This window comes from Mesorhizobium monacense (assembly GCF_056781675.1).
The window spans coordinates 57,672-284,466 of record NZ_CM165567.1; the positions used below are offsets into that span (position 1 = coordinate 57,672).

Genomic DNA, 226,795 nt, shown 5'->3' on the forward strand with positions numbered 1-226,795 from the left:
GTAAATTCGTCAAAAATACGAGGTTATGACATGGCCACCGAAAGTAAACGGCAATCGGAACAGACGCAGGAGAGCCTGGTCTCAGAAGCTCAAGCGCGCCGGGACTTTCTCAAGAAGGCAGGGCGTTTCGCGGCGGTGACGCCGCCGGCTATTACGCTGCTGCTCGGCACAAGCTTGAACTCGAAAGCGATTGCCAAATCGGGTGGAACGCGCCCAGGCAATGGCTGGGGGGACAAGAACCATATTCACCTCGGCTAGCTCTTCAACTAGCTGGTTATCATTCCGGAAGTAAGTTTTCGAGGGCGTAAGGCTCTAGTTTTCATTTGAAAGCCCGGACTGCTCGCGGCGCACAGAGTGCCGCGAGCAGTCCGGGCTTTTCTTTGGCGGTGGCGACCAGGCTCGCTCTTGCATTGCATCAAAAAGAAAGAGCCCGTCCCGAACCGATCGGGATGGGGCTCCAGCCACCTTCGAGCATTCTGGGTCAGTCCGCAGCCCGGCAGGCGTATTCCTTGTCCGCCGGAGGGGTCCGGGCGGCGCCTATGCGAGAAGCAGAGTGTTCAGGAAGTTGTCGTTGTGGAACTGTTCCTCATGAACGCCAAGCAGCGTGATCTGATCTCCGGCGCTTAGAGACGCCACGACATTCGCGCCCTGGTTTGTGGCCACCTGCTGGAACTGGCTGGCATTGGTGATGCCAAAGGCTCTGAGATCGAGGACGTCACCGGACCCGGCGCCAGCCACGAAATTCGCGATGGTGTCCTGGCCGTCGCCGACAGCGAACACGAACAGATTGTTCTGGTTGCCGGCAATCAGCATGTCATTGCCGCGCCCGCCGATCAGCGTGGCGTTCCCGCCCAGACCCCACAGATAGTCGGCGCCGATCGTGCCGTTCAGGACGTAGCCTCCATCGACGATTGTCGGCGTGCGTCCTGCCGGCGTCGGGACAAAGTAGGAATCCGTCAGCACGCTGGTTGCCGTTGTCCCGTTGAAACTGCTGACCTTGTAGAACTCGATCAGCATGCCTGCGTCCGTGACCGTCACCAGGTTCGCGCCGACATTGGGAACGCTGCGACCGGCACCGCCGAGGCCGGTGGTCGTGTAGGGAAGAAAGACGCCGTCGCCATTGTCGTCTCGGTTCTCGCGGTAATAATTGTGCTGGTGGCCGGCAAAGACCGCGTTCACGCCCCATTGCTCGAAGGGCCATTGCATGGTGCCGGTGCCGCCGCTCGGATTGTATGCCGTGTGGTGGTAGTACGCCAGATTGAAGCTCGCGTCGGAATTCGCGAGAAGGGATTGCATCCACTGGCCCTGCACTGAAGTGGAGCTGCGGCCATCCGGGTCCTGTTTGTTGCTGTTCAGCGCGAAGAAATGCACCGGCCCGATCTGGAAGTCGTAGTACCTCTCATTATCAGGCAGTGTGAAGTAGTTCTGGTAGGCGGGAACGGTGCCTTCGTTGTATTCATGGTTGCCTAGCGTAGGAAAGAAGCGGTTGATGGTGCTGCCACTGCCGTATGCGCCCTGATAGTTGCCTATGTAGTCATGATACTGCTGGCCGATGGCGGGATCGAAGGTCTGCGGTGCATAGGCGTTGTCGCCGACTGTGAGAATGAAATCGACGTTCCAACCATGGATCATCGCCGACACGGCTTTCTCGCCCGAGAGATCGGTGTCGCCAAAATCACCAAAGATCGCGAACCGGTATATTGTCTGCGGCCCCGCCGTCGGAACGACGCCGACAGTATAGTCCTGTGTGGCGGTGCTTCCGTCGGACGAGGTTGCGGTGACGTGGAGGTTGATTGACGGCTCCGAGGCCGCATTGAGCGTCCCTGTACCCGAGCGTGTGATGACGCCGGTGCTGGGGTTGATGGCGAAGCGCGCATCATTGAGGCTGTAGGTGACCGTCGAGCCGATATCGGGATCCTTGGCCGAGGCGGTGATGCCGATCGCCGTGCCCGCTGCGTCGTTCTGGGCGATCCGGTTGACAGCAGTATTGGTGTCGGGCGGGGTGTTGAAAGCGACCGGCTCCGGATTGTCGAGGACGGCGAGGGTGAAGGTCTTGTTGGCCAGACTGCCGTCCGACGAGCTTGCCGTCACCGTCAGATTGATCGACGGCTGGGTCTCGAAGTCGAGCGTGCCGGTGGCCGAGCGCGTGACGACGCCGCTGCTGGCGTCGATGGCGAAGCGGGAGTCGTTGAGACTGTAAGTGACGGTCGAGCCGGCGTCGGGATCCGTTGCCGAGGCGGTGATCCCTGTGGGAGCGCCCGCCGCGGCAAGTTCGGCGATCTGGTTGACGGTTGTGTCGGCATCAGGCGGCGTGTTGAAGGCCACCGGAGGGCTGACCGGGCCGGGCAGGAGATATTCGATATGCAGGAGTGGCGCGCCGGCAGGCGAGTACTCGTAGGAATCGGCCGTGCGCGTGCCTGTGCCGGTGATCATGAATGCCATGTCGTTGAGCGCCGCCCAACCCGAGCGGTTGACGATCTCCTGAACAACTGCCGACAGGTCCGGTGTGCGCTGGGCCAGGCCGTGGGCGCCCACCGTGGTCCATGGGTCGGGCGCCCAGGCCGTGGACGCGTCCGTCGTCGCGCGCGAGGACACGTTGAAGCTGACGCTGGTGAAGGGACTGGCGTCGTCGGCGTCCTCGCCCTTGATTAGCAGCGACGTCGCGCCAGTCTTTACCTCGTTGGCCTGGAATTGGATGTAGGCGCTGGTGATGATGGCGCCTTGGGGAATGTCGATGCCAATGAAGCGAACGCCGACCGTCTGGCCGGTGGTGCCGTCAACGACCATTTCCAGATCGGTGACGTTGGTCGAAATCGAGCCCGAGCTCTTCTGTTCGACATCGTCGCCGGCGGCAGCCACCCTCGTCTCGACAATCACAGGCGTGGCCCCGGTGACGCCGATGCTGAAGGCGTGGGTATCCGTGCTGCCATCGGAGGAGGTGGCTGTGACCGTGAGGTTGACCGACGGCTCGGACTGGGCGTTGAGCGTGCCGGTGCTCGAGCGCGTGATGACGCCAGTGCTGGCGTTGATGGCAAAGCGCGGGTCGTCGACGGTGTAGGTGACCGTCGACCCGGCATCGGAATCCTTGGCCGAGGCGGTGATCCCGATCGCCGTGCCCGCCGCGGCACCCTCGGCGATCCGGTTGACCGCGGTGTCGGCATCGGGCGGCGTGTTGAAGGCGACCGGCTCCGGATTGTCGAGGACAGCGAGGGTGAAGCTCTGGTTGGCGCTGCTGCCGTCTGAGGAGGTTGCCGTCACCGTCAAGTTGATCGACGGCTGGGTCTCGAAGTCGAGCGCGCCGGTGGCCGAGCGCGTGATGACACCGCTGTTGGCGTCGATGGCGAAGCGCGTATCATCGAGGCTGTAGGTGACGGTCGTGCCGGCGTCGGGATCGGCGGCCGAGGCAGTGATCCCGATAGGGGCACCCGAGGCGGCAAGCTCGGCGATCTGATTGGCAACGGGATCGGCGTCGGGCGGCGTGTTGAAGGCCACGGGAGGGCTGGGCAACTGATATTCGATATGCAGCAGCGGCGCGCCAGCCGGATTGTATTCGTAGGAATCGGCTGTGCGCGTGCCGGTGCCGGTGATCAGGAATGCCATGTCGTTGAGTGCCGCCCAGCCAGAGCGGTTGACGATCTCCTGAACGATCGCCGAGAGGTCCGGTGTGCGCTCGGCAACGCCGTGGGTGCCGACCGTGGTCCACGGATCCGGCGCCCAGGCCGTGGACGCGTCCGTCGTCGCGCGTGAGGACACGTTGAAGCTGACAGTGGTGAAGGGACTGGAGTCGTCGGCATCCTCGCCTTTGACCAGCAGCGACGTCGCGCCGGTCTTCACCTCGTTGGCCTGGAACTGGATGTAGGCACTGGTGATGATGGCGCCCTTGGGGATGTCGATGCCGGTGAATCGAAGTCCGACCGTCTGGCTGGTGGTGCCGTCAACGGCCAGTTCCAGGTCAGTGACGTTGCTCGCTATCGAGCCGGAAGCCTTCTGCTCGACATCGTCGCCGGCGGCCGCCACCCTCGTTTCGACGGTCAGGTCGATCGCACTTGTGCTGGCGGCGAGGAGGCTGCTGCTGGCGACCGTGGCCCCCGTCAGGGTGGTGGTCGTGTCTGCCACTCGGTCGGATGCGGGGGCGGGCCAGGTGATGCCGCCATTCCCCAAGCCCACCGCGGAATGCCAGGAGCCGACGTTCGCCGCCACGCTGTCGAGGACGGTGTTGTCGAGATGAATGCCAATTCTGGTGGCTGCTTCGGCGAGGCCGATGAGTTTCAGTCCGCCATCGAGCGCCCAGGTCGCAGTGATCTCGAGCGTGGAGATGAGGCTGTCGATCTTGCTCGCGGCTTGATCCGCGCTTTGGCCGTAATCGCGCTTGCCGGCTTCGCCAGCGAGGCTGCTATCGTCGGAGAATTCGAGGATCGGAGAAAGACTGTTCAGGAAGGTCGTGGAGTCAAGCACGACCGGTCCCGGAGCGTTGCCGCTCTCCGGAATCCGAGGTGGTTTAGACATATCAGATCTCCTTTGCCGCTGTTTTTCAAAACCTGGGCCTCGGCAGGGCCGTAGGTGGACATGACAGCCTGCTCCGCTCAGTCGCGATCGACGGCGTGTCGACGGTCAAAAAATGGAGGGGCCGCATTGCTGGTGGCGAGGGTCTGCCGGGATTGTGTGCGCTCAATTGCGCCGGCAGGGCGTCGCCGCAGAAAACAAAAGTCAGGACGTCAGGCGAGCACGTTGCCTGGATCACTCGCGGGGGGCCGCGGCCGCAGGCCGACCATGGGCCAGCCCATCACGGTGTATGGGGCGGTATCTGGATCAATGGAAGGAACTGGCCTCGGCACTGGTTCGTATCCGAGGGTGCATCCCTTGCGGTCAAGCGAGGCGAGCGCCCGCGCCTGGGGCATCGCCTGCTGCCGGATCAGACGAGCATCCAATGATCGAATGAGAACTCATAGATCCTGCCATCGTTCTCATTCGGATGCGAGTCGTTGTCCTCAACGCGATCGACGATGTACAGGCTCGTATGGGTCGGATCGTCGCTGCTCGGCGCCAGCGCCAACCCCGCCGGTTTGTGCGTGTTGGCGGCAGAGATATCGAGCGTGCCCAGCAATTGCCCTGTGGGTGTTACCATCGCCACCGAGTCCCGTGACTGAATGATATAAAGGATGTCATGGACCGGGTCATACGCAATGCTCTCGTCGGATGGGGTTCCCAGCGAGTGCGCGGAGAAACTCGTCACGATGTCATCGCCGCCAGTGCTCGCGACACCGTCGAATTTGCCGTTCGGACCCGGCGCGACGGTGTAGATCTTCTGACTTGTGCCATCCGCGACGTACAGGACGCCTCGATTGGTATCGTACGCAATCCCCTCCGGATCCGTGCTGCCGAATGCGGACGTCTTGAACGATGTCACGATATCATCGGACGTGTTGTAAAGTCCGTCCTGCCCGGGGTTGAGCTCGTAGACGCTCTTCGTGCCGGTGTCGTCCGTGAAGAAGAGATGCTGGTTGACGGGATTGTAGGCGACCCCGGAGGGCTCGTCGGAAAAGCTGATGGTTGTGAGCGTGCTCGCCAGGGCGCCGCTCGGACTCATCTGAAAGAGATTTTTGCCGGTAAAAAGGGCAGGTATCTCGTCGACTTCGCTGTCGGCTACCAGCAGCGTGCCGAGGTGGGAGATATAGACGATGTCCGTGGGGTCGGGGCTCGGCGGCGACCACTGCCAAGTCAGGATGGTATGTTCCAAAGTCACTGACGTGGGCAACTGGTTGCCGGTGACGCCGACGCTGAAGGCGTGGGTATCCGTGCTGCCGTCGGAGGAGGTTGCGGTGACCGTGAGGTTGACCGATGGCTCTGACTGGGCGTTGAGCGTGCCGGTGCTTGAGCGCGTGATGACGCCGGTGGTGGGGTCGATGGCGAAGCGCGCATCATTGAGGCTGTAGGTAACCGTCGAGCCGGCGTCGGGATCCGTGGCCGAGGCTGTGATCCCGATCGCCGTGCCCGCTGCGGCGTTCTGGGCGATCTGGTTGACCGCAGTGTCGGCGTCGGGTGCAGTGTTGAAGGCAACCGGCTCGGGACTGTTGACGACGGCGAGGGTGAAGCTCTGGTTGGCGGTGCTGCCGTCGGAAGAGGTTGCCGTCACCGTCAGGTTGATCGACGTCTGGGTCTCGAAGTCGAGCGCGCCGGTGGCCGAGCGCGTGATGACACCGCTGCTGGCGTCGATGGCGAAGCGCGTATCATCGAGGCTGTAGGTGACGGTCGAGCCGACGTCGGGATCGGCGGCCGAAGCGGTGATCCCTATCGGTGCGCCAGCCGCGGCAAGCTCGGCGATTTGGTTGGCAGTGGGGTCGGCGTCGGCCGGCGTGTTGAAAACCACCGGATTGCCGGGCGGACCGGGCAGCTGATATTCGATATGCAGCAGCGGTGCGCTGGCCGGCGAGTACTCATAGGAATCGGCTGTGCGCGTGCCGGTGCCGGTGATCAGGAACGCCATGTCGTTGAGTGCCGCCCAGCCGGAGCGGTTGACGATCTCCTGAACGATCGCCGAAAGGTCCGGCGTGCGCTCGGCCAGGCCTTGGGCGCCCGCCGTGGTCCACGGGTCCGGCGTCCAGGCCGTGGACGCGTCCGTCGTCGCGCGCGAGGACACGTTGAACTTGACGATGGTGAAGGCGCTCGCGTCGTCACTATCTTCGCCTTTGATCAGCAGTGACGCCGCGCCGCTATTCGCCTCGTTGGCCTGGAACTGGATGTAGGCGCTGGTGATGATGGCACCTTGGGGGATGTCGATGCCGGTGAAGCGGAGGCCGACCGTCTGACCGGTGGTGCCGTCATAGACCAGCTCCAGGTCATTGATGTTGCCTGATATCGTGCCGGAAGCCTTCTGCTCGACATCGTCGCCGGCGGCCACCACCCTCGTTTCGAAGATCGGGTCGACCGCGCTTAGGCTGGCGGCGAGGAGGCTGCTGCTGGCGACCGTCGGAGTGGCGGTCGTGTCGGCGACGCGGTCGGAGGTGATACCGCCGTTCCCAAGGCCCACCGCGGAATTCCAGGAGCCTGCATTCGCCGTTACACTGTCGAGGACGGTGTTGTCGAGATGAATGCCAATCCTGGCGGCTGCTTCGGCGAGGCCGATGAGTTTCAGTCCGCCATCGGGCGCCCATGTCGGAGGGATCTCGAGCGTGGAGATGAGGTTGTCGATCTTGCTCGCAGCCGCGCCCAAGCCGTGATCGTCCTTGCCGGTTTCGGCGGTCAAGCCGTCACCAGGATCGGCGGTCCAGTTGTCATTGGTCAGCCAGTCGCCCTTGATGCCATGGTCGATGTCGAACTCCGTCATCAAAAGTTTCGCGTCACTCCCGCTGCCGGGAGGCCAAGGCAGTTTAGCCATGTTGAATCTCCTTCCGCATTTTTCCTCGATCTATGACCAGAATCTCGATGCGCCCGAAGGGGACGTCACAGCCAGCGACGCCCCCGAGGTGAGCACAACGACGTTGCCCATGAATGCTGGGATGTTGCCCATGAATGCCGGCCGGGCTGTCGGGTACAAATGCCGAGCCCGGCCGGCGATCAGGCTGCTTGCTTCGTCATCCCGGGCGGCGGAGCGGACGCCAAGCGGGCGCTACGGACGCCAGCAAGCGCAGCAGGGATCGCCCGTCCTGTCCAAGGAACAGCGACGGCAGGATCCAGCACAGCAGCAAGCCGCCGGCAGGCGCCAGCAATGCCGTATCGATGAGCAGGGCAAGGGCAGGCAGCTGCAGCTCGCGCAACCATTCCACGAATGCCCAGATGCCTGTTCCGAGAACGCCTGCGAGCGCGAGGCCAGGCAGGTGCGCCATGGCGAATTCCGACCACCGCATCCCGGTCACGCGGAGGCTCAACTGTGCCATGAGGATGAAGTTGACCCCAAAGGCAGCGCCGACGCCGATCGCCACGCCCTCTATGCCCCAGAATTGCCCTATGACGGACCCGACAAAGACGCCGATGGTGAAAACAGCCTGGCGCCAGGCACGGGCGTAGACCGTGCCGGTTGCCCGCGAAACGGAATCGCTGAGCTTGTAGCTCGTGCGGAACAACATGCCGAATGCGAGGATCTGGAGCGGGCCGACAACGCCCTCCCATCCCCGTCCGAGAATGACCGCCACCAACTCGGGCGCGACGATCGCCACGACCACGCTGGCCGGCAGGACGAGCAGGGCGCAACCCGCGACTGCGCTGCGATAGGCGCGAGCAAGCCGCGCGGGCTGCTCCTGGACCAGTGCCATGGTCGGGAACAGCACGCGATCGAGAACCTGACCGACGATGACCGCAGGCGTCGTCATGAGCTGCGACGACAGACCGTACAGGCCGAGCGCATCGGCGCCGAGCCAGCGGCCCACGACAAGCTTGTCAGCCTGGGTGGCGAGGTAGTTGAATATCCGGGCAATGGTGAAGCCGCCTCCGAAATAGAGCAGTTCGGCGATGGCGCGTCGCTCCAGCAAAGGCCGCATCGGGTGCGGCTGGCCTATGAGCAGCACGATCATGCGTGTGAATTGCTGGATCAGCACGGCCGCAACAAGCGCCCAGATGCCGAAGCCGAGCCAAGCCAGAACCGGTCCGGCAACGACGTAGCCCACGGCAAAGGCGCAGGCGTCGATGAGTGCCAGCCAACGGAACCGCAGCGCGCGCTGAGCCGAAGCCAGTGCCACCATGGAAACCCCTTGGAAAAGGAACACGAAGCAGACCGCACGCACGACCGGAGCCAGTTCGGCAAGCCGAAGGAGGCCGGCAATGGCGGGTGCCATCGCCCAGACCAGTGCGGACACAGCCAGCCCAAGGAGGCACGACAAGGTGAACCCGACCCGAAGATGCCGATCCTCCAAAACAGGGCGCTGCACGATCGCGGGGGTAATGCCAAGCCCCTGGAAGATGGCTGAAAATTTGATGACGATCAGCGCTGCGGAGTAAAGGCCGAACTCCTTGGGCGAGAGCAGCCTGGCCAGGACGAGGAGGGCGACAAGCTCCGCGACCGCAAGCGCGCCCATGGACAGAGCCGTCCAGAACATGCCCACGACACTGTGTTTTGCCAGCCCGCGCCGGATATCGCTCACGCCACTCTCCACTCACCAGAGCGGTTCAGCTTTTGATAGAATCGCCGACCCGCTCTAACTCTTTGTTTTTACGCAATTTCGGACGGAAAACCGCTACGCACTTTTCCTGGAATTGCTCTAAGCCGATCCAGGCAGGCGGCCATTGCATCGTTCCAGGATCCGGTCCGCGCAAGGACGAACGATCCACTTTGCACACCGACGTACCCGCGCCTGCGCGGCCAGGACATCTCGATCGTATTGGTCATGAGGGCCTCGGCTCAGGTGGCGCCCGCAGCGCGCCATCCTTACTGAAGGGGTTGGGGAATCTCGTAGCGGTAGAACTGCATTTCGTCCCGAATCTCCGGTATGATCGCTGCCAGTTCCTTGCGGTCGAGGCGGAGCCACTTCTGCTGACGGCCGGGATCGATCATCTCCTTGGCCGTGCGAATGATCTCGTCTGTGCAGTCCAGCCCGCAATGCTGATAGATGCGCCGCAACACCGGCTCGGGATCCTGCATCAGATCCTCATAGCGAAACGACAACACGCGGCCGTTCCCCAGCCTGGCGAGATCCTCCCGGGCCTTTCGGTTGCCTCGCGCCCATTGGCGCGCGATCACCGTCAACTTTTCCTGTTCCTGCAAATCCCGATCGATTCCCTTGTAGCGGGGCCCATAGATCGGCGTGTATTTTCTCCTCAATAGCTTCTTGGCGATGATCTGCTTTATGAAATCTTTTGCGTAGTAATGAAGCTGTGTCACCGGAGTGACCGCAAGCGTCCTTCGCAGGCCTTTTAAGGTCTTTGGTTTCTGCCACTTAAGCTCCATCGAGCTTATGCATGAGAATGGATTTCTCGTAATATATAGAAATATGGCTTCTGGAAAAACCTCGTGGACAAGCGGCACGCGCAGGACATTGGAAGGCGTATTTTCCATGACCTGCCGGCCGCCGTGTCGCGACTGGTACTCGAGGAATCGATCGCGAATGTAACGGACGACCTTTTTTGTGGCGTCAGTTTTGACGAATTCGTCATGACGCCGTGCCGGATCGGCATAGAGCCATAATGTCCTTGGTTCATACCAGGTGACAATGTCGGGATGCAGTCCGATCAGCTTCTGCGCAATGGTGGTGCCCGACCGATAGTTGCCGATCAGAAAAATCGGAGGTTTCAACTCTGTTGCCGTCATGACAAGTCATCCATTCAATGCAAGTGAACCAGGATTGCTCGATCCGCCCTAACTCTTTGTTTTCACGCAATTTCGGATGGAAAACCGCTGCCCACTTTTCCTGGAATTGCTCTAGCCGCGCCGGGCGCGGCTACTGGTCCCTGAACGCACGCGTCATCTGGTCCGTCAAAGGCTTCATCAGGTAGGAGATCACCTTGCGGTCGCCGGTTCTAATGAACGCTTCCACCGGCATGCCGGGAATGAGCGAGACAGGGCCGAGCTTCCTAATGTCCTTCGGGTCGGGCGTGATGCGTACCGCGTAGTAGGTTTCATTGGTGTGTTGGTCGCGCGTTACATCGGCCGCGATCATGGACACCACACCTTCCGTTTCGGGGGTTGTGCGCACATTAAAGGCGGTGAAGCGGAGATGCGCGCGCTGGCCGATCAAGATCTGGTCGATGTCCTGCGGGGCGGCCTTCACCTCGACCGTGAGAGCGTCGGTGTCGGGTACGATCAGCATGATCGGCTCCCCCGCGCCGATCACGCCGCCCACGGTGTGGATTGTCGATTGATGGACAGTGCCTCTGGCGGGAGCGCGAATATCGATGCGTGACAGCTGGTCCTCCGCGGTGACCTTGCGTTCCTCGAATTCGGCGATCTTGGCCTCCACTTCGCGCAGTTCGCTTCCGGTTTCGCTGGAGAACTGCTTGTCCAGTTGCAGGATCTGAAGCTCGACTTCGGCGATGGCCCCCCTTGCCTGCGCCATGCTCGACACAAGCTGCGCCCGCTCGCCCTCGATGCGTGTCGCCTCGCGCTCATATTCGGTCAGCTTCGATTTGAGGATGAGCTTCATTTCCACAAGGCTGCGGATGTCGACGAGTTCGTCGCTGATCAGCACGATCTCCTTGGCCTTTGCCGACACCTGAGCCGAATAACCTTCGATCTGCTCGCGAAGCTGCTCGATGCGTTCGCGCAGGCGTGCCTTATTGCCGGACAGCTCGACCCGGCGAAGTTCGAACAGTCTTTGTTCGCTGGCCACCGTGGCCACAATCTCAGGGTCGTTCATTCGTGAGACAAGGATCGGAGCGAGCGTCATCCGTTCACTGCCGTCACGTTCCGCCTCGAGCCGGGACTTTCGCGCATAAAGTTCGTCCAGGTTCTTTGTCACATAGGCCAGGCTGGCACGCGGAATGGTGTCGCTAAGCTGCACCAGAATATCGCCGGCCCGGACATGGTCGCCATCGCGCACGAAGATCTTGCCGACAACACCGCCTGTCGGGTGCTGCACCTTCTTTTCGCTGCCGTCGACGATCACCGCGCCGCGCGAAATGATCGCGCCCGAAATGTCGACTGTCCCGGCCCAGACTCCCATCACTCCGACGAGCAGCGCAACGACGGTCGTCCCGCCCAGCAGATTGCGGTGAATGGATCGCCGGTTGGAAAGCGATCTGCTCAAGATGGCTGCCCTCATTGGCCGTTTCCCTTATCCGGACGTTTTCAATTCGGCAGTTGCGGCGAGCTTGAAACCGGCTGCAGGCCCTCGCCATTGACCTGTGGCATCGGAAAGAATTTGGACAGAACGCCCTCTCTCGTGCCGAACATGTGCATCTGCCCCTCTTTCATCATGAGCATGAAATCCACTGTGGCGAGAATGTTCGGCCGATGCGCAACGATGGCCACGATGCCGCGGCGCGCCTTGATTCTGAGGATGGCCTCGGCAAGTGCCCTTTCGCCTTCCATGTCGAGGTTGGAATTCGGCTCGTCGAGGACGACAAGAAAGGGGTCGCCGTAGAGCGCGCGCGCCAGGGCGATACGCTGACGCTGCCCGGCTGAAAGCGCGGCTCCGCCTTCTCCGATCTGTGTCTCGTAACCATTGGGAAGACCGACGATCAGGTCATGGACGCCGGCGGCACGCGCAGCGGCGACGATGGCTTCCGCGTCCGGTCCAGGATCGAAACGTGCGATGTTGGCACCAACCGTTCCCGCGAACAGTTCGACGTCCTGCGGCAGATAGCCTATGCAGCGGCCAAGTCGCTCCGGCGACCACTGATCGAGTGCCGCGCCATCCAGCTTGATACGACCAGCCAGCGGTCGCCATGCGCCGACCAGCCCGCGAACGAGGCTCGATTTGCCGGAACCGCTTGGGCCGATGATGCCGAGCACCGAGCCGGCATCCAGACGGAATTCGACGCTTTGCACGATAATCCGTTGCGTGCCCGGCGCGCCGATCGCGATGCGGTCGACCGTCAGGTTGGAACTGGGCACCGGAAGCGCCATCGGCTGGGCATCCAGGGGCAGGCGGGCGAGCAGATTGCTCAGCCGGCGCCAGCTCTGGCGCGCGCCGACGAAGTTCCGCCAATGGGCGATGGCAAGATCGACAGGGGCAAGCGCACGGCCCGCAAGGATGGAGCCGGCGATGATGATCCCGGCCGTTGCCTCGCCCTCGATGACCAGCCAGGCGCCCACACCCAGCATTGCCGACTGGAGCATCAGCCGCAAGGCGCGGGCGAAGCTGCCGAAGCCGCCGACGATGTCGCTGACACGCTGCTGCTGTGCCAGATATTCCCGGCTCGCTTCCCGCCAATGGTCATGCAGGCGCTTGCCCATGCCCATTGCCGCAAGCACCTCGGCGTTGCGGCGACTGGCCTCGGCGTAGCTGTTGCGCCGCACGCCGGTCAGAACCGCGGCGCCCATCGGTTTGCGCGTAAAGATCTCGGTTGCGGCCGTCAGGGTCACCAGCACGATCGCGCCGCAAGTGGCGGTGATCCCGAGGATCGGATGGAAGCTCCAGATGATTGCCAGATAAAAGGGCAGCCACGGCAACTCGAACAGCGCGCTGGGCCCGGGGCTCGACAGAAATGTGCGGATGCTGTCGAGATCGCGCTGCGGCTGCAGCCCGTCGCCCTGCGGGCCAAGGAACAAGGGCAGCCTGGACACGGCGGTGAACACGCGTCCTCCGACAGCTTCGTCCACTTCGGCGCCGATCCTGGTCATGATGCGGCCGCGCACGAGGTCGATGACCGCCTGCCCGATAAACAGGGCGCCTGCCAGTATCGCCATCCCTACCAGGGTCGGAATGCTGCGGCTCGGCAGCACCCGGTCATAGACTTGCAGCATGAATATCGCACCGGTCAGCATGAGGATGTTGCTCACGCCACTGAATACCGCGACGCCCGCGAGTGCTCCCTTGCAGGAGCGCAGCGCGCAGGCAAGTTCCGAACCGGGCGCCGGCTGGATGCCCCCGGCAGAGGATTGAGCGCCTGTGTTCGCCAACACGATCGGCAGGGCGCCCCTGCGCTTCTGCCTTGCCTTGTAGACAGCCGCCACCAGCAGTCCCAGAACTGCGGCCATCAGCCAGGCAGGGAGAGCGTCCAGTGAACTCCCATCGGCAAAGCGGAGCCAGTCAGGCAGGCGATCAGCCCAGGGCTGTGTCGGCGATGTCAGTCCCCCGAAATCGACAAGGCGCGGCAGAAACCCAATTCCCGCGAGCGTAAGAGCGAGGAGGAGGATTACACCGGGAATGCGAGACCGCACGGTGGGACGCCGACGACGCGGCGCGCGACGTAGCGTCTTTCGGCGCGCCGGTGCCCGGAGAAGGCCGAGCGGCCTCTGTGCCGGTTCAACGGGGACAATCGCCCGGCGGAGATAGCTCCCCAAGACTGTCAGTGCTGCACCGAAGACCACGATCAAAGTACCTGAGATTTGGCGCCGCTATTGTCCGGTGGTCGAATTGTCCGGAGCGTAGAAACCCTTGTTGGCCACGATGGAGACCTCGATGACGTCGCCTGCTCTTACTTCGGTATTCTCGTCGGCGACGAGGTCGTGGGAGATTTTCTGCTCGCGCCGGAAGATCGAAATCTTCACGGAGCCTTGCAAATCGTCGAAGGTCCGCTGTTCGCCGTAGCTAAAGATAAAGAGAAGCTTGTCGGCGACGTACCTTATTTGGCTTTGAGTTTTTCCAAGCTCGACCTGCGTGTCCTGGGTCTGCGCGATCAAGTCCATTTCATAGCTTTGATGCTTTTTTCGCAGCTCGCTTTCCGAGTTCAGGATCGCCTGCCGCACCTGCTCCTGCTGAAGCTCGGTCTGCGCAAGTTCGGCGCGATAGCTGGTGTGGGCTCTCTCGGCCGTCATGACATTCGAATTCGTTATCAGGCCTTTTTCCCGCAGCGACCGGGCAGACTTCAGTTCCTCGAGTTGAAGGTTGGCGGTCTTCTCCCGCTCATTTCGCGAGGTGGCAATCATTTTCGCTTCCTTCCTCGCCCGATCCAACGAGGCCTCAAGGTAGGAAACGTCGTCCCGATACGCGGCAAGCCGCGCGTCCAACTGGGCTTGTTCGGAGGCGACGATGTCGGCAATCAAATGTCCGGCAAACTCGACCGGCGGATCCGGCGGAGCAACGAAAGACTTGTCCTGTCGACTTTCCGCCTGGAGCCGGGCGAGCCGAACCTTGAGGCGATATTCTTCGAGCCCCAGATTCGCACGCGTGCTGCGTAGATCTGCGATTTGCAGGGCCGGTTCCATGTTTCCCACGGTGGTGGCCCGGAAGCCGCCTGCTATGGCGAGCGCATGGCGAACCGTTATTCCCGGTTGAAACGGGTACGATCCGGGATGGGCCACCGTTCCGGAAATGAAGAATGGCCGGTACTGGCCGATCTCCACTTTCACGAAGGGCTCGAGGATGAGCTTCTGCTGCTGAAATGCGCGCTGAATGGCCTGCGAGAGGGCAACGGTGGTGAGGCCGCGCGCCTGGATGTCACCCAACAAGGGAAGCGATATGGAGCCCCGATCATCGACCACGACGTCGAGCGGATAGGATGCCTCGCCGATCACCGAAACGCGCAGGATGTCACCGCTGTCGAACGTATATCCATCCGCGCGGGACGCATTCGCGGCGAGCAGGATGAAGGCCATGGCGAGGCCACCAATGATTGCCAGCATGTAGCTGACCGCAGGTTCGAATCCGGCAAACAACCATCGGCTACAATCCTTCGCTCGGAATGGCCTGGATGGAAATTGTTGGTCAGCACGCAAACGCATCGTTCGTACTCCACTTGTATGCCTGCCGTCAGGATCAGTTCGTCGGCCGGAGCGCGACGGCAGGGAAATGTTCGGTTCGAAGAGCAAGCCTTGGACACGCTCCGTCGGGGTGGGGTCCATCAGAGTCCGTGCAACCCCAAGGTCTGCTTGGCGAGGCTCTCGCCAATTCGGATATCGTTCGGCCTGGCGGGTGAAAGGGCCGACTCCAGCACCGACTGATAGATCAGCTCGACCCTTTCGCACATGGACTCCAGCCCCCAGGATGAAAGGTCGGTGAGCTTCGCGCCATCAGCCAGCCGAGCACGATTGTGTTCGTTCTCGAGAAGATCGGCGACCGCCGCCGCCGCGGCGCCCACGTCCTCCGCAGGCGTCACGATGCCGTTCACGCCATGCTTCACGACCTCTTCCACACCGGGCAAATGCGAGACCACGCTGGCCCGACCGCCCGCCAGGTATTGCATCATGACGCGCGGCAATCCTTCTCGCATCGACGTCAGCACGCACACGTCGGCCAGGCTGATCAGCCGTTCGGGCTCGCGGTGATGGCCGATCATGCGAACCCTGTTTGCGAACGGGGATCGTTGGATCGCCGATTCGACTGCGGATCGCGCCGGTCCCTCGCCGGCCAGCAGCAGCCGCACGTTCGGAATTCGATCGACCACCTGGCCGAATGCTTCAATGAACTCGACGTGGCGTTTTCTCGGTTCCAGTGCGGCCAGCACCAGGACCACGGGCGGTTTTGGCTCACCGACGGCCGTCCCCAGCAGCAGATGCGGTTCTTGCGGCCATTGCGCGTTCGCGAAGCGCGCCAGGTCGAAGCCGGAGTGGACGACATGGTGCTGATCGGGGCTACCCAAATGATTGGCGATGCAAATGTCACGCATCGCCTGGCTGACATCGATGAAAGCGCGCGTGAAGTTTGCTGCCAGACGTTCGGCGGCCAGGAACATCAGCCGCTGCGCCTTGCCCACATGCACGAAAGGCAGAATGTGCACGCCATGTATGATGCCTGGGATATTGGCTTCCCTTGCGGCAAGGCGGCCGACGATGCCGGCCTTGCTTTGATGCGTGTGCACGATGTCAGGCCGCCAATCGCGCATGAGGCGCGTGAGTTGCCTGAATGCAGAAATGTCGCGGGATGGTGAAATCGGGTTCAGGAGCGGTTCCAGGGTCACCACCCGAAGGGCTCCGGCTACCGACGCCCGCAAACTCGCGTCGTATTCCTCGCCGTGAACCAGCAGCACCTCGTGGCCGTGCCGCGCCTGGGCGAGACAACAGGCCAAAGTGTTCTCTTCGGAACCTGCCCGAAGCAGTCGGGTGAGCACATGAATAATCTTCATTTGCTTGTACCTCAGGGGACATGAAATCCGGCGGACGGTGCATTCAGGCAGGAGATCGGCGCAGCGGGTCAGGACGTTGGGGGCTTCTCTCGGCGTCTGTCCCGCGCATGGCCGGGATCGCCCGGCCCTGAGGACGGTCGTGGCAAGGCTGCCCGCTTGCGTCTGTCGTCATGGTGGTGAATGTCGGCGGTTGAGCCGCCCGCTCTGTCTCTTACAGAGACAGCCAGATATGCCTGAACAGTTCCCGGTTGACCGTCTCTAGGCTGGCGCCAGCGTCAACGGTCCGGATTTGCGTGTCCCGGGCCCGCAATTCCGCCATCAGCGACAGCCGCGCCTCGAACGCTTCTTTCCTGATTTCTCCCGGCTTCCGCTGCTCGGAGACGGCAAAATCGGAAACGAGGTGCAAAGTCAGGTGCGGCCGGCATTCTTCCATCTTTTGATAGAGTTTCTGCTCGAGCCGGGCGAGAGCTGACAAGCCTGGGATGGCGAACAGGTGCTCCGGGATGGTTGGCCCGTCCAGATATCCTCTGCGCAGCGTCTGCGGCCACCTGTCACTAACGACGATCATGCCGCGTGTTGCCCATCGATGCGCACGCTTCACAACTGCGTATCGCTCAAACGCAATCATGACCGCCCACAATGCCAACCCGGTCGCGACAACGCCTCCCTTGATCCAATTTCGGTGGATGGAATCGTTGCCATCCTGCTGGACCAGAGACTTCAGGCTGCGTCTATGGGGCAAAATCAGGCTCTGCAGCCGCTTGCGAAGCCACCATCCGCGGCCATCGCCGGTTCCGACATAGGCCTGCGCACAGCCGAATTTCCATCGAAATGTCTGGGTCAGCCGATCGACCTGAGTGCTCTTGCCCACCCCATCAGGACCGATGACCGCCACCACAAGCCCACCAGCCACAGGCCGTCTCTTGGGTGGAAGGCGGCCGGGCATCAGGCGCTGAAGCAACCTCAGGGCAAGATATGAGGTCTTGCGCACGAGATGGACCGCAGCATCGGCGATTGCATAGCGTCCCGTGAAACCGGACATTTCCCGGATCGAACGGCGCAGCCTGGTGAGATCGCCATAGTCAGCGACCAAACCGCCGCCGCTTTTCCGGAACCTGCAGATCGCCGTTCTTCCGCCGCCAAAGGTGTATTCCACGACATGCAAGCTTTGCTCTCCGGACAAAGATGGCTCCCCGGACAGAGATGGCTCGCCGGGCAGAGATGGCAGGCGTGCGAGTTGGTCCGTCCAACGATCGGGCAGGGTGATCCACCGGCTCCACGGGAAGGCCCAAGCCCGGAAGGCGAAACGGGCAATCGCTATTCGGACCTCGTCTTCGGGCGAGACGACGGGGACCGATACGTCTTCCACGCAAACCGATGCCCATCGTGCGATCGCTGCATGGTCGAACGCCAGATAGCGCTTACGAAACTCCCGGCCGACCCGGACACCGATGTGCATGTCGAGATGCAGATACCGGCCACGCGAAAAGTCGGGTATGAACCAGTCCTCCCGACCGGCGCAGACATTGTCGTAGCAGGACAGGCTCACGCCGCGGCGACCCTGCATCTGACTGACGATCGAGCAGAAGACCGGGTAGTCGTGCTTGTCCAAAAGGACATCCAGATCATCCCGGCCAGCAAGTGCGTCCTGCACGGATGCGAGATCCTGAACGATCCCGTATTTCAGGCCGGCCGCATTCAGCGCTCGAAACAGTTCGGCGGCAATCGGCAGTGCCGGTACCGTTTCGAAGGGGCGAGAATGAGCATTTCCGTCAGTTTGAGATGGCCCTGCATCGGCTTCGCTGCCCGCGACGGCTTTCCGCCGCCAGGCGAAGTCTTGCCACGACCCCGCGCCGGGCGTCCTGGCAGGTGCTGGAACATGCGCGTCCGGCGCCAACGCTTCCGCCAGCATCCTTGCCTTGGCCTCCGGTGACCAGCGACGATATTGTTGCGGCTGCAGGCCATCCCGAAGCTCTCCGGGGCCTGCGGGGTGGCAGCTTCCTGGTTTGGACTTGCGTGAAGGTTTCAAGGCTTGGATCTCGTATTGCAAGCTACCGCACAGAGGGTGAATCGTGCACCAACTCATCACTCCCTCGCCGGATGGTTTCGGCATCACACTGCGAAAAACCAACTAGAAAAAATATGCTCAATTTTGAGAGACGATCGATATATTGTCTCTATCAATGGTAATTGGAATTGAACGGTTCATGATATCAAGAAGAATTCTAACGGCTCCGGCTCTTCCAACGTAATCAAGGACGCCGAGCTGGTCCGAAAACGGTCCGTCGGTGATCCGAATTCTTTGCCCCGGTCGCAACAGTACATCCGGATGCAAGATGCCGTCGCCGTCGGTCGCCGATATCAGGGACTCAACGACGCCGTATGGCGCAGGTGTCGGCATGCCATGACTCATGACGAGCTTGCGAACGCCAACGGTAGAGTTGATCGGGTACCAACTTTGCTGATCGACAGCCAGGGAGACAAAAAGGTAGCAGTCAAAGTACGCACTGCAAACGGTCTTCACGCTACGAGCGTGCCGAACAGTTCGCTTCCGCTTGGGCAGGTAGGTTCGGAAGTTCTGCGACAGCAGGTGCCGCTCGGCCAGGCTCTCGGAATGCTGATGTGTCTGGACCACGCACCAACGCGCAGCCTTGCCGTCGCGGCTGTCTCTTGTCGGTTCCGGGAGCGGATCGTAGTGTAAGTCGGATTGCAGCATTGTGAATTCTTCTTCTTCTCTTAATTGAGGTAGTAACTGTCCGAGACACTGCTTTCGAGCGACGTGTAGCGGCCGTATCTTGGCAGCTTTGGTTCGTCCACCATTGTCAGGGCAATGCCGGCGATCTTGGAACGGCCGCCAAGACTTCGGATTCCCTCGGCAGCGGCCTCGCGCGAGGTGTCACGCCACTTCACGACAAAGACGACCTTGTCGACGTGCGGCGCCAGGATCGAGGCATCGGCAGCAGGGCCCACGGGCGGCGCGTCGATTATCACCGTATCGAATTTTCCGCGAAGCTCATCGAGCAGCGAGCGCATGCGCGCCGAAGCGAGAAGGGCAGGCGGGTTCCGCGTCCTGGCGCCGGCAGGCAGCACGCAAATTCCCGAACGTTCGTCCCTATGAATTGCGTTTGTGGCCTTCATCGGCAAAGTCAGAAGGTCAACCAATCCGACCTTATCCCCCATGCCAAAGAAGGCCGTGGCTGCCGAAAGTCGCAAGTCTGCATCGATCACCAGGACCCGGTCGCCGTCGGCGACTGCGGAGCAGGCCAGACTTAAAACCAGAGTTGTCTTTCCTTCCCCGGGCATCGCCGATGTCAGCAGCGTGAGACGCGGCGAATGCCCCAACCCCGGCGTAGCCTCCACGCCCAGGCGAAGCCGTCGCACGGCTTCGCTGTATCTGGACAGCGGCCGGCGCTCGAGATAGGCCACGGGTTGGGATTGGGAATTGGCGTCTCCCGACCAGCCCAACATTCTCGGCATGGACGCAAGAACTGGAACGGCCAGTTCTTCCTCTATCTGTTTCTTCGCCATGAAGCCGGAGGCGAAAAGTTCACGAAGAACGGCGCCGGCGCCACCAAAGAAGAAACCGAGCACCAGACCCAGAGCCGCAAAAAGCGGCCTGTTCGGGAAGCTTGGCGAATCCGGAACCTCGGCATCCGTGATCACGCGCACGCCGCTGTTGAGGAGGGTGGATTTTTCCTCGGCGAGCTTGGCGCGGGACAGGAACGTCCCAAAGAGTTCCTTGTTCGCGTCGGCAATCCTCTGCAGATCGCGCAACTGGACGCCAACCTGGCCTTCGACTTCGGACTTGTCAGATACCGACGCCAGGGCTCGCGAGAGGGAAGCTTCGCGGGCCTCGGCGGCGTCGACTTCATTCTTCAGATTGCCGATCAGGCGCTGAACCTCGGCGGAAATCTGTCCCTCGATGTCCCGGCGCTCCGCCTGAGCGGCCACGACGTCCGGATGCCGTTCGCCATACTTCAGCAGAAGGTCGGTTTCCCGCCGCGCCACCACGGATTGCTGAGCTCGAAGGGCGCTGACGACAACGGACTGCAATACATCGGGTATGGTCTGGATATCGCCGCCACCACTCAGCAGTTTGTCAACCAGCTGATATTTTGTTCTTTTCTCCGACAGTTCCGCGCGCGCATTGATCAGGGCGACATTCAATTCAGACAGCTGCTGGTCGGTCAGGCTGCCCGATTGTGTCGACAATAAATTATGATCGATCCGGAATTTCTGGACGGCTTGTTCCGACCGGCTGAGTTCTTCCCGCAGATACGCGGCCCGCTCACTGAGCCATGTGGACGCTTTCTTGGCGCCCTCGTAACGGGACTTTACCCGGTCAACGACATAGGCCTGGGCAATTGCGTTGGCGAGGGATGCCGATTTGTCCGGATCGTAGGAGGTCACGGAAAGCTCGATGACGTCCGCCAGCCCGACCCGCGAGACTCCCAGCGCGCCCTTGAGCCAATCCAACGCCGCTGGCCCGATGTTGGGATCTTCCGTCAGCTTTTCGCCATCGATTACCTTCTGCAGAAGCGAAGTGGACCTCAGGACCGCAATCTGGCTTTCGATGAATGTTGAATTGTCCGAAAAGTCGGATTTGGAGTAATCCTGCGGAGTCACATAATCGTTCGGCGCGTCGAGCAAGACTTCCGCAGCTGCCGTGTACGATGGTGGGATCTCGTAAGCAGCAACCAGGAATATGGCAAAGGTGATCGCTGCAATTGCACAGACAAGCCTCCAGCGCCGGACAAGGAAATCGAGAATCTCCCTGACGTCGAGCGGCATCAATTGCCGGGTCATGATCGGATTGTCAGTCGGGCTAGGCATTTCCGAATCCTTGCGACGAACAACAGAACTCCTACCCCTTCAGCGCCGGCTGAATGGCTCGCACTTCAAGATCCTTCGGGCAGCTAGCTGCTAAGTGCGCTCACGCGCATGAAACGGTAAGGTTTCGCCCCGCCATCTGGCATGTCCAAATCGCTCTCTTCCGCCCGTTGACCGATCACGCAACCGGTCAATCGAAACCATATCAGCTTCGCGGACACCCTCGCCATTACCATTAATGAGTAGTAACTCGGCTAAAGGTCGATCTGGTCTACCCGATAGCCTTCCAGAGGTCTTCAGGGCGTCGGCAGGCACCTTTCCCTGTTCATCCGGGAGGTCTACAACAGCACTGGCGCCATCAAGGGGGCGACGGCGAGCGTGCACCCTCCGACGACGCGAATGCGGCGGATACCCTCATTTATCTCGGCGATCCTGGGGTTGATATGGACACGTACGGCGAATTCGGTTTGGCGTTTGTGGACTGGGTGGCGAATAGATCAGGAGCCATTCTGGTGCTGCTGGCAAGCTTGCCGTTGGCGCTTCTTCTGAAGGAGGGCCGGATGCTGAGCTACGGTGCCCTTGTCGTGTTTGTCGGGGCTGTCGGATTGATTTTGTACAGCTTCGAAGGCCCTGCAGGAGCAGTCCTTGTCGTTCTCGCGAATACTTTTTTGGTTTTGGTTGCCCTGCTTTTCACCCGAAGGCGGTTGTCGCAGATCGAAGACAGGCTGGCGTCGGTAATATCGGCAGTCGGTGACCTGGAGACTGCCGAGGAAAGACGACAAACTTTCAACGCGAAACGTCCCTCGAATTCACGGCCTTTCCTGCGCCGGAAACCAACAGCCGCAACAAAGGAACAGATCGTTTCGGCCGGCGCAGCGGAAAGTCCTGGAAGAGAGAGTCAGTTACTCTCCGGTGCATCTTCGCAAGAACTGCGAGCCCCCGATCTATTGCCAGGCTCTGCAGTTCCAGTATCTTCTCGAATAGCAGGCCGCAATTCCGCTTCCAGAGGATCTCAAAAGAAAGCTGTGCTCGAGCTGAACCATCCCGCCGGCGATGGTTCGGGCCAGTCGAGGCGACCGCAAAGGTCGTCGTGATGGTTGAGTGACGCCCGAAGGACAAGTCCGTTCGATGGCGGGACCATCTGTTCGTTGGTTTGCCACAGGCGACCAGCAGGCACCCTTGCTGATAGAATGAAGTACAGCGCCTTAGGCTGAGCAAGCCTTTTGCAGGCCGGCGCGGCTGCGCCCGCCTGCTCGAATGCCGGCACCGCGCGGCGATGTTTTTCCGAGACCCGCGGTAGTCCTCCCAGGCCAATTTTGGCCGCGCCTGCCCGCTCCAACATCACAGGGTGGTAGGACCCTAGCCAAAGGTGGTAGACTGCGCCGCCACCTGGATGAAATCATTGATGGCACTTTCGGAGTATTTGATTTAGATTTGCAGCTTCAGGTTGACCTGTGGCTGGGTTATTTCGGGGCGAGATGAGCTTATCAAAGCAGGTTCTTGGATTCGGGCCGAGACCTACACTTGCTGAAGCAAGTTGGGAGAGGGGTGTGTCTGAGTTGGCGGGAGCCGTGCGCCGTTCCTATACGGCCAACACAACGATCGCGCGCGAGTATCAGGCCAGATCGGCTATTCTGATCATAACTTCCGGGTGGGCGGCATTTGCCAAGACGCTGCCGGACGGCTCACGCCTGATCGTCGATTTTGCGCTTCCTCACGAAATTGCCTTGATCGAATTCGCCGGCGAAGTCAGCGAGACGGTAACGGCCCTGTCGGACGTAACCGCGATTGAGTTGGCCGGTCCTGTCCGTACTTGTTTTTCGCGCTATCCGCAGCCCTTTTGCGAGGCTGTGCTGCAGGCTGAGACAAGTCGATATTCCCGGGTTGTGGAACATCTGGCAGGAGTCAGTCGGAGGGGAGCCATTGAGCGCACGGCCCATCTTCTGCTCGAACTGGCCTGCCGCGCACATCGGTCGGCAACGAGTTATCCGGACCGTTTTGTTTGCCCGTTGACCCAGGCCGAATTGGCCGACGCGTTGGGTCTCTCCGCTGTGCATGTGAGCCGCGTCATGAAGGCCTTGCGAGAGGCCGGCCTGGCTTCATTCCGCAATGGCGTGGTCGAGTTGCATGACCATGCAGGCCTTATCGAAACAGCCGGATTTGATCGGTCTTACATCTCGATCTGACGTCCAAGCGGCTTTGCGACACGGTCGATCCATCCATCGATTGTGGATCGAAGAGATACCCGGCTTTCCGGCCCAGTCTGAGCGTGCAACTTCCGCAACGTTGCTCGCGATGCAAGCATCACGCACGGGCAGCCTCCTGGCGCCGGGCTTTTTTGTGTTTGGAAAATCGCTCGAGGAGAGACAGCTTGTCCGGGCGGCGGGCTGTCGCCCGAATCATGACCCGGCGACTTATGTTTGGCGACCCTGGTTGATACCTCGGTAAAACCATTGACGGAGATGACTATGCGGCAAGCGCTGATCGTATGGGGCGGATGGGAGGGGCACGAGCCGGAACAGGGGGCGGGTGCTGTCAAGGCGCTACTCGAGGAGGAAGGCTTTGGCGTGCGCGTCGAGACCACGACCGCTGTATTCGCCGACCCGGCGATCGCCGATCTGAGCCTGATCGTGCCGATCTACACCATGTCCAAGCTCAGCAAGGACGAGGAGCGCAACCTGACGAAGGCGGTGGAGGGCGGCGTCGGCGTCGGTGGCTACCATGGCGGCATGGGCGACGCATTCCGTGAATCGACGGACTACCAGTTCATGTGCGGCGGCCAGTGGGTCGCGCACCCCGGTAACATCATCGACTACCGGGTGAACGTCGTCCGGCACGACGATCCGATCATGAGCGGCATCGATGATTTTTACTACCGCTCGGAGCAGTACTACATGCATGTCGATCCGGCGAACGAGGTGCTGGCGACCACCACCTTCTCCGGCGACCATGCGCCCTGGATCGACGGCGTCGTCATGCCGGTGGTGTGGAAGCGCCGGCACGGCAAGGGCAAGGTGTTCTATTCGTCGCTCGGGCACGCGGCCGCGGAATTCGCGGTACCGCAAATGCGGACCATTCTTCGCCGCGGCCTGGCCTGGGCGGCGCGCTGACAGGACTGGCGCCCGGCCAAGGTCTTGCTAGGGCGCTGATGTTGATCAGACGCTTTCGAGATAGGTCTCGAGTTCGAAGTCGCTGACGTTGAGTGCGAAGGTATTCAGTTCCTGGCGTTTGCAGGCAATGAAGGAGTCGCGCAGGATCGCCGGGAAGATCTCCGCCACATGCGGCCCGCTTTCGAAACTGGCGATGGCGGAGGCCCAGTCCGGCGGCAGCCTGGCCGGCTGGCCGCCTTGCCCTTCGCCACGGGTCGGGTCGCCGGGCGACAGTTCTCTTTCGATGCCGATCAGCGCCGCGCCAAGGATCGCGGCCAGCACCAGATAGGGATTGGCGTCGGCACCCGAAACGCGATGCTCGATGCGGCGCGCCGCCGACGGCCCACCGGGAATGCGGATCGCCACCATGCGGTTCTCGTAGCCCCAGGCGACCGCGGTCGGAGCGTAGGAGCGCGGACGCAGCCTGCGGTAGGAATTGAAGTGCGGCGCAAACACCAGCGTGCTCTCGGCCATGGCCGAGAGCAGACCGCCGACGGCATGGCGCATGATCTCGGACCCCTGGTCGCTGCCGTCGTCGAAGACGTTGCGGCCATCGGTGTCGACCAGGCTGAAATGGACATGAAAGCCGTTGCCGGCACGGTCGCCATAGGGCTTGGCCATGAAGCAGGCGGCAAAGCCATGCTTGCGGGCGATGCCCTTGACAGTGCGCTTGAACAGCACCGCATCGTCGGCGGCGCGCAGCGCATCGGAGACATGGTTCAGATTGATCTCGAACTGGCCGACGCCGTTCTCGGCAATCGCCGTGTCGACGGGAATGCCCTGCATGCGGCAGGCATCGTAGACGTCGTGGATGAAGGCTTCGAAATCGTCGATCTCGTCAATCGACAGTGCCGCATCGGAATCGAGACGGCGCCCGGTCACCGGCGAGACAGGCCCCACAGGGCGCTGCGACTGCGGGTCGACCAGATAGAATTCGAGTTCGGTGGCAGCCACCGGTGTCAGGCCGAGCGCCTTGTAGCGGTCGAGGATCCGGGCCAGCGCCCGCCGCGGGTCGCCCAGATAGGGCGCGCCGTTCTCGTCGGCAAGCCAGAGCGGGACAAGCGCTGTCGGATGCGCGGTCCAGTTGACGGGCAGGATGCCGCGTCCAGTCCACTGGCACAGGCCATCGGCATCGCCGGTCGAGAAAACCAGTGCGTTGCCTTCGATGTCCTCGCCCCAGACGTCGAGGCCGATCAGCGAAAAGGGCATGCGCAGCTTGCCCTCCAGCGCCTTGCGCGCCTGCTCGACGGGAATGCGCTTGCCGCGCATGATGCCGTTGAGATCGCACGCCGCGGCCCTCAGGCTCTGGATGTCGTTTCTGCTTTCAAGCCAGTTCAGAACGTCTGCAATTGCATCGCCCAATTTCAAACCTCTTGGTTTTTGAAGGTGCCGTAGCTTGGCGCCACGATGTCCCTGGTAAAAATAGCTCGTGAGTTTCTGAAGGCCGCCTCGGCTTTTGCCGACGGCATTTCCGTCATTTTTTCAATTCACTAGCCGGGATGTCGGGCGGCATTTCAAAACCAATTGTGCGATTTGCGATCGCAACATAGAGGGAAGTCAGGGCAAAGCCAAGCTGCATTTGAGCTGCCGGTTGAGAGAAGCGCAGGGTCGGCCAGCGGGAACCTTTCGGGCCCTGGCTTTTCTAGCTCCGCGTTTCCGGAAACCTGGCCTGCCGCAGGATATGCGCTGCGCCTTCGTCGATGTCGCGCACGATGGCCGCGCGAGCGCGCTCCGCGTCCTGGGCCTCGATCGCCGCCACGGCCTCCTCGTGGTAGTCGATGTCGAGAATGGAGGCGAGGTCGTCCTCGAACCCCATGCCGAGGTTCCTGAGAAACGGGCCGACCTGCATCCAGACCGTCTCGATCAGGAAGATCATCTGCTCGTTGCCGCAGTGGCGGTAGATGGAGAACTTGAAGGCGTAGTTCTTGCGCAGATAGTCGTCGATATCCCCCTTGCGCGCCGCCATGGTCAGCTCGGCGCAGTGGCGCCGGATGGCTCGCAGATTGTTGCCGTTGATGAGCTGTGTCGCCAGCTCGGTCGCCGAACCTTCCAGGATCGTTCGTACGGCGGTCAGCTGGGAGAACCGCTCGGCCGAGATGATCGGCACCTCGACGCTGCCGTTCGGCATCGGGCTCAGCGCGCGCAGCGCCTGCAGCCGCATGAAGGCGCTGCGCACCGGCATGTCGCTGGTGCCGAGCTCCTTGGCGAGCTTGCGCGAGGTCAGCTTCTGGCCAGGCACGAACTGGCCCGACATCAACGCCCGCACGAGTTCCAGATAGACTTTCTCATGCAGGGGGACGGTGTCGAGGGCGGTCAATCCGAATTGTGTCTTGTCGGCCATTGGCGATGCGCTACTTCATTCGTTCTGAAATCTACGCAGCAGACGCCGCTCGTAATCCGGGTCAGCCGAACGCGGTATGAGAGCCGAGGCCAGCAATTTTGCGGCATATGATAGACGCTTCAACCGCAGCGCCGCAAGCGCGCGGTCGCGGGGCGCCAGCGCGACCCAGGATGAGGCGGACCATCGTCGTTCCATACGGAATCTCGAAGGCCGTGCCCGTTTCCCTCTTCGTCACGGCGTCGGGCCACGGCGCGGTGCCGATCGTTCAACTGGACGGAACGCTTTCCAGGCGGTGTCGCGGTTCGCGGGCACTTGCGACGAAGCTGCGCCAGCCGCCATAGGCCGAGATGTCGGTCGCCGCCGACAGGCCCGCCGTTTCGGCGAGGAATCCCTTCGCCAATGTTCCATCGTCGAGCTCGATCGTGCCGATGCCGAGCGGCGGCGGGATGGCGGCGACGAAGCGGCCGAAGGCGTCGGCACAAAGCCGCCAGACTTCGACCTCGATCGCCATGCCGCCATCGGCGACGCGGATCAGGCCGGGTTTGGGCACCAACTGGCCGGCCAGCGCATAGAGTTTGTAGGCGGCGGCGGTCCTGGTCGCGCGCAGGAACTGCGCGCCGAGTTGGTTGAGCTGGCCGTTGAGCGGCATGCCCGACAGATGCGCGCCGACCACCACCAGGTCGATCATGCCGTCGTTGGTCGGCTGGGCGGCAGGCTGCAAGCCGGGCTGCGGCCAGCCCGTGGCGCCGAGCGGAAGGCCACTCGCCGCATGCAGGTCGCGGGCGAGCATCGCCGTCAGCGCATCGCGTCCGGCCGGCGCCAGCAAGGTGACGCTCATCGGCAGGCCGTCATCACGCCTGCCGGTCGGCACGGCGATGCCGCACATGTCGAGCAGATTGACGAAGTTGGTGTAGGTGCCGAGGCGGCTGTTTGTCTCGACCGGATCGGCGAGCACGGCAGAAGTGGTGTAGTGCGTCGGCGCGGTCGGCACGCAGAACAGATCGACCGAGGCGATGACGGAGGCGAGCTTCGCCTTGTAGGCCTGCAAGGCATAGAGCCCGCGGAAGGCGTCCGCCGCCGACAGGTTCCTGGCACCGCCGATGATTTTGCGCGTCACCGGATGCATGGCTGCTTCGTTAGTCTCCATGAAATCGCGGATGGCCGCATAGCGCTCGGCCACCCAGGCGCCCTCGTAGAGCAGGTTGGCGGTGGCGTAGAAATCGCCGAAGGGGATTTCGACCAGCCGGCAACCGAGCCGCGACAGCATGGCAAGCGCGGCCTCGAAGCCGGCCTGCATCGCCGCGTCGCCGAAGAACTTCAGGTCGGTTTTTGCCGGGATGCCGACGCTCAGCACGGGCGGGCGCATGGCGAGCGGCTGGACGGCGACGTCGCGCGAATAGGGATCGGCAGCGTCGCGCGCAGCAGCGACGGAGAACACCCTATAGGCGTCGTCGACGGTCAGCGCGAACACCGAGACGCAGTCGAGCGTGCGGCAGGCCGGCACGACGCCGGCGGCCGAAAGCGCGCCGACGGTCGGCTTCAGCCCGACGATGTTGTTGAGGCCCGCCGGAATGCGGCCGGAGCCGGCGGTGTCGGTGCCGAGCGCGAAGGAGGCGATGCCGCGCGCCGTCGATACGGCCGATCCGGACGAAGAGCCGCCCGGCACCAGCGCCTCGTCGATGGCGTTGCGCGGGATCGGCCAGGGCGTGCGCACGCCGACGAGGCCGGTGGCGAACTGGTCGAGATTGGTCTTGCCGATGACCAGCGCGCCGGCCGCCTTCAGCCGCGAAACCACGGTGGCGTCCTTTTCGGGCCAATAGGTGTATTCGGCGCAGGCCGCCGTCGTCGGCATGCCGGCGACGTCGATGTTGTCCTTGACGGCGAAAGGAATGCCCCAGAGCGGTTTTGCCACGGGATCAAACGGGCCGAGTGTTTCGGCTGCGGCAAGCAAATCTTCTTTGGGCGCTAGGTGGATGAAGATGCCCGGATCATCAGCCACCCCGATGCGGGCATAGACAGTGTCGATCACCTCCGTGACGCCGGTGCCAGCCCGATAGGTGCTGTGGAGGCGTCCGATGTCGAAGTGGATATCGCTCATTTCGTCTCCCCCAGAATGATCACCGGCAGGTCCCACTGGATCAGCACGACGCAGCCGTCCTTCGTCCACACCGAATGCTCGGTGCCGACCGGGTTCAGGACGACGCTGCCGGTGGGATAGTCGCCGTTCTCGTCGCTCTGGGTGCCTTCCAGCACGACAATGGTCTCCAGCCCGACATGGCGGTGGCGCGGCACGCCGGCGCCGGGCCGGTATTTCAGAATCGCGACAGACGGCTCGACCGGTCCGCCCTTGAGCAGCCAATGCACCGTGATGCCGTCGCGGAAATGTTCGAACGCCAGATCGCGCCAGCCGCCGTCGAGCAGGCCGGCAAAGGCAAGATTAGGCATTGGCAATTCCCTCGAGCACCTGGTCGGTCGTCGCCGTCCAGCCGACGATGGCGCCTTGCGCCCTGATCATGGCGATCGCCGCCGCCTTGAACTCGGGAAAATAGCTCTCCGTCGCGTCTTCGGCGAGCAGGCACTCATAGCCGCGGTCGTTGGCCTCGCGCATTGTCGTCTGCACGCAGACTTCGGTCGTCACCCCGGCAAAGACGAGGTGCTGCGCGCCGAGCCGCTTGAGGTCGTCACCGAAGCTGGTCGCATAGAACGCGCCCTTGCCGGGTTTTTCGATGACGATTTCACCGGGCAGCGGCGCAAGTTCGTCGAGGATCGCCGTGCCCGGCTCGCCGGCGATCAGCACGCGGCCCATTGGGCCGGCATCGCCGATGCGGATCGAAGGATTGCCGCGATCGCGCTTGGCCGGCGGCAGGTCCGAAAGGTCGGGCTTGTGGCACTCCATGGTGTGGATCACCGGCAGGCCGGCGGCGCGAAAGCCCTCGATCAGTCGCTTCACCGTCGGCACGATCGCGGCCACCCGGCTGACGTCGTTGCCGAGGCTGGCGCCGAAGCCGCCGGGCTCAGCAAAATCGCGCTGCATGTCGATGACGACCAGCGCCAGGGTGTTCGGCTTGAAGGCGAATGGAAACGGCTGCGCTGCGATTTCAGCCATCAATGATGTCCCGCCATGTGCTCGCCGATCGTCTGCACGCTCGCCTGCGCGATCGGCGTCTCGTAGACCAGCGCGCCGTCGGACATTACGAGGATGCGGTCGGAGAGTTCGAGCAATTCGTCGAGATCCTCCGAAATCAGAAGGACGGCGGCACCGGCATTGCGCGCCTTCATGATGCGGGCGCGGATCTCGGCCACGGCGGAAAAATCGAGGCCGAAGCAGGGGTTGGAGACGATCAGAAGGTCGACCTCGCCAGTGAGTTCGCGGGCAAGCACGGCGCGCTGCACATTGCCGCCCGACAGCGAGGCGATCGGCGAGGACAGCGATGCGGTCTTGACCTTGAACTGTTCGACCAGGCGGGCGCTGAAGGATCTGATGGCACCGGCATTGATCCAGTTCACCGGCCTGCCGTTGCCGTCGATGTCGAAGGTGCGGAAGGAGATGTTCTCGGCCACCGTCATCTTCGGCGCGCAGGCGTTCTTCAGCGGCTCCTCCGGGATGAGGCGGACATTGAGCGCGCGCGCCTCGGCGCGCGTCGCCGCATAGGCGGTGCCGCGCACCATGACTTCGCCGGCATCGCGCGGGCGCTGCCCGGCCAGCACTTCGAGGAATTCCTTCTGGCCGTTGCCGGAAATGCCGGCGATGCCGACGATCTCGCCGGAGCGCACGCCGAGATCCTCGATGCGGATCGACTTCAGCCCGGTGCGGTCCGGCGCCTTCAATGCTTTCACCTTGAGCACGATCTCGGCGTCGGGCTTCGGTTCGGCGCGGCTGTCGAGCGCGGCGATCGGCTGGTCGCCGATCATCATCGCCGCCATCTGCTTGTGGTCGAGGTCGGCGACGCGGCCGGTGCCGGTCAGCCTGCCCTTGCGCAGCACGCTGACGTCGTCGGCGAAGGCCGTCACCTCATGGAATTTGTGCGAGATCATCAGCACGGTGAGGTTGCCCGCTTTGGTCATGGCGCGCACTAGGCCGAGCACCTCCTGCGCCTCGCCGGGCGTGAGCACCGAGGTCGGCTCGTCCAGCACCAGGAAGGAGCGGCCGAGATAGAGCTGCTTGACGATCTCCAGCTTCTGCTTCTCGCCGGCGGCAAGCTCGGCCACCTTGACGTCGAGCGGCAGCTTGAACGGCATGCGCTCCATGAAGGCGGCGAGGTCGGTGCGCTCCTTGCGCCAGTCGATGACGCCGGGAACCTCTTCACGCGAGATGACCAGGTTCTCGGCGCCGGTCAGCGACGGCACCAGCGTAAAATGCTGGTAGACCATGCCGAGGCCGAGTGCCGAGGCATCCCTGGGGCTGGCAATCGTCGCTTCGCGGCCGTCGACGAGGATGTCGCCGGAGGTCGGGTGGTAAAAGCCCATCATGCATTTGACCAGCGTCGATTTGCCGGCGCCGTTCTCGCCGAGCAGGGCGTGGAAGGAGCCGGCCGGCACCTTGACCGAGACATTGTCGAGCGCCGTGAAGGCGCCGAAGCGCATGGTCATGCCGATGGCCTCGACGCCGACCGCCTTCTTGTGGGTGGTTGCGCTCATCGCGGTGTCCTCACGGCAGCTGGGCCACGAGTGCGGCCGCGTTCGACACCGCGCCGAACACGCCGCCCTGCATCTTGATCATCTTGATGGCGGCCAGATGGTTGCCGTAGTCGGTGGCGCCGCAGCAATCCTCCAGCATCACGCATTCGAAGCCGCGGTCGTTGGCCTCGCGCATGGTGGTGTGGACGCAGACATCGGTGGTGATGCCGGTCAGAACGATGTTGCCGATGCCGCGCTGGTTGAGGATCAGCTCCAGGTCGGTGGCGCAGAACGAGCCCTTGCCCGGCTTGTCGATGATCGGCTCGCCCTCGGCCGGATAGAGGTCGGGGATGATGTCCCAGCCCGGCTCGCCGCGCACCAGGATGCGCCCGCAGGGGCCGGGATCGCCGATGCCGGCATTGATGCGGCGCGAGCGCCAGCGCTTGTTGGCCGGCAGGTCGGCGAGGTCGGGCCGGTGGCCTTCGCGGGTGTGGATGATGGTGTAGCCTTTGGCGCGCATCGCCGACAGAACCGACTTGATCGGCTCGATCGGGGCGCGGACCAGCGACAGGTCGTAGCCCATGTGGTCGACATAGCCGCCCGGCCCGCAGAAATCGGTCTGCATGTCGATGATGATCAGCGCCGTGTTGTCGGGGCTCAGATCGCCATTGTAGGGCCATGGATAGGGATCGGCGTCGATGTAGCGCTGGGTGATTCCGGCTCTGGCGTTCACGGCAAAACCTCCGGTCTCATTTGGTGATCGACAGTTCGCCCGGCGCGCCGGCGAGCGAGCGGCTCGGCGACGAGGTGGCGATCATGATGACGAGGGTGAGGATGTAAGGCGCGGCATAGAAGAGGTAGTAGCCTTGCGTGACGCCGACCGACTGCAGCGCCGGCCCGAGCGCGCCGGCGCCGCCGAATAGAAGGGCCGCGGCAAAGCAGCCGAGCGGGTTCCAGCGCGCGAAGATGACCAGCGCCACCGCCATCAGCCCTTGCCCCGAGGAGATGCCTTCGGTCCAGCTGCCGGGATAGTAGAGCGACAGATAGGCGCCGCCGATGCCGGCCAGCGCGCCGCCGACGCCGGTGGCGGTAAGGCGCACCGTGTTCGGGTTGAGGCCCATGGCGCGCGCCGCGTCGGAACTGTCGCCGACGACGCGCAGGATCAGGCCGGCGCGGGTGTTACGGAAGGCCCACCACAGGAACACTGCCAGTGCGGCGCCGATCAGGAACAGCACGTTGACGTCGAGGGCGGCCTGCACCTGCGGAATGTCCGACCAGGCGCCGAAGGGAATGGCCGGCAGGTCGGGTGCCGAGGGCTGGATGAAGGGCTTGCCGAAGAAGAAGGCCAGGCCCGAGCCGAACAGCATCAGGGCGATGCCGATGGCGATGTCGTTGACCTTTGGAAACTTGCAGATCCAGCCATGGAACAGGCCGAAGCAGAGACCGGCGAAGGCGGCGGCGATGAGGCCGAGCCAGGGCGAACCGGTCATCACCGCGACCGCATAGGCGCTCATGGCGCCGAACACCAGCGTGCCTTCGAGGCCAAGGTTGATGCGGCCGGAGCGCTCGGTGATGGCTTCGCCGAGCGAGACGAAGATGAAGGGCGTCGAGACGCGGATGGCGCCGCCGAGGATGGCGAGCGGCACGCCCCAGAGGCCGATCCCGGTGGCGTCCATCAGTTGCTCCTTTGCCACAGATCGGGATTGAAGGCCTTGAAGCGGCCGTAGACGGTCTCGCTGAACAGGATGACGATGAACAGCATGCCCTGCAGCACCAGAACGGTGGCGTCGGGAAGGTCCATGCGGCGCTGGATCAGTCCGCCGGACGCATCGATGCCGCCGAGCAGGAAGGCGACCGGGACGATGGCCAGCGGATTGTGGCGGGCAAGGAAGGCGACGAGGATGCCGGTATAGCCATAGCCGGCGGCGAGCGAGGCGTTGGCGCTGCCCTGCACGGCCGCGACCTCCAGCATTCCGGCGAGACCGGCGAAGGCGCCGGCCAGGCCGGTAAAGCCGACGATCAGCGAGCCGACGGCCAACCCCTGCACCTGGGCCGCCCGGACATTGCCGCCGGCGATGCGGGCGGCAAAGCCCCAGCGGGTCTTTTCGATCAGCACCCAGGACAGCACGCAGGCGACGACGCCGACGGCAAGGCCCCAATGCACCTCCATGCCCGGCATGTTGCCGATGCGGTAAATGTCGGCCAGCGGCTGGGTCGAGGGCTTGTTGAGCGAGGCCGGGTCGCGCAGCGGCCCTTCGACCAACTGGTTCATCAGGGCGATGGCGATATAGGCCATCAGCAGGCTGGAGATGGTCTCGTTGACGGCGCGGTAATGGCGGAGCGCGCCGACGGCACCGATCCAGATGCCGCCGGCGGCCATGCCCGCCACGCCCATGACGAGAATGACGATGAAGGAAGGGGCACCGCTGAGCGCGGTGCCGGCTGCCGCAGCGGCGACGCCGCCGAGCACGATGGCGCCCTCGCCGCCGATGACGACGAGGCCGAGCCGGGCCGGCAGCGCCACGCAGAGCGCCGCCAGCAGCAAGGGAGCGGCGCGCGACAGCGAGTTCTGGATCGAGAACCACGAGCCGAAGCCGCCGCGCCACGTCGTTTCATAGAGCTGGACCGGCGACTTGCCGACAGCCAGGATGAACAGGCTGAACAGCACCATGCCGACGATCAGCGCCGCGATCGGAATGACGAAGGCTTCCGCCCGCCGGGCGATCCATTCGAGCGCCGCCGGATAGCCCCTGGCACCGAACGTCGCTGGTACGCCTGCCACCGTTTCTGTCATGTTGCCGCCTCCGTCCGGTTCAGGCGGTCGAGCCGACGACGCCCTCGACGAGATAATCCATGCTTTCGAGCTCGATGGCGGTCTCGGCGAAGGCCTGGCCTTCGGTCGCGACGACGCCGCCCTTGTTGCTCTTCAGCGGTCCCTTGATGACGGAGAAGCCGCCCTTCATCATTTCGGCCAGCGTGGCGTCGAACTGCTTGCGCGCCGGCTCACTGACGGCGGGGCCGAGCGGGCTCATCTTGACGAAGCCGTCGGCCAGTCCGCCGCGGGTGAAGTTGGGCAGCGGCTTGCCGGCGATGAGATCGTCGACGAACATCTTGTAGACCTTGGCCCAGTTCCATTCGGCGCCGGTCAGGTATTTCTCAGGCGCCAGCGGGCTCTGGTTGGCGTGGTAGCCGCAGACAAAGGCGCCGCGGCCGGCGGCGGTCTCGACGACCACCTTGGGGCTGTCGACATGGCAGGTGACGACATCGATGCCCTGGTCGACCAGCGCGTTGGTGGCTTCCGCCTCCTTCACCGCCAGCGACCACTCGCCGGTGAAGATCACCTGGCAGGTGATGGTCGGGTCGACCGAGCGCGCGCCAAGCAGGAAGGAGTTGATGTTGAGGAGCACCTGCGGGATCGGCTTGGCGGCGACGAAGCCGAGCTTCTTCGACTTCGAGGTGTGGCCGGCAACGACGCCGTTCAGGTACTGGCCCATGCCGATATAGCCGAAATAGGAGCCGGCATTCATCGGATGCTTGTCCTTGTTCCACATGCCGCCGCAATGGCGGAACTGGACGTCGGGGAATTTCGCGCACATGGCCAGCATATGCGGGTCGAAATAGCCGAAGGAGGTCGGGAAGATCAGCGAGGCGCCGTCGAGGTTGATCATCGATTCCATGGTCTTCTGGACGTCGACCGTCTCGGGGACGTTCTCTTCCTCGACGATGGAGATGCCCTCGACGCCCTTCAGTGCGGCGGCACCCTCGGCATGCGCCTGGTTGTAGCCATAGTCGTCCTTCGGCCCGACATAGATGAAGCCGACGGTGGCGGCGGCGGCGAACGCCCTGCCGATCGGAAAGGATGCCGAAGCCAGCCCAAGTGCGGCTCCGGCGGCGGAGGTCTTGAGCAACTGGCGGCGGCTAAGCATGAATCTGTCGGTCATCTCTTATGCTCCCCTGTAGGACCCTTTCCGGGTCGGTTAACGCCTTCTCAGGAAAGTGCATGCAATCACTGTGCCAGTTCCAAAGCGATAATTTATGCAATAAAATCAGTGAGAGGTGCATGATCTCATGCACAAGCGAGAGGCAATTGCATGCACTTTTTGCCTTGGAAATGGTCAGTTTGACATGGAGATTAAAATTGAGGCATAGAGTGGAGGAGCCGAGTCGAAACAGGCCCTCGAGTTTGCAAAAGGACTGGCCGCAAAAAGACTGGACGGAGGAGACGTGTCGGGAAAGCGCAGCTTGATCAGGTCGGGCACGACCGTTGATCAGATGGTGAGGGCGATCAGCGACCGCATCGTCACCGGCTTCCTGCGCCCGGGCGAAAAGCTCGACGAAACCTCGCTCGCCGCGCGCTTCGATGTCTCACGCACGCCCGTCAGGGAGGCGCTCGGCCAGTTGAGCGCCATAGGGCTGGTCGAGCGACGGCCCAACCGGGGCGCCATCGTCGCCGTGGTGACGCAGGAGCATCTCGCCTCGATGTTCGAGAGCATGGCCGAACTGGAGGCGATCTGCGCCCGCTTCTCGGCCGAGCGCATGACCAGCGGCGAGCGCCGCTCGCTCGAGATCGAGCATCAGGCTTCGGCACGGCTGGTGCAACTGGGCGCCGAAGAGGACTACGAGTATTTCAATACCGAGTTCCACACCCGGCTCTATCGTGGCGCTCACAACACCCATGTCTATGAGATGACCACCATGACGCGCAGCCGGCTGGCACCGTTTCGGCGCGCCCAATTCATGCTGCCGGGGCGGCTCGCCAAATCCTGGCAGGAGCACGACGCCATCGTCACCGCGATCATGCGTGGCGACGGCAATGCCGCTGGCAAGGCCGCCAAGGATCACGTCTCCATCGTCAGCGAGGCCAGCGCCGTTTTTGCCACGGTCGAACCTCTCAGCCCGGAGGTGAGCCGATCTGCGCGTCGATGATTTCGACGAAGCGCGCGAACAGGCCGGCCTGCGACTTGATCTTGAGTTTGCGGTAGATGTTGCGCCGATGGACCTTGACGGTTCCCGGCACGATCCGCAGTGCCCTGGCGATCGATTCCGTGGAGTGGCCCTGAAGCACCAGGTCGACGACCTGCTTTTCGCGTGAGGTCAGCGACAGGCTTTGCCAGATATGCGCGCGATCGAAGTCGCTGGCGACCGCAGCCTGCTCATCGCGCGGGATCGTTGCCGGTTCATCGACCGGCAGGCCCGGCCAGCGCAGCCTGGCGAGGCTGATCACCGCCGGCGCCATGTCGCGCAGCAGCCTGGCGTCGGCAGTTCCGAACGGGCCCGAAGCGCGCAGCCGCATCAGCGAGAGCACGAGCGCATCCTTGCCCGGCAGCGGCACGAAGAAGCCGACCTCCTCGGCAAGCCTGGTCTGGCTGTAATAGGAGCGATAGTACTCGCTGGCATAGAAGCGGTCCGGCGCCAGTTCGCGCATGCGCCAGAAACCTTCCTTGCGCTCGACCGCCGCGTGGTGGAACGGGTCGAGCAGATAAGGCCCTTCCTGGTAGAGCGCGACGAAGACGTGGCTCTCGGCAGGCGAGAACGTCTCGAACAGCAGCGGCGGGCGCGAAGCACCGCGATAGCCGAAGACGACACAGTGGTCGAAGCCGACATGGCCGCGCAGCCAGTCGACCATGGCCTTGCCGAAATGGTCGCCGACCGTCTCGCGCGTCGCCGCGACGGCGGCGGCAAGCCCATTGTACTCATCGCTGCGGGAGACGCCCAATCCATACCCCTCCAAACGATAAAATAGGTTAAATATACCACCAGCGAGGTATATACTAGCTGCCATTGGCTCTGGTAGCGTTTCGAAATTGTCCAGTCGCTGGAGCTCGCAGCCTTGACCGCAGTGCCCGACATCGAGTTTCGCGGCGTCACAAAGCGCTATGGCAGCGTGACTGCGGTCAGCGGCATCGACCTCGCCATCCCGCCGTCGGCTTTTGTCGCTTTGCTGGGTCCCTCCGGCTGCGGCAAGACAACCTGCCTGCGCATGATCGGCGGTTTCGAACAGCCCAGCGAAGGCCAGGTGTTCATCCGTGGCAGCGACATGGCCGGCACGCCACCCTATCGGCGGCCGGTGAACATGGTGTTCCAGCAGTACGCGCTGTTTCCGCATCTCGATGTCGAGGACAACATCGCTTACGGGCTGCGCCAGGCAAGGCCGCGGCTGTCGGCCCGCGAGATCTCCTCAAGGGCAGGCGAGGCGCTGGCCATGGTGCGGCTGGCCGGCTATGGCCGCCGCAAGATCCACGAGCTTTCCGGCGGCCAACAACAGCGCGTTGCGCTGGCCCGCGCGCTGGTCAACAAGCCGGCGGTGCTTTTGCTCGACGAGCCGCTGGCGGCGCTCGACAAGAAGCTGCGCACCGACATGCAGATCGAGCTGCAGAACCTGCAGCGCGAAATCGGCATCACCTTCGTTCTTGTCACCCACGACCAGGAGGAGGCTCTGTCGATGAGCGATTTCGTCTGCGTCATGAATGGCGGACGCATCGTCCAGCTTGGCCAGCCGAGCGAGATCTACGACGAACCGGCCAACCTCTTCGTCGCGGACTTCGTCGGCAAGACCAATCTCCTAACTGGCAAGGTCGCCGGGCACTCCGGTGAACTGGTCGACGTGGCGCTTGCCGACGGCACGGTGATTGCCGCGCGCAAGCGGGTGCCGCTCCGCCGGGGCGAGACCGTGTCGGTCTGCCTGCGCCCGGAATCGCTCAGCCTCGGCGCGCCGGGAAGCGGCCGGCTGACCGGCATCGTCCGCAACCGCATCTTCCTTGGCTCGACGGCGGAATATGCGATCGAGGTCCAGGGCATCGGATCACTGCTCGCCAAGGCCGACCATCTGATCGGCCAGGGCAATCTCTTCAAGCCGGGCGAACCCGTCGCCATCGGCTTTGCCGCCAGAACGCCGCTGGCGTTTCCGGACCCCAAGAACAACGGGACCAACCAGAGGGAAAACCAACATGTCGAAATCCTATCGTGACGGACTGCCGATAAGCCCGGAGAAATTCGTCGATCAACTGATGCGCCTGAAGCGCGGCTCGATCGGCCGGCGCGAATTCCTCGGCCTCACCGGCCTTGGCGTTGCAACGGCGGTAATGGCGCGCGAACTTGGCATCATGCCGACGCCGGCATACGCCGCGGAAAATCTCGGCGACCGCATGTCGATCGCCACCTGGCCCAACTATCACGACCCGGCGACCTTCGAGAGCTTCAAGGCCGAGACAGGCGTCGCGGTCGAAGTCAACGTCTTTGGCTCGAACGAGGAGATGCTGGCCAAGCTGCAGGCCGGCGCTTCCGGCTGGAGCCTGTTCGTGCCGACCAACTACACGATCTCGACCTACAAGAAGCTCGGCATCATCGAAGCGCTCGACATGGCCAAGCTGGCGAATTTCGACGGCACGCAGGAAGACCCGCGCTTCACCTCGGAAGGCACGATCGACGGCGTAACCTATGCGGTGCCGAAGAACTGGGGCACCACTGGTTTTTCCGTCAACACCAAGAAGCTGACCAAGCCGATGACCAGCTGGAAGGAGTTTTGGGACACCGCCATGGCGGAAGGCGACGGCCGTACCATGGTGCACGACTACCAGCTCACCACGATCGGCAATGCGCTGAAATATTACGGCTACTCGTTCAACTCGCTGAAGCCGGACGAACTGGCCAAGGCCGAAGAGTTGCTGCTGAAGGTCAAGCCGCATCTGTTTGCGGTGTCGAGCGACTACCAGCCTTCGATGCGCGCCGGCGATGCCTGGATGACGATGTGCTGGACCAATGACGGAGCGCAGCTCAATCGCGATATTCCCGAGATCGCCTATGTGCTGGGCAAGGAAGGCGGCGAGGTCTGGACCGACTTCTACGCCATCCCGAAGGATGCGCCGAACAAGCCCGCCGGCTACGCGCTGCTCAACTATCTGATGAACCCGAAGGTCGCGGTGAAGGAGCACCTGACCAACGGCGCGCCGTCGACCGATGCGCGGGTCAACGCGCTGCTGCCGAAGGAGGTGCTGGACAATCCGATCCTCTACCCGGCGGCTGAGCTGTTGAAGCCGCTGGAGTTCGGCGCCGCCGCGACACTGACCGATCCTGGCCGCGCCGAATTGATGGCGCGCTTCAAGTCGGCTTGAGCGAGACCGGCCACAAACCCGATCCAGACAATGCGACCGGCGGGCAAATGTCCGCCGGCCCCGAAGCGGTTTTTTCGATGCGCGGCAATCATCTTCGCAAGAATCTCCTGACCGCGCTGCTGCTCGCTCCCGCGGCGATGTGGCTGGTGGTGTTCCTGGTGCTGCCATTCGTCGCCATCGCCATCTTCAGCGTCGGCGAGCGGGCGCCGGAAGGCGGCTACCAGGCCGCTTTCACGCTGGCGCAATATGCCAATCTGCCGGCGCGGGCGACCGCCTTCTGGAACACGATGGTGCTGGCGCCCGTCGGCGCGCTCGCCTGTCTGCTCGTGGCCTATCCGGTCGCCTATTACCTCGCCTTGAAGGCGCCGGAGCGGTGGCGGCTGATTCTGCTGGCGCTGGTCGTCATCCCGTTCTGGACCAGCCTTCTGATGCGCACCTATGCCTGGATGTATGTGCTTGGCGGACGCGGCATTCCGGCGCTTCTCGCCCTTGTCGGCATCGAGGATGTCAGGCTGATCAATACGCCGGGCGCCGTGCTGCTCGGCATCGTCTATGGCTATCTGCCGCTGATGATCCTGCCGATCTATGTCAGCCTCGAACGGCTCGACCGCCGGCTGCTTGAGGCTTCCGCCGATCTGGGTGCTGCGCCGCTCTCGACATTCCTCGGCGTGACGCTGCGCCTGTCGCTGCCCGGCGTGATGACAGGCTTCTCGCTGGTGATGATCCTGCTGCTCGGTGAATACCTGATCCCGACGCTGCTTGGCGGCGGCAAGGTGTTCTTCATCGGCAACGCGCTGGTCGACCTGTTCCTGCAGTCGCGCAACTGGCCGTTCGGATCGGCGATCGCCATCACCCTGGTCCTGGTCTCGGTGGTGGTGCTGATCGCCGCCAACCGCATCTCGACCCGGCTTTCGGGCGCGCGCAGAGTGGATCTGATCTGATGCGCGCCTTCGTCGTAGCGGTCTTTGCCTTCCTCTATCTGCCGATCGCGCTGGTGGTGCTGTTCTCGTTCAACGCCGGCCACCATGCCAGCGAGTTCACCGGCTTCTCGGTGCAGTGGTACGGCAAGGCGCTGTCGAACCCGTTCCTGGTCGAAGCGCTGAAGAACAGCCTGTTCATCGCCACCACCAGCGCCTTGCTGGCAGCGCTGTGCGGCACGGCGGCCGCGCTTGGCCTGCAACGGGTCGCCGCGCGCACGCGCGCCGTCTTCGACGCGCTGCTGGGTGCGGCGATCGTCGTGCCAGGTGTCGTCATCGGCATCTCGACGCTGGTGGCGCTCGTCCAGCTGTTCGGGGTCCTCAATCCGTTCCTTGCCGAGCTGTGGCCAAACGACCAACCGCCACGCCTGGCGCTTGGCTACGGCTCGATCATCGCTGCGCACGGCCTGTTTTCGATGGCGCTGGTGGCAATGATCGTCGGCACGCGGCTCGGCAGCCTCGACCGCAACCTGGTTGAGGCATCGAGCGATCTCTATGCCACGCCGCTGACGACGTTCCGCTCGATCGTGCTGCCGCAGATCATGCCGGCGGTGATTGCAGGTTTCCTGCTCGCCTTCACCTTCTCCTTCGACGATTTCATCGTCGCCTTCTTCGTCGCGGGCGCGCAGACGACATTGCCGATCTATGTCTTCGCGTCGATCCGGCGCGGAGTGACGCCGGAAATCAACGCCATCGCGACGATCGTGCTCGTCGCCTCGGTCCTGCTCGTGGTGCTTGCCCAATGGCAATTGCGTCGAAGAAATCACTGAAAGACGGATCATGATTCTGAGAGATCGCATCGCCGTGGTGACGGGCGCCGGGTCGGGCATCGGGCGCGCCGGCGCCATGATCATGGCCAGGGAAGGGGCGCTGGTGGTGATCGCCGATCGGGACAAGGTCGCCGGCGAAGCAACAGCCCACGCCATCCGCGCCGCCGGCGGCCGGGCCGAGGCCGTGGCGACCGACGTCGGCGAGGATGCGGCGGTGGCGCAACTGATCACAGGCGCGCTGGACAGGCATGATCGGATCGACATCCTGCACAACCATGCCGGCATCCAGGTCGGCGGCACGCTGACCGAGGTCGGCACCGAAGGCATGGATGCGTCGTGGCGGATCAATGTGCGGGCACAGTTTCTTGCCGCCAGGACGGTCATGCCGTCTATGATCGCGCAGGGCGGCGGCGTCATCCTCAACACCGCTTCGAATTCCGGCGTGTTCTACGACCGCGAGATGATCGCCTATGCAACGTCGAAGCACGCCGTGGTGGCGATGACCAGGCAGATGTCGCTTGACTATGCAAGGCACAATGTCCGTGTCAACGCGCTCTGCCCGGGCTGGGTCGACACGCCTTTCAACGAGCCGTTCATCGCCCAGATGGGCGGGCGCGAGGCGATCGAGACCTATGTGCGGACCAAGATCCCCATGGGACGTTGGGCGAGCGCGGAAGAGATCGCCGAAGCGATCCTGTTCCTGGTGTCAGATCGTTCGTCCTTCATGACCGGCCAGGCTCTGGTGGTCGATGGCGGCGAAAGCATCGGCTGAGCCGCGCTTCCGCACCGCTCGCCTCACACGTGCTTGCGGCCGCCGGTCTCGCGGAACCAGCTGTCGGGGTAGGGGTACCACCAGCCCTGGATCTCCGGTCTGTGGTCGATGATCACCATCTTCGAGCGGCGGAAGGCGTCGAGCCCCTGGCGGCCGAGTTCACGGCCGAGGCCCGAGGCCTTCCAACCGCCGAAGGGCAATGCGTCATTGTCGATCAGCGGGTTGTTGACCCAGACCATGCCGGCCTCGAGCCGTTCGGCGGCTTCATGTGCCTCGGCGAGGTCGGTGGTGAACACCGAGGCGCCGAGGCCGAAGGGGCTGTCGTTGGCGAGCCGGATCGCCTCGTCGAAATCCTTGACCCGGCAGATCGCGGCGACCGGCCCGAAACACTCCTCGCGCACGATCGCCATGTCCGGGGTGACGCCGGTCAGGATCGTCGGCTCGTAGAACCAGCCGACGTTGTGCGCCGGCGGAATGCGTCCGCCGGTGACCGCCTTCGCGCCATGCGCAATGGCATCGTCGACCAGCCGCATGATCTTGGCCCGTGCGGCCTCGCTGACCAGCGGGCCGATCTCGGTCTTGTCCAGCCCGTTGCCAATGCGCAGCCCGCGCGTCTTTTCGGCGAAGAGCTCGACGAAGCGGTCATGCACGGCGTCGACGACGAAGAAGCGCTCGGCCGAGGTGCAAACCTGGCCGGTGAGATGGAAGGCGGCGGTGACGCTGCCGGCGGCGGCTACCTCCAGCGGCGCGTGCTCGCTGATGATCAACGGATCGCTGCCGCCGGCCTCGATGACGCAGGGCTTCATGCGCTCGGCGCAGGCTACCGCGACGGCCTTGCCGGCGGCGACCGAGCCGGTGAAGGCGACGGCATGCGTGCGGTCGGACGCGATCAGCGCCTGTGCGGTGGCGGCACCGCCGGGCAGGCAGGAGACGAGGCCCTCGGGCAGCGAACGGAACACGGTCATGTAGTCGAGCGTCGACAGCGTTGTCGCCTCGGCCGGCTTGATGACGCAGGCGTTGCCGGCGGCAAGCGAAGCAGCGACGGTCCAGCACATCAGGAGGATCGGAAAATTGTAGGGCATGATGTGGACGGAGACGCCGTAAGGCTCGTAGCGTGCATATTGGAACGAGCCGGCTTGCGTCGTGCCGGCGACCTTGCCGGCCTCGTCGCGCGCCATCTCGGCATAGTAGCGGAAGATCGGCGCGCAATTGGCGATCTCGCCGATGGCTTCGGGATAGGGCTTGCCCATCTCGCGCACCATCAGCTCGGCGCAGCGAGTAAAATCCGCCGCCTCGATGGCGTTGGCGACGGCATGCAGATGCCTGGCGCGGCTCTTGGCGTCGAGTTTTTTCCACGCGGCTTGCGCTTGCGTCGCTGCGCTGAGCGCGGCATCGATCTCGCTGTCGGCCGCGGCAGCGATGGAGCCGACGGCTTCCAGCGTCGCCGGATCGATCACTGGTTTGTTTGCGCAGGCCATCGGCCGGTAATCCGGATTGACGAAGAAAGCCGGCCGGTCAGCGGAGAAATCCATGGTCGTCCTTTCAGGCCCGCTCAGCGGATCATGTAGACTTTCTTGATCGTCTCATGGACGGTGCAGATGCCTTTCCAGTCCTGCGGGAAGAAGGCAGCCGTGTCCGGCTCGATCTCGACCACTTCGCCGGATTCATGCACATAGGTGCAGCGGCCTTCGAGGAAGTGACAGAACTCGTCACGGGTGACGTGGCAGTGCCACTTGCCTGGCGTGCACACCCACAGGCCGCATTCCGAGCGGCCTTCCGGCCCCTTGTAGAGCAGCTTGCCCGAAGTGCGGGATTGGCCTTCGATCATGGTGGGGATGACGCCCCAGTCGACGAGGTCGGTGATGGCGAGCGGGGATTGCATGATCGGCGTTGTCATTTCGATTGTCCTTGAAAATGCTTCGGTGCTCACCGGCACATGAAGGCCTTGGTCAGCGTTTCGGTGATGATGGAGGTGCCGGTCCAGCCGGCGGGAAAGAACACCAGCGTGCCGGCCTCGACCGGGATCTGCTCGCCATTGTCGCGAACATAGCTGCCGCGCCCCGACAGGAAATGGCAGAACTCATCGGCAGCGAAGGTGATATTGCGCGTGCCGGGCGTGCATGACCAAAGGCCGCATTCGCTCGACCCATCGGGGTGCTGGAACAGGACCTTGCCTGACGCGCGCGGCGAGCCGGCGATCGGCGACGCGCTTGCGCCCCAGTCGTCCAGTTCGACGGTCGAGACCTTCGGCCAATGCGGTGTCGGCATGTCGTGACGCTCCCCCGTTGCTGTTCAGGCCAGCATGTAGACGTTGCGCATGGTCTCATGCACGGTGCATTCGCCGGTCCAACCGGCCGGGAACATGACCACGGTCCCAGTGGAGACTTCTATCACCTCGCCGACATCCGATCGGTAGGTCGCGCGGCCGGCGACGAAATGGCACAATTCGTCGCGCGGGATGGCCAGCCGCCAGCGGCCCGGCGTGCAGACCCAGATGCCGGATTCCGGCTGATTGTTCGGTCCCTTGTGCACCAGCCTGCCGGTGGAGTGCGAAGCGCCTTCGAGCGCATCAGGCTGCGCGCCCCAGTCGACAAGGTCGCTGCGGGAGGAAGCCTGATAGAGATGCGGCGCTGAGGAGATCACAGTAGCTTCTCCAGCAGTCCTGCCGCTTTCTCGGGGCCGATCTGCGATTGCATCTGCGCCGAGGTTTTCGCCAGCTTCGCCTTCATCACCGGATCGGTCAGGCAGGTCTCGATCTTGGCGAGCAGTTCGGCATCGCTCCAATCGTAGCGCTGCATGCCGAAACCGTGGCCGGTTTCCTCGACCCGGGTGGCATTGTCGTGGCCGTCCCAGACATAGGGCATGATGATGGCCGGCTTGCCGAAATAGAGGCACTCGGTGAATGAGTTGTTGCCGCCATGGTGGATCACGGCATCGACCTGCGGGATGACCGAAGGCTGCGGAAACCAGCTCTCGACGATGACGTTGCCGGGCACGTCCGTGTACTGGTCCTTGTAGCCGCCGACATTGACCAACGCTCGGTAGCGGGTCTTGCTCAGCGTGGCGATGATGCGCTTCAGCAGATCGACATCGCCGGCGCCGAGGCTGCCGAAAGAGACATAGAGCAGCGGTCCGTCATTGTTCTTGGCGAAGCTCGGCACCGTGTACGGCTTTTCCTGCCGCACGCAGCCTTCGAGATACTGGAATCTTGCCGGATCGAGCGGATGACGGCGCTTGAATTTCGCAGCCTCGGGATAAAGCAGCAGGTTGAGATAGGGCGAGGCCTCGAAGAACTGTCCGATTGGATAGGGCGCCTCATTGTTGGCAGCGAGGAAGGCGTTGAAGTCGTCATGGATCGGCTTGATCACCGCGTTGAAATGATCGCGGTAGCGCTGATGCCCGGCATGGTCGTTCTCGCCACAGCCGGAGAGGTGCGGCGGGATGTCCTCGTCCTCGATCTCGTTTTCCGAGCAGGAGATGACGCGCACCCACGGCTTGCCGTACTGCTTGATCGCCGGGAACAGGATGACGTTGTCGACGCAGATGACATCGGGCCTGATCTTTGCAAGGACGCCGGGCAGGTCTTTCTGCGCCCATTTGGCGCTGTCGACGATCGCCGTCCAGCAATCTTTCACATAATTGTCGACCTGGTCGTAGGGCGACTTGCGAAAGTTCGGGATGTGGCCGTTGATGAAGTCCTCCCAGAACTTGGCCATCTGCTCGGGCGGCATCGGTTCGGACAGGTTCACCGGATGCGCCTCGAAACCATAACCTTTGTAGACATCGACGAAGCCGGGGTCCGACAGGAACACCGCCTTGTGGCCGCGCGCCTCGACCGCCTGGGCGATGCCGACGGAATTGAGCGCCGGGCCAAAGGCCGCCTCGGGGAAAAACGCGATCGTCTTCTGCGCCATCAAGCTCTCCTTCAATCAATCTGCGAAAATTCTGACATCGGCGGCGTCCCAGCCGAGTTCGATCGTATCGCCGGACGCGATTGGCCGGCGGTCGGCGGCATCGGCGGTGACGCGCACCAGGAACGGTTTTGGCGACAAGGGCGTGCGGACATGCAGTTGCAAGTCGAGCCCCTGATAGGCCAGCGCCTCGACCGTGCCGGTAGTCCGGTTGGCCGTGTCCGGCGACGGGAACAGCCTGATGCGTTCCGGCCGCACCGCGGCGACGGCGGATGCGCCAGGCGAAAGCGTTACGGGGACCTTGTTTGTGATCCGCGCACCGTTGGCCGCCAGCACGCCATCAGCGGTCGCTTTGCCCGGGACAAAATTCATCACGCCGATGAAGTCGGCGACGAAACGATCCGCCGGATGTTCGTAGACCGCATGCGGCGTGTCGCATTGCAGCAGCCGGCCATCCTTCAGCACCGCCATGCGGTCGGCCATGACCAGCGATTCCTCCTGGTCGTGGGTGACGATGACGAAGGTGATGCCGACCTCGTGCTGCAGGCGCTTCAATTCGAGCTGCATGGCGCCCCGCAGTTTCTTGTCGAGCGCGCCGAGCGGCTCGTCGAGCAACAGCAGCCGCGGCCGCTTGACCAGCGCCCGGGCGAGCGCGACACGCTGCTTCTGGCCGCCCGACAATTGCTCCGGCTTGCGGTCGGCGAAGGGGACCAGCTCGGTCGTCGCCAGGATGGCGTCGACGCGGGTGCGGATTTCGGCCGCCGGCAAACGCTCCATTTCGAGGCCATAGGACACATTGGCCCTGACGCTCATATGCGGAAACAGCGCATAGGACTGGAACATCAGATTGACCGGCCGCTTGTTGGGCGGAGTTCTGGCGATGTCGCGTCCGTCGAGCAGGATGCGCCCGTCATTGGGCGTCTCGAAGCCGGCCAGCATGCGCAACAGCGTGGTCTTGCCGCAGCCGGAGGGACCGAGCAGCGCGAAGAACTCGTTCTCGCGGATGTCGAGCGAAATGCCGTCGACGGCGGTCACCCGGCCGAAATTCTTCGACACCTTGTCGATGGCCAGCAGCGTGCGCGGTTCGCTCATTGGCCAATCACTCCGCGGTTGAGCCGCTGCGACAGGGTCAGCGCGGTGATCGAGACCGCCATGACGATGGTCGCCAGCGCGTTGATCTCGGGCGTGATGCCGAAACGGATCATCGCGTAGATCTGCATCGGCAGCGTGGTCGAGGCGCGCCCGGCGCCGGCAGTGAAGAAGGCGATGATGAACTCGTCGACCGAAAGGGTGAAGGCAAGCAGCGCGCCAGCGATCACTGCCGGCAGGATGACCGGGAGCGTCACGCGCCTGAAGGTGGTGAGCGCGGAGGCGCCAAGGTCGGCCGAGGCTTCGACGATCGACCAATCAAAACTCTTCAGCCGCGCGCGCACCACCGAACAGACGAAGGCGAGATTGAAGACGACATGGGCAAGGATGATGGTGTGCAGGCCCATGGTGAGGTTGAGCATCGAGAAGAACGAGAGTAGTGCGATGGCCAGCACGATGTCGGGGATGATCATCGGCGCGAAGATCAACGCCTCCAGCCCCTTGCCGTACTGCCGGCGCATCTCGACGCCGATCGCCAGCAGCGTGCCGAGTAGCGTGGCGATGACAGTCGAGACCAGCGCCACGATCAGTGTGTTGAGGGCAGCCTGCAGGATCGCCGCATTGCCGGCGAGCGAGGCATACCATTTCAGCGAAAAGCCCGACCATGCCGTCGGCAGCCCGCCTTCGTTGAAGGAAAGCGCCACCAGCACGGCGATCGGGATGTAGAGGAAGGCGAAGACGAGCGACAGCACGAGCCAGAGCGCGCGCCGCGTGCCGGGGGAACGCTCAGCCATTGGCGCCTCCGCTGGCTTCCGCCGCGCGGCCAGCGGCGCGATCGGCGAGCAGCGCCTGCGTCATAAGCACCAGCAGCATGATGGCGATCAGTGCCATGGCGAGTGCGGCGCCAAAGGGCCAGTCATTGGCGGTCAGGAACTGGTCATAGACGAGGTTGCCGATCATCTGGAAACGGCCGCCGCCGAGCAGGGCCGGCGTGACGAAATTGCCGATCGACAGTACGAAGACGAAGACCGCGCCGGCGGCGATGCCGGGCACGGTCAGTGGCAGGATGACCCGGCGAAAGGTGGTCAGGGCCGAGGCGCCGAGGTCGCGCGAGGCTTCGGCGAGCTCCGGGTTGAGCCGCGACAGCGGCGCGTAGCAGGCGAGGATGACGAAGGGCAGGTAGTTGTAGACCAGACCGGCGATGACGGCACCCTCGGTGTAGAGCATCGATGGCGGCTCGCCGGTGTAACCGAACCAGCGCAGCAGCTGGGTGATCAGGCCCTCGCGGTTGAGCAGCACGATCCAGGCATAGGTGCGGATCAGATAGTTCGACCAGAACGGCAGCACGGCAAAGAACAGGAACACCGGCTGCAGCCGGCGGGGGGCGGCCGATATGGCGTAGGCGGCGGCATAGCCGATGATGACGGCGATGAGAGTGGCCGTTCCGGCGATGCGCGCCGAGTTGAGGAAGATGCCGGCATAGAGCGGGTCGAACACCAGCCCGAAATTCTCCAGCGTGAATGTGTATTCGATGCCGCCATAGATGCCGCGCCGGAAGAAGGCGAGCGCCAGCACCAGCGCGCAGGGCACCACCATCAGGGCGGTCAGCCAGGCCAGCGCCGGCGCCATCAGCAGGGAGGAGCGAAGTCTGGTTGGGGACACGATCGCGAACCGCATTCGGCGGCCGACGGCGGATGTCCGCCGTCGGCCGTGATCAGTTTGATGCCGCTACTGTGCGGCTTTGATCTCGCTGACGATCTTCGAATAGTCGCGCTGGGCGTCGCCGACGTCGCGCAACTGCTCGAACTTGACGAGGTCGGCTACCGGCATCGCCATGTTGGGGAATTTGGCCAGGAAATCGGCTGGCAGGCTTTCCATGGCCGGCTTGTTCGGCACCTTGTAGTCGATGTTCTGCGCGGCCCAGGCATGGTTCTTGGCGTCGAGCATGAAGTTGATGAACTGGAAAGCGGCGTCCTTGTTCCCGGAAGCCTTCATCACCACCATCGTGTCGACCCAGAGGTCGGAACCTTCCTTCGGGATGACGTATTTGATCTCGGGCTTCTCGGCGATGCCGTAATTGCACCAGCCGTCCCAGGCCTGCACCATCAGCGCCTCGCCCGATACCAGCTTGGAGTAGAAGGTGGTGTCGTCATAGGCGAGCAAGGTCTTCTTGGCCGAGATCAGCAGGTCCTTCACTTCAGCCATCTTGGCTGGATCGGTCTCGTTGACGGAAAATCCCTTGTTAAGCTGGCCGGCGGCGAGCAGCCAGCGGTCGGTCGCCAGCATGGTGGTCTTGCCCTTGAGGTCGTCGGACGGGGCGAGCAGATCGCTCCAGCTGGTCGGTGCCGTCTTGACCAGATCCGAGCGGTAGCAGAGGCCGGTGGTTCCCCAGGTGTAGGGCACGGAGAAGGCGTTGCCGACATCATGCGGCAGCTTGGTCGCCTCCGGATAAAGGTTGGCGAGGTTGGAGACCTTGGCGTGGTCGATCGGCTCGGTCAGGCCGAGCTTGTTGAGCACCTCGGCGAAGGGCGAGGAGACGAAGACCACATCATAGCCCTTGCCACCGGAGGCGACGAGCTTGCCCATGATCTCCTCATTGGTGGCATGCACGACGACCTCGCCGGAAACGCCGGTCGCGGTCTTGAAGGCGGCCATGGCATCGGGCGCCATGTAGCCGTCCCAGTTGGAGATGACGAGGTCGGCCGCGGCGGCCGGCGCCGACAGCGCCAGCGCAAGGCCAAGCGCGATTGAAGACATTGTGTACGAACGGTGCCGCAAAGCGGTGGCGGTCATGACAGACTCCCATTCCGGTTGATCGTCGAATTCGTTTTGGGATCGGCGTTCGCGGTTCTGCCGCAGCCTCGATCCTGTTCCCCGGTCTTTTTTCTCGCCGATTGCAGTGACAGTACTATTGCAGAAAAAAGTACGTCAATCCATAATTTGACAGATGGCTAGGGAATCTGGCCGATTGCGTTCGCGATCGGCCAACCATGGCGGTCATGTCCGTTCACGAGACTAATCATGCAAGCGGCAGCCAGACGACCTCGCACCAACCATCTCGACCTCGCCCAGCGCATCCTGGATGTCGCCCGGCAGCGCGGTTTCGAGCCCGGCGCGCATCTGCCCGAACAGCAGATTGCCTCGCTCTGCAATGTCTCGCGGACGCCGGTACGGGCGGCGTTGCGCCTGCTCACCGAACAGGGTGTGGTGCGCTGGGAGGCCGCTACCGGCTATCGTCTGGTTGCCGACCTCACCGCGCAAGCCGCCGTTGCCGCGGAATTGCCTGTCACGGCTGAGGACGAACTGGCCGAGGCGATCCTGCGCGACCGTTCGGCGCGGCGGTTGGACCAGACTGTGACCGTCGTCGGCTTGATGCGGCGCTATGAAGCTGAACGCAAGACGGTACTAAAAGCGCTTCAGAGACTGACAGAGGAGAATCTCGTCGATCGCGCGCCGGGTCAATCCTGGCTGTTTCGCCGTGCGCCCGACGATCCGGAGGCACAAGGGGAGAGCTACGAGTTCCGGTTGCTGCTGGAGCCAGCCGCCATTCTGACACCGGGGTTCCGGCTGGATGGAGCTCGCGCGGCAGCACTGCGCCAGGGCATGGAAGCGCTGGCGACGCTACCAGATGCGGCGTTCGACACCAGGGAGTTCCAGCGGCTGGATATCGAGTTCCACGGCATGATCGCCGATGGTTCCGCCAACCGCTTCGTTGCCGACGCGCTGTCGGATCACCTCAGGCTGCGACGGCTGCCGGGAACCTATGCCGGCGTCAACGTCTTCCGGTTGAAGCAGTCGCTGCGCGAACACCTCACCATGCTCGACCATCTGGAGAGCCGGCAGTATGAGGTTGCCGCCGACCTGTTACGCGTGCATCTGAGACTCTCGCGCAGCCAGCGGCCGCAAGCGGCCAGTCGCGGTGCGCCCGCACTGTTCGGTATGATCAGCCGGCCGGATTGACGAGGATCATCTTGACGCGCAAAGCCAGCCCGACCATCGCGCTGTTTCCCGAAGCAAGCTTCGGCGCCGCGCTGAATTGCGTCGGCATCGCGCAGGCGTTGCGAGCCCGTGGCGCGCGGCCGGTATTCATCTGCCATGCCGGTTTTTCCGGCGTCTTTGCCGACTACGGTTTTCAGGAATACCAGCTGCCGACCGACGATCCGCTGAGCGACAGCGAGCGGCAGAGCTACTGGCAGGCTTTCGTACGCCGGCATCTGCCGCATTTCCGGCTGAGCCCGATCGACCAGCTCGAAACCTATGTCGCCCCGACTTGGCAGGCGATCGTCGACACCGCGGTCAATGCCGAAGCGCCGCTGCGCCAATTGCTGGGGCGGCTGAAGCCGGACGCCGTCGTGCTCGACAATGTCATCATGTTTCCTGCGCTGGCTAGCGCCGGCTGCCCCTGGGTGCGCGTCGTCTCCTGCGCCGAGACCGAGTTGCCCGACGCGGAGGTGCCGCCCTATCTCTCCGGCCTTGCCGCCGACGATCCAGGCCGCGAGGCATTCGAGGCGCGCTACCTCTCGGCAGTGGCGCCCGCGCATCAGCGGTTCAACCGGCTGCGCGCCGATGCGGGCCTGGCGCCACTGCCGAAAGGACTGTTCCTGGAGGCGTCGCCCGATCTCAATTTGCTGCTGACGCCGACCATCGTGCGCCGGGAGCGCGCCACGCCGCTCGACCCCGAGCGCTTCATCTATCTCGAAGGCTGCGTGCGCTCGGAAGGGCCGTTCGAGGTGCCGGTCTTCCCGCGCAATGGCGGACCGCTGGTCTATGTCAGCTTTGGCAGCCTGGGCGCCATGGATGTCGGCTTGATCCAGCGTATGCTCGCCGTGTTCGACAGGTTGCCGGCACGGTTCATCGTCAATGTCGGTGGCCTGCGCGAAGCCTATCGCGCGGTGCCCGACAATGTCTATCTCGATGCCTGGTTCCCGCAGCCATCGGTGGTGGCGAAGTCGGACCTGTTCATCCACCATGGCGGCAACAACAGCTTTTGCGAGGCGCTGCGCTTCGGCGTGCCGTCGCTGATCATGCCCTATTGCTGGGACGGGCACGACAATGCGCAACGCGCCGGCGAGACCGGTGTCGGCGATCATATAGGCCGTGACGGCTGGACCGAAGGAGTATTGGAGAGAGCCATTCTCGGCCTGCTGGCCGACGATGCAATGCGCGCCCGCCTGAAGGAGAATGCAGCGCAAATGGCGCTGAAACCCGGAACGGATGCGGCCGCGGAAGCCATACTCTCTCTGATACGGACATGAACCGAAATGCCTGACAATCACTCAACCATCACGTCGCCTTTGAGCGGCACCAACGATCCAAAAAGCTGGCTGGCCGCGCATGCGATTAGCGAAGTCGAGTGCCTGGTGCCCGACTTGAACGGCGTGCTGCGCGGCAAGGCCTTGCCGGCGGCCAAGTTCCTCAAGGCGCTGGAAGACCGCGCGCTCTATCTGCCGAGCAGCGCCTTTCTGGTCAGCATCGACGGGCGCTATTCGGGGTCGATCGATGAGGGTTTCGCTTATCAGGACCCGGACATGCGGATGGTACCGGATGTTTCCACGCTCTGCCTGGCGCCCGGTGCCGGTGCGGGGAAGGCCTATGTGTTTGCCGATGCCTTCCACATGGACGACCGTCCGTGGATGGCCTCGCCGCGTCATGTGCTGCGCGCGGTGCTCGATCTCTATCGCCGACGCGGCTGGCGGGCAGTGGTGGCGCCGGAGCTCGAATTTTACCTCACGGCGCCCAATCCCGATCCTGACCGGCCGCTGACCGCGCCGGTCGGCGGCAATGGCCGCACTGAAACCGTGCAGCACCCATACGACATGGCGGCGCTGGAGGAGTTCGAGCCGGTTATCCGGCGCATCTATGATTACGCCGCGGCGGCCGGATTGCCGCTCGACACGCTGATCCATGAATCCGGCACCGCGCAGCTCGAGATCAATTTCCTGCACGGCGATGCGCTGCCCCTGGCCGACAAGGTGCTGTTGTTCAAAAGGATGACGCGGCAAGCCGCGCAGCAGTGCGGCATGCACGCAACCTTCATGGCCAAGCCGATCGCAGCGCAGGCCGGCAGTTCGATGCATCTGCACATGTCGGTCATCGACGAGGCCGGCAATACACTGTTTGCCAGCGCCGATGATGCCGATACCGAAATGTTCGGCCACTTCATCGGAGGGCTGCAGAAATATGTCCCCGAGATCATGCCGCTGTTTGCGCCGAACGTGAATTCGTATCGACGCATCCGCCCGAACCACAGCGCGCCGGCCAACATCGAGTGGTCGCGCGACAATCGTTCTTGTGGTTTGCGCGTGCCGGCCGGAGGGCGAGCGGCGCGGCGCATAGAAAACCGGCTGCCCGGCGCCGACGCCAATCCCTACCTGGCGATTGCCGGCTCGCTGCTCGCCGGCTATCTCGGCGTCGAGGAGAAGATCGCGCGTTCGGCCGAGGCGTCGGGCAATGCCTACAAGATCAAGAGTACGCTGCCGAAAACCATGGAGGAAGCGCTCGACCGGTTCACCGCATGCGACCCAGTGCGGGGGCTGCTCGGCGAGGACTTCTTCCAGTCCTATCTGCGCGTCAAGAGCGTCGAGCTCGATCTGTTCCAGAGTGTCGTGACGAGCTGGGAACGCGACCACCTGCTGCTCAAGGTGTGATGATGGGGTTCAATTCCGGCCTGGATATCGGCAGATCCTATTATGTCGCCACCGCCAACCCGGCGCCGGATCATCCGGCGCTGCAAGGTGAGGTCGACGCCGACCTGGTGGTCGTCGGCGGCGGCTGCACCGGCCTGTCGGCGGCGCTTCACGCGGCAGAGCGTGGGCTGAAAGTCGTATTGCTCGAAGGCGGCAAGATCGGCTGGGGCGCATCGGGGCGCAATGGCGGCCAGATGATCCCCGGTTTGCGCAAGGGCGCCAAGGGGCTGGTCAAGGCTTTCGGGTCGGAACGGGCGAAAGCGCTGTTCGACCTCGCCTTCGAAGCGCGTGGACTGGTGCTGGACATCATCGAGCGCCATGCCATCGACTGCGATCTCAGGCTGACCGGCCATCTGGTCGGGGCGGTGAACGGTTCCGATCTCAAGGACCTCGAAGAAGAGGCTGAGTGCCTGGCCAGCGTGATGAAGTTTCGTGACGTGGAGATTTTGTCGGCGCCGGAGGCACGCGGCAAGGTCGACACGCCCTATCATGGGGCGATGTACGAGCCGCTTGGCGGCCACATGCATCCGCTGAACTACACGCTCGGTCTTGCCCGAGCTGCGGTCGCGGCCGGCGTCATCATCCACGAGAATTCGGTGGCCGTGCGGCTGGAGCGGGAACCTTCCATCCGGGTCTCGACGGCCAAGGGCTCGGTCCGTGCGAAGCATGTCGTGCTGGCCGGGGATGCGCTGCTGCATGGGCTGGAGCCACGCGTCAATAGCCGCATCATGCCGGTCGGCAACTACATCATCGCCACCGAGCCGCTGGAGGGCAAGCGCAATGTCATCCCGGCCAATGTCGCGGTGTCCGACACCCGCTTCGTCGTCAATTATTACCGGATGTCGGCGGATGGACGGTTGCTGTTCGGCGGCGGCGAGCGCTACACGCCGTCACCGCCGGCCAACATTGCCGGCTTCGTGCGGCCGCATATGGAAAAGACCTTTCCGCAGCTCACCGGTTGCCGCATCGATCACGCCTGGGGCGGGCTGGTCTCGGTGACGACGTCGCGGCTGCCGCATGTCGGGCACTATGGCGAGGTCTATTTCGCGCATGGCTATTCCGGCAAGGGCGTCATCCTGTCGACGCTGTCGGGCAAGCTGCTCGCCGAGGCGATCACCGGCGATTCCTCCCGCCTCGACCTGTTTTCGACGCTGACCCCGCTACCGTTCCCCGGCGGCACGGCGCTGCGCGGGCCGCTCTATGTGCTGGGCATGCTGTGGTACGCGATGCGCGACCGTATCAAGCATTGAAGCTTCGGTTTGGGCCAGCGCGGCAAACGCTGTGCTGGCCACCAATCACACGGCTTATGCAGCATCACGGTTGGTCAGCGCGATGTGGCAGCAGCCGGACCCGTGGCCCGGCGTCCAGGTGACATTATCGAAACGCACGCCGGTAGCCTCGAACAGGCCGCGGTCGAAGGCACCGGCGATGCGGCAGAGCGTGGCGAGTTTTTCCTCGCCGACGCCGGCCTCGGCCCAGGCGTCCTTCAGCGGGCATCGCCTCACCTTGAAGGCAATGCGATGTTCACTGCGTTCGACATCTGTCGGATACATGCGGCCGCCATCCGGGCTGATGGCCAGAAATGCCTCGCCGATCGCTGGTGCGTCGTTGGGGCCGAAATCGGCGAAGGCTGACGCGGCGACTTCCCGGCCGCGCTGTTCGATGGTGCGGATCATGACTGCTTCAGCTCTTTCAGCGCCCAGCTCTGCCGTCAATTCGTCGAGGAAGAGGCGATAGAGGTCGGCCCGGTTGCGGAAAGCGGAGTCGAGCTCGCGCGACAGGTTCTCGGCTCTGGCTGCGGGGTCGGTCATGGTGCTGTGGTCCTGTGTAGTTTCGGCGTCGCCGCCACCAGCGCCTGGCCAATCGCCGATTGCGGAGCATTGATGACGGCGCGGGCATCGCCGCTCTCGGCAATCCGCCCGGCGTCGAGGATGACGATGCGATGGGCAATGGCTCTGACGACGCCGAGATCGTGCGAAATGAACAGATAGGCGATCCGTTCCTCGCGCTGCAGGTCGAGCAGCAATTTGAGGATGTCGCCGCGCACGGAAACGTCGAGCGCCGACACCGCTTCGTCGAGCACGATCAGCGATGGTTTGGTAGCGATGGCGCGGGCAATGGCGACGCGCTGGCGCTGGCCGCCGGAGATTTCGTGGATCGCGCGCGGCGCGAGATCGGCATCCAAGCCGACGCGCTCCAGCAGGGCGGCGATGCGGTGCGGGCGCTCGGCGCGCGATGCGATGCCATGGATGCGCAAGGGTTCGTCGAGCACGCGCGCCACCGTGGCGCGCGGGTTGAAGGCGGCGAGCGGATCCTGGAACACCATCTGCAGGCGGGCACGCCGGGCGCGCAAGGCGGCGCCATTCAGGGCGAGGAAATCCTCGCCCTCGAACTGGATGTTGCCGACGTCGGGTTCGATCAGCCGCAACACCAGCCGCGCGATCGTCGATTTGCCGCTGCCGGAAGGTCCGGCCAGCACCAGCGTCGCTCCGGGTTCGATCGCGAAGGAGACGTCATCGACAGCGGCGATGGTTTTGCCGCCGCGATGGTATCGTTTGGCAAGGCCGGAGACGGTCAACAGCGGACTGCTCATCGCAGCATTCCAGCCTGCCGCAGCAGCGGTTCGGCATCGAGGCCGATATGGGCGTCGAGCAGCGCTCTCGTATAGGCTTGGCGTGGGGCGCTGACGATCTGCGCCGTGGCCCCGAGTTCGACCAGTTCGCCATAACGGAACACGGCGATGTGATCGGCAAGCTCGGCGGCCAGCGCAATGTCGTGGCTGACGAACAGCAGCGTCATGCCGTCCTCGGTCACCAGCTGCCGGATGAGCGATACGATCTCGGCCTGCACGATGGTGTCCAGCGCGCTGGTCGCCTCGTCGGCGATCAGCAGTTTTGGCTCGGCGGCTATGGCGGCGGCGATCGCCACACGCTGCTTCTGGCCGCCGGAGAGCTGGTGCGGATAGGCGTGCATGGCGGCGTTGGGGTCGGGCAGGCGGACGCGTTCGAGCAGGGTTTTTGCCCGCGCGCGCGCCTGCGGCCAGTCGAGGCCGAGATGGGTGTGGGCGACTTCGGCGATCTGCTTGCCGACGGTCATGACGGGATCGAGACTGGCCGAGGGGTCCTGGAAGACGAAGCCGATGTCGCGACCACCGAGGGGGACGAATTTGGGTTCGGAAAAGACGGTTTCGGACCTGGGTCGGCGTGCCTTGGCACCCAAGGTGGGCGGCTGTCGCAAGGACCAGTCGATACGACCGCCGATTCCGGCGGAACCCGGCAACAGTCCTGCGATGGCAAGCGCCAGCGTGCTCTTGCCCGAACCGCTCTCGCCGATGACGGCCAGGCGCTCGCCGGCGGCGATGTCGAGACTGACATTCTTCAGCGCCACCACCTCCGCGCCGTCGCGGCGATAGCGCACCGAGAGATCACGGATCGAGAGCAGCGCCGTCACGACAGGCTCCTCCTTACCGCCGTCGTCTCGACCACGCCTTCGCCGACAAGATAGACGCCGAGCACGGTCAGCACGAGCGCCACGCCCGGAATGATCGACAGGAACGGCGCGGTGCGCAAAACAGTGCGGCCCTCCGCGATCATGCCTCCCCAGGTGACGCGGTTGGGGTCGCCGAGGCCGAGGAACGAAAGCGCAGCCTCCGTCAGGATCGCGCCGGCGACGATCACCGACGACAGCGCCAGCACGGGCGGCAAGGCGTTGGGCAGCACCTCGCGAAAGGCGATCTCCAGCGGGTGCATGCCGACGACGCGGGCGCCGGCGACGAAATCCCGTTCACGGATAGAGAGGACTTCGGCGCGCGCGACACGCGCCGGTCCGGTCCATGCACCGAGTGCGATGGCCGCGACGACCACACCGAGCGAGGGGCCGACGACGCTGACGAAAGCCAGCGCCAGCAGGAAGCCCGGCACGGTCTGAAAAGCGTCGGTGATGCGCATCAGAGCCTCGTCGACGAGGCCGCCAGCGAAGCCGGCCAGCGTGCCGACAATCGCACCTATGACAAGCGCCGCGGCTGCCGCCGCCAGCCCGACCGCCAGCGAGGTGCGGGCGCCGTGGAACAGTTCGGCCAGCACATCGCGGCCGAGCCGGTCGGTGCCGAGCGGCAGCCCCCAGTCCTGGAAAGGCGGCAGCAGCGCCGGGCCTGCGATGGCCTGCGGATCACCGGGAAAGAACAGCGAAGCGGAGAGCGCCATGGCAAACAGCGCCGCCAGGATGATCGCGCCGGCGATCGCCTCCGGCGTGCGCAGGAAACGCCGGAACACGCTCACGCGCCAGCCTCGCTGGCGCCGACGCGCGGATCGAGGAAGGCGTAGGCGACGTCGACGAGAAGGTTGATGACGATGACGAGAACTGCGCTGGTGAGAATAATCCCGAGCAGCAATGGGGTATCCCGCGCGGCCACCGCTTCCTGGGCCAGGCGGCCGAGGCCTGGCACGGCAAAGACGCTTTCGATGACGACGCTGCCGCCCAGCATCTGCGCCGATTGCAGGCCGAGCATGGTGACTAAAGGCAACAGCGCGTTGCGGGCGACATGGGCGAGCACGATGCGGCGGCGCGACAGGCCCCTGGAGCGGGCGGCAAGGACAAAATCCTGCCGCCATGCCTCAGCCATGCCGGCCCGCATCATGCGCAGATAGAGCGCGAGATAGATGAAGCCGAGGGCGGACACCGGCAGGACGAGATGGACGGCGATGTCGGCGGCGCGGGCAAGGCCGGTCTTGTCCGATGCCAGGCTCTCGATGCCGCCAATCGGCAGCCAGCGCAGGTCGACGGCGAAGATGACGATCAGCACCAGCCCGAGCCAGAAGCCGGGCACGGCATAGAGCGCCAGCGAGCCGATGGAGAGGAAGCGGTCGCGAAAGCTGCCAGGTCTGGCGCCGGCATAGATGCCGAGCGCCGATCCGAGGCCGAAGGAGAGCGCGGTGGCGCTGCCCATTAGCAACAGCGTCGTGGGGAGGCGTTCGAGAATAACGTCGCGGATCGGGCGCGAGAAGGTGACTGACTGGCCGAGATCGAGATGCAGCAGCGCCCAGAGATAGGTGGCGAGCCGTGTCAGCTCCGACTGGTCGAGGCCCCAGCGGTGACGCAGCAGTTCGATCATGCCGGCGTCGCCGCCGGTCGAGACGATGTACGCGTCGACCGCATCGCCGGGTGCGGCTTCGAGCAAAAGGAAGGTGCCGATGACGACGATCAGCAGCACGAAGATGCTGCCGACGAGACGGCGGCGCAGGAGGGCGAGGGCGCGGGTCATGGGGACAGGACGCCGTATCGGTCGAGAGAGGTGCTGCGCCTGGGCACCCCCTTCTGTCCGGTAGTACAGAGGGGGGTGTGAAGGAACTCGGCATTTGACCAAGTCTCCACGCCAATTTTGCCGCGAATTTTCATCCGCGCGAGTGTGTCACGATTCCAAATAGGTGTCCGCCCAGTTCGAGACCGCCCAGCGCGGGTTGTTGGCTATATTCCCGACCGTATCCCGCGCGACGCTGATGAAACTCCATTCGGCGACGTTGATCAGCGGCAAGTCGGCCGCCACCTTCTGCTGAAACTCCTTGTAGAGCTCGGTGCGGGCTGAGGTGTCGAGCGTCTCCGACGCCTTGGCGATGAGCGCGTCCAGTTCGTCGTTCTTGTAGCCGCCCTGGTTGGAGAAGGGCACGCCGTCCGGGATGCCGCTCTGCACCAGGATGGTGGTCGAGATCGCCGGATCGCCGCGGAATACCGGCGGGCCGACGGCGAGGTCGAAGGCATGGTCGGTGTAGACGGCCTTGATGTGCGCGGGCGAGTCGTTGTTGACCAGCTCGGCGTCGATGCCGATGGCGGCCAGCGCCTGGCGCAGATAGTCGCCGAACTGCTTGGTCTCGTTGAAATAGGGCGCCGGCAATAGTTTCAGCGAAAAGCGCTTGCCGTCAGCGCCCTTCTTGTAACCGGCCTCGTCGAGCAGAGCGTTGGCCTTGGCGACGTCGAATGCATAGGTCGGCACGTCGGCGGTGTAGAATTGCGGATCGTTCTTCGGCACCGGACCGGTGGCGGTGGCGGCATAGCCGAGGAACACCGTCTTGACGACGAAGTCCTTGTCGATGGCATGCGCGATCGCCTGGCGCACTTTCAGATCGGCCAGTTCCTTGCGGCGATGGTTGATCTCAACGACGAGCTGATAGGTGAGCCCCTCATAGCCCTTGGTGATGACCTTGATGCCAGGCACCTTGGAGATGCGGTCGAGATCGGCCAGTGGCACGGCCGAGAAAACGGCGAGCTGGATCTCTTCGGCTTCGAGTGCCGCCGCCGCCGAGGTGCGGTCCGGCAGCACCTGGTAGACGATCTCGTCGAGCCAGGGCTCGTCCTTGCCCCAGTAGTCGGTGTTCTTCACCAGTCGGTAGTACTGGCCGGCCTTGTATTCGGCGAACTTGAACGGGCCGGTGCCGACCGGCGCATTGTTGGCCGGGTTCTCCTCGATCTTGCCAGTCTCGTAGATGTGCTTCGGCACGACGCTGCTCAGCGCCGGCAGGGCGTTGCGGATCAGTTGGAACGGCGTCGGCTTGGCGAATTTGAAGACGGCGGTGAGATCATCCGGCGTGTCGACGGCGGCGAGATCCTTGAACACGGTGCGGCCGAGATTCTGCAGCGGCTTCCAGATCTGCAGCGCCGAGAAGGCGACGTCGGCCGACGTAAAGGGCTTGCCGTCATGCCATTTGACACCGTCGCGCAGCTTGAAGGTCACCGATAGCCCATCGGCAGCGCCTTCCCACGAGAGCGCCAAGCGCGGCTGCAGCCCATCCTTGCCGTCGAAGGAGGCTTCGGCCAGCGTTTCGACGGCCTTGCTGGAAATGAAGAAGACGCCGTTTGAGGCGACGATTGCCGGGTTGAGGTTGCGCGGCTCGGAATCGGCAGCGACGACCAGCCGTCCGCCCTTTTTCGGCGTCTGCGCCCAGCCGATCACCGGCATGGCGGTGGAGGCGAGCAGGGCCGCCGAACCGGCAAGCACCGTGCGCCTGGAAATGGTGAAACCTGACATGATCGACCTCCGTCCTCTCCGCACCCGGCCGGGTGCGCCAATCCCCTCGACGCCAGCGGGTCCGCGAGCATCCTTGCGGCGGCGATTATGGCCCTTGCGAAGGGTTTCGCCAGAGACGGAATTGGCGCATGCTGCCGTGGCTTTGAAATTTTCGTCCGCTGGACCAGTTGTTAGCCAAGCGGTTCAAGATGCTCATCTGGTATTACCAGATGAGGCGATTGATGCGCGAGAACTCGGCATTGTAAAGTCTGTTGCGATCTCAGCACCATTTCTGGCTGGACCAGCGTGGCGAAAATAGTGCAGATTTGATCGGCAGCCAGATGATCAGCGACCAGCTCAGCCGGCAAGCCGGCCCGACCGGCCGGCACATTCAGGGAGAGAACAATGAACATCGCCCCGGGCAAGAGCGCCATCGGCACCATTCCGTTCGGCCAGGCGAGGCTCGACGGGCTGATGGAGGAAGCCGGCATCGATGTGCTGCTCGCTACCTCCAAGCACAACACGCAGTACCTGCTTGGCGGCTACAAGTTCATCTTCTTCGCCGCCATGGATGCGATCGGCCACAGTCGCTACCTGCCTGTCGTCGTCTACGAGAAGGGCGGGCCGGACCATGCCGCCTATATAGGCAACCGCATGGAAGGCGCCGAGCACCAGAACAACCCGTTCTGGACGCCGACCCTGCATGCCGCCTGCTGGGGCACGCTCGACGCCGCCAACCTCGCGGTCGAGCATGTGCGCAAGATCGGCAAGGCAGGAGCGCGCATCGGCATCGAGCCGGCCTTCCTGCCGTCGGATGCCTATACGCTGATCCGCAAGGCGCTGCCGGACGCAAAGCTCGTCGACGCCACCGACATGCTGGAGCGGATGCGCGCCATCAAGACCGACGCGGAGCTGGAGAAGCTGCGCATCGCCTCCGAACTGATCACCGATTCCATGCTGGCAACGATTGGCTGGGCGCATGAGGGCACGACCAAGACCGAGATCATCGAGCAGTTGCGGCGCGAGGAGACCAATCGTGGCGCACATTTCGAATATTGCCTGCTGACGCTGGGCTCCAGCCACAACCGGGCTGCCTCACCGCAGGCGTGGAAAAGGGGCGAGGTGCTGTCGATCGATTCCGGCGGCAACTATCACGGCTATATAGGAGACCTCTGCCGCATGGGCATACTGGGCGAGGCGGATGCGGAACTCGAGGATCTGCTGGCCGAGGTCGAGACGGTGCAGCAGGCGGCCTTCTCCAAGGTCAAGGCAGGCACGCTCGGTGGCGACATGATTTCCCACGCGGAAGGCGTGCTGAAGGCCTCGAAGGTTGCGCCCTACACCGATTTCTTCGCCCACGGCATGGGACTGATCACGCATGAGGCGCCGTTCCTGATGACCAACCATCCGGTGACCTATGAAGGCACCTATGCCGTCAAGCCGCTGGAAAAGAACATGGTCCTGTCGGTCGAGACGACGATGCTTCACCCGACGCGTGGCTTCATCAAGCTGGAGGATACGCTGGCAGTCACCGATACCGGCTATGTGATGTTCGGTGACCGGGGTCGGGGGTGGAATAGAGGTGGGGTGGCCTAGGGCGCTGGCAATGGAACCCGAATTGCCCAGGCAAGTCTTTCTCGACGGGTGCCAGCAGATTTCTATGCGGCTCGAACCGATCGGGTTCCGTTTTGCGAAAAGCGGTCCTCATGCAAGCCGCCGAGCCGGCGACTGGACATTCAAAATCTCCTTTCAGTCAAACTATCTGAATGTCGGCGGCGAGTATGTCGAACTCGTCGTGCATGCGTCAGTCTACAGCAGGGCAATAAAAGAGTGGGACGAGCACAGCGCTTGGCCCGCCAGTGCTAGCGATTGGGTCGCCGGCGGACAGCTTGGCAATTTGCGAAGCCCGCATCAATGGCGGACATGGAACATCGCAGACCCGCTTGCGCGTCAGGCTGAAATTGCGAACATCGTTGCGAACATTCAAACGACTGTCCTGCCGCTCTTCGAACGGTTTGGTGCCCCAGGCAAACTAGCTAAACAGGTCGCGTATTCTGAAGTTCCAGGCTTCATGTTCCCTGAAAATGCAGTTCGATTTGTACTCTGGCAGCTGGGGCGCGAAGAAGCCGAACAGTGTTTGCGCTTTTGGGTGCAGCATTTCGACGATTGGGAGGGATTTCGCCACGACTGCGACGCCCTTGTTCCCCCTCACCGTATGAGTGGCGATACAGGCGTTCAACGCTTGGCGAAAGTCGCTCGCGCGATGAAGATCGGGCTGGATCTTTGATCGCCAGACGTTACGTCACCCCGATGGGATCAGCCTGAAATCCGGCAACTCCCGCAATGCCAGTTCCGGTCCGGCCGGCGAATAGACGACAAAAAGCTGCATCGGACCGTCGCCGGTGTTCAACGTCGAATGGAAGCGGCTTTCCGGCACGTAGATGGTGCAGCCGGGGCCGACTTTCGCGACGACCGGATTGCCCTGCTCGTCCTCGACCATCTGCTCGCCATGGCCCGAGATGACGAAGATGATTTCTTCCGCGCCCGGATGATTGTGGCGGGTGTGGCCCTTGCCGGACGGCAGGTCGACGACGCCGCCGGAAAAGCGCTCCGCGCCGTTCACTTCCGGAGCGACCGTCAATGCCAGCCTGCCCCAGTCGAAGCCGAAGGCGCTGACGTCCTTCGGGTATACGAACACCTTGCTCTTGTCGGCCATCGTTTCATCCCTTCTTTTTCTTCGCGATAGTTTTCGAGCCGCCAAGCGCGACGGCCTTGAAATCCGCGGTCTGTTTGGCGATCGCGGCTTCCGCTGGCAGCCGCTCCATCGAGCTGGCGCCGTAGAAGCCGTGCAGGCCCTCACAGCGTTCCAGAATGTAACGGGCGTCGTCCGGCATCGAAATCGGCCCGCCATGGCAAAGCAGGATGACATCCTTGCGCACCGATCGCGCGGCGTCGGCGATGGCGTCGATCTCCTTCACGCAATCGTCGAGTGACTTGGCCGACGTCGCACCGATCGAACCGCCCGTCGTCACGCCCATATGGGCGACGACGATGTCGGCGCCGGCCTTGGTCATGGCGCGCGCCTCGTCCGGGTTGAAGACATAGGGCGTGGTCAAGAGGTCGAGCTGGCGCGCCTCGGCGATCATGTCGACCTCGAGCCCGAAGCCCATGCCGGTCTCCTCGAAGCTTTGCCGCATCTGGCCGTCGAACAGGCCGATGGTGGGAAAGTTCTGAACGCCGGAAAAGCCCATCGTCTTCAGCTCGGTCAGGAACAGCGGCATGATGACGAAAGGATCGGTGCCGTTGACGCCGGCCAGCACCGGCGTCTTCTTCACCACCGGCAGCACCTCATAGGCCATCTCCTTGACGATCTCGTTGGCATTGCCATAGGCGAGCAGGCCGGCGGCCGAGCCGCGCCCGGCCATGCGGTAACGGCCGGAATTGTAGATGATGATGAGGTCGATGCCGCCGGCCTCCTCGGCCTTTGCCGACAGGCCGGTGCCGGCGCCGCCGCCGACGATCGGCACGCCGTCGGCGATCATCCTGCGGAATTTTTCCAGGATTTTCTTGCGCGGAATGGCGGCCATGCTTGTCAGGTCTCACTTGCTGGCGATGTCGAGGAAGGCAGCGGTTGCGGCCCTGGCGAATTCCGGATCGTTGATGTGCAGCGGCAGGCGGGTCACGCGCCGCGTCGGGGTCGGATTGATCGTGCGTTCGATGGCTTCGAACAGCGCGGCGTCGGCTGCGGGATCGAAAAAGGCGCCGCCTTCGATGTCGAGCGCCGAGACGCCCTTTTCGGGGATCAGGAAATGGACCGGACCCTGGCAGCGGCTCAATCTTCCGCCGATCCATTCGCCGATCTGGCGACATTCGTCCGCTGTCGTGCGCATCAGCGTCACATTGGAATTGTGCTCGTAGAACAACCGTCCGCGATAGCGTTCGGGAATGGTTGGCGGCGCCCAGAAATTCACCATGTCGAGCGCCCCGACCGAGCCGACATAGGGCAGCCTCGTGCGGGCAATGGCGCCGAAGCGGTCGTCAGTCGCCGGCAGCACGCCGCCGAACAGCAGGTCGCAGACTTCGGTGGTGGTGATGTCGATGACGCCGGCGAGCAGGCCAGAGTCGGCGAGCTTCTCCATGGTGCGGCCGCCGGTGCCGGTGGCGTGGAAGACCATGCAGTCGTAGGTGGCGCGCAACTGATCGGCGATGGCTGTCACGCAAGGCGTGGTGACGCCGAACATGGTGAGGCCAAGCGATGGCTTGCCGTCGGCCGATGGCGCCGGTTTCGCTGCCATGCCGGATATCGCCTGAGCAGCGTTGTGCAGCACGACACGTGACAGCCGGTTGAGCCCCGCCATGTCGGTGACGGACGGCATCATGACGATGTCGGAGACGTCGACATAAGGTGCTGTATCGCCGGAGGCGAGCGTCGAGACCATGATCTTGGGCAGGCCGAGCGGCAGCGTACGCATGCCCGAGGTGATGATCGAGGTGCCGCCACCGCCGCCGATGCCGATCATGCCTGATATGTCGGTGCGCGACTGCGCGAAGCGGGCGAAGGCAGCGGCCATCGCCGCCACCGACCTGCCACGGTCGTCGCTTCCCAGCACGGCGTTGCGGCCCTCGGGATGATGGCCGGCGACCTCCTCGGCAGGAATATCGACCGGCACGGTGGCGGCGCGGGTTCCGACATCGACACGGGTGACGGCAGCACCGGTGGCGGCGATCGCGTCGGCCAGGAAGGCAAGTTCCTCGCCCTTGGTGTCGGCGGTGCCCACCACATAGATGCGCTTCATCGCGTTTCCCCGGTCCTCGGCGTGCCCGGCGTCGTCGCCTGCCGCTCTCTGCAGGCCGCTCGGCAGCGCCAAGGCCATTGCAATTTTTTGAGACGCGCGTATCGTATTGACATGGATGTCTCACGTCAACAAGCCGCAATGAACGATGGCGCCGAGCAGAGAGTAAATCAGGCGACCGAGCGCGGGGCTCGCGCCCGGACAAGGCGGCTGATGCTGGAGACGGCGACGCGGCTGATGCAGGCTGGCGCCACGCCCTCGGTGAGCGAGGTGGCGGAAGCAGCCGAAGTGTCCCGTGCGACCGCCTATCGCTATTTTCCGAGCCAGGCGGCACTGGTGCAGGCGGTGGTCGATCAAGGGCTCGGCCCGATCCTCACCTGGCATTCGACTTCCGCCGATCCCGAGCGCCGGGTCGCCGAATTGTTCGGTGCAGCGATGCCGCGCATCGAGGCGTTCGAGGCAACGTTCAAGGCAGCGTTGAAGCTGTCGCTCGAGCAGTGGGCGCAGCGGCAGGCGGGCACGCTGGGCGGCGAGCCGCAATTCACCCGCGGCCATCGCGTCGAGCTTTTGAAGGACGCGATCGCTCCGCTCAAGGGCCGACTGCCGCCGCGCGAATTCAGGCGCCTGGCACAGGCGCTGTCGCTGATCTTCGGCGTCGAGGTGCTGATCGTGCTGAAGGACATATGGGGCCTGGACAGCCGCAAGATGATGTCGGTCGCGCAATGGGCGGCTGGCGCCCTGGTGCGGGCGGCGGTGGCGGAATCAGTGGGCGATGGAGACGGGGCCGCGCGACCGGCGGTGGCAAAATAAACGCGAATCTGGTTCGACCAGATATGGAAGCCAGCTACACATAGTAATTGTGCTGACACAACAAAAACAAGACCGTCATGTATCAAGGAGTAGGAAAATTAAGGTAAAACAGGCAGATACCGCCGCGGATGGGTTGTCTGACAGTCGCTGATCGAAGAAGAAAGAGCTTGACGTGCATTTGAAATTGGTAATACCAGATCAGGACCGATAAAGCGGATCGAAAGTGAGGGCTGCGATCCATTTTCCGGCCGGGCGACGAGGCCCAGAACCGGAAATGTGCCACCACGGGAGGAACTACCAGGGCCGGCCTCGCTGCCGGCTCGCATGACACGGTAGAATGCGCACAAGGGAGGAAATCATTATGCGCAAGACAATGACCAGCCTGCTTGCTGGTATCGGCTTAGTGCTCGCCTGCGGAACGTCCGTCTACGCGCAGGATAAGGAACTCACCATATTCTGGGCTGAATGGGATCCGGCCAACTATCTGCAGGAACTCGGCAACGAGTACGAGAAGGAAACCGGCGTCAAGATCACGGTGGAAACCACACCGTGGCCCGACTTCCAGACCAAGGCCTTCACCGAGTTCAACGCCCATGGCGACGCCTATGATATGGTCGTCGGCGACTCGCAATGGCTCGGCGCCGGATCGACCGGTGGCCATTATGTCGACCTGACCGACTTCTTCAACAAGCACAAGCTGGGCGAGGTGATGGCGCCGGCAACGGTGAAATACTATGCCGAATATCCGGGCGGCAGCAGCAAGTACTGGGCCATTCCGCTCGAAGGCGACGCCGTCGGCTGGTCCTATCGCAAGGACTGGTTTGAGGACCCGAAGGAGAAGGAAGCCTTCAAGGCCAAATACGGCTACGACCTCGACGTGCCGAAGGATTTCAAGGCGCTGCGCGACATTGCCGAATTCTTCCACCGACCGGACCAGAAGAAGTACGGCATCGCCATCTACACCGACAATTCCTATGACGCGATGGCGATGGGCTTCGAGAACGCGCTGTTCTCCTATGGCGGCGAACTGGGTGACTATAAGACCTACAAGGTCGACGGCTTCATCAATTCCGACAAGGCGGTCGCCGCGCTCGACGCCTACCGGGAGCTCTACAAGTTCACGCCTCCGGGCTGGGCCAAGGCGTTCTTCGTCGAGGACAACCAGGCGATCACCGAGAACCTGGCCGCGATGAGCATGAACTACTTCGCGTTCTTCCCCTCCCTGATCAACGAGGCGTCGAACCCGAATGCCAAGAACACCGGATTCTTCGCCAACCCTCCGGGGCCGAACGGCGACCAGTTCGCCGCACTCGGCGGTCAGGGCATCTCCATCGTTTCCTACTCGCAGAAGCAGGAAGAGGCGGTGAAGTTCCTCGAATGGTTCATCAAGGACGAGACCCAGAAGAAGTGGGCAGCGCTTGGCGGTTACACCTGCAGCGCGGCGGTGCTGAAGTCGCCCGAGTTCCAGAACGCCACGCCCTACAACAAGGCCTTCTACGAGACCATGTTCAAGGTGAAGGATTTCTGGGCGGTGCCGGAATATGCCGAACTGCTGCAGCAGCTCAACCAGCGCATCTATCCCTACGTGATCGGTGGACCTGGCACCGCCAAGGAGACGCTGGACGCGCTGGCCGGCGACTGGAACGCGACCTTCAAGAAATACGGCCGCGGCCAATAACAGTCATGCCTGACGGGGGAGGCCATCATGCCTCCTCCGTTTGTCTTTGAAGAATCTGGAGCAGGGTTTTGGCGACCACGATGATCACGACGCTGGACAGGTCCTCGCGGGCCGCTGCCCGCGGCCTCAGCGACATTTCGATCCGCAATCTCTTCATCATCCCGACGATCCTGTTCCTGATCGTCTTCAACATCTTCCCGCTGATCTATTCGCTGGGCTATTCCTTCACCGATTTCCGCGCCTCGACCAATGCGTCGGCGAATTTCGTCGGGCTGCAGAACTATCGCGACCTGCTCAACGACCCCTATGTCTGGTCGAATTTCGCGATCACCGCGAAATACGTCATCATCTCGGTCGCCGGGCAGCTGCTTGTCGGTTTCGGCGTCGCCATGCTGCTCAACCGCGACATTCCGTTGAAGGGCTTGCTGACGACGCTGCTGCTTTTGCCGATGATGCTGTCGATGGCGGTGGTCGGCCTGTTTTGGAAACTGCTCTACGATCCGTCTTTCGGCATCATCAACTACGCGCTCGGCCTCGGCACCTTCGAATGGCTGTCGGATCCGAGCATGGCGCTTTATGCGGTGGCGCTGACCGACATTTGGATGTGGTCGCCCTTCGTCATGCTCTTGTCCCTGGCCGGTCTCTCGGCGGTGCCGAAGCATCTCTACGAAGCCGCCGCCATCGATCGTGCCGGGCCGTTCTACACCTTCTTCCGCATCACGCTGCCGCTGGTCGCGCCGATCCTGATGATCGCGGTCATCTTCCGCACCATGGAAGCATTCAAGACCTTCGACCTTGCCTACATCCTGACCAGCCAGCCGACGGCCGAACTGATCTCGATCCGGCTCTACAAGATGGCGTTCCAGGAATGGCAGACCGGGCGCTCCTGCGCGATGGCCTACATCGTGCTGATCATGGTGCTGGCGATCACCAACATCTATGTGAAATACCTCAACAAGGTGAAGGAGCGCTGAGATGGCCGCCGTGCGCACTTCTTCCGAGATCGGCTTCAACCGTGCGGCAATCGTCGCGGTGCTGGTGGTGACGATCATCTTCCTTGCGCCGATCTACTGGATTGCCTCGACGGCGTTCAAGCCGCGCAATCTCGCCACCACTATCCCCCCGACGGTCGTCTTCCAGCCGGAAATATCGCCCTTCGTCAAGCTGTTCGCCAAGCGCTCGCAGATGCGCAACGCGGCGTCGCCGGAGGAGTATGCAGCCGCTCCCTGGTGGGAGCGCGTCGTCTTCGACGGAGGCGAAAAGATCGTGCGTGACGGCAAGGGCCAGGTGCAGTGGTCCGGCTATCCGAGCCGCTTCATGAACTCGTTGATCGTGGCCATAACCTCGACGGTACTGGCGGTCGGCATGGGCACCTTCACCGCCTACGGCTTCTCGCGCTTCAGGGTGAAGGGAGAGGCGGATCTGCTCTTCTTCATCCTGTCGACGCGCATGCTGCCGCCGGTGGTCGTCGCGATCCCGATGTTCCTGATGTACCGCGCAGTCGGGCTCAACGATTCCCATCTCGGCCTGATCATCCTCTACACCGCCTTCAACCTGTCCTTCTCAGTCTGGCTGATGAAAGGCTTCATGGACGAGATCCCGAAGGAATATGAGGAGGCGGCGCTCGTCGATGGCTATACGCGCATGGAGGCCTTCTTCAAGATCGTGCTACCTGAGGCCGCCACCGGCATCGCCGCCACCGCCGTCTTCTGCTTTATCACGGCGTGGAACGAATATGCCTTCGCACTGATCATGACCAGCCGCCGTGCCCAGACAGCACCGCCCTTCATCCCCAGCCAGATCGGCTCCGGCCTGCCGGACTGGACGGTGATCGCTGCTGGAACCTTCCTGTTCCTGCTGCCGGTCGCGATCTTCACCTTCATGCTCCGCAACCATCTCTTGCGCGGCATGTCGTTCGGAGCGATCCGCAAATGAGCTTTCGCGCCATCAACCAGAAATACCTGGAACCCGGCTCGCAGATCCTGATGGTGCTTGGCATCGTCGCGCTCTGCCAGCCCTGGAACATGCTGCTGCACAGCTACGGCGTGACCATCATCCTGATCGGGCTGATCGGCTTCAACATCACGTCGAAGATCGCGCCGGAGGAAGAGGCCGGCACCGGTCATGGCGCAGATGCGCAAGCGCGAAATCCGGGAGCGCAGCATTGACCCAGATCGAGCTTCGCGGCGTGCAGAAATATTTCGGCGCCGTCCAGGTCATCAAGGACCTCAACCTCAAGATCGACGACAACGAGTTCATCGTGCTGCTCGGCCAGTCGGGATGCGGCAAGACGACGACGCTGCGCGCCATTGCCGGCCTGGAGACGATCGACGGCGGCGACATCCTGATCGACGGCAAGCCGGTGCAGCACCTCAAGGCCGCCGACCGCGACATCGCCATGGTCTTCCAGTCGTTCTCGCTCTATCCGCATATGAGCGTCTACGAGAACATCGCCTTTCCGCTCAGGGCAACGCGCAAGAGCAAGGCCGAGATCGACCAGGAAGTGCGCTCGGTCGCCAAGACGCTGCAGATCTCCGACCTGTTGGCGAAGAAGCCGTCGGCGCTGTCGGGCGGCGACATGCAGCGCGTCGCCATCGGCCGGGCGCTGGTGCGGCGGCCGAAGGCGATGCTGATGGACGAGCCGATCGGCGCGCTCGACGCCAAGCTGCGCGAAGAGATGCGGGCCGAGATCAAGCGCCTGCATATCAAGCAAGGCTCGACCACCATCTACGTCACCCACGATCAGATCGAGGCGATGAGCCTCGCCGACCGCATCGTCATCATGCATGAGGGCGTGTTGCAGCAGGTCGGATCGCCGGACGAGGTCTATTCGCAACCGGCCAATCTGTTCGTGGCGCAGTTCGTCGGCAGCCCGGTGATGAATGTCGCCGAGGCCTCGGTGACGGAAAAGGCTTCGGCCGCCTCGGTCACGGTCGGTGACGCGACCAACGGCTTCGAGTTCCCGCGCGCGCTTCTGTCGAAGCTCAACGGCCATGCCGGCGGCAAGCTCGCACTCGGCATCCGGCCGGAAGGGGTGATCGTGCGCCATGAGGCAGCGGAAGGCTTCCTGCCGGTCGAGACGCAGATCGTCGAGCCGCTCGGATCCTTCGACATCGTCGACATCAAGGTCGGCTCCGAGATGATGCGTGCGCGCACCAAGAGCGGCTTCGTCAGCGGACCCGGCGAGAAGGTCTTCGCCAGGATCGACCCGACGCAGGCGCATTTCTTCGACGTGGCGAGCGGCAAGTCGCTTGGGGTGAGACTCTGATGGCCCATATCCAGCTGAAAAACATCTCGAAGAGCTTCGGCAATCACACCGCGCTCACCGGGCTCAATCTCGAAATCGCCGACGGCGAGTTCTTCGTGCTGCTCGGCGAGACCGGCGCCGGCAAGACGACGACGCTGCGCATGATCGCGGGTCTCGAGAAGCCGAGCGAAGGCCAGGTCTTCATCGACGGCGTCGACGTCGCCGACTGGGGTGCCGCCGAGCGCGACGTGGCGCTGGTGCTGCAGCAATATTCGCTCTATCCGCGCTACACGGTGCGCGAGAACCTCGAATTCCCGCTGAAGCCGAAGATCCGCCGGCTGCCCGATGCCGAGATCAAGGATCGCGTCGACCGCGCGGCCAGGACATTGCGCATCGAGCATCTGCTCGACCGCAAGACCGACCGGCTCTCGGGCGGCGAGATGCAGCGCGTCTCGATCGGCCGCGCGATCGTACGCAAGCCGCGCGTGTTCCTGATGGACGAGCCGCTGTCGGCGCTCGACGCAAAACTGCGCGAGGCGCTGCGTACAGAGCTGAAGAATTTGCAGATTCAGCTTGGCGCCACCTTCCTGTTCGTGACGCACGACCAGATCGAGGCGATGTCGATGGGCGACAAGGTCGGCGTGCTCAACCATGGCCGCATCGTCCAGACCGGCACGCCGCAGGAGATCTACAACAATCCGCGCGACACCTATGTGGCAAGTTTCGTCGGCTCGCCGCCGATGAACCTGATCGAGGGCACGCTGGTCGACAACCGCGCGGTGATGGCGCCGATGAATTTCGAACTGCCGTTTTCAGGCGGAGCCAGGACTTCTTGGGGGTTAAACGCGGGCGGTGCGACCGACGGTCGCCCGCTCGTCTTCGGCATCCGTCCCGAGGACGTCTATCTGGAGAGCGGTGCGCCGGTCGAGGCGCGGGTGCATGATGTCGAGAACCATGGCGTCGAGAAGATCCTGACGCTCAGGGTCGGCGACACGATGCTGCGCGCCACAGTGCCGGCGAGGACCGATGTCGAGATCGAGCAACCGGTGCGGTTCGCGTGGAACCCGGACAAGGTGGTGCTGTTCGACAAGGGCAGCGGCGTGAGCTTGCGGCACGCCAGTTAGTTTGCTGACTTCCTTGCGCGACTGTTTCGCCGACCGGCCGCTATTTCGGGAAGTAGGTCTCGTAGGGCGTATCGTTGATCAAAAGGATCACGCACTCGGTGTCTGACAGGCACGCATCGTCGTGCATCTCATTGGCCTTCTGGGTCCAGTAGGATCCCGGAGGAAGCTCGACCTTGGTCTCTTCGCCGCCGTCCATCTGCCAGTGCGCCCAGAGCCCCTTTATGACCACCGCGCGATAGTCCGCGGTGTGCGCATGAACCGGCGCCCGCCAGTTGCCGGGAACCTTGAGCAACGTGCCCGCCGGGCCCTTGGCCCGTTCGCCCCATAGCGGCCCGAGCCGATGCGGCTGGTCGGGCACTTCGGCGATATAGGGGATCTTGTCGGCCGGCAGGTAGCTGTCTTCAAGGGCAAATGCCCGTCCCGGAATGAAGGACAGAGCGGCGAGGGCAAACAATGCAGAACGTCTGGCCATAGCGGGTTCCTCCGCCGGCCAGATTATTCGCGAGGCGTCGCCGGGCAATGACGCTCCGTCCAAAAGATTTGGCAATTCCTCCAGGCCAGCAACTGGCCGCGCGGGCCGGGCTCCCATCAGGGCTCTATGTCGCCGCCGTTGTTACGCAGATGGCTTGGCGCTATGCCCATGACCCGCTTGAAGGCGCGGCTGAAGGACGCTTCCGAATCGTAACCCAATTTCGCCGCCGCGACGGATACTCTCATACCGTCGCGGGCCAGCCATTGCCGCGCCTGGTGCATGCGCACGCGCAGAACATATTTAGCCGGCGTCTCGCCGACCACGGTGGCGAAACGCTGGGCGAAGGCGGAGCGCGATGCCCCCATTGTCCGCGCGAGCGCTTCGACCGTCCAGTCGCGGTCCGGCTGCAGGTGAATGGCGGCGAGCACCTTGCCGACATCCGGGTTCCTGACCGCGGCGATCCAGCCGGTGGCGTCGCCGCAGCCGTTCTCCACCCAGGAGCGGATGATCGTGGCGGCGAGCACATCGGCAAGGCGCGCCAGAATGCCGCCCGATCCGACCCGGTCCATCGTCACCTCGCCGGCCATCGCATCGAGCAGATGCTGGATGCCCGGCGCATTCGCCATCAGCTCATGGGCGCGCATCAGGTCGGGCATCATGTCCAGCAAAGGATGCGATCCGTCGAGATTGAAATGCATGCTGCCGCAGAACAGCAAGGTCTTGGGGCCGCCGCACTCGTTCGAGACGTCGTAGATGTTCTCGCACACCGGTTCGATGCTGTAGCGGCCGATCGGCACGGCGGGCACGCCCGGGGCGCTGGCCAGGATGTGCTCGTCGCCGCGCGGGATCAGCAGCGCGTCGCCCACCGTCAGCTCGATCCATTCCTTCGCCGGCGAGAACAGCCAGCAGCCCTGCTGGCCGATGAAGTGGAAGCGCGCCGCCTTCTGGGCAGGGAAGGAGACAGCCCACGGCTCACCGAGGACACAGCGGCCATAGTCGACGCCATCGAGACGCAGGCCGCGCAGCATGTCGCTGAGTGGATCGCCGGAACCCGGCAGCGCAGTTTTGGACGAATTGTAATTCATTCCGGTGTTTCTAGCATGGAAACTCCAGATGGTCACTCCCTATGTTGCATTGCAGCCAAATGTTGCGCTGCAACCAGACCGGAGATCCATCATGACCGAGCCCGCCGCAGGCGTCATCGACGCCACTGTTCTCGACTCTTCCGAAACCGAAGAACGCACCGAGCCGGCGTGGGGGGCGGTGGTGTCGCTGGCACTCGGCGTGTTCGGCCTGGTGACCGCCGAATTCCTGCCCGCCAGCCTGCTGACGCGGCTGGCGCAGGATCTCGGCATCACCGAAGGTGCGGCCGGGCAAGCGGTGACGGCGACGGCCGTCGTCGGGGCGATCGCCGCACCCACCATGGCCATCGTCACCAAGCGGCTCGACCGCAGGCTGGTCATGTGGGGGCTGACGGTGCTGCTGATCGTCTCGAACCTGCTCGCGGCCTTCGCGTCGTCGCTTGCCGTGCTGCTTGCGGCCCGCGTCGTTCTTGGCGTCGCCCTCGGCGGCTTCTGGTCGATGTCGGCGGCGATGGCGATGAGGCTGGTGCCGATGCGGCTGATGCCGCGCGCCATGTCGATCATCCTCACCGGCGTTTCGGTCGCTACCGTCACCGCGGCCCCGGTCGGCGCCTATGTCGGCGATGTCTGGGGCTGGCGGACCGCCTTCATGATCGCGGCGATCGTCGGCGCGCTGGCGCTGCTGGTGCAGATCGCAACGCTTCCAAAGCTGCCGCCGGCCGGCGTGGCAAGTTTCGGTACCTTGCTGGAGGTGCTGAAGCGGCCGATGATCCGGGTAGCGCTTCTGGTCGTGCTGCTGGTCGCCTCGGGGCACTTTGCCGGCTTCACCTATGTGCGCCCCTATCTGGAGCAGGTTCCCGTCCTGCCGATCGAGACCATCTCGCTCGTGCTTCTGGCCTATGGCATTGGCGGCTTCTTCGGCAATTTCGCCGGCGGCTTCATGGCCGAGCGCAGCCTCAAGACAGCGGTCGGCCTGGCGCCCCTGCTCATCGCCTTGTCGGCTCTCGTGCTGCTCACGCTCGGCGCCTCGCCGGTGACGGCGGCAATCGCGGTCACCGCTTGGGGCTTTGCCTTCGGCGCGGTGCCGGTCGGCTTGCAGACCTGGCTGGTGCGCGCCGCGCCCGACCAGGCCGAGAGCGCCGGCGGGCTGATGGTCGCGACGTTCCAGGTGGCGATCGCGCTGGGCGCGGTGTTTGGCGGGTTGCTGGTCGATCACGCCGGCGTTGCCAGCGCCTTTGCCTATTGCGGAACGGCGACGCTGCTGGCGGCGCTGGTTGCCTTCCTGCTTGGCCCGAAGCGCGCAAGCTAGGTCAACTGTTGACGCTCGACGCGTTCCTCTATCGATCGGCCCGATACCCGGCTACGGGTTTCGGGCTGAAATCGCCGCCACGAAACGCTTCAGGCTGTGCTCGACATAGGCGGTCAGCTCCCTATCGGGGTCAAGGCTCCACCACAGCAGCGAGCCCTGCCAGTGGGATGCCATCAGCAGGCCGATGTCTTGCGGCATGTCGGGCACGTCGGCGAAGCAGCCGGCGAGAACCTTGCTGAGCGCCGCCTTCCAGGCGGCGCCGCGCGACCGCAGCACGGGATCGCGCAGATCCTCGCGCAGGACGAGCAGACCTTCGGCATAGGATTCGATATCGCCGTAGCCCTTGGACAAGGCGACCAGCAACTGGATAGCCCCGGCTGGAGTTTTCGGAACCGAGCGGGCGAGGTCCTCGGTTTTCCGGTCGAGCCCATCCCAGGCGTAGAGCAAAGTGCGTTGCTTCAGCTGTGCCTTGCTCTTGAAACGCTGCACCAGCGTCGACCCTGAAAGGCCACATGCTTGCGCCAGCCGCTCGAAGGTCAGCGCTTCCGGGCCATCGGAATGGATCAGCCGGTACGCAGCCTCCAGCACCTGCTCGTCGGGTTGGGTTTTTGGCCGGGTCATCTTGACATCCAATTATAAACGAATGATCATTTATAAATGACTGAAGAGATGAAAGCTAGTCCGATGAGTTGCTTTTTGGGAGGGTTTCATGACGCTTGAAGGAAAAGTCGCCCTTGTCGCCGGCGCCACGCGCGGCGCGGGCCGTGGCATAGCGGTCGAACTCGGTGCGGCCGGCGCCACCGTCTATGTCACCGGGCGGACGACACAAAACCAGCAGTCCGACTATGGCCGTCCGGAGACCATCGAGGAAACGGCGGAACTGGTTGCAGCGCAAGGCGGCAAGGGCGTTCAGGTCGACCATCTCATAGCGGACGATGTGCGCAGGCTGGTCGAGCGCATCCGCGCCGAACAGGGCCGCCTCGATATCCTGGTCAACGACCTGTGGGGCGGCGAAAAATTGTTCGAGTGGAACAAGCCGGTCTGGGAGCACAATCTCGACAACGGCTTGCGCCTGCTGCGCCTGGCGATCGACACGCATCTGATCACCGCGCACCATGCGCTGCCGCTGATGATCGAGCGGCCGGGCGGACTGCATGTCGAGGTCACCGACGGCACCGCCGAATACAATGCCGACCACTACCGGCTGTCGCCGTTCTATGATCTCGCCAAGGTGGCGGCGACGCGCATGGCATGGGCGCACGCCAAGGACCTCGCTCCGTACGGCGCAGCGTCGGTTTGCCTGACGCCGGGCTGGCTGCGGTCCGAAATGATGCTGGAGGCGTTCGGCGTCACCGAAGAGAACTGGCGCGACGCGACCGCGAAGGTGCCGCACTTCATCAACTCGGAGACACCGCGCTTCATTGGCCGCGCGATTGCGGCACTGGCCGCGGATCCCGAGCGTTCGCGCTGGAACGGGCAGTCGCTGTCGAGCGGCGGGCTGGCGCAGGTCTATGGCTTTACCGATCTCGACGGCTCACGCCCGGATGCCTGGCGCTACGTTCCGGAAGTCCAGGATGCCGGCAAGCCGGCCGACGCGACGGGATACCGCTGAGTTCAGGCCAACCGGCCGTCGAAATCGAAGACCTCCACCGCGGCCAGATCCAGATCGTCGAGGCAGTTGATGTTGACGTAGGCGCTGCGCTCGCTGCCTTCGCTGACGTCCTCGGCGAAAGGGTGGATGCCGCAACTCCGGCAGAAGCGATGCGCGATAGCGCCCCTGCCGAACGTATACCGGCCGAAGTCGTCGCCCCAGGCAACCAGGCGCAGCCTGTCATGCGACACGGCCCACAGCAGCGCGCCTTTGCGGGCGCAGATCGAGCAATTGCATCGCACGGCCGCGGACAACTCGCCTTCGACCTCGAACGCCACCTTGCGGCAATGACAGCTGCCTTTGTAGACCATCGTTTTTTCCCTTTCCTTCGGTCCGGCAGGTGCAAACTTGCCGCCGCCGGGCTATGCCTCTCTCTCGCAGGCCAGATGCTGGCCTCTGCCTTAGAGACGTTGCAGCCTTCCGGAATCCGACAGCGACATGCCATCAGCACGCGATCGTCTTGAAGTTATCCTGTCGCGTCTCGCCGCCCGCGCCGGCGACGAGCGCGTCTTCACAAGACTCTACCAGGAAGTGGCGCGCGCGGCTGCCGATGCCGCCGACGCCCGCCGGAAGGCCGGCGTGACGCTTGGGCCGCTCGACGGCACGATTGTCTCGATCAAGGACCTGTTCGATGTCGCCGGCGAGCCGACCACGGCTGGTTCAGACATGCTGAGGACCGCGTCGCCGGCGCCGCGCGATGCGGCCATCGTGCGGCGGCTGCGACAGGCTGGCGCCGTCATCCTCGGCAAGACCAACATGACCGAATTCGCCTTCACCGCGATCGGCGACAACCTGCACTACGGCACGCCCGGTAATGCGACCGACGCCAGCCTGATCCCGGGCGGCTCGTCGTCCGGCGCCGGCGTTGCGGTGGGGGAAGGCACGAGCGAGATCTCGATCGGCTCCGATACAGGCGGCTCGGTGCGCATTCCGGCATCGCTCAACGGTGTTGTCGGGTTCAAGCCGACGGCGCGGCGCGTGCCGCGCGACGGCGCGTTTCCGTTGTCGACGACCCTGGATTCCATCGGGCCACTCGCCCGCAGCGTCGCCCAATGCGCCGCTGCCGACGCGGTGATGGCCGGTGAGGAACCCGCCTTACTGGTTCCGGCATCACTTGCCGGCCTGCGTGTCGGCATTCCGCGCGGCGTGCTGTTCGAGGAGACGGAAGGTCAGGTGGCGACAGCGTTCGATCAGTGCCTTCGCAAGGTCGAACTGGCCGGCGCACGGATCGCGGACCTGTCGATCGACGATTTGCTGGCAGACATGCGCGCGGCGACCAAGCGGGGCACGATCGCTGCGATGGAAGGCGCCGAAATCCATGCCGACTGGCTTACGACGGGCGCATCGGTGCCGGTCGACCCACACGTCAGCGGACCCTTGTCGCGGGCGCTCGCCGTTCCCGCGTCGGTCTATATGAGGACGATCCGGCGCCGGAAGGCGTTGGCCGCCGCCATGGAGGAGCGGCTGGCGTCTATCGATGTGCTCGCCTCGCCGACGACGCCAATCGTTGCGCCGTCGATCGTCTCGATGGCCAGCGACGAAGCGCTGCGCGACAGGGCGGAAGGGCTGCTGCTGCGCAATACTCAGGTCGCCAACCAGTTCGACCTTTGCGCCATCTCGCTGCCGATGCCGGGAACGGCGCGACCCGCCGGCCTGATGCTGATGGCGCGCAACGGCCATGACCATCATCTTTTCCGCTTCGCAGCGGCCGTCGAGGCGCTGCTTGGCCGTCCATAGGGTGAGATCGCGGGCTGACGCTGTCAGCGGGCCGAACAGTGGCTGCGTTCGCTTTCCCTCGACGCACGCTCGATGCCGGTCGCGACCAAAGTCGGCAGCGTGTATTGCTGGCCGTGATGGGTCTCGGTCCGATTCTCGATGGAGCCGACAACGACGAGCTTGCCGGCATAAAGCTTGTCCGAGAGATCGAGTGCCTTGTCTTCCTGCGGCAGCCCCTCGATGTCGATCGACACGCCCTTGACGATCTTGCCGGTGGCGAGTTCGAGCGCGCTGTTCGAGGGGCAGGGCGCCACCACGCAACGCAGGCCGTTGTCGCAGAACACGTAGCTGTGCTGTCCGTCAGCGAAAGCCTGCGTCGTTGCGCAGACGCTGATGATCAAGGCAAGAAATCGGACGGCTGCGCTGGACATGACGGGCACCGTCGCCACCGAATTCGAGAAAATTGAGGCACCCCATGGTGCGACCATTTCCGCACCCCAAAGGCTCATCGCGCTTAGGCGTCGACCGGAAAGCGGCGCCGGTATTGCTGGACCACTTCCGGGTTGCGCAGATTGACCGGCATCTTGTTGGCCAGCACCAGCAAGGCTTCGCCGGCGGCGCCGACGCCCATGCGCATCATCGATTCCTCGGTGATCCCGGCCATGTGCGGGGTGATGATGACATTGTCGAAGCCGAAATAGGGATGGCCGGACGGCAGCGGCTGCGTCGCAAAGACGTCGAGCGCTGCGCCGCCGATGCGTCCCTTCTGCAAGGCCTCGATCAGCGCGTCATCGTCGACCACCGGCCCGCGCGAGACGTTGATCAGCAAGGCATGCGGCTTCATGCGGGCGATGCGCTCGCGGCTGATCAGTCCGCGCGTTTCTTCCGTCAGCGGGCAGCACAAAACGATGATGTCGCTCTGCTCGACCAGCGCGTCGATCGACAGGAAGCCAACCTTGTCGGGCGCCGGCCGCATGCTGCGCGTCGTCGCCACCACGTTGAGGTCGAAGCCGTGCGCGGCGATGTGGCCGACCGCCTGGCCGACGGCGCCGAGGCCGACAATGCCGATCGTCTTACCGGCGAGTTCGCTGTTGGCGTTGGCGTGCTCGCGGCCGACGAGCCAGCCTTTTGTCCTGAGATCGCGGTCGACCATGCGAAAGCGCCGGGACAGTGCAAGGGCTGCAAACAGCACATGTTCGGCGACCGAGCGCGCATTGACCGCCGGCACATTCGCCACCAGCACGCCGGCCGCCGTGGCCGCATCCATCGGGATCATGTCGAGGCCGGCGCCGTGTCGGATCGCGGCGCGCAGCTTCGCAGCACCTTCGAAAAGAGCGGGCGGCAGAGGCGCGCGGACAATGACGATGTCGGCATCTTTCGCTTCGCCGGCGAGCGTCCTGGCGTCGAGGGCGGAGGCGACGACGAGCCTGCCGGCCCCGACCAGCATGGCCGTGGCGCGCGGGTGCAGCGGATGGGTCGACAGGATCTTGGGCATCTTCTGCGTCAGGCCTTTTCGAGCACCGGGCTCGGAGGCTCGGCCGCCTTGCCGCCGATCAGGCCTTTCCAATAGCTCTCCGCGCCCTGCAGATGGGCGCTCATCAGCGCCTGGGCGAGATTGCCGTCACGGCGCAGCAGCGCCTCGTAGATCTGGATGTGCTCGGCATGCGAGCGCACGCTGCGTTCGAGATCGTTGAAATAGATCGGCAGGCGCAGCTCGCCCATCAGATAATAGACGCTGCAGATATTGTGGAAGATGCCGTTCTTGGTGGCTCGCACGATCTCGAGATGGAATTCGCGGTCTTCCTTGGCGAGGCCCTCGCCGGCGGCGATGCGTTCTTCCGAGGCCTTCAGGATCTCGCGCAGCCGCTCGAAATTCTCTTCGGTGGCGCGCGAACAGGCAAGCTCGGCGGCCTTGATCTCATGGATCTTGCGCAATTCGACCGTCTCGTAGATCTGGATCGGATCGAGAGGCAGGCCGGCGCGCGCAAAAAGCGCCAGCGCTTCCACGCTCGCCTGCTTGGTATCGACATAGATGCCGGATTTGGCGCGGCGCTCGACAATGCGCATGGCCTCGAGAATGGCCAGCGCCTCGCGGATCTGGCCACGGCTGACCGCGAAATGTTCGGCCAGTTCGCGTTCCGACGGGGTGCGGCCTGTCTCCTTGTCCGAATTGGAGAACAGATAGGCGGCGAGCTCGGCGAGAAGGTTCTTTTCTTTCATCGTCAGCAGCGTTGCGCGTGCGCCTCCAGGAATCGTTCCGAAAGAGTGAATCCCAAACCAGGCTTTTCAGGGATCGCTATCATACCGTCCTTTGCATCGACAGTCTCTTCGATAAGATCATGGATCATCGGGTTGGCGCCGAGCGAATATTCGACGGTGAAGCTCGCCGGCGAAGCAGCGCAGATATGCAGCCCGGCAAAGAAGCAGGGCGCGCCGGCCCATAGATGTGGCGCAAAGCGCAGATTGAAGGCGCTGGCGATGGTGCCGATCTTCATCGCCTCGCTGATGCCGCCGCAAAAGGCCGGATCCGGCTGGAAGATGTCGGCGGATTTGAGCACGGCGAGATCGCGGAAGGCATAGCGCGTCGCCTCGCTTTCGCCGGTGGCGATCGGGATGGAGCCGCTGGCGCGCACCTCGGCCATGCCGGGCTTGTCGTCGGCAATCACCGGCTCCTCGAACCAGGCCAGGTCGAGATCACCGGTGAGATGCATGAAGCGCTTCGCTTCGGCGACCGTATAGGTGCCATGCGCGTCGACCATCAGTTCGATACCGGGGCCGAGCGCCTGCCTTGCGGCGCGGACGCGGGCGGCGGAGATGTGCGGGGCGCCGTCCATGGCGCCGATGCGCATCTTCAGCGCCTTGAAGCCGCCCTTGGCGATGTAGGATTTGAGCTGGTCGCCGATGGCGTCGGCGGCAGCCCAGCCGCCGGACGCATAGGCCTGCATGCGCTCGACTTTGCGGCCGCCGAGCAGCCGCCAGACCGGCTGTCCCAGCGACTTGCCGAGAATGTCCCAGAGCGCGATGTCGACGGCGCTGATCGCGGCGATGCTCATGCCGCGTCGCGCCAGTTGCGGCATGGCGTGGCCGGCGTGGGCTGCGGTCTCGTGGCGCACGCCATTGTAAAGCATCTCCCAGATGACGCCGATGTCGGCCGGGTCGCGGCCGATCAGCTGCGGGGCGACCTCGTGGTTCAGCATATGGACGAGCGCGCCATAGCTGCCGGCGCTGCCGGCGGCGTTCTTGCCTTCGCCCCAGCCGACCAGACCGTCATTGGTCTCGATACGCAGGATGGCGGCGTCGAACGTCGTCACCTGGCCGAAGTCGCTGCGATGCTGCCGCGCGACTTCGATCGGTATGCGAACCCACCATGCCTGGACCGTCTTGATGCGCATGTTCTTCCCCGGCCCGCCGCCGGCCGGGCGGAAGGGCTCATTCCCAGTCGTAGCGGCTACTTGATCAGCGGCAGCAGCGTTTCGGCGGTGATGCGCATCTGGTCGGTGTAGAATTTCTCCGTCAGCACGCTGGAGCCGTGGTCCTGGATGAACTTCAGCTGTTCGGGGGAGATGTCGACCGGGTGGCGCTCGACCATTTCGGGATAGGGTGCGGCCGGCGTGCGGTCGACGGGCGCGACGAACTCGTTGGTCAGCGCGCCGTCATAGCCGACTTCCTTCAGTGTGCGCACGATCTTCGGCCAGTCGATCTGGCCGAGGCCGGCGGCGAAGCGGTTGTTGTCGGCGACGTGGAAGTCGAACAGGCGCTTGCCGACCTGGCGGATGGCGTCATAGACGTTAAATTCTTCCATGTGGATGTGATAGGCGTCGAGGCAGACGCCGCATTCGGGGCTTACCGCATCGGCCAGCGCCAAAGCCTGGGCGCCGCGGTTGAACAGATAGGTCTCGAAGCGGTTGAGCGGCTCGACCGCGATCTTGACACCGACCTTCTTGGCGTGGGTGAAGCATTCCCTGGTGGCGTCGACCACCCATGTCCACTCCTCCTCCTCGGTGCCGTCGGGTACCACCTTGCCGACGGTGGCGGGAACCAGCGTGATGATCTCGCCGTCGAGCTCGCTGATCATGGTGAGCACGTCCTTGACGTATTGAACCGAGCGCTCGCGCTGGCCCTGGTCCTTGGCGGCAAGGTTGCGCTCACCCAGCATCAGCGTGACGGCGCCCCAGCAGCGGATGCCGTGCTCCTTCAAGAGCGCGCGCGTCTCCCTGGTCTTGTATTGCTCGGGCTCGCCGGAAATCTCGATCGACTCATAGCCGAATTTCTTGATGCGCTTCAGCGTCGTTTCCAACGGCTCCGCCCGCATCCAGTTGTGCGTCGAAAGATGCATGGTCTATCCTTCCCAGAATTCGCCTGCCACGTTTCCCGCGGCATCCGCCAGCGAGGCCCGCCGCATGATTCCTCCCCAGGGGCGTTCCAGTGTTTTTTGACGAACTGGTTCGACCAATTGGGCCTGAAGGCAGGTCTACAGCAAATTCCCATGAACGGCAAGAAGTCGCGAGCGGTAACTCATCGTGCCGTCTATTCCATTGATTAAATTAACGTATTTTCACAGTTTGTGATGACCGCCGATCCCTCTGCGGTGCGTTCCGCCGCTTGACCGGCTGGCCATATTTGGTAATACCAGAATAGCGACACAAACAAGTGTCTGCGGGAAAACATCAAACGGGCTGGCCCTGCTTCCAATCGGCGCTATGCTTGGTCGTGACATGAGAGAGGGAGGATGCCGATGCCGTCGACGATGAAGGGTCCCGGTCTGTTTCTGGCGCAGTTCGCAGGCGATGCCGCGCCGTTCAATTCACTTCCCTCGATCACCAAATGGGCAGCCGGCCTCGGCTACAAGGGCGTGCAGATTCCAACCTGGGACGGACGACTATTCGACCTCAAGAAGGCGGCCTCCTCCAAGGCCTATTGCGACGAGGTGAAAGGCATCTGCGCGGACGCCGGTGTCGAGATCACCGAACTGTCGACGCATCTGCAAGGGCAATTGGTGGCGGTGCATCCGGCCTATGACGCGCAGTTCGACGGCTTCGCGCCGGCCGCGGTGCACAACAATCCGAAAGCCAGGCAGAAATGGGCGGTCGAGCAGATGAAGTTCGGCGCCAAGGCGTCGAAGAATCTGGGCCTGAAGGCCTCGGTCTCCTTCTCCGGAGCGTTAGCTTTCCCGTACCTCTATCCTTGGCCGCAGCGGCCTGCAGGCCTGATCGAGGAAGCCTTCGCCGAGCTCGGCAAGCGCTGGAAGCCGATCCTCGACGTCTATGACGAGAACGGAGTCGACATCGGCTACGAGATCCATCCGGGCGAGGACGTGTTCGACGGCGCCACTTTCGAGATGTTCCTCGACGCGGTGGGTGGCCACAAGCGCTGCAACATCAATTACGATCCGTCGCATTTCCTGCTGCAGCAGCTCGACTATCTCGAATTCATCGACATCTACCACGAGCGGATCAAGGCGTTCCACGCCAAGGATGCTGAGTTCAACCCGACGGGACGGCAAGGCGTCTATTCCGGCTACCAGAGCTGGACCAACCGGGCCGGGCGGTTTCGCTCGCTCGGCGATGGGCAGGTGGATTTCGGCGGCATCTTTTCCAAGCTCACCCAGTACGGCTATGATTCCTGGGCGGTGCTGGAATGGGAATGCTGCCTGAAGCATCCGGAGGACGGTGCCGCCGAAGGCGCGCCCTTCATCCAGCACCACATCATAAGGGTGACGGAAAAGGCGTTCGATGATTTCGCCGGCGGCGCGACCGACAAGAAGGCGCTGCGCGCCATGATGGGAATCTAGCGCGGTCTTCCCTCCCCCTCGAGGGGGAGGGGTATCTCACACGAGGGAGACGAAAAATGGTCGGCGCATCGAAGTCGGAAACGGGAGGCGGCCCGATCCGCTACGGTATGGTCGGCGGCGGCCAAGGCGCTTTCATCGGCGCGGTGCACCGCATCGCGGCGCGCATGGACAATGACTTTGTGCTGGTCGCCGGCGCGCTGTCGGCGAATCCGGAGCGTGCCAAGGCTTCGGCCGCCGAGCTCGGGCTCGATCCGGCACGCAGCTACGGCTCCTTCGCCGAGATGGCCAAGGCCGAAACCAAGCGGCCCGATGGCATCGAGGCGGTGGCGATCGTCACCCCCAACAACGTGCATGTGCCGGCGGCCAAGGCCTTTCTCGAAGCCGGCATCCACGTCATCTGCGACAAGCCGCTGGCAACGACGCTGGCCGAAGCAAAGAAGCTGGCGGCGGTGGTCGAAAAGACCGGCAAGGTGTTCGTGCTGACGCACAATTACACCGCCTATCCGATGATCCGGCAGGCGCGCGAGATGGTGGCCAAGGGGCAGCTCGGCGATATCCGCATTGTGCAGTCGGAATATCCGCAGGACTGGCTGACCGAGGACCTTGCCGCCACCGGCCAGAAGCAGGCGGCATGGCGCTCCGACCCCAAGCAGGCCGGCGCCGGCGGCGCGCTCGGCGATATCGGCACGCATGCCTACAATCTGGCGCGCTTCGTCTCGGGGCTGGAGCTCGACGCGCTGTCGGCCGATCTCGACGCCTTCGTGCCGGGCCGCCAGCTCGACGACAATGTCAACGTCATGCTGCGCTTCAAGCCGGTCGGCAAGGCGCATCCGGCCAAGGGCATGATATGGGCGAGCCAGGTGGCGCCTGGCCACGAGAACGGGCTGAAGCTGCGCATCTACGGCTCGAAGGGCGGACTGGAATGGGTGCAGGCCGATCCGAACTATCTTTGGTACACGCCGTTCGGCCAGCCGAAGCAGTTGCTCACCCGCAACGGTGCCGGCGCGCTGCCGGTTGCCGGGCGCGTCAGCCGCGTTCCGTCGGGCCATCCTGAGGGCTATCTCGAAGGCTTCGCCAACATCTACCAGGAGGCGGCCCGCGCCATCCGCGCCGCGCGCAAGAAAGGCGGTAAGCCGGCTAAGGATGTCGTCTTCCCGACCATCGAGGACGGCGTCGAAGGCGTGGCCTTCATCGAGGCCTGCGTGAAGTCGTCGAAGAAAAACGGGGCATGGACGAAGCTTTAAGGGATGTCGATATTCAGTGATGCCGGCCTGCGAATAGCAGGTTCCTGCGCTTCCGGTGCTCAGGTACTTTAAGTACGCTTCGCTCCGGTTCTCGGACCCGCCATTCTCGGGTCGGCCTGACCTGAATCTCGACACCCCTTGTCGCGAAATTTTCGGGGAGGGGTGTCGATGAAAATCGGCATGTGCATGTTCCTGTGGACGACCAGCGTCTCGAGGAAACACGAGAATCTGCTGCGCGACATCAAGGCGACCGGCTTCGACGGCGTCGAGATACCGGTGTTTTCCGGCGCGCCTGACGACTACAAAAAGCTCGGCGAACTGCTCGATCGCATCGGGCTGGAGCGCACCGCGGTCTCGGCGATGGGCGATCCGGCGATGAATTTGATCTCGCCTGATGCCGCGACCCGCAGGGCCGGGATCGACTACATGAAATGGGCGATCGACTGCAGCGAGGCGCTTGGCGCCGACAGATTGAGCGGCCCGCTGCATTCGACGCTCGGCGCCTTCTCCGGCAGCGGCCCGACGGCGGCGGAGAAGAACCGCTCGGTCTCCTCGCAGCGCGCCATCGGCGACCATGCCGGCAAGAGAGGCGTCACCATCGGGCTCGAAGCGCTCAACCGCTTCGAATGCTATCTGCTGAACACGATGGATGATCTGTGCGAGCATATCGACGTGATCGACCGGCCGCACATCAAGGCGATGTACGACACGTTCCATGCCAATATCGAGGAGGCCGACCCGATCGGCGCCTATACGCGCAACCGCAGGAACGTCGTCCATATCCATATTTCGGAGAACGACCGCGGCGTTCCTGGGCGCGGCAACATTCCGTGGGCCGGGACGTTTTCCGCCATCCGCAAGAGCGGCTATGACGACTGGCTGACCATCGAGGCGTTTGGGCGCTCGCTCAAGGATCTGGCGGCGGCGACCAAGGTATGGCGCGATTTTTCCGAAAGCCCGGAGGCGGTTTATCGTGATGGGTACAGGCATATCAGGGACGGGTGGAAAAGAGCAGCATAGATCGCTGGGGGGGGGCAAATCTTCGAGATTGGCGGCTAGGGCGCTGGCCCGCCGACGGTACGGTGCTGCACCGCGAAGGGATCAGCCCTGCTCGGCCTGGATCCTGTTGTAGTCGTGGATCGTCCGGCTCAGCCTGCGACGCAGGAAATTCGAGATGTTGTCGAAGATGAAGACGACGAACAGGATCAGCAGCACCATGTAGAAGACGTTGGCCCAATTGGAGTTGGTGCGCATCGCTTCCCACAGCTTCAGGCCGATGCCGCCGGCGCCTACGGCTCCAATGATGGTGGCGCCGCGGGTGTTGGATTCCCACTGGTAGAGCGTCTGGCTGATGAAGACCGGAATCACTTCCGGCATCACGCCATAACGCTGCACCAGAAAACCGTTGGCACCGGTCGACTTGATGCCCTCGCGCGGTTTGTCGTCGATATTCTCAAGACTTTCTGAATAGGTTTTGCCGAGCGTGCCGATCTCGGTGAAGAAGATCGCTGCACTGCCGGCCAGCGGGCCGGGCCCGAAGGCGCGGGTGAAGAACAGCGCCCAAATCAGCATGTCGACCGAGCGCATGAAATCGAAGAAGCGTTTCAGCACCTGGCTCAACAATCCGCTCGGCGTGATGTTGCGGGCGGCGAAGAAGGCGAGCGGAAAAGCGACGATGGCGCCGAGCAGCGTGCCGAGAAAGGCCATGACGATGGTCTGCAGCAGTTTCGTCCAGACATCGCCATGTTGCCACTGGGCGTTGTTCCAGATGTTGTCGCCGGCAAGCGCAAGGTTCGACGCGCCGGGCTTAAGTTCAGGTCCGGACCAGATCAGCGAGATCACTTGGCCAGCCGATTTTCCGAAGAAGGGCGAGCGGGTGTCGAAAACGAAATTCGCCCAGCCAAGGAAGCGCTTGCGCACCTTGACGCGGTCGACGGTGACGCGGACTTCGCCGACGAACCCCATCTTGGCGACGATCTCGTCATCATGCGCGGTGATCCAGTCCGGCACGGGGCCCGAGATCACCGGCTTGCCGCTGGTCAGCGAGACCGGAACGGTCTGGCCATTGGCGACGATCGTGGCCTGGGTCTTGTCGAAGGTGACGGATTTGGCCGGCCCGTCGATCAGAACGGTGAAAGTGCCGTCCGGGTTGGTGATTACCCAGTCCGGGTCAGGGTTCTCGCCAAGCGCGGAAAAGCGAGGATATTTTGCCGTGATCTGAGGCTGATCGAGGCGGAACTCGGGCTGCAGATCATAGCTGATCCACTGCGTCAGGAAGAGCGGCAGGCGCTCCCAATGCGATTCCCTCAGCACTTGCGGCAGGCTGAAGAACCACAAGGCATAGACAAGGTAAAGCACGGTGCCGGCCACCAGGAGCAGCGGCCAGAAGCGCTTGTAGAACGGGCGATGGAACACATGCGGGAAGCGTTCCTCGATCGCTTTGAGCTCGTCGACAGTCATCGCCATGTTCAGGCACTGCCCATCAGGAAAGCCTGTTCGCCGACCAGCTTGCGACGCAGCCAGGCGGAGAACTGGTCGATGATGAAGATCGTCGTGAAGAGCAGCAGTACCAGCGCCAGTGTCTTGGCGCCGAAGCCGCGCGAGATCGAGAGCTTCAGCTCCTCGCCGATGCCGCCGCCGCCGACGGCACCGATGATGGTCGAGGCCCGCACGTTGATCTCGACGCGCAGCAGTGTGTAGGACATGAAATTGGGCAGCACCTGCGGCAGGTCGGCGAAGCGTATCCGCTCGACCCAGTTGGCGCCGACCGCCGTCAGGCCTTCCTCGGCGCGCATGTCGATGTTCTCGTTGATCTCGTAGAACAGCTTGCCCAGAGCGCCGATCGAATGCAGGCCGATGGCGATGATGGCTGCGATCGGACCCGTCGAGACGATTGCGGCGAAGAGGCCGGCGATGACGATCTCGGGGAAGGCGCGCAGCAATTCCATGAAGCGCTTGACGACCAGCCGCAGCACCGGATGCGGCGTCAGGTTGCGCGCGGCGATGAAGGAAAACGGCACGGCAAAGACGAAGCCGATGAAGGTGGAGACCAGCGCCACGTTGACCGTGGTCAGCATCAGCTCGAAATATTCGGGGATGTAAAAACCGCCCCAGACATAGACCCGGCCGAGCGGAAAGTTGAACTCCTGGGTGCCTTTGTCATGCGGCGAGGCGATATCGAACAGCGCCCGCCAGACGTCGTTCCAGTCCTTGGGGATCAGCCAGCTCAGGAAATCGAGGATATGCGGCAGCCGGTCGAAAAAGTGTCCGGCATTGGCTTCATCGGCGAACCACATGCTGGAAAACATCGCGGCAAGCAGCAGGCCGACGCCGAGCACTGTATAGAGCCGGCGTAGCGACGTCTGGCGTCGCCAGGCATCGGCCATCTGGTGGGTGGCGCCGGAGGGCGCTGTCGCGGAAAGGGTCATGATCGGACATGCAAAAAGGGCGGCGCTTCAAACGCCGCCCTTTTCGATTTTGCCGTCAGCCGCCGATGGCTGCCTTACGGGCTTCGACGATGACGTTGTAGAAGTCGGCCTTGACCGGAACGTAGCCGGTGAAATCGCCGCCTTCGACGCCTTCGAAGCAGGCCTTGTCCTTGGTCGGCAGGGCGGTGAAGAAGGCGGTGAGCTTGGCGGTCATGTCGTCGCCGAGCGCGGTGCGAACGACCAGCGGGCCGTTCGGGATCAGGCCCGAGCGCCAGACTTCGACGAAGTCGTTGGGGTCGACGGCGCCCTTGGCGGTTACCTTGTGGAAGGTGCCGGACGTGTAGCCGTTCTTGAAGTCGCCGATGCCCGAGGAATCGTCGACCGCGACGTCGACCTTGCCGTCGCGGACGGCGAGGATGTTGTTCTCATGGCCGCCATTGAACTGGGTTGAGGCGAAGAAGGCTTCGTTCGAAGCGCCGGTGTCCTTCGGGATCTGGGTCAGCGGGATCAAGTAGCCCGAGGTCGAATCCGGGTCGGCATAGCCGAGCTTCTTACCCTTGGCCGACTTGATGTCGGTGATGCCCGAGGACTTCAGTGCCAGGCCGATCGAATAATAACCGGTGGCGCCGTCGGTCTGCTGGGTGGTGAGGATCGGGGTGACCGCCTTCGGATCCTTGATGTAGACGCTGGCATAGCCGGAAGCGCCGAGTTCGGCGAAATCGAGCGTGCCGCCGAGCAGGCCCTGGATGACGCCGTCATAGTCGGCGGCCGGGAACAGCGACACTTTTTCGAAGCCGAATTCGGCCTTCAGGTGATCGGCGAGGCACTGGTAGTTGCGCAGCCGGTCGGTTTCGTTCTCGCCGCCGAGGATGCCGACGCGGAACTCCTTGATGTCGGCTGCGTGAGCAGCGCTCGCCGCGATGGCGAGCAACGAAACGGCGCCAAAAACCATCTTCCTGAACATGGGTCTCTCTCCTGTTTGGTCCCGGCTTCGCGCCGGGTGCGTTCGAATTTTGACAGGTGCCTTTGACGCTGGCTGGCGATCCGGGTTGCTCAGTAGCCGGGGAATGCGGGCTCGAGCGGTCCGGCGGATGCTTCGATCTTTTGCTTGTAGGCGATGCTGGTCGAGGTGATGGCCTCGGAGATCTCGCTACCATTGCTGTCGGCGCCATAGACCGTGCGCACCGCCTCGCGGTCGAGGTCTTCGGGCGCACCGTCGAACACGACCTTGCCGGCGGCCATGCCGATGATGCGGTTGCAATAGGCGCGGGCGGTATCCAGCGTGTGCAGATTGGTGACGACGGTGATGCCTTCGCGCAGGTTGATGTCCTGCAGCGAGTCCATCACCACCTTGGCGTTGAGCGGGTCGAGCGAGGCGATCGGCTCGTCGGCCAACAGAACTTTCGGTAGCTGCATCATGGCCCGGGCGATCGCCACACGCTGCTGCTGGCCGCCGGACAGCGTGCCCGCCGGCTGCAGTGCGGTGCGGGCGATGTCGAGGCGTTCGAGCGCGGCGACCGCCTCGGCGCATTCGGCGCGGGTAAACATGCCGAGCAGGTTGGAAATCGTCGAGCGGTGATTGAGGCTGCCGAGCAGCACATTGGTCAAGACGTCGAGGCGCGGCACCAGATTGAACTGCTGGAAGATCATTGCGCAGTCGCGCTGCCAACGGCGTAGCGGCGAGCCGCGCAACTGCGAGACCTCGGTGCCGTCAAAAAAAATCGACCCCTGGCTGGGATCGATGAGACGGTTGATCATGCGAAGAAGGGTGGATTTGCCGGCGCCCGAACGGCCGATGATGCCGACCATCTGGCCCTGCGGGATCGACAGATCGACCGCGCTGACGGCGGTGTTCTTGCCAAATCGGCGGGTGACGCCGCGAATTTCGAGCGTTGCTGACATGGGGTAGGCTCCAGTCCAGTCGCAGTTGAAGGTCTGTTAACCCTCGCTAGCGCAGCCGCATGAACCTGCGGTGTCGGATTGATGTCAGTTTTGTTACCGCCCACAAGCTTGTGGCGCGCAGGATCACGGGATCAGCCGAGGACCAGAAGCTCCTCGAAATGCTTCATGTCCCGGAAGGCGCAGAAGGCCGGCGGCCTGAGCTCGATCACCGGCGCCTCGCGCTCGAACAGCGACAGGCAGTCTGCGAACAGATCCTGCCAGGCGGACGCCCGCTCGTCGGCGAGACGCCGGATCTGGTAGGCGAAGGTGATGTGGAAGACGTAAGTGTCGTGGTCGGGATGCCGGTAGCCGAACGGCACCGACAGTGCGTCGCGCCAGGCCCGCATGATGCGCCGATCGTCTTCCGAGGCGCCAGCAACCGTCAGGCCGGTCGGCACGACTTCGACAACTTTGACCTTGAATGCGCCTTGGCCCTCGAAGCCCTGCAGCCGCTCCAGGTAGAGACGGGTCATATCGTCGATGCTGCTGTCGAGCGCCACGTCCTGCGGCCAATAGGGCAGCCGGCGGCGATACTCGATGATGCCCTGGAACAGCGTCATGTGCAGGCTGGAGATCGGCGTGAAGGCCAGCCGGTCGGCGTCGGGCATGGCGCGCATGCGTTCGCGCACCTCGATGACCACTGCTTCGGAGGGCGAGCCGCTGACGAGATGGCTGACAATTGTGTTGCCGGGCTCGAACAGAAAATTGCCTGATCTGTCATAGCGCGTGCCGAGATGCACGGGAGGGGTCGGGTTGGTGCCTTCGAAAAATCCGGCGAGCGAGGGTCTGACCAAATCGAGCATTGCGATCTCCAAGGAAAGACCGCGTCCTGTCCGAGTCATGTGTCAGGGATATGAAGCGGGCAGGTGCGCCTATAGCATTCGATGCATGACCAAGGCATCAACGTAACCCAGCCTAGGGTGTTCAAACGCCTTCGGGATTGTCCCGACAATGTCGAAGCCGAGCCGGCTCCACAGCTTTACCGCGCGCTCGTTGGAGCTGATGACGAAGTTGAACTGCATGGCCCGGAAGCCGCGTTCAGCGGCCTTTTGCAAAGAGTGTTCGCACATAGCGGTGGCGATGCCGCGACCGCTGGCGGCGGCAGAGGTGACGTAGCCGCAGTTGGCGATATGGGCGCCACCGCCACGCTGGTTGGCATGGAGGTAGTAACAGCCGATCACACTTCCGGCATCTGCTGCCACGAACACTTCGTGACCGCCGGAAAACCAGTAGTCCAGCGCCTGCGCACGGTTCCAATCGCGGGGCAGCGCATAGGTTTCGCCGGCCCGCAAAACGGGTTCGAGCATGATCCAGATAGCGTCTGCGTCGGCCTCTGTGGCGGGGCGAATGGTTGGCACGATCAAGAACTCTTGAGAGGTGGGAACGTCAGAACCAGATAGCGGCAAGGATACTGCCAAGAAAGATCAGGACCGCAAAGGCAGTCACAATTCCCGGCTCTGCGGGGTAGGCCGGTGAAGCGGGGATATCCCTTCGCAAGGGCTGCATGAACCCCTCAAACATTCCCTACTTTAGCATTCGCACATTTTCCTGAACACTCGCGAAGTGCGTCCTTCGCCCGAGGAGGTGACGTCGGCGCTAGAGCGGTTCACCGTTTCACGGAAACGCAGAACCGCTCTATACTTTTGTTATGACGCAATTCCGGACGGAAAACCGCTACGCACCTTTCCTGGAATTGCTCTAGCCGCCGTATTTTTCCAAGAAGGCTTCTGCCCCCAGCTCGCGGAAATCCTCCAGCGCGGCGCGCAGCCGGGCATGGTCCCAGTCCCACCAGGCGAGCGCCTGGTAGCGTTCGGCCGTGCGGCGGTCGAAACGTTCGCGGATCGGCTTGGCCGGCACGCCGCCGACGATGGTGTAGGGCGCGACATCCTTCGACACCACGGCACCGGCGCCGACCGCGGCGCCATCACCGACGGTGACGCCGGGCAGGATGGTCGAGCCATGGCCGAGCCAGGTGTCGTGGCCGATGGTGACCCGTTTGGCGCGGCGCTGGGCGAAGAACTCGCTGTCATGCTCGGCGTCGTCCCAATAGTCGGAAGCACGGTAGGTGAAGTGGTGCAGCGTCGGCCGCCAGGTCGGGTGGTTGGTGGCGTTGATGCGCACGCTGGCGGCGATGTTGGAGAACTTACCGATCGTGGCGCACCAGACTGAGCAGTCCTGCATCATGTAGGAATAGTCGCCGAGGATGCTCTCCGAAACCCGGCTGCGGTCGGCGATCTCGGTCCAGCGTCCGAGCGTCGAATTCTCGACCTGCGCCGTTGCGTGGACCAGCGGCGCTTCCGACAATTTCCTGCTCATGCGGCGATTTTTCCTGCAGCGAAGGTTGTGACGTCGATGATCCGGTCGGCCACTGCCTCGCGCACGTCGTGGTCGTGGAAGATGCCGAGCAAGGCGACGCCCGCCGCCTTCTTTTCCGCGATCAGGGCGATCACCACGTCGCGGTTCCTGGCGTCGAGCGAGGCGGTCGGCTCGTCGAGCAACAGGACCGGGTGGCCGGTGATGAAGCCGCGCGCGATGTTGACGCGCTGCTGCTCGCCGCCCGAGAAGGTCGCCGGCGGCAGCGCCCAGAGTTTTTCCGGCAGGTTGAGTTGTGCCAGCAAGGCGCGCGCCTTTTCGCGTGCGGCCTCGCGTTCCTGACCACGCTCGACCAACGGCTCGGCGACGACGTCGAGCGCCGAGACGCGCGGTACGGTGCGCAGGAACTGGCTGACATAACCGATCGTTTGCCGGCGCACGGCAAGCACGGTGCGTGGGCTGGCTGTGGCCAGATCGATCAGCCCGTTTTCGTGCTGGACGATGATCTGGCCTTCGTCGACGGCATAATTGCCGTAGAGCATTTTCAGAATGGAGCTCTTGCCGGCGCCGGAGGGGCCGCCGAGCACGGCGCATTCGCCAGTTCGGATCGAGAACGATACCCCGGCGACAACAGGCAATTTGATGCCGTCGCGCAGATGCATGGTGAAGCTTTTTGCGACGTCGGAGACAACGAGCGGGGTGGGCATGTCAGAGTCCTTTGATTTGCCGCATGATCTGATCCGAAAACCGGCTTCCACTTTTCGGGATCATGCGGCTAGACCTGCAATATCGAAGAAACGAGCAATTGCGTGTAGGGCGCGCGCGGGTCGTCGAGCACGCGGTCGGTGAGGCCGCTTTCGACGACACGGCCGTCCTTCATCACCATCATGCGCTGCGACAAAAGCCGCGCCACGGCAAGATCGTGGGTGACGACGATCGCGGCAAGACCGAGATCGGTGACCAACCCGCGCAGCAGGTCGAGCAGGCGCGCCTGCACCGAAACGTCGAGGCCACCGGTCGGCTCGTCCATGAACACCAGCCGCGGCCCTGTGACGAGGTTGCGGGCGATCTGCAGGCGCTGGCGCATGCCGCCGGAGAAGGCGCGCGGCTCGTCGTCGATGCGGTCCTCGTCGATCTCGACGCGCGACAGCCAGTCGACGGCCGTGGCGCGGATCTTGCCGTAGTGGCGGTCGCCCACTGCCATCAGCCGCTCACCGACATTGGCGCCGGCCGATACCGTCATACGCAAGCCATCGGCGGGGTTCTGGTGGACAAAACCCCAGTCGGTGCGCATCAGGAAGCGGCGCTCGGCCTCGCTCATGCGATAGAGCTCGCGGAACTGGCCGTCGCGCATGCGGTAGCTGGCGGTGCCGGAAGAGGGCAGCAGCCGCGTCGACAGGCAGTTGAGCAGCGTCGTCTTGCCGGAGCCGGACTCGCCGACCACCGCTAGCACTTCGCCCGGCCAGAGGTCGAAGCTGACGTTCTCGCAGCCGACGCGCGAGCCGTAGAATTTGGACAGCGCGGAGACGCGCAGCAGCGGTTCGTCCGTCATTTGCGGGATCCTGGCATGAATTCTGTACTGTTGGCTTCGCTGTCGATCTTGCCGTCCAGCAGCGCGAGGAAGGCGTTCCCGACCTCAATCAGGCGCTCCGCTTCGAAATCGAGTCCCCACAGGCTTCCGAAACCAAGAAGATTAATGGTGGGTGCAGGGAGCTTGCCGCTGTGCCGCGACAGCGCTTTAAGAAGCTTCTCGATAGCGGTGACGACAGAGGCTTTTGTTGCCGGGTCGCCAACAGCTCTTTCGAGGTGGGCATCCATCGCTCCGTTGAACTCTACCTCCGATTGCCACAGCCATTCGTCGCGCAATTGCATAAGTGGGTCTGCTCGGTCTGTTTGGCTCTCCAGATTGAGAGCCAGCAGCCGAAGCCAAAGTGAGAGGATGGAGTCTCTCATCCAGAAGCCTTTGTCGCCGATCGCGACGAATGAAGTACCCATTAAACACGCTCCTCAGCAGCGTCAGCCGGCTGTGGACCGTGGCCCTCTTCGCGGCGTTTCTCGCAATGATCAGTGTCGGAGCAGACGAACATGTGGCCGCCATGGTCGTCGAGGATGACCTCGTCGAGATAGACGTTCTCGGCGGCGCACAGCGCGCAGGGCTGGTCGAAGGTCTGCACCTCGAACGGATGATCCTCGAAGTCGAGGCTGACGACATCGGTGAAGGGCGGCAGCGCGTAGATGCGCTTTTCGCGACCGGCGCCGAACAGTTGCAAAGCCGGCGACTGGTGCATCTTCGGATTGTCGAATTTCGGCGTCGGCGACGGGTCCATCACATAGCGGCCCTCGACCTTGACCGGATAGGCATAGGTGGTGGCGATGCGGCCGTGCCTGGCGATGTCCTCGTAGAGCTTGACATGCATGAGGCCGTATTCCTCCAGCGCATGCATTTTGCGCGTTTCGGTCTCGCGCGGCTCGAGGAAGCGCAGCGGCTCGGGGATCGGCACCTGGTAGACCAGCACCTGCCCGGCGCTCAGCGGATGTTCGGGGATGCGGTGGCGGGTCTGGATGATGGTGGCGCTGGCGGTATCGGTGGTCACCGCGACATTGGCGACCTTCTTGAAGAAGGCGCGGATCGAGACGGCATTGGTGGTGTCGTCGGCGCCCTGGTCGATGACCTTCAGCACGTCGTCGGGGCCGATGATCGAAGCGGTGACCTGCACGCCTCCGGTGCCCCAGCCATAAGGCATCGGCATTTCACGCGAGGCGAACGGCACCTGATAGCCGGGGATGGCGATGCCCTTGAGGATCGCCCGGCGGATCATCCTTTTGGTCTGCTCGTTGAGATAGGCGAAGTTGTAGGTGGCGATGTCGGTCATGGTGATCGCTTCCGCTTTGTGCTACCGAACCGGCTTCCAACACACGGAAAATGGGCCTGACTCAGATGACCCCAGCCGGATGGATGCACATCGGAATTCTCCTGTTGGCGTTTATTGGCGTGGTTGCCTTTGTCCTTCGAAGAATGGTTCTCCCTGCGCCGAAGGAAGGCGCGAGCGGCGAGACCGTAGCCGGCAGTAGTGGTTATGGCGGGCCCGGAGGGTACGATGGCGGTGGCCATTCCGGCGGGGGCAGCTAGGATCATCCGGCGACCTCCAGTCCCCTGGCGTAGCACGCCAGCCGATCGGCCAGCGTGCCGGTGTGCAGTTCGAACATGTGGTTGTCGTCGTCGTAGAAATAGATCGAGCGACCTTCGCCCGCGACGCGCGGGCGTGGCGCGCGCATGTCGAGGCCAAGCGTTTTGACGCGCTCGGCATAGCGGTCGAAATCGGCGTCATCGATCTTGAAGGCGAGGTGGTTGTAGCTGCGCTGCGGCAGCGCTTCGCCCTCCATGATGGCGATCCAGAGATCGCCGATCAGGAAGAATTTTTCCCGCGACAGGGAGAACTGCTGGGCATCGCTGGCATAGACTTCGCGCGCGTCGAAAATGCCGGTCAGGATCGCGCTCATGCGGTCGAGATCGTGGACGATGAAGGTCATGTGGGACAGGCCTTCGATCATTCGGCGGCCTGCCGCTTTTCCTCGACCTTCGCAGGGTTTTCGCGGGCCTCGTATTCGGCGCGCATGCGGCGCACGAGATCGAGTTCAGCCTGGAAATCGACATAGTGCGGCAATTTCAGATGTTCGACGAAGCCGGTCGCCTGGACATTGTCGGAATGCGAAATGACGAACTCCTCGTCCTGCGCGGCGGCGACGACATCCTCGCCCAATTCGGTTGCACGAAGAGCGCGATCGCAGAGCGCCATGGCCATCGCCTTGCGCTCGCTCTGGCCGAAGACCAGGCCGTAGCCGCGGGTGAACTGCGGCGGCGCCTTGGCCGAGCCCTTGAACTGGTTGACCATCTGGCACTCGGTGACGCGGACAGAGCCGAGTGGCGCGGCGAAGGGCAGTTCCGGCACGTCGAGCTCCAGCTCGACCTCGCCGATGCGGACCTCGCCGACAAAGGGATGGTTGCGGGCATAGCCGCGCTGGGTGGAATAGCCGAGCGCCAGCAGAAAACCCTCGTCGCCGCGTGACAGCGCCTGCAGGCGGATGTCGCGCGCCATCGGGAATTCCAGCGGCTCGCGGGTGATGTCGCCGGGGATATGGTCCTGCGGCATGTCGCCGTCCGGTTCGATCAGGCCTTCGCGGGCGAGGATCGCCGAGACGCGCGGCATGGCTTCCGCCTCGCTTTCGCGCTGCAGCGGCTCGGCGACGTCGCCGCCGGCGGCAAGCTCCGGATCGAGCAGCCGGTGGGTGTAGTCGAAGGTCGGGCCCAGCAACTGGCCGCCGGGCAGGTCCTTGTAGGTCGCCGAGACGCGCCGCTCGACCAGCATCGTGCCGGTATCGATCGCCTTGGTGTAGCCGAAGCGCGGCAGCGTGGTGCGATAGGCGCGGACCAGAAAGATCGCCTCGATCATGTCGCCGCGCGCCTGGACGATGGCCAATGCCGTCAGCTCACGGTCGTAGAGCGAGCCTTCGCTCATCACCCGATCGACGCCGAGCGCCAGTTGCTCGACGATCTGGTCGAGGCGAAGTGCCGGCACCGAACGGTCGCCGCGGCGGCGATCGGCAAGCAGTCGGTGGGCGTTGGCGATTGCCGCTTCGCCGCCTTTTACCGCAACGTACATCTTACGCCTCCATCGTCTTGATGCGCGTCGTGCGCGGCAGGCAAGCGAGGCTGTCGGCGGTGGCCAGGATGATGTCGACGCCACGCGGAAAGCGCTGGTTGTTCTGCTTCCACTGTTCGACGAAGTGACGCGGCATCTGCGCCGGCGCGATGGTCGCACTGGTTTCTATGCCGGGGCCCTCGAGCAGCAGCGGCGCGCCAGAGGCAAGATCGGTGACCTGCAGGATCAGCGTCGTCGAGCGATCGGGATAATCCTGGGTGCCTTGCGAAAAGCCGTCCAGCGCCATCATTTCCGCGGGGTTGGCGATCAGCGCGAAATGCGCATCGGCCGGGGTGTTGGCTGAAGGCGCGCCGGTGTGGAAACCGAGCCAGGATTTGACGGCGGGTGCGGCTTGCAAGGGGAGATCGAGCCAGAGCGGCGTGTCGTTGTCGCAGAGCGCCAGGACGATAGCGCCAGCCGTCGCCGAAAGCGCCACCGGTGGGCGGGCAAAGGCCGGCAGGGCTTGCACGCTGCCCGGTCGCGCCATGGCATCCATCACGGCGCGAAACACCGTCTGGGCGTTGAACACCGGATCGGCGAAGCCGCCCTCGATCGCTTGCACAGCCAACCCCATCAGTCTTCTCCGCGCACCATGGTGAAGAAATCCACTTTCGTTGCCGCGGTCTCGGCGCGCCGCTGTTCGCGCGCCTCGACCAGGGCCGCCCGCAGCGGCGCGACCAGCCTGGTCTCGACCGCCTCGCGATGGGCGGGCTCCTGCCACAGCGCATCGGCGATCGCCGCCAGCTTCGCCTTCCGCTTGTCGCGACCGAGCGTGTAGCAATGGCCGACCTGTCCGGACGGCAGCCGGACCGTGGCGCGGGTGACGGTCGCCTCGCCGACATTGAAGGGCGCGCCGCCGCCGCCGATGCGGCCGCGCACGGTGACCAGGCCGGTTTCGGGGCCGCGCAGGAGTTCGGCTTCGAAGGGCAGGCCGGCCTCGTTCCAGAGGCGGGCGATGTCGTCGCCGGGCGACTGCGCCAGCGTCGCCATGATCGCCTTGCGTTCGGCCTGATCGCGGGCTTCCTGTCCTCGCATGGCGAGCTCCTTGCGTAGCGGCTAATTTGTCTATTGATATAGACAACCATACAAATTATACCTGTTAGCTAGCGCGAGTCCATGACGGGTGCATGACACCTGGCAAAAAGACTGGGTGAGCGAAAAGTCGGGGTGGGCAAGAAGATCGGGGTGGACATGATTGGGCAGCAAGTTGCCAGCATCGAACGGCGTAGCGGAGTTTCGCTTTGGCGGCAGATCGCTGACCAGATCCTGCATTCGATTGCCGATGGCGATTTTGCTGAAAACGCCGCGCTGCCGCCCGAAATAGCATTGGCCGAGCGCTATGGCGTCAACCGTCATACCGTGCGCACCGCCATCGCCGCCCTTGTGCAGGACGGGGTGCTGAGGGCGGAGCAAGGGCGCGGTACCTTCGTGCTGTCGCGCAAGCGGCTGTCCTATCCGATCGGCGCCCGCACGCGCTTTTCGACCGGCCTGCAAGGACAGGCGTCCGAACGGCATATCGTCCTGCTGACGTCGTCGGCCGAGCCGGCCAGCCGCCGCGTCGCAGAGGCCCTGGGTCTTGCCAGAGGATCCACCGTGGTTCGGCTGGAGACGCGCGGGGAAGCCGACGGGCATCCGGTGTCGCGCGCCAGCGCCTGGTTTGATGCCCAGCGCTTCGCCGGCATCGACGCTGCGATGGCGGAAACCGGATCGGTCACTGCTTCGCTCAAGCGCTTTGGGATCAACGATTATCTGAGGCAATCGACGGTGCTTTCGGCTCGCCACGCCGATGCCGCCGACCTCGCCGATCTCGACCTGCAGCCTGGCGCCATCGTGCTGGTTACGGTTGCCGTCAACATCACGCCAGACGGAAAGCCGATCCAGTTTTCCGAGTCGCGGTTTCCGGCCGAGCGGGTGGAGTTGAAATTGTCCGCCTTGTAGAATTCGAGCTGTCAGTCGATGCCGTAGAAAAGCGCGGCCGTGCCGCCGAAGATCTGATCGCGCGCGGCCGGCGAAAGACCGGCCACAAGTTCCTTCGCGGCGGCCAGCCAGTTCTCATAGGTGGCGGCCAGTTCGCAAACCGGCCAGTCGCTGCCGAACATCAGCCGTTCCGGGCCGAAGCAAGCGATGAGATGGTCGGCATAGGGTTTCAGGCCAGCGATCGACCAATTCGGGCCGGCTTCGGTGACCAGCCCGGAAAACTTGCACAGCACCGACGGTCTCTTGGCGAGCGCGGCCATGTCGCTTGCCCAAGGTTCGATGATGCCCCTGGCGATGAACGGCTTGGCAGCGTGGTCGACGACGATCGCCAACTCCGGAATGTGGTCGGCAAGTGCTGCGACCACCGGCAAATGACGCGGCTGCGCCAGCGCGTCGAAGCGCAGGTTCAGTTCGGGCAGCAGCCTCAGCGCCGCAAGGTGCTTTGGCTTCAAAATGTCGAACGTGTCGTCAATGTCCTGCAGCATCGGCCGGATGCCACGGAATTTCGGCCGTGCCGCCAGCCGGCGCAACGTCGCTTCGACGTCGTCGGCGCCGAGATCGACCCAGCCGACCACTGCGGCGATGCTCGGTTCGGTCTCGGCAAGGTCGAGCATGAACTCGGTCTCGGCCACTGTCGCCGCCGCCTGCACCACGACGGTTCGATCGATGCCGGCAGCGTTGAGATGCGGCTTAAGATCGGCTGGAAAGACATCGCGCACGATCGGCGCGACATGCGGCCCCATCCAGAAATAGTCGCCGCGGGCGATCTTCCAGTAGTGCTGGTGTGCGTCGATCCGCATCGTCTCATCCGACCTCGATGACGGCCTTGATCAGCCCGGATTTCTGATGCGCCCAGCGGGCGAGGTCAAGAGGCGTGCCGGCAAGCGTGGTCCGGTGGGTGACGAGCTTTGCCAGCGGCACCGCGCCGTTGCGGATCGAGGCGGCGACATGGTCGAAATCGGCGCCAAGCGCGTTGCGGCTACCGATCAGCGTCATCTCGCGCTTGTGGAACTCGGGATCGGAAAAGCCGATGTCGTCCTTGACGACGCTGACCAGCACAAGCGATCCGCCATGCGCGACATGGGCGAAAGCCGACTGCACCGACTGCGTGTTGCCGGTGGCGTCGAAGACCACGTCGAAACCCTCACCGCCGGTCGCATCCCGCACCAGGTCGGCGGCGGTGCCGCGTGAACCGTCCAGCGTTGCGAAGCCAAGCTCGCTTTCGGCGAAGCCGAGCCGCTCCATGCTCATGTCGAGCAGGCTCACATCGAGCCCGGCGATGCGGGCGAAAAGCGCCGTGCCGAGCCCGATCGGGCCAGCGCCGATAACCAATGTTCGGGCGCCGGGATCGGCGCGCGCGCGGCGCACCGCATGCGCACCAATCGCCAGGAATTCGACGGCTGCGGCATCGGCCAACGACAGTCCGCTTGCCGGATAAAGGTTTTGCGCCGGCACCAGTATCTGTTCGCACATGGCGCCGTCGCGGTGGACGCCGAGCACCTCGATCCTGACGCAGCAATTCGGCTTGCCGTGCCGGCAGGCGATGCATCTGCCGCAGGCGAGATAGGGATTGATGATCACCGGTTCGCCGATGGCAAGGGCTACGCCGTCGCCCTTGTCGGCGACCGTGCCCGAGACCTCGTGGCCCATGATGCGCGGATAGGCGAGGAACGGGTGCTTGCCTTCGAAGATGTGGTAATCGGTGCCGCAGATGCCGACATGACTGACGGCGACCAATGCCCATCCCGATGGCGGCGAGCCGGGCGCCGGACGGTCCTCCACGACAAGATCACCGGGCGAGCGGCAGACGACGGCTTTCATGCTTCAATCCAATTCATGAAACCGCCGGCCCTCGCTTTCGCGAGGCCGGCGGCCGCTTGGGAGGGACTTACTTGCCGCGGCGGCGCAGGCCGTCGAAGTAGACGATGACGATGATCAGCACGCCGGTGATGATGCGCTGCCAGAAGGCGTTGACGTTGAGCAGGTTGGCGCCATTGTTGATGGTGGCGAGGATGAAGGCGCCGAGCAGCGGTCCGTGCACGGAGCCGACCGCGCCGAACAGCGAGGTGCCGCCGATCACCGAGGAGGCGATCGCCTGCAGTTCCCAGCCTTCGGCCTGGGTCGGATTGCCGATGCCGATGCGCGATGCCAGCAGCACGCCGACGAAGGCGGCGCACAGGCCGGACAGCGTGTAGGCCATGTAGATGGTGCGCTGGACGTTGACGCCCGACAGGCGCGAGGCCTCGGCATTGGAGCCGACCGAGAACAGATAGCGGCCCCAGCGGCTGTGATGCAGGAAGACGTAGGCCGGGATGCCGACCAGGATCACCATCCAGAACAGATTGGGGACGCCGACAAAGGAGCTGCGCGAGAATTCCTGGAAGGCGTCGTTGTTGATCGAGATCGAGTTGCCGTTGGTCATCAGCAAGCCGATGCCGCGCAGCGAGGTCAGCGTCGCCAGCGTGATGATGAAGGGCGGCAGGCCCATCTTGACGATGCCGAAGCCATGGAACAGGCCGATGGCGACCCCGACCAGCAAGGTGATCAGGATGGCGAGGAAGACCGGCACGCCGGCATTGATCAGCATGGCGGCGATGACGGTGGCAAAGCCGACCACGGCGCCGACGGACAGGTCGATGCCGCCGGTGATGATGACGAAGGTCTGGCCGACCGCCAGGATGGCGATCATCGAACCCTGACGCAGCAGGTTCGAAATGTTGTTGCCCGAGGCGAAGCTCTGCGTCGCCACCGACAGGATGACCCACAACAGAACCAGCAGCGCCAGCAGCGTCAGCCCGAACAGGGCGTTGTAGTTACGTTTCGGTTTTTCGGCGGCAATGGCCTCGGTGCTCATTTCTGTCCTCCCAGCTTTTCTTGTTTCTCGGCGAGCGCCTGCGTGAGAATGTCCTCGTGATTGGCGGTGCGGAACCCATGCGTGGCCACCAGCTTGCCGCGCCGGAACACGTGCAGCGTGTCGGCCAGCTCATAGACCTCCGGCAAATAGGACGAGATCAGGATGATGCCGGCGCCCTTGGACAGCAGTGCTCCGAACAGGCGGTAGATCTCGGCCTTGGTGCCGACATCGACGCCGACCGTCGGCTCGTCGAAGATGAACAGCTTGGCGCCGTGCGCCAGCCATTTGCCGATGACGATCTTCTGCTGGTTGCCGCCGGACAGGCTGGAGGCGAGCGCGCTCCGCGTCGGCGTCTTGATCCTGAGGCCGGCGATCTGGCGATCGGCCTCGGCCTTCTCCTTTGCGCCCGAGATCAGCATGTTGCTGGAGATGCGCTTGTAGATCGGCAGGTTGAGATTGAGGCCGACCGGCAAATTGAGGCACAGGCCTTGGTCGCGGCGGCTCTCCGGGGCAAGTGCCATGCCGAGCCTGATCGCGTCGTGTTCGGAATTGACCTGGACCGGCTTGCCTTCCCACAGGATCTGGCCGGCCGACTTGCGGTGGCGGCCGTAAAGCGTGGTGACGAACTCGCTGCGCCCTGCACCGATCAGCCCATAGAGGCCGACGATCTCGCCGGCGCGCACCGACATCGACACATTCTCGAAGCCCTTGCCCGACAGGTTCTTCGCTTCGACGATCATCGCGCCGGGCGTAAAATGCTCCTTATGGTAGACCTGCTCGATCGAGCGGTTGATCATCATCTTGACCAGTTCGGCGTCGTTGGTCTCGGCAATGTTCCTGGTGCCGACCAGTGTGCCGTCGCGCAGCACCGAGACGCGGTCGGCGAGCTCGAACACCTCTTCCATGCGGTGGCTGATGTAGATGATGGTGACGCCTTCGCCCTTCAGCCGGCGGATCAGCTTGAACAGCTGGTCGGCCTCCTTGCGGGTGAGGTAGGCGGTCGGCTCGTCGAAGATCAGGAATTTCGTGCCGCGCACCGTGGCGCGGGCGGCGGCGATCAGCTGCTGTTGGCCGATGGTGAGATCGCCGAGCACGACATGCGCCGGCAGGTCGAAGCCGAGATCGTCGATGATCTTCTGCGCGTCCTTGACCATGGCCCGCTGCTGCAGGATGCCGTAGCGCGCGTTCTCCTCGCCGAGGAACATGTTGGCCGCGACCGTCAGGTGGCGGCAGAGCACGACCTCCTGGTGGACGGCATTGATGCCGAGCGCCATCGCCTCGTGCGGGGTCGCCAGCGCTTCGGGCTTGCCCTCCCAGATGACGTCGCCGGAGGTGCGCGGCATGACGCCGGTCAGAAGCTTGATCAAAGTGGACTTGCCGGCGCCGTTCTCGCCGACGATGGCGTGGATCTCGCCGGACTTGAAGGCGAGGTCCACCGGCTTCAGCGCGTGCGTGCCGGGATACCGCTTCTCCAGCCCCTTGAGTGCGAGGATCGTCCTGCCGGGCTCCAGGGTCGGGGCCGGGTGCAGTTCCTGCGCCGTGGACGTCATGACAATCCTCCCAGATTGGTCCTGCGATTAGGCACCTAGACTAGAGGCTGCCGCATCCCGATGGTGTCGGGTTGCGGGGTGTCTCTGGGGCAAGGGGCCCCAGAGACGATGCGCCTGCGGCGGTGCTTAGTCGAGCTTCGGGTTGAGCAGCGCGTCGATCTTCGGCTCTTTCATGTTGGCCTTGGTGACCAGATTGGCGCCGGTGTCGACATTGGCTTCGACCTTCTCGCCCTTCGAGGCGGCGAGCGCGGTCTTGATGCCGTCATAGCCCATCCGGTACGGGTCCTGGACGACGAGGCCGGAAATGACGCCGTCATTGAGGAACTTGATCAGCTTCTCGTCGCTGTCGAAACCGATCAGGCCAACCTTGCCGGCAAGGTTGTTCTCGGCGATCGCCTGGCCGACGCCCTGCGCCATGATCAGGTTGGATGCGAAGATGCCCTTCAGGTCAGGATTGGCGGTGATCAGGTCGGTCGCGATGTTGAGGCCGGTCGTGGCCTGGCCGTCGGCATATTTGTCGGCAACCAGTTCGAGGCCCGGATATTTCGCCTTGAGCTGTTCCTTGAAGCCTTGAGCGCGCTGCTCGAGCGAGCCGGCGCCGGGAAGCGCGGTGATCAGCGCAACCTTGCCCTCGACCTTGCCGCCATTGGCCTCGCCGATGGCCGCGGCGAGACCGTCAGCGGCAACGCGGCCGCCCTGGACGTTGTCGGTGGTCAGGAACGAGGTGAAGGCCTTGGAGTCGGCACCGGAGTCGATGCCGATGATCTTGACCTTGGTGGCAGCCTCGTCGATCGGCTTGCCGAGCGCCTTGGCTTCGGTCGGCGCGATGACGACGGCGGCCGGGTTGCCGGCGACGGCGTTCTCGAGGATCGAGATCTGGCCGTTGACGTCGGTTTCGGCCTGGGCGCCGAGTTCCGGCACGTTGACACCGAGGTCTTTGCCGGCCTTGCGGGCGCCGGCCAGAACGATCTGCCAGTAGAAGGAGGTAGTGTCCTTGACGATGATCGGGATTGTCACGTCCGCCGCCGAAGCCGGCGCCGTGTGCATGGCGCCTGCGAGCATCGAGGCGGCCGCGAGTGCCACGAAGGCGCGGCGGTTGAGAATGCTGGTCACGAATTTCATGAGGGTTCCTCCCTAGATCGCCCGGTGAAGGTTACGGAAGCTCCATTCGGATAGGCGCGGCCCAAACAGAACTTTATCAATAAAAAACATTTGCCGCTTTTTGATAGTGCATCGATCCGGCCGACGCAAGCGGTGTTTCGTATCGTCTCCGCGTGGCCTCGACAGGAGGCAAGCCTCCCTTCGCCGGTCCTCATTGCCACGTTCGGATGCTTCCGATCCTCTCTGATCGATATGGAATATTAATTCCATTACGATGTCAATATGGAATGTTCATTCTCTCGCGATCGTGAAGCCGTTTTTCATGCCGACCACCTGGGCGGACAATAGGCTCGTTGCCTCAGCCAAGCGCCTGCACCACCGTATGGGGATCGTATCTGGCGAACTCTGCCGGCAGCACAGGAGTTTCGAGCAGTTCCAGATTGCGCGTCAGATTGGCCGGCTTGGCGGTGCCGGTCAGCACGGAGGCGACGACCGGCTCATGCAGCGGGAACTGGAAGGCTGCCGCCGCGAGCGGGTAGCCGCCCTCGGCGGCGATCTTCTCCATCGCGCCGACGCGGTCGAGAATGTCCTTGCTGGCCGGCTGATAGTCGAAATGCGCGCCCTGCACCGGGCCGGTTGCCAGTATGCCCGAGTTGAACACGCCGCCGATGATCAGCGAGGTCTGCCGCTCCCTACACAGCGGCAGCAATTCGGCTTCGGCGCTGCGGTCGAGCAGCGAGTAGCGGCTGGCGAGCAGAATGCAGTCGAGCGGCGCACGGTTGAGCACGTCGAGGCAGATCTGCACTTCATTGACACCGAGGCCATAGGCGGAAATCGTGCCGGACGTCTTCAGCTCATCGAGCGCCTTCAGCCCGCCATCCATCAGCTGGCGGAAATGCAGCTTCGTCTTCTCGACGCCGTGCGTGTAGGTGCCGATGTCGTGGACAAACAGGATGTCTATCCTGTTTAGGCCGAGCCGGGCATAGGAGAATTCGACCGAGCGCATGATACCGTCATAGGAATAATCGTAGTCGAGCGCGAAGGGCAGCGGATCGACATAGGAGTGATCGGGAACCTGGTCCTCCGGCACGGGGCGGAACAGCCGGCCGACCTTGGTCGAAAGCACATAGGAGTCGCGCGGCTTATAGCGCAGGAAGTCGCCGAAGCGGCGTTCCGACAGGCCGAAACCGTAGAAGGGCGCGGTATCGAAATAGCGCAGGCCAGCGTCCCAGGCGGCCTGCAGCGTTTCCATCGCCACATCGCGCGGGCAGGCCCGGTAGAGCCCGCCGATCGCCGCGCCGCCGAAGCTTATCTCGGTGACGTCGAGCGCAGTTGTGCCGATGCGGCGCTTGTCCATGCAAAGCCTCCCCTTCCGGCCGCTGGCCGGTTCGCAGATGTCTGGTTGGTCGTGGCTGGTCTACAGCGTCGCACCGAGGTGCCAGGGCACGAACTCGTTGTCGCCGTAGCCGAACTCCTCGCTCTTGGTCTTGCGGCCCGAAGCCGTCTCGACGATCAATTCAAAGATCTCGCGGCCCATGCCGGCGATGGTCTTCTCGCCGGAAGCGATGACGCCGCAGTTGACGTCCATGTCCTCTTCCATGGTGTGATACATGGTCGAGTTGCTGGCGACCTTGATCGACGGCGTCGGACGGCAGCCGAAGCAGGAGCCGCGGCCGGTGGTGAAGACAATGACATTGGCGCCGCCGGCCACCTGGCCGGTGGCCGAGACCGGGTCGTAGCCGGGCGTATCCATGAACACCAGGCCGTGTCCGGTGACCTTCTCGGCGTAGCCGAAAACGCCGTTGAGCGGCGTCTGGCCGCCCTTGGCGACCGCGCCCAGCGACTTCTCCAGGATGGTGGTCAGGCCGCCGCGCTTGTTGCCGGGCGAGGGGTTGTTGTCGATCGAGGCGCCATGCTTGGCGACATGGTCCTCCCACCATTTGACGTAGCTGTCGAGCTTGGCGGCGATCTCCGGAGACGCCGCGCGGTAGGCCAGCAGATGCTCGGCGCCGTAGATCTCTGTCGTCTCGGACAGAATGCCGATGCCGCCGACACCGGCGAGGATGTCGACGGCGGCACCCAGCGCCGGATTGGCGGTGATGCCGGACATGCCGTCGGAGCCGCCGCACTGCAGGCCGACGACGATCTCGCTGACCGGGATCGGCTCACGCTTCAACTGGCCGACTTCCTCGGCGATCTCGGCCAGCACGCCCATCGCCCTCTCGACCGATTTGCGCGACCCACCGGCCTCCTGGATGTTGAAATGGCGTTTGCCGGCAGCGACGCCCTTTTGGCCGTAGAGGGTAAGCTGGTTGACCTCGCAGCCCAGCCCGACCATCAGCACGCCGCCGAAATTCGGGTGGCGGGCATAACCGGCCAGCGTGCGGTGCAGGACCATCATGCCGTCGCCGGTGCCGCTCATGCCGCAGCCCTGGCCGTGGACGATGGGCACGAAGCCGTCGATCCCCGGATATTTCGGCAGCAGCTCGCGGTTGGCCTGGTCGGCGATGGCGTGGCAGACGGTGGCCGAGCAATTGACGCTGGCGACGATGCCGATGAAGTTGCGCGTGCCGGCGCGGCCGTCGGCACGGCGGTACCCCGTGAAAGTGCGAGCGCGGTCGGCCTCGGTGGCGTGCTCGGCCTCGCTCGGCGGCACAACGGGCAGGCGGCCGGACTCGAAGACCAGATTGTGCGAATGGACATGCTCGCCCGGCGCGATGTCCTGCGTGGCGCGGCCGATCGCCTGGGCATACTTCACCACCGCCTCGCCGGTCGCGATCGGCTTGATCGCCACCTTGTGGCCGGGCTCGATCAGCGCGGCGGCAACGGCGCCGCCCGGCAGCGCCGTGCCGATCTCGATGCGGCCATTGGCGACCGCGACATTGTCGGCCGGGGAAAGAAGAATGCTGTTTGCGGCGTTCACGGGCAGTTTCCTGGGGGTTCCTGGGATGCGCTGGCGGATTGACATCAGCCTGTTAGCAGATAATGTCTTTTATCGTGAAAAAACATTTTTACGTCAATTGTTTTTTCGAAAGACCGTGCGCCCGGTGGATGCATGGAGGATAGGAGCCGCGCCTGACACGGAAAGCGATTCCGCTTTTTTCGAGCATGCGCTAGGAACATCTGTCATAGCGCGCTTCAAGCCGGCCACAGCAAGCGCCGGCGCGCAACGGGGCAGGGGATGTCGAAGAGCAACAACGTCTACAAGGACGCCTACAACCGCTGTTTGCGGCTGCTCGATGAAACAAGGAGCCTGCCGTCGGAGCCGGAACTCGGCACGCTGCTCGGCGTCAGCCGCACGACGGTGCGCAGCATTTTGGCGCGCATGGAAGAGACCGGGCTGATCGCCTGGAACAAGCGCAGCAAGACGGTCTTGCGCGCGCCGCGGCCGGACGATTTCTTTCCAAACGAAGAAACCGACACGCTGGCCGAGATCATCGAGCGCTCCTTCATGCGGCGGTTGCTTGCCGGCGGTGCGGAAGCGGGCATGCAGATCAACGAGCTCGAGCTGGCACGCGAGATCGGCGTCGGCACCACCAGCGTGCGTGAGTTCCTGATCCGCTTTTCCCGCTTCGGCTTGATCGAGAAGCGGCGGAACAGCCACTGGGTGCTGAAAGGCTTTACCCGCGCCTTTGCGCTCGAACTGACCGAAATCCGCGAGATGTTCGAGCTGCGCTCGGCGGCTGCCTTCGCCGCGCTGCCGGAAGAAAGCCCGGTGTGGGCCGATCTCGACCGGCTGGAGGACGAGCATCGCCTGCTGGCGCGCGAGATCGCCACCCGCTTCAACGAATTTTCCGAGCTGGACGAGCGCTTTCACCGGCTGATCCACCGCGCCTCGCACAACCGCTTCATCGTCGATTTCTACGACGTCATCGCCATGATCTTCCATTACCACTACCAGTGGAACAAGGCGCAAGAGCGCGAACGCAACGAAGTCGCGGTGGCGGAGCATCTGGTCTATATCGCGGCGCTCAAATCGCGTGATCTCGGCAAGGTCGACGCCGCCTGCCGCAAGCATCTGAAGTCGGCGCGCAACACGCTCTTGACCTCCATCCCCGAGGCCGGCAGCCGCAACGTGCCTGACGCGCGTCGTGCCTGACCGGATCGATGCGGCGCGCCTAATTTATTGTCTATGCATGTCGTTGTCCCAAAACCGCTGCGCACTTTTGGGCGACATGCATTGGTCGTGCCGCGTTGCCGCAGCAATGATTTGACGATTTTCGCCCCGTCGGCCCCGTGCTAGGTATCTGCCGTTGCTGATCAAAGAGGCAGGTCCTTGAACATCCGGCGGAGACGATGGAGCATGCCGGCCGCGCTTGTCGCGGCCTATCTGCTGCTTATCCAGTCGACGCTCGGCGCGTTCGCTTTCGGCACGACGCAGGATGCTGCGCTGCTCGACGCCTTCGGCAACGTCATCTGTACCCATGAGGGCGCTGCCCAGCCACCCGGCGGCGATCCGCACCAACAGCACGTGCCGGCCTGCTGCATGCTCGGCTGCAGCACGGCTTCTGCGGTTCATGCGCCGCCGCCCGATGCCGGCGCATTGGCCACGGGGCTCTCCTTCGAGGCCGTCGCCTTCGTGCTGCCGGCCTTCAGGCATCTCGATTTCGCCCGTGATCGCTCTCCATCGAATCCGCGTGCGCCACCGGCGTCCTGAGCAAACGCGGCCTCGCGGAACCTTTCGCGGGCGCACTCATCCAACGCTGAACTGTTCGCGACCGGCCAACGGCGCGATAACGTATCCATGGAGCCATCATGTCTCACTTCCTCCGTGCCGCCGCGCATGCGCGCGCACCCGGCCACAGAAATACCCTCCTGCTCGAGCAACGCCTCGGCATCCTTGTCGTCGCCCTCGCCTTGCTGTTCGTCGGCGCCCAGTCGGCCTTCGCACATGAATTCAAGGTCGGCGACCTCGAGATCGAACATCCCTGGTCGCGGGCAACGCCGGCCGGCGCCAAGGTGGGGGGCGGCTATTTCACCGTCACCAACAAAGGCAGCGCGCCGGACCGCCTGCTGTCGATTTCGTCCGATATCTCTGACAAGGCCGAGCTGCATGAGATGGGGGTCAAGGACGGCGTCATGACAATGCGGCCGGTCAGCGGCGGTCTCGAAATCCCTGCCGGCGGCAAGGTCGCGCTAAAGCCCGGCGCCTATCATCTGATGTTCTTCGGCCTCAAGCGCCAGCCCAAGCAAGGCGAGACGTTCTCCGCCACGCTGACCTTCGAGAAGGCCGGCAGCGTCACCGTCGAGTTCGCCGTCGAAGGCATGGGCGAAACGGGTGGGATGGACGATCACGCCAATTGAGCCGACCAGTTTCCACAAATTTTGAGAATCAGAGAGACCATCATGAACAATTATCTTTTGTCCGCCGGGGCGCTTTTCGTCGGGACAAGTGCTGCCTTCGCGCACATCACGCTCGAAACCCAGGAAGCGCCCGTCGGCTCGACCTACAAGGCCATCCTGCGCGTGCCGCATGGCTGTGAGGGCAAGGCGACGACCGCTGTGCGCGTGCAGATCCCGGAAGGGGTGATTTCGGTGAAGCCGATGCCGAAGCCCGGCTGGACGCTGCAGACCAAGAAAGGCAGGTACGAGAAATCCTACGAGCTTTATGGCGAGGCGGTGACGTCGGGCGTCAAGGAAGTCGACTGGAGCGGTGGCAGCCTGCCGGATGAATTCTACGACGAGTTCGTCTTCCGCGCCTCCCTGGCGGCCGATCTTCCAGCCGGCGAGACGCTGTACTTCCCGGTGGTGCAGGAATGCGAGGGTGCTGCCGAGCGCTGGATCGAGATTCCGGCGGCCGGGCAAGATGAGGACGCGCTGGAGAACCCGGCGCCCGGCCTCAAGCTGTTGCCGAAGAAATGATCTTCTCGGGCGGCGCGTTCGAAAGCGCGCGCCGCCGTCTTCATGGCGGTTGCATGAGCGCGGCATTCTTCGGCAAGACGATGTACATATCCGGCAAGCGTGCCGGCCGGCTTGCCCTTGGGCTTCTGGCTGTCCTTGTGCTGCTCGTGGTTCTCGGTCTGCCGGAGCGGGCGTTGGCCCACGCGGCGCTGATCAACACCGATCCCGCTGACGGCGCGGTGCTGGCGCAAGGCCCGGGGCAATTTTCGCTGACCTTCAGCGAGCCGGTGTCGCCGCTCGTGCTCACCCTCGTGCGGCCCGACGGCACATCGCTTGCGCTGACCTCGTTTCGCCTCAGCGACCAGACCGTCGCCATCGACAATCCACAGAAGCTGAAGCCGGGCACCCATGTGCTGAGCTGGCGGGTGATTTCCTCCGATGGCCATCCGGTCGGCGGCTCGGTGCTGTTTTCCATCGGCGCGCCGAGCACGCCGCCGGTGGCTGCCGAGCCGGTCGACTGGGATTTGCGGTCGGCGATCTGGCTCGGCAAGATCCTGCTCTATGTCGGCTTGTTTCTCGGCGTCGGTGGCGCCTTCGCGCTTGCCTGGCTGGCCGAGAGCGGGCGGTGTGGGCAGCGCTTCGTCATCACCGCGCTCCTCGCCGGGCTGATCGCTGCGCCGGTTTCGTTGGGCTTGCAGGGGCTGGATGCGCTCGCGGTGCCGCTTGCCCAGTTCGACGCGTCCGTGGTGTGGCGCACAGCGCTCGACACCAGTTTCGGCTGGACGGTTCTGATCGCGCTGGTCGCGCTCGGCCTTGGCCTGCTGTCGCTGGTCGCACCGCGCGGCGTTTCAAAGCCGCTTGCTCTGGCGGGGCTGGCGGGCGTCGGTGCCGCGCTTGCCGCCAGCGGCCATGCCAGTGCCGCCGAACCGCAATGGCTGACGCGACCGATGGTGTTCCTGCATAGCATGGGCATCGCCTTCTGGGCCGGCGCGCTGGCGCCGCTCGGCCTTGCGGTGCGCTGGCAGCCGGCAGAGGCCGGGCCATTCCTGCGCCGGTTTTCCCGTGCGATCCTGCCGGTCGTCGCCGTGCTCACCGCCGCCGGCATCGTGCTTGCCGTCATCCAGGTGCAGACGCCCGCGGCACTGGTCAACACCGGCTATGGCCGGCTTTTGCTGGTCAAGCTGGTGTTGCTGCTCTTTCTGTTCACGCTCGCTACCGTCAACCGCTGGACGCTCACCGCGCCCGCCGAAGCCGGCGCAACCGAGGTGCAGCGACGGCTGGTCCGCTCGATCGGCGCCGAAGTATTGATCGTGCTCGCCATCTTCGCCGTCGCCGCCGGCTGGCGCTTCACGCCGCCGCCGCGCGCGCTAGCGATCGCCGCCGCACAGCCCGCGTCGGTGCATATCCACACGCTGACGGCGATGGCCGATCTTAGCATCACGCCCGGCCATGCCGGGCCGGTCATCGCCTCGATGGTGCTCATGACCGGCGATTTCGGCCCGCTCGACGCCAAGCAGGTGACGCTGGTGCTGTCCAAGCCCGATTCCGGCATCGAGCCGATCAAGCGCTCGGCGACCAAGCCCGGCGACGGCAGCTGGCGCGTCGATGATCTCGTCATCCCCGTCCCCGGCCGGTGGACAGCGCGGCTCGACATCCTCGTCTCGGACTTCGAGATGGTGAAGATCGAAGCGCCGATCGACATCCGCGCGGAGTGATATTCAGGTGATGCCGGCCTGCGAACGGCGGTTTTCTGCGCTCCCGGTGCTCACGTACTTTAAGTACGCTCCGCTCCGGTTCTCGAGAACCACCATTCTCGGCTCGGCCTGACCTGAATCTCACGCATCGCTGCCTCGACACAATTCGGCGAGGCGGTTGACGCCGCCGCGAAGGCCCGTCATTCATCACGGGAACAGGGGCATCCCCTCAAAAATCGCGGCCTCAACAAAAGATCCGAAAGCAGGGAAGAAACGATGGAAAAAGCCGAAATCGGCCTGATCGGCCTTGGCACGATGGGCTCCAACCTGGCGCTCAACATCGCCGAGCACGGGCACCGCATCGCCGTCTACAACCGCACAGCGGCGCGCACCGACGCCTTTGTCGAGAGTGCCGGCGCGCTGAAGGACATGGTGGTGCCCTGCTACAGCCTGGAGGAACTGGCCGCCGCGATCCGGCCGCCGCGGCCGATCATCATCATGGTGCTGGCCGGCAAGCCGGTCGACGAACAGATCGCAGCACTGCGCGGGGTGCTGTCCGACAACGACATCGTCATCGATGCCGGCAACGCCAATTTCCGTGACACGATGCGGCGCTTCTCCGAGCTCAACGGCTCGGGCCTCACCTTCATCGGCATGGGTGTGTCCGGCGGCGAGGAGGGCGCGCGCCATGGTCCGTCGATCATGGTCGGCGGCACCGAAGAGAGCTGGAAGCGTGTCGAGAGCGTGTTGACCGCGATTTCGGCCAAGTTCAAGGACGAACCGTGCGCGGCCTGGCTCGGCACCGACGGCGCCGGCCATTTCGTCAAGACCATCCACAATGGCATCGAATATGCCGACATGCAGATGATCGCCGAGATCTACGGCATATTGCGTGACGGCTTGGGCATGGGGCCGAAGGAGATCGGCGCCGTGTTCGCCGACTGGAACCAGGGCCGGCTCAATTCCTACCTGATCGAGATCACCGCCAAAGTGCTGGCCGCCGACGATCCCAAGACCGGCAAGCCGGTGGTCGATATCATCCTCGACCGCGCCGGCCAGAAGGGCACCGGCAAATGGTCGGTCATCGAGGCGCAGCAGCTCGGCATTCCGGCCACCGCCATCGAAGCGGCGGTGGCGGCGCGCGTGCTGTCGTCGATCAAGGATGAGCGGCAGGCGGCGGAAAAAGCCTATGGCAACAGCGGCGTGACGAAGATTTCCGGCGACAAGGCCGCGCTGCTCAGGGATCTCGAACTGGCGCTGTTCGCCGGCAAGATCGCCGCCTATGCGCAAGGCTTCGCTGTCATGAGCGGCGCTTCGAAAGAGTTCAACTGGAACCTGCCGATGCCGACCATCGCCAAGATCTGGCGGGCAGGCTGCATCATCCGTTCGCAAATGCTGGATACGATGGCTGAGGCTTTCGGCTCCGGCGGCGCGGCCACCAACCTCCTGATGGCGCCGGCCTTCATCGCCATGATGCAGGAGGCGCATCCGTCGCTAAGGCGCATTGTGGCGCGAGCATCCGAGGCTGGCGCGCCGGTGCCGGCGCTGTCTTCGGCGCTCGCCTATTTCGACAGCTACCGCCAGGGCCGCGGCACCTCGAACCTGATCCAGGCGCAGCGCGATTTCTTCGGCGCGCACGGCTTCGAGCGCATCGGCGAGCAGGGCGCCTTCCATGGCCCGTGGGGAAGTGGAGCGGCCGGCTAGCCCTGATAGGCAACAACTTCGCCGGGCAGGCTCATGCTCTGCAAGGAACCGGGGGCGGCGCCACCGATCAAGCCGAGCACCGAGCGGGCAAGTTCGGAGCCGGCCAGCCGGAAGTTCTCGTTGACTACGAGTAATTCGCGCCGGAACAGATGTAGCAGGTCCGATGACTGTTTCGATACGACATCGACGTCGCGGCCGAGCTTCAGGCCCGCGTCCTCGATGCCGGCGACGATGGCCAGCGTCGCGGCTGCGGCGCTGCTGACGAAGCCGTCCGGCCTGTCGTCGCGGCGCATCAGCTGCGCGGTGCGCATCCTGATCTGCTCGATCGAGTGGTCGATCGAAACCGTGTTGAACGGCACCTCACTGGCGCCGACCTCGCTCAGGGCATCGGCAAAACCGTTTACCGTGTGGCCGTGATAGGTCAGGCCCACGGGCGGTGTCAGCAGAGCGAGCCTGCGGCGGCCGATGCCGGCCAGATGGCGCACCGCCTCGGCCGCGAAGGCATAGTTGTCGAAATCATGGTAGGGGTGGATCAGCCCCATATCCGTGCGACCATGCGTGGCGAAGGGGATGCCGCGCTCCAGCATGTAGCGGGCCCTCGGATCGTTCGGCTGCGTGCGCGAAATGATGACGCCGTCGGCGGAGCCGGTTTCCACCAGATAGCGGATAGGATCGAGCGGATCCTGCGAGCGCGAATAGGGCGTGACGATCAGGTGGTAGGGCGTGTCGGCGATCACTTCCGAGACGCCGTAGATGATGTCCGAGACAAAGCTCATGATCTCGCGCTCGGTGTTGAGCACGAGGCTGATGACGTTGGTCTTGCCGGTTCTGAGACGCACCCCGGCACGGTTCGGCCGGTAGCCGATCTGCCTGGCGACGAGCTGGACGCGTCGCCTGGTCTCGGCACCGATCTCGGGCGCGTCCTTCAGCGCGCGCGATACGGTGGTGACACCGAGGCCGGTCATGAAGGCAAGCGTCTTCAGCGTCGGGCGCTCGTGCGCCGACGCTTCGTCGTCCTTGTCTGTCTGATCCCTGTCCATTCGTCCCGCCCGTCAGGCGCATAGCAGTTGCCGGGCAGGCCGGCAATCGCCGGGGCCGCGACGCGCGACTTCCACCTGGCGAAACCTCAATACACTGAAACGTTACAGATTGTCACGAGCGACACGTGGGCGGCTGTGGCAGGCAGCTTGGGTCTGCGGTGCTGCCGGGACAGAAAACCATCGGAATTCAGCGGAGAAGACCTTTCAGGCGAATTCTTTGCAGCTTTCCTTGTTTTGCGGTGCAACTTTGCGTGCTGCGGTGCACAATGCGGTATTGGAAGGGGGATTTTGTTCGCAGCTCGAAAAATATCCAGACTGCTTTTGCGCGAGGGGTTGCGCACGTCACGCAATTGCCGTATCGAAAATCTGTAACGTTTCAGATTCTGGGAGGAACCGAAATGCGATATAAACTCTTGACTGCCGCGCTGACGGCGACGGCCGCGCTGCAGCTCGCCGGTCCGGCGGCTGCGACCGATCTGGAAGTGATTCACTGGTGGACGTCGAAGGGCGAGTCGGCGGCGGTCTCGCAGTTTGCGAAGGCCTTTGACAATGACGGCCACGGCGACAAGTGGGTGGACAGCGCCATTGCACTAGGCGAAACCGCCCGCTCGACCGTCATGCAGCGCGTGCTCGGCGGCGATCCGCCCGGTGCCGCCCAATTCAATCCCGGTCGGCAATACGAGGAACTGATTTCGGGCGGGAAGCTGCTCGATCTCACGGACGTCGCCACCGCCGGCAAGTGGGATGAGGTCATTCGCCCGAAGGCGATCGGCAGTGCCTGCCTCGTCGACGGCCACTGGTGGTGCGTTCCGGTCAACATTCATTCGAACTACTGGGCCTGGTACTCCAAGCCGGTCTTCGAGAAAGCGGGCGTGCCGGAGCCGAAGAGCATGGCCGATTTCATCGCGGCCGCACCGAAGATCAAGGAGGCAGGCCTCATTCCCTTCGCCATCGGCGGCGACGGAAACGGCTGGCAGATCCAGTTGCTCTTCCAGGACATGGTCACCGAGGCTCTCGGCGTCGCCAAGCGTGACGAGATGTATACCAAGAAGAGCGCCGAGATTGCCGGCGGCGCCGAGATGAAAGGCGTCTTCACCGAGTTGAGGACCCTGAAGCAGTTCACCGACAACGGCTACGCCAACCGCAACTGGAATGACACCACCAACCTGGTGATCACCGGCAAGGCCGGACTTCAGGTGATGGGCGACTGGGCGCGCGGCGAATTCGCGGCCGCCGGCATGACCGGGGTCAAGGATTTCGGCTGCATGATCGGCCTGAACGAGGACAAGCCGGTGGTCAGCACCGACGGCGACATCATCGTATTCTTCAAGCAGGACAATCCGGATGTCGAAGCAGCGCAGAAGCGTCTTGCGGCGCTCCTCATCAGCCCGGAGGTTCAGGTCGCCTTCAACAACGCCAAGGGTTCCATGCCTGTGCGTGGCGACGTCGACATGTCGACGGCCGACCCGTGCATGCAGAAATCCCTGAAAGCGGTGGAAAACCCTTCCAACATCGTCACTGCGACGAACCGGTTCATCACCGAGAACACTAACCAGCAGATCAATGAGCTCGTCTCGCAATACTTCGCGGACGACTCCATGACAGCTGACGACGCCACTGCGAAGTTTTCTACCATCATCGGCAATTCCGACTAGAGCCTGTTCCATCCCGATAGAATCGGGATGGGGCTCTATTTTTTTGTTTGAGCATGATCTTTTCCGAAAACCGGTACCCACTTTTCGGGATCATGCTTTCGGAACCGATCAGCACCCAGAGGCGCCGCCCTTGCGGCGGCGCCTCGGTCGCCTCCCGACCCGAGATAAGAATCCTTTTCTCGGCGACGGGCTGACAATCGCAGGCCGAAAAGTCGCGGCGGTTCGGAGCCCGGTCGTTCGGACAACGCGTCGGCAGACTGCCCCAGAGTGTCGGTGGAAGCGGAGAAAGACGGACGATGCAGAAGAGCTGGAGGCGCAGATTTCACCTGCCCGCCGTCATCGGGACGATACCGATGATTCTCGTCGCCGTCGGCGTGTTCGTGATCGGCATCGGCTTCTCGGTGCTCTGGTCTTTCACCAGTTCGAAGCTGTTCCCCACCTATGATTTCGTCGGTCTGGCACAGTATAGGCGCCTTTGGGCCGACAGCCGCTGGCTCGTCTCGGTCAACAACATCTGGTTCTTCGGCCTGATGTCCATCACCTGCAACATGGTGTTCGGCTACCTGCTCGCCGTTTTCATGGACCAGCGCATCCGCCAGGAAGACCTGTTCCGCTCGATCTTCCTGTATCCTTTCGCCATGTCGCTGATCGTCACCGGTCTCGTGTGGCAATGGGTGCTCGACCCCAATCTCGGCCTGCAGGCGGCGCTCCGCAATTTGGGCTGGTCGAGCTTCAGCTTCGCCCCGTTGGTCGATGCCGAGACCGCGCTGTACGCGCTGGTCGTGGCGGGCATCTGGCAGGGCTCGGGCGTGACGATGGCGATCCTGCTTGCCGGCCTGCGCGGCGTTGACGAGGAGATCTGGAAAGCGGCGAGGGTCGACGGCATCCCGACGTGGCGCACGCACATGTCCATCGTGGCGCCAATGATGAAGGGTGCCTTCGCCACCGCCTTCGTTCTCCAGTGCGTAGGCGTGGTGCGCGTCTACGACCTGGTTATCGCCATGACCGGCGGCGGTCCCGGCATCTCCACGTCCATGCCGGCAGTCTACGTCATCCAGCTCATCACAGTCCGCCAGAACGTCGGCCAAGGCATGGCCGCGGCAACGATGATGCTGCTGCCGGTCCTGGTCGTGTTGGCTTTCAGCGGAATTCTACTGTGGCGGCGAAACCGGGAAGCGAGCGCATGACCGCCGGCCAGATCACCGCAATTCAGCCTGTCCAGGAAGCGCCGGATCAGGCCGGCGTGGGGCCATTCGGGCCGAAACCGCGTCGGATATCGGTCGGCCGCCTCGGCCTTTATGCTTTCCTGGTCGTCGCGGCTCTCTTCTTCCTCATCCCGGTCTACATCATGATCGTGACATCGCTGAAGGGGATGCCGGAGATCAGGCTGGGGCATCTTTTCAACCTTCCGGGCGAGCCGACCTTTCAACCTTGGGCCGACGCCTGGCTTCATGCCTGCACCGGTCGCGACTGCAACGGCCTCAGTCCCGGCTTTTACAATTCGGTGAAGATCACCCTGCCCAGCGTGGTCATCTCGATCATCTGCGCGTCGATCAACGGTTACGCGCTGACCTTCTGGCCGTACAAGGGCGCCAACCTGCTCTTCGGGTTGCTCGTGTTTGGCGCCTTCGTGCCTTATCAAGTGGTGATCTATCCTTTGATCATCGGGCTGAGCTCGGTCGGGCTGTTCGCGTCCCTCCCCGGCATCATCATCGTGCACACGATCTTTGGCATGCCCATCCTGACGCTGCTGTTCCGCAATTTCTACGCGGCAATACCGGTCGAGCTGTTCAAGGCAGCGCGCGTCGACGGTGCGGGTTTCTGGCGCATCTTTTTCCACATCATGCTGCCGATGTCGCTGCCGATCACGGTCGTCGCCGTCATCCTGCAAGTTACCGGTATCTGGAACGACTTCCTGTTCGGCATCGTGTTTGCCGGGCGGCCCAACTGGCCGATGACGGTGCAGCTCAACAACATCGTCAACACCACGACCGGCGTGAGGGAGTACAATGTCAACATGGCGGCTACCATCCTGACGGCGGCGGTGCCCCTGCTCATCTACTTCATCTCCGGAAGATGGTTCGTGCGCGGCATCGCCGCCGGCGCGGTGAAAGGCTAATGGATATGGCGCAGAACGGTACCAGCGTTTCGATCCAGGACCTGTCGCTGAGTTTCGGCGTCATCTCGGTACTGCACACGCTCAATCTCGATGTCGCCGAGGGCGAGTTCATCGTGCTGCTCGGGCCGTCGGGCTGCGGCAAGTCGACCTTGCTCAACTGCATTGCCGGCCTGCTCGACATTTCGGAAGGCCGCATCTTCATCAAGGGCAAGAACGTCACCTGGGAGGAGCCCAAGGACCGTGGCATCGGCATGGTGTTCCAGTCCTATGCGCTCTATCCGCAAATGACGGTGGAGCGGAATCTGTCCTTCGGCCTGCGCGTCGCCGGCGTGCCCAAGGAGGAGATCGACAGGCGCATCGCGCGCGCCGCCGAGATCCTTCAGATCGAGCCGCTCTTGCAGCGCAAGCCGTCGGCGCTCTCGGGCGGCCAGCGCCAGCGCGTGGCGATTGGGCGGGCGCTGGTGCGTGACGTCGATGTCTTCCTGTTCGACGAGCCGCTTTCCAACCTCGACGCCAAGTTGCGAGCGGAACTGCGCGTCGAAATCAAGCTGCTGCATCGCAAGCTGCAGAATACCATGATCTACGTCACCCACGACCAGATCGAGGCAATGACGCTGGCCGACCGCATCGCGGTGATGAAGGGCGGCGTCATCCAGCAGCTCGACGCGCCGCAGACCATCTACAACCGCCCGGTCAACCGCTTCGTCGCCGGCTTCCTCGGCTCGCCGGCGATGAACTTCATCGATGGCAGGCTGGAGAAGGACAGCGGCGACTGGCACTTCGCCGTCGAGGACGTGCGCATCCCGCTCGCGACCTACGCCTTCGAGAAGGAACCGACGCCAGGGCCGGCCGTGTTCGGCATGCGTCCCGAGCATGTCGCCTTCAACAGCGGCGCAGGCTGGCCATTCACGGCGACGGCGAATGTCGAGGTCGTCGAGCCGATGGGATCCGATACGCTGGTCTGGCTGAAGCTCGGCAAGCAGAACTTCACCGTCAGGGTGACATCGGAGCGTACGCCGAACAATGCGGACACGGTCAGTATCGGCTTCGACCCGATGCGGGCCTCGCTCTTCGACGCCCAAACCGGCAACCGCCTTTAAACTTCTCCCAAGATACGCCCCAAGATCCATCCCCCAAGAAAAAACGGATAGAGACGATGAACTGGTCATTCCAACTTTACAGCGCCCGCAATTTCCAGCCGTGGGAGGGCGTGCTGAAGACGCTCGGCGAACTCGGCTACAAGCAAGTTGAAGGGTTCGGCGGCGTCTATGACGATCCCAAGGCCTTCCGCGCCGAGCTCGACAAGAACGGGCTTTCGATGCCGACCGGGCACTTCTCGATCGACGCGTTGGAAAATGATTTCGACGGCGTGCGCAGAACAGCCGACGCGCTCGGCATCACGCTCGTCATCTGCCCCTATCTGCTCGCCGAGCAGAGGCCGTCCGATGCCGCCGGCTGGCGCGGTTTCGGCGAGCGGCTCGCCAAGGTCGGCGAGACGGCGCAAAGGGCCGGCTACGGCTTTGCCTGGCATAACCATGATTTCGAGTTCAAGAAGCTCGCCGACGGCTCGGTGCCGCAGGACCACATCCTCACGGCGGCGCCCGACATCGGCTGGGAGATGGACGTCGCCTGGGTGGTGCGCGGCGGCTCTGATCCGCTGCCCTGGATCGAAAAGCACGGCAAGCGCATCAGCGCCGTCCATGTCAAGGACATGGCCAAGCCAGGCGAGGGGCTCGACGAGGACGGCTGGTCGGATGTCGGCCACGGCACGATCGACTGGGCTGGGCTGATCAAGGTATTGCGCGCCAACAGCGTCGCCAAGTACTACGTCATGGAACAAGACAATCCCAACGACATCGAACGCTTCGCCCGCCGCTCGATCGCATCCGTCAAGGCTTACTAGGAACAATCATCATGGCAAAGAAACTGGGTATCGGCGTCATCGGCTGCGGCAACATCTCGAAGGCGTATTTCTCGCTGGCGCCGTTGTTCCGCGGCATCGAGATGCGCGCTTGCGCCGACATCAACATGGACGCTGCGAAGGCGCGGGCGAAGGAGTTCAAGCTGCGCGCCGAGACTGTCGATGATCTGCTCAAAGCCGACGACATCGACATCATCGTCAACCTCACCATTCCGGCGGTGCACTATGAGGTGTCGAAGCAGATCCTCGACGCCGGCAAGCACGTCTATTCGGAAAAGCCGTTCGTGCTGTCGATCAAGGAAGGGCTCGACCTGAAGAGCCGGGCGGAGAAAAAGGGGCTGCGCATCGGCTCGGCACCCGACACCTTCCTCGGCGGCGCGCACCAACTGGTGCGCAACCTGATCGACACCGGCGCGCTCGGCAAGATCACCAGCGGTACCTGCCATGTCATGGGCCACGGCATGGAGCACTGGCATCCCAATCCGGACTTCTTCTTCCAGCCGGGCGCCGGTCCGGTGCTTGATATCGGACCTTACTACATCACCAACCTGATCCAGCTGATCGGGCCGGTGAAGCAGGTGGCGGCGTTCGCTTCGATCCCGGCGACGGAGCGGACGATTTCGTCGAAGCCGCGCGCCGGCGAAAAAATCCCGGTCAACACGCCGACGACCATCCACGGCCTGCTGGAGTTCGAGAACGGCGCCGTCATCACGCTCAACACCAGCTGGGACGTCTGGAGCCACGGCCATGCGCCGATGGAGCTCTATGGCGAGGCGGGCACGGTGTTCGTGCCGGATCCGAATTTCTTCGGCGGCGACGTGCGCTTCACCGAGGCGGCCAAGCCGGTCAAGAAACTGCCGAAATGGAAACATCCTTTCGGTGTTCCCAATGAAATGCACGGACAAGGCATGATGGCCAACTATCGCACCGCCGGCCTTGCCGACATGGCGATCGCAATTGCCGAAGGGCGGCCGCATCGCTGCTCGATGGAGCTGGCGTTGCATGCCGTCGACGTGATGACCGGCATATTGCGCTCGGGCGAAACCGGCAAATTCGTCGCCATGCAGACAACCTGCGAGCGGCCGGCCGCGCTTGGTATCAAGGAAGCGAAGGCGCTGATGGCCAAGAAGAAGTAGGCTGCAACGATTATCGATAATTTTGACTAACCCCTCTCCCCCTTCTTCCGGGGAGAGGGTAAAGGGTGGGGCGCAGGGCTCGCTCATCGCACTGCGATGGTTGGCCTGGTCCGTTTCAGATTCGAGGATTCCCCATGCCCTATGTCGCCGCCGAAAACCGCTACGAGAAAATGATCTACAACCGCTGTGGGCGGTCCGGCCTGAAGCTGCCGGCCATCTCGCTCGGGTTGTGGCACAATTTCGGCAACGACACGCCGCACAAGACCAAACAGGCCATCGTACGCAGGGCCTTCGACCTCGGCATCACGCATTTCGATCTCGCCAACAATTACGGTCCGCCTCCCGGTTCGGCGGAGAGCGCCTTCGGTGAAATATTGCACACCGACTTTGCCGCCTATCGCGACGAGATGATCATCTCGACCAAGGCCGGCTACGAGATGTGGGCAGGTCCCTACGGCGAATGGGGTGGGCGCAAATATGTTCTGGCCAGCCTCGACCAGAGCCTGAAGCGGATGGGGCTCGATTATGTCGATATCTTCTATTCGCACCGCTTCGACCCCGATACGCCGCTGGAGGAGACGATGGGAGCGCTCGACCAAGCGGTGCGCTCGGGCAAGGCGCTCTACGCCGGCATCTCGTCCTACAATTCGCAGCGCACGCGCGAAGCGGCCGACATACTGAAGCAGCTCGGCACGCCCTGCGTCATCCACCAGCCGAGCTATTCGATGCTCAACCGCTGGGTCGAGGAGGACGGGCTGCTCGACACGCTGGAAGGGCTTGGCGTCGGCTCGATCGTGTTCTCGCCGCTGGCGCAAGGCATGCTGACCGACAAGTATCTCGGTGGGATCCCTGACGGCAGCCGCGCTGCCCAGGGCAAGTCGCTGCGGCCCGCCTTCATCAACGACAAGTCCATCGACAACATCAAGGCGCTGAACGCGATTGCCGGCCGCCGCAGCCAGACGCTGGCGCAGATGGCGCTGGCCTGGGTGCTGCGCAAGGGCCGGGTGACCTCGGCGCTGATCGGCGCCAGCCGGCCGGAGCAGGTCGAGGATTGCGTCGGCGCGCTGAAGGCGCTCGACTTCAGCGATGCCGAACTTACGGAAATCGATACCTACGCGCGCGAGGCCGACATCAATCTTTGGGCGGCCTCGGCCGAGCGCAAGGGTCCGCCAAGGAAATAGATAAGCCGGCAAAGTATCGAAAACGGCGGGAGGTTCCCGCCGTTTTCATTTGAGGCTTGTTCTCAGGGCTTCTTCGCAGTGCCGGCACCAGCCTTGGGTGCTGCCGGGGCCGCTGCGGGGCCGTTCATCTTTTCCTCGATCCAGCCCGTGTAGTTGGCCAGCCGCGTGTAGATGCCGTAGGCGTTCTTGTGGCCGCAGGCAGCACTGCCGTCCGCCGGGCCTTCGCCCCAGGAAACGACGCCGACCTGGACCGGACCGTCGGCGCCGGTCATGAACAGCGGGCCGCCGCTGTCGCCGTTGCAGGCGTCGCGTTCGCCGCTGGCGGTGCCGGCGCAGATCATGTTGCCGGTCAAAGGATCGGACATGTCGGCGGCAATGGCATTGGCGGCTGCGTCGATGCCCCTCGCCGAATAGCGCATACGGCGGGCGAGATCGCTGAGCGCCGCTTTCAGGTCGCGCGCATAGATGTCCTTGATGCCGGTGTTGCAGGTCGTGTTCGGCTCGAGATCGAGGTCGGCCACCATCAGCGCCGTCGGGAACGTTCCGTCCTGCATCTTGCCCCAGCCGATGACAGTGGTCTTGCCGGACTCGGGCGTTGCCTCGCGGGCGAGTTTGATGGTCGGCGCATCGGCCGGCTCGGCCAGCCGGATCAGGCCGAGGTCACCGTCCATCGTCTGCTCGCTATAGCCTTCGTTGACGATGACCTCCGCCGCCTTGTAGCGCTTGCCTTCGCTGAGTTCGGTGGCTCCGGTCAGCACGGTGATCGCGCTCGCCGAGATCGGCTGGCCGTTGTCGACAAGGCAATGTGCTGCCGTCAGAACCCATTGCGGGGCGATCAGGCTGCCGCCGCAGAATTGCGCGTCCGGCTGCGAGGCCGGGCTTTCGTCGAGCCTGTCGGTGGTCAGCAGCGCCACCTGGAACGGGTAGGCGCCCTTCTCGGCCTCCTTGCCGCCATAGACGCGATCGGCGCCGTCGGGGTTCTCGGCCTTGGCCTTAGCCCGGGCTTCCGCCACGCGCTTCATCGGCGAAACCGCAGCTTCCGGCCGGGCGGTTGAGTCGGCCGCATGAATGGCACTGACAGTCGCGAGCGCTGCCATGCCGGCCAGCAATGCTGCGGCGAACGGCCTGAAGCGATGGATGATGTTCAACTGGACCTCCTGAGACGTGCGTTCCTGGACAGGCCGGCTGGGTACATGATCCGCCACCGGGGAACCGGTTCGACGATCGGTCGTGCGCCAGTCCAGATCGGCGCGCGACCGGTCATAAAACCGAATGCCACGTCTGCTAGTCGTGCCCGCGAGCAATGCCTGCTCAAAACCCTATAGCCCCCCACGGGCTACGTGGAAGCGATTTGTCGTTGCCAATGTTGGAATATTTTAGGCAGTATATCGCGGGGATGTTTTTGGCGGGGGCCTCAATTGACAGCGCGGGGCAATAATCTGGTGTGCGCTACCGAAGCTCGGTTTTGGCGCCACCACGATCTCGACAATATTTCTCTATCTTGATCCAGTCCTTGCTGACTTTTGGGAGAGTCTCACCGTGACAAAACTGACAAACACCATCATTGCGTCCGCATTGCTTTCCACCGCCATGTGGGCGATGCCCGCTTTCGCCGCCGAACCCGGCTCGGCGAATGCCGGCAACGGCGAAAGCATGCGCGATGCGACTTCGGGCGACTACAAACCGGGCCGGGCAAAGCCGATCGTTACGCCGAAACTGACGGAGGACGAGGCCAGCCGCGCCGCGCCGCTCGCCGACGAGGCGACGGCGGTCAAATCCTATGGCATCGTCGGACGTTCCGCCGACGGCAAGGACATCAAGATCGGTGCGGACGAGGCGCTGAAGGACCTGATCATCAAGGAACTGAATGCGCCGGCAGACGGACAGAAATCCGACGCGACGTCGGGTCCGCAGAATACCGCGGATCCTGGCTTGCCGGAAGGCGAGGCCGGCCGTCAGGTCTTCGGCCCCGACGATCGCGAGCAGGTCAAGAACACCAAGACCTATCCGTTCTCGGCTATCGGCTATCTCGAAGCGAAGTCACCGAAGACCGGCAGTTTCGGCAGTTGCTCGGCGACGCTGATCGGCCCGCGCACCGTGCTCACCGGGGCGCACTGCCTCTACAGCCACGAGGATGGTGGTTGGCTCGACGAGTATCTGTTCGTGCCGGGCCTCAACGGCAGCACCGCCGATGATGCGCCGTTCGGCGCCTTCGCCTATGAGAGCGCCTATATCCTCCAGGGTTTCATCGACAACTATCAGGGCTATTACGGTTCGGTTATCCCGTGGGATCTCGGCATCGTCACGCTGAAGCAGGATGTCGGCACCAATCTCGGCTGGCTGGGCTATGCCAATTATGACGATCTCGGCGACTTCACCGCCAACATCGTCGGCTATCCCGGCGACAAGCCGATGGGCACGATGTGGAAGGCAAGCTGCGAAGTGCATGCCGAAAACATCGGCACCGAGTATTTCCAGTATGATTGCGACACGTTTCCGGGGTCGAGCGGAAGCTCGGTCTATGCCTATGACAGCGGCGCAAAGCAGCGTGTCATCACCGGCGTGAACGTGGCCGAAAGCCCGGATGCAAACACCGCCGTGCGCCTGAATACCGCCAATGTGCAATGGATCAACAGCCTCTACAAATAAGCCCCTCCGGTCCGCCGCGAAACACCGGTGAGATCCATTGGAAGACAGGCGATGGGAGCGATCCCGTCGCCGGCTTTTTCGTACGGGCAAATGGCGCATTGGGTGCGGGCTGCTTACTTGCGCCGCCTTGCGTGGCCGATTACGCTAGGTCATCCAAGGGGTTGGGGATATGGCGCGGGCAGGGACGATCTTCGGGATCAAGGTGATTGCGGCCGCTTCGATGCTGGCCGCGCTGACGGGCTCGGCGGCCTTTGCCGATAGCGCCGGTGCGCCGCAGGCCGGCGCCTGGGCGGAGCGCGTGCAGATCCTCTACCAGAGCGACACGCGTTCAGTGCTGCGCAGGAGCGTGCGGGTCTGGGATTTCAATCCGGAAAAGAACCTCGATTTCGTCTGGGGACCGGCGGCTGGCCAGTCGCCCGACCGGACCATCGCCGCCGACGGCACCGTCAGCGGCACGGGCAGGCTGACCTGGCGCGTGCGCGGCTCCGCGAGCTACGATCCCAAGACCGTCTATTCGAGCTATTTTGGCGAGATCAGCAATGGCCGACCGGACGGGCAAGGCCGGCTGGAACTGCGCTCCGGCGAAGTGCTCGAGGGCCGCTGGGTTGCCGGCAAGCTCGACGGCCAGGGCATCCATATCGATGCCGACGGCAACCGCTATGAGGGCGCGTTCGCCGCCGGCGTGCCGAACGGCCAGGGACGCCTGCTGTCCGCCACCGGCGAAATCTTTGCCGGCGTGTTTGTCGACGGGCTGAAGAACGGCAAGGGCCGTACGCGGCTGCCGGGCGGCACTGTCTATGAGTCCGACTGGGTCATGGGCAAGGAGACAGGCGGCGCGGGACCCGACGCGCTGGCCGACGCCAGGGTGGGCGGGCTGCTCAAGGCGCAGGCCGGCGGTGGTGCCGCCGACAAGGTCGAGATCGGCGTCGCCGTTGACCAGCGCATGACCCAGCAGGCCGACATGCAGTACCAGCATCTGGTGCGCGACGAAGATATCGCGGTCTATCCGGTGTCGGATGAATACAACGACGCCTGGAACGGCACCGGGCAGATCCGCACCGGCAATGTCTATGAGGGCATGGACTGGGAGCAGGCACCGGCCTTTGCCGAGGTCGATCTCAAGACGACCGACCAGTCCAAGGTCAAGCTCGACAGTCTCGAAATGAAGGTCGCCGCCAGCGAGGCCTACCGCAAACCGATGTTGTCGATCAGCGAGCATTTTGGCTGCGTCGGCTTCCGGCCGGATTTCTCGATCGTCAACAATGGCTGGGGCGACGTGAAGGGCATGAAGATGTCGATCCAGTTCACCAGGCTCGACGAAGAGTACAACCCGATCGGCGAGCCGAGCCGCGTGTTCACCAAGGACATCGGCGATTTCGCCGACGGAGCCGACGTTTCGATCAAGAGCGTTCTTGGCGAGGCCGGCGTCGACACCGCCAGCCTTGAGACGGGGCGGTTCCCGTGTCCATCGGTGGATGGTCTCAACGTCTGCCGCGCCCAACTTACCAACAAGATCAGGTTCGGCGAGGCGCTGGACTATCTCGGCACTCTCAATCAGGCGGTGACGCTGAACGCGATCGGCAAGTTCGATTATTCCTGGTCGGACGACCAGGGCAACGTCGTCCAGCAGAGCGAGGCGTTTCGCACGTCCATGACCATGGCGGTGTTCGAAGTTCCCGAATCGATGGCGGAATGCGGCGACGGCGGCGGCGGCTCGCCGGAAGCCATGCGCTACCAGAACGTCGAATTTCCGATCGGCAAGCACGACTACACCATTGCCATGCCGATGCGCGGCAACAAGAAGTTGAGTTCCTATACGGCGCGGCTGAAGATGTGGTCGGCGATGTCGTCGATCCATAGGTTCAGCATCGCAGCGCACTTCGCCGACGGCTCGACGCGCGAGAGCAAGCCGGTGACATTCTTCTATTTCCGGCCGAAGGAATCGCTGTTCGAAACCAGGACCGCGCCGGCGGCCTGCTACCTGCCTGCCGATATGCAGGGATGCTGAGTCATTTTCGCCCCATCTCAAAGTAGTTCGGCAGCGGAATGAGCCTGGGAAAGATCGTGCCCTGTCCGAAGACACGCAGTTCCAGCATCGAGCCTGACGACCGCTCTGCCTTCTGGTCGAACAGGAAATTGCCGAGCGAATAGACCTCAGCGACATCGCCGCCGGCAAGCGGCACGAGCGCCTCGCTCGACACATGCGGGTGGCTGCCGACGATGACCGAGACACCTCTTAGCCGCATCTGGTCGGCGAGCAATTCCTCGCGCGCGGACGGCTCCGTCTTGTACTCGCGGCCCCAGTGGACGAAGGCGACCAGCGGACGGCTGGCGTTCGTGCTGACCAGGCTGTCGAGCTGGTCGGGGGTCAGCAGGTCGGTGTTCTTCGAACCGTTGGTGTCGATGTCGGTCAGGCCGACAAGGTCGAGATCGATCAGCGCCAGCGCCTCGCCCTGGCCGAAATGAGGGATGCCGGCGGCGTCGAGCGCGCGAACCGTCTCGGCATAGCCTGACGGTCCGAGATCATAGGCATGGTTGTTGGCGAGGCTGACGCTGGCAACGTGCAGTCGCTTCAGCATGTCGATGGCAAGATCGGCGGGCATCGCCAGCGTCATGTCGTCGATGGCTTCCGGCACATTGGGCAGGACAACGCCCTCGAGGTTGACGATCAGCGGCCGCGATCCGGTCAAGGCGAGCACGTTGTCGACGATGCGGTCGGCGACGCCGTCGCGCAGCAGCACCTTCTTCATGGCGCGGCCGAAATTCACATCGCCGGCAAAATAGTAGATCCTGTCCTTTGTCCGGACCGGATTGTTGAAGCCGGGTCCGAAGGCGCCGAACAGGGCCACGATGTAGCTGGTCGTACGGTCGACGTAGTCGGTCGTCGTTTCCTGCGAATTCTCGTTGGCGACGACCAGTGGCGCGGCACCGAACAAGGCACGTTGCAGCTTGGTCTGGACATAGAGCGCGCCGACCGAGTCGGCGTGATCGGGCTGGCGCAGCGCCGCGATACCGTCGAGCGATCCGGCAGCCAGGACATTCAACGTCTGCTGGTCGAACCGCCGCGCATCGTGCTGCGGCAGATAGTGCGAAAAGTCGGTCGACTCGACGATCAGCGTGTTGTCGTCGACGATCGACTTGAGCGCCTCCGCGAGCTTGTCCCAGTCGGCACGGCGTGCCTTGACCGACATCGCCACCGGCACGATTTTCGCTTCAGGAAAATAATGACGCAGAAAGGGCAGCATCGCCATCACGCCATGCTCCTTGGCGAACAGGCAGGACTCCTCGATCATGTCGCCATTCGCCTCCAGCCGCTGGGCCGCCTCGGTGTCGATCGCCACTGGTCCAAGCGCGATGTCGAAGCCGCGCGTCGTCGTGGCAAACAGCTTGTGGGTCTTGTGAAAATGGTCCGGCGACAGGATGACGATGCGCTTGTAGCGGAAGCCGGACGCGGCGCGGAAACCGAGCGCGACGAGATCGGGCACCAGCAGATGATGCGGCACGGTGATGCCGGTCAGCCGCTGGTTCGAAGGTTCGACGTCGGCGACCTCGGCGATGGCGTCGCGAAACAGGGTTGCATCGTCGTAGAAGGACGGGAAGTTAGCGTTGCCGGGTGGGCAGGGGACGGGCTGCGCACGTACAGCGCCGACCGCGGTCAGCAACAGGACAGCAATCGCCAGCAGGCGCATACTCATGGCCCGGCCAGCACGATATTCTCGACGCCGCCGACATAGTAGAACGGCTTCTGCCGCGACGCGGTCAGCCGCACGACCTCGCGGGACACGAAGTCGGCGAGGCCGAACAGCGTCACGCCGCTGTCGGAGGTTCTGGCCTGGCCGCGCAGGCCTGCGAGGATCGAATAGGTGAAGACGCCGTGGCCGAGCTCGGGCAGTTCGGCGGCGGTGTTGTTGGCGGCGGTGGCCGAGAAGACGACGATGCGCGCGTCCTGCGCGTCCTTTTCCAGGCGCGGGTTGAAGGCGTTGGCGGCGTGGCAGGTGTCGAGCAACATGAAGCGCATGCCCTTGGCCCGTTCGACCGATTTCTGGATGTCCGCCCAATCGACGAGCGAGGAGCGCTTCCAGCGCTCGGCATCCTGTTTGCGGCCGTCGGTGGGGATGAAATAATAGTCCTCGTCGATGTTGATGCCGTGGCCGGCGACAAAGACGATGGTGGTGTCGTTCTCGCCGGGCCTGTCGAGGAAGTCAGCGAGCTGGTCGTCGATTGTGTCGGCGTCGGGTTCCAGAATCTGGTCGGTGCTGGCGACCCGGTACACGCTATCGGCATTGTCGGGCGCCTCGTCGAGGGCTTCGCGATTGACCATCACCAGCGTTTCCATGGACGAGAACAGCGGCGCCGATTTCTGCGCGATCACCTTGAGGAATTCCGTCGCATCGTCGACCGGGTAGCGCAGGTCGCAGGCGCGGCCGCCGCAGGCGTCGGTGAGGAAGGGATATTTGTCGACGCCGATGACGGCGACATAGAGCTTGCCCTTGTTCGCTTTCTTTTCGGCCTTCCTGGCCAGCGCCGTCACGCTGCGCTCGGTCAGATAGCCGAATTCATTGGTGCCGGTGATGCGGATGGTGTTCTCGCCGTCCTCGACCGGCACCTCGATAATGGTGCTCTTGCCGCCATCGACCGAGCGCGTGGTGACGTCGCCGACATTGCGGCTGTTCGACAGGATCGAGAAGCCGGCGATTTCGGCGCCTGCCTCGTCGGCGCCGGTGATCTCGACGGCGACGTAGCCATCGCGGACATTGCCCTGGTCGGCGGCGACACGGATGCCGAACTCCGGCGGTTTGCGCCGCAGCAGTTTTTCCAATTCGCGGTCGACGCCTGGCCGCATCTCTTCCACCGCCTGTTCGGCGCTGCGGAGGATGATGGCGCGGCGCACCATCTCGGGGCTCCAGAGATATTTCTTCAGCTGGCCGGCGCTGATGAAGCGGCCTTCATGGTCGCGGCCCTGGTTGACCTGCCAGCCGATCAGTCTGTCGCCGTCGCCGGAGGAATAGTAGTAGCCCTGCGGCATCCAGACGATCCATTCGGAGCCGGCAAAGAACATCGAGACGATCAGCCTGTGCGTCTTCAGGTTCCATAGACGCAAGGTCTGGTCGGCGCTGCCGGTGACCAGCAGGCCAGCGTCCTCCGAGACCGCCATGGCATTGATCTCGCCGGTATGCCCGGTGAATTCGCCTGATACACGCGCGGTGGCGGTCTTGTACTCTAGCAAGGTGCCGTCATTGCCGCCGGTGATCAGGCCAAGCCCGTTGTCGATGAGGCTGTAGGCCGAATGGACAAAGCCGTTGGTAGCGTCGTTTTCGATCGTGCGCGCCACCTTGCCGGCATTGGCGATCTCCAGCGCGGCATTTTCCAAATCGTTCTTGCCGCCCCGTGCGGCGTTCAGCGACCATTGGCCATCGGTCAAAGCGGCGCGGGTATAGTTTCCGGGATCCGTCAGGGCTTGCGGGTCATCGAAGAAGCGCTCCGCAGTCGGCAAGGCCAGTGCCTTGCTGAGCGCGCCACCAAGCTCGGGACAGGAGACGCGCTCGGGGCAGGGGTTGGCATTGCCCCAGGCAATGACGCCGTCGGCAGTGTCGATGCCGACCGCCATCACCGGCTCGCCGACGCCTTGCAACAACGCCTTGCGCTCACCGGTCATCGGGTCCCAGACCTGGATGGCGTTGCGGCTGCCGCCGGCGGTCGCCACCAGCGAGCCGTCGGTATTGGCCGTGCTGGCAAAGACGGTGCCGTCATGTCCGTCGTAGCGGAGCATCTCGGCGCCTGTCTCGGCGTTCCAGACGATCGTGCGGTGCTTGTCGGCGCAACTGTGGCCGCAAGAGGCGACCAGAAGCGATCCCGAAGCGAAGGTCAGCGAGCCGATCTGGAAATCCTGCTTCGGCATGGCGCGGACAAATTTTCCGTCGCTTGCCTGCCAGAGCTGGACCAGCCCGTCCTTGCCGCCAGTGGCGAACAGGCTGCCATCCTGCGACACGGCAAGCGCTGTGACACTGGTTTCCCTGAGCGGCTCGGCCTGGCTGGGAAGGGCGATCTCTTCGGCCTTCGCCACATCCCAGAGCCGGATGCCGTTGTCCGTGGTGACCGCGGCAATGCGCGTTCCTGAGTCAGCGAAGGCGAGCTTGTCGATATGCCAGGAATCGGCGTCGAGTTTCTCGCCCAGCGTCCAACCGGTCGCGGACTTGTTGTCGAGCCGCCACAGATAGACGAACCCATCGGCGCCGCCGGCTGCCAGGGTGTTGCCATCCGGGGAGAAGGCGATGTCGTAGATCGCGTAGTCCGCGGCCTTGAGTGCGGCCTTCATCTTGCCGGTGGAGATTTCGAACAGCCTGATGTCGCCGTAAGGTGGCTTGTCGCCGAGGCTGGCGCCGAAATAGCCGCCGGCGGCGATCGTCTTGCCATCGGGTGAAACCGCGACCGCGAAGACCTTGCCGTCGCTGCCCTGGCCGAGATAGCCGCGGATGGTGCGCAGCGTTACCCCGCTCTGCCAGTCCCAGACGCGAATGGTCTTGTCGTTCGAGGCCGAGACCAGCACCTGGCCATCCGGCGTGAAGGCAAGGTCGGTGACCTGGGCGCTATGGCCGCCGGTGTTGAGGTCGAGGTGGAAATCCAGCGCCTCCTCTGCCCGAACGATAGATGCCACGGCCAGGGCGCCGGCCACCGTCAACCAGCGGAGGGCACGCAAGAGCAATGAGCGGCCCGGCATGATGTCCCGCCGCTATTGAGCCGGAGCCGAAGGCGGCTGCCCAAGGCGTACATAGGTCTCGATCGGCAAGGCGAAGGTAGAAGAGCCCGCCTTGCGCTGCTTGTCTGCATAGCCGGCAAAGTAGCTCCAGAAGGAAACGGCATAGTCGCGGAAATAGGCGTCGGCCACCTTTTGCGAACAGAGCTTGCCTTCGACGCAGAAGGACAGGCGGTTGAGGAAATAGACGATGCGGTCGAAGTGATCGCTGAAGTCGGCCAGCAGCATGTCGCCGCCTTCCGCCGTCATCGCCTCGATGCCGATGCGCTGCCTGAATACCTGTTCCTCGGTCGGCGTCGGATTGGCGCTGAGCAGCTTGTCGTATTTGGCGTTGAGCGCCGCTAGGCGGTCCTTCAGCGCGCGCTGCGCCTGCTGGTAGTCCTTGGTCTCCCAAAGCTCGACGAGCGCCATCGTCTGCTCGACGCGCTTCTGGTCCTGGCTGGCCAGGAACTGGTAGATCGAGAACATCAGCGTGAAGATGATCGCCAGGCGCACCAGCAGTCCAGACCAGGCATAGACGAGCATGCGCCAGTCGCGATCGGTGAAGGGGTTCGCCTCCTTCTTGATCTCGTGACTGCTCGGCCACGGGAAACCCTCTGTCGTCTCGGGCAGCGTGGCCGCCTTCCCGGCTGCTGCCGGTGGCGGCGCCGGTGCTGGTGCCATCTGCTGTGTCGTCTTGCCCCCCGGCCTTTTCATCGGCAGCTGTCCAGGTCGATGGTGGCGGACGGGTCGAGCACAATGCCCGGCGCCTCGAGCTTTTCCTTCAGACAGTCGAGCTGCAGGTGCGAAATCAGGAATTGTACGTCCGGCTCGGCAGGCGCCTTGTTCGGCGACGGCAAGGCCTCGACTACACCGCGCGAGCCGCAGTTCGAGAGATCGACGACGATGGCTTCGCTGCTTGTCTTGGCGAACTGGTCGTACTGGTCGAGAAAGCAGCCTGCCAGCTCGGAATTGGTGACGATCTGCTTGGCACACAGGCCACAGGCCTCGTCCGCCAAGGCCTGGCCAAGCAGAAGTCCGGCAATTGAAAGCCCGGCTATCGCGCCACGCCAGGAAAGCATCATGATATTCACGAACGTCCTCATCCTTTTCGTCCGGCCGCGCCAGAATGTTCACATACCAGGCCGACCGCAAGAGGCCAGGCAACGATGCCGGCGAGACCCTTGCAGCGGCGTCTGCTCAGGCGCGCGGCACCGTCTCCATCGGGAAGATCATCACGGCGCCCTTCGGCCCGCTCTTGTCGCCAAATTTCATCACCGAGCGTGTCGCCGGCGCCATGCCGATGTCGGTCAGCATGTCGGAAAAGCTTGACCCGCCGACCGCGCGCGTCGCCGAGGGAACGCCGTCCTGCGCCAGGAAGGCCAGATCCTCCTTCTCGCTCTGCGGCGGCGCTTCGGTCAGCACCGCGATCATCCGCTCCATGCCGAAGCTGGTGTCGGTGAAGGCAAGCAGGCCTTCCTTCAGCCCGGCGTCGGGCGAGCCGTTGGCGGGCGCCAGCCGCTCGGCGACGATATGGGTGATCGAATAGTCGCTGCCGACATAGAGCACGTTGATGTCTATATATTTGTCGGAATCGTTCCTGGCTTTGATATGCACCTCGTCGCCGGGCGAAACGCGCGGCACCGTCGAGGCCTGCAGCGGCTCCAGCGCATCGCTGCCCTTGCGTTTGATCTCGAATTCGACGCTGACTTCTTCCGGCCGGTAGTCGGAAGCGGCCGCCAGCCGCGACAGCCCAGTGGCGCGGAAGATCGTCGTCAGGTTCTTTGCCGTCGCCTCAGCCAGCTTTGCCTGCTCGTCCGGATGGATGATGATCAGCGGCGGCCTGCCGCCATCCGTCAGAGTCACGTCGCCGGAAGCCGGCAGGAACCACAGAGCCGGCTTGTCGCTGGCATCGGCCGCAGCCCCGGCAATGGCATTCTCGCGCAGCACGGCCAGCCTCAGATCGGCACTCTTGCCGGCGTCGACCAGCTCGACATGGAAGCCCGATTTCTCCCGGGCCGCCAGTTCGTCGAGGACCGAATTGACCAGCGCGGTTTCCTTTTCGAGGCCGGCGGTCGCGGCGGGCCGCGCCACCACCAGCCTGTAGTCGACGGCGAGTTCGGCGAGGCGTGCATAGGCATTGGCGGGGATATCGGCCAGCTTCAGCGCCGGCTTGCCGTCGAACTCGACCGGCTTGATGCGGCTCTCAAGGTTCCTTGCCGACTGCACCTCGACATAGCCGAGCGCGTCGGAGAGCTGCGACAGCGCCGAAGGCAGGATGGCGAGCTTGCTGCCGGGGCTCAGGCGCTGCAGCAGCCCGGCGCCGATCGTCGCCGCATCGTCCTTGACCACCAAAGGCCATTGCATGACGGCGTCGGTCTTGTCCGTGCCGAAGACGCGGGCGTCGAGCTCGCCTTCGAACAGCGGTGTCGGCCGGGTGCGGCTGTCGGCCGAATATTGCTGCAGCACGGCCTGGCCGAGCTGGCGGTAGGTGACGTTGGGGTTCTCCGCCAGCTTGGACAGGATGGTGAAGGTGAACAGGCCGAAGCGCGGTGCATCCGCGGTGCCCTTGGGCAGCGGCATCTCCGGCGTCGTCTCGACGGTTTGCGCGGCATAGAAGGCGACCAGCTTGCCCTTGGTGATCGCCTCGCCGCCGGTCGGCGTCAGATTGAAGGCGGGCTTGCGCTGGCCGTTCTCGTCCAGACCGCGCGAGGCCGTCGCCGTGATGTCGTCATAGAGCTTCACGGCCGCCGTCCTTTCGGCCTCGCCGCCGCCGACGAGATCGGCGAACTCGACTTTGCGCTCCAACTCGTCATCGACTTCGGCCGCCCGCGTTGCCGTGCCGGAATGGCAGCAGTCGAAGACCACCCAGACGAAGGCGCCCTTGTCGCGGATGGCGTCGAGTGCCGTGCCGATCTCGTTGTCGATCAGCGCATTGGGCACGCCGGCATCGCGGTTGACCCATTTGTCGATGTCGACGGGAAGGAAGATCTCGTCGAGGCCGTCGGTCTCGTTGCCCTTCTTCGCCTCGGGCTGCTGGGCGCCGTGGCCGGACAGGTGCAGATAGACGAAGTCGTCGCGCTGCACCCTGGCGGCAAGGTCGGCAAGCGCCGCCTTGATCGCCGCATGTGTCGGCAGACCATTGGCGCCTTCGACATCCGTGCCCAGCAGCGTGATGTTTTCCGGGGCGAACGTCACCGGAGCGGGGGTGTTCTTCAGCAGATAGTCGCGCACCAGGCCGGCATCGTTCTTCGGCCCGATCAGCCAGTGCTTCTTCGGCAGGTTCGGATAGTCGGTACAAGCGACCAGCAGCGCATGGTAGGTGCGCCCGGCGGCAAGGGCGCGGAACGACAGCGTGCCGGCAAGTGTCAGCGCGGACACGCCGACAAGCAGCGTCCTGCGTGTCAAGCTGATCATGAATGCTTCCCCAAGCCCGATCGAATTTCCAAGCGCGGCAATCCTCGTCGAGGATCTTGTCAGTATTTTGAATGCGGTCAGGGCAGTCAACCCGCAACCGCGAGTGGAGCGGGCTGGGCCATGCCGTGCAGACAGGCGACCGGCAGTCTTGGAGCTAATGCAGATGACGGAAACAGTGGCAAAAAGGCCGGTTCGTCGCTATTTCAGTGTGACTGAAGCCGCTCGCATTCACCAATGACGTGCGGGCGGCGTGAAAATGATTGGAAGCAGGATCATGGCGGCAAGGGATGTGCTGACGAAAAACCAGCTGTGCGTGCTCGAAAAACTCGAGGCCGCTAGCGGGCCGCTCAGCGCCTATACGCTGCTCGACCAGCTTCGCGAGCGCGGTTTTCGCGCGCCGCTGCAGGTCTACCGCGCGCTCGATACGCTGGTGAAGTCTGGCTTCGTGCACAGGCTGGAAAGCCTCAATTCCTTCGTCGCCTGCGCCGAGCCGCATGACCACAGCCATTCAATGACCGCCTTCGCCATCTGCGACACCTGCGGCCAGGTGACGGAAATGTCCGACCACGACGTAGACCACCGGCTCGACGAATGGGTGCGCTCGACCGGCTTCGCCGCCAAGAAGGCGGTGATCGAGTTTCGCGGGACGTGTGCCAAGTGCCTGGCTGAGGCCGCTTAGAGCGGTTCAGCTTTTGATAGGATCGCCGGCCCGCTCTAAGTACTTGCTTTGCGCAATTCCGGACGGAAAACCGCTACGCACTTTTCCTGGAATTGCTCTAACGGGCGGTCGACCAGGCGAACCAGAATGCCACCAGCGCCAGCAGTGCGGAAAGCAGCCGTCGGCTGAAACGCTCCCGTCGGGGATCATTGAGGAACGGCTCCAGTGATCCCGCCAGCGCGACAATCATTCCATGTATTCCAGTTGCAATAGCCACATAGACCGCGGTGAGCAGGACAGTTTGGGCGAGGATCGGCCGTCCGGCGTCGACAAAGGTCGGCAGCACGGCGACATAGAAGATAGCCGCCTTGGGATTGAGAAGGTTGGTGACGAGCCCGCGCATGAAGTATCTGCCATGCGCGCCGCCACCAGCTGAAACCACGTCAGTCCCGGCGGTCCAGCCTTCCCAGGCAAGGTAGAGCAGAAACAACACTCCAGCCCAGCGAAGCCCTTCATAAAGGAACCGGGACGCCTGGATCAGTTCGGCGACGCCGAAGGCGGCAATCCCGCCGATCGCGGCAAGGCCCAAAGCGATGCCCGCGACCGTCGCGAAACCGGCGCGGCGGCCGTCGCTGGCGGAAACCAGCGCCAGATAGGTCATGTTCGGTCCGGGCGTCAATTCAATCAGCAGGCATGCGAACCCAAAGGAAAGGAACGTGCCCGTCGAAAGCGGCAGGACGCCGCTCACCTCAATGCGCCTCGTCCCAGTTGTTGGCGGCCCGCGCATCGACATGCAATGGCACCGACATCGATACCGCCGGCATCGGCGCGTTCTCCATCACCCGGCGCACGACCGGGATCGTCGCCTCGACTTCCGCCTCCACCGTTTCGAAGATCAACTCGTCATGCACCTGCAGCAGCATGCCGGCGGAAAGCCCTGCCTTCTCCAGCGCCTCGTCCATATGCACCATGGCGCGGCGGATGATATCGGCGGCGGTGCCTTGCAGCCTGGCGTTGATCGAAGCGCGCTCGTTGAAGGCGCGGATCGAAGGGTTCGACGATCGTATCTCCGGATAGTGGATGCGGCGGCCGAAGATGGTTTCGACGAAGCCATGTTCGCGGGCATAGGCCTTGGTCGCCTCGATATAGTCGCGGATGCCGGGGAAGCGCTCGAAATACTTCTTGATGTAGGCGCCGGCCTCCTCGCGCGGGATCGACAGCTGGTTGGCAAGGCCGAAGGCCGAGATGCCGTAAATGATGCCGAAATTGATCGCCTTGGCGCGGCGGCGCACTTCCGAAGGCATGCCTTCCACCGGCACGTTGAACATTTCCGAGGCGGTGATGGCGTGGATGTCGGCGCCGTCGGCGAAGGCCTGCGTCAGCTGCGGGATTTCGGCGACATGGGCAAGCACGCGCAATTCGATCTGGCTGTAGTCGGCCGAAACCAGCTTGTGCCCCTTGTCGGCGATGAAGGCGGTCCTGATCTTGCGCCCCTCGGCGGTGCGCACCGGGATGTTCTGCAGATTGGGATCGGATGAGGACAGCCGGCCGGTCGTCGTCGCGGCCAGTGCATAGGAGGTGTGCACGCGCTTTGTATCAGGGTGGATGAAGCCCGGCAGCGCGTCGGTATAGGTCGATTTCAGCTTGGTGAGCTGGCGCCAGTCGACGATCTTGCGTGGCAACTCGTGGCCTTCGGCGGCGAGGTCTTCCAGCAGCTGCGCCGAGGTCGACCATTGGCCGGTCTTGGTCTTTGAGCCGCCGGGCAGCCCCATGCGCCCGAACAATATGTCGCCCAGCTGTTTCGGCGAACCGATATTGATGCGTTCGCCGACGAGGCCGTAGATTTCCTCTTCCAGCCGGGCAGCGCCCTGCGCCAGCTCGCCGGAGAGCCGCGACAGGATCTGGCGGTCGACCGAGATGCCGCGCTGTTCCATCCTGGCCAATACCGGCACCAGCGGCCGCTCAAGACGCTCATAGACCGAGACCAGCCCCTTGGCGGCCAGACGCGGCTTCAGCACCTGCCACAGCCGAAACGCCACGTCCGCATGGCCGGCTGCGTAGGCGGTCGCCCTGTCGATGTCGACCTGCTCGAAACCGACCGAGCTTCTTCCGGAGCCTGCGAGATCCTTGAGCGGGGTCGTGGCATGGCCGAGCCATTTGTCGGAAAGAGCTGACAAGGTGTGATGGCCGGTGCCGGCGTCGAGCACGTAGGAGATCAGCATGGTGTCGTCGAAAGGCGCGACGTCGACGCCATGGCGGCTCATGACGACGATGTCGTATTTCACGTCCTGCACGATCTTGAGGACCGATCTGTCCTCCAGCAGGGGTTTCAGCAGCGCAAGCGCCTCACGGATGGGGACCTGGTTCTCCAGCATTCCGCCGCCGAGCAGGTCGCCGGCGCCGCTCTTGTGGGCAAGCGGCACATAGGCGGCGCGGCCGGGCGCAATCGCCATTGAAAAACCGATGAGATCGGCGAGCATCGGGTCGGACGAGGTTGTCTCGGTGTCGAAGGCAACGACGCCGGTCTCTCTCGCCTTAGCCAGCCAGGCCTTCAGCGTTGCCGAGTCGCGGATCGCGACATAGGCGCCGGCGTCGATCCTGGCAGCGGAAGCCGCTTCGAGGCGGAGGGCGGCAAGTAGGGAAGGGGTGTCGCCTGCCTTGGCTGCTTCCGCCTTGGCTGCAGCCGGCGCTGCTCCAGCATCGTTCGGCCCGGCGCCCGCCGCGCTTGGGGCTGCTGCTGGTGCGCCGGCGCCGACATCGGGACCATGCGCGGTGTCGGCGCGCTCGACCGAGACGGCAACGGCCTGGACATCGCCGGCCTCGGTGCCGGTCGCTTCCGCAACGCGGCGGGTCAGCGAGGAAAATTCCATGGTCTTGAGGAAGCCGATCAGCTTCGGCCCGTCCGGAGCGTGCAGCACGAAGTCGTCGAGCCCATCAGCGACCGGCACGTCGTTCTTCAGCGTCACCAGCTGGCGCGAAATGCGCGCCTTGTCGGCGTTGGCGATGATCGATTCCCGCCTCTTGTCCTGTTTGATCTCGCCGGCGCGCTCAAGCAGCCCGTCGAGGTCGCCGAACTGTTCCAGCAATTGCGCCGCCGTCTTCGGCCCGATACCGGGGACGCCCGGCACATTGTCGACCGAGTCGCCGGTCAGCGCCTGCAGATCGATCATCTTTTCCGGCGGCACGCCCCATTTCTCGATCACCTCGGGAATGCCGATCTGGCGGTCCTTCATCGGGTCGTACATGCCGACCGTGTCGCCGACCAGCTGCATCAGGTCCTTGTCGGAAGAGATGATCGTGGTGTCGCCGCCGGCCTCACAGGCAAGCTTGCAATAGGTGGCGATCAGGTCGTCGGCCTCAAACCCTTCCATCTCGATGCAAGGCAGGTTGAAGGCCTTGGTCGCCTGGCGGATCAGGCCGAATTGCGGGATCAGGTCTTCGGGCGGGGCCGAGCGATTGGCCTTGTATTCGGGGTAAAGCTCATTGCGGAAGGTCTTTGACGAATAGTCGAAGATCACGGCGAAATGCGTCGGCACCAGACCGACATCGGTGTTGCGGGCGTCCTGCATCAGCTTCCACAGCATGTTGCAGAAGCCGGAAACGGCGCCGACAGGCAGACCGTCGGATTTGCGGGTCAGCGGCGGCAGCGCGTGATAGGCGCGAAAAATGTAGCCGGAGCCGTCGATAAGGAAGAGATGATCGCCTTTTTTCATGCCGGCAGGGATAGCGCGGCGCGGCTGCGCGGTCCATGCCAAAGGCGGCTTCCGTCAACGGTTCCGGCAATACCCTGACAGAACCCGGCGCTGATGGGCCGGCCGCTCACGGGTATGTTACAAAAGTGTAATTTTGGTGCCCTTAAATCGCCACGTTCAAGGACCCAAATACATGTCATCGGCAGTTTTCGCCGAAGTCCGGAGCAAGGCCCGTCCCCCGCCTATCCCGGACACCTGCGGCAGCCTATCCCCCCTCTCCGGGCTGCCGCATCGTTTCGAGTAAAAGGCCGCCGTGGTTCCCCCTCCACCACGGCGGCTCTTTTTTGCCCCCATATTGTAGATGGCCGTGGCCCAACGTTCGTGGGCTTTTCGTTTTCACGTGCTGCCTTTACGATTCCGCCTGTGAATCGAAAGGCCTGTAGCAATGTCCCAAGTTTCTCCCGTCCTCGATCGTCTCGACAGCAATCTCGACCAGAGCCTGGAGCGGCTGTTCGGCCTGCTCAGCATCAAGTCGATCTCCACCGACCCAAGCTACGCCGCCGACTGCCGCAAGGCGGCGGAATGGCTGGTGGCCGAGCTCAAGCTGATCGGCTTCGACGCCAGCGTGCGCGATACGCCTGGACATCCGATGGTGGTGGCGCATCATGAAGGACCGGCTGGGGCACCGCATGTGCTGTTCTACGGCCATTACGACGTGCAGCCGGTCGATCCGATCGAGCTTTGGGAGAACGATCCGTTCGCGCCAGCGGTGAAGGAGGTCGAACCCGGCCACAAGGTGATCACCGGCCGCGGCTCAGCCGACGACAAGGGGCAGTTGATGACCTTCGTCGAGGCCTGCCGCGCCTGGAAGCAGGTGCATGGCAGCCTGCCTTGCCGCATCACCATCCTGCTCGAAGGCGAGGAGGAATCCGGCTCGCCGTCGCTGAAGCCGTTCCTCGACGCCAACAGGGCCGAACTCAAGACCGACTTCGCACTGGTCTGCGATACCAGCATGTGGGACCGCGAGACCCCGTCGATCTGCGTTTCGCTGCGCGGAATGGTGGGCGAGGAGGTCACCGTCAAGGCGGCCAGCCGCGATCTGCATTCGGGCCTCTATGGCGGCCCTGCCGCCAACCCGATCCGCATCCTGGCGAAAATCCTGGCCGACATTCACGACAAGGACGGCCGCGTGACCATTCCCGGCTTCTATGACGGGGTCGAGGAGACGCCCTCGCAAATCCTGAAATCATGGGAGACTCTCGGCGAGACCGCCGAAACCTTCCTCGGCCCCGTCGGACTGTCCATACCCGCCGGCGAAAAAGGCCGTTCCGTGCTCGAGCTCACCTGGGCGCGGCCGACGGCCGAATTCAACGGCATCATCGGCGGCTACACGGGAAAAGGCTTCAAGACGGTGATCGCGGCGGAAGCTTCGGCGAAAGTGTCGTTCCGCCTGGTGCACAAGCAGGACCCGAAGAAGATCCGCGCCGCTTTCCAGACTTTCGTGCGGGAACGCATTCCGGCCGATTGCTCGGTCGAATTCCATCCGCATGGCGGCTCGCCGGCGATCCAGCTTTCCTATGACTCGCCGTTCCTGGCCAAGGCCAAGGACGCGCTATCCGACGAATGGGCGAAACAGGCCGTCACCACGGGCGGCGGTGGTTCGATCCCGGTGGTCGGCGACTTCCAGACCTATCTCGGCATCGAGTCGCTGCTGGTCGGCTTCGGTCTCGACGACGACCGTATCCATTCGCCCAACGAGAAATACGAGCTCACTTCCTTCCACAAGGGGCAGCGCTCCTGGGCCCGCATTCTCGACGCGCTGACGCGCTGAATTGGCGTGAAAGTCAAGTTTCTGTTGATTTTTCGCCGGATCGCGGCGAGGACGGATGACTAGCGTTAGGTGCTGCAGCGTCCTTTGCGCATCCCAGATGCGCGGCGCTGCAGGCCGCGACCGGAGAAGACGATGAGCGACATCCGCTTCCACAAAAATGACTTGCCCGACCTTTCGCACTACAATGTCGGGGCGGTGGCCATCGACACCGAGACGCTGGGGCTGCACCCGCATCGCGACCGGCTCTGCGTGGTGCAGATCTCGCCCGGCGACGGCTCAGCCGACGTCATCCAGATCGCACCCGGCCAGAAGAAGGCGCCGAACCTCGTCAGCCTGCTCAGGAACAGGGGCATCACCAAGCTGTTCCATTTCGGCCGCTTCGATCTCGCCGTGCTCTACAACGCCTTCGGCGTCATGCCGGAGCCGGTGTTCTGCACCAAGATCGCCTCGCGGCTGACCCGCACCTATACCGACCGGCATGGGCTGAAGGACATCTGCAGCGAGTTGCTCGGCATCGGCCTGTCGAAGGTGCAGCAATCGTCGGACTGGGCAGCCGAGACGCTGTCGCCGGAACAGCTCGAATACGCCGCCTCCGACGTGCTCTACCTGCACCGGCTGCGCGAGGTGCTGGCTGCCCGGCTGGCGCGCGAGAACAGGACGAAGGAGGCTGACGCCTGCTTTCGCTTCCTGCCGACGCGTGCCAAGCTCGACCTGATGGGCTGGGCCGAAGAGGATATCTTCGCCCATAGCTGACGGCTGCGGAACCAGGGCGCCGTTGGCCGCGTTCCGTCGGCTCAAAGAGGGATGACCTCGAAGAGGGGAAGACATGGCAGACCGCAAGCCGATATCGACCGCACCGACGGACGGTTCCAGGGTCACCGTCTACTGGAAAGACAGCAACAGCGTGATCAACGAATCCATCGCCCAGTATCGCGACGGTGCCTGGTGGACCCATATCGACAGCGATACGCAAAAGCGGGTCGAACCGACGAGCTGGCGGCCGGCCTCCGAGGATGGTGACGACGACTGACGCCGCCGCTGGCGGGCCCGGCTGCTTTCGCATAGCCTGAAGTCGTTGATATCGAGGCCGATTCGGGGCGTTCGCTCCGCCGTCGCCCTTTGCTCGGAGGAACTCAATGGGTATCGAAAGCCTTCTCATCTTCATCATCATCGGCGCCATCGCCGGCTGGCTGGCCGGCCTCGTCGTCTCAGGCTTCGGCTTCGGCCTGGTCGGCAACATCGTCGTCGGCATTATCGGTGCCTTCATCGCCGGTTGGCTTTTCCCCAGGCTCGGCTTTGCCATTGGCGGCGGCATCCTCGCCGCCATCATCAATGCCACGATCGGCGCCATCATCCTGTTGCTGGTGGTCAAGGTCTTGAAACGAGCCTGACGCACGACACCAGAAGGGCGCGCCATGAAACAGAACATGCTCTATTTGATCATCGGCGCGCTCGTCGTGGTCGTCATCGCCCTTGGCATCTACGTCTATCGCGAACAGACCAAGCCGAAGGGCGTGGAGCTGAAGATCGACGACAAGGGCATTTCGATCCAGCAGAATTGATCACGACGGATTGACGCCGGGCTGTCAGGCTTGACCGGACAACCGCGGATCAGGCTTTATCACTGCGTCCCACGCCAAGGCGGGGCAGCGGGCACCTTCCATTCCTTCCCCTCTTCAAGGGTCAGGCCTCAGGTGATACCCCGGATCGACTTCAGGGCCAGCGATGCTGTTCGAGCCGTGCTTTCGGCAATCGGGCGCACGGAAGATGTGCGCTTTTCGCCCGACAACCGGTTGTTGGCCATCGCCGGCTTTGGGCGAAAGCGCTGCCTGATCCTGCGGATCGAGGTCGAGCCAGCCTCCGATGGCCCCGAGGTCACGATCCATGATCACATGGAACTGACATCCGACTGCATCGGCGAGGTTCATGGCCTCGATTTCATCGACGACCGGACCCTGGAAGTCGCCAATCGCGATGGGCTGGTTGGGATATTCTCGCTGCCTGCGGGAGAGCCTGCCGGCAGAAGCCTTGAAATCTCGCCGCGCCGCCAGATCAAGAGCGGGCTGTTCTGCAAGCTGAGCACGCCCGGTTCGATCGCAGTCAGGCGGGAGTCCCGCAGCCGGACCAGCCTGCTGGTCTGCAACAACTATACGCACCGGGTCACCCGGCATGTCGTCGACCGGCGGCTGGGATATCGCGCGCTGAGGAACCAGGTGCTGCTGAAACGGGGCCTCGATATTCCCGACGGCATCGCGCTCAGCCATGACGGCCAATGGGTCGCCATCAGCAGCCATGGTACCAAGGATGTGAAGATCTACAGCCTGTCGGGGCCGCTTGGACCCGACACCGACCCGGCTGGGATCCTGGACAACGCCAACTATCCGCACGGCCTGCGCTTCACCGCTGACGACCGGCACATTCTTGTCGCCGACGCCGGCAGTCCAAGGCTGCATGTCTATGACAGCGAAGGCGGCTGGAGCGGACGCCGCACCCCTTCGCGCTCGCTTGTCGTCCTCGACGATGAGACCTTCCTGCGCGGCAGGATCAGTGACGAGGAAGGCGGGCCGAAGGGCCTCGATATCGACCGCTCGAACAATGTCGTGGCGTTGGCCTGCGAAGAGCAGGCACTGGCGTTTTATTCGCTGGCTTCGATCATCGGGCGGGTAGGGCAGCGGCTCGAGCCGGAGTTGACGCGCCTCTAAGGGTAAGTATTTGAAGTGGTTGGGACGGCTACGGCTCCGGCGGCCTGAGCATCGGCAACACCAACTTTCGGTTGGTAGTGAGGGCTTGGGCTTGGCGCCGAGTTCGACGCCCACCGGACTATTTCCTGGACGCGGGCAACCACGACATTAAGAGGTATATCCTCGGTTTTCCTCGATCCGAACTCGCGCGCTTCCACTACCCAATGATGCGGGGTGAGCGGGCGCCAGAGGCGGGCTTTCGACGGGCCTGCCAATGTAAGCAGTGCACCCTGCCGAGTGGCCACCAGATGTCCAAGCCCGCTCTCTGCGGCAACAATGCAGATCGCACGATCGGCGAGAGCGTGGAACAGCCAAGGAAGCAACGCCAAATCCTGAACCGAACCGACATCGACAATCTTCGACACGCCGTCCTTTTCAATCCAGTTGCGCTGCTCGGTTTCTTGCGGCCCGAGCAGGAAAACAGGAATGATGCCATCGCTGGCAATGTGTTTGGCCAGGTCCGTCCATTTCTGCCGATGCCAGAACTTATTCATGGTCGGGCCGGGAGACAGGCCAATAAAGCGCTCGCCCGGCGGAATGAGTCGCAAAGCCTCGTCGCGTGCCTTTTCGAACACGGGCAATCTGGCGTCGAAAGGCAAAAGGCGGCCAGTGGCCAGTTCGACCATCCGATGCCATCGCAGGGCGTTGGTAGGGGGGCGAGGCTCGAAAAAGCCGGCAATATTGCGTCGCAGAGCGAAGCCTACCGAATTGGCAATGTACCGCGCAGGCAGTCCTGTCGCTGCAAAATAGCTCCGAGGCGTCTCCTTGCTTGAGCGAAGATCCAACACGAGGTCCACGGTGCCAAGTCGGCGTATCAGCGCACGCACCTCAGAAATGTTGGACAGGCGCTGATCGACTAGAATTTCATCGATAAGTTCGGGCTGAACGGGGGCCAATGTTGTGCGCCACACGGTGTCCAAATCCGATGCGCAGACGATCCGATGAGTGGGTAAAGCCAGCCTCAGCGCGCGGTAGACTGGAATCCGCAAAATCGCGTCCCCAAGCTTTTCATTGCGCGTCAGCACCAGGACTACTGGCTTTTCTGAAATCTTCATGTTCGCAGCGCCAAACCCCGAAAATCTTCGCGCTAATGCAAGATGATGCCGAAGGCAAGCAGTGACCGAGCCACAGGCCAAGCTTGCAGCGAATACTTTTGCCCTCGCGGGTTCACATTGCGCGGCCAACGAAACTCCTCAGGAGTAACCTCGATCAGGATTTAGCCGCGCCGCGCAAGCCACGGCGAAAGGCTTATGTCGGCATGAAAGAACCCATTTCCGCGCGGGAAAGCATCGGTAACGGCAGCGGATTTCCAAATTTCCAAGGCAATTCAACGGGCTGTGAATCCGCCGCTTTAACGCGCCTTTAAACCGCCGCATCTACTCTGCAACCCGAGCGCCATAGGCACCGGGACATTAAGCACAGCGCATGGCGAACCGCAGAGACAGTCGCATCGAACCGAGCTTCGAGGGGCCGTCACAGGCAAAGACCTCGGCCGGGTTTTCGGTGAGCGAGGAGGATCGCGTCGTGCCTGGCAATCGCAAATCCTCCACAGGGCGCAAGACCGCCAGGGCGAAATCATCGCGGCGTGGACGCGGCCGCAGCCGGCGCGGCTTGTTCGGCGTGCTTGGCCGCCTGGTCTACTGGTGCTTCGTGCTCTGCATCTGGGGCGGCATCGCGGCGGCCGGCATCGTCGTCTATTACGGCGCGAAGATGCCTGCGGCCACGACCTGGTCGATCCCCGACCGCGCGCCCAACATCAAGATCGTCTCGGCCGACGGACAATTGCTCGCCAATCGCGGCATGAGCGGCGGTGAGGCGGTTGGCCTGCACGAAATGTCGCCCTACATTCCCGAAGCCGTCATCGCCATCGAGGACCGCCGTTTCTATTCGCATTTCGGCATCGACCCGATCGGCCTGTCGCGCGCCATGGTCACCAACGTGCTCGGCGGGCATTTCTCGCAGGGCGGCTCGACGCTGACCCAGCAGCTGGCCAAGAACCTGTTCCTGACACCGGATCGCACGCTCGAACGCAAGGTGCAGGAAGTGCTGCTGGCGCTGTGGCTGGAGCACAAGCACACCAAGGACCAGATCCTCGAAATGTACCTCAACCGGGTCTATTTCGGCTCCGGTGCCTACGGCGTCGAAGCGGCTTCGCGGCGCTATTTCGGCAAGAGCGCGCGCGACGTCACCTTGTCCGAGGCAGCCCTTCTGGCCGGCCTGTTGAAAGCGCCGTCGCGGCTGTCGCCGGCGCGCGACCCGAAGGCGGCCGAGGAGCGCGCGCAACTGGTGCTCGCCGCCATGCGCGACGAAGGCAAGATCAGCGCCAAGGAACTGACCTCGGCGATGAGCGCGCCGGCGACGCGCGCGCCGTCCTATTGGACCGGCTCGGAAAACTATGTCGCCGACACCATCATGGAAGAATTGCCCGACCTGATCGGCGACGTGCGCGGCGATATCGTCATCGACAGCACGGTCGACCTGACGCTGCAGAAGCTCGCCGAACAGTCGATCCGGCGGCTGATCGACGAGAGCGGCAAGCGGCTCAATGTCAGCCAGGGTGCGCTGGTGTCGATCGACGATTCCGGCGCGGTGCGCGCCATGGTCGGCGGCTACGACTATTCGACCAGCCAGTTCGACCGCGCCTCGGAAGCGCGCCGGCAGCCCGGCTCGGCCTTCAAGCCGTTCGTCTACATGGCCGCACTTGAGGCCGGGCGCACGCCGGACAGCGTGCGCAACGATGCGCCGATCAAGATCGGCAAGTGGACGCCGGACAATTACGGCGGCAAGTATTTCGGCAAGGTGACGCTGGCCACCGCGCTGGCGAAGTCGCTGAACTCGGTCGCGGCACAGCTGACCATGGAGGTCGGGCCCGACGCGGTGGTCGAGGCGGCGCACCGCATGGGCATCCAGTCCGAGCTGCAGGCCAACACCTCGATCGCGCTCGGCACCTCCGAAGTGACGCCGCTGGAACTGACGTCGGCCTATGTTCCCTTCGCCAATGGCGGCTACAAGCCGGACATCCACTTCATCCGCCGCATCACCACGACCGAAGGCAAGGTGCTCTATGACGACAGTGGCGGCGGTGCGCCGCGCGTCGTCAAACCCGAGATCGTCGGTATGATGAACTCGATGATGACCGGCACGGTCGAGATCGGCACCGCCAAGAAGGCGGCCTTTGCCTGGCCGTCGGCCGGCAAGACCGGCACCAGCCAGAATTCGCGCGACGCCTGGTTCGTCGGCTACACCGCCAACCTGACCACCGGCGTCTGGTTCGGCAATGATGACGGCAGCGCGATGAAGAAAGTCACCGGCGGCGCGCTGCCGGCACAGGCCTGGCACGAGTTCATGGTCGCGGCACATGAAGGCGTGCCGGTGCGGCCGCTGCCCGGAACCTGGAAGTCGACGCCATCGGACACGATCGTGCCGGACGACATTCCGTCTGCCGATGTCGGACCGGCGCCGGTGCCGCAGGCGTCGGTCGGCCAGTCCCAGCCTGCTGCCCGAGCGCCTGCGCCTGCCCGCCCTGCACGGCCCGCCCAGACGGTCGATGCCGATGGCTTGGACATGCCGGGCGACGGTGGCACCACCGCTTCGGTCGGGCATCCCGTGCCGCCCGGCAATGTCGGCGGCCCGACCAAGAAGCGGCAGACGTCGATCCTCGACATCCTCACCGGGGGGTAGAGCCTGATAGAATCGGGACGGGGCTCTATCTCTTTGTTTGACCATGATCTTTTCCGAAAACCGGATTCCACTTTTTCGGGATCATGGTCTAAGCGTCAACTCGCCCCTCGCCACGGCATCGGCGTTCCGCTAAATGTCCGGCTGGAGACCGCGACATGGCCGAACCCGACACCAGAAAGACCATCGTGCTGACCGGCGCCAGCCGCGGCATCGGTCATGCCACGGTCAAGCGCTTTTCACGCGAGGGCTGGCGGGTCATCACCTGCTCGCGCCAGGCCTTTGCCGAGGACTGTCCGTGGCCGGCCGGGCCGGAGGACCACATCAAGGTCGATCTGGCCGACCAGGAGGATGTCGGCGTCGCCGTTTCGGAAATCCGTCACCGGCTGGAGGCGCATGGCGGACACCTCAATGCGCTGGTCAACAATGCCGGCATCTCGCCGAAGCTCAGCGACGGCAACAGCCGCATGAACTCGATCGACACGCCGATGCATGTCTGGCGCGACGTGTTCCAGGTCAATTTCTTCGCACCGATCATGCTGGCCAGAGGCCTGTTCAAGGAGCTGGCATCGGCGAAAGGTTCGATCGTCAACGTCACCTCGATCGCCGGCACCCGCGTACACCCCTTCGCCGGCACGGCCTATGCGACGTCGAAGGCGGCGCTCGGTTCGCTGACGCGCGAGATGGCGCATGATTTCGGCCCGCACGGCATCCGCGTCAACGCCATCGCACCGGGCGAGATCGACACGGCGATCCTGTCGCCCGGCACCGACAAGATCGTCGAGACGATCCCGCTCAGAAGGCTCGGCGCTACGGCTGAGGTCGCCGACATCATCTTCTTCCTCTGCTCGCAGCAGGCATCCTACGTGACCGGCTCGGAAATCCACATCAATGGCGGCCAGCACGTGTGAGGCTTCAGGCCGTCATCCGGTCATGGTGAGAACAGCCTTGCCGCTGAAGCTGCGCTGTCGCAGTGCGTCCAGGGCTTGGGCGACGTCTGTCCACCGCACGGTCAAGGCCACGCGGGTTTCCAGCCGGCCAGCCGCGACCAGAGCGAGCAGCGATGCGATGTCCGCGCCAATGCCGGAGCCAGAAGTGTAGTACGCGAAAGTCTGAAGCCTCGCCCCCTCGTGACCAGGCACAAACTGGCGGAATCCAACGGGCGTGAGTTCGCCACTGCTCGAACCGAGCATGACGACGATCCCGCCAGGTGCGACTCGCTCGATCGCGTGTGCGAGGCTTTCACCGCCGACTGACTCGGTGATCAGTGAAAATGGCCCCTCGGCCAGCTCGATCGACTCGACTACCTGCTCGGCGCCCAGGCGGCGGAGATCCTCGCCGTGCCGTGCGGCGGCGATCGCGGTCACCGACGCACCCTGCTGGCGGGCGATCTGGATCTGGAAACGACCGACCGCACCGCTTGCGCCGGTGATCAGGATCTGCTGGCCGGCCAGGTCGCCGCCGTGGCGCAGAGTCCTCAGCGCCGTCGTGCCCGCGACCGGAAGCGTGGCTGCGGAAACGAAGCTGACGTCATCCGGCAGCACGGCGAGACGGTCGGTTGAAACGGCGACGCGTTCGGCCCAGCCGGCCTGGTCGACCAAGGCCGCAACCCGGGTGCCCACGGCTGGCCCGGAGCCATCGGCTGCTGCCTGTTCGACAACCCCAACGATGTCCTGGCCGGGTATCCAGCCGTTCGGACGTATGGTGAACAGGCGCAGTTCGCCGCGGTTCAACGAGGTTGCGTGGACCGAGACAAGCGCCTCGTTCGCGAGGGGCTGAGGTTCCTCGAACTCGGCTAGCCTTAACCCGGTGGCGCTGTCGGGAGACGTGACTAGGGCGAGCATGGGGGTCGTACCTTCCTGCCGGTTTGTGGACGCCAGCTCCCCTGGAAAGCACGGCAAGCTGGCCCACTCAGAGTACCCATCGAGATCGCAGGCCATGCCTGCGATGCGCGCGCGGCGTCATTGCGATCAAGTTGGTGCCCGCCATGCGCAAACCGGAACCTATCGACTTCCCTGGTTTAAGAATTTAGCTATGATGGCATTTAATCGCTGAAAGCCGTCAATCATGAGACAGCCCCTTCGCTATCCCTGGCCCGATCTCGATGTGGATAATGTGCTCGCGCCGGCGATTGCGGTGCGCGTTGACGTCACCGACACCAGAGCGGAGGTACCCGCCCATCGGCATCGCAAGGGCCAACTCGTCTTCGCGCTCGGAGGCGGCGTCACATGCCACGTCCCAAGCGGCCTATGGATGGTACCGCCTCATTGCGGGGTCTGGATTCCCGGCGACATGGAGCACAGCAATGTCGCGACGACCAACGCCCGGATATTTTTCGTGTACATTGAGCCGGGAGCCGCCGATCTGCCGGACCGGTGCTGCACCCTTTCGATCTCGCCGTTGCTGCGCGAACTGATCATCGAGCTGTCCGATGGCGTGCAGGACGACCACGCGAGGGATGAGCTTTTGACCAAGACCCTGCTTGCTGAGCTGCCACGCATGCCTGTCCAGCGGCTGCATCTGCCGATCTCGTCCGAGCCGCGCTTGAGGAGGATCGCCGAAGCGTTGGCGCAAGACCCTGCCGACCGTAGCACACTGGCAGAATGGGCCAGTCGCGTTGCGCTCAGCGAGAGCAGTCTCGCCCGCCTCGTGGTGAAGGAGACAGGGCTGAGCTTCGGACGCTGGCGCCAGCAATTGCACCTGATCGTCGCGATTCGAGAACTGGCTTCCGGTGCGAGCGTGCAGCAGGTTGCGGGCGATCTTGGCTATGGTTCCGTCACGGCCTTCATCACCATGTTCAAGAAGGCGCTTGGGAAGCCGCCGGCAAAATACCTCGGCAGTGTCGCGCAAAACGGCGGCTCTGCATTTATGGCGTGAGCAACTCGCCTGCGGGCGGACGATTGAGATCGATTGTGCAATCTTTCGCCGGCCTTCTGCCAGTGGCGACCAGTACGCATGATCGTGCAGGATCGGCTCAGGCAGCGGACGGTTCAGCCGCCTCAGGCTTGTGGCCCAGAACCTCTTCCACGATGCCGCGGGCGATCTCGCGCTCGCCCATGATGACGGTGTCGGCGCCGAGCCCCTTGAGGTGCTCGACCTCGGCGCCTGAATGGGCTCGGGCGATGACGTCGATGCCAGGATTAGCGGCGCGTGCGCGCAGCACGACCTGTCCTGCCTCGAAGGCATTGGGAATGGCCAGGATCAGCCGCTTTGCACTTTCCGGATTGGCGGCGGCAAACACGTCGGCATTGGCCGCGTTGCCGGAAATGGTTTCAATGCCGTCGGTCCTGAGTTTGGCCAGCGTCTTGTCGGCATCTTCGATGACGAGAAACGGCATTGCGGCGTCCTTGAGTGCCGCGCCGACGAGGCTGCCGACGCGGCCATAACCGATCAGGATGGCGTGGCCGGTGAGCTTTGTCTTCGGCGGTGGCCCGTCCTCCCGAGCTGGCGCCGCGACGGAAGCCACCTCTCCTGGTGCGGTTGCCGGGCCGATCGGTTTTGCCTCGACCGGTGACGCTGCCTTGGCGGCCCGCGCCTCCAGCCATGGCTTCATCCAGTCGATGGCGAGGAACATCAGCGGGTTGAGCACGATCGACAGGATGGCGCCGGCCAGGATCAGGTCGCGTCCCTGTTCGGGCAACAGGCCGAGCCCGACGCCGAGCTCAGCCAGGATGAAGGAGAACTCGCCGATCTGGGCAAGGCTGGCCGAGATCATCAGTGCGGTGGCAATCGGATAGCCGAAGGCGACAACAATGACGAACGCCGCCAGCGATTTGCCGAGCACGATGATGGCCAACGTCGCCAGGATCGGCAGACCATTGCTCATCAGGCTGAACGGGTCGAACAGCATGCCGACCGAAACGAAGAACAGCACCGAGAAGGCGTCGCGCAGCGGCAGCAATTCCTCGGCCGCGCGGTGGCTGAGCTCGGACTCGCTCATGATCATGCCGGCAAAGAAGGCGCCCAGCGCCAGCGAGACGCCGAACAGCTTTGCCGCCCCGAAGGCGACGCCGAGCGCTATGGCGAGCACGGCCAGCCGGAACAGTTCGCGCGAGCCGGTATGGGCAACATAGTGCAGGATCCAGGGAATAAGCCTTCGGCCGACGACCAGCATGACGACGACGAAAGCAGCGACCTTGGCAAGGGTGATGCCGACAACTCCCCAGATGCCGTAGCTGGCAGGCAGCGCCAGCAGGCCGCTGGCGTGGCTGTCCGCTTGTGGCTGGCCGCCGAGCACCCCGGCCAGCGCAGGCAGCAGCACCAGTGCCAGCACCATGGCAAGGTCCTCGACGATCAGCCAGCCGACGGCAATGCGGCCGCGCTCGGTCTCGATCAGCCGGCGTTCCTGCAAGGCGCGCAGCAGCACCACGGTGGAGGCGACGGAAAGCGCCAGGCCGAAGACCAGCCCGGCACCCATCGACCAGCCGAGCAGCCAGGCAAGGCCGGCGCCAAGCGCGGTGGCAAAGGCGATCTGTACGACGGCACCGGGCACGGCGATGGCGCGGACCGACAAAAGGTCCTTCAGAGAAAAATGCAGGCCGACGCCGAACATCAAGAGGATGACGCCGATTTCGGCGAGCTCATTGGCGAGGCCGGCATCGGCGACGAAACCTGGCGTGTTCGGCCCGACCAGCACGCCGGCCACGATATAGCCGACCAGCGGCGGCACGCGAAAACGGTTGGCGAGCGCTCCAAAGACGAAAGCCAGCCCCAGACCGGCGACGATGGTGGCGATAAGGGGCGTGTCATGCGGCATTGTCTATGGAGCGCCTTTCGAAAATCGCGATGTCGGATAGGGCCGCCGGAGGCCGCCGCCTGTTGCAATATGGGGGCTGTCATAGGCGCGAGGCAACCCGCCATGCCGTGAAATGGCCGGCAGTGCCGACAAGAGCGAATGAAGGACCGAATTGCGTGCGGGTCAGGCGGCCTGCAGCAGGCTCTCGATCTCGAAAATAGTGTGGTTGGTCAGGGTCTTCGGAATTTCCGCCTGCACCCTGTCGCCGACCTCCTTGTGCAGCTTCCGGCGCATCTCGCCCAACACCTGCGGCGGCGCGACCAGTACGATCTCCTCGAAGGCGCCGCGATGCGCCAGCCGGTAGAGCCGCTCGGCGATATCGTCGGCGAAGCGCTCCTTGCCGATACGGTGCCAATCGGTGTCCTGAACCGCACTGCGATGGACGGACGGGCCGTCATTGTAGCGGCCCGGGCGGTCGCTGCCTTGATCGCGGGTGGCGGGGTTCTCCTGCTCCATTTCCTGCACCACTTGCAGGTCGGGGAATCGCGTGTCGCCCCGGTTGCGCAGGAACAGCGCCTTCTCACCGTCGGCGACCACAACCCACAGCCCATGCTTCAGCTTGATGTCGCTCATATCGGTTCCTCCGTTTCCTGACCGGCCCCGGATGAGACCGCATGGCCCGATGCCCTGCAGCCTGGGGCTTGAATGGCAAACGCCGGGTCGGGCGAAATCGTTCCGGGGCGACGCCTCGTGCCCGGCCGAAGATCGCCGCGATGCCTTGCAGCATTAATCTACTAATTTGGTAGAATTTAGAAAAAACCGTTTTGCGAGGCCGAGCGCGAGCGGCTAAAAGGGCCGCAGATAGGGGTCTGCAACAGCATCTTGAATCCGCTTGGCACCTGGCTGTGGAATAATTTTCTCCTGCCCTTCGCAGTTGCGAAAAAGCGATTGCCTGCCATCGCCGGATGCGCGAGTGCTTTCCTTCTGGTTTTTCGCGCCGCCGCGTAAAACTGGCAGACTGTTCCAGGATTCCTTGTCGTCATGCCTGAGGCCAATGCCAAGCTTAACGCCTTTCCCGTTTTCATGCGGGTCGAGGGCGAAGCCGTGGCCATCGTCGGCGGCGGCGAGGAGGCGTTGGCCAAGGCTCGGCTGCTCGGCCAGTCGAGCGCGGTGCTGCGCATCATCACCAATACCGCCGAAGCCGAGTTGCTGAGCTTCATCGCTGCGACCGGCGCCGTCCATATCGATGCCGCCTACGAGGCCGCGCATCTGGAAGGCGCGACCCTGGTGTTCGCCGCCAGCGGCGAGGAAGCGCTCGATCGCCGCGTCGCCGCCGACGCAGGCCGGCTGGGCATTCCGGTCAATGCGGTCGACCGGCCCGAGCTTTGCGATTTCTTTACGCCGGCGCTGGTCAACCGCGCCCCGGTTGCCATTGCCATCGGCACCGAAGGGGCTGGGCCGGTGCTTGCCCAGATTCTGCGCGGCCGCATCGACCGCATGCTGTCGCCGTCGCTCGGTGCGCTGGCGACGCTTGCCGCTTCGTTCCGAGGTGCTGCCGAGTGCCTGCCGAAGGGCAATGGCCGCCGCCGCTTCTGGAGCGATTTCTTCGCCGGCGCGCCGGCGCGGGCCGTGGAAGCCGGTGAGCTTTCGCAAGCGCATGATGCCGCCGTCGACCTGCTTGTCTCCAACGCACCCGCCGCTGGCCATATCGCACTGGTCGGCGCGGGGCCGGGCGCGGAAGATCTTTTGACGCTGCGGGCGCATCGGTTTTTGATGGAAGCCGACGTCATCGTCTATGACGCGCTGGTGCCGGAGGCGATCGTCGCCATGGGCCGCCGTGACGCCGAGCGCCTGCCGGTCGGCAAGCGCAAGGGCTGCCATTCCAAGAGCCAGGCCGAGATCAATGCGCTGCTGGTCGAACTCGGCCATGCCGGCAAGCGCGTCGTGCGGCTGAAGTCGGGCGATCCGCTGGTGTTCGGCCGGGCCGGCGAGGAAATGGCAGCACTTCGCGACGCCGGCATAGCCTATGAAGTGGTTCCCGGCGTCACGGCGGCCTTCGCTGCTGCTGCCGATTTCGAACTGCCGCTGACACTGCGCGGCGTCTCTTCGTCGATGGTGTTTACGACAGGCCACGATCTCAAGGGCAATTCGCTGCCCGACTGGGCCAAGCTTGCCATCTCCGGCGCCACAGTCGCCGTCTATATGGGCCGCTCGGTCGCGGCCGAGGTCGCCGGCCGGCTGATCGAAGCCGGCCTCTCGCCGGACACGGCGGTCGCTGTGGTCGAGAATGCCAGCCTTGGCAACCGCCGCCGCTTCCATGGCACGCTGGCCGATTTGCCGTCTCTGGAAGCGCGCGCCGACCTCACCGGCCCGGTCATGACCATCATCGGCGACGCGGTCGCGGGCGCCAATTTTGAACGTTCCGAGCCGCTCGCGGCACACAGGCATGAGGGCATAGCCAACACGGCCGCCGAAGGAGTTGAGCAATGAAGGTTCTGACCGCAAACAGGCTCACCGACGGCATCGCCGTCTGGTACGCCGATGGCGGCTGGGCCGAGACGATCGGCAATGCCGACCTCGCCCATGACAAGACGGCCGAGGACCGGCTGGAGGCGATCGGTGCCGCGGCCTACGCCAACAATGAGGTTGTCGACGTCAATTTGATCGACGTCACCGTGGTCGACGGCGTGGTCGAAGCGGTGCGGCTGCGCGAAAAGATCCGCGCCGCCGGCCCGACCATCCGTGGCGATCTCGGCAAGCAGGCCCATCCGGAAGCTGTCCGGGCGGCATCGATTTAAGCAGGCAATACGGGCGGACGCGCCCTGAAAGACGAAGCATGTACCGTTACGATGAGTTCGACCAAGATTTCGTGCAGGCCCGTGTCGCCGAGTTCAGCGACCAGGTCCAGCGGCGGCTTGCCGGCGAGATCACCGAGGACCAGTTCCGGCCGCTCAGGCTGATGAACGGCGTCTACCTGCAGCTGCACGCCTATATGCTGCGCATCGCGGTGCCCTATGGTACGCTGAACAGCCAGCAGCTGCGCATGCTCGGCCACATCGCCCGGAAATACGACAAGGGCTACGGCCATTTCACGACGCGGCAGAACATCCAGTTCAACTGGCCGGCGCTGTCGGACATCCCGGCGATCCTGGCGGATCTGGCCAGTGTCGAGATGCATGCCATCCAGACCAGCGGCAACTGCATCCGCAACGTTACCGCCGACCATTTTGCCGGTGCTGCCGCCGACGAGGTCGCCGATCCGCGCCCCTATGCCGAAATCCTGCGGCAATGGTCGTCGGTGCATCCGGAATTTTCGTTCCTGCCGCGCAAGTTCAAGATCGCGGTGACCGGCGCCGAGCGCGACCGCGCCGCCATCCAGACGCATGACATTGGCCTGCACTTGAAGAAGAATGCTGCCGGCGAACTCGGCTTCGCCGTCTATGTCGGCGGTGGCCAGGGCCGCACGCCGATGGTCGCCAAGAAGATCCGCGACTTCCTGCCGGAAGCCGACCTTCTCTCCTACTGCACGGCGATCCTGCGCGTTTACAATCTCTATGGCCGTCGCGACAACAAGTACAAGGCGCGCATCAAGATCCTCGTCCACGAGACCGGGGTCGAGGAGGTCACCCGCCAGATCGAGGCCGAATGGCAGGAGCTGAAGGACGCCGAGCTGAAGCTGCCGGAAGCCGACATCCGCGCCATCGACGCCTATTTCGCGCCGCCTCAGCTGACCGCGCGGCCGGAAGGCGACGCGGCGGTGAAGCTGGCACGGCTCGATTCCAAAAGCTTCTCCGAATGGCTCGACCAGAATGTGGTGACCCACCGCCATCCCGACTATGCGGCGGTGACGATCTCGCTCAAGGGCATCGGCGAGGTGCCGGGCGACGCCACGGACAGTCAGATGGAAGCGGTTGCCGACATCGCCGAGAAATACGCCTTTGACGAGCTGCGCGTCAGCCACGAGCAGAACCTGATCCTGCCGCATGTCGCGCGCGCCGATCTCAAGGCGGTTTATGACGCGCTGGTCGACATCGGGCTGGCGACAGCCAATTCCAACCTGATCAGCGACATCATCTCGTGCCCCGGCCTCGACTATTGCGCGCTGGCCACGGCGCGCTCCATTCCGGTGGCGCAGGAGATCTCGCAGCGTTTCGCCTCGCTCGAGCGCCAGCGCGAGATCGGCGAATTGAAGCTGAAGATTTCCGGCTGCATCAATGCCTGCGGCCACCACCATGTCGGCCATATCGGCATTCTCGGCGTCGAGAAGAAGGGTGCCGAGCTCTACCAGGTCACGCTCGGCGGCTCGGCCGACGAGAACACCTCGGTCGGCGAGATCATCGGCCGCGGCTTCAGTTCGGAAGAGATCACCGACGCCATCGAGCAGATCGTCGAAACCTATCTCGGCCTTCGCCTCGATCCCTCAGAACGATTCATCGACGCCTACCGCAGAGTCGGTCCCGCGCCGTTCAAGGAGGCGCTCTATGCTGGCGAAACCAAGGCCGCTTGACCGTATCGTCGATGTCGAGGCCGGCATCGCCGCCGAGGCGGCGGGGCTCGACGCGCTCTATGGCCACCTAAGTCCGCTCCAGATCATCGAGCGCTCGACGCGGGAAATCTTCCGCGGCGGTATCGCTGCCGTTTCCTCCTTCGGCGCCGATTCGGCCGTATTGCTGCACATGATCGCCGAGATCGACCGCACCCTGCCGGTGATCTTCCTCGATACCGGCAAGCATTTCGAGGAGACGCTCGGTTATCGTGACGCGCTCGCCGCCGATTTCGGCCTGACCGACATCAGGGTGATCAAGCCCGAAGAGGCCGCACTCGAGCGGGTCGATCCGACCGGCAACCTCAACGAGACCGACACCGACGCCTGCTGCAATGTGCGCAAGGTCGAGCCGCTGGCGCGCGGCGTCGAGCCGTTCCGCGCCTGGTTCACCGGGCGCAAGCGCTTCCAAGCCTCGACGCGGGCGGCACTGCCCGTCTTCGAGGCGGTCGGCTCGCGCATCCGCGTCAACCCGCTAGCGCATTGGACGACGTCGGACCAGGCCGCCTACATGCGCGCGCATGCGCTGCGTGAGAATCCGCTGGTCGCCTATGGCTATCTGTCGATCGGTTGCTTCCCGTGCACGCAGCCGGTGCAGCCGGGCGAGGACGCGCGCAGCGGCCGCTGGGCCGGACACGCCAAGACCGAGTGCGGCATCCACCTTTCCGGGCTGGAGAAGTCGCTGACCGACGCATCGCTTTAGGGTATGTTGATCTTCAGGTGAGGACGGCCTGCGAACGGCGGTTTCCTGCGCTTCCGGTGCTCACGTACTTCAAGTACGCTCCGCTCCGGCTCTCGGAAGCCACCGTTCTCGGCTCGGCCTGACCTGAATCTCACACACCCTGGTATAGTTTTTGGGCTAGGAATTTTGATGACCGAACCGACGACACCGGAGACCCGCCTCTGGACCCCGACGGGTTTCCGCGAGGACGAATGGGTTCATGCCGAAAGCGCCGATGCGCTTACCGGCAATGGCCGCTTCATCCTGCCGCTGCAGGCGTTTCTGGGGCTCGACGCGGAGGTGCGCCGATCGGCGAAGGAGCGCCTCGGCGTCCAGCTTCTGCCGGGTGACGAACTCGACAAGATCGCCGGACTGCTCGACCAGCTGTCGCTGGTGGCGCTTGCCTTTCCGGCGTTCAATGACGGGCGGTCCTTCTCCAAGGGCGAATTGCTGCGCGCGCGCTATCATTTCCAGGGTGCCGTCCGCGCCACCGGCCAGGTTCTTGTCGACCAGCTGCCGCATATGCTGCGGCTCGGCTTCGACGAATTCGAAGTGTCGAACCTGGTGCTGTTGAAGCGGCTCGAGGAAGGCCGCACCGGCGGCCTGCCGCTCTACTATCAGCCGGCCGCCGAGCCGGAGGCCAAGGGGCCGAAATATTCCTGGCGGCGCAAACGCACGGGCTGACCCTGCGGCAACGCGCTGACGTCTTTACAACGCTCGCAAGCAGGCCTTCTCTTGGGCATCCGGACGGAAACATCCGCCGGATGATCGGGAGGAGACCATGCGCTACGACTATGTCATCGCCGGTGGCGGTTCCGCCGGCTGCACGCTGGCTGCAAGGCTCTCTGAAGATCCCTCCAAAACGGTCTGCCTGATCGAAGCCGGCGGCGCCGGCAAGGATTTGTTCATCCGCGCGCCGGCGGGCGTGATTGCGCTGCTGCCGGGACGGCCGAAGATCAACAACTGGGCTTTCGAGACTGTGCCGCAGCAAGGGCTTGGCGGCCGCAAGGGCTACCAGCCGCGCGGCAAGACGCTCGGCGGCTCCAGCGCCATCAACGCCATGCTCTACATTCGCGGGCACCGCAGCGACTATGACGGATGGGCCGACCTCGGCTGCGACGGCTGGTCGTGGAAGGAGGTGCTGCCCTATTTCAGGCGAGCCGAAGGCAATCAGCGCGGCGCAGACGCGCTGCATGGCGGCGACGGGCCGTTGCGGGTCGGCGAGCAGCAGGAGCCGCGTCCCGTCGCCCGCGCCTTTGTCGAGGCCTGCGGCGAAAACCAGATCCGCCGCAACGACGATTTCAACGGAGCCGAGCAGGAAGGGGCGGGGCTCTATCAGGTGACGCAATTCTGGGGTGAGTGCCGCAATGGCGAGCGCTGCTCGGCGGCTGCCGCCTATCTGCATCCGGCCATGGACCGGCCGAACCTGACCGTTGTCACCGGAGCGCATGCCACCGGCATCGCCCTCGACGGCAAGCGCGCCACGGGCCTGCGCTACCGCGTGGGCAAGAACGATGCGGTGGCGCAAGCCAAGCGCGAGGTCATTGTCTGCGGCGGCGCCTTCGGCTCGCCGCAGCTGCTGTTGTTGTCCGGTATCGGCCCGGCGGCCGAACTGGCGATGCACGGCATTCCGGTCGTCCATGAGGTGCCCGGCGTCGGCAAGAACCTGCAGGATCATCTCGATTTCATCATGGCCTGGACGTCAAAAGATGCGGACATGATGGGCATCGGCCTGCGCGGCACGCCTGGAATGCTCAAGCATATGCTGCGCTGGCGCAAGGACGGCACCGGCATGATCGCCACGCCCTATGCCGAAGCCGGCGCTTTCCTCAAATCCGATCCGGCGATCGACAGGCCAGACCTGCAACTGCATTTCTGCATCGCCATCGTCGACGACCACGGCCGCAAGCTGCATATGGGCTACGGCTTTTCCTGCCATGTCTGCGTGCTCAGGCCGTATTCGCGCGGCGAGGTCGGTCTGTCGGCGCCGGACCCGCTGGCGCCGCCGCGCATCGACCCGCGCTTTCTCGAGGACGAACGCGATTCCGCGCTTCTGCTCAAGGGGGTCAAGACGATGCGCGGCATATTGGAGGCGCCGGCGCTGGCGAAATACCGCCGCAAGGAAATCTACACCGCCGGCGTTTCAAGCGATGCCGAGTTGATGGCGCATATAAAGGCACGCGCCGACACGATCTACCATCCGGTCGGCACCTGCAGGATGGGCGTCGACGACATGGCCGTCGTCGATCCGCAACTCAAGGTGAGGGGGATGCAGGGGCTGCGCGTCGTCGATGCTTCGGTGATGCCGACACTGATCGGCGGCAACACCAATGCGCCGACGATCATGATCGCCGAAAAGGCGGCGGACATGATCCGTACCGCCGCCTGATCGGTTGTCGGTGGTCGGACCAGGATTGCCGTGCGGACGGCAAGGCCAAGGGTCTGGCTGGATTTTTAGCAAGCGCAAATCAATCTGGTCAGACCAATTGTGCGATTTGCGCTTTTCCTTTCACCGTCTTGCCCTTAGGATAGGTTCATTATTTCGCAATCCGAAATAAATGGCCAGGAAAGGGAGGAACCGGAATGGCAGGCAAGAAGATATTGATGCTCGTTGGCGAGTTCAGCGAGGAATACGAGATTTTCGTCTTCGAACAGGCCATGCATGCGGTTGGCCATACGGTGCATGTCGTGTGCCCGGACAAGAAGGCCGGCGATATATTGAAGACGTCGCTACACGATTTCGAAGGCCATCAGACCTATACGGAAAAGCTCGGCCACGACTACATCCTCAACAAGACCTTCGCTGAGGTGAATCCGGCCGAATACGACGCCGTCTATGCGGCCGGCGGGCGAGGGCCGGAATATATCCGCATCGACAAGCGGGTGCAGGCGCTGGTCAGGCATTTCCATGAGACCGGCAAGCCGATCTTCACCATCTGCCACGGCGTGCAGATTCTGATCGCGGTCGACGGCGTGGTGCGCGGCAGGGAAGTCGCGGCGCTGCAATATTGCGAGCCGGAAGTGACGCTCGCCGGCGGGATCTACATCGACGTCGCGCCGACCGGCGCCCATGTCGACGGCAATCTGGTGTCGGCCAAGGGCTGGCCGGGCCTCGCCGCCTTCATGCGCGAGTGTCTCAAGGTGCTCGGCACCGAGATCCGCGACGGCAAGGCCCTGATGCGCGACGAGCGCAAGGCGGCCTGAACAAGGCTTGAGGAACCCGCCGCACCGCTGGTGCGGCGGCCTGTCCTACGCGGCCATCCGCGCTTCGCGGAACGACACCAGCTTGCGGCGGTTTTCATCCCACAGCGCCAGCTTGACGCAGCGCAGGCTGTCGAGAAGCGTGACGCGGCCGATGCCGCGCAGTTCCGGATAATCCCGCAGCACTTCCGGAAGCCGGTAGCACGGCACCTTGGCCGAGAGATGGTGGACGTGGTGGACGCCGATATTGCCGGTGAACCAGTTCAGCACGGCCGGCAGGTCGTAGTAGGACGATCCATGCAGCGCGGCATGCTGGAATTCCCATTCGGAATCCTTCGCCCACTCTGTCTCCTCGAACTGGTGCTGGACGTAGAACAGCCAGACGCCGGCCGAACCGGCGAGGATGACGATCGGCAAGTGGACGACCAGGAACGCGCCTAGTCCGACGAACCAGATGAGGATCGCGGCGGCAAGCGAGATGCCGAGATTCGTCGTCATCGACGACACCCAGGGCGTCAGGCCGCCCCGCATCATGCCGACCGGCAGCCTTTGCTCGAAGATGAAAAGCCAGATCGGTCCGAGGCCGAACATGACCAGTGGATGGCGATAGAGCCGGTAGGCAAGCCGGCCCCGCCATGACATCCGCCGATATTCAGCGACGGTCAGGGTCTTGATGTCGCCCATGCCGCGCTCGTCGAGATTGCCGGCGCTGGCGTGATGGATGGCGTGAGCGCGCCGCCAGCAATCATAGGGAGTCAGCGTCAGGACGCCGAGCGCTCGGCCGATCCAGTCGTCCGCATAGCGATTGGCGAAGAAGGAGCCATGGCCGCAATCGTGCTGGATCATGAAGATGCGCACCAGGAACCCGGCCGCGGGAAGAATGAGGATCAAACCCCACCAGTGGCCGTAGGAATAGGCGGCCGAAGAGAGCGCCCAGAGCGTGACGAAGGGGATGAGGGTGATGGCGAGTTCAAGCGCGCTGCGTCGCCGGTCAGGCTTTTTGTAGCGCGCCAGAATCTTCAACCAGGCGCGCTTGCTGTTGGCAACCGCCTCAGGGGAAATCATGTTCATCAGGAAGCATAGGCAACAGGCTTCGCCGCCGCAAGGCAAAGCTCACGCAAAATTACTGCGCGTAATTGTCGCGCGATGCCCGAGGCCGTTGCCGAAGACGAATCGGCGGTCGCAGCCGGTCGGGCTACCGGCGCTCGCCGCCGGCCACGCTGGCCTCCGCCCCCTCAAGGCGATCGAGCAGTTCCCTGAGATGCTCGGGCAGGTCAGCCTGCAGGCGGAATGCCGGCAGCGTGCGTAGGAACCGCTTCGTGGCCTCGGTGCCCATCTGGCGCTTGATATCGGCGGCGAGTTCCTCGCGCCTGTCGCGCTTATTGCCTGTCATTGTCCCAAAATCCTGTGTCGGGTTCGAAACTCCTCCAGAGCGGTAATGGTTCCCGCATTGCGGCGGCCTTGCAAGAAAAGCCGGCTGTTACGGTAAAATTTGAATTAATAGCGAAAGACCGAGGGCAGCCCCAATATGGCTTGCCCCTTGATTTTTGGCCGCCAAACCTCGATATCGGGCGCAAATCCAGACCATTCGAAAATGACGGGAAACGGCGATGAGCGACCAGGCAAAAGACGAACGCGCGCCCGAGGAAATCGAAGCCACTGAAGCGGCGGGCGAACGTACCGAAGGCAGCGTCGACGGAGACTATGAAGCGCTTGTGCGGCTGCTGAAGGAAAACGAGGAGCTGAAGGATCGCGCCCTTCGCGTTGCCGCCGAGATGGAGAATCTGCGCCGCCGCACCGCGCGCGACGTGCATGACGCGCGCACCTATGCGGTCGCCAACTTCGCCCGCGACATGCTGTCGGTGTCGGACAATCTGCGCCGTGCGCTCGATGCCGTCCCGGACGAGGCCAAGGCCGCGGGCGATGCCGGTTTCAAGGCGCTGATCGAGGGCGTCGACCTTACCGAGCGCGCCATGCTGTCGGCGCTGGAGCGGCATGGGGTGAAGAAGCTCGCACCGGAAGGCGAGAAGTTCGACCCGAATTTCCATCAGGCGATGTTCGAGGTGCCCAATCCCGAGGTTCCCGCCGGTACCGTCGTCCAGGTGGTGCAGCCGGGCTATTCGATCGGCGAGCGTGTGCTCAGGCCGGCGATGGTCGGCGTCGCCAAGGGTGGCCCCAAGCAAGCGGCGGCCGAAGCGCCGGTCGAGCCCGGGCCGGTGAATGAGCAGGCCGAGAAAGATGCGTGAGGAGTAGTGACTAGGGAATAGTCAGTAGCAAGTGGGGAATAGCGAAGCCGGTACAACCGTGCGGCTTCGTGCTATTCATCGCTACTCACTTATTCACTACTCACCTCCGCGCCCATGAATCCCATTGACCTCCTCGACTATGCCGGTGTCGCCGTCTTTGCGGCGACCGGGGCGCTAGCGGCTTCGCGCAAGCAGCTCGACATTATCGGCTTCCTGTTCCTGGCCAGCGTCACCGCCATCGGCGGCGGCACGTTCCGCGACGTCATTCTCAACCTACCAGTGTTCTGGGTCGCCAACTCCAGCTATGTGCTGATCTGCGCGGCGGTGGCGGTGCTGGTCTTCTTCAGCGCGCACCGGGTTGAATCCCGCTGGAAATTGCTGCTCTGGCTCGATGCCGTAGGCCTCGCCGCCTTTTCGGTGATGGGCGCCGCCAAGGGCCTTGCGATCACCGGTTCGCCTGTCGTGTCCGTAATCACCGGCGTGCTCACGGCGACCTTCGGTGGCATATTGCGTGATCTGCTGGCCGGAGAGCCTTCCGTACTGCTCAGGCCTGAAATCTATGTCTCGGCGGCACTCGCAGGCGCCACGCTTTTCACGCTCGGCGACCTTGCAGGCCTGCCGGCGCTGGCTTCCGGCCTGCTAGGCTTCGCGGCTGCCTTCCTGGTGCGCGGCGGGGCGCTCAAATTCGGCTGGTCGTTTCCGGCCTACAAGAGCCGGCCCGGCCGGAGGCCGGAAGACATTCCGTGAGAATGGAGGGGAGTAGTGAGAGCGATAGCTCGGCGCGTCGCCCTACTGACTACTCACTATTCGCTACTCACTACTCTCAGGCTGCGAAGCGCTGGGCTTCCCCGCCATAGTAGTTGACGTAGCGCGCGCCGATCTCCTTGACCGGCATGACCACGAACACGTCGACCGTCGAGAATTCGTGATCGATGACACAGCCATCGCCGATGCGGGCGCCGACGCGCAGATAGCCCTTGACCAGCGGCGGCATCGCCGCGATCGCTGCCTTGGCGTTCACCGCCTCGATCGGCATCAGGTCCATGGAGCAATAGCGGCCGGCGACCGCCCTGACGTCCCAGGCCGAGTCGGTGCGGCAGTGATGGGCAAGGTAGGTGAGCGCCTCGGCATGCGCCGCCGGCACGATGCCGTGGAACGAGGCACAGCCGGTCATCACGCCGATGCCGTAATGGTTGATATAGGCCCAGATGCCTTGCCACAGGGCCTCGATGGTGCGCTTGGAGCGATATTCCGGCAGGACGCACGAGCGGCCGAGCTCGAGGAAGCGCTGGCCGGGGTGGCGCGCGATCAGCTTGGTCAGTTCGAATTCGCCTTCGGAATAGAAGCCGCCGGCCGTCGCCGCGATTTCCTGCCGCAGCAGCCGGTAGGTGCCGACGATGCGGCGGTGCTCGGGGCCGGCAAGCGAGGTGTCGAGGACGAGCAGATGATCGCAGAGCGGGTCGAAGCGGTCGGCGTCGCGGCGATCCTGCGCCTGGAACAGATCCTTCCTGGCGCCAAGCTCGTCATAGAATACCCGGTAGCGCACTTCCTGCGCGGCGGCGATTTCGGCCGCATTGCGCGCCAGCCGCACTTCGAGGTTGCCGATGCGGCCCAGAGGTGCCCCATTTGCGACGGCGTCGGCAGTCCGCGCGGCGAGCAGGGCGCCGCCGGCGTTCGGCCGAGTGTCACATTCCGGCATAGCTGTATGCACGAGTGATTCTCCTTCGAGCCATCCCTCTTGGCACGGGGATACGGTGTAGGTGCAACAGGATTGTGACAGTACCGTGATACGGCGCGACGGGCAATACTTCGTCGGCTGGCGAATACGCTCAACCGGCTACGTTTACGTGATGAGAGACGGCCGATGCGGGACGTCAGGCCGCGACCTGACCCTCGACGGCATGGACCAGAGCGTCGGGGTCGAGAGGCTTGGTGACGAAGCCACTGGCGCCGTGGGCGAGCACGGCGTGACGGGTCTTTTCCTGGCTATCGGCTGACAGAACCATGATCGGAACCGGCGGCACGGCCATTTCCTCTTCATGGCGGCGGATGGCGGCGATCGCGTCCAGCCCGTCCATCACCGGCATATGCAGGTCCATCAGCACCACGTCGAAGCGGTGCTTGAGCCCGGCGTCGGTGATGGCCTCGACGGCGGCCTTGCCATTGCCGACCACCTTGACGCGATGCCCGGCCTTGAGAAGCGTGGCGCGGGCAAGCATGGCGTTGATGTCGTTGTCTTCGGCAATCAGCACCGACAGGCCGTGCTCGCGGCGGCCAGCGCCGGCACGCACGGGCGGGGCGCCGTGCTTGTCCGATTTCGGCAGGGGGAGGGCCGGCGCGTGGCTGGTCAACAGCACGCGCAGCAGCGTCTCGCCGCGCACCGGCCTGGCCAGGAAGGTGGCATAGCCATTGGCGCGGAACTCGCCAAGCATGCCGCGATCGGTCGGCGCGATCAGCGTGATCGCCTCGCAATCGGCAAAGCCGTTCTGGCGCAAGCGCTTGAGCAGGCGTCCATCGCTGTTTTCCATCGCCGCATCCACCAGCAGCACGCCGCAGCCGGCAGCGAAAGGTGTCGCCTGGGCAAGCGTCGTCGCCAGATCGACCGCGCCGCCATGGGCGCGGATGGTGCGGGCGATGGCGTCGGCCTCGATGGCGTTCTTCGAAACGATCACGGCGCGGCGGCCGGACAGGATGTTCTGCCGGTTCTGCGGCGGCTCGGTTGCCGCAGTGGCGGGGAGCTCGAAGACGAATTCGGATCCCTCGCCGAGCCGGCTCGACACCGAGATCGAGCCGCCCATGGCGTTGACCAGCCGCCTTGAGATGGCGAGACCAAGACCGGCGCCGCCATGCACCCGGGTCGAGGTGCCGTCGGACTGCTCGAACTCCTCGAAGATGCGCTCCATGTCCTCCTCGCGCAGGCCAGGACCGGTGTCGGAGACCGTGAAGCAGATACGGTCGGTGGTCTCGGTGCGCGCCCGCGCCACGCTCACCAGCACGCCACCTGTGTCGGTGAACTTGATGGCGTTGCCGATGAGGTTGAGCAGCACCTGGCGCACCCGGCCGGGATCGGCGGTGATCATCTGCGGCACGTCGAGCTCGACATGGCAGCCAAGCCCGATGTTCTTGCCGAAGGCGCGCGCCGCCATGAGTTCGATGATGTTGTCGGCGATCTCGCGCAGCGATGTCGGCTGCGGTTCCGGGTCGAAACGGCCGGCCTCAATCTTGGAATAGTCGAGCAGGTCCTCGATGAGCGCCAGCAGGGCGCTGGCCGAGGTCGAGACGGCGCCGACATAGGTCCGCTGCTCGGGCGAGAGGTCGGTGTCGACCAGGAGCTTGGCCATGCCCATGATGCCGTTCATCGGCGTGCGGATCTCATGGCTGACGGTGGCAAGGAAACGCGACTTGGCCTGGCTGGCATATTCGGCCCGCTCGCGGGCGGTGATCAGCGAGGATTCAGCGCGTTTGCGGGCGGTGATGTCGCGGGCGATGGCGCGATGCGAGACGGCGCCGCTGTCCTTGTCGCGTACCGACAGCTCGATCCATGAAAACCAGCGCGGGCCGCTCGGCGTGCGAATGGCGACGTCGGTGGAGCTCAGGCACTCGTGATCCGAGAAGGCGGCGTCGGGGACGATGCCGACATCGATGCCAAGCTCGGACAAGGTCTTGCCGGCAAGGTGGCGCTGGTCGATCTCGACGAGATCGGCGAAAACCTTGTTGGCATAGACGATGTTGCCGTCGCGGTCGCGATGGACAACGAGATCGCCGAGCGCGTCGATCAGCCCGCGGAAGCGCTCCTCGCTCTCCTGCATCTCCCACATGCGGTCGGCCAGCGTCTCGATCTCGGCGCGGCTGCGGGCGGCGGTTTCATCGAGCAGGGCCGCCGTGCGGCGTTCATTGCGCTTGGCTCGCAGGTGCATGACGAGGCCGGCCAGGCCGGTCGCCAGCAAACTGACGGTGACGAAGATCGGCGCGCCGGTCAGGTGAGCCAGTCCGGCCAGCACGGCGGTGGCGACGATGGTCAGGAAGGGCAGGCCTTCGGGGGTGGCCGGCGGCGATGCGGGCACCAGCGGCGGCGCTGCGACAAGCAGCCGCTTTGGCGCCTCGGGGCCTGGCCCGTCGACGCCTTCGGCACTGCCCGGAGCTCTGATGCCGGATTCCGCGATCATGCGGAAAGCCTTGCCACAGAGAGATTATGGAAGATTGCGGCGGATCGTTCGAATTTTAGCGGTCGCGCCGTTTTGCCTTGTCAGCGCTGCATATCGACGACGACACGACCCCTGATCTTGCCGTCGACGATGTCGTGCGCGGCCGCGACAATGCCGTCGAATCCGATGGTCGTGGACAGGGTGGCGAGCTTCTTGTGGTCGAGATCGGTGCCGATGCGGCGCCATGCCTCGAGGCGGACCGGCTTCGGCGCCATGACCGAATCGATGCCGAGCAACGAGACGCCGCGCAGGATGAACGGGGCGACGCTTGCCGGCAGATCCATGCCGCCGGCCAGACCACAGGCGGCGACCGCGCCACCATAGGAGGTCATCGACAGAACATTGGCCAGCGTGTGGCTGCCGACCGCGTCGACGCCGCCGGCCCAGCGCTCCTTGGCGAGCGGCTTTGCCGGCTGGGCAAGCTCGTCGCGCGAGATCACTTCGGCGGCCCCGAGATCGATCAGATAGGGGCTTTCGGCATTGCGGCCGGTCGAGGCGATGACATGGTAGCCGAGGCTGGACAGGAGCGAGACCGCGACCGAGCCGACGCCGCCGGCGGCACCCGTCACCACCACCGGGCCGCGATCGGGTACGACGCCGTGCCGCTCCAGGGCGATGACGCAGAGCATAGCCGTGTAGCCCGCCGTGCCGACCGCCATCGTATCATGCGGGCTCATGCCCTCAGGCAATGGCACCAGCCAGTCGCCGTTGACGCGGGCGCGGCCGGCATAGGCACCGAAATGCGTCTCGCCGACGCCCCAGCCGTTCAGGATGACCTTGTCGCCCTTGCGCCAGTCGGCATGGGACGAGGAGATGACGGTGCCGGCGAAATCGATGCCCGGCACCAGCGGCCAGCGGCGGATGACCGGCGCCTTGCCCGTTATGGCGAGGCCATCCTTGTAGTTTACCGTCGTTGCTTCGACCGCGACGGTGACGTCGCCTTCCATCAGCTCGGCTTCGGTGAGGTCGGTCACCGCCACCGACTGTTTCTTCTCTGCGTCGCGTGAAACGAGGATGGCTTTGAAGGTTTCGGGCATTTTGTCTCCTCGGTCTGGAATAGGCGGACTGTGCGGCGGCGGCCCGGCGAGGTCAATCTTTCAAGAGAGTCGGGCGTTCAGGCGTCCGGCCCCTGGGGCTTGGCTTCGCGCCGCCAGCCGATCAATTCGTCAAAGACGACCAATGCCGCGCCGACCGAGATGAAGGCGTCGGCCAGGTTGAAGACGGCAAAGGACCAAACCGGCGTGTGGAACAGGATGTAGTCGATGACGTGGCCATAGACGGCGCGGTCGATCAGATTGCCGAGCGCGCCACCGATGATCAGGGCAAAGCCGGTGCGGGAAACGATATGGCCGGTCGGCGTGCGCGTTGCAAGATAGAGCACGAAGGCGACGACGAGGGCGGCAATGACCACCAGGCCGGTGTCGCCGAAGGACGAGAACATCGAGAAGGCGATGCCGGTGTTGTAGGTGCGAAAGAGCGCCAGGAACGGTACCAGGTCGACCTTCTCCTGGAAGGCGAGGCCGGTCTCGACCAGATGTTTTATCCACTGGTCGAGCCCGATGGCGACGACGACCAGCAGGGCGTAGGGGGACCATGACTTCACGATTTGGTGTCCTCTTGCCTGACCATGATCTTGTCCGAAAACCGGACGCCACTTTTCGGGATCATGGTCTAGTCCGGCCCCAGCTTCAGCGCGCCGCGCCGGATCTCGAACAGCATGACGCCTGTCGCCACCGCAAGATTGAGCGAATCGGCGCGGCCGGCCTGCGGGATCCTGAGCAGCCGGTCGCAGCTTTCGGCGAGGCTGTCGGGCAGGCCCTGCTGCTCGTTGCCCATCAGCAGGAGCACCGGCCCCCTGGCAAAGTCGACCGAGCGGTAGTCGACCGCGCCCTTCAGATGCGTCCCGGCGACGAGGCCGGAAAAGCTCTTTCGCCAGGCGAGGAACGCTTCCGGCGTCGCCTTGGCGACAGGTACGGCGAAGATCGAGCCCATGGTGGCGCGCACGGTCTCGACGGAGAACGGATCGGTGGTTTCGCCGACCAGGATGACGCCTTTGGCGCCGACGGCATCGACGGTGCGGATGACGGTGCCGAGATTGCCGGGGTCGCGTACCCGGTCGAGCGCCACCCAGACATCGCCATCGTGGGCGCGGATATCCTTCAGCGGCAAGAGTTTCTGCTGGAAAACGCCGACCACCATTTGCGGATTGTCGCGGCGGGTGATGGCGGTGAGCACCTTTTCCGAGACTTCGAGGACGGTGCCGCCGGCGGCGACCGTGCGCGCGGCGACCTTTTCGACCGCCGCATTGCCGCGCCCGGCCTTGGCGAAGACCAGCGTCTTGATCGACCAGCCGAGGTCGAGCGCGTCGATGACCAGCTTCAGTCCCTCGGCCATGAACGCATTCTGCTGGTCGCGGAATTTCTTCAAGGCAAGCGCCTTGATGTGCTTGACCAGCGGATTGGCGAGGCTGGTGACTTCCTTCACCTGCCCTGGCGCGCCTGCGTGCCGCTCGCTCATCAGGCCACCCAGCGCGAAAACAGCGAGGTCGACAGCGCCCGGCCGGCGGATTTCTCACGGATGATCAGTTCGCCGGATTCGACCGTGCCGCCCATGCCGGCAAAGGTGTCGCGCATCAAAGCGTGGATGGCGAAGAAGGAGGCACGGATCGAATAGGCGGTCAGCACCACCGCAAGCGGTTTTGGCGTCAGGATCGCGCGGCAGAGGTCGGTCAGCCCAGGCAGGTCCTCGAACAATTGCCAGACCTCGCCCTTGGGGCCGCGGCCATAGGCGGGCGGGTCGAACAGGACGATGTCGTAGCGGCTGCCGCGGCGCTCCTCACGCTCGGCGAATTTCACCGCGTCATCGACGATCCAGCGGATCGGCTTGTTGCCGAGCCCTGCCATCTCCTGGTTCTCGCGCGCCCAGCCGATCGCCTTCTTGGAGGCATCGACATGGGTGACCTCGGCCCCGGCGCGGGCCGCCACCAGCGAGGCAAGTCCGGTGTAGCCGAACAGGTTCAGCACCTTGACCGGCCGCTTCGCCGCCGCGATCAGCCCGGCCATGTGGTCCCAGTGCGAGGCCTGCTCGGGAAAGACGCCGACATGGCGAAACGAGGTGAAGCGGCCGAGATAGTCGATGCCGTCATGCTTCATCGGCCAGGTCTCGCCGAGCGGCGTCCGCGGGAAGCGCCAGCGGCCGATGCCTTCCTCGTCTGTGTCGCCGGTGAAGACGGCATCGGCGCGCTCCCAGTCCTTCGCCGGCAGCGCCTTCTGCCAGATCGCCTGGCCCTCGGGCCGCACGATGCGGTAGGGGCCGTATTGCTCAAGCTTTTGGCAGGCGCCGCTGTCGAGCAGCGCATAATCGGCATTCGGCGCAACTTCGAGGATCAGCGGCAGCCGTTCGGCGGGCAGGACGCCGGCGCGGCGGGAAAGGATGCGCGGCGTGGATTTTGGTTCAGACCGGTCCTGCGCTCGTATCTCGTTTCTTTCGTCAGGCTTTGGCGACGGCTTGACCGGATGACGGCCGTCGCGTGGGCGCGCCTGCTCCGTCCCGGATTTCGCGGGCAGGCGCGGGCGGTTGTCGCGGTTTCGGTCGCGAAAGGATTTCAAGAAAAGTCTCCGGAACGGCAGGCCGCTTTTGACATAGGGCCACCGGCTTCGCAACAAGGTGGTCCGGGCAGGCATGGGCGACGCTTTCGCCAACGCGCAATGGACCTCGCCTGAAGAAACAGGCAAATCTGCGTCGATGTCTCGCTCCGAACGCCCGCTCGTCCCGATACAGATCCTGCGCCGTCAGGGCAGTAGGGCAGTAGGGCAGTAGGGCAGTAGGTTAGGTCGGCTCCCCTACTGCCTTACTCCCCTATTCCCTTACTCACTTCAGCTTGAGCGCCTTGTAGACGGCGATGCCGGCTGCGAGGTCCTCGAGGGCGGCGCCGACCGATTTGAACAGAGTGATCTCGTCGGGGCTCTGCCGGCCCTTCCTCTCACCGCGGGCCAGTTCATGCAGGTCGGCGATGATGGCTTCCGGTTTCAGCACGCCGGAGGCCAGCGGTTGGACGATGTCGCCGGCTTCCTTGGTGGCGCCGGCGCGGGTGTCGACATAGACGCGGGCGCGCCGGATCGCGTCGTCGTCGCTTTCGCGCATCGTCGGCGTGAAGCCGCCAACCAGATCGACATGGGCGCCCGGCTTCAACAGCGCGCCCCTAATCAGCGGCGCGGTCGTGATGGTCGCCGACGAGACGATGTCGGCCTCGCCAAGCTCGACGTCGAGATCGCCGGCGGCGCCGGCCGGGAAACCTTCGGCGCGCAATTCGGCGGCGACTTTCTCGGCATTGGCCGGCGTGCGGTTCCAGATGCGGATGGTCTTGATCGGCCGTACCGAAGAATGCGCCTTGGCGAGGAACGGCGACAGTGCACCGGCGCCGACCACCAGCAGCCGCGAGGCATCCTCGCGGGCCAGATAGGACGCGGCTAGTGCCGAGGCGCAGGCCGTGCGCCACTGCGTCAGCCGCTGGCCGTCGATCATGGCCTCGGGCTCGCCGGTTGCACCGTCGAGCAAGAGATAGAGCCCCATCACGGCAGGCTTGCCGATGGCGTTGTTGTCGGGCGACACGGTGACGATCTTGACGCCGATATGGCCGCCCGCCGAGGTGCCGGCGGCGTTGAAGTCGGTCCAGGCCGGCATCAGCAGCAGCGTCGAGGCCGCACCATCGGGCCGTTCGACGGTGTGATGGTGGCGGACCGGCTGCACGGCGCCGTCGCGAAAGGCACTGCGCAATGTCTCGACCAGTCCCTTGAAGGTCAGGGCATGGTCGACCTCGGCGGCCGAAATGGTCAGCATGAAAAACTCCGTGGAGCGAAAGGCACCAAACCCTGCTTCAGGCCGTCGGCTTCGGCAAGGCTGTCCCTTGGGCCGGCCCCTGCGGCGCCGCAGGGGCGCGGCTGACCGCCTGGCGCAGGTTTTCGGCCTCGACGCCGCGCTGACGCGCCAGCTTGCGGTAGCGGCCCTGCTTGACCCATGTCGCCAGGCTGCCGACGACCATGCCGACGGCGAGAGCCAGGAACAGGAAGATGAAAAGCGGCAGCGTCAGCGTCAGTGCCGGGTTGCCGGGATTGAACGGGTCCAGCGTGAAGGCGACCAGTTCGCGGTTGGCGACGGCCAGCGCGATCAGGATGACGGCCAGCGGCACGAAGACCACGATGAGCATGAAGCGATTGAACATAAGGTTTCCTGTCGAAAGGCCGGGTTGACCCCGCGCGGCGCCTATTTGCCGCCGTTCAGCCTTTCACGCAACTCCTTGCCGGTCTTGAAGAACGGCACCCACTTCTCCTCAACCTCGACGGATTCGCCGGTGCGCGGGTTGCGGCCGGTGCGGGCGGGGCGGTTTTTCACCGAAAAAGCGCCGAAACCGCGCAATTCGACCCGGTTGCCTTCGGCAAGGGCATCGGTGATCTCGTCGAAAATGGCGCCGACGATGTTTTCGACGTCGCGCAGGAAAAGATGCGGATTGCGCGTGGCAATGATCTGCACAAGTTCGGATTTGATCATGAGAACGGTCCCCGTGAAAGCACTGCGGTCAAATTTATAAGGATGATTTTATTTGCTTTTTCATCCGTCCCAAACGGCCCGTCAAGGGTGCCAGACCGAAACGAGACCGTCAAGAAACAAGCGGTCCGCTCCAATTTCGTGAATCACGTCGCCGCCGGCGTCCGGCAGGCCGAGCGCGCTGGCGATCGTCCTGGCCATTGTCTTGGAGAACAGGAAACTGCCGCGCCCTTCCGCGTCCTTCCATTCCACCACCTTGAGCTTGGCGTTGACGCCCTTGGTCGCCAGCCAGTCGATCGCCTCGGTCTCGCCACCGACCGCGTCGATGAGGTGGTTGGCAAGCGCCTGGCGGCCGGTGAAGATCGAGCCGTCGGCAAGCGCCAGCGCCTGCTCGCGGGTCATCTTGCGCCGCTCGGCGACGATGCCGACGAACCAGTCGTAGCTGTCAAGGATGAGCTTGCGGACCATGGCGCGCTCGTCGTCATTGGTCGGCTTGAAGGGCGAAGGCGAAGCCTTCAGCGGCGAGGATTTCACTTCCTCCAGCTTGATACCGAGCTTGTCCATCAGGCCGCTGACGTCGGGATACTGGATCAGCACGCCGATCGAGCCGACGATGGAGGATTTGCGGGCGACGATGTGGTCGGCGGCACTTGCGATCATGTAGCCGGCGGATGCGGCCAGCGTCCCGACTTCCGCCACCACCGGCTTGTCGCCGGCGAGTTTGCGCACCTCTTCGAAGATCGATTCGCCGCCAACCGTGGTGCCGCCGGGCGAATCGATCGACAGGATGACGCCTTTCACCTTCGCGGACTGGCGGATGGTTTCCAGCCGTTTGATAAGGTCCTCGTCCTCGGTGATGGTGCCTTCGATCCTGACCTTGGCGATGTGGTCGACCGCCGAACCGGTGAAGTCGTCGTTGTAGATCCAGGCCGACAGTGCGATCAGTGCGGCCGCGGCGACGCCGAGCGCGGCAACGCGCCAGAATGTCAGCTTGCGGCGCAAACGGCGGCGGTCGATCAGGTCGTCGGCTCTCAGTGCCATGGTCAGCCTCACGGTCGGTGGGAAGAGATGCTTTTAAAGCAAGCGCCAACGCCCGGCTACCGTTTCCTGAGGGTCTGCACGGACGCAGGATTGTCTGCGGCTGCGAAGCGGCGTTTCACGAAAAATTAACGCTGCCTGTCCGTATCTGCTATGAAGTGCTGAAATTATGTCGCCTTCATTTCCGTTTGTAAGACAGCGGCCGTCATATTTTTGCGGTTTTCCTCGGCTTGTGCTTGCTTGCGGGGACCGGCATCCCACCTATAGGCGGTGTTTTGGCGGGCAAGGGTTTATTAGAAAATAGTCATGCTAGCGCGATCGAACGAACAGACCAATGCCGAGACGGCTTTGGCGCCTGCGGCGCCAGCCGGCACGCGCGGTGACGCCTTCGACCTCGCGCAGCGGCATTCGCGCCGGGTGCGTGTGCTGAAATTCGCGGTGCCGCTGCTTGCGGCCATCATCGCCGTTGCCTTTCCGGTCTACTCCTATCTCGCCGCGCCCGTGTCCATCTCGGTGCAGGCCGACGGCAGTGCCTTCTCCGACGGCAAGCTGGTGATGGCCAACCCCAAGCTCAACGGCTTCACCAAGCAGAAGCTGCCCTATTCGCTGACGGCGCTGCGCGCCATCCAGGACGTCGGCAAGCAAGGCATCATCGATCTGGAAGGCATCAATGCCAAATTGCCGCTGGCGCCCGATAATGTAGCGACGGTCAACGCAACGCGCGGCATCTACGATCGTGACGGCAACACGATGAACCTGACCAGCGACGTCACCGTGACGACAACGGATGGCATCGAGGCCAAGCTCAAATCGATCTTCCTCGACATGGGCAAAGGCACTATGAAGACGAATGATCCGGTCGATGTCAGCCGTGGCGGCTCGCGGATCACGGCGGACACGATGTCGATCCAGGACAATGGCAAGGTCCTGGTCTTCGAAAACAGAGTGCGCGTCAACATCGACGCCGCCAGCCTGAAGGCGGCAGAGGCAAAGAGCGGAGAATCGAATGCGTCGCAGTAGTTCGGCACGGCTTGTGGGCGCGGCATCGGCGCTGCTGCTGCTCGGCCTGGTGCCTTCGTTCGCACAGTCCGGCGCGACCAGCCAGTCCGGCCTCAAACTGTCGGGCGACCAGCCGATCCAGATCGAGAGCGACAAGCTGGAAGTCCGCCAGGCGGACAGCGTCGCCGTGTTCAGCGGCAACGTCACCGTCACGCAAGGGCCGACCATGCTCAAGGCCGGCAAGATGACGGTCTACTATGTCAAGGATCCCAATGCCGCAAAGGGCGCGGCCGCAGGAGCCTCGGCGATGACGGGCTCGGCCAACATCGACCACCTGGTGGTTGAGAACAAAGTCTATATGAAATCGGACGACCAGATCGCCACCGGCGACAACGGCACTTTCGACATGAAGACGCAGGTGCTCGTTCTGTCCGGCAAGGAAGTGGTGCTGTCGCAAGGCCCCAATGTGCTCAAGGGCTGCAAGCTCACCGTGCAGATGAAGACCGGCCTTGCCAATGTCGACGGCTGCGGCGGGCGCGTCATCATGTCGATGACGCCGCCGCCGAAGCAGGGAGCGCCGAAGAACTAATGGCCGGTGTAGCGTCGCTGCTGGCCCGCCTTCCGGGGCGGGCCGCCGGCAAGTTGGGGACACCGGCCACGGCCAACGTCGATTCCGCGAAGTTCAAGGGCACCTTGATCGCCAAGGGCCTGACCAAGAGCTACAAGGGCCGCAAGGTCGTCAGCGGCGTGACCATCGGCGTGCGCGCCGGCGAGGCGGTCGGGCTGCTTGGCCCTAACGGCGCCGGCAAGACGACCTGTTTCTACATGGTCACCGGCTTGGTGCCGGTGGATGAAGGCACGATCGAGATCGATGGCTTCGACGTCACCTCGATGCCGATGTACCGTCGTGCGCGGCTCGGCATCGGCTACCTGCCCCAGGAAGCGTCGATCTTCCGTGGCCTGAGCGTCGAACAGAACATCCGCGCCGTGCTCGAAGTGGTCGAGAAGAGCCGCAAGGAGCGCGAGCGCAGCCTCGACGAGCTGCTCGAGGAGTTCCACATCAGCCATCTGCGCAAGGCGCCGTCGCTGTCGCTTTCCGGTGGTGAAAGGCGTCGCCTCGAAATCGCCCGCGCCCTGGCGACGCGCCCGGCCTACATGCTGCTCGACGAGCCCTTCGCCGGCATCGACCCGATTGCCGTCGCCGACATCCAGCAGCTTGTCCGTCACCTGACGGCGCGCGGCATCGGCGTGCTGATCACCGACCACAATGTGCGCGAGACGCTCGGCCTCATCGACCGCGCCTACATCATCCATGCCGGCCAGGTGCTGACGCATGGCCGCGCCGACGAGGTGGTCGCCAATGCGGATGTGCGGCGTCTCTATCTCGGCGAGGGTTTTACGCTCTGAGCGTAAAATACGTTTCCCCGCAGTGAATTTGGGGCAATTCTCGGTTGTTTTTTGCTATTTTTCGCCCGGATAACGCTCCGGTAAGTGACTCTTGCTAGCGTTTCGCTTGACAAGCAAAAGCCGGGCCAGTCTCTATGCCCGGTCGGAAAAATTGCTCCGCTGTTCCGATGCGTAGACTTCCCAGTGGGTAGAGAAGGGCGTTTGAAACCGAACCATGGCTCTGGCGGCAAAGCTACAGCTACGACAGTCCCAGTCGCTGGTGATGACGCCGCAGCTGATGCAGTCGATTCGGCTGCTGCAGCTCACCCATGTCGAGCTGGAACGCTTCATCGACGACGAGATCGAACGCAATCCGCTGCTTGAGCGCGCCGAGCCGCAGGACGATGCGGCCAGCGACCAGGCGCAGAAGAACGACGCCGCGCCCGAGCCCGCCGCCGATGGGGACTGGTTCGAAGCCGAGACGCAATGGAGCGCCGAGGCGATCTCGGAAAAACTCGACTCTTCGCTGGAGAACCTCTTTCCCGACGATCCCGGCACCAGCGAACGGCTCGGACCCGACCTCACGGCGCAGTGGAAATCGGCCTCCGGCAACGGTGCCGGTGCATCTTCGTCCGAAGGCTTCGACGTCGGCGACATGGCGGCCACGGCAATCACGCTGCGCGAGCATGTCGGCGAGCAGATCGCCCTTGCCTTAGCCGATCCGGCGGCGCGGCTGATCGCCAGCGAGCTTGCCGACGGCCTCGACGAGGCCGGCTATCTGCGCGCCGATACGGCCGAAATCGCCGCCCGTCTCGGCGCAAACGCGGCGGCGGTGGCCAAGGTGCTTGGCGTTTGCCAGACATTCGAGCCTGCCGGGCTGTTTGCCCGTGACCTCGCGGAATGCCTGTCGCTGCAGCTTGCCGTGCGCGACCGGCTCGATCCAGCGATGAAGGCGCTGGTCGCCAATCTGGAGCTTTTGGCGCGGCGCGATTTCCAGACGCTGAAACGCATCTGCGGTGTCGACGAGGAGGATCTTCTCGACATGCTGGCCGAAATCCGGGCGCTCGACCCGCGCCCCGGAACGGTTTTTTTGGGCGGCGCCAGTGACGCAATCGTTGCCGATGTCGAGGTGCGGGCGGCCAATGACGGCAGCTGGACGGTGGAACTCAACGCCGAAACGCTGCCACGCGTGCTGGTCGACCATATCTATTTCGCGCGGGTTTCCGGCCACGCGAAAAACCAGACGGAAAAGGATTTCCTGGCCGAGTGCCTGCAGAATGCCAACTGGCTGACGCGCAGCCTTGATCAGCGGGCGAAGACCATCCTCAAGGTGGCGTCGGAAATCGTGCGCCAGCAAGACGCCTTCCTGGTCCATGGCGTGCGCCAGCTGAAGCCGCTCAATTTGCGCACGGTGGCGGACGCCATCGGCATGCACGAATCGACCGTCAGCCGGGTCACGGCGAACAAATACATGCTAACGCCGCGCGGCGTGTTCGAGTTGCGCTACTTCTTCACCGCCTCGATCGCTTCGGCGGGCGGCGGCGATGCCCATTCCTCGGAAGCGGTGCGTGACCGCATCAAGCAGTTGATCGACGAGGAAAAGCCCGTCGACGTGCTTTCCGACGACGCCATCGTCGATATGCTGAGGGAAAGCGGTGTCGACATCGCCCGGCGCACCGTCGCCAAGTACCGGGAAGGCATGAACATTCCCTCGTCGGTGCAGCGGCGACGCGAAAAACGGGCCATGGCCAGCGTCGGGCGTTGATACAGTCCAAAACGGGCCCTGCGAGACGGCCGGATTTCCACAGTTTTCGTGCTTCATTGACAAGCCGCAATGAAGTGGCTAGAAGCCCGCCCGCATGAGACGGGCTCGAAGCCCGCATGCGAATGGTCCGTCACGGCGAAGGCCACGGGACGGCCAAGAAGGCGGCTTGTGATCAATCGGAAAGTCCGGATTTAAAAACAGCGGGAGTGCCGCCGCAAAGCTTGTGCGCACGGACCACGAGTATAAACTCGGGGCAGTTTGAAGCCTGAGCAGGGAAGGTCAGTTTTCAGATGAAACTGCGCATATCGGGAAAACACATGGATATCGGCGATGCGTTTCGTACGCGCATCAACGACCGTGTCGGCGAGGCGATCGGAAAATATTTCGACCGCGGTTTTTCAGGGCATGTCACGGTCATCAAATCAGGGTCGCGCTATTCCGCCGACTGCATGATCCGGCTTGATTCCGGCGCTTCGCTGCAGGCGACCGGCGACGCCCAGGATCCGACACTGGCCTTCGAGGCCGCGGCAGATCGCCTGGAGACGCGGCTTCGGCGCTACAAGCGCCGGCTGAAGTCGCACAATTCCGGCAATGGAAACGGCGAACCCACCGACGTCGCTTATGCGGTGATGGCGCCGCTTGCCGACGACGACGAGGAGATACCGGAGAATTTCGCGCCGGCCATCGTCGCCGAATCGACCATGACGCTGCGCACCATGTCGGTGGCGTCGGCCGTCATCGAGCTCGACACCAAGGACAGCCCGGTTTTCGTCTTCCGCAATGCAGGGAACGATCATCTCAACATCGTCTATCGCCGGCCGGATGGAAACATCGGCTGGATCGATCCGTCCACGACCAAAGTCGCACAGGGATAAGAAGCCAGCCGCGCGAGGGGGCGAGGACTGGCGGGCGGCGGGCGAACAAGGGAATTTCAAGCATGGATCTGAGCGATCTGATCAACGTTCCGGCGATCATGCCGGCGTTGAAGGCGAACTCAAAGAAGCAGCTGCTGCAATTGCTGTCCGAAAGGGCGGCGGCGATTTCCGGCATTCCGGAGCGGGAGGTGTTCGACACCATCCTGCAGCGCGAGCGGCTGGGTTCCACCGGTGTCGGCAACGGCATCGCCATTCCGCACGGCAAGCTGGCCGGGGTGAAGCGCATTGCGGGCGTCTTTGCCCGGCTGGAGACGCCGGTCGATTTCGAGGCGCTGGACGACCAGCCGGTCGATCTGGTGTTCCTGCTCTTGGCGCCGGAAGGTGCGGGCGCCGACCACCTCAAGGCCTTGTCGCGCATCGCGCGGGTGCTGCGCGATGCCGACACGGTGGCCAAGATCAGGGGCACGCGCGACGCGGTCGCGATCCACGCGCTTTTGTCGGACACACAGGCTTCGCACGCGGCCTGAAGTTTCTTTGGGATAAATCTTCCAAGGGCCGCCGCGGGCGGCCCTTTCCGTTCAGGAGATGACCCAGTCGCTTTAGTGAATAGCGACGGTGGTCAGGTCGTTCTCCAGCGCGCCCGCCAGAGCCCGGTCGCGGGCGTCCGAAAGCAGGATCGGCTGGCCGTTGGCGGCAAACAGCGCCCACAGCTCCATGCCGGGCGCGATTTCGCCGAGGCCGGGGAAGCGCCCGCGCAGATCGTCGCTCGACACTTTCCTCAGATAGGCGACCGTACCTTCGCCGAGATGGGCGAATTCGCCGCTGGTCATGGTGAGATTTTCGTCAGTTCTGGTCATTTCAAGCCTCCTTGGCGCGAGGACGCCGCTCAAGGCCGCCTCGCATGAGAGCCATCGGTGAGGATCAGTCTTTCACCGATATGTTTATTTTCCGTACCAGCCGCTCGGCCTCCGGTCGGTCGAGATCGATCGACAGCAGGCCGTTCTTCAGCTCCGCCGCGATCACCCGCATGCCGTCGGCCAGCACGAAACAACGCTGGAACTGGCGCGCGGCGATGCCGCGGTGGAGGAATTCGCGCTCGGTGTCGTCGTTCTGACGGCCGCGCACGATCAACTGGTTCTCTTCCGTGGTGACATCGAGGTCGCTTTCGGCGAAACCGGCGACTGCAAGCGTGATGCGCAGCCTTTCGGCCATGCCGTCAGCACCGCCGAGGCGCTCGATGTTGTACGGGGGGTAGCTGTCGCCGGACTTCGCCAGGCGTTCGAGCGTCTTTTCCATGGCGTCGAAGCCCAGGAGAAGCGGACTCGAAAAGGGCGTCATTCGGCTCATGTTACAGTGTCCTCTCAAGAGCGACATAAACCGGAAAAACCCAGATGGCATTTTTCCCGATGGTCTTGATATGGTCTGCCCCACGGCCAAGTTCAAGCCATCAAAAACCCCGCCCAAAAAGACTCCCCAGACAAGGAATTGAAATGCCCCAATCCCGCAAGATCATCATCGACACGGATCCCGGCCAGGATGATGCCGTCGCCATATTGCTGGCGCTAGGCAGCGCCGAACTGGACATCGTCGGCATATCAGCTGTTGCCGGCAACGTGCCGTTGAACCTTACCGAAAAGAACGCTCGCAAGATCTGCGAGCTGGCTGGACGGCCCGATATCAAGGTCTATGCCGGCGCCATCCGGCCGCTGGCACGCGAATTGGTCACCGCCGAGGAAGTGCATGGCAAGACCGGCCTCAACGGGCCGCAGCTGCCGGACCCGACGATGAAGCTGCAGGACCAGTATGCGGTCGATTTCATCGTCGAGACGCTGATGAACGAGCCGAGCGGCACGATCACGCTCTGCGCGCTCGGGCCGCTTACCAACGTCGCGCTGGCGCTGATTCGCGAGCCGAAGATCGCGCCGCGCATCAAGGAAATCGTGCTGATGGGCGGCGGCTTCTTCGAGGGCGGCAACGTCACCCCGACCGCCGAATTCAACATCTATGTCGACCCGCATGCCGCCGATGTCGTGTTCAAAGCCGGCATTCCGATCGTCATGATGCCGCTCGACGTCACCCACAAGGCGCTGACCACCGCCACGCGCACCCAGGCCTTTCGCAAGCTCGGCACCAGGGTCGGCACGGCAACGGCGGAGATGCTGGAGTTTTTCGAGCGCTTCGACGAGGAGAAATACGGCACCGATGGCGGGCCGCTGCACGACCCCTGCGTCATCGCCTATCTGCTGGAGCCGGAGTTGTTCAAGGGCCGCAACTGCAATGTGACGGTCGAAACGGCGTCCGAGCTGACCATGGGCATGACCGTAATCGACTGGTGGGGCGTGACCAAGCGGCCGCAGAACGCCATGGTGATGCGCGACATCGACCACGATGCGTTCTTCGCGCTGCTGCTGGAGAGGCTGGGGCGGCTTTAGGGCCGCCTATCACCCGTTGAGCAATCGGTAGGTTTCGACGCCATTCTTGTGGTGCTGTCGTTCGACTGAGACTTGCGAGCCGACGGCCAGCGGGTGGTCAGCGCTCCCGCGGACAAAGACCAGAGCGCTGTCCGAATCCAGGCGGATTCCGTAAAGATAATGGTTTCCGCCACCGTTTGTGCCATATCTGTTCGGAGTTGCGCCAACGAAGTTGACCACTGTGCCTGTGTCCCGCTCGAGGCTAGTGATCGGGCTACTCTGTCGCGCCACCAGGGCAGCTATCCCCAGGCCGCAGGCACCGACGATGAAACTTGTCTGGACAATGCCCTTGAGGTCTTCTGGTGAGACCATCAAGGAAAGGGCCAGCCGCACTTTTGACAGTCGGCTCATTCCGGAAACCGGTAGAAGATGAAACCGTTGTCACGGGTAACGCGATCGAGGATGACATGTGAGCCGATCAAGTACGGGCGATCGTCCTGAACAAGGACTAGCGAATTGTCATCGAGGAACAGACCGTATGTCTTTGCTCTGTACCAGTAGACGCTCTTGATCGTTGCGCCGATGACATCGATAGATCGGATCGGGCTTGCGTCATTAGCCCACTTGTTCAGAGCCGAGGGAACCATCACGGCGAACAAAGCGGCGACCAGGATCACGCCAAGCGCGTTCCTTTTCAAATCAGCATAAGTCCACGACATAGACATGAATCCCGCAGCCCGGATTCATGTGGTGCGCAGAATTCCGACTTTCAACGAGCTGTCATCAGCTTCGAGGTGAAGCTGCTTTGTGTGTCGTCGGTTCGCGATTTCTGGCGTTACTTCGCCTTGGAAAACGCCAGCCACAAGCCGCCGCCGACTAGGAAGCTGCCGCTGATTCGCGACAGCAGCTTGACCCGGCTGGCCGACAGCAGGCGACCGGCGCGGGCGGAGGCGAGCGCGTAGGTCGAATCCGACACGGCGGCGAAGATCATGGCGGTCAGGCCCATGACCGTGATCTGCAGCGCGTAGTTGCCTTCGGGGGAAATAAATTGCGGGAAGAAGGCGCCGAAGAACACCAGCGTCTTCGGGTTGCTGAGCGCCACGAGCAGGCCCTGCAGGAAGAAGCCGCCGCGCGGCTTCCTCGCCGATCCGTCGGCATTCAGCGTGCCCTTGGAACGAAACATCTGCACGCCCATCCAGATCAGATAGGCGGCGCCGATCAGCCTCACCCATTCGAACCAGTGGCCCATGCCTGCGATCAGCGAGGTCAGGCCGATGCCGACGATGGCGATCATGATGGCGAGGCCGGCCTGGGTGCCAGCGACATTGGCAAGGCCTGCGCGCGAACCGTGGCGGATGCTGTTGGCGATGATCAGCGTCACCGTCGGTCCGGGCACCAGGACGATGACGATACAGGCAAGCAGGTAGGCGGCGTAAAGCTCCAGCGACATAGGGGGTCCCTCGACAGAATGCCGCTATGCGACGCGGCCATGTCAAATCAATGCATGGGATCGCCGCCGGCGCAAGCCGGTGGAATTGTCACCGATAGAACCAGGCTGGCTTCAAGAGGCGCCGGCCTGCCACGGCAGCGTTGCCTCATAGGCCGCTCCCGCCTTGAGCACGGCAAGGTCGCCGCGCGGCCGTCCGATCAGCTGCATGCCCATCGGCCGGTCCTTGCCGTCGAAGCCGACCGGTACGTTGAGCGCCGGACAGCCGCCCAGCGTGGCGAAGGCAGAGACCTGCATCCAGCGGTGGTAGCTGTCCATGTCGCGCCCGGCCACCTGGCTTGGCCAATGGGTGGAGACCGCGAACGGAAAGACCTGCGCGGTCGGCAGCGCGACGAGGTCGAAGCGCTCGAACAGCGACAGCAGTGTCTTGTGCCAGGACGAGCGCCGCACCGTGGCGGCATGGACTTGCGGCGCTGTCAGGCGGAGCGCCCGCTCGACTTCCCAAACCGCTTCAGGCTTCAGAAGCCGGCGCTTGGCCGTGTCGTCGTAATGCGCCTTCAGCGCGCAGCCGCTGCTGGCCTGGCGTAACGTGACAAAAGCCTGCCACAGCGCTTCGAAGTCGACATCCGGTACCAACGCTTCGCTTTGGAACGACGCACTGGCGAGCCTGACGAGAGCTGCCTCGCAAAGATCGAGAATGCCCGGCTCGACCGGCAGATGGCCGCCGAGATCGCCAAGCCAGGCGATGCGGCCGCCGGCCGCCGGTGTTTGCAATCCCGCCAGGAGAGAGCCCTGCTTGTGATGCGAGAGCGGGGCGCGCGGATGGTAGCCGGCCTGCTCGTCGAGCAGCAGCGCGATGTCGCGCAAATTGCGGCCCATCGGGCCCTCGACGCCCATCTGCGCATGAAAAACGTCGATGTCCGGACCGGCAGGGACAAGTCCCTGCGATGGGCGGAAGCCGTAGACATTGTTGTAGGCCGCCGGATTGCGCAGCGAGCCGCCGAAGTCGCTGCCGTCGGCCACGGGGAGCATGTCGAGCGCAAGGGCGACAGCCGCGCCACCGCTCGACCCGCCAGCAGTCAAGGCCGGGTCGAAGGCATTGAGCGTCGGGCCAAACACGCTGTTGTAGGTGTTGGAGCCCAGTCCGAATTCGGGAACATTGGTCTTGCCGATGATGATGGCGCCGGCCTTGCGCACGCGTTCGACGAAGAAATCATCCTCCCCGGGGACGAAATCGGCGAAGATCGGCGAGCCGAACGTGGTTCTGAGGCCCTTGGTCAACGCAAGGTCCTTAATCGCGATCGGCAGGCCGAACAGGGACCCGGCTTCGCCACCGCGTGACAGATGGGCATCGGCGCTGTCGGCTTCGGCCAGGATGTCGGCAGGGTCACGCAGCGAAACGATGGCATTGACCCGCGGGTTCACCGCCTCGATGCGGTCGAGGAAGGCCGAGACCACCTCGCGCACCGAAAGCTGCCGGCGCCTGATACGGTCAGCCAGCTCTACGGCGGACAGGCGGCAGATATCGCCGGCCGGCGGCACGGCGTGTTTTGTCGTGGGTCGCATGGCTGTCATTTTCCTCAAGCTGGCGGTCTAGCCGGCAGCTTTTTGCAAAGCGGCGTCGACATCTTTTGCCAGCGGGATCGCCGGCTGGGCGCCGGGCTTCAGGCAAGCAAGCGAGCCGGCAGCGGCGGCGCGGACGAGCGCCTGTTCGAGCGGCAGGCCGGATGTCAGGCCGGCGCCGAAATAACCGCAAAAGGTGTCGCCGGCGCCGACTGTGTCGACCGGGGTGATCTTCAGCGCCGGCACTGTCAGGAAATCGTCCGGCGTCGCGGCCAGCACTCCGTCGCCGCCGAGCGTGACGACGATGGTGCGGCCGGTCTTGCCGGCATAGTCGCGCATCCGCGCCGGGCGGTCGCGGCCGGCGAGCGAGAGCGCCTCGCCATAGAGGTCGAATTCGGTTTCGTTGGCGACGGCATAGTCGGCCTTGGCGAGAAGGCTGGAGGCCTCTGCGCGGAACGGCGCGGTGTTGAGCACGCTGATCGCGCCGGCCGCCCGGGTCGCGTCGAGCGCGGCCTCGACGGTCTGCAACGGGATCTCGTGCTGGAGCAGCACGACATCGTTCTTTTTCAGCAGGGCTTTGGCAATGTCGGCCGGCAGCACCGAATCGTTGGCGCCCGGCACGACGGCGATGACGTTCTCGCCGTCCGCGGCGACCAGGATCAGCGCCGTGCCGGTCGAGGCGAAGCTCTCGCCGACGCCGGACAGGTCGACTTTCCCGTCCCTGAGCAAGGCGGCTGCCTCGGCGGCGAAACTATCCTTGCCGACAGCGCCAACCATGCGCACCTTGGCTCCGGCGCGCGCGGCGGCCAATGCCTGGTTGGCGCCCTTGCCGCCGGGCGCCGTAGTGAAACCGGAGCCGCGCACCGTCTCGCCGGGTGCTGGCAAGCGGTCGACATTGGCGATGAGGTCGAGGTTGATCGAGCCGACAACGATAATCAAGAAATGCCTCCTGCTGAATGCGCGGGAGGCTAACCTGTAAGAATGCCGGTTGCCAGTCCATCCGGGTGCCGCGTCTCGTCATTCGCAGCGCACCGTGACCATGCCCTGATAGTTGCCTGCCGGAAAGATGCCGGGTGATTTGGTGGCGGTGAGGTCGACCTGGATGGTGTGGGTGCCATTGGTGACGCGCTGTGGCGAGCTGCCTGGGATGTCGGTGCCCGAGCCATCGAGGCGGAAAACGGTGGCAAAGGTGGTGTTGGTGTCGCCGCCGCTCGGCGCGGAGCTGAAGGCGATCGGCGGCGGCGCCGATACGGAAAAGCAATCCAGCAGGTTGAGTATGGAGCAGAGCAGGGAGCTTGCGGTGATGGTGGCGCCGGCGCTCGACCCGCCCGCCTGCTTGGAGCCGAAGATGTTGATGGCGGGGTTCGGCGTCATCGTTCCCGAGGCGCCGATCATAATCGTGCAGGTGCCGATGATGGCCGACTGTGCCGGCAGGCAGAATCCGGCGAGCGCGGCGAAGGCAAGCAGCGCGCTGCTATTTCTTCTTCTTTTTCTTGCCACTGCCGTCTCTGATGCTCCAGCCTTCATTGGCCCATGCTGGTGATGTGGCCGGGGGTGCGGCGGCGGTCACGCTTGCCGTCTGGCCGTCGGCGCCGAGGCCCATCTTCAGCAGCTTCAGTTCAAGCTGCAGGCGCTCGACCTCGAGCTCGTAGAGGCGGCTGCCAATCGACGCGCTTCGGCGTCCGCCCGATCGGGATCACCACGCGGCCGTAAGTGGCGAGGTCACTGTTCGACTGGCTGTTGCTGTTGCCTCTGATGACGCCGACGTCGAGATAGGCGCCGCTGCCGGAAACGGCGGAGCGGCAGGTCGTGCCGTCGGACGCATGGACCTCGTCCTGGCCCTGGGGGCAAGGTGACGCCGGGCAGAGTGAAGCCCGTCTGGTTCTGGTTCAGGTTCAGGATATCCTCGGCCAACCCCTGACTTACGATCGCCCAAGCGGGCAGCAAGGAAAGGGTCAGAACCTGCGATGCCCGAAGAACTTTCCGCATATCTGTGCCCTTATTTGCGTCTGCTCGCTTGGAAAGGGGATACTCTCGGTACAGATACGCACTTTACGCTCGGTCGCGCCGTCGAACGGCACGACCACCAGAACCGGTCTTGATGCCTGGCCAGCCAGCAGGAAGGTGCTCGGCGTGATCCTGGCATCGACGGGTTGGAAATTCTGGTCATAGACATGGATTTCGACGCGTATGCGCTGGTTATACGGGTTGCCCGGGAAGACGCGCACGGCGAAGGCGTCGGTAAAGGACCTGACCTCGCCGCGCATCGGCGTCATCGACTGGGTCGTTGCGTCGGTAGGAACAAGGGCGACAGCCAGCGCCGCCGCAAGAATTCGACCTTGAGTCAAAGCTCCCTCCTTTCGCGAGGGTGTCATTCGCAGCGAAGCGTGACCGTTGCCTGATAGTTGCCGGCGGAGAAGCGGTTGCTGCCGCCTTTGGTGCCGCCGAGATTGACCGCGACGGTCGAAGTACCGGGCGCCGCCAGCGCGGTCGTGGTGCCGGTTTCCGCAATGGTGTGGGCGCCGGTGGAGGCGAAGGTCGGTGTCCAGGTGGTGGCCGTGACGTCCGCCGCCGGCACGCTGGTGGAGGTGACCGGATCGACGCTGAGCGAAACACCGCCGGTGGTGTCGACCTGGACGCTGCCGGCCGAACCGCCGGCATTGTGGGAGCTCAGCGACTGGAGATTGGTGCTGACCGTCATCGTGCCGTTGGAATTCACCGTCAGCGTGCAGGTCGCAGTTATGGTGCCGTTGAACAGGACGTTTCCGGTAGCGGCCGATGCGGTCTGGTCGATACAGGCGACCAGAACAGCTGCACCAATGGCAGCGCGGAAGAACTTCATCGAGACCTCCTAATCAAGCCGGACAGACCGACCTAACACAAAGGTGTCCTCGCTTTATCGTGGTTAATTTAGGGTAAAATTAAATAGTAATGCCCTGGTATAACAAAGAAAACCGGCGAAACCACAGGTTGTCTTCGGTTGTACCGTTCCTAGTCGGCGGAGAATAATTATAGGAATACTTGTCGATACTGCTATATGCGCTTTTGTGCAACAAAAACAGCAAAAATCGACGCTTCAGGACGCGACCTGCCCCGCCTCCCAGCCGAGGATGGCGCGCTTGCGCGTCAGGCCCCAGTGATAGCCGGTCAGCGCTCCGGATTTGCCAAGCGCGCGATGGCAGGGCACGACGAAGGACATCGGGTTGGCGCCGACCGCCGCACCCACTGCCCGGCTGGCGTTCGGTGCGCCGATCCTTTCGGCGATCGAGGAGTAGGTGCAGGCCTTGCCCATCGGGATGCGCAACAGGGCTTCCCAGACGCGCAGCTGGAAGTCGGTGCCGATCATCACCACGCGCAGTGGCTGGTCGGGGCGCCACAGCGTCGGATCGAAGATGCGCGCCGCATAGGGCGCGGTGGCGCTCATGTCCTCGACATAATTGGCATTCGGCCAGCGGCCGGACATGTCGGCGAAGGCTGCCCGCTCGCCGCCCGGATCGTTGAAGGCAAGCCCTGCGAGCCCGCGATCGGTGACCATGATCAAAGCGATACCGAAGGGCGAGATATGGTAACCGTAGCGGATGGTGAGGCCAGCGCCGCGCGTCTTGTAGTCGCCCGGTGACATTGCTTCGTGGGTGACGAAGAGATCGTGCAGCCGGCCAGGGCCGGACATGCCAAGCTCGAACGAGGTTTCCAGAAGCGGCATGCCGGAATCGAGCAGCTTGCGCGCGTGGTCGAGGGTGACCGCCTGCAGGAAGGCCTTGGGCGACAGGCCGGCCCAGCGGGTGAACAGTTTTTGCAGGCCGGTCGGGGTCTCACCGACGTCCTCGGCCAGAACCTCGAGCGACGGCTGATCGCGATAGTCGAGGCTGATCTTCTCGATGGCGCGGCGGACCACCTCATAGTCGCTGCCTTCGGGCGTGATGTCGTTCTGCAGGATCGCGGTCGGCTTCATCCGGGTATTCATGGTCATCTGGGCGTTCATGGCAATATCTCCTTGCCGCGAATATCGTTCTTCCTGCCCTTTGCCACCACCCGAAACTTGCCTTCTTGCCGCGCTTACCCAGATAGAATTGGCTTCGAACTGAAGAGACCATCTTGGCTGGTGCAAAGGCTGCGCAAGATCGGCAGGCTGTTGCGATATCGTTTCTGACGGAGCGAATTCAACGCGTCTTTGCGGTCGCCAATGCCCGTGAAAAAGCCGTCGCGAAACTCTCGCGGTCGTCGGGATTGAGGAAGGTGCCGATCGAGACGGTTTGTCCCTGCGCCTCCACCGCCATCCTGGTGATGCCGATCTCGGTATGGCGTGCGATCGAGAAACGAGACCAGGACGGATTGAAGCGATGCGCTTCCGATTTGCCTGACGGCGCCGTCTTGCGGATGTCGAGGCTGGTTCGGGAGACCGACACCTCTTCGCGGGCGCGGGCGGCGCGGTAGTTGGCGCGGAAGGCGATGTAGACGCCGATCACGTCGAGGCCGAAGAAGCCGAACACCGGCCATGCGCCGCGCGACAGGAAGAACGCCCCGGTCACCAGCCAGCCGAACAGCAGTGCGCCCATCAGCACGAAAAAGCCGGTGCGGCCGAGCGAGCGGTGCGGTGTCAGGAGGGCGTGGAAGAAGGGCTCGTCGGCCTGGAAAGAGGCGTTTGTGTCGCTCATGCCAGGATATTATAGGAAGGGTATGGCGAGCCCCAAGTCCAAAAAATCTTCGATGCCCAAAAATTCCCCGATGCCCAAAAAAAAGGAATTGCCGCCCGGCCGGCGCGACGGCTCGAACGCCAAGCCGCGACCGCGGCCGGCGCGGTCCCGTTCGCTCTACAGCGCGGCCGAAGTGCACGAGATCTTTCGGCGCTTTTCCGTGCAGCGGCCAGAGCCGAAGGGCGAGCTCGAGCATGTCAACGCCTTCACGCTGCTGGTGGCGGTCGTGCTTTCGGCTCAAGCCACCGATGCCGGCGTCAACAAGGCGACCCGGGCGCTGTTCAAGTTCGCCGACACGCCGCAAAAGATGCTGGCGCTGGGCGAGGCAAAGGTCGGCGATTACATCCGCACGATCGGGCTCTGGCGCAACAAGGCCAGGAATGTGATTGCGCTGTCGCAGACGCTGATCGCCGACCATGGCGGCGAGGTGCCCGACGACCGCGAGCAACTGGTCAAGCTGCCGGGGGTCGGGCGCAAGACCGCCAATGTCGTGCTCAACATGGCCTTCGGCCAGCACACGATGGCGGTGGACACGCATATACTGCGCATCGGCAACCGGCTCGGCCTGGCGCCCGGAAAAACGCCGGAACAGGTCGAGCAGGGGCTGCTGAAGATCATACCGGACGAATACATGCGCCACGCGCATCACTGGCTGATCCTGCATGGCCGCTATGTCTGCAAGGCGCGCAAGCCGGACTGTCCGGCCTGCGTCATTGCCGACATCTGCAAGGCGGCGGAGAAGACGACCGACGTGCCGGCGCCTTTGGTGCCGATCGGGCCACTCGGCGCAGCGGACGAAGTGGCTTAGTTCTCCTCCACAAACACCTCTTCGCGCTTCTTCTTGACCGCGGGCAGGAAGACGATGACGAGCACGGCGAGCGCAATGAAAAGCAGGCCGGCGCTGATCGGTCTCGTCACGAATGTGCTCGGGTCGCCGCGCGAGAGAATCATGGCGCGGCGCAGGTTTTCCTCGAGCAGCGGGCCGAGCACGAAGCCGAGTAGCAGTGGCGCAGGTTCGCAGCGCAGTTTGGTCAGGAGGTAGCCGAGGACGCCGAAGAAGGCGACCGCGTAGAGGTCGTAGACGTTGGTGTTGACGCTGTAAACGCCGATCGAGCAGAACGCCATGATGATCGGGAAGAGCACGTAATAGGGGATCGTGAGGAGCTTCACCCAAAGCCCGATCAGCGGCAGGTTCAGGACGATCAGCATCAGATTGCCGATCCACATCGAGGCGATGATGCCCCAAAACAGCGCCGGCTGTTCGGTCGCGACATTGGGGCCGGGTACGATGCCCTGGATGATCATCGCGCCGATCATCAGCGCCATTACCGGGTTGGCCGGAATGCCGAGCGTCAGCATGGGGATGAAGGAGGTCTGGGCGCCGGCATTGTTGGCCGATTCCGGTCCGGCGACGCCTTCGATGGCGCCCTTGCCGAATTCCCCCGGATTTTTCGATACGCGCTTTTCGACCGTGTAGGAGGCAAAGGCTGCAAGGATCGCGCCGCCTCCCGGCAGGATGCCGAGCGCCGAACCGATGATCGTTCCGCGCACGATGGGCGCCGCCATGCGCCGAAAATCCTCGCGGGTCGGCATGAGGCCGGAGACCTCGCGGATCAACACGGAGCGCTCATGCTCGTTCTCGAGGTTGCGCAGGATCTCGGCGACGCCGAAGACGCCGACCGCCACCGCGACGAAATTGAGCCCGTCCGCATATTCGGGGATGTTGAGCGTGAAGCGCGGCGTGCCGGTGTAGATGTCGGTGCCGACAATGCCGAGCAGCAGGCCGAGCACGACCATCGCCAGCGCCTTGACGATCGAGCCATGGGCGAGCGCGACGGACGAGACGAGGCCGACGATCATCAGCGAAAAATACTCGGCCGCGCCGAATTCCAACGCTATCGCCGTCAGCGGCGGGGCAAAGATGGCGACGAGGAAGGTCGACACCGTGCCGGCAAAGAACGAGCCTATCGCTGCGATCGCGAGTGCCGCCCCGGCGCGGCCATTTTTGGCCATCTGATAGCCGTCGATTGCGGTGACTGCCGAAGAGGACTCGCCGGGCATATTGATGAGAATGGCGGTGGTGGAGCCGCCATATTGCGCGCCGTAGTAGATGCCGGCGAGCATGATGAGGGAGGACACCGGATCGCCGATCTGGAAGGTGATCGGCAAGAGCATGGCGATGGTTGCGGTGGCTCCGATGCCGGGCAGGACGCCGATCAGCGTGCCGAGAAGGACGCCGATCAGGCAGAAACCGAGATTTGTCAGCGATGTGGCCGTCGAAAAGCCGAGCGCCAGATTGGCGAGGAGTTCCATGGTCGTCTCCTCACAATGGCAGCCACGGACCAAAGCGCCGGAACGGTAGGCCAAGTGCGTAGCTGAAGACCAGGAACGCAAACAGCGTCAGGCCGGCCGACAGCACGAGCGCGGTCAGCGGCTTCATCCGCCCGCTGGCAAATGATGCGATCAGCGCCGTCAGGAAGATCGACGGGATGAAGCCGAGGCCGCGCACCGTCAGGCCGAAAAAGATCGGAGCGGGCAGGATGAACAGCATGCCACGCCACGCTATGTGGCCGATCGGCTCGCTCTCGAAGCGCACCGCCTGGACGAGGATGACAACGCCAAGCAGGATCAGCACGACCGCCAGGACCAGCGGGAAATAACCCGGCCCCATGCGGAAGGCGGTGCCGATTTCGAGGCCGAGCGACTGAGCTGCGAAAAATGCGCCGAAACCGATGAACAACGCGGCGCATAGGCCGTTGGTCCTGTCGATTGCGAAAGGTTTCATGACGTTCCTCCCAGGCCCGCGTCTGGAGCGCGACACGATGCAATGCGAAAACGGAGCCGAAGCGAAACGGGGCGCTGGTAGCGCCCCGTTCGAAACATCAGTCGGCGTACTGGCCGGCGGCTTCGATGATCGGCTTCCAGCGCCCGATCTCGCCTTCCAGCTTTGCCTTCAGCGCCGCCGGCGTCGCGTCGGCCTCGGGTGACGGCTTGGTGCCGAGTTCTGCGAAGCGAGCGGCGACGTTCTGGTCCTTCAGCGCGACCTGCAGCGATTTCGACAGCCGTTCGATGATCTCGGCCGGCGTGCCCTTGGGGGCATAGATGCCGTGCCAGATGCCGACCTGCACCTCGGGAAGGCCGCCTTCCGTCGTCGTGGGGACGTCCGGCAGCACATCGAGGCGTTCCGGCGAGGTCACGGCGTAGGCCTTGATCGTGCCGCCCTTGATCTGCTTCGTGGTATTGGTCGTCTGGTCGCACATGATGTCGACCTGGCCACCGAGAAGGTCGGTCATCGCCGGGCCAGTGCCCTTGTATGGCACGGTGACCAGCGGCGTCTTGATGCCGCTCATGAACAGCATGCCGCACAGATGCGAGGCCGCACCTATGCCGGCATTGGCGACGGTGATGCTGTCCTTGTTGGCCTTGGCGTACTCGACCAGCCCCTTCAAGTCGGTCGGCTCGAGGTCCTTGCGGCCAACGATGGTCATCGGCACCTCGGTGACGAGGCCGACATATTCGAAGGCGTTCAGCGTGTCGTATGCGAGCTTCCTGTACAGCGTCGCGCTGGTCGCCATGCCGATATGATGGAGGAGCAGCGTATAGCCGTCCGGCTCCGCCTTCGCGACGCGACCGGCGCCCAGCGTGCCGCCGGCGCCGCCGACATTCTCGACGATGACCTGCTGGCCGAGATCCCTCGACATGGCTTCCGCGACGAGACGCGTGACCGTGTCGGTCGGGCCACCGGCCGCAAACGGCACCACGACAGTGATGGTGCGCTCGGGATAGGTCTGGGCGCCTGCGGCGAACGGATAAAGGGTGACAGCAGCGGCGGCAGCCAGAGCGGCGACAAATCTTCTCATCGTGGTTCCTCCCAGAAATTCTAATCTCCAACCACTGCGCGGAGTTCCTCTCAACACCGGCTGCGGATAGAGCAATAACTAGTGCAAGCTAGCAGATTGCAATCGGACTCGAACGGTAAACAGCGATTATCCGCAACTGTCCGCACCCAATGGGTGAAGGGATACGCAATCTAGTAGCCGTAGCCGCGTGCCATCGCTGCCGCGAAGATCGGGATCAGCAGGAAGATGAACGCCTCGGCGCGCACATAGCTGCGCACGGATGCAAGTTCCGCCGCCGGCACCTGGAAGCCGGGGCTGGCGGCGGCCTGCCTGTTCCAGGAGATGAAGCGGATGGTCGGGATGATCGACAGCAGGCCGACAATGGCGAAGGCCGCCATCTTCGCCCAGAACATCCAGTTGTAGACATAGAATTCCCAGCCTTTCAGGCCATAGAAGACCCGGCCGATGCCGACGACGATGATCAGCGTGGCGATGATACCGTAATGACGATCGATGCCGGCGAGCCGCTTGAGCGTCGCGGCGGGCAAGTCGCTGCGGATCAGCACAAACTCGGCGCCGATGATGCCGGCCAGCGAAAACACCAGCAGATGATGGACGATGGCCAGCACGAGGTCGGTGGTATCCATGCTTTCTCCCTTCGATCGGACGCCGCGGCAAGGAGCGCCTGAATCGGCACCGGCCGAAGAGTAGCATCGTCGATCAAAATTCCCAGATACGCCGGTGGTGGATATCTGGCCGTCGGCGCTATTGACGCCATCTGCTGACAGTCCGGTCGTCCTGGAAGATGATCCATGCTGTCGTGGCCCTTGCCCCACGCAAGCCATTTGCTAGGCGCGGGACAACTCAACCGAGGCAAATTCCATGGCCAGTCCAAAACCAGCCGGCGTACCTGTCATCGAAACGGCGCGCACCATTCTCAGGGCGCATCGGCTGGATGATTTCGACGCTTACGTCGCCATGTGGGCCGATCCAGGCGTCACCCGTTTCATCGGCGGCAAGCCGCGCACGCGCGAGGAAAGCTGGTTGCGCTTCCTGCGCCATGCCGGCCTGTGGTCGCTTCTGGGCTATGGCTTCTGGGCGATCGAGGACAAAGCCACCGGCCGCTTCATCGGCGAGGCCGGCTTCCACGACCTGAAGCGCGACATCGAGCCGTCGATCGAGGGCGTGCCGGAGGCCGGCTGGGCGCTGACGCCGCGGGCGCACGGCCAGGGCCTGGCCAGCGAAGTCGTGAGACGGATCCTGGCTTGGGGCGACGAGACATTCCAGGGTGCAAGAACGGTCTGCATCATCGATCCGGAAAACACCGCTTCGCTGAATGTCGCGGCAAAGTGCGGCTACCAGGAAGTGCTCAGGACCACCTATCACGATGGTGCGACGATCCTCCTGCAGCGGCAGCCTTAGAGCAATTCCAGGAAAGTGCGCAGCGGCCCGTCATCCGGCCTTGCGCAACTTGCGCGCAAGGTCGCTCCACGGGTCGTCGTCGGTGCCCGGTGCCGTGCCAGGTTTCAGCAGGGGCGTCGAAGCGTCGAAAGGTTGCGGCCGGGCAATCGCATAGCCCTGGGCGTAATCGACGCCGATCGCCTTCAGCGCCTCGACGATGCTGTCGTTTTCGACGAACTCGGCAATGGTGCGCTTGCCCATCACCTTGCCGATATGATGGATCATCTCGACCATAGCGCGGTCGATCCGATCCTCCAGCATGTCCTTGACGAAGCTGCCGTCGATTTTCAGATAATCGACGGGCAAGTGCTTGAGATAGGCGAAGGACGACATGCCGGAGCCAAAGTCGTCGAGGGCGAAGCGGCAACCCAGTTTGCGCAAGTCGGCAATGAAACGCATGGCGTTGGTGAGGTCGGCAATCGCGCTGGTCTCCGTGATCTCCAGGCAGATCATGCCGGGCGGAATGCCATGGACATCGAATTGTTCACGCAGGAAGCCGAGGAACGTGTCGTCGCCGAAACTTGCTCCCGATAGATTGATCGCGCAGGTGGCGATGGGAGCGGCCTGAGGGTTGGCAAGGCGGACAGCCAGGACGCTGAAAGTGTTGCGCACGACCCAACGGTCGATCGACGGCATCAGGCCGTAGCGCTCGGCTGCCGGAATGAAGCTGGCCGGCGAAACGATGAGGCCATCCTCGTCGGACAGCCGCAGCAATATTTCGACATGGGCACCGGCCTCGGCCGCGGCGGCGTTGAGCGGCCAGATCTCCTGGACGTGAAGCTTGAAGCGGTTTTCTTCCAGCGCCGCGTGCAGGCGCTGGACCCAGGCCATTTCGCTGAAACGTTCGCGCAAGGCCGTGTCGCTGTCGCTGTGCAGCTGCACGCGGTTGCGGCCTTTCTCCTTGGCGATATAGCAGGCGACATCGGCTGCCTGCAGGGTATCCTTGAGGGTGATTTCGGCATCGGTGATCTCGACCATGCCGATGCTGACGCTCATGTTGAAAGGCCTGCCGCTCCAAGCAAAATGCAGGTCCTGAACGGTCGCGCGCAGGCGTTCGGCGATCTCGGACGCGAGATCCGGACTGCAATCGAAGAGCAGGACGCCAAATTCGTCGCCGCCCAGGCGAGCCAGTATGTCGTCGGGCCGCAGCTCTTTGCCGAGCAGCATGGAAACCTGCCGCAACAACTGATCGCCCGCCGCATGACCACAGGTGTCGTTGACGAGCTTGAACTGGTCGAGGTCCAGATACATCAACGCATGCTGGCGCGGCCGGTAATGCAAGTCCGCGATCGTTTTTTGCAGGCTGCTTTCGAATGTGCGGCGGTTGGTGAGTCCAGTCAGCCCGTCATGCGATGCCTGCCATGACAGGCGCTCGATGTAATCCTGTTCGCGCGTCATGTCGTGGAAGGCCAGCACCGCGCCGACGACCTGGCCGGAAACCAGCAGCGGCGCGCCTGTCAGCGCGACAGGAACGACGGAGCCATCGGCGCGTCGCAACAATTGCGGCCGTTCATTGGAGTGCAGTGGCTCGCCTGCCAGCAGGCGTTCCATCAGTCGGTGCTCCTCGATGCCGCTGTCCCTGTCGACCAGCTTGAACAGCGACGCTACCGGCTGGCCTCTTGCCTCGCTGAACGGGCGTTCCAGCAGACGCTCCGCGACTGCGTTCATGTAATCCAGCCGTCCATCACCTCCCGTGCTGATGACAGCCTGGCCAATAGAGGCCAGCGTGATCTGAGCGCGCTCGCGTTCGGCGTTGAGGGCGATCTCGAAAGCCTGACGTTGCGCCAGGAGTTTGCGGGTGCGCCACACGGCAAGCAGGATGAGCAAGGCGGCGGTGGCAAGGTTTGCCAGTGTCAATGCCATCTTGATGAAGCGGGATCCCTCGCCAAGGCTGTCGGAGAAGGACTTTGACAGCGGTCCGATCTGATGGTTGAGGCGGTGAATCTCCGCCTTCCAGACGGCGATCTGCGCCGCCGTCGGCGGACCTTCTTCATACTTCTGGTGTATCGCGGTGCCGAGGCGGTCGAGCACGAGGATCATGCCGTCGGCGGCGGTCCAGTGCTGGATGGCGATGTCGAGGTAGCTCACATCACGAAAGTTCTGGAACAGCCAGATCATGCCCGGCACGTCGTCGGGGTGATTTCTGCCTTGCAGGAAGCCGGCGCGCGCCGCGCCGATGTCGGGTTCGGGCTGCTCGAGGGCAAGCCGCGCCGAATGATCGGCGAGCGGGACCGCTATGGCTCCGCGGTATTCATCGAAGAAGTCTTGCCTGCCGGTGTCGGCATAGAGGCTGAGAAAATAGATGGCCTGCTTCTGTCCCTTCGACCAGTGGCTCTCGCCGCCGACATAGGCGCGAACCGCCGACAGGGTGTAGAGGCTGCCGCTGGCCAGCAGGGCCTGGACGAGAACCACGAGGACGAACGGCCAGACCAGCCCGAGCAGACGGGGGCTGGTATCTGCCGGTGACAGCCTCATCAAGCTTCCATGGGAATAGCCATGGCCCCCGTGAATTTGCCCTGCCGGCTGTTCAGGATGCCGGCCAAGTGTCGCGTACTCCCCCACGCCGCGCTGCAGTCCGCGACTGCAGTTCGACTAGCATACTGGCCTTAACAGCCGATAAACTCTTCGAATATTTTGCCTTGAGTGCCGCGTACTGCCGCAGAAACAGATTACGTAGCGTTATGCATACGATTTTCCGACAAGTTTCATTGCATTCGATTGGTTCCGTATCCTCTTTCACTGTCCGCGTCTGCGAGGCGGAAGAGCAGGCAAGGACGAGAACCCGTGGACACGCCGGTGCTTTACGAGTGGGGATCGGCTTTCGATCGGGCGTGTTCGAGCATCGAGGCATCTTCCCCGAAAGCGCGCGTGGCGCGGGCTGCCGCCTCCAGCAGGGATGGCGTCATGCGCCGCAGGAAGGCCGCATCGACACGCGTGCTCGGGCCGGCCAGTGTCAGCGCGCCAAGCAGGGTGCGCCCCGGACCGAACACCGGTGCTGATACGCCGGCCGTCTCGGGGTCGCGGTCGCCCACCGACAGATGATGATAGGTTGCGCGGATGGTTTCGTAGGGCTCGCCCCGTTCGCCGGAGAACGCCGCCAGCACGCGACCTCCCGAACCCAGCAGCAGCGGCAGCACATCGCCTTCCCTGATGGTGTAGCGGATCGGATGCTTGGACTCGACGCGGTAGAGGCACGTGCGGACATCGCCCGAGCGGACGTAGAAGGCGACACTTTCCCAGCTCTGCTCGGCCAGGTCGCGCATGATCGGCAGCAGGATGTCGACCGCCGCTACCGAACGCTGGTAGATCGCACCGAGCCGGAAGGTGGCTGGGCCGACACGGTAACGGCCATCGTCGAGACGCTCCAGCAACTGGCCGCGCAGCAGCGAGCCCGCCAGCCTCAGGATCGTGCTCTTGTAGAGACCGGTGCGGGCTGCGATTTCGGCCAGGCTGAGCGACTTGTCAACCGAGGCGAAGGCGTCGAGAATGGCGATGGCGCGATCGAGCGCGGCAACGCCGTCCGCTGGTGCGGATCTGGACCGTATGTCATTCATCGGCTTGACGATTTCGTTTCGGTTCCCGGTTCGGACGAAGACCCCAACCGAGTAAACTATGCCGGATGCCATGCATTCTGTCTAGTAGAATGCTGTTCCTGTTGACAGAACGCGGTAACATCTGCTTGAACTTGATCGCGGTCTGAATTCAGGCCACGTTTCTGGCAGGCACCGGAGGAGGTGTCGCGATTTGGAGGAATCCCATGCTGAACAGACGCAAATTCCTAACGAGCACCGCCGCGGCAGGCGCCGCCGGTTTCGCCGCACTGCACTTCACACCCGCTTTCGCGCAGGACGCACCGCAGATCCAGATCTTCGTGCCGGCGGCGCCCGGTGGTGGCTGGGACCAGACGGCGCGCACCATCGATCAGGTGCTGCGTTCTGAAAAGCTGATTTCCGGCTCGCAGATCACCAATGTCGGCGGCGCCGGCGGCACGGTCGGCCTGCCGCAGTTCGTCAACCAGTGGAACGGCAAGGGCAATTCGCTGATGGTGGCCGGCATGGTCATGGTCGGTGCCATCATCGCCAATAAGTCGGCCAACAACCTCACCGAGGTGACGCCGATCGCGCGCCTGACCGGCGAATTCGAAGCGCTGGTGGTGCCGGCCGCCTCGCCGTTCAAGACGGCCGCCGATTTCGTCGCCGCGCTGAAGGCGGATCCGACCAAGGTGCCGGTGGCCGGCGGTTCCGCCGGCGGCTCGGACCATATCCTGTTCGGCCTGATCGCCAAGACGGCCGGCGTGCCGGCGACCAACCTCTCCTACGTGCCGTTCGCCGGTGGTGGCGAGGCACTTTCGGCACTGCTCGGCAACCAGGTCGCGGCCGGCATTTCCGGCTATGGCGAGTTCGCCGAACAGGTCAAGGCGGGCGCGCTGCGACTGCTCGCGATCTCGGCCGACAAGCGCCAGGATGGCATCGACGCGCCGACGCTGAAGGAGGCCGGCATCGACGTCGAACTGTTCAACTGGCGCGGCGTCTTTGCACCGCCCGGTGTCTCCGACGCCGACAAGGCCGCCATGGTCACCCTGATCGAGACCATGGCCAAGAGCGATGCCTGGGCAACGGAGTGCAAGAACCGCAACTGGACGCAGATCCTGCTGACCGGTGACGACTACGCCAAGTTCCTCACCGAGGACACTGCCCGTATCGCTGCGATCCTCAAGGATCTCGGCCTCGCCTGATGCTTCCCAAGGGGGCGGCCCGCGCCGCCCCTTTTTGGAGGCTCCGCAACCGCATGGACATGCGATCCATCGCGGGTGAGACTGCGGTCAGGGCCGGCCGTGGGAGGCTGGCCATCTTGGGAGGACATTCATGAGCACCAGCGACCAGCAGGCGCAGCCGCGGCACCTTGCAATGCCTGAATTGTTGATCGGCATAGGGCTTCTCGCCTGCGCCGCGGCCGTGGCCTGGCAGACGCTGGCGATCCCAGTATCGCCGCTTTACTCCAAGGTCGGCCCGACTGTCTTTCCCTACCTCACCATGACGGGGATGTTGGTGCTTTCCCTGCTCCTCATCGTTGCCGCGCTGAGGGGCGGTTGGCAGCCGGAGGAGGAAAAGGAAACGCCGACCGACTGGAAGGCGATGGGCTTCGTGGCCGCCGGACTGGTCGCCAACCTGCTGCTGATCCATCCGCTGGGCTTCACCGCCGCCTCGGTGATCATGTTCGTTCTCATCTGCTACGGGTTCGGCAGCAAGCATCCGTTGCGCGATGCGCTGCTTGGACTGATCCTGGCGCTTGCGGCCTATTTCGGTTTCGCCAGGGCGCTTGGTGTCAACATCGGCGCCGGCTTCATCGAGAACCAGCTGAACGCGGTCATCAACGCGATCATCGGCATGGCGAGGGGCTGAAGCGATGGAAACCCTCAATCAGCTCGCACATGGATTTTCGGTCGCTTTCACGCCAGTCAACCTCATGTGGTGCCTGCTCGGCACGACATTGGGAACGGCGATCGGCGTGCTGCCCGGCCTCGGGCCCGCGCTGACCATCGCTTTGCTTTTGCCGATCACCTACCAGGTGGCGCCGGAAGCCTCCTTCATCCTGTTCGCCGGTATCTACTACGGCGCCATGTATGGCGGCTCGACGACGTCGATCCTGCTCAACACGCCGGGCGAAAGCGCCACCATCGTCACCGCGCTCGAAGGCAACCGCATGGCCCGTTCCGGCCGCGGCGGCGCGGCATTGGCGACGTCGGCGATCGGCTCCTTCGTTGCCGGCACCATCGGCACGCTGGGCGTCGCCTTCCTGGCGCCAATCGTGGTCAAGTTCGCGCTGGCTTTCGGCCCGGCCGAGTATTTCTCGCTGATGGTGTTGGCCTTTATCACGGTTTCGGCGGTGCTCGGTTCGTCGTCGGTGCGGGGGCTCACCAGCCTGTTCGCCGGCTTCGTCATCGGCATGATCGGCGTCGACCTGCAGACGGGCCAGCCGCGCTTCACCTTCGGCATGGGCGAACTGCTCGACGGTGTCGACGTCATCATCGTCGCGGTCGGCCTGTTCGCGGTCGGCGAGACGCTCTACATGGCCTCGCGCCGCTACGCGGGCAAGGACGAGATCGTGCCGCTGAAAGGCTCGCTCTACATGACCGCGGCCGAATGGGGACGCTCGTGGAAGGCGTGGCTGCGCGGTGCGGCGATCGGCTTTCCGATCGGCGCCATGCCGGCCGGCGGCGCCGAAATCCCGACCTTCCTGTCCTACGCCATCGAGAAGAAGCTGTCGAAACACAAGGAGGAGTTCGGCACGGTCGGCGCCATCGAAGGCGTTGCCGGTCCGGAAGCCGCCAACAATGCCTCGGCCGCCGGCGTGCTGGTGCCGATGCTAACGCTCGGCCTGCCGACCTCGGCGACGGCGGCGATCATGCTGTCGGCCTTCCAAAGTTACGGCATCAATCCAGGGCCGCTGCTTTTGACGACGCAGGCCAACCTCGTCTGGGGCCTGATCGCCAGCCTGTTCATCGCCAACGTCATCCTGGTCATCCTCAATTTGCCGCTGATCGGGCTCTGGGTGCGGCTGTTGAAAATCCCGGCACCGCAGCTTTATGCCGGCATCCTGGTCTTCGCCACCGTTGGCACCTACGGTATCTCGCAGTCGCCGATCGACCTCGTCATCCTCTATCTGCTGGGTGCCGCCGGTTTCCTGATGCGGCGCTTCGATTTCCCGACCGCGCCTGTGATCATCGGCATGATCCTCGGGCCACTCGCCGAGACGCAGTTCCGTCGGGCGATGACCATCTCGAACGGCGACTGGTCGGTGTTCTACACGCACAAGCTGTCGCTGACGCTGCTGACGCTGGCCTTCATCGGCCTGGCGGGGCCGCATATCTGGGCCTTTATCGAGCATCGCCGGCGGCGCGGGCCGGAGCATGTGCCTGGCGATGCCTGACCTGTCTGGAGCATCATGACCGACCTGCTTTCCGGCATCCGCGTGCTCGACCTGACCAATGTGCTGGCCGGCCCGTACTGCGCCTACCAGCTGGCACTGCTCGGCGCCGACGTGATCAAGGTGGAGGCGCCGCGGGGCGGCGACCTGGCACGCCAGCTCGGTGCGTCGCCCGCGCTCAACCAGGCCGGCATGGGCGCCTCGTTTCTGGCGCAGAACGCCGGCAAACGATCGGTGGTGCTCGATCTCAAGAAAGACGCCGATCGCGAGCGTTTCCTCGATCTGGTCGCCTCCGCCGACGCGCTGGTCGAGAATTTCAGGCCTGGCGTCATGGATCGGCTGGGCCTCGGCTATGAGAGGTTGAAAGAGGTCCGCCCCGGCCTCGTCTATTGCGCGATATCGGGGTTTGGCCAGACCGGGCCGATGCGCGACAATCCGGCCTATGACCAGATCATCCAGGGTCTCTCGGGCATCATGAGCATCACCGGCACGCCGGAGACGGCGCCGCTGCGCGTCGGCTACCCGGTCGCCGATACGCTGGGCGGGTTGGTCGGGGCGTTTGCGATCGCCGCCGCGCTGGTGAAGCAGAAATTGTCCGGCGAGGGGGCCTTCCTCGATGTGTCGATGCTCGAATGCACGCTCTCGGCACTCGGCTGGCCGGTGTCCAACTATCTGACGGCTGATGTCGAGCCGCAGCCGATGGGCAATGAGAATATGACGGCCGCCCCCTCCGGGGCGTTTCGCACCGGGGACGGCCTGCTCAACATAGCCGCCAACAAGCAGGAGCAGTTCGTCACGCTGTGCCAGTTGATCGGGCTGCCGGAGCTGGCGTCGGATCCACGCTTTGCCGAGCGCGAGACGCGCAAGCAGAACCGCGCTGCGCTGAAGGGATTGATCGAGGAGGCCCTGGCGGGCGCCTCGGCGACGGAATGGGAAGAGAAGCTGAACCGTTCAGGCGTGCCGGCAGGACGGGTGCTGACAATCCCGCAGGTGCTTGGCGAAGCGCAGGTGACAGAGCGCGACATGACCACGCGCTTCGACGGCCTGCCCGGCATGGACAAGCCGCTGACCGTCGTGCGCGGCGGCTTCATGGTCGACGGCGCGGCCCCCTTGCCGACCAGGGCGCCACCGGTGCTGGGCGAGCACATGGACGAGATTTTCGCCGACCTGCCGCCGCGCGCCAAGACAAGGGCGCGGGCATGAGCGGTCCGGAGAAAAAGACCGGCCGCGAGCGTGGCGAGGAGTGGTGGCAGACCGATATCATCGAGATGCGGCCAGGCGTGATCCGGCTGCGCGGCTATGAGATCCAGGACCTGATCGGCCGCATCAGCTTTCCGGCGATGATCTGGCTGATGCTGCGTGGCGAACTGCCAGACGAGGAGCAGGCGACGCTGCTCGGCATTGCGCTGGGCGCCGCCGTCGACCACGGCCCGCAGGCGCCTTCGATCGCTATTGCCCGCATGGCGGCAACCTGCGGCGTCGGTATCAACAGCGCCATGGCCTCGGCCATCAATGTGCTGGGCGACGTGCATGGCGGCGCCGGCGAACAGGCGCTTTCCTTCTATGGCGATATTGCTGCGGCACTGGATCAAGGCACGGCGCTTGCCGATGCCGTGGCGGCACGGCTCGACCGTTTCTTCGCTGAGGAAGAGGGCTATCTGCCGGGCTTCGGCCATCGCTTCCATCCGGTCGATCCGCGCGCGCCGCGCCTTATCGAAGTGACCCGCGATTTTGCCGCGCGCGGCATCGTCGGCGGGCGCTTCGCCGACATCGCCGAAGCGATCGAGGCCGAGCTTGCACAGCGCAAGGGCAAAACCATCCCGCTCAACATCGATGGCGCCACGGCGGTGATCTATGGCGAGCTCGGCTTCCCGCCGGCGCTGACGCGCGGCCTGTTCGTCCTGTCGCGCTCGGTCGGCATATTGGCGCATGCGTGGGAGCAATCGCAGCAGAGCGACCGCAACAAGGGGCCGCTGCCGCGCGAATGGCTGTGGGCCTATACCGGGATGCCTGTGCGGCCATTTCTCGGGCGCGACGAGGAAAGCAACTGAGGCGTCGCCTCAGAGTCCGCCGGCGGACTCAGGCTGAGAGAACTTCAAATCCCTAAGCAGCGTCGACAGATCCGGCTCGTCGATGAGCAGCGCCGCGTCTTCCGGCGCCAGCCATGCCCGCTGCCGGCTTTCGGCCTCCTGCCAGTTCGCCAGTTCCTCAGTCACCTCCAGCAGGTAGACAATGACGTCGACACGGATGAAGCCGTTCTCCAGCCTTTTCCAGTAGGAATAGGTGCCGGCCGGGTCTTTCAATGTCTTGCCGAGAACGCCGGCTTCTTCCTGTGCCTCGATCATGGCTGCCTTGCGCCCGCTCTTGCCCTTCATCGGCCAGCCCTTGGGCACGATGAAGCGCCTGGTCGTGCGCGACGTCACCAGCATCACCTCGATATCGCCATCCGCGCCCAGCCGAAAGGGAATGGCCGCGACCTGGCGGATCCGTTCACCGTTCTTTGCCTTGCGTACCGCTTTCTTCTTGATCGTCGCCATTTGCCCAAAAACCGGTCGAGACAGCATCTCCGTTGCGCGCGAGAGCTGCCGTCGTGCAAACCCCAAACCCGCCCTCGATGCAATGTGACATTTCCGGCAGGTAAGTCGGCTAAATAAATCGAAAATGCCGGCTTGTCAGCGGCAACCCGTCAGAATTGCGTTGCCCAGCACCTGGCAAGGCGGCTTGACGACCGGAACCTGCGGTCGAGGCTGCGGCACGATTTGACGATCCTGGGCGCGATATTGCTGCTGCTGTTGCTGGAATTGCTGCCGCTGCAGCCTGTTCTGCAAGGCCTGCAAGTCGTTCTGCTGGATCAGAATATTACGGTTTGTTGGAGTAACGGCTTGCGCCAAGGCATACGGGGCTGCAACCGGCAGCATCGCTGTCGCCAGCATGGCCGACATGAAGACCGTCGATAGACGAAGCTGCGGCATCGATCCGCTCCCGCGTGAAAAGCCTGCCATTTATATAGGGCATTTGACCGGCGGTGCCATGGTCATCTCGCTCAACGGCTTCGGCGGCGCGCTGGCCAGGACGGCGGAGCTGTCGGCCGACTGAGCGACTTCTACGAAACGCTGAGCAGGCGCGCCTGCTCAGTCGACCTCGCGCAGGCGGTATCCCACGCCGGTCTCGGTGGTGATGTAGCGCGGCTGGTCCGGCGTCTTCTCGATCTTCTGCCTGAGCTGGCGAACATAGACCCTGAGATATTGTACGTCGGTGGAATCGCCCCAGACCTGCTTGAGCAGGAAATGGTGAGTCAGCACCTTGCCGGCATGCTGCACAAGGATGCGCAATATGTCGTATTCCTTGGGCGAGAGTTTTACCTCCTTGCCTTCCACCTTGACGATGCGCTTGACCAGGTCGACCATGAGGTCGCCGGTGTGGAACACCGGTCTCTCGCCCTGCTGCTGGAACTTGTGGCGCAATGCCACGCGGATGCGCGCGACGAGCTCGTTCATGCCGAACGGCTTGGTGACATAGTCGTCGGCGCCGAGCTCGAGCGCCTGGACGATGCCTACCTCGTCGGTACGGCTGGACAGGATGACCACGGGAATGTCGAGGCCATCGTCACGCCATTTGCCAAGCAGTTCGTGGCCGCTCATGCCGGGCAGGCCGAGATCGAGCAGGATCAGGTCCGGCTTCTCCGTCTCCACAAGCTCTATCGCCGCCTTCGCGTTCGGCGCCTCCGAGACCGCATAGCCCTGGCTGCCGAGGCCAACGCGAAGCAGTTTGCGGATCGGCGGTTCGTCGTCGACGACCAATATGGTGACGTTCTGATGCGTCATGCTACATCACCGACAGTCTGGTCGTCCGCTTTGGGCTCGTTCACATCAGGCAGCTCCGTCGGCACCGGCATGCGAATGGTGAAGATCGCGCCTGGGCGATCGGTCCGGTTTGCCGCCGTGATCGTGCCGCCCATCCCTTCGATGAAACCACGGCAGATCGACAGGCCAAGGCCGGTGCCGGCGCGCACTTGGTCGCGCTTGCGCACCCGGTAGAAGGTATCGAAAATCCGCTCCAGATCGGCAGGTGGAATGCCCGGACCCTCGTCCATGATCTGCAGGATGACGGAGCCATTGTCGACCCAGCCCTGCAGCCGGATGGTCGAGCCGGGCGGCGCATATTTCGCGGCGTTGTCGAGGAGATTGAACAGCGCCTGCTCGAACAGGACGGGGTCGAGCCGCAGCATCGGCAGATCGGACGGGATGTCGATCTCGGTCTTGTGCTCCTCAATGATCTTGCGCGCCCGCCGCAAGGCCGAACCGACGATGTCGCCGACAAAGTGGAAGGCGAAGTTCGGCTCCATCGCGCCGGATTCGATCTTGGTCATGTCGAGCAGATTGGCGATGAAGCGGTTCAGCCGCTCCGATTCATCGAGCACGGTCGACAGCAGTTCGGCCCGGTCTTTCTCGGGCAGCGCCGGCGCGAATTCCCTCAGCGTGCCGGCAGCGCCCATGATGGCGGCGAGCGGCGTTTTCAGGTCATGCGAGATAGAGGTCAGCAGCGCCGAGCGCAAACGGTCGGCCTCGGCTGCGAGCTTGGCGCGGTCGACGTCGGCGACGAGCTGGATGCGCTCGATGGCGACCGCCGCCTGGTCGGCGAGCGCGTCGAGCAGACGCTGCTGCTCGGGCGTCAGCAACGGCCCCTGCTTGTCGTTGTCGAGGCCTACGACGCCGACAGCCGTGCGTCCCGTGCGCAGGGGAAGGTAAAGGCGTTTTGCGCCGGGCAGCGTGTCGGCGCCGCGCCCGGCGGCGCGGTCGTGCTCCCAGGCCCAACGGGCGGCCGCGATGTCGGCCTCGGCCAGCGTGTCGTCGGGCGGATAGCCGGCCTTGACGGTGATCGTGCCGTTCTCTGGCAGAAGCAGCACGACCCGCAGCTTCAGCATCGAGGCGATCTGGAAGGCGGTGGCCCACAGGACGTCGTCGAGCGTGCCGGCGCCGGCGAGCTTCTTTGAAAAGAGATAGATGTCTTCCGTGGCCCGTGCGCGGGAACGGGCGGCGACCGCCTGGCGCTGCACGCGCGCCGTCAAATTGCTGGCGATGACGGCGACAACGAGGAAGACGGCAAGCGCAACAATGCTTTCCGGGTCCCTGATCGTGAGCGTGTAGCGCGGCTCCAGGAAAAAGAAGTTGAAGGCAAGGGCGCTGACGAAACAGGCGTACAGCGCCGGCCAGAATCCGCCGGTCACCGCCGACGTCAGCACCGCTATGAGAAAGATGATCGCGAGATTGCGGACGTCGAGAAACTGGTCGAGAACCGCGCTAAAGGCGAGCGAGCCCGCGACATAGGCCGTGGCAAACAGATAGGGCCAGACCTGGAACGGCCTCTGCTCGGTCGCCGCCCTGACGTTCCTCGACGTCGCTTCGGTGCCCCGCTCGGTTCCCGAAATGACATGGACGCTGATGTCGCCGGCATTGCGGATAAGATCGTAAGTGAGCGAGCCTTCGATCAGTTCGCGCCAGCGCGATCGGGTCGGCCTGCCGATCACGATATGGGTGAAATTGTTCGCCGTCGCATGGCGGACGATGTCCTGCGCGATGTTCTGACCCGGAATCGTCGTCACCTCGGCGCCGAGCTGCTCGGCAAGGCGCAGCAGCGTCGCCAGCCGATCCTTGTCCTCTTCGGACATGACGGCCGAACGAGGGGTGTCGACATGGAGCGCCGTCCAGGGGGCGCGGAGCCGGTCGGCCAACCTGCGCGCATAGCGGACGCGGGCCGCCCCGCCGGGACGCGCGTCGACGCAGACGAGCACCCTTTCGCCAGCCGCCCACGGTCCCGGAATGGCGTGCGCCTGCATGTGGTTGAGCAACTGCTCGTCGACGCGCTGGGCCGTGCGCCGCAGCGCAAGTTCCCTGAGCGCCGTCAGATTGCCCGGCGAGAAATAATTCTCGATGGCACGCTGGGCGGTGTTGGGGAAATAGACCTTGCCTTCCTTCAGCCGCTGGATCAGGTCGTCGGGGGTGAGGTCGATGATCTCGATGTCGTCGGCCTGGTCGATGATGGAGTCGGGGACCGTCTCGCGCACCCTGACATGGGTGATCTGCGCCACGACATCGTTCAGGCTCTCGACATGCTGGATGTTGAGCGTCGTGTAGACGTCGATGCCGTTCGCCAGGATTTCCTGGACGTCGAGATAGCGCTTGGGGTGGCGGCTACCCGGTGCATTAGTGTGGGCGAGTTCATCGACGAGAACCAGCTTGGGACGGCGGGCAAGGATGGCATCGATGTCCATCTCGTCCAACATGCGCCCCTTGTAGTCGACCTTCTGGCGCGGGATGACCTCGTAGCCTGCCACCAGTGCCAAGGTTTCCTTGCGGCCGTGCGTCTCGACGACGCCGATCACCACGTCCATGCCGTCGGCCAGCCTGGCGCGGCCCGCCATCAACATCTCGTAGGTCTTGCCGACGCCAGGTGCGGCGCCGAGGAATATCCTCAGGCGGCCGCGCTCCTCCCGCTCCGCATGCTCGAGCAGCGCGTCCGGAGAGGGTCTGTTATCGTTGCTTCTGTCCTCTGGCATTTGATCCCAGAGCGGTTCAACGTTTCACGGAAACGCAGAACCGCTCCATCTCTTTGTTTTCACGCAATTCCGGACGGAAAACCGCTGCACACTTTTCCTGGAATTGCTCTAGATATGGACGGCGCGGGGGACGCTGTCGATCCCCGGCCGGTGCCGTTCACTGCTTCGTTGACGCGTCTAGCGCAAGGTTGAGGGCCAGCACGTTGACCACGGGCTCGCCCATGAAGCCGAGCTCACGGGCCTCGACATGGCTGTCGACAAGCGCCTTGATCCTGGCTTCATCGACGCCCCTGGCCTTGGCCACCCTGGGAACCTGGAAGTAGGCCGCTTCCGGGCTGATATGCGGGTCGAGGCCGCTGCCGGAGGTCGTCACCAGATCCATCGGAACCGGCTGGTTCGGGTTCTCCGCTTTCAGCTTCTCGGCGTCGCCCTTGATGCGGTCGATCAGCTTCTGGTTGGTCGGGCCGAGATTCGAGCCGCTGGAGGAGGTGGCGTTGTAGCCATCGCCGGCGGCCGACGGGCGGCCGTGGAAATAGTGGTCGCTGGCGAAGGCCTGGCCGATCAGCCCGGAACCGACGACCTTGCCGTCCTTCTCGATCAGGCTGCCATTGGCCTGGCGCGGAAACAGCGCCTGGGCAATGCCGGTCATGCCGATCGGATAGATGAGGCCGGTCAGCATGGTGAAGAAAACGATCATGATGATCGCGGGTCTGATTTGCGTGAGCATGGACGTGGTTCCTTAGGCGAGGCCAATGGCGGTGATGATCATGTCGATCGCCTTGATGCCGACGAACGGAACGATGATGCCGCCGAGGCCGTAGACGAGCAGGTTGCGGCTGAGCAGGGCGCCGGCGCCGATGGCGCGGTATTTGACGCCCTTCAGCGACAGCGGGATCAGCGCGATGATGATCAGCGCGTTGAAGATGATGGCTGAGAGGATGGCGCTTTGCGGCGTCGCCAGATGCATGATGTTGAGCGCCTGCAGCGGCCCGGTGGTCTGCCCCGGCGCGATGTAGAAGACGGCGAACATTGCCGGGATGATGGCGAAGTACTTGGCAACGTCGTTGGCGATCGAGAAGGTCGTCAGCGAACCACGCGTCATCAGCAGCGCCTTGCCGATCTCGACGATCTCGATCAGCTTGGTCGGGTCGCTGTCGAGGTCGACCATGTTGCCAGCTTCGCGCGCGGCGACCGTGCCGGTGTTCATGGCGACGCCGACATCGGCCTGGGCGAGCGCCGGTGCGTCGTTGGTGCCGTCACCGCACATGGCGACCAGCTTGCCCTTGGCCTGTTCGTCGCGGATCAGCTTCAGCTTGTCCTCGGGCGTTGCCTGGGCAAGAAAGTCGTCGACGCCGGCTTCCGCCGCGATCGCCGCCGCCGTCATCGGATTGTCGCCGGTGATCATAACGGTGCGAATGCCCATCTTGCGCAGTTCGGCAAAGCGCTCCCTGATGCCGCCCTTGACGATGTCCTTGAGGTGGACGACGCCAAGCAGGCGGCCGTCGCGCTCGACCGCCAGCGGCGTGCCGCCGGATTTGGCGATCTCGTCGGCGATCGCCTGCAGGTCGCGGACGGCGTCGCTGCCGGGCCGCGTGCCACTGCTGGCCAGCGTCGACTGACTGACGTGGGCGAGTACGGAATCGACCGCGCCCTTGCGGATCGACGAGCCGTCGATATCGACACCGCTCATGCGGGTCTGCGCGGTGAAAGGCACGAAAATGGCATGCAATGTCGCCATGTCGCGGGCACGGATGGCGTATTTCTCCTTGGCCAGCACGACGATCGAACGGCCTTCCGGCGTTTCGTCGGCAAGCGAGGCGAGCTGCGCTGCATCGGCCAGCTCCTGCTCGGTGACGCCCTTGACCGGGCGGAACTCGGTGGCCTGGCGGTTGCCGAGCGTGATGGTGCCGGTCTTGTCGAGCAGCAGCGTATCGACGTCGCCCGCCGCCTCGACGGCACGGCCCGACATGGCGAGCACATTGAAGCGCACCAGGCGGTCCATGCCGGCGATGCCGATGGCCGACAGCAGCGCGCCGATGGTGGTCGGAATCAGGGTGACGAACAGGGCGACGAGGACGGTCACCGAGATGTAGCCGCCCGAATAGGAGGCGAAGCTCGGGATCGTCGCGGTGGCCAGCACGAAGATCAGCGTCATGCCGACGAGCAGGATGTTGAGCGCGATCTCGTTGGGCGTCTTCTGGCGCGCGGCACCCTCGACCAGCGAGATCATGCGGTCGAGGAAGGTGTGGCCGGAAGCGGCGGTGATGCGCACGCGGATCCAGTCGGACAGCACCTGCGTGCCGCCGGTTACTGCCGAACGGTCACCGCCGGACTCGCGGATGACCGGCGCCGACTCGCCGGTGATCGCGGCCTCATTGACGGAGGCGACGCCTTCGACCACCTCGCCGTCGGACGGGATGATGTCGCCGGCCTCGACCAGCACGATGTCGCCGACCTTCAGGCTGGTGCCGGGCACCAGCTTGAACTTGCTGCGATCTTCGCCGTTCAAAAGCTTGGCCTGGGTCTCGGTGCGCGCCTTGCGCAGCGAGTCGGCCTGCGCCTTGCCGCGGCCCTCGGCGACGGCTTCGGCGAAGTTGGCGAACAGCACGGTGAACCACAGCCAGATGATGATCTGCAGCGTGAAGCCGAAGTCGCCGCCGCCGGTCACCAGGTCCCTGAGGAAGAGAACCGACGTGAGCAGTGACACGATGGCGACGACAAACATCACCGGGTTCTTGATCAGGGTACGCGGGTTCAGTTTTTTGAAGGCTCCGCCTATTGCGGGCCACAGGATGCGGGCATCCATGATGCTCGCGGATTTGGACTGGCTCATTTGGTGGCTCCAGTATCGATGTTGTTGGCAGGCACCGATCGATCGGATGCCGAAGGAAGATGCGGCGGCCCGTAGACCAGCAACCAGACGACGATCATGACTGCCGCAATGCCGAAGAAGGTGGACAAGGTCGGGAAGGCTGGGGGAGTTGCCTCCCCCTCATTCTCGGCCCGGGGCCGAGCCTTGCGACGCATGATGTTGAACCAGGACATGATTTTTATCCAAGGTGGGCCCGTCAGAATGTCTGCCCGTGGATCATCGCCAGATGCTCGACGATCGGTCCGATCGCCAGCGCCGGGAAGAAGGTGAGGCCGACGACGATCAGGATGACGCCGACCAGCAGGCCGACGAACAGCGGACCGTCGGTCGGGAAGGTGCCGGCCGAGGCCGGGACCGATTTCTTCGCCACCAGCGAGCCGGCAATGGCGAGGGCCGGGATGATGACCAGGAAGCGGCCCATCAGCATGCCGATGCCGAGCGTGATGTTGTACCAGGGCGTGTTGCCGCTGAGGCCGCCAAAGGCCGAGCCGTTGTTGGCCGCGGCCGAAGTATACGCATAGAGCACCTCGGAGAAGCCATGCGGGCCGCCATTGGCCATCGAGGCGACGCCGGTGGGCAAGACGACCGCTATTGCCGTGAAGATCAGCATCGCCACCGGCAGGCACAGGATGGCCAGCATCGCCATCTTGACCTCCTTGGCCTCGATCTTCTTGCCGAGATATTCAGGCGTACGGCCGACCATCAGGCCGGCAACGAAGACCGCGACGACGATGAACATCAGGATGCCGTAGAAGCCGGCGCCGACGCCGCCGACGATGACCTCGCCGAGCTGCATGTTGACGATCGGGATCAGGCCGCCAATGGCGGTGAAGCTGTCATGCATGGCGTTGACGGCGCCGCAGGACGCGGCCGTGGTGATGACCGCAAACAGCGCCGAAAGTGCGATGCCGAAGCGGGTCTCCTTGCCTTCCATGTTGCCGCCGTCGATGCCCAGCGCATGGACGAGCGGATTGCCTGATGCTTCGGCCCAGTAGCAGACGGCGACGCCGGCGACGAACAGCACGCCCATCGCGGCCAGGATCGCCCAGCCCTGGCGCTGGTTGCCGACCATGCGGCCGAAGACGTTGGTGAGTGCAGCGCCGAGGGCAAAGATCGTCACCATCTGGATCAGGTTGGAGATTGCGTCGGGGTTTTCGAACGGATGGGCTGCGTTGGCGTTGAAGAAGCCGCCGCCATTGGTGCCGAGCATCTTGATGGCGACCTGCGAGGCGACAGGGCCGAGTGCGAGTGTCTGCTTCGCGCCCTCGAGCGTGGTGGCATCGACGTATGGGCCGAGCGTCTGCGGCATGCCGAGCCAGACATAGACGAGGGTCAGCACGATGCAGAGCGGCAGAAGGATGTAGAGGGTGCAGCGGGTCATATCGACCCAGAAATTGCCGATCGATTTCACCGAGGCGCGGGCGAAGCCGCGGATCAGTGCGACCGCAATCGCAATGCCGACCGCAGCCGACATGAAGTTCTGCACGGTGAAGCCGGCCATCTGCACGAGATAGGACATCGTGCTTTCGCCACCGTAATTCTGCCAGTTGGTGTTGGTCGGGAAGCTGACGGCGGTGTTGAAGGCAAGGTTGGGTTCGACGGCGGTCATGCCGGCCGGATTGTAGGGCAAAACCCCTTGCAGGCGCTGCAGGGCATACAGCACCAGGAAACTTGCCAGGCTGAAGAACATGATACCGGCCGCATATGTGGTCCAGTGCTGCTCTTCGCGTTCGTTGGTTCCCGCGATGCGATAAAGACCCCGTTCGACAGGGCCAAGAATGGGCGAGAGAAATGTGCGATCACCGTTGAAGACGCGGTACATGTAGCCGCCGAGCGGCTTCACCAGCAAAACGACGATCGCGCAGTAGAGAAGGATCTGTGTCCATCCGAGGAGAGTCATGAGAGTAGCTTTCCGTGCCTGGCGCCAGTTGCTTCAGAAGCGTTCTGGGCGAACGAGGGCGTATGTCAGGTAGACGAGGAGGAACAAGGTCACACCGCCACCAAGGATATAGTCGAGAAGCATGTTGCGATCCTTCCGCTCAGAGATTGTCGCAGGCTTTGATGTAGGCGAAGGAAAGGACGAAAAACAAAACGCCGATCCCGACAACGATGATATCCATTGCATTTTCCTTGCTTACGCCTTGTGCTTGTGATTGCAGCCGGCAACGTCGAAATCCACGGGGAACGGCACGCGTATCTTGATTGGCGACGACCTCCGGAGCTTCAGCTCGCGATGGAATATGGACCCGATCGCCATAAAGGTTCGAGACGGGGCGGGGAGGAAAGAAATAGGAATCCTATAAAGGTTTTTGCGCGCCCTGAGTTCAGGGCTGGCTTCGAAGGCGCCGCGCTCCGTTTCGCGACGTCGTCGCTTGGATAGACGTTCGATCATGTCTGTCAGCCATGAAATGATCGGAGCTGCAGCGTGACAGGTCGGCTCTAACTATCCTATTTTGCGACGAAGCGGCGACCGAGCATCCTGTCGGCGCATCGGGACCAGACGAAGGAAGACAGATGCTCGACATCGCACCATCGCAACAGGCTGCCACCTGGCTCGGCTCCTTCGGCAGGGCACTCGAAGCGGGCGATGTCGACGCCGCGACCAACCTTTTCGTCGAGGATTGCTACTGGCGCGATCTGCTGACCTTCACCTGGAACATCAAGACCATGGAGGGCCAGGCGGCTATCCGCGAGATGCTGGAGGCGACGCTAGCGACCGCGAAGCCGTCTCACTGGCACCTGTCCGGCGAAGCGAGCGCGGACGAGGGCATTGTCGAGGCCTGGTTCACCTTCGAAACAGCCGTGGCACGCGGCGAGGGCATTGTGCGCCTGCAGGACGGCCGCTGCCGGACGCTGTTCACTGCGATGAGCGAATTGAAGGGCTTCGAGGAGCAGAAGGGTCCGGCGCGGCCGCTCGGCATCCGCCACAAGGCCGATCCTGATCGCGAGACCTGGGCGGAGGCGCGGGCGCGCGAGGCGCGTGACGTAGGCGTACGCGAGCAGCCCTATTGCCTGGTCATCGGCGGCGGCCAGGGCGGCATCATGCTAGGCGCCCGGCTGAGGCAGCTTGGCGTGCCCTCCCTCATCATCGAGAAGAACGCTCGGCCAGGCGATTCCTGGCGCAACCGCTACCGCTCGCTCGTGCTGCACGATCCGGTCTGGTACGATCACCTGCCCTACATTCCGTTTCCGGAAAACTGGCCGGTGTTCACGCCCAAGGACAAGATGGGCGACTGGCTGGAGATGTACACGCGGGTCATGGAGCTCAATTACTGGGTTGCCACGAAATGCGTCAGCGCCAGCTATGACGAGGCCAAGAAGGTCTGGACGGTCGTGGTCGATCGTGTCGGCCAGCGCATCACGCTGAAGCCAAAGCATATCGTCTTCGCCACCGGCGCCTACGGTCCGCCCCGGCAGATCGCGCTGCCGGGCGCCGAGACCTTCAAGGGCGAATTGCTGCATTCCAGCCAGTACTCCAGCGGCGAGAAATTCCGCGGCAAGAAGGTTGCGGTCATCGGCGCGGCAAGTTCGGGGCACGATGTCAGCGTCGACCTCTGGGAGAGCGGTGCCGAGGTGACAATGGTCCAGCGTTCGCCGACGACGGTGGTCAAATCCGACACGCTGATGGAGGTCGGCTTCGAGATTTTCTCCGAGAAGGCGCTGGCACGCGGCATCACCACCGACAAGGCCGATATGATCGTCGCCTCGACCCCATTCGCATTGGTGCCGAAAGGCCAGCGGGCGCTCTACGATGTCATCAGGGCGCGTGATGCTGCGTTCTACGACCGCTTGCGAGCCACGGGCTTCGCCATCGATTTCGGCGAGGACGAGACCGGGCTTCTGATGAAGGCCTATCGCACCGGTTCGGGCTTCTACATCGATGTCGGCGCCTGTGAGCTGATCATCAATGGCGAGATCGGCGTGCGCAGCGGTGTCGGGATCAAGTCGCTGACGCCGAGCGGCATTCTCTTCGAAGACGGCACCGAGCTTGCCGCCGACGCGATCATCTCCTGCACCGGCTACCAGTCGATGAATGAGAACGTGGCGGCGATCGTCTCGCGCGAGGTTGCCGACAAGGTCGGCCCGTGCTGGGGGCTGGGTTCGGGCGTGAAGGGCGATCCCGGACCGTGGCAGGGCGAGCTGCGCAACATGTGGAAACCGACGGCGCAGGACGCGCTGTGGTTCCACGGCGGCAATCTGGCGCTGTCGCGCTTTTATTCGAAATGTGTGGCGCTACAGATCAAGGCGCGGATGGAGGGGATTGCAACGCCGGTCTATGGGGCGCCGGGGCGCTGAAGATTTGCGATCTCCCCCACGAGGGCAGGGCTATCGCATATGGCTCAAAGCGCTGATCAGATAGTCGTCGTTCCAAGCGCATTTTTTGATGCGATGACTGATGGGAACCTTCGGCAGATCGGCGCTCTGGAGGATGTTTTTTGCGATCCGGTTGAGGATAGCGATGTTGGCGGGAGCATTGTCCTTTCGGGCGCGACTTAGATCTTCATCGAGGTGGACGTCGAGCATCCAGTGGAGGCCGTTTTCGATCTGCCAGTGGGATCTTGTGACCTCAAGCGCCTGCTGAGGACTAAAGAGGCTGGAGGCCATGAACAGGCGGATCGCCGGCCTGTCTTGGCCACGGCGCGAGGTGAGCCGAACAAAGGCGGCATGTCTCGGCATGAGAGGTTGATCGGCAGGAATGACCTCGGCCTGGCGCCACTCCTCACGGCCGTGGCTGAACTCAGCCTTTTGTGTGCTTTGCACAGGAGAGCGGGCGAACTGCTCTTCGGCCTTAAGTCGCCAATGACGGCGGTTGCCCTTCAGGGCCAGGATGTAGTTGGCGCCGCCATCGATGATGGCCTTGGCCATGCGCTGATGGCAGTGGAGAGCATCGGCGGTGACGATTTTGTCCGTCAGATCAATCAGTTCAACAACCTTCAGCGCTGCCTCGACCTCGTTCTCGCCAAGCCCCGGCGAAGACGCCGCCAGACACAATCGGGCCGTCGTCGCGAAAGCCGAGACCGTCAGTGGCGGACTGGCAGTCTGCCCCTTCTCGTGGGCCCGCCGCAGGGCTTTGCCGTCAAGCGCCACGACTTCGTCGCCGACCTCGGCAACGGCTCGGGCGAAGCCGGCGGCGAAGGTGGCGAAAGCCCGCTCGAAGGCTTGCTGGTCCATCAGTCGCAACAGCCGCGAAAACGTGTCGTGGCTAGGCGCGCTGTCGTAGTCGATCAGGCGTGAAAGCGCCGCTTTGCGGGTTTCGGCGAACAAGGCGAACTCGGTCGCCGTCGATGCTCCGCACAGGCTCGCAGCCACCATCATCACAATGATGTCGCCAAGCCGATGCGAGGCATTGCCGGCACGCGGATCGGGCAACGTCCCGAAACAACTCTCAAGACAGGAAATGGCAGTCGCTCCTTGGCTAAACTGCCATTCTCAAGAATCCTTCCCTGCCATCAATGCAACAGAAAATTTCCATATGCGATTCCCCTGCCCACGAGGGGGAGATTGGCTCATCACCGATGCCCGAAATGCCGGGCCGCGACCTCGACATGGGTGTGGCGAGCATGGGCCTCGAAACGTTCGGTCTCGCTGATGTCGCCGGCTGCCTCGTTCGGCCACCAGACACCGCCAATGACGATGCCATCCGAGACCAGCCGCTGATCGGCGACCAGCAAGGCGCTGACGGCGTCGACGAAGGTAAAGCGGCCCGCTTGCAGCCTGAGTACCGCGACGTCGCCGACGCCGCCGACCTTCAGCGTGCCGAGATCGGGCCTGGCGATCGCCTGCGCAGGCCGCTCGGTGGCGGCGCGCAGCACCTCCACCAGCGGCATGCCGAGCGCCAGCAATTTCGACATGCAGACCAGGATGTCGAAGGCGGGGCCGTCGACGCAGTAGAGATGCACGTCGCTGCTGATCACATCTGGCGCCAGCCCGTCCCTGAGCATGGCTCTCGCCACCTCGAAGTCGAACGAACCCATACCGTGGCCGATGTCGAAGATGACGCCGCGCTCGCGCGCCAGCCGCATGTCGGGGCGCACAGCACCCGAAGCGAAGACCGGCGCGTTGGGGAACGGCCGGAAGCAGTGGGTGAGGATGTCGCCCTTGCGCAGGCGCGGCAGCACTTCGGAGCGGCCGGGCGGCGGCTCGTCGATATGCGCCATCAGCGGCATGCCCGATTTGTCGGCGGCCTCGAGCGCGAGATCGACCGGCGCGATGCCGCTTGTGCCGCCGGCGTGGCGTCCGGAGCGCACCTTGACGCCGACCACTACGTCTGCGTGCTCGCGCACCGCCGCCACGACCTCGCGTGGCTCGCAGAGTCCCAGGTCGCTGCATTCGCCGACGGAGACGGTCTGCGAAAAGCCGAATATGCCGGCAAAGGAGATGTTGACGTAGGCGAGGATGCGGACTTTCGAGCGCTCGATGACATGTCGGCGAAAGCCCAGAAAGTTGCCGGCGCCGGCGCTGCCGGCATCGACGAAGGTGGTGGTGCCGCTCTTGGCGGCGAGACGGTCGGCGTCGACGCCGAGCGAGGTGCCGCCCCAATAGACATGGCTGTGCAGATCGATCAGGCCGGGCGTGACGATGCAATCCCTGGCATCGATGACTTGTCTGGCGTGCTCGGCATCGATGGCGGCGTCGATCGCGGCGATCCTGCCATCGGCGATGGCAAGATCGCGCTGCGCGTCGAGCCCGGAGACCGGATCGATGACGCGGCCGCCTTTTACCAGGAGATCGAATTGCATCGGCCAGCCTCCGTTGCGTTGCACTGTCAGGTCAGGCCGGTCGGTAGGCGACGGCTTCGACCTCGATCTTGATGTCGATCATCAGCCGCGATTCGACCGTGGTGCGGGCCGGCGGATCCTTCGGAAAATGCCGGGCATAGACCGCATTGAAAGCGCCGAAATCGCGCGCATCCTCAAGCCAGACCGTGGTCTTGACGACGTCGTCCATGGTGCAGCCGGCCAGCGCCAGTGCCGACCGGATGTTCGAAAGCACTTGCTCGGTCTGTTCGGTGATACCGCCCGTGACGACCACGCCATCGCTGCCGACCGGCACCTGGCCTGAGACATAGACGAAATCGCCGGCGCGCACGGCGGGCGAGAGCGGCACATGGGATGTTCCAAAACACTGCTTGGGCAAGAAAAACTCCTGTTCAGACATGGCAGTTGGTCGCGCCGTTGCCGACCCTCTACGCCGATCGGCGCAATCCTCATAGAGGCCCGGTTGGAAAGCAACATTTTCGAAATCCCATGTTGCTTTGCTGCAGGCGGCCCAGCATCTTGCGCCGCCGATTGCGATCGCCTTGGTGAATCAAGTCGGTGCGTGCAGACGCGTTTCCAGCCAGGAGAAAGAAAATGACTTTCGACAGGAACCCATTTCCGGCCGGCGACGCCGATCGGCACGCGCTGTGGGAGATGCTGGTGCGGCGCGACATCGACGCTTTTCTTGGCCAGGACTGGTCGATGGTCGAGGATGATTTCGTCGCCGAAAGCTTCTTCGGCATGCATGCGCATTTCCTCAGTGATGCCGACGCCTGGCGGCTGCAGTTCCCGACGCTTGCCGCCTATCGCGACGAATGGCTGCGCCAGGCCAAGGAGACCGCGGCTACAGCATTCGCCGAGCCGCTGCGCGAGGCGCTGTTTCGCGTCACCAACTTGCGCGACATCGATGTCGATGGCGACCGGGCCGTGCTGCACAAGAAGTTCAACGGCTCGGTCGCCAAGGCCGACGGCAGCGTCGAGAAACTGAAATGGCAGACCCTCTATTTCTGCACGAAGCTCAGCGGCCGCTGGAAGATAGCGGGCTTTGTCGGCTATATGCCGCATCCGCTGGGCAGCTAGCAGCGTCGCCGCCGATCAGGCCTACGATCCCTTGATGCTCTCGGCCAACTCATGCAGCACCTTGCGATCGGTGCCGTGCCGTTTGATGAGTGTCCGGGCCTGCTCCGGCGTGATGCCCGCCTCCTCGGCGAAATGCCGGACCTCATAGTCCTCGTCGCGGGTCATTTGCGAACGGTCGCGGTTGTCGGTCCTGGTCTTGTCATCGGCCATGACTGCGTCCCTCGTTTCAACCGAGAGCATAACGAGCAAGATTTCCAGGAGTTCCCAGGCGCTATCCAAGCAACGCTAGTGTCGGCCTTCGCCGACGAAGACATGCGCCTCCCTGGCGGCAGCAGCGAACGCCCGCCGCGCGGTGCCAACCGCCCGCCGCTGCTCCATCGCATCCATCATCGCTTTCAAGGCCGAGCGGTATTTCGGCCCGCGCTTTGCCTGCGGCCATTTGTCGACCAGCAGCGAGGCGGCCTGGACCGTGCCGGTGACCGTCAGGAGCCGTCCTCTTCGTTCACTTTCGATGATGATAGGAACGTCGAATTGTTCATCACGCATTGACGCCACTCCTCGATTCCAGCGAATCGAACGGCACAACGAGTTATTCGTTCCCGGTTGGAACTGCTTCTCTTCGCTTAACGCAATTCCGGACGGAAAACCGCTTCACACTTTTCCTGGAATTGCTCAGTGGCTTCGGTGATCGAACACCACCCCCATGGTCTTACCAATTGCCGCCATCACGATCAGTTCGACGAGATCGTCGTCGCTGTCCTCGCAGGCCGGGCTGATCCGGCGGATCGCCTCGATTGCCGCCCTGGTCGAAATGGTGTCGCCGGCGCGGAATTTTGAAAGCGCAGAAGAAACAAGTTCTTGCGCCGTCATGTCGATGACAGGCACGTTCAGCACGACGTTCATTGGCCTCCTCCTGCCATGAACCCTCCCGAAAAGGATGATACGCCGAACGGCAATTTCCGCCAGCGAAATGGTGGTCCGACCAGTTGGCAGGCACGTTGTCGGCTGGCCGAACAAGAGAGGAAGGCAGGCACAATTCTGCGTGTGATAGGGTCGAGCCGATACCCATCCAGGACCGCCATTCGAGATGAAACTGTTCTTCAGCCGCAATCCAAATCCTCGCCTCGCCGTCGCGGTGGCGCGCCACCTTGAAGTGAAGGTCGAGTTTGAATTCGCCGCACCCATGGCGCCCGGGCAGGCCGAGCGATTTCTGCCGCTCAACCCCAATCTTACCTTGCCCATATTGGCAGGTTCGAGAGACAGCCTCTGGGAGGCCGACGCCATTGCCTGCCGGATTTCGCGCGACGCGAATTCGGATTTCTGGCGCAGCGGCGATGACGAACCCGACATGATCCGCTGGCTGAGCTGGGGCAAGGAGAATTTCATGAGGGCTTGCGACACCGTGCATTTCGAGCGCGGCACCAAGCAGCGCTATGGGCTTGGCCCGATCGATCCGGAAAAGGTCGAGGAGGGGCTGGCAGAGTTCCGCAAGTCGGCTGCGATCCTCGAGGCGGAACTCTCCCGGCGGCAATGGCTGGTCGGAAATTCCGTTTCCTATGCCGATTTCCGCATGGCCACCTTCCTGCCCTTCAACGATGCCGCCGGATTGCCGCTCGATGATTATCCTTCCGTCCTCAGCTGGTATCGCCAGCTCGAAGACATCGACGCCTGGTGCGACCCCTTCAAGGGGCTGGATGCGCCGCCATTGGCGCCGGTCAAGCCAGCGTGAGGCAGTGCCGAAGAGGGCAAACCGGCCGGCATCTGGGGTTTGCTGCCCATCTCGGCTGATGGCGATCGCCCAGCTTGTGCGCAACACCGAGCGGCCGGCCATGGGCGCTCGACTGGCTGCCATGCGGTTGATAAGCCCGTCTGCGAAGGAGAGCCTTGAGTCGACATGACCGTTGCGATCGAGATGGGACACACGATTGCGGGCGCGCCGGCGGCCCTCGACCTTGAGGAACTGCTGGCAACCCGCCTGCTGGTGCAGGGCAATTCGGGCTCCGGCAAGTCGCATCTGTTGCGCCGGCTTTTGGAGCAGAGTGCGCCCTGGGTGCAGCAGACCATCATCGACCCGGAAGGCGACTTCGTGTCGCTGGGCGAGCGTTTCGGCCATCTGGTGATCGATGCCGAGGAGCATACCGAGCGCGGCCTGCAGAGCGCCGGCGAGCGCGCGCGCATCCATCGTGTCTCCACGGTGCTCAATCTCGAGGGGCTCGACGCCGAGAACCAGATGCGGCGCGCCGCCGCCTTCCTCGGCGGGCTGTTCGAGGTCGCCCGCGACCACTGGTACCCGATGCTGGTGGTCGTGGACGAGGCGCAGCTGTTCGCGCCGGCGGTCGCCGGCGAGGTTTCGGACGAGGCGCGCAAACTCTCGCTCGGCGCCATGACGAACCTGATGTGCCGCGGCCGCAAGCGCGGCCTGGCCGGCATCATCGCCACCCAGCGGCTGGCCAAACTCGCCAAGAACGTCGCGGCCGAGGCTTCCAATTTCCTGATGGGCCGGACTTTCCTCGATATCGACATGGCCCGCGCGGCCGATCTTCTGGGCATGGAGCGGCGCCAGGCGGAGGCGTTTCGCGACCTGGAGCGCGGGCAGTTCATGGCGCTCGGCCCGGCGCTGTCGCGGCGGCCGCTGGGCCTGCGCATCGGCCCGACCGATACAAGCCCTCGCAACGGCACGCCGCGCCTGATGCCGCTGCCGGAAGCGGTTCTTGAGGACGCCCGCGCGATCATCCTGGCCGCCCCGCCGCCCGAGCCTGTGCGGCCGCAGCGCCGGGCGGCGTCGCCGGATCTGCTCGACCAACTGATGGCGGCGAAGTCGGCGGCGCTGGACATCCGCCCCGAACCGGCGGAGCCGCCGATCAGCGCCGAGGATTTGGCGCAGCGCCGCGAGCGGGTGGACCGTGTCCTGCGCGCCGTGCTGGCCGAGCCCGATGCGGGCTTCCGCGTCATCGGCGTGCTCTATCAGGAGTTCGTTGTCCGCTGCCGCATCGAGGGCCTCGCATCGGTCGTGCCGGACTTGCCGGCGTTCCGCCGCATGCTGACGCGCGCCCGCGCCGGGCTCGGCTCGGATGTGGCGCAGGATGACGCGTGGCGGGACGTCTCGGTGCGCGCCTCGCTGCTGCCCGAAGATATGCAGGGCGTGTTCATGATGATCGCGCGTGCGGCGAAGGAGGGCTGGCCGTGCCCGAGCGACGCAGCGATCGCCCGCGCCTATGGCTCGCACTCGCTGCGCCGTGCCCGGCGCCTGCTGACCTATATCGAGGAGCAGGGCCTCATCGTCTGCCAGCTCGACGGTACCGGTCAGCGCACCGTCACGCTTGTCGAACTCGCCTGGGCAACGGCACCGGGCGACCCCAATGCCGAGGAGGCGGAGCAGGGGAGTTTGGCGCTGTGATCGATGACACGCGCTAAACCAGAAGTGTTTCGCCGATTGGCGCGAGGTCCTTTATGCTAACGCCGCGATGATTCGCAGAACGGTTTTGGCAGGAGAATGATCCGGTGCGGTTGAGATCTGTTCCGCTGGGTGTCGTCGCTCTCCTCAGCTTGCTTATCGTCGTCATCGCCATGACGGCGTCGGCCCGGTCTTTCGCCGCACGATCCGATGTCCCGGCATGGCTGCAGGCCCATGTCGGCGAAGGCGACGGGCAAATCTCACAAGTGGTGCTGGAGCGGGCACGCGCGCTTTACCTGAAGAAGGTGGGCCAGAGCGCCGTCAAAAACCCCTGCTACTTCGCCATGGACGCGACGCGCCCCGGCGATATGGGCAATGGCGTGCTGGGGCGCCGATACTACGTCATCTGCGAAGCCGAGCAGTCGTTTCGCGCGATTTCGTCGGGTCACGGCAGCGGCCGGAATTTGAAGGGCGTCGTGAACTTCGCGAACGGACGACGCTGCGCGAAAAACTTCGGCAATGCGTTGGATTCGTCACTGACGGCCGGCGGCGCCTACATGACCGGTGAGGCCAAAACCTCGTTCAAAGGCTATTACCGCGTCGGCGCGAAACAGGACACGGTGTTCCTGCGCACCTTCATACAGTTCGACGGCGAAGGCGAAGCCGCCAACGCCAGGCAGCGGGTGATCGGCGGGCATGCGGCGCAGGTGCTGAAGGGAATGTGCCTTCGCAAAAGCCCGAAAAGCTCCTACGCCGACCATGACGGCTACGTGCCGTTCGGCAAGCTGGTGGATTACGCCGGCGGCCGCAGCAATGGCTGCACCAGCTGGTCGCCGGCGGATGCACGGCAGATGATCGCGATGGTGAAGAACAACCCTACGACGCTCTACATCTATCCGGAATCACGCGACATCGCCGCCGTCGCGAAAGCAGGCGCCTATTGGAATGCGTCGTGCCTGAAGGAAATCGGCACGCCGAAATTCTGGCCGCGGAAAACGCTCGAGCCGATCATCGCCCAGTACAAAAAGGATCATCCGGCACCGCCGCCACAGCCGGTGCCGATCTGCAAGGGGCCGTGATTTTTTGCCGCTTGCCTGCCGGCATAGCCGACAGGCGGACGGCGCTGCCCTCCTGGTTCGAAATTGCAGTTGATGGCATCGTGTTCCGACGCACTGTCAAGTCGCGCGTGCTATGGAGACGGCAGCGCTAGAGCGGTTCAGCTTTTGATCGAATCGCCGACCCGCTCCAAGTATTTGTTTTTACGCAATTCCGGACGGAAAACCGCTACGCGTTTTTCCTGAAATAGCTCTAAGCGGAGCAGGAAAAAGATGACCCTGACCAATCGAGACATTGTCGAGTTGACGGCATGGCGCCGCAAGCTGCACCAGCATCCGGAAATCTCGAACGAGGAAGAGAAGACCGCGAGCGAGGTTGTCGACTTCCTCGCCGACACAGGGCCGGACAAGGTGCTGACCGGATTGGGTGGCCACGGTGTGGCGGCGGTGTATGAAAGCGGCAAGGCCGGACCGACGGTCTTGTTCCGGTCGGAGCTCGATGCGCTGCCGATTTACGAGCTTTCAGGCGTTTCTCATTCATCGCTGGTGCCGGGAAAGTCGCATATGTGCGGCCATGACGGACATACCGCGATCCTCGCCGCACTTGGCCGCCAGTTCGGGCGCGAAAGACCTGCCCGCGGCCGCGTCGTGCTGATGTTCCAGCCGGCGGAAGAAACCGGCAATGGCGCGGCCGGCGTCGTCGCCGATCCGCGCTTTTCCGAGATCGCGCCGGATTTCGCCTTCTCGCTGCACAATCTGCCCGGTGTGCCGTTGGGTGAGGTGCGTATCAAACCCGGCGTGGTCAACTGTGCTTCACGCGGCATGCGGATCGTGCTGGAGGGCAAGACCGCGCATTCGTCGATGCCCGAAACGGGCGTCTCGCCAATGCTGGCGGTGAGCCAGCTGATGCCGGCACTGCCCGCGCTCGGGCACGGAACCTTTGCCGACGACGACTTCAGCATGGTGACCGTCACCCATGCCCTGATGGGCGAAGCCGTGTTCGGCATTGCGCCGGGAAATGCAGAGGTGTGGGCGACGCTGCGCACTAGGCGCGACGAGCGCATGGCGGACCTGTGCGCCGCCGCGCAAGCGCTGGCCACGAGGATCGCGGGAGAGCATCGCCTTTCCGCCCGCTATGACTATCACGAGATCTTCGTTGCCAGCGTCAACGCGCCGGATGCCGTGGAACACCTGCAGCGCGCGCTCGACGAAGAAGGCGTGCCACGCACGGAGGAAGCCCTGCCGATGCGAGCCTCGGAAGATTTCGGCATCTTCGGCCACAAGGCCAAGTCGGCGATGTTCTTCCTCGGTGCCGGCGAGCGCTACCCGGCGCTGCACAATCCCGATTATGACTTTCCAGACGATTTGATCCCGATCGGATCCAGAATCTTCTTGCGCACGGCGCGCAACCTTCTGGGCTGACCCCTACGCCGGACGCTGGTGCTGCTAGCCGGGGAAGGCGAGGTGGGTTTCGGCAGACCTTGCCACCGGCAGGCTGCGGCCTTTCGACCACGCGCTGAAGTCCGTCTCCAGCTTCTGCCTCGTCTACCCCCCAGAGGCCATCCGCCAGCGCAAGGTGAGGGCGTTGCGGGATTGGCTGTTTTCGGAGATGGCGGTGGGAGCCCAGCGGAAAGCAGGGGCCGCGTCGAGGGCGAAAATGATCAGCTATGCGGATAGTGGACGGCGACTGAAAGTCAGGAACGCGCCACTGTCGGACTTTCCTGGACGCTGCCGCAACGGCCGTGTCCGACTCGCGAGCAGACATTCGCGCCGCAAGTCTGCACACGATGGCGACTCCGTCCGGACACAAATGTACGGGCGGCTCGGCGAAGTGGGGAGATGTTCGCGACACTTCGACGAATGGACCTCGGCCAGAACCTCCCGTCGAACTGCTCGCTAAAGGGTTCCGCTAATTCGAGGGCGTGAGGGTTTGCGCCTTATCGGATGATGCAAATTCCAGCGTGAACGGATTTCCCCCGATCCCTTGGGCCAAGGCGGGAGACAGTTCAACGGGTGTGCATCGATCCACCGCGTCCATTGCAGCAGCAACAAAGTGCTGACGAACTTCCTCATCGCCGGCGACATTAACGAATGTCGATTGTGGCGGACCAACTAACGATCCATCGCTCTTTAAACTGAAACTCAGCGTAACAGTGGACTTTTCAA

At 63.8% G+C, this 226,795-nt stretch carries 215 protein-coding genes and 1 pseudogene (1 of these 216 running past the window's edge); 85 read left to right on the forward strand and 131 right to left on the reverse strand.

Translation table 11 applies throughout. The annotated features are described in order from the left end of the window. The first annotated feature begins 30 nt into the window (after positions 1-30). On the forward strand, positions 31-258 hold the full coding sequence (locus tag AC1RUK_RS00235; RefSeq protein WP_481839626.1) for a hypothetical protein: 228 nt from the start codon (positions 31-33) through the stop codon (positions 256-258). A 279-nt stretch (positions 259-537) separates the two neighbouring features. Here the strand turns inward: AC1RUK_RS00235 and AC1RUK_RS00240 are convergent, their stop codons facing one another. From AC1RUK_RS00240 to AC1RUK_RS00290, 11 genes are all read right to left on the reverse strand, one after another. Continuing rightward, complete coding sequence (locus tag AC1RUK_RS00240; protein WP_481837256.1) at positions 538-4,506, reverse strand: metallophosphoesterase; 3,969 nt, start codon at positions 4,504-4,506, stop codon at positions 538-540. 406 nt (positions 4,507-4,912) lie between these two features. Further along, positions 4,913-7,324 carry an RTX toxin gene (locus AC1RUK_RS00245; protein WP_481837255.1) on the reverse strand — a complete coding sequence of 804 codons (2,412 nt, stop codon included), beginning with the start codon at positions 7,322-7,324 and terminating at the stop codon, positions 4,913-4,915. 247 nt (positions 7,325-7,571) lie between these two features. Further along, complete coding sequence (locus AC1RUK_RS00250) at positions 7,572-9,074, reverse strand: lipopolysaccharide biosynthesis protein (RefSeq protein ID WP_481837254.1); 1,503 nt, start codon at positions 9,072-9,074, stop codon at positions 7,572-7,574. Between the two features lie 284 nt (positions 9,075-9,358). After that, positions 9,359-10,237 carry a sulfotransferase family protein gene (locus AC1RUK_RS00255; RefSeq protein WP_436173657.1) on the reverse strand — a complete coding sequence of 293 codons (879 nt, stop codon included), beginning with the start codon at positions 10,235-10,237 and terminating at the stop codon, positions 9,359-9,361. Between the two features lie 130 nt (positions 10,238-10,367). Next, the gene (locus tag AC1RUK_RS00260) at positions 10,368-11,687 is read right to left on the reverse strand and encodes an HlyD family type I secretion periplasmic adaptor subunit (protein ID WP_481837253.1); all 1,320 of its coding nucleotides are present in this window, start codon (positions 11,685-11,687) and stop codon (positions 10,368-10,370) included. A 26-nt stretch (positions 11,688-11,713) separates the two neighbouring features. Further along, on the reverse strand, positions 11,714-13,489 hold the full coding sequence (locus AC1RUK_RS00265) for a type I secretion system permease/ATPase (RefSeq protein WP_481839615.1): 1,776 nt from the start codon (positions 13,487-13,489) through the stop codon (positions 11,714-11,716). A gap of 438 nt (positions 13,490-13,927) precedes the next feature. Continuing rightward, entirely contained in the window at positions 13,928-15,154 is a 1,227-nt protein-coding gene (locus AC1RUK_RS00270) for a polysaccharide biosynthesis/export family protein (protein WP_481837252.1), read from the reverse strand. 218 nt (positions 15,155-15,372) lie between these two features. Beyond that, positions 15,373-16,593 (reverse strand): glycosyltransferase, encoded by a 1,221-nt coding sequence (locus AC1RUK_RS00275; RefSeq protein WP_481837251.1) that lies wholly within the window; start codon positions 16,591-16,593, stop codon positions 15,373-15,375. Between the two features lie 211 nt (positions 16,594-16,804). Further along, entirely contained in the window at positions 16,805-18,505 is a 1,701-nt protein-coding gene (locus AC1RUK_RS00280; RefSeq protein ID WP_481837250.1) for a hypothetical protein, read from the reverse strand. 234 nt (positions 18,506-18,739) lie between these two features. Beyond that, positions 18,740-19,309: a transcription termination/antitermination protein NusG gene (gene nusG, locus AC1RUK_RS00285; RefSeq protein ID WP_481837249.1), complete on the reverse strand. Its 570-nt coding sequence runs from the start codon at positions 19,307-19,309 to the stop codon at positions 18,740-18,742. A 20-nt stretch (positions 19,310-19,329) separates the two neighbouring features. Further along, positions 19,330-21,426 carry a GumC family protein gene (locus AC1RUK_RS00290; RefSeq protein ID WP_481837248.1) on the reverse strand — a complete coding sequence of 699 codons (2,097 nt, stop codon included), beginning with the start codon at positions 21,424-21,426 and terminating at the stop codon, positions 19,330-19,332. A gap of 440 nt (positions 21,427-21,866) precedes the next feature. Here AC1RUK_RS00290 and AC1RUK_RS00295 point away from each other — a divergent pair, with 440 nt between their 5' ends. From AC1RUK_RS00295 to AC1RUK_RS00305, 3 genes are all read left to right on the forward strand, one after another. Further along, the gene (locus tag AC1RUK_RS00295) at positions 21,867-22,517 is read left to right on the forward strand and encodes a hypothetical protein (protein ID WP_481837247.1); all 651 of its coding nucleotides are present in this window, start codon (positions 21,867-21,869) and stop codon (positions 22,515-22,517) included. 456 nt (positions 22,518-22,973) lie between these two features. Then, positions 22,974-23,609 (forward strand): Crp/Fnr family transcriptional regulator, encoded by a 636-nt coding sequence (locus AC1RUK_RS00300; RefSeq protein WP_481837246.1) that lies wholly within the window; start codon positions 22,974-22,976, stop codon positions 23,607-23,609. A gap of 282 nt (positions 23,610-23,891) precedes the next feature. Next, positions 23,892-24,533, forward strand: a complete 642-nt coding sequence (locus tag AC1RUK_RS00305; RefSeq protein ID WP_481837245.1) for a ThuA domain-containing protein — start codon at positions 23,892-23,894, stop codon at positions 24,531-24,533. A 45-nt stretch (positions 24,534-24,578) separates the two neighbouring features. Here the strand turns inward: AC1RUK_RS00305 and AC1RUK_RS00310 are convergent, their stop codons facing one another. The 10 genes from AC1RUK_RS00310 to AC1RUK_RS00355 form a co-directional block, all read right to left on the reverse strand. Further along, complete coding sequence (locus AC1RUK_RS00310; RefSeq protein ID WP_481837244.1) at positions 24,579-25,934, reverse strand: glutamine synthetase family protein; 1,356 nt, start codon at positions 25,932-25,934, stop codon at positions 24,579-24,581. A 280-nt stretch (positions 25,935-26,214) separates the two neighbouring features. Continuing rightward, a complete protein-coding gene (locus AC1RUK_RS00315) occupies positions 26,215-26,913 on the reverse strand; it encodes a GntR family transcriptional regulator (protein ID WP_436173646.1) in 699 nt (232 codons plus the stop codon). A gap of 265 nt (positions 26,914-27,178) precedes the next feature. After that, positions 27,179-29,011 carry an allophanate hydrolase gene (gene atzF, locus AC1RUK_RS00320; protein WP_481837243.1) on the reverse strand — a complete coding sequence of 611 codons (1,833 nt, stop codon included), beginning with the start codon at positions 29,009-29,011 and terminating at the stop codon, positions 27,179-27,181. Next, positions 29,008-29,358 carry a cupin domain-containing protein gene (locus AC1RUK_RS00325; RefSeq protein ID WP_481837242.1) on the reverse strand — a complete coding sequence of 117 codons (351 nt, stop codon included), beginning with the start codon at positions 29,356-29,358 and terminating at the stop codon, positions 29,008-29,010. Before AC1RUK_RS00325 ends, atzF begins: the two co-directional genes overlap by 4 nt. Next, positions 29,351-30,019: a cysteine hydrolase family protein gene (locus AC1RUK_RS00330; protein ID WP_481837241.1), complete on the reverse strand. Its 669-nt coding sequence runs from the start codon at positions 30,017-30,019 to the stop codon at positions 29,351-29,353. The genes AC1RUK_RS00325 and AC1RUK_RS00330 overlap by 8 nt, the downstream gene beginning before the upstream one ends. Continuing rightward, entirely contained in the window at positions 30,019-31,551 is a 1,533-nt protein-coding gene (locus AC1RUK_RS00335; RefSeq protein ID WP_481837240.1) for an ABC transporter ATP-binding protein, read from the reverse strand. Before AC1RUK_RS00335 ends, AC1RUK_RS00330 begins: the two co-directional genes overlap by 1 nt. Before the next feature lie 10 nt (positions 31,552-31,561). After that, the gene (biuH, locus tag AC1RUK_RS00340; protein WP_481837239.1) at positions 31,562-32,263 is read right to left on the reverse strand and encodes a biuret amidohydrolase; all 702 of its coding nucleotides are present in this window, start codon (positions 32,261-32,263) and stop codon (positions 31,562-31,564) included. 16 nt (positions 32,264-32,279) lie between these two features. Further along, positions 32,280-33,206: an ABC transporter permease gene (locus AC1RUK_RS00345; RefSeq protein WP_481837238.1), complete on the reverse strand. Its 927-nt coding sequence runs from the start codon at positions 33,204-33,206 to the stop codon at positions 32,280-32,282. Beyond that, on the reverse strand, positions 33,206-34,324 hold the full coding sequence (locus AC1RUK_RS00350) for an ABC transporter permease (protein ID WP_481837237.1): 1,119 nt from the start codon (positions 34,322-34,324) through the stop codon (positions 33,206-33,208). Before AC1RUK_RS00350 ends, AC1RUK_RS00345 begins: the two co-directional genes overlap by 1 nt. A 19-nt stretch (positions 34,325-34,343) precedes the next feature. After that, positions 34,344-35,471, reverse strand: coding sequence for a BMP family ABC transporter substrate-binding protein (locus AC1RUK_RS00355; protein WP_481837236.1), 1,128 nt, complete (start codon positions 35,469-35,471; stop codon positions 34,344-34,346). A 301-nt stretch (positions 35,472-35,772) separates the two neighbouring features. Here AC1RUK_RS00355 and AC1RUK_RS00360 point away from each other — a divergent pair, with 301 nt between their 5' ends. Continuing rightward, positions 35,773-36,456 carry a GntR family transcriptional regulator gene (locus AC1RUK_RS00360; RefSeq protein ID WP_481837235.1) on the forward strand — a complete coding sequence of 228 codons (684 nt, stop codon included), beginning with the start codon at positions 35,773-35,775 and terminating at the stop codon, positions 36,454-36,456. Here the strand turns inward: AC1RUK_RS00360 and AC1RUK_RS00365 are convergent. After that, entirely contained in the window at positions 36,422-37,246 is an 825-nt protein-coding gene (locus AC1RUK_RS00365) for a response regulator transcription factor (RefSeq protein ID WP_481837234.1), read from the reverse strand. The genes AC1RUK_RS00360 and AC1RUK_RS00365 overlap by 35 nt on opposite strands. Before the next feature lie 114 nt (positions 37,247-37,360). On the opposite strand from AC1RUK_RS00365, the gene AC1RUK_RS00370 reads away from it, so the two are divergent. Genes AC1RUK_RS00370 through AC1RUK_RS00390 form a run of 5 tightly spaced genes read left to right on the forward strand, consistent with a single transcriptional unit; the run spans position 37,361 to position 42,160 of the window. Then, entirely contained in the window at positions 37,361-38,497 is a 1,137-nt protein-coding gene (locus AC1RUK_RS00370; protein WP_481837233.1) for an ABC transporter ATP-binding protein, read from the forward strand. Then, complete coding sequence (locus AC1RUK_RS00375; RefSeq protein WP_481837232.1) at positions 38,478-39,641, forward strand: ABC transporter substrate-binding protein; 1,164 nt, start codon at positions 38,478-38,480, stop codon at positions 39,639-39,641. Before AC1RUK_RS00370 ends, AC1RUK_RS00375 begins: the two co-directional genes overlap by 20 nt. 47 nt (positions 39,642-39,688) lie before the next feature. Continuing rightward, positions 39,689-40,582, forward strand: a complete 894-nt coding sequence (locus AC1RUK_RS00380) for an ABC transporter permease (protein ID WP_481837231.1) — start codon at positions 39,689-39,691, stop codon at positions 40,580-40,582. After that, complete coding sequence (locus AC1RUK_RS00385; RefSeq protein WP_481837230.1) at positions 40,582-41,388, forward strand: ABC transporter permease; 807 nt, start codon at positions 40,582-40,584, stop codon at positions 41,386-41,388. The genes AC1RUK_RS00380 and AC1RUK_RS00385 overlap by 1 nt, the downstream gene beginning before the upstream one ends. A gap of 10 nt (positions 41,389-41,398) precedes the next feature. Continuing rightward, positions 41,399-42,160, forward strand: coding sequence for an SDR family NAD(P)-dependent oxidoreductase (locus AC1RUK_RS00390; RefSeq protein WP_481837229.1), 762 nt, complete (start codon positions 41,399-41,401; stop codon positions 42,158-42,160). A 23-nt stretch (positions 42,161-42,183) separates the two neighbouring features. Here AC1RUK_RS00390 and AC1RUK_RS00395 read toward each other — a convergent pair whose 3' ends face one another. The 9 genes from AC1RUK_RS00395 to AC1RUK_RS00435 form a co-directional block, all read right to left on the reverse strand. After that, positions 42,184-43,692, reverse strand: coding sequence for an aldehyde dehydrogenase family protein (locus AC1RUK_RS00395; RefSeq protein ID WP_481837228.1), 1,509 nt, complete (start codon positions 43,690-43,692; stop codon positions 42,184-42,186). 20 nt (positions 43,693-43,712) lie between these two features. Further along, positions 43,713-44,057: a cupin domain-containing protein gene (locus AC1RUK_RS00400; protein ID WP_481837227.1), complete on the reverse strand. Its 345-nt coding sequence runs from the start codon at positions 44,055-44,057 to the stop codon at positions 43,713-43,715. A 29-nt stretch (positions 44,058-44,086) separates the two neighbouring features. Then, positions 44,087-44,428: a cupin domain-containing protein gene (locus AC1RUK_RS00405; protein ID WP_436173628.1), complete on the reverse strand. Its 342-nt coding sequence runs from the start codon at positions 44,426-44,428 to the stop codon at positions 44,087-44,089. 24 nt (positions 44,429-44,452) lie between these two features. Next, a complete protein-coding gene (locus AC1RUK_RS00410; RefSeq protein ID WP_481837226.1) occupies positions 44,453-44,803 on the reverse strand; it encodes a cupin domain-containing protein in 351 nt (116 codons plus the stop codon). After that, positions 44,800-46,074: a glycosyltransferase gene (locus AC1RUK_RS00415; RefSeq protein WP_481837225.1), complete on the reverse strand. Its 1,275-nt coding sequence runs from the start codon at positions 46,072-46,074 to the stop codon at positions 44,800-44,802. Before AC1RUK_RS00415 ends, AC1RUK_RS00410 begins: the two co-directional genes overlap by 4 nt. A 15-nt stretch (positions 46,075-46,089) precedes the next feature. Beyond that, entirely contained in the window at positions 46,090-47,163 is a 1,074-nt protein-coding gene (locus AC1RUK_RS00420) for an ABC transporter ATP-binding protein (protein ID WP_481837224.1), read from the reverse strand. Continuing rightward, positions 47,160-47,954 carry an ABC transporter permease gene (locus tag AC1RUK_RS00425; protein WP_436173624.1) on the reverse strand — a complete coding sequence of 265 codons (795 nt, stop codon included), beginning with the start codon at positions 47,952-47,954 and terminating at the stop codon, positions 47,160-47,162. Before AC1RUK_RS00425 ends, AC1RUK_RS00420 begins: the two co-directional genes overlap by 4 nt. After that, the gene (locus tag AC1RUK_RS00430; RefSeq protein ID WP_481839614.1) at positions 47,947-48,789 is read right to left on the reverse strand and encodes an ABC transporter permease; all 843 of its coding nucleotides are present in this window, start codon (positions 48,787-48,789) and stop codon (positions 47,947-47,949) included. The genes AC1RUK_RS00425 and AC1RUK_RS00430 overlap by 8 nt, the downstream gene beginning before the upstream one ends. Positions 48,790-48,888: 99 nt before the next feature. After that, positions 48,889-49,953: a polyamine ABC transporter substrate-binding protein gene (locus AC1RUK_RS00435; protein ID WP_481837222.1), complete on the reverse strand. Its 1,065-nt coding sequence runs from the start codon at positions 49,951-49,953 to the stop codon at positions 48,889-48,891. 228 nt (positions 49,954-50,181) lie between these two features. Between AC1RUK_RS00435 and AC1RUK_RS00440 the strand changes: the two genes are divergently transcribed. Genes AC1RUK_RS00440 through AC1RUK_RS00455 form a run of 4 tightly spaced genes read left to right on the forward strand, consistent with a single transcriptional unit; the run spans position 50,182 to position 55,096 of the window. Beyond that, positions 50,182-51,120, forward strand: coding sequence for a GntR family transcriptional regulator (locus tag AC1RUK_RS00440; protein WP_481837221.1), 939 nt, complete (start codon positions 50,182-50,184; stop codon positions 51,118-51,120). An 11-nt stretch (positions 51,121-51,131) separates the two neighbouring features. Next, the gene (locus AC1RUK_RS00445; RefSeq protein WP_481837220.1) at positions 51,132-52,415 is read left to right on the forward strand and encodes a nucleotide disphospho-sugar-binding domain-containing protein; all 1,284 of its coding nucleotides are present in this window, start codon (positions 51,132-51,134) and stop codon (positions 52,413-52,415) included. A 6-nt stretch (positions 52,416-52,421) separates the two neighbouring features. Then, positions 52,422-53,807 (forward strand): glutamine synthetase family protein, encoded by a 1,386-nt coding sequence (locus AC1RUK_RS00450; RefSeq protein WP_481837219.1) that lies wholly within the window; start codon positions 52,422-52,424, stop codon positions 53,805-53,807. Next, complete coding sequence (locus AC1RUK_RS00455; RefSeq protein ID WP_481837218.1) at positions 53,807-55,096, forward strand: NAD(P)/FAD-dependent oxidoreductase; 1,290 nt, start codon at positions 53,807-53,809, stop codon at positions 55,094-55,096. The genes AC1RUK_RS00450 and AC1RUK_RS00455 overlap by 1 nt, the downstream gene beginning before the upstream one ends. Before the next feature lie 54 nt (positions 55,097-55,150). On the opposite strand, the gene AC1RUK_RS00460 is transcribed toward AC1RUK_RS00455, so the two are convergent. From AC1RUK_RS00460 to AC1RUK_RS00485, 6 genes are all read right to left on the reverse strand, one after another. Next, entirely contained in the window at positions 55,151-55,657 is a 507-nt protein-coding gene (locus AC1RUK_RS00460) for an L-2-amino-thiazoline-4-carboxylic acid hydrolase (protein WP_481837217.1), read from the reverse strand. Beyond that, complete coding sequence (locus AC1RUK_RS00465; protein ID WP_481837216.1) at positions 55,654-56,439, reverse strand: ABC transporter ATP-binding protein; 786 nt, start codon at positions 56,437-56,439, stop codon at positions 55,654-55,656. Before AC1RUK_RS00465 ends, AC1RUK_RS00460 begins: the two co-directional genes overlap by 4 nt. Beyond that, positions 56,436-57,296, reverse strand: a complete 861-nt coding sequence (locus AC1RUK_RS00470) for an ABC transporter ATP-binding protein (RefSeq protein WP_481837215.1) — start codon at positions 57,294-57,296, stop codon at positions 56,436-56,438. The genes AC1RUK_RS00465 and AC1RUK_RS00470 overlap by 4 nt, the downstream gene beginning before the upstream one ends. Continuing rightward, entirely contained in the window at positions 57,293-58,123 is an 831-nt protein-coding gene (locus AC1RUK_RS00475) for an ABC transporter permease (protein ID WP_481837214.1), read from the reverse strand. The genes AC1RUK_RS00470 and AC1RUK_RS00475 overlap by 4 nt, the downstream gene beginning before the upstream one ends. Next, entirely contained in the window at positions 58,120-59,106 is a 987-nt protein-coding gene (locus AC1RUK_RS00480) for an ABC transporter permease (protein ID WP_481837213.1), read from the reverse strand. The genes AC1RUK_RS00475 and AC1RUK_RS00480 overlap by 4 nt, the downstream gene beginning before the upstream one ends. 147 nt (positions 59,107-59,253) lie before the next feature. Then, positions 59,254-60,864: an ABC transporter substrate-binding protein gene (locus tag AC1RUK_RS00485; RefSeq protein ID WP_481837212.1), complete on the reverse strand. Its 1,611-nt coding sequence runs from the start codon at positions 60,862-60,864 to the stop codon at positions 59,254-59,256. Positions 60,865-61,248: 384 nt separating this feature from the next. On the opposite strand from AC1RUK_RS00485, the gene AC1RUK_RS00490 reads away from it, so the two are divergent. Together AC1RUK_RS00490 and AC1RUK_RS00495 are read left to right on the forward strand one after the other, a co-directional pair. Continuing rightward, positions 61,249-62,439 carry a M24 family metallopeptidase gene (locus tag AC1RUK_RS00490; protein ID WP_481837211.1) on the forward strand — a complete coding sequence of 397 codons (1,191 nt, stop codon included), beginning with the start codon at positions 61,249-61,251 and terminating at the stop codon, positions 62,437-62,439. A 10-nt stretch (positions 62,440-62,449) separates the two neighbouring features. Next, the gene (locus AC1RUK_RS00495; RefSeq protein ID WP_481837210.1) at positions 62,450-63,130 is read left to right on the forward strand and encodes a DUF4304 domain-containing protein; all 681 of its coding nucleotides are present in this window, start codon (positions 62,450-62,452) and stop codon (positions 63,128-63,130) included. A 15-nt stretch (positions 63,131-63,145) separates the two neighbouring features. On the opposite strand, the gene AC1RUK_RS00500 is transcribed toward AC1RUK_RS00495, so the two are convergent. From AC1RUK_RS00500 to AC1RUK_RS00510, 3 genes are read right to left on the reverse strand one after another with little or no spacing between them, the layout of a single operon-like run. Then, on the reverse strand, positions 63,146-63,559 hold the full coding sequence (locus tag AC1RUK_RS00500) for a cupin domain-containing protein (protein WP_481837209.1): 414 nt from the start codon (positions 63,557-63,559) through the stop codon (positions 63,146-63,148). A gap of 4 nt (positions 63,560-63,563) precedes the next feature. Further along, entirely contained in the window at positions 63,564-64,430 is an 867-nt protein-coding gene (locus tag AC1RUK_RS00505; RefSeq protein WP_481837208.1) for a phosphoenolpyruvate hydrolase family protein, read from the reverse strand. Between the two features lie 12 nt (positions 64,431-64,442). Next, on the reverse strand, positions 64,443-65,639 hold the full coding sequence (locus AC1RUK_RS00510; protein WP_481839613.1) for a Tm-1-like ATP-binding domain-containing protein: 1,197 nt from the start codon (positions 65,637-65,639) through the stop codon (positions 64,443-64,445). 111 nt (positions 65,640-65,750) lie between these two features. On the opposite strand from AC1RUK_RS00510, the gene AC1RUK_RS00515 reads away from it, so the two are divergent. The 7 genes from AC1RUK_RS00515 (at position 65,751) to AC1RUK_RS00545 (ending at position 72,495) form a co-directional block, all read left to right on the forward strand. Beyond that, entirely contained in the window at positions 65,751-66,446 is a 696-nt protein-coding gene (locus tag AC1RUK_RS00515; RefSeq protein WP_481837207.1) for a TetR/AcrR family transcriptional regulator, read from the forward strand. Between the two features lie 361 nt (positions 66,447-66,807). Next, entirely contained in the window at positions 66,808-68,124 is a 1,317-nt protein-coding gene (locus AC1RUK_RS00520; protein ID WP_481837206.1) for an ABC transporter substrate-binding protein, read from the forward strand. Positions 68,125-68,192: 68 nt separating this feature from the next. Further along, complete coding sequence (locus tag AC1RUK_RS00525; RefSeq protein ID WP_481837205.1) at positions 68,193-69,098, forward strand: carbohydrate ABC transporter permease; 906 nt, start codon at positions 68,193-68,195, stop codon at positions 69,096-69,098. 1 nt (position 69,099) lies between these two features. After that, positions 69,100-70,059, forward strand: coding sequence for a carbohydrate ABC transporter permease (locus tag AC1RUK_RS00530; protein WP_436173605.1), 960 nt, complete (start codon positions 69,100-69,102; stop codon positions 70,057-70,059). Further along, a complete protein-coding gene (locus tag AC1RUK_RS00535) occupies positions 70,056-70,292 on the forward strand; it encodes a hypothetical protein (protein ID WP_481837204.1) in 237 nt (78 codons plus the stop codon). Before AC1RUK_RS00530 ends, AC1RUK_RS00535 begins: the two co-directional genes overlap by 4 nt. Beyond that, a complete protein-coding gene (locus tag AC1RUK_RS00540; protein WP_481837203.1) occupies positions 70,289-71,392 on the forward strand; it encodes an ABC transporter ATP-binding protein in 1,104 nt (367 codons plus the stop codon). The genes AC1RUK_RS00535 and AC1RUK_RS00540 overlap by 4 nt, the downstream gene beginning before the upstream one ends. Further along, positions 71,392-72,495 (forward strand): ABC transporter ATP-binding protein, encoded by a 1,104-nt coding sequence (locus tag AC1RUK_RS00545; RefSeq protein ID WP_481837202.1) that lies wholly within the window; start codon positions 71,392-71,394, stop codon positions 72,493-72,495. Before AC1RUK_RS00540 ends, AC1RUK_RS00545 begins: the two co-directional genes overlap by 1 nt. 40 nt (positions 72,496-72,535) lie before the next feature. Here AC1RUK_RS00545 and AC1RUK_RS00550 read toward each other — a convergent pair whose 3' ends face one another. Both AC1RUK_RS00550 and AC1RUK_RS00555 read right to left on the reverse strand, forming a co-directional pair. Continuing rightward, positions 72,536-72,967, reverse strand: a complete 432-nt coding sequence (locus AC1RUK_RS00550) for a DUF4437 domain-containing protein (protein WP_481837201.1) — start codon at positions 72,965-72,967, stop codon at positions 72,536-72,538. A gap of 116 nt (positions 72,968-73,083) precedes the next feature. Beyond that, on the reverse strand, positions 73,084-74,052 hold the full coding sequence (locus tag AC1RUK_RS00555; protein WP_436173600.1) for an AraC family transcriptional regulator: 969 nt from the start codon (positions 74,050-74,052) through the stop codon (positions 73,084-73,086). 91 nt (positions 74,053-74,143) lie between these two features. On the opposite strand from AC1RUK_RS00555, the gene AC1RUK_RS00560 reads away from it, so the two are divergent. Beyond that, complete coding sequence (locus tag AC1RUK_RS00560; RefSeq protein ID WP_481840167.1) at positions 74,144-75,358, forward strand: MFS transporter; 1,215 nt, start codon at positions 74,144-74,146, stop codon at positions 75,356-75,358. Positions 75,359-75,409: 51 nt separating this feature from the next. Here the strand turns inward: AC1RUK_RS00560 and AC1RUK_RS00565 are convergent, their stop codons facing one another. Next, positions 75,410-75,979: a TetR family transcriptional regulator gene (locus tag AC1RUK_RS00565; RefSeq protein ID WP_481837199.1), complete on the reverse strand. Its 570-nt coding sequence runs from the start codon at positions 75,977-75,979 to the stop codon at positions 75,410-75,412. A gap of 88 nt (positions 75,980-76,067) precedes the next feature. Here AC1RUK_RS00565 and AC1RUK_RS00570 point away from each other — a divergent pair, with 88 nt between their 5' ends. Continuing rightward, positions 76,068-76,970: an SDR family oxidoreductase gene (locus AC1RUK_RS00570; RefSeq protein WP_481837198.1), complete on the forward strand. Its 903-nt coding sequence runs from the start codon at positions 76,068-76,070 to the stop codon at positions 76,968-76,970. A 2-nt stretch (positions 76,971-76,972) separates the two neighbouring features. Here the strand turns inward: AC1RUK_RS00570 and AC1RUK_RS00575 are convergent, their stop codons facing one another. Next, on the reverse strand, positions 76,973-77,320 hold the full coding sequence (locus AC1RUK_RS00575; RefSeq protein ID WP_481837197.1) for a GFA family protein: 348 nt from the start codon (positions 77,318-77,320) through the stop codon (positions 76,973-76,975). Positions 77,321-77,447: 127 nt separating this feature from the next. Here AC1RUK_RS00575 and AC1RUK_RS00580 point away from each other — a divergent pair, with 127 nt between their 5' ends. Beyond that, the gene (locus AC1RUK_RS00580) at positions 77,448-78,746 is read left to right on the forward strand and encodes an amidase (RefSeq protein WP_481837196.1); all 1,299 of its coding nucleotides are present in this window, start codon (positions 77,448-77,450) and stop codon (positions 78,744-78,746) included. 23 nt (positions 78,747-78,769) lie between these two features. On the opposite strand, the gene AC1RUK_RS00585 is transcribed toward AC1RUK_RS00580, so the two are convergent. The 5 genes from AC1RUK_RS00585 to AC1RUK_RS00605 form a co-directional block, all read right to left on the reverse strand. Further along, positions 78,770-79,156 (reverse strand): hypothetical protein, encoded by a 387-nt coding sequence (locus tag AC1RUK_RS00585; RefSeq protein WP_481837195.1) that lies wholly within the window; start codon positions 79,154-79,156, stop codon positions 78,770-78,772. Positions 79,157-79,239: 83 nt separating this feature from the next. After that, complete coding sequence (locus tag AC1RUK_RS00590) at positions 79,240-80,220, reverse strand: hydroxyacid dehydrogenase (protein ID WP_481837194.1); 981 nt, start codon at positions 80,218-80,220, stop codon at positions 79,240-79,242. A gap of 8 nt (positions 80,221-80,228) precedes the next feature. Beyond that, complete coding sequence (locus tag AC1RUK_RS00595; RefSeq protein ID WP_481837193.1) at positions 80,229-80,945, reverse strand: FadR/GntR family transcriptional regulator; 717 nt, start codon at positions 80,943-80,945, stop codon at positions 80,229-80,231. A gap of 2 nt (positions 80,946-80,947) precedes the next feature. Continuing rightward, complete coding sequence (locus AC1RUK_RS00600; RefSeq protein ID WP_481837192.1) at positions 80,948-82,117, reverse strand: mandelate racemase/muconate lactonizing enzyme family protein; 1,170 nt, start codon at positions 82,115-82,117, stop codon at positions 80,948-80,950. A gap of 56 nt (positions 82,118-82,173) precedes the next feature. Beyond that, a complete protein-coding gene (locus AC1RUK_RS00605; protein ID WP_481837191.1) occupies positions 82,174-83,061 on the reverse strand; it encodes a sugar phosphate isomerase/epimerase family protein in 888 nt (295 codons plus the stop codon). Between the two features lie 399 nt (positions 83,062-83,460). On the opposite strand from AC1RUK_RS00605, the gene AC1RUK_RS00610 reads away from it, so the two are divergent. The 3 genes from AC1RUK_RS00610 to AC1RUK_RS00620 all read left to right on the forward strand — a co-directional run bounded on the left by AC1RUK_RS00610 (position 83,461) and on the right by AC1RUK_RS00620 (position 86,780). Continuing rightward, positions 83,461-84,516, forward strand: a complete 1,056-nt coding sequence (locus tag AC1RUK_RS00610; RefSeq protein ID WP_481837190.1) for a sugar phosphate isomerase/epimerase family protein — start codon at positions 83,461-83,463, stop codon at positions 84,514-84,516. A gap of 56 nt (positions 84,517-84,572) precedes the next feature. Continuing rightward, on the forward strand, positions 84,573-85,760 hold the full coding sequence (locus tag AC1RUK_RS00615) for a Gfo/Idh/MocA family protein (protein WP_481837189.1): 1,188 nt from the start codon (positions 84,573-84,575) through the stop codon (positions 85,758-85,760). A gap of 168 nt (positions 85,761-85,928) precedes the next feature. Continuing rightward, positions 85,929-86,780, forward strand: a complete 852-nt coding sequence (locus tag AC1RUK_RS00620; protein ID WP_481837188.1) for a sugar phosphate isomerase/epimerase family protein — start codon at positions 85,929-85,931, stop codon at positions 86,778-86,780. An 81-nt stretch (positions 86,781-86,861) separates the two neighbouring features. Here AC1RUK_RS00620 and phnE (AC1RUK_RS00625) read toward each other — a convergent pair whose 3' ends face one another. The 15 genes from phnE (AC1RUK_RS00625) to phnG form a co-directional block, all read right to left on the reverse strand. Beyond that, the gene (gene phnE, locus AC1RUK_RS00625; RefSeq protein ID WP_481837187.1) at positions 86,862-88,226 is read right to left on the reverse strand and encodes a phosphonate ABC transporter, permease protein PhnE; all 1,365 of its coding nucleotides are present in this window, start codon (positions 88,224-88,226) and stop codon (positions 86,862-86,864) included. A 2-nt stretch (positions 88,227-88,228) separates the two neighbouring features. After that, positions 88,229-89,188 carry a phosphonate ABC transporter, permease protein PhnE gene (gene phnE, locus AC1RUK_RS00630; RefSeq protein ID WP_481837186.1) on the reverse strand — a complete coding sequence of 320 codons (960 nt, stop codon included), beginning with the start codon at positions 89,186-89,188 and terminating at the stop codon, positions 88,229-88,231. A 55-nt stretch (positions 89,189-89,243) separates the two neighbouring features. Continuing rightward, positions 89,244-90,152 carry a phosphonate ABC transporter substrate-binding protein gene (phnD, locus tag AC1RUK_RS00635; protein ID WP_481837185.1) on the reverse strand — a complete coding sequence of 303 codons (909 nt, stop codon included), beginning with the start codon at positions 90,150-90,152 and terminating at the stop codon, positions 89,244-89,246. An 89-nt stretch (positions 90,153-90,241) separates the two neighbouring features. Beyond that, positions 90,242-91,090: a phosphonate ABC transporter ATP-binding protein gene (gene phnC, locus AC1RUK_RS00640; protein ID WP_481837184.1), complete on the reverse strand. Its 849-nt coding sequence runs from the start codon at positions 91,088-91,090 to the stop codon at positions 90,242-90,244. 131 nt (positions 91,091-91,221) lie between these two features. Beyond that, on the reverse strand, positions 91,222-91,932 hold the full coding sequence (locus AC1RUK_RS00645; RefSeq protein WP_481837183.1) for a DUF1868 domain-containing protein: 711 nt from the start codon (positions 91,930-91,932) through the stop codon (positions 91,222-91,224). A gap of 69 nt (positions 91,933-92,001) precedes the next feature. Continuing rightward, positions 92,002-92,436, reverse strand: coding sequence for a GNAT family N-acetyltransferase (locus AC1RUK_RS00650; protein ID WP_481839612.1), 435 nt, complete (start codon positions 92,434-92,436; stop codon positions 92,002-92,004). A 391-nt stretch (positions 92,437-92,827) separates the two neighbouring features. Beyond that, positions 92,828-93,445, reverse strand: coding sequence for a DapH/DapD/GlmU-related protein (locus AC1RUK_RS00655; protein ID WP_481837182.1), 618 nt, complete (start codon positions 93,443-93,445; stop codon positions 92,828-92,830). Then, a complete protein-coding gene (phnL, locus tag AC1RUK_RS00660) occupies positions 93,442-94,149 on the reverse strand; it encodes a phosphonate C-P lyase system protein PhnL (RefSeq protein ID WP_481837181.1) in 708 nt (235 codons plus the stop codon). Before phnL ends, AC1RUK_RS00655 begins: the two co-directional genes overlap by 4 nt. A gap of 68 nt (positions 94,150-94,217) precedes the next feature. Next, positions 94,218-94,994: a phosphonate C-P lyase system protein PhnK gene (gene phnK / locus AC1RUK_RS00665; protein ID WP_192180605.1), complete on the reverse strand. Its 777-nt coding sequence runs from the start codon at positions 94,992-94,994 to the stop codon at positions 94,218-94,220. Then, positions 94,991-95,437 (reverse strand): hypothetical protein, encoded by a 447-nt coding sequence (locus tag AC1RUK_RS00670; protein ID WP_481837180.1) that lies wholly within the window; start codon positions 95,435-95,437, stop codon positions 94,991-94,993. The genes phnK and AC1RUK_RS00670 overlap by 4 nt, the downstream gene beginning before the upstream one ends. Beyond that, entirely contained in the window at positions 95,437-96,315 is an 879-nt protein-coding gene (locus tag AC1RUK_RS00675; protein WP_481837179.1) for an alpha-D-ribose 1-methylphosphonate 5-phosphate C-P-lyase PhnJ, read from the reverse strand. Before AC1RUK_RS00675 ends, AC1RUK_RS00670 begins: the two co-directional genes overlap by 1 nt. Before the next feature lie 259 nt (positions 96,316-96,574). Continuing rightward, positions 96,575-96,994: a FosX/FosE/FosI family fosfomycin resistance hydrolase gene (gene fosX / locus AC1RUK_RS00680; protein ID WP_481837178.1), complete on the reverse strand. Its 420-nt coding sequence runs from the start codon at positions 96,992-96,994 to the stop codon at positions 96,575-96,577. After that, positions 96,991-98,103: a carbon-phosphorus lyase complex subunit gene (locus tag AC1RUK_RS00685; RefSeq protein WP_481837177.1), complete on the reverse strand. Its 1,113-nt coding sequence runs from the start codon at positions 98,101-98,103 to the stop codon at positions 96,991-96,993. Before AC1RUK_RS00685 ends, fosX begins: the two co-directional genes overlap by 4 nt. Position 98,104: 1 nt before the next feature. Beyond that, positions 98,105-98,716: a phosphonate C-P lyase system protein PhnH gene (gene phnH, locus AC1RUK_RS00690; RefSeq protein WP_481837176.1), complete on the reverse strand. Its 612-nt coding sequence runs from the start codon at positions 98,714-98,716 to the stop codon at positions 98,105-98,107. Next, the gene (phnG, locus tag AC1RUK_RS00695) at positions 98,716-99,177 is read right to left on the reverse strand and encodes a phosphonate C-P lyase system protein PhnG (RefSeq protein ID WP_481837175.1); all 462 of its coding nucleotides are present in this window, start codon (positions 99,175-99,177) and stop codon (positions 98,716-98,718) included. Before phnG ends, phnH begins: the two co-directional genes overlap by 1 nt. Positions 99,178-99,333: 156 nt before the next feature. Here phnG and phnF point away from each other — a divergent pair, with 156 nt between their 5' ends. Beyond that, entirely contained in the window at positions 99,334-100,080 is a 747-nt protein-coding gene (gene phnF, locus AC1RUK_RS00700; protein WP_481839611.1) for a phosphonate metabolism transcriptional regulator PhnF, read from the forward strand. Between the two features lie 11 nt (positions 100,081-100,091). Here the strand turns inward: phnF and AC1RUK_RS00705 are convergent, their stop codons facing one another. The 7 genes from AC1RUK_RS00705 to AC1RUK_RS00735 form a co-directional block, all read right to left on the reverse strand. After that, complete coding sequence (locus AC1RUK_RS00705) at positions 100,092-100,919, reverse strand: amidohydrolase family protein (protein WP_481837174.1); 828 nt, start codon at positions 100,917-100,919, stop codon at positions 100,092-100,094. A gap of 4 nt (positions 100,920-100,923) precedes the next feature. After that, the gene (locus AC1RUK_RS00710; RefSeq protein ID WP_481837173.1) at positions 100,924-101,940 is read right to left on the reverse strand and encodes a zinc-binding alcohol dehydrogenase family protein; all 1,017 of its coding nucleotides are present in this window, start codon (positions 101,938-101,940) and stop codon (positions 100,924-100,926) included. Between the two features lie 67 nt (positions 101,941-102,007). Beyond that, positions 102,008-102,973: an ABC transporter permease gene (locus tag AC1RUK_RS00715; protein ID WP_481837172.1), complete on the reverse strand. Its 966-nt coding sequence runs from the start codon at positions 102,971-102,973 to the stop codon at positions 102,008-102,010. Then, positions 102,970-104,523, reverse strand: coding sequence for a sugar ABC transporter ATP-binding protein (locus tag AC1RUK_RS00720; protein WP_481837171.1), 1,554 nt, complete (start codon positions 104,521-104,523; stop codon positions 102,970-102,972). The genes AC1RUK_RS00715 and AC1RUK_RS00720 overlap by 4 nt, the downstream gene beginning before the upstream one ends. A gap of 126 nt (positions 104,524-104,649) precedes the next feature. Continuing rightward, the gene (locus tag AC1RUK_RS00725; RefSeq protein ID WP_436173568.1) at positions 104,650-105,645 is read right to left on the reverse strand and encodes an ABC transporter substrate-binding protein; all 996 of its coding nucleotides are present in this window, start codon (positions 105,643-105,645) and stop codon (positions 104,650-104,652) included. Between the two features lie 337 nt (positions 105,646-105,982). Continuing rightward, positions 105,983-106,981 carry an aldo/keto reductase gene (locus AC1RUK_RS00730; protein WP_481837170.1) on the reverse strand — a complete coding sequence of 333 codons (999 nt, stop codon included), beginning with the start codon at positions 106,979-106,981 and terminating at the stop codon, positions 105,983-105,985. Positions 106,982-107,041: 60 nt separating this feature from the next. After that, positions 107,042-108,547, reverse strand: a complete 1,506-nt coding sequence (locus tag AC1RUK_RS00735; RefSeq protein ID WP_481837169.1) for a UxaA family hydrolase — start codon at positions 108,545-108,547, stop codon at positions 107,042-107,044. A 258-nt stretch (positions 108,548-108,805) separates the two neighbouring features. Here AC1RUK_RS00735 and AC1RUK_RS00740 point away from each other — a divergent pair, with 258 nt between their 5' ends. The 6 genes from AC1RUK_RS00740 to gndA all read left to right on the forward strand — a co-directional run bounded on the left by AC1RUK_RS00740 (position 108,806) and on the right by gndA (position 114,863). Beyond that, the gene (locus AC1RUK_RS00740) at positions 108,806-109,723 is read left to right on the forward strand and encodes a GntR family transcriptional regulator (protein WP_481837168.1); all 918 of its coding nucleotides are present in this window, start codon (positions 108,806-108,808) and stop codon (positions 109,721-109,723) included. A gap of 204 nt (positions 109,724-109,927) precedes the next feature. Beyond that, positions 109,928-110,281, forward strand: a complete 354-nt coding sequence (locus AC1RUK_RS00745; protein WP_481837167.1) for a DUF2946 family protein — start codon at positions 109,928-109,930, stop codon at positions 110,279-110,281. 98 nt (positions 110,282-110,379) lie between these two features. Continuing rightward, positions 110,380-110,928 (forward strand): copper chaperone PCu(A)C, encoded by a 549-nt coding sequence (locus AC1RUK_RS00750; protein ID WP_481837166.1) that lies wholly within the window; start codon positions 110,380-110,382, stop codon positions 110,926-110,928. 42 nt (positions 110,929-110,970) lie between these two features. Further along, positions 110,971-111,486: a YcnI family copper-binding membrane protein gene (locus tag AC1RUK_RS00755; protein WP_481837165.1), complete on the forward strand. Its 516-nt coding sequence runs from the start codon at positions 110,971-110,973 to the stop codon at positions 111,484-111,486. 53 nt (positions 111,487-111,539) lie between these two features. Next, positions 111,540-113,180: a copper resistance CopC/CopD family protein gene (locus AC1RUK_RS00760; protein ID WP_481837164.1), complete on the forward strand. Its 1,641-nt coding sequence runs from the start codon at positions 111,540-111,542 to the stop codon at positions 113,178-113,180. 255 nt (positions 113,181-113,435) lie between these two features. Further along, positions 113,436-114,863 carry an NADP-dependent phosphogluconate dehydrogenase gene (gndA, locus tag AC1RUK_RS00765; protein WP_481837163.1) on the forward strand — a complete coding sequence of 476 codons (1,428 nt, stop codon included), beginning with the start codon at positions 113,436-113,438 and terminating at the stop codon, positions 114,861-114,863. Here the strand turns inward: gndA and AC1RUK_RS00770 are convergent. After that, the gene (locus tag AC1RUK_RS00770) at positions 114,860-115,903 is read right to left on the reverse strand and encodes a LacI family transcriptional regulator (RefSeq protein WP_481837162.1); all 1,044 of its coding nucleotides are present in this window, start codon (positions 115,901-115,903) and stop codon (positions 114,860-114,862) included. The two genes, gndA and AC1RUK_RS00770, sit on opposite strands and share 4 nt — an antisense overlap. Positions 115,904-116,301: 398 nt before the next feature. On the opposite strand from AC1RUK_RS00770, the gene AC1RUK_RS00775 reads away from it, so the two are divergent. The 7 genes from AC1RUK_RS00775 to mgrA all read left to right on the forward strand — a co-directional run bounded on the left by AC1RUK_RS00775 (position 116,302) and on the right by mgrA (position 123,915). Continuing rightward, entirely contained in the window at positions 116,302-117,558 is a 1,257-nt protein-coding gene (locus AC1RUK_RS00775) for an ABC transporter substrate-binding protein (RefSeq protein WP_481837161.1), read from the forward strand. Positions 117,559-117,854: 296 nt separating this feature from the next. After that, positions 117,855-118,745, forward strand: a complete 891-nt coding sequence (locus AC1RUK_RS00780) for a carbohydrate ABC transporter permease (protein ID WP_481837160.1) — start codon at positions 117,855-117,857, stop codon at positions 118,743-118,745. Further along, the gene (locus AC1RUK_RS00785; RefSeq protein ID WP_481837159.1) at positions 118,742-119,677 is read left to right on the forward strand and encodes a carbohydrate ABC transporter permease; all 936 of its coding nucleotides are present in this window, start codon (positions 118,742-118,744) and stop codon (positions 119,675-119,677) included. The genes AC1RUK_RS00780 and AC1RUK_RS00785 overlap by 4 nt, the downstream gene beginning before the upstream one ends. Beyond that, positions 119,677-120,777 carry an ABC transporter ATP-binding protein gene (locus AC1RUK_RS00790; protein WP_481837158.1) on the forward strand — a complete coding sequence of 367 codons (1,101 nt, stop codon included), beginning with the start codon at positions 119,677-119,679 and terminating at the stop codon, positions 120,775-120,777. The genes AC1RUK_RS00785 and AC1RUK_RS00790 overlap by 1 nt, the downstream gene beginning before the upstream one ends. Before the next feature lie 56 nt (positions 120,778-120,833). Then, positions 120,834-121,580, forward strand: coding sequence for a sugar phosphate isomerase/epimerase family protein (locus AC1RUK_RS00795; RefSeq protein ID WP_481837157.1), 747 nt, complete (start codon positions 120,834-120,836; stop codon positions 121,578-121,580). A gap of 11 nt (positions 121,581-121,591) precedes the next feature. Further along, a complete protein-coding gene (locus AC1RUK_RS00800; protein ID WP_436173553.1) occupies positions 121,592-122,734 on the forward strand; it encodes a Gfo/Idh/MocA family protein in 1,143 nt (380 codons plus the stop codon). A 134-nt stretch (positions 122,735-122,868) separates the two neighbouring features. Then, positions 122,869-123,915 (forward strand): L-glyceraldehyde 3-phosphate reductase, encoded by a 1,047-nt coding sequence (mgrA, locus tag AC1RUK_RS00805; RefSeq protein ID WP_481837156.1) that lies wholly within the window; start codon positions 122,869-122,871, stop codon positions 123,913-123,915. Between the two features lie 62 nt (positions 123,916-123,977). On the opposite strand, the gene AC1RUK_RS00810 is transcribed toward mgrA, so the two are convergent. Continuing rightward, the gene (locus AC1RUK_RS00810) at positions 123,978-125,063 is read right to left on the reverse strand and encodes a S1 family serine peptidase (protein ID WP_481837155.1); all 1,086 of its coding nucleotides are present in this window, start codon (positions 125,061-125,063) and stop codon (positions 123,978-123,980) included. 391 nt (positions 125,064-125,454) lie between these two features. On the opposite strand from AC1RUK_RS00810, the gene AC1RUK_RS00815 reads away from it, so the two are divergent. Next, the gene (locus AC1RUK_RS00815) at positions 125,455-126,564 is read left to right on the forward strand and encodes a trypsin-like serine peptidase (protein WP_481837154.1); all 1,110 of its coding nucleotides are present in this window, start codon (positions 125,455-125,457) and stop codon (positions 126,562-126,564) included. Positions 126,565-126,733: 169 nt separating this feature from the next. Continuing rightward, positions 126,734-128,572, forward strand: coding sequence for an MORN repeat-containing protein (locus AC1RUK_RS00820; RefSeq protein ID WP_481837153.1), 1,839 nt, complete (start codon positions 126,734-126,736; stop codon positions 128,570-128,572). A gap of 1 nt (position 128,573) precedes the next feature. Here the strand turns inward: AC1RUK_RS00820 and amrB are convergent, their stop codons facing one another. The 5 genes from amrB to AC1RUK_RS00845 form a co-directional block, all read right to left on the reverse strand. Next, a complete protein-coding gene (gene amrB, locus AC1RUK_RS00825; RefSeq protein ID WP_481837152.1) occupies positions 128,574-130,259 on the reverse strand; it encodes an AmmeMemoRadiSam system protein B in 1,686 nt (561 codons plus the stop codon). Continuing rightward, positions 130,256-133,219 (reverse strand): caspase family protein, encoded by a 2,964-nt coding sequence (locus AC1RUK_RS00830; protein WP_481837151.1) that lies wholly within the window; start codon positions 133,217-133,219, stop codon positions 130,256-130,258. The genes amrB and AC1RUK_RS00830 overlap by 4 nt, the downstream gene beginning before the upstream one ends. A gap of 75 nt (positions 133,220-133,294) precedes the next feature. Continuing rightward, positions 133,295-134,014, reverse strand: a complete 720-nt coding sequence (locus tag AC1RUK_RS00835) for a DUF4760 domain-containing protein (RefSeq protein ID WP_436173546.1) — start codon at positions 134,012-134,014, stop codon at positions 133,295-133,297. Next, positions 134,011-134,382 (reverse strand): hypothetical protein, encoded by a 372-nt coding sequence (locus AC1RUK_RS00840; protein ID WP_481837150.1) that lies wholly within the window; start codon positions 134,380-134,382, stop codon positions 134,011-134,013. The genes AC1RUK_RS00835 and AC1RUK_RS00840 overlap by 4 nt, the downstream gene beginning before the upstream one ends. 115 nt (positions 134,383-134,497) lie before the next feature. Further along, positions 134,498-136,714 (reverse strand): caspase family protein, encoded by a 2,217-nt coding sequence (locus AC1RUK_RS00845; RefSeq protein WP_481837149.1) that lies wholly within the window; start codon positions 136,712-136,714, stop codon positions 134,498-134,500. A gap of 274 nt (positions 136,715-136,988) precedes the next feature. Here AC1RUK_RS00845 and AC1RUK_RS00850 point away from each other — a divergent pair, with 274 nt between their 5' ends. After that, complete coding sequence (locus AC1RUK_RS00850; protein WP_006200431.1) at positions 136,989-137,393, forward strand: Fur family transcriptional regulator; 405 nt, start codon at positions 136,989-136,991, stop codon at positions 137,391-137,393. A 97-nt stretch (positions 137,394-137,490) separates the two neighbouring features. Here the strand turns inward: AC1RUK_RS00850 and AC1RUK_RS00855 are convergent, their stop codons facing one another. Further along, positions 137,491-138,120, reverse strand: a complete 630-nt coding sequence (locus AC1RUK_RS00855; protein ID WP_481837148.1) for a LysE family translocator — start codon at positions 138,118-138,120, stop codon at positions 137,491-137,493. Position 138,121: 1 nt separating this feature from the next. Beyond that, positions 138,122-141,085: a DNA polymerase I gene (gene polA, locus AC1RUK_RS00860; protein ID WP_481839610.1), complete on the reverse strand. Its 2,964-nt coding sequence runs from the start codon at positions 141,083-141,085 to the stop codon at positions 138,122-138,124. 424 nt (positions 141,086-141,509) lie between these two features. Here polA and AC1RUK_RS00865 point away from each other — a divergent pair, with 424 nt between their 5' ends. From AC1RUK_RS00865 to AC1RUK_RS00890, 6 genes are all read left to right on the forward strand, one after another. Continuing rightward, positions 141,510-142,895 (forward strand): M20/M25/M40 family metallo-hydrolase, encoded by a 1,386-nt coding sequence (locus AC1RUK_RS00865; RefSeq protein WP_481837147.1) that lies wholly within the window; start codon positions 141,510-141,512, stop codon positions 142,893-142,895. Positions 142,896-143,027: 132 nt separating this feature from the next. Further along, a complete protein-coding gene (locus tag AC1RUK_RS00870; protein WP_481837146.1) occupies positions 143,028-143,648 on the forward strand; it encodes a ribonuclease D in 621 nt (206 codons plus the stop codon). 73 nt (positions 143,649-143,721) lie between these two features. Beyond that, a complete protein-coding gene (locus AC1RUK_RS00875; RefSeq protein WP_481837145.1) occupies positions 143,722-143,925 on the forward strand; it encodes a hypothetical protein in 204 nt (67 codons plus the stop codon). Between the two features lie 106 nt (positions 143,926-144,031). Continuing rightward, on the forward strand, positions 144,032-144,286 hold the full coding sequence (locus tag AC1RUK_RS00880) for a GlsB/YeaQ/YmgE family stress response membrane protein (protein WP_436173540.1): 255 nt from the start codon (positions 144,032-144,034) through the stop codon (positions 144,284-144,286). Positions 144,287-144,310: 24 nt separating this feature from the next. Next, entirely contained in the window at positions 144,311-144,457 is a 147-nt protein-coding gene (locus AC1RUK_RS00885) for a hypothetical protein (RefSeq protein ID WP_404278131.1), read from the forward strand. 177 nt (positions 144,458-144,634) lie between these two features. After that, positions 144,635-145,597, forward strand: coding sequence for a YncE family protein (locus tag AC1RUK_RS00890; RefSeq protein ID WP_481837144.1), 963 nt, complete (start codon positions 144,635-144,637; stop codon positions 145,595-145,597). Here AC1RUK_RS00890 and AC1RUK_RS00895 read toward each other — a convergent pair. Continuing rightward, complete coding sequence (locus AC1RUK_RS00895) at positions 145,594-146,691, reverse strand: glycosyltransferase family 9 protein (RefSeq protein ID WP_481840168.1); 1,098 nt, start codon at positions 146,689-146,691, stop codon at positions 145,594-145,596. The genes AC1RUK_RS00890 and AC1RUK_RS00895 overlap by 4 nt on opposite strands. 370 nt (positions 146,692-147,061) lie before the next feature. Between AC1RUK_RS00895 and AC1RUK_RS00900 the strand changes: the two genes are divergently transcribed. Both AC1RUK_RS00900 and AC1RUK_RS00905 read left to right on the forward strand, forming a co-directional pair. Further along, complete coding sequence (locus AC1RUK_RS00900) at positions 147,062-149,317, forward strand: transglycosylase domain-containing protein (protein WP_481837142.1); 2,256 nt, start codon at positions 147,062-147,064, stop codon at positions 149,315-149,317. 155 nt (positions 149,318-149,472) lie between these two features. After that, a complete protein-coding gene (locus tag AC1RUK_RS00905; RefSeq protein ID WP_436173536.1) occupies positions 149,473-150,225 on the forward strand; it encodes an SDR family NAD(P)-dependent oxidoreductase in 753 nt (250 codons plus the stop codon). 12 nt (positions 150,226-150,237) lie between these two features. Here the strand turns inward: AC1RUK_RS00905 and AC1RUK_RS00910 are convergent, their stop codons facing one another. Further along, a complete protein-coding gene (locus tag AC1RUK_RS00910; RefSeq protein ID WP_481837141.1) occupies positions 150,238-151,158 on the reverse strand; it encodes a zinc-binding dehydrogenase in 921 nt (306 codons plus the stop codon). A 223-nt stretch (positions 151,159-151,381) separates the two neighbouring features. On the opposite strand from AC1RUK_RS00910, the gene AC1RUK_RS00915 reads away from it, so the two are divergent. Continuing rightward, the gene (locus AC1RUK_RS00915) at positions 151,382-152,191 is read left to right on the forward strand and encodes an AraC family transcriptional regulator (RefSeq protein WP_481837140.1); all 810 of its coding nucleotides are present in this window, start codon (positions 151,382-151,384) and stop codon (positions 152,189-152,191) included. Positions 152,192-152,288: 97 nt separating this feature from the next. Here AC1RUK_RS00915 and AC1RUK_RS00920 read toward each other — a convergent pair whose 3' ends face one another. Then, positions 152,289-154,070 carry a cation:proton antiporter domain-containing protein gene (locus AC1RUK_RS00920; RefSeq protein ID WP_481840169.1) on the reverse strand — a complete coding sequence of 594 codons (1,782 nt, stop codon included), beginning with the start codon at positions 154,068-154,070 and terminating at the stop codon, positions 152,289-152,291. Between the two features lie 162 nt (positions 154,071-154,232). Then, positions 154,233-154,682, reverse strand: a complete 450-nt coding sequence (locus AC1RUK_RS00925; RefSeq protein ID WP_481837138.1) for a baeRF12 domain-containing protein — start codon at positions 154,680-154,682, stop codon at positions 154,233-154,235. Positions 154,683-155,090: 408 nt separating this feature from the next. Between AC1RUK_RS00925 and cysG the strand changes: the two genes are divergently transcribed. The 7 genes from cysG (at position 155,091) to AC1RUK_RS00960 (ending at position 162,517) form a co-directional block, all read left to right on the forward strand. Continuing rightward, complete coding sequence (cysG, locus tag AC1RUK_RS00930) at positions 155,091-156,539, forward strand: siroheme synthase CysG (RefSeq protein ID WP_481837137.1); 1,449 nt, start codon at positions 155,091-155,093, stop codon at positions 156,537-156,539. Next, complete coding sequence (locus AC1RUK_RS00935) at positions 156,536-156,847, forward strand: DUF2849 domain-containing protein (protein WP_436173530.1); 312 nt, start codon at positions 156,536-156,538, stop codon at positions 156,845-156,847. The genes cysG and AC1RUK_RS00935 overlap by 4 nt, the downstream gene beginning before the upstream one ends. Positions 156,848-156,885: 38 nt before the next feature. Further along, complete coding sequence (locus tag AC1RUK_RS00940; protein WP_481837136.1) at positions 156,886-158,556, forward strand: nitrite/sulfite reductase; 1,671 nt, start codon at positions 156,886-156,888, stop codon at positions 158,554-158,556. Continuing rightward, positions 158,531-159,295 carry a phosphoadenylyl-sulfate reductase gene (locus AC1RUK_RS00945; protein WP_481837135.1) on the forward strand — a complete coding sequence of 255 codons (765 nt, stop codon included), beginning with the start codon at positions 158,531-158,533 and terminating at the stop codon, positions 159,293-159,295. Before AC1RUK_RS00940 ends, AC1RUK_RS00945 begins: the two co-directional genes overlap by 26 nt. A gap of 168 nt (positions 159,296-159,463) precedes the next feature. After that, a complete protein-coding gene (locus tag AC1RUK_RS00950; RefSeq protein ID WP_481837134.1) occupies positions 159,464-159,997 on the forward strand; it encodes a DUF934 domain-containing protein in 534 nt (177 codons plus the stop codon). 97 nt (positions 159,998-160,094) lie between these two features. Then, positions 160,095-161,702: a GMC family oxidoreductase gene (locus AC1RUK_RS00955; protein WP_481837133.1), complete on the forward strand. Its 1,608-nt coding sequence runs from the start codon at positions 160,095-160,097 to the stop codon at positions 161,700-161,702. A gap of 194 nt (positions 161,703-161,896) precedes the next feature. Continuing rightward, positions 161,897-162,517 carry a DJ-1/PfpI family protein gene (locus AC1RUK_RS00960; RefSeq protein ID WP_006200409.1) on the forward strand — a complete coding sequence of 207 codons (621 nt, stop codon included), beginning with the start codon at positions 161,897-161,899 and terminating at the stop codon, positions 162,515-162,517. A 45-nt stretch (positions 162,518-162,562) separates the two neighbouring features. On the opposite strand, the gene AC1RUK_RS00965 is transcribed toward AC1RUK_RS00960, so the two are convergent. Together AC1RUK_RS00965 and AC1RUK_RS00970 are read right to left on the reverse strand one after the other, a co-directional pair. Next, a complete protein-coding gene (locus tag AC1RUK_RS00965) occupies positions 162,563-163,585 on the reverse strand; it encodes a fatty acid desaturase (protein ID WP_481837132.1) in 1,023 nt (340 codons plus the stop codon). A 124-nt stretch (positions 163,586-163,709) separates the two neighbouring features. Further along, the gene (locus tag AC1RUK_RS00970; RefSeq protein ID WP_481837131.1) at positions 163,710-163,907 is read right to left on the reverse strand and encodes a hypothetical protein; all 198 of its coding nucleotides are present in this window, start codon (positions 163,905-163,907) and stop codon (positions 163,710-163,712) included. A 217-nt stretch (positions 163,908-164,124) separates the two neighbouring features. On the opposite strand from AC1RUK_RS00970, the gene grpE reads away from it, so the two are divergent. Then, positions 164,125-164,760, forward strand: a complete 636-nt coding sequence (grpE, locus tag AC1RUK_RS00975; protein WP_436173523.1) for a nucleotide exchange factor GrpE — start codon at positions 164,125-164,127, stop codon at positions 164,758-164,760. Positions 164,761-164,874: 114 nt separating this feature from the next. Continuing rightward, positions 164,875-165,507 (forward strand): trimeric intracellular cation channel family protein, encoded by a 633-nt coding sequence (locus AC1RUK_RS00980; protein ID WP_481837130.1) that lies wholly within the window; start codon positions 164,875-164,877, stop codon positions 165,505-165,507. 76 nt (positions 165,508-165,583) lie between these two features. Here AC1RUK_RS00980 and olsB read toward each other — a convergent pair whose 3' ends face one another. The 10 genes from olsB to sppA all read right to left on the reverse strand — a co-directional run bounded on the left by olsB (position 165,584) and on the right by sppA (position 175,550). Continuing rightward, the gene (olsB, locus tag AC1RUK_RS00985) at positions 165,584-166,459 is read right to left on the reverse strand and encodes a l-ornithine N(alpha)-acyltransferase (RefSeq protein ID WP_167480665.1); all 876 of its coding nucleotides are present in this window, start codon (positions 166,457-166,459) and stop codon (positions 165,584-165,586) included. A gap of 175 nt (positions 166,460-166,634) precedes the next feature. Continuing rightward, positions 166,635-168,926, reverse strand: a complete 2,292-nt coding sequence (locus tag AC1RUK_RS00990; RefSeq protein WP_481837129.1) for a PAS domain-containing hybrid sensor histidine kinase/response regulator — start codon at positions 168,924-168,926, stop codon at positions 166,635-166,637. Positions 168,927-169,006: 80 nt separating this feature from the next. Then, the gene (gene acuI, locus AC1RUK_RS00995) at positions 169,007-170,002 is read right to left on the reverse strand and encodes an acrylyl-CoA reductase (NADPH) (protein WP_481837128.1); all 996 of its coding nucleotides are present in this window, start codon (positions 170,000-170,002) and stop codon (positions 169,007-169,009) included. A gap of 77 nt (positions 170,003-170,079) precedes the next feature. Beyond that, entirely contained in the window at positions 170,080-170,568 is a 489-nt protein-coding gene (lspA, locus tag AC1RUK_RS01000) for a signal peptidase II (protein WP_481837127.1), read from the reverse strand. A gap of 68 nt (positions 170,569-170,636) precedes the next feature. Beyond that, a complete protein-coding gene (locus AC1RUK_RS01005; RefSeq protein WP_481837126.1) occupies positions 170,637-171,482 on the reverse strand; it encodes a TrmH family RNA methyltransferase in 846 nt (281 codons plus the stop codon). Further along, the gene (locus AC1RUK_RS01010; RefSeq protein WP_481837125.1) at positions 171,482-172,573 is read right to left on the reverse strand and encodes an RsmD family RNA methyltransferase; all 1,092 of its coding nucleotides are present in this window, start codon (positions 172,571-172,573) and stop codon (positions 171,482-171,484) included. The genes AC1RUK_RS01005 and AC1RUK_RS01010 overlap by 1 nt, the downstream gene beginning before the upstream one ends. A 262-nt stretch (positions 172,574-172,835) precedes the next feature. After that, positions 172,836-173,804, reverse strand: a complete 969-nt coding sequence (gene lhpI, locus AC1RUK_RS01015; RefSeq protein WP_481837124.1) for a bifunctional Delta(1)-pyrroline-2-carboxylate/Delta(1)-piperideine-2-carboxylate reductase — start codon at positions 173,802-173,804, stop codon at positions 172,836-172,838. Positions 173,805-173,841: 37 nt separating this feature from the next. Then, positions 173,842-174,186: a DUF1049 domain-containing protein gene (locus AC1RUK_RS01020; protein ID WP_120013965.1), complete on the reverse strand. Its 345-nt coding sequence runs from the start codon at positions 174,184-174,186 to the stop codon at positions 173,842-173,844. Positions 174,187-174,227: 41 nt separating this feature from the next. Further along, on the reverse strand, positions 174,228-174,512 hold the full coding sequence (locus tag AC1RUK_RS01025; RefSeq protein WP_006200394.1) for an integration host factor subunit beta: 285 nt from the start codon (positions 174,510-174,512) through the stop codon (positions 174,228-174,230). Between the two features lie 81 nt (positions 174,513-174,593). Continuing rightward, complete coding sequence (gene sppA, locus AC1RUK_RS01030) at positions 174,594-175,550, reverse strand: signal peptide peptidase SppA (RefSeq protein WP_481837123.1); 957 nt, start codon at positions 175,548-175,550, stop codon at positions 174,594-174,596. Between the two features lie 303 nt (positions 175,551-175,853). Here sppA and lptC point away from each other — a divergent pair, with 303 nt between their 5' ends. The 6 genes from lptC to ptsN all read left to right on the forward strand — a co-directional run bounded on the left by lptC (position 175,854) and on the right by ptsN (position 181,099). Beyond that, positions 175,854-176,567: an LPS export ABC transporter periplasmic protein LptC gene (gene lptC / locus AC1RUK_RS01035; RefSeq protein WP_436173512.1), complete on the forward strand. Its 714-nt coding sequence runs from the start codon at positions 175,854-175,856 to the stop codon at positions 176,565-176,567. Beyond that, on the forward strand, positions 176,554-177,135 hold the full coding sequence (locus tag AC1RUK_RS01040; RefSeq protein WP_436173511.1) for an LptA/OstA family protein: 582 nt from the start codon (positions 176,554-176,556) through the stop codon (positions 177,133-177,135). Before lptC ends, AC1RUK_RS01040 begins: the two co-directional genes overlap by 14 nt. After that, the gene (gene lptB, locus AC1RUK_RS01045) at positions 177,135-177,953 is read left to right on the forward strand and encodes an LPS export ABC transporter ATP-binding protein (RefSeq protein ID WP_006200390.1); all 819 of its coding nucleotides are present in this window, start codon (positions 177,135-177,137) and stop codon (positions 177,951-177,953) included. Before AC1RUK_RS01040 ends, lptB begins: the two co-directional genes overlap by 1 nt. 214 nt (positions 177,954-178,167) lie before the next feature. After that, positions 178,168-179,697 (forward strand): RNA polymerase factor sigma-54, encoded by a 1,530-nt coding sequence (rpoN, locus tag AC1RUK_RS01050; RefSeq protein ID WP_481837122.1) that lies wholly within the window; start codon positions 178,168-178,170, stop codon positions 179,695-179,697. A 290-nt stretch (positions 179,698-179,987) separates the two neighbouring features. Further along, positions 179,988-180,572: a ribosome hibernation-promoting factor, HPF/YfiA family gene (gene hpf / locus AC1RUK_RS01055; RefSeq protein WP_436173509.1), complete on the forward strand. Its 585-nt coding sequence runs from the start codon at positions 179,988-179,990 to the stop codon at positions 180,570-180,572. A gap of 62 nt (positions 180,573-180,634) precedes the next feature. Continuing rightward, complete coding sequence (gene ptsN, locus AC1RUK_RS01060; RefSeq protein WP_006200387.1) at positions 180,635-181,099, forward strand: PTS IIA-like nitrogen regulatory protein PtsN; 465 nt, start codon at positions 180,635-180,637, stop codon at positions 181,097-181,099. A 72-nt stretch (positions 181,100-181,171) separates the two neighbouring features. Here the strand turns inward: ptsN and AC1RUK_RS01065 are convergent, their stop codons facing one another. Next, positions 181,172-181,429: a BQ00720 family protein gene (locus AC1RUK_RS01065; protein ID WP_120013971.1), complete on the reverse strand. Its 258-nt coding sequence runs from the start codon at positions 181,427-181,429 to the stop codon at positions 181,172-181,174. A 64-nt stretch (positions 181,430-181,493) separates the two neighbouring features. Further along, on the reverse strand, positions 181,494-181,919 hold the full coding sequence (locus AC1RUK_RS01070) for an Hsp20 family protein (protein ID WP_481837121.1): 426 nt from the start codon (positions 181,917-181,919) through the stop codon (positions 181,494-181,496). A 143-nt stretch (positions 181,920-182,062) separates the two neighbouring features. On the opposite strand from AC1RUK_RS01070, the gene AC1RUK_RS01075 reads away from it, so the two are divergent. After that, the gene (locus AC1RUK_RS01075) at positions 182,063-183,004 is read left to right on the forward strand and encodes a nucleoside hydrolase (protein ID WP_481837120.1); all 942 of its coding nucleotides are present in this window, start codon (positions 182,063-182,065) and stop codon (positions 183,002-183,004) included. A 9-nt stretch (positions 183,005-183,013) separates the two neighbouring features. On the opposite strand, the gene AC1RUK_RS01080 is transcribed toward AC1RUK_RS01075, so the two are convergent. From AC1RUK_RS01080 to AC1RUK_RS01130, 11 genes and pseudogenes are all read right to left on the reverse strand, one after another. Continuing rightward, positions 183,014-183,394 (reverse strand): hypothetical protein, encoded by a 381-nt coding sequence (locus tag AC1RUK_RS01080; RefSeq protein WP_481837119.1) that lies wholly within the window; start codon positions 183,392-183,394, stop codon positions 183,014-183,016. Then, positions 183,391-183,702, reverse strand: a complete 312-nt coding sequence (locus AC1RUK_RS01085; protein ID WP_481837118.1) for a hypothetical protein — start codon at positions 183,700-183,702, stop codon at positions 183,391-183,393. The genes AC1RUK_RS01080 and AC1RUK_RS01085 overlap by 4 nt, the downstream gene beginning before the upstream one ends. A 116-nt stretch (positions 183,703-183,818) precedes the next feature. Next, the gene (locus AC1RUK_RS01090) at positions 183,819-184,433 is read right to left on the reverse strand and encodes a LysE family translocator (RefSeq protein WP_481837117.1); all 615 of its coding nucleotides are present in this window, start codon (positions 184,431-184,433) and stop codon (positions 183,819-183,821) included. A 111-nt stretch (positions 184,434-184,544) separates the two neighbouring features. Next, entirely contained in the window at positions 184,545-186,005 is a 1,461-nt protein-coding gene (locus AC1RUK_RS01095) for an amidase (RefSeq protein ID WP_481837116.1), read from the reverse strand. 18 nt (positions 186,006-186,023) lie between these two features. Continuing rightward, on the reverse strand, positions 186,024-186,932 hold the full coding sequence (locus AC1RUK_RS01100) for a ribokinase (RefSeq protein WP_481837115.1): 909 nt from the start codon (positions 186,930-186,932) through the stop codon (positions 186,024-186,026). Between the two features lie 78 nt (positions 186,933-187,010). Next, positions 187,011-187,493 carry a hypothetical protein gene (locus tag AC1RUK_RS01105; protein ID WP_481837114.1) on the reverse strand — a complete coding sequence of 161 codons (483 nt, stop codon included), beginning with the start codon at positions 187,491-187,493 and terminating at the stop codon, positions 187,011-187,013. After that, positions 187,468-187,982 (reverse strand): annotated as a pseudogene (locus AC1RUK_RS01110) (hypothetical protein). Before AC1RUK_RS01110 ends, AC1RUK_RS01105 begins: the two are co-directional and overlap by 26 nt. Then, entirely contained in the window at positions 187,949-188,341 is a 393-nt protein-coding gene (locus tag AC1RUK_RS01115; RefSeq protein WP_481837113.1) for a PDZ domain-containing protein, read from the reverse strand. The pseudogene AC1RUK_RS01110 and the gene AC1RUK_RS01115 overlap by 34 nt, the downstream one beginning before the upstream one ends. A 23-nt stretch (positions 188,342-188,364) precedes the next feature. After that, positions 188,365-188,835, reverse strand: a complete 471-nt coding sequence (locus tag AC1RUK_RS01120; protein WP_481837112.1) for a hypothetical protein — start codon at positions 188,833-188,835, stop codon at positions 188,365-188,367. Positions 188,836-189,069: 234 nt separating this feature from the next. Continuing rightward, positions 189,070-189,975, reverse strand: coding sequence for a methylated-DNA--[protein]-cysteine S-methyltransferase (locus AC1RUK_RS01125; RefSeq protein ID WP_481837111.1), 906 nt, complete (start codon positions 189,973-189,975; stop codon positions 189,070-189,072). A gap of 178 nt (positions 189,976-190,153) precedes the next feature. Beyond that, positions 190,154-190,648, reverse strand: a complete 495-nt coding sequence (locus tag AC1RUK_RS01130; RefSeq protein WP_481837110.1) for a DUF2244 domain-containing protein — start codon at positions 190,646-190,648, stop codon at positions 190,154-190,156. Positions 190,649-190,670: 22 nt separating this feature from the next. Here AC1RUK_RS01130 and nth point away from each other — a divergent pair, with 22 nt between their 5' ends. After that, positions 190,671-191,495 carry an endonuclease III gene (gene nth / locus AC1RUK_RS01135; RefSeq protein WP_481837109.1) on the forward strand — a complete coding sequence of 275 codons (825 nt, stop codon included), beginning with the start codon at positions 190,671-190,673 and terminating at the stop codon, positions 191,493-191,495. Here the strand turns inward: nth and AC1RUK_RS01140 are convergent. From AC1RUK_RS01140 to AC1RUK_RS01155, 4 genes are all read right to left on the reverse strand, one after another. Next, positions 191,492-193,000 (reverse strand): tripartite tricarboxylate transporter permease, encoded by a 1,509-nt coding sequence (locus tag AC1RUK_RS01140; RefSeq protein WP_481837108.1) that lies wholly within the window; start codon positions 192,998-193,000, stop codon positions 191,492-191,494. The two genes, nth and AC1RUK_RS01140, sit on opposite strands and share 4 nt — an antisense overlap. Before the next feature lie 10 nt (positions 193,001-193,010). Then, the gene (locus AC1RUK_RS01145) at positions 193,011-193,472 is read right to left on the reverse strand and encodes a tripartite tricarboxylate transporter TctB family protein (RefSeq protein ID WP_436173494.1); all 462 of its coding nucleotides are present in this window, start codon (positions 193,470-193,472) and stop codon (positions 193,011-193,013) included. A 97-nt stretch (positions 193,473-193,569) separates the two neighbouring features. Beyond that, positions 193,570-194,547, reverse strand: coding sequence for a tripartite tricarboxylate transporter substrate-binding protein (locus AC1RUK_RS01150; protein WP_481837107.1), 978 nt, complete (start codon positions 194,545-194,547; stop codon positions 193,570-193,572). Positions 194,548-194,717: 170 nt separating this feature from the next. Beyond that, positions 194,718-195,173, reverse strand: a complete 456-nt coding sequence (locus AC1RUK_RS01155) for a DUF2214 family protein (protein WP_481837106.1) — start codon at positions 195,171-195,173, stop codon at positions 194,718-194,720. A gap of 235 nt (positions 195,174-195,408) precedes the next feature. On the opposite strand from AC1RUK_RS01155, the gene AC1RUK_RS01160 reads away from it, so the two are divergent. Further along, positions 195,409-195,948: a GNAT family N-acetyltransferase gene (locus tag AC1RUK_RS01160; protein WP_481837105.1), complete on the forward strand. Its 540-nt coding sequence runs from the start codon at positions 195,409-195,411 to the stop codon at positions 195,946-195,948. Positions 195,949-195,978: 30 nt separating this feature from the next. On the opposite strand, the gene AC1RUK_RS01165 is transcribed toward AC1RUK_RS01160, so the two are convergent. Continuing rightward, positions 195,979-198,462, reverse strand: a complete 2,484-nt coding sequence (locus AC1RUK_RS01165) for an EAL domain-containing protein (RefSeq protein ID WP_481837104.1) — start codon at positions 198,460-198,462, stop codon at positions 195,979-195,981. A gap of 326 nt (positions 198,463-198,788) precedes the next feature. Next, on the reverse strand, positions 198,789-199,541 hold the full coding sequence (locus AC1RUK_RS01170; RefSeq protein ID WP_481837103.1) for an IclR family transcriptional regulator: 753 nt from the start codon (positions 199,539-199,541) through the stop codon (positions 198,789-198,791). A 203-nt stretch (positions 199,542-199,744) separates the two neighbouring features. On the opposite strand from AC1RUK_RS01170, the gene AC1RUK_RS01175 reads away from it, so the two are divergent. From AC1RUK_RS01175 to AC1RUK_RS01195, 5 genes are all read left to right on the forward strand, one after another. After that, on the forward strand, positions 199,745-200,722 hold the full coding sequence (locus tag AC1RUK_RS01175) for a Bug family tripartite tricarboxylate transporter substrate binding protein (RefSeq protein WP_481837102.1): 978 nt from the start codon (positions 199,745-199,747) through the stop codon (positions 200,720-200,722). A gap of 130 nt (positions 200,723-200,852) precedes the next feature. Further along, a complete protein-coding gene (locus AC1RUK_RS01180; RefSeq protein ID WP_481837101.1) occupies positions 200,853-201,389 on the forward strand; it encodes a tripartite tricarboxylate transporter TctB family protein in 537 nt (178 codons plus the stop codon). Between the two features lie 4 nt (positions 201,390-201,393). Beyond that, positions 201,394-202,917 carry a tripartite tricarboxylate transporter permease gene (locus AC1RUK_RS01185; RefSeq protein ID WP_436173485.1) on the forward strand — a complete coding sequence of 508 codons (1,524 nt, stop codon included), beginning with the start codon at positions 201,394-201,396 and terminating at the stop codon, positions 202,915-202,917. Positions 202,918-202,932: 15 nt separating this feature from the next. After that, entirely contained in the window at positions 202,933-204,117 is a 1,185-nt protein-coding gene (locus AC1RUK_RS01190; RefSeq protein WP_481837100.1) for a CaiB/BaiF CoA transferase family protein, read from the forward strand. Then, a complete protein-coding gene (locus tag AC1RUK_RS01195; protein ID WP_481837099.1) occupies positions 204,114-204,965 on the forward strand; it encodes a citryl-CoA lyase in 852 nt (283 codons plus the stop codon). Before AC1RUK_RS01190 ends, AC1RUK_RS01195 begins: the two co-directional genes overlap by 4 nt. A 9-nt stretch (positions 204,966-204,974) precedes the next feature. On the opposite strand, the gene AC1RUK_RS01200 is transcribed toward AC1RUK_RS01195, so the two are convergent. After that, positions 204,975-205,451 carry an NUDIX hydrolase gene (locus AC1RUK_RS01200; RefSeq protein ID WP_481837098.1) on the reverse strand — a complete coding sequence of 159 codons (477 nt, stop codon included), beginning with the start codon at positions 205,449-205,451 and terminating at the stop codon, positions 204,975-204,977. Between the two features lie 135 nt (positions 205,452-205,586). After that, the gene (locus AC1RUK_RS01205) at positions 205,587-205,886 is read right to left on the reverse strand and encodes a hypothetical protein (RefSeq protein WP_436173481.1); all 300 of its coding nucleotides are present in this window, start codon (positions 205,884-205,886) and stop codon (positions 205,587-205,589) included. Between AC1RUK_RS01205 and AC1RUK_RS01210 the strand changes: the two genes are divergently transcribed. Then, positions 205,855-206,010, forward strand: a complete 156-nt coding sequence (locus tag AC1RUK_RS01210; RefSeq protein ID WP_481839625.1) for a hypothetical protein — start codon at positions 205,855-205,857, stop codon at positions 206,008-206,010. The genes AC1RUK_RS01205 and AC1RUK_RS01210 overlap by 32 nt on opposite strands. A gap of 35 nt (positions 206,011-206,045) precedes the next feature. On the opposite strand, the gene AC1RUK_RS01215 is transcribed toward AC1RUK_RS01210, so the two are convergent. The 7 genes from AC1RUK_RS01215 to kdpF all read right to left on the reverse strand — a co-directional run bounded on the left by AC1RUK_RS01215 (position 206,046) and on the right by kdpF (position 214,467). Then, positions 206,046-206,738: a response regulator transcription factor gene (locus AC1RUK_RS01215; RefSeq protein WP_481837097.1), complete on the reverse strand. Its 693-nt coding sequence runs from the start codon at positions 206,736-206,738 to the stop codon at positions 206,046-206,048. Further along, positions 206,735-209,470 (reverse strand): DUF4118 domain-containing protein, encoded by a 2,736-nt coding sequence (locus AC1RUK_RS01220; protein WP_481837096.1) that lies wholly within the window; start codon positions 209,468-209,470, stop codon positions 206,735-206,737. The genes AC1RUK_RS01215 and AC1RUK_RS01220 overlap by 4 nt, the downstream gene beginning before the upstream one ends. A gap of 157 nt (positions 209,471-209,627) precedes the next feature. Further along, positions 209,628-210,197, reverse strand: coding sequence for a potassium-transporting ATPase subunit KdpC (gene kdpC, locus AC1RUK_RS01225; protein WP_481837095.1), 570 nt, complete (start codon positions 210,195-210,197; stop codon positions 209,628-209,630). Between the two features lie 12 nt (positions 210,198-210,209). Then, positions 210,210-212,303 (reverse strand): potassium-transporting ATPase subunit KdpB, encoded by a 2,094-nt coding sequence (gene kdpB, locus AC1RUK_RS01230; protein ID WP_481837094.1) that lies wholly within the window; start codon positions 212,301-212,303, stop codon positions 210,210-210,212. Further along, complete coding sequence (locus AC1RUK_RS01235; protein WP_481837093.1) at positions 212,300-212,515, reverse strand: hypothetical protein; 216 nt, start codon at positions 212,513-212,515, stop codon at positions 212,300-212,302. Before AC1RUK_RS01235 ends, kdpB begins: the two co-directional genes overlap by 4 nt. 23 nt (positions 212,516-212,538) lie before the next feature. Beyond that, positions 212,539-214,242 carry a potassium-transporting ATPase subunit KdpA gene (kdpA, locus tag AC1RUK_RS01240; protein WP_481837092.1) on the reverse strand — a complete coding sequence of 568 codons (1,704 nt, stop codon included), beginning with the start codon at positions 214,240-214,242 and terminating at the stop codon, positions 212,539-212,541. A 33-nt stretch (positions 214,243-214,275) separates the two neighbouring features. Then, positions 214,276-214,467, reverse strand: coding sequence for a K(+)-transporting ATPase subunit F (gene kdpF / locus AC1RUK_RS01245; RefSeq protein WP_481840170.1), 192 nt, complete (start codon positions 214,465-214,467; stop codon positions 214,276-214,278). 389 nt (positions 214,468-214,856) lie between these two features. Between kdpF and AC1RUK_RS01250 the strand changes: the two genes are divergently transcribed. Further along, a complete protein-coding gene (locus tag AC1RUK_RS01250; protein WP_481837091.1) occupies positions 214,857-216,638 on the forward strand; it encodes an NAD(P)-binding domain-containing protein in 1,782 nt (593 codons plus the stop codon). Between the two features lie 30 nt (positions 216,639-216,668). On the opposite strand, the gene AC1RUK_RS01255 is transcribed toward AC1RUK_RS01250, so the two are convergent. From AC1RUK_RS01255 to AC1RUK_RS01265, 3 genes are all read right to left on the reverse strand, one after another. Beyond that, the gene (locus AC1RUK_RS01255) at positions 216,669-217,712 is read right to left on the reverse strand and encodes an ISAs1 family transposase (RefSeq protein WP_481837090.1); all 1,044 of its coding nucleotides are present in this window, start codon (positions 217,710-217,712) and stop codon (positions 216,669-216,671) included. Positions 217,713-217,852: 140 nt separating this feature from the next. Continuing rightward, a complete protein-coding gene (locus AC1RUK_RS01260; RefSeq protein WP_481837089.1) occupies positions 217,853-219,082 on the reverse strand; it encodes an amidohydrolase/deacetylase family metallohydrolase in 1,230 nt (409 codons plus the stop codon). Between the two features lie 31 nt (positions 219,083-219,113). Continuing rightward, complete coding sequence (locus AC1RUK_RS01265; RefSeq protein WP_481837088.1) at positions 219,114-219,500, reverse strand: RidA family protein; 387 nt, start codon at positions 219,498-219,500, stop codon at positions 219,114-219,116. Positions 219,501-219,694: 194 nt separating this feature from the next. Between AC1RUK_RS01265 and AC1RUK_RS01270 the strand changes: the two genes are divergently transcribed. Then, complete coding sequence (locus AC1RUK_RS01270; RefSeq protein WP_481837087.1) at positions 219,695-220,180, forward strand: hypothetical protein; 486 nt, start codon at positions 219,695-219,697, stop codon at positions 220,178-220,180. Positions 220,181-220,201: 21 nt separating this feature from the next. Here AC1RUK_RS01270 and AC1RUK_RS01275 read toward each other — a convergent pair whose 3' ends face one another. The 3 genes from AC1RUK_RS01275 to AC1RUK_RS01285 all read right to left on the reverse strand — a co-directional run bounded on the left by AC1RUK_RS01275 (position 220,202) and on the right by AC1RUK_RS01285 (position 221,083). Beyond that, a complete protein-coding gene (locus AC1RUK_RS01275) occupies positions 220,202-220,390 on the reverse strand; it encodes a DUF3606 domain-containing protein (RefSeq protein WP_436173469.1) in 189 nt (62 codons plus the stop codon). 75 nt (positions 220,391-220,465) lie between these two features. Further along, positions 220,466-220,726 (reverse strand): DUF982 domain-containing protein, encoded by a 261-nt coding sequence (locus AC1RUK_RS01280; RefSeq protein ID WP_481837086.1) that lies wholly within the window; start codon positions 220,724-220,726, stop codon positions 220,466-220,468. Between the two features lie 126 nt (positions 220,727-220,852). Continuing rightward, a complete protein-coding gene (locus AC1RUK_RS01285) occupies positions 220,853-221,083 on the reverse strand; it encodes a hypothetical protein (protein WP_436173467.1) in 231 nt (76 codons plus the stop codon). A gap of 184 nt (positions 221,084-221,267) precedes the next feature. Between AC1RUK_RS01285 and AC1RUK_RS01290 the strand changes: the two genes are divergently transcribed. The 4 genes from AC1RUK_RS01290 (at position 221,268) to AC1RUK_RS01305 (ending at position 226,051) form a co-directional block, all read left to right on the forward strand. Then, the gene (locus tag AC1RUK_RS01290) at positions 221,268-221,909 is read left to right on the forward strand and encodes a glutathione S-transferase family protein (protein ID WP_481837085.1); all 642 of its coding nucleotides are present in this window, start codon (positions 221,268-221,270) and stop codon (positions 221,907-221,909) included. Between the two features lie 165 nt (positions 221,910-222,074). Beyond that, positions 222,075-223,577 carry a helicase HerA domain-containing protein gene (locus AC1RUK_RS01295; protein WP_481837084.1) on the forward strand — a complete coding sequence of 501 codons (1,503 nt, stop codon included), beginning with the start codon at positions 222,075-222,077 and terminating at the stop codon, positions 223,575-223,577. A 104-nt stretch (positions 223,578-223,681) separates the two neighbouring features. Further along, a complete protein-coding gene (locus tag AC1RUK_RS01300) occupies positions 223,682-224,653 on the forward strand; it encodes a hypothetical protein (RefSeq protein ID WP_481837083.1) in 972 nt (323 codons plus the stop codon). 249 nt (positions 224,654-224,902) lie between these two features. After that, positions 224,903-226,051, forward strand: a complete 1,149-nt coding sequence (locus AC1RUK_RS01305; protein WP_481837082.1) for an amidohydrolase — start codon at positions 224,903-224,905, stop codon at positions 226,049-226,051. A 487-nt stretch (positions 226,052-226,538) separates the two neighbouring features. Here the strand turns inward: AC1RUK_RS01305 and AC1RUK_RS01310 are convergent, their stop codons facing one another. Next, positions 226,539-226,795, reverse strand: partial view of a UCP034077 family protein gene (locus AC1RUK_RS01310; RefSeq protein ID WP_481837081.1) — the 3' portion only. The gene runs 226 nt beyond the window's last position; only the last 257 of its 483 coding nucleotides appear in the window; its start codon lies beyond the right edge, outside the window; the stop codon is at positions 226,539-226,541.

Coding starts and splice junctions, on each gene's coding strand:
- AC1RUK_RS00235 (WP_481839626.1), top strand. CDS start 31: ATGGCCACCGAAAGTAAACGGCAATCGGAACAGACGCAGGAGAGCCTG.
- AC1RUK_RS00240 (WP_481837256.1), bottom strand. CDS start 4,506: ATGTCTAAACCACCTCGGATTCCGGAGAGCGGCAACGCTCCGGGACCG.
- AC1RUK_RS00245 (WP_481837255.1), bottom strand. CDS start 7,324: ATGACGGAGTTCGACATCGACCATGGCATCAAGGGCGACTGGCTGACC.
- AC1RUK_RS00255 (WP_436173657.1), bottom strand. CDS start 10,237: ATGACGGCAACAGAGTTGAAACCTCCGATTTTTCTGATCGGCAACTAT.
- AC1RUK_RS00260 (WP_481837253.1), bottom strand. CDS start 11,687: ATGAGGGCAGCCATCTTGAGCAGATCGCTTTCCAACCGGCGATCCATT.
- AC1RUK_RS00270 (WP_481837252.1), bottom strand. CDS start 15,154: ATGCTGGCAATCATTGGTGGCCTCGCCATGGCCTTCATCCTGCTCGCC.
- AC1RUK_RS00275 (WP_481837251.1), bottom strand. CDS start 16,593: ATGAAGATTATTCATGTGCTCACCCGACTGCTTCGGGCAGGTTCCGAA.
- AC1RUK_RS00280 (WP_481837250.1), bottom strand. CDS start 18,505: ATGCTGGCGGAAGCGTTGGCGCCGGACGCGCATGTTCCAGCACCTGCC.
- nusG (WP_481837249.1), bottom strand. CDS start 19,309: ATGCTGCAATCCGACTTACACTACGATCCGCTCCCGGAACCGACAAGA.
- AC1RUK_RS00290 (WP_481837248.1), bottom strand. CDS start 21,426: ATGCCTAGCCCGACTGACAATCCGATCATGACCCGGCAATTGATGCCG.
- AC1RUK_RS00295 (WP_481837247.1), top strand. CDS start 21,867: ATGGACACGTACGGCGAATTCGGTTTGGCGTTTGTGGACTGGGTGGCG.
- AC1RUK_RS00305 (WP_481837245.1), top strand. CDS start 23,892: ATGCGGCAAGCGCTGATCGTATGGGGCGGATGGGAGGGGCACGAGCCG.
- AC1RUK_RS00315 (WP_436173646.1), bottom strand. CDS start 26,913: ATGGCCGACAAGACACAATTCGGATTGACCGCCCTCGACACCGTCCCC.
- atzF (WP_481837243.1), bottom strand. CDS start 29,011: ATGAGCGATATCCACTTCGACATCGGACGCCTCCACAGCACCTATCGG.
- AC1RUK_RS00325 (WP_481837242.1), bottom strand. CDS start 29,358: ATGCCTAATCTTGCCTTTGCCGGCCTGCTCGACGGCGGCTGGCGCGAT.
- AC1RUK_RS00330 (WP_481837241.1), bottom strand. CDS start 30,019: ATGGCTGAAATCGCAGCGCAGCCGTTTCCATTCGCCTTCAAGCCGAAC.
- AC1RUK_RS00335 (WP_481837240.1), bottom strand. CDS start 31,551: ATGAGCGCAACCACCCACAAGAAGGCGGTCGGCGTCGAGGCCATCGGC.
- AC1RUK_RS00345 (WP_481837238.1), bottom strand. CDS start 33,206: ATGGACGCCACCGGGATCGGCCTCTGGGGCGTGCCGCTCGCCATCCTC.
- AC1RUK_RS00350 (WP_481837237.1), bottom strand. CDS start 34,324: ATGACAGAAACGGTGGCAGGCGTACCAGCGACGTTCGGTGCCAGGGGC.
- AC1RUK_RS00355 (WP_481837236.1), bottom strand. CDS start 35,471: ATGACCGACAGATTCATGCTTAGCCGCCGCCAGTTGCTCAAGACCTCC.
- AC1RUK_RS00375 (WP_481837232.1), top strand. CDS start 38,478: ATGTCGAAATCCTATCGTGACGGACTGCCGATAAGCCCGGAGAAATTC.
- AC1RUK_RS00380 (WP_481837231.1), top strand. CDS start 39,689: ATGTCCGCCGGCCCCGAAGCGGTTTTTTCGATGCGCGGCAATCATCTT.
- AC1RUK_RS00385 (WP_481837230.1), top strand. CDS start 40,582: ATGCGCGCCTTCGTCGTAGCGGTCTTTGCCTTCCTCTATCTGCCGATC.
- AC1RUK_RS00390 (WP_481837229.1), top strand. CDS start 41,399: ATGATTCTGAGAGATCGCATCGCCGTGGTGACGGGCGCCGGGTCGGGC.
- AC1RUK_RS00395 (WP_481837228.1), bottom strand. CDS start 43,692: ATGGATTTCTCCGCTGACCGGCCGGCTTTCTTCGTCAATCCGGATTAC.
- AC1RUK_RS00400 (WP_481837227.1), bottom strand. CDS start 44,057: ATGACAACGCCGATCATGCAATCCCCGCTCGCCATCACCGACCTCGTC.
- AC1RUK_RS00405 (WP_436173628.1), bottom strand. CDS start 44,428: ATGCCGACACCGCATTGGCCGAAGGTCTCGACCGTCGAACTGGACGAC.
- AC1RUK_RS00415 (WP_481837225.1), bottom strand. CDS start 46,074: ATGGCGCAGAAGACGATCGCGTTTTTCCCCGAGGCGGCCTTTGGCCCG.
- AC1RUK_RS00420 (WP_481837224.1), bottom strand. CDS start 47,163: ATGAGCGAACCGCGCACGCTGCTGGCCATCGACAAGGTGTCGAAGAAT.
- AC1RUK_RS00425 (WP_436173624.1), bottom strand. CDS start 47,954: ATGGCTGAGCGTTCCCCCGGCACGCGGCGCGCGCTCTGGCTCGTGCTG.
- AC1RUK_RS00430 (WP_481839614.1), bottom strand. CDS start 48,789: ATGGCGCCGGCGCTGGCCTGGCTGACCGCCCTGATGGTGGTGCCCTGC.
- AC1RUK_RS00435 (WP_481837222.1), bottom strand. CDS start 49,953: ATGACCGCCACCGCTTTGCGGCACCGTTCGTACACAATGTCTTCAATC.
- AC1RUK_RS00440 (WP_481837221.1), top strand. CDS start 50,182: ATGCAAGCGGCAGCCAGACGACCTCGCACCAACCATCTCGACCTCGCC.
- AC1RUK_RS00450 (WP_481837219.1), top strand. CDS start 52,422: ATGCCTGACAATCACTCAACCATCACGTCGCCTTTGAGCGGCACCAAC.
- AC1RUK_RS00455 (WP_481837218.1), top strand. CDS start 53,807: ATGATGGGGTTCAATTCCGGCCTGGATATCGGCAGATCCTATTATGTC.
- AC1RUK_RS00460 (WP_481837217.1), bottom strand. CDS start 55,657: ATGACCGACCCCGCAGCCAGAGCCGAGAACCTGTCGCGCGAGCTCGAC.
- AC1RUK_RS00465 (WP_481837216.1), bottom strand. CDS start 56,439: ATGAGCAGTCCGCTGTTGACCGTCTCCGGCCTTGCCAAACGATACCAT.
- AC1RUK_RS00480 (WP_481837213.1), bottom strand. CDS start 59,106: ATGACCCGCGCCCTCGCCCTCCTGCGCCGCCGTCTCGTCGGCAGCATC.
- AC1RUK_RS00485 (WP_481837212.1), bottom strand. CDS start 60,864: ATGTCAGGTTTCACCATTTCCAGGCGCACGGTGCTTGCCGGTTCGGCG.
- AC1RUK_RS00490 (WP_481837211.1), top strand. CDS start 61,249: ATGAACATCGCCCCGGGCAAGAGCGCCATCGGCACCATTCCGTTCGGC.
- AC1RUK_RS00495 (WP_481837210.1), top strand. CDS start 62,450: ATGGAACCCGAATTGCCCAGGCAAGTCTTTCTCGACGGGTGCCAGCAG.
- AC1RUK_RS00500 (WP_481837209.1), bottom strand. CDS start 63,559: ATGGCCGACAAGAGCAAGGTGTTCGTATACCCGAAGGACGTCAGCGCC.
- AC1RUK_RS00505 (WP_481837208.1), bottom strand. CDS start 64,430: ATGGCCGCCATTCCGCGCAAGAAAATCCTGGAAAAATTCCGCAGGATG.
- AC1RUK_RS00510 (WP_481839613.1), bottom strand. CDS start 65,639: ATGAAGCGCATCTATGTGGTGGGCACCGCCGACACCAAGGGCGAGGAA.
- AC1RUK_RS00515 (WP_481837207.1), top strand. CDS start 65,751: ATGGATGTCTCACGTCAACAAGCCGCAATGAACGATGGCGCCGAGCAG.
- AC1RUK_RS00520 (WP_481837206.1), top strand. CDS start 66,808: ATGCGCAAGACAATGACCAGCCTGCTTGCTGGTATCGGCTTAGTGCTC.
- AC1RUK_RS00530 (WP_436173605.1), top strand. CDS start 69,100: ATGGCCGCCGTGCGCACTTCTTCCGAGATCGGCTTCAACCGTGCGGCA.
- AC1RUK_RS00535 (WP_481837204.1), top strand. CDS start 70,056: ATGAGCTTTCGCGCCATCAACCAGAAATACCTGGAACCCGGCTCGCAG.
- AC1RUK_RS00545 (WP_481837202.1), top strand. CDS start 71,392: ATGGCCCATATCCAGCTGAAAAACATCTCGAAGAGCTTCGGCAATCAC.
- AC1RUK_RS00550 (WP_481837201.1), bottom strand. CDS start 72,967: ATGGCCAGACGTTCTGCATTGTTTGCCCTCGCCGCTCTGTCCTTCATT.
- AC1RUK_RS00555 (WP_436173600.1), bottom strand. CDS start 74,052: ATGAATTACAATTCGTCCAAAACTGCGCTGCCGGGTTCCGGCGATCCA.
- AC1RUK_RS00560 (WP_481840167.1), top strand. CDS start 74,144: ATGACCGAGCCCGCCGCAGGCGTCATCGACGCCACTGTTCTCGACTCT.
- AC1RUK_RS00565 (WP_481837199.1), bottom strand. CDS start 75,979: ATGACCCGGCCAAAAACCCAACCCGACGAGCAGGTGCTGGAGGCTGCG.
- AC1RUK_RS00570 (WP_481837198.1), top strand. CDS start 76,068: ATGACGCTTGAAGGAAAAGTCGCCCTTGTCGCCGGCGCCACGCGCGGC.
- AC1RUK_RS00575 (WP_481837197.1), bottom strand. CDS start 77,320: ATGGTCTACAAAGGCAGCTGTCATTGCCGCAAGGTGGCGTTCGAGGTC.
- AC1RUK_RS00580 (WP_481837196.1), top strand. CDS start 77,448: ATGCCATCAGCACGCGATCGTCTTGAAGTTATCCTGTCGCGTCTCGCC.
- AC1RUK_RS00585 (WP_481837195.1), bottom strand. CDS start 79,156: ATGTCCAGCGCAGCCGTCCGATTTCTTGCCTTGATCATCAGCGTCTGC.
- AC1RUK_RS00590 (WP_481837194.1), bottom strand. CDS start 80,220: ATGCCCAAGATCCTGTCGACCCATCCGCTGCACCCGCGCGCCACGGCC.
- AC1RUK_RS00595 (WP_481837193.1), bottom strand. CDS start 80,945: ATGAAAGAAAAGAACCTTCTCGCCGAGCTCGCCGCCTATCTGTTCTCC.
- AC1RUK_RS00600 (WP_481837192.1), bottom strand. CDS start 82,117: ATGCGCATCAAGACGGTCCAGGCATGGTGGGTTCGCATACCGATCGAA.
- AC1RUK_RS00605 (WP_481837191.1), bottom strand. CDS start 83,061: ATGCATCTTTCGACGCACAACTGGATGCGGGCGGAGCCGTTGGAAACG.
- AC1RUK_RS00610 (WP_481837190.1), top strand. CDS start 83,461: ATGCCGTCGACGATGAAGGGTCCCGGTCTGTTTCTGGCGCAGTTCGCA.
- AC1RUK_RS00615 (WP_481837189.1), top strand. CDS start 84,573: ATGGTCGGCGCATCGAAGTCGGAAACGGGAGGCGGCCCGATCCGCTAC.
- AC1RUK_RS00620 (WP_481837188.1), top strand. CDS start 85,929: ATGAAAATCGGCATGTGCATGTTCCTGTGGACGACCAGCGTCTCGAGG.
- phnE (WP_481837187.1), bottom strand. CDS start 88,226: ATGGCGATGACTGTCGACGAGCTCAAAGCGATCGAGGAACGCTTCCCG.
- phnE (WP_481837186.1), bottom strand. CDS start 89,188: ATGACCCTTTCCGCGACAGCGCCCTCCGGCGCCACCCACCAGATGGCC.
- phnD (WP_481837185.1), bottom strand. CDS start 90,152: ATGTTCAGGAAGATGGTTTTTGGCGCCGTTTCGTTGCTCGCCATCGCG.
- phnC (WP_481837184.1), bottom strand. CDS start 91,090: ATGTCAGCAACGCTCGAAATTCGCGGCGTCACCCGCCGATTTGGCAAG.
- AC1RUK_RS00645 (WP_481837183.1), bottom strand. CDS start 91,932: ATGCTCGATTTGGTCAGACCCTCGCTCGCCGGATTTTTCGAAGGCACC.
- AC1RUK_RS00650 (WP_481839612.1), bottom strand. CDS start 92,436: ATGCTCGAACCCGTTTTGCGGGCCGGCGAAACCTATGCGCTGCCCCGC.
- AC1RUK_RS00655 (WP_481837182.1), bottom strand. CDS start 93,445: ATGAGCAGGAAATTGTCGGAAGCGCCGCTGGTCCACGCAACGGCGCAG.
- phnL (WP_481837181.1), bottom strand. CDS start 94,149: ATGCCCACCCCGCTCGTTGTCTCCGACGTCGCAAAAAGCTTCACCATG.
- phnK (WP_192180605.1), bottom strand. CDS start 94,994: ATGACGGACGAACCGCTGCTGCGCGTCTCCGCGCTGTCCAAATTCTAC.
- AC1RUK_RS00670 (WP_481837180.1), bottom strand. CDS start 95,437: ATGGGTACTTCATTCGTCGCGATCGGCGACAAAGGCTTCTGGATGAGA.
- AC1RUK_RS00675 (WP_481837179.1), bottom strand. CDS start 96,315: ATGACCGACATCGCCACCTACAACTTCGCCTATCTCAACGAGCAGACC.
- fosX (WP_481837178.1), bottom strand. CDS start 96,994: ATGATCGAAGGCCTGTCCCACATGACCTTCATCGTCCACGATCTCGAC.
- AC1RUK_RS00685 (WP_481837177.1), bottom strand. CDS start 98,103: ATGTACGTTGCGGTAAAAGGCGGCGAAGCGGCAATCGCCAACGCCCAC.
- phnH (WP_481837176.1), bottom strand. CDS start 98,716: ATGGGGTTGGCTGTGCAAGCGATCGAGGGCGGCTTCGCCGATCCGGTG.
- phnG (WP_481837175.1), bottom strand. CDS start 99,177: ATGCGAGGACAGGAAGCCCGCGATCAGGCCGAACGCAAGGCGATCATG.
- phnF (WP_481839611.1), top strand. CDS start 99,334: ATGATTGGGCAGCAAGTTGCCAGCATCGAACGGCGTAGCGGAGTTTCG.
- AC1RUK_RS00705 (WP_481837174.1), bottom strand. CDS start 100,919: ATGCGGATCGACGCACACCAGCACTACTGGAAGATCGCCCGCGGCGAC.
- AC1RUK_RS00710 (WP_481837173.1), bottom strand. CDS start 101,940: ATGAAAGCCGTCGTCTGCCGCTCGCCCGGTGATCTTGTCGTGGAGGAC.
- AC1RUK_RS00715 (WP_481837172.1), bottom strand. CDS start 102,973: ATGAGCACCGAGGCCATTGCCGCCGAAAAACCGAAACGTAACTACAAC.
- AC1RUK_RS00720 (WP_481837171.1), bottom strand. CDS start 104,523: ATGACGTCCACGGCGCAGGAACTGCACCCGGCCCCGACCCTGGAGCCC.
- AC1RUK_RS00725 (WP_436173568.1), bottom strand. CDS start 105,645: ATGAAATTCGTGACCAGCATTCTCAACCGCCGCGCCTTCGTGGCACTC.
- AC1RUK_RS00730 (WP_481837170.1), bottom strand. CDS start 106,981: ATGGACAAGCGCCGCATCGGCACAACTGCGCTCGACGTCACCGAGATA.
- AC1RUK_RS00740 (WP_481837168.1), top strand. CDS start 108,806: ATGTCGAAGAGCAACAACGTCTACAAGGACGCCTACAACCGCTGTTTG.
- AC1RUK_RS00745 (WP_481837167.1), top strand. CDS start 109,928: ATGCCGGCCGCGCTTGTCGCGGCCTATCTGCTGCTTATCCAGTCGACG.
- AC1RUK_RS00750 (WP_481837166.1), top strand. CDS start 110,380: ATGTCTCACTTCCTCCGTGCCGCCGCGCATGCGCGCGCACCCGGCCAC.
- AC1RUK_RS00755 (WP_481837165.1), top strand. CDS start 110,971: ATGAACAATTATCTTTTGTCCGCCGGGGCGCTTTTCGTCGGGACAAGT.
- AC1RUK_RS00760 (WP_481837164.1), top strand. CDS start 111,540: ATGAGCGCGGCATTCTTCGGCAAGACGATGTACATATCCGGCAAGCGT.
- gndA (WP_481837163.1), top strand. CDS start 113,436: ATGGAAAAAGCCGAAATCGGCCTGATCGGCCTTGGCACGATGGGCTCC.
- AC1RUK_RS00770 (WP_481837162.1), bottom strand. CDS start 115,903: ATGGACAGGGATCAGACAGACAAGGACGACGAAGCGTCGGCGCACGAG.
- AC1RUK_RS00775 (WP_481837161.1), top strand. CDS start 116,302: ATGCGATATAAACTCTTGACTGCCGCGCTGACGGCGACGGCCGCGCTG.
- AC1RUK_RS00780 (WP_481837160.1), top strand. CDS start 117,855: ATGCAGAAGAGCTGGAGGCGCAGATTTCACCTGCCCGCCGTCATCGGG.
- AC1RUK_RS00785 (WP_481837159.1), top strand. CDS start 118,742: ATGACCGCCGGCCAGATCACCGCAATTCAGCCTGTCCAGGAAGCGCCG.
- AC1RUK_RS00790 (WP_481837158.1), top strand. CDS start 119,677: ATGGATATGGCGCAGAACGGTACCAGCGTTTCGATCCAGGACCTGTCG.
- AC1RUK_RS00795 (WP_481837157.1), top strand. CDS start 120,834: ATGAACTGGTCATTCCAACTTTACAGCGCCCGCAATTTCCAGCCGTGG.
- AC1RUK_RS00800 (WP_436173553.1), top strand. CDS start 121,592: ATGGCAAAGAAACTGGGTATCGGCGTCATCGGCTGCGGCAACATCTCG.
- mgrA (WP_481837156.1), top strand. CDS start 122,869: ATGCCCTATGTCGCCGCCGAAAACCGCTACGAGAAAATGATCTACAAC.
- AC1RUK_RS00820 (WP_481837153.1), top strand. CDS start 126,734: ATGGCGCGGGCAGGGACGATCTTCGGGATCAAGGTGATTGCGGCCGCT.
- amrB (WP_481837152.1), bottom strand. CDS start 130,259: ATGAGTATGCGCCTGCTGGCGATTGCTGTCCTGTTGCTGACCGCGGTC.
- AC1RUK_RS00835 (WP_436173546.1), bottom strand. CDS start 134,014: ATGAAAAGGCCGGGGGGCAAGACGACACAGCAGATGGCACCAGCACCG.
- AC1RUK_RS00840 (WP_481837150.1), bottom strand. CDS start 134,382: ATGATGCTTTCCTGGCGTGGCGCGATAGCCGGGCTTTCAATTGCCGGA.
- AC1RUK_RS00845 (WP_481837149.1), bottom strand. CDS start 136,714: ATGATCAGCTTGACACGCAGGACGCTGCTTGTCGGCGTGTCCGCGCTG.
- AC1RUK_RS00850 (WP_006200431.1), top strand. CDS start 136,989: ATGGCGGCAAGGGATGTGCTGACGAAAAACCAGCTGTGCGTGCTCGAA.
- polA (WP_481839610.1), bottom strand. CDS start 141,085: ATGAAAAAAGGCGATCATCTCTTCCTTATCGACGGCTCCGGCTACATT.
- AC1RUK_RS00865 (WP_481837147.1), top strand. CDS start 141,510: ATGTCCCAAGTTTCTCCCGTCCTCGATCGTCTCGACAGCAATCTCGAC.
- AC1RUK_RS00870 (WP_481837146.1), top strand. CDS start 143,028: ATGAGCGACATCCGCTTCCACAAAAATGACTTGCCCGACCTTTCGCAC.
- AC1RUK_RS00875 (WP_481837145.1), top strand. CDS start 143,722: ATGGCAGACCGCAAGCCGATATCGACCGCACCGACGGACGGTTCCAGG.
- AC1RUK_RS00880 (WP_436173540.1), top strand. CDS start 144,032: ATGGGTATCGAAAGCCTTCTCATCTTCATCATCATCGGCGCCATCGCC.
- AC1RUK_RS00885 (WP_404278131.1), top strand. CDS start 144,311: ATGAAACAGAACATGCTCTATTTGATCATCGGCGCGCTCGTCGTGGTC.
- AC1RUK_RS00895 (WP_481840168.1), bottom strand. CDS start 146,691: ATGAAGATTTCAGAAAAGCCAGTAGTCCTGGTGCTGACGCGCAATGAA.
- AC1RUK_RS00900 (WP_481837142.1), top strand. CDS start 147,062: ATGGCGAACCGCAGAGACAGTCGCATCGAACCGAGCTTCGAGGGGCCG.
- AC1RUK_RS00905 (WP_436173536.1), top strand. CDS start 149,473: ATGGCCGAACCCGACACCAGAAAGACCATCGTGCTGACCGGCGCCAGC.
- AC1RUK_RS00910 (WP_481837141.1), bottom strand. CDS start 151,158: ATGCTCGCCCTAGTCACGTCTCCCGACAGCGCCACCGGGTTAAGGCTA.
- AC1RUK_RS00915 (WP_481837140.1), top strand. CDS start 151,382: ATGAGACAGCCCCTTCGCTATCCCTGGCCCGATCTCGATGTGGATAAT.
- AC1RUK_RS00920 (WP_481840169.1), bottom strand. CDS start 154,070: ATGCCGCATGACACGCCCCTTATCGCCACCATCGTCGCCGGTCTGGGG.
- AC1RUK_RS00925 (WP_481837138.1), bottom strand. CDS start 154,682: ATGAGCGACATCAAGCTGAAGCATGGGCTGTGGGTTGTGGTCGCCGAC.
- cysG (WP_481837137.1), top strand. CDS start 155,091: ATGCCTGAGGCCAATGCCAAGCTTAACGCCTTTCCCGTTTTCATGCGG.
- AC1RUK_RS00935 (WP_436173530.1), top strand. CDS start 156,536: ATGAAGGTTCTGACCGCAAACAGGCTCACCGACGGCATCGCCGTCTGG.
- AC1RUK_RS00940 (WP_481837136.1), top strand. CDS start 156,886: ATGTACCGTTACGATGAGTTCGACCAAGATTTCGTGCAGGCCCGTGTC.
- AC1RUK_RS00945 (WP_481837135.1), top strand. CDS start 158,531: ATGCTGGCGAAACCAAGGCCGCTTGACCGTATCGTCGATGTCGAGGCC.
- AC1RUK_RS00950 (WP_481837134.1), top strand. CDS start 159,464: ATGACCGAACCGACGACACCGGAGACCCGCCTCTGGACCCCGACGGGT.
- AC1RUK_RS00955 (WP_481837133.1), top strand. CDS start 160,095: ATGCGCTACGACTATGTCATCGCCGGTGGCGGTTCCGCCGGCTGCACG.
- AC1RUK_RS00960 (WP_006200409.1), top strand. CDS start 161,897: ATGGCAGGCAAGAAGATATTGATGCTCGTTGGCGAGTTCAGCGAGGAA.
- AC1RUK_RS00965 (WP_481837132.1), bottom strand. CDS start 163,585: ATGAACATGATTTCCCCTGAGGCGGTTGCCAACAGCAAGCGCGCCTGG.
- AC1RUK_RS00970 (WP_481837131.1), bottom strand. CDS start 163,907: ATGACAGGCAATAAGCGCGACAGGCGCGAGGAACTCGCCGCCGATATC.
- grpE (WP_436173523.1), top strand. CDS start 164,125: ATGAGCGACCAGGCAAAAGACGAACGCGCGCCCGAGGAAATCGAAGCC.
- AC1RUK_RS00980 (WP_481837130.1), top strand. CDS start 164,875: ATGAATCCCATTGACCTCCTCGACTATGCCGGTGTCGCCGTCTTTGCG.
- olsB (WP_167480665.1), bottom strand. CDS start 166,459: ATGCCGGAATGTGACACTCGGCCGAACGCCGGCGGCGCCCTGCTCGCC.
- AC1RUK_RS00990 (WP_481837129.1), bottom strand. CDS start 168,926: ATGATCGCGGAATCCGGCATCAGAGCTCCGGGCAGTGCCGAAGGCGTC.
- acuI (WP_481837128.1), bottom strand. CDS start 170,002: ATGCCCGAAACCTTCAAAGCCATCCTCGTTTCACGCGACGCAGAGAAG.
- AC1RUK_RS01005 (WP_481837126.1), bottom strand. CDS start 171,482: ATGAGCGAGCGGCACGCAGGCGCGCCAGGGCAGGTGAAGGAAGTCACC.
- lhpI (WP_481837124.1), bottom strand. CDS start 173,804: ATGCTGACCATTTCGGCCGCCGAGGTCGACCATGCCCTGACCTTCAAG.
- AC1RUK_RS01020 (WP_120013965.1), bottom strand. CDS start 174,186: ATGTTCAATCGCTTCATGCTCATCGTGGTCTTCGTGCCGCTGGCCGTC.
- AC1RUK_RS01025 (WP_006200394.1), bottom strand. CDS start 174,512: ATGATCAAATCCGAACTTGTGCAGATCATTGCCACGCGCAATCCGCAT.
- sppA (WP_481837123.1), bottom strand. CDS start 175,550: ATGGCACTGAGAGCCGACGACCTGATCGACCGCCGCCGTTTGCGCCGC.
- lptC (WP_436173512.1), top strand. CDS start 175,854: ATGCTAGCGCGATCGAACGAACAGACCAATGCCGAGACGGCTTTGGCG.
- AC1RUK_RS01040 (WP_436173511.1), top strand. CDS start 176,554: ATGCGTCGCAGTAGTTCGGCACGGCTTGTGGGCGCGGCATCGGCGCTG.
- lptB (WP_006200390.1), top strand. CDS start 177,135: ATGGCCGGTGTAGCGTCGCTGCTGGCCCGCCTTCCGGGGCGGGCCGCC.
- rpoN (WP_481837122.1), top strand. CDS start 178,168: ATGGCTCTGGCGGCAAAGCTACAGCTACGACAGTCCCAGTCGCTGGTG.
- hpf (WP_436173509.1), top strand. CDS start 179,988: ATGAAACTGCGCATATCGGGAAAACACATGGATATCGGCGATGCGTTT.
- ptsN (WP_006200387.1), top strand. CDS start 180,635: ATGGATCTGAGCGATCTGATCAACGTTCCGGCGATCATGCCGGCGTTG.
- AC1RUK_RS01065 (WP_120013971.1), bottom strand. CDS start 181,429: ATGACCAGAACTGACGAAAATCTCACCATGACCAGCGGCGAATTCGCC.
- AC1RUK_RS01070 (WP_481837121.1), bottom strand. CDS start 181,919: ATGAGCCGAATGACGCCCTTTTCGAGTCCGCTTCTCCTGGGCTTCGAC.
- AC1RUK_RS01075 (WP_481837120.1), top strand. CDS start 182,063: ATGCCCCAATCCCGCAAGATCATCATCGACACGGATCCCGGCCAGGAT.
- AC1RUK_RS01080 (WP_481837119.1), bottom strand. CDS start 183,394: ATGAGCCGACTGTCAAAAGTGCGGCTGGCCCTTTCCTTGATGGTCTCA.
- AC1RUK_RS01085 (WP_481837118.1), bottom strand. CDS start 183,702: ATGTCGTGGACTTATGCTGATTTGAAAAGGAACGCGCTTGGCGTGATC.
- AC1RUK_RS01090 (WP_481837117.1), bottom strand. CDS start 184,433: ATGTCGCTGGAGCTTTACGCCGCCTACCTGCTTGCCTGTATCGTCATC.
- AC1RUK_RS01095 (WP_481837116.1), bottom strand. CDS start 186,005: ATGACAGCCATGCGACCCACGACAAAACACGCCGTGCCGCCGGCCGGC.
- AC1RUK_RS01120 (WP_481837112.1), bottom strand. CDS start 188,835: ATGAAGTTCTTCCGCGCTGCCATTGGTGCAGCTGTTCTGGTCGCCTGT.
- AC1RUK_RS01125 (WP_481837111.1), bottom strand. CDS start 189,975: ATGAACGCCCAGATGACCATGAATACCCGGATGAAGCCGACCGCGATC.
- AC1RUK_RS01130 (WP_481837110.1), bottom strand. CDS start 190,648: ATGAGCGACACAAACGCCTCTTTCCAGGCCGACGAGCCCTTCTTCCAC.
- nth (WP_481837109.1), top strand. CDS start 190,671: ATGGCGAGCCCCAAGTCCAAAAAATCTTCGATGCCCAAAAATTCCCCG.
- AC1RUK_RS01140 (WP_481837108.1), bottom strand. CDS start 193,000: ATGGAACTCCTCGCCAATCTGGCGCTCGGCTTTTCGACGGCCACATCG.
- AC1RUK_RS01145 (WP_436173494.1), bottom strand. CDS start 193,472: ATGAAACCTTTCGCAATCGACAGGACCAACGGCCTATGCGCCGCGTTG.
- AC1RUK_RS01150 (WP_481837107.1), bottom strand. CDS start 194,547: ATGAGAAGATTTGTCGCCGCTCTGGCTGCCGCCGCTGCTGTCACCCTT.
- AC1RUK_RS01155 (WP_481837106.1), bottom strand. CDS start 195,173: ATGGATACCACCGACCTCGTGCTGGCCATCGTCCATCATCTGCTGGTG.
- AC1RUK_RS01160 (WP_481837105.1), top strand. CDS start 195,409: ATGGCCAGTCCAAAACCAGCCGGCGTACCTGTCATCGAAACGGCGCGC.
- AC1RUK_RS01165 (WP_481837104.1), bottom strand. CDS start 198,462: ATGAGGCTGTCACCGGCAGATACCAGCCCCCGTCTGCTCGGGCTGGTC.
- AC1RUK_RS01170 (WP_481837103.1), bottom strand. CDS start 199,541: ATGAATGACATACGGTCCAGATCCGCACCAGCGGACGGCGTTGCCGCG.
- AC1RUK_RS01175 (WP_481837102.1), top strand. CDS start 199,745: ATGCTGAACAGACGCAAATTCCTAACGAGCACCGCCGCGGCAGGCGCC.
- AC1RUK_RS01180 (WP_481837101.1), top strand. CDS start 200,853: ATGAGCACCAGCGACCAGCAGGCGCAGCCGCGGCACCTTGCAATGCCT.
- AC1RUK_RS01185 (WP_436173485.1), top strand. CDS start 201,394: ATGGAAACCCTCAATCAGCTCGCACATGGATTTTCGGTCGCTTTCACG.
- AC1RUK_RS01190 (WP_481837100.1), top strand. CDS start 202,933: ATGACCGACCTGCTTTCCGGCATCCGCGTGCTCGACCTGACCAATGTG.
- AC1RUK_RS01195 (WP_481837099.1), top strand. CDS start 204,114: ATGAGCGGTCCGGAGAAAAAGACCGGCCGCGAGCGTGGCGAGGAGTGG.
- AC1RUK_RS01200 (WP_481837098.1), bottom strand. CDS start 205,451: ATGGCGACGATCAAGAAGAAAGCGGTACGCAAGGCAAAGAACGGTGAA.
- AC1RUK_RS01210 (WP_481839625.1), top strand. CDS start 205,855: ATGAAGACCGTCGATAGACGAAGCTGCGGCATCGATCCGCTCCCGCGT.
- AC1RUK_RS01205 (WP_436173481.1), bottom strand. CDS start 205,886: ATGCCGCAGCTTCGTCTATCGACGGTCTTCATGTCGGCCATGCTGGCG.
- AC1RUK_RS01215 (WP_481837097.1), bottom strand. CDS start 206,738: ATGACGCATCAGAACGTCACCATATTGGTCGTCGACGACGAACCGCCG.
- AC1RUK_RS01220 (WP_481837096.1), bottom strand. CDS start 209,470: ATGCCAGAGGACAGAAGCAACGATAACAGACCCTCTCCGGACGCGCTG.
- kdpC (WP_481837095.1), bottom strand. CDS start 210,197: ATGCTCACGCAAATCAGACCCGCGATCATCATGATCGTTTTCTTCACC.
- kdpB (WP_481837094.1), bottom strand. CDS start 212,303: ATGAGCCAGTCCAAATCCGCGAGCATCATGGATGCCCGCATCCTGTGG.
- AC1RUK_RS01235 (WP_481837093.1), bottom strand. CDS start 212,515: ATGTCCTGGTTCAACATCATGCGTCGCAAGGCTCGGCCCCGGGCCGAG.
- kdpA (WP_481837092.1), bottom strand. CDS start 214,242: ATGACTCTCCTCGGATGGACACAGATCCTTCTCTACTGCGCGATCGTC.
- kdpF (WP_481840170.1), bottom strand. CDS start 214,467: ATGCAATGGATATCATCGTTGTCGGGATCGGCGTTTTGTTTTTCGTCC.
- AC1RUK_RS01250 (WP_481837091.1), top strand. CDS start 214,857: ATGCTCGACATCGCACCATCGCAACAGGCTGCCACCTGGCTCGGCTCC.
- AC1RUK_RS01260 (WP_481837089.1), bottom strand. CDS start 219,082: ATGCAATTCGATCTCCTGGTAAAAGGCGGCCGCGTCATCGATCCGGTC.
- AC1RUK_RS01265 (WP_481837088.1), bottom strand. CDS start 219,500: ATGTCTGAACAGGAGTTTTTCTTGCCCAAGCAGTGTTTTGGAACATCC.
- AC1RUK_RS01270 (WP_481837087.1), top strand. CDS start 219,695: ATGACTTTCGACAGGAACCCATTTCCGGCCGGCGACGCCGATCGGCAC.
- AC1RUK_RS01275 (WP_436173469.1), bottom strand. CDS start 220,390: ATGGCCGATGACAAGACCAGGACCGACAACCGCGACCGTTCGCAAATG.
- AC1RUK_RS01280 (WP_481837086.1), bottom strand. CDS start 220,726: ATGCGTGATGAACAATTCGACGTTCCTATCATCATCGAAAGTGAACGA.
- AC1RUK_RS01285 (WP_436173467.1), bottom strand. CDS start 221,083: ATGAACGTCGTGCTGAACGTGCCTGTCATCGACATGACGGCGCAAGAA.
- AC1RUK_RS01290 (WP_481837085.1), top strand. CDS start 221,268: ATGAAACTGTTCTTCAGCCGCAATCCAAATCCTCGCCTCGCCGTCGCG.
- AC1RUK_RS01295 (WP_481837084.1), top strand. CDS start 222,075: ATGACCGTTGCGATCGAGATGGGACACACGATTGCGGGCGCGCCGGCG.
- AC1RUK_RS01305 (WP_481837082.1), top strand. CDS start 224,903: ATGACCCTGACCAATCGAGACATTGTCGAGTTGACGGCATGGCGCCGC.